Annotated in this window: 205 protein-coding genes, 3 tRNA genes, 1 pseudogene and 1 riboswitch (1 of these 210 only partly in view); of the genes and pseudogenes, 121 read left to right on the top strand and 88 right to left on the bottom strand. The window is 65.7% G+C overall.

Annotated elements, in window-relative coordinates; all coding sequences use genetic code 11:
* Both AB4Y79_RS05195 and AB4Y79_RS05190 read left to right on the top strand, forming a co-directional pair.
* Positions 1–499, top strand: the 3' portion of a protein-coding gene (locus AB4Y79_RS05195) for a DUF5058 family protein (protein WP_441859408.1). It extends 248 nt beyond the left edge of the window; 499 of the gene's 747 nt are visible here — the last part of the coding sequence; its start codon lies off the left edge, out of view; the stop codon is at positions 497–499.
* A gap of 26 nt (positions 500–525) precedes the next feature.
* A complete protein-coding gene (locus AB4Y79_RS05190; protein ID WP_441859405.1) occupies positions 526–1,263 on the top strand; it encodes a hypothetical protein in 738 nt (245 codons plus the stop codon).
* Between the two features lie 1,484 nt (positions 1,264–2,747).
* Here the strand turns inward: AB4Y79_RS05190 and AB4Y79_RS05185 are convergent.
* The 4 genes from AB4Y79_RS05185 to AB4Y79_RS05170 all read right to left on the bottom strand — a co-directional run bounded on the left by AB4Y79_RS05185 (position 2,748) and on the right by AB4Y79_RS05170 (position 8,892).
* Positions 2,748–4,094: an aspartate aminotransferase family protein gene (locus AB4Y79_RS05185; protein WP_441859402.1), complete on the bottom strand. Its 1,347-nt coding sequence runs from the start codon at positions 4,092–4,094 to the stop codon at positions 2,748–2,750.
* A 216-nt stretch (positions 4,095–4,310) separates the two neighbouring features.
* Positions 4,311–5,318 carry a LuxR C-terminal-related transcriptional regulator gene (locus tag AB4Y79_RS05180; RefSeq protein WP_441859399.1) on the bottom strand — a complete coding sequence of 336 codons (1,008 nt, stop codon included), beginning with the start codon at positions 5,316–5,318 and terminating at the stop codon, positions 4,311–4,313.
* 316 nt (positions 5,319–5,634) lie between these two features.
* Entirely contained in the window at positions 5,635–6,522 is an 888-nt protein-coding gene (locus tag AB4Y79_RS05175) for an AraC family transcriptional regulator (RefSeq protein WP_441859396.1), read from the bottom strand.
* Positions 6,523–6,552: 30 nt separating this feature from the next.
* Complete coding sequence (locus AB4Y79_RS05170; protein WP_441859393.1) at positions 6,553–8,892, bottom strand: beta-galactosidase; 2,340 nt, start codon at positions 8,890–8,892, stop codon at positions 6,553–6,555.
* 421 nt (positions 8,893–9,313) lie between these two features.
* Between AB4Y79_RS05170 and AB4Y79_RS05165 the strand changes: the two genes are divergently transcribed.
* On the top strand, positions 9,314–11,668 hold the full coding sequence (locus AB4Y79_RS05165) for a polysaccharide lyase family protein (protein ID WP_441859390.1): 2,355 nt from the start codon (positions 9,314–9,316) through the stop codon (positions 11,666–11,668).
* A gap of 31 nt (positions 11,669–11,699) precedes the next feature.
* Positions 11,700–11,861, top strand: a pseudogene (locus AB4Y79_RS05160) (Sec-independent protein translocase subunit TatA); the annotation flags it as partial.
* A 48-nt stretch (positions 11,862–11,909) separates the two neighbouring features.
* Here the strand turns inward: AB4Y79_RS05160 and AB4Y79_RS05155 are convergent.
* Entirely contained in the window at positions 11,910–12,296 is a 387-nt protein-coding gene (locus AB4Y79_RS05155) for a CBU_0592 family membrane protein (RefSeq protein WP_441859387.1), read from the bottom strand.
* A 259-nt stretch (positions 12,297–12,555) separates the two neighbouring features.
* Here AB4Y79_RS05155 and AB4Y79_RS05150 point away from each other — a divergent pair, with 259 nt between their 5' ends.
* The 3 genes from AB4Y79_RS05150 (at position 12,556) to AB4Y79_RS05140 (ending at position 15,903) form a co-directional block, all read left to right on the top strand.
* Complete coding sequence (locus AB4Y79_RS05150; protein ID WP_308929162.1) at positions 12,556–13,005, top strand: helix-turn-helix transcriptional regulator; 450 nt, start codon at positions 12,556–12,558, stop codon at positions 13,003–13,005.
* Positions 13,002–13,421 carry a VOC family protein gene (locus AB4Y79_RS05145; RefSeq protein ID WP_441859384.1) on the top strand — a complete coding sequence of 140 codons (420 nt, stop codon included), beginning with the start codon at positions 13,002–13,004 and terminating at the stop codon, positions 13,419–13,421. Before AB4Y79_RS05150 ends, AB4Y79_RS05145 begins: the two co-directional genes overlap by 4 nt.
* A 91-nt stretch (positions 13,422–13,512) precedes the next feature.
* Entirely contained in the window at positions 13,513–15,903 is a 2,391-nt protein-coding gene (locus tag AB4Y79_RS05140) for an ATP-binding cassette domain-containing protein (protein WP_441859381.1), read from the top strand.
* An 11-nt stretch (positions 15,904–15,914) separates the two neighbouring features.
* Here AB4Y79_RS05140 and AB4Y79_RS05135 read toward each other — a convergent pair whose 3' ends face one another.
* On the bottom strand, positions 15,915–16,886 hold the full coding sequence (locus tag AB4Y79_RS05135; RefSeq protein ID WP_441859378.1) for an alpha/beta hydrolase: 972 nt from the start codon (positions 16,884–16,886) through the stop codon (positions 15,915–15,917).
* Positions 16,887–16,942: 56 nt separating this feature from the next.
* On the opposite strand from AB4Y79_RS05135, the gene AB4Y79_RS05130 reads away from it, so the two are divergent.
* Positions 16,943–17,515, top strand: a complete 573-nt coding sequence (locus AB4Y79_RS05130; protein ID WP_441859375.1) for an MOSC domain-containing protein — start codon at positions 16,943–16,945, stop codon at positions 17,513–17,515.
* A 126-nt stretch (positions 17,516–17,641) separates the two neighbouring features.
* On the opposite strand, the gene AB4Y79_RS05125 is transcribed toward AB4Y79_RS05130, so the two are convergent.
* The 3 genes from AB4Y79_RS05125 to AB4Y79_RS05115 all read right to left on the bottom strand — a co-directional run bounded on the left by AB4Y79_RS05125 (position 17,642) and on the right by AB4Y79_RS05115 (position 20,506).
* On the bottom strand, positions 17,642–18,997 hold the full coding sequence (locus AB4Y79_RS05125) for an MFS transporter (RefSeq protein ID WP_441859372.1): 1,356 nt from the start codon (positions 18,995–18,997) through the stop codon (positions 17,642–17,644).
* Positions 18,998–19,201: 204 nt separating this feature from the next.
* Positions 19,202–20,074, bottom strand: coding sequence for an NAD(P)-dependent oxidoreductase (locus tag AB4Y79_RS05120; protein WP_441859369.1), 873 nt, complete (start codon positions 20,072–20,074; stop codon positions 19,202–19,204).
* Positions 20,075–20,302: 228 nt separating this feature from the next.
* Positions 20,303–20,506 (bottom strand): hypothetical protein, encoded by a 204-nt coding sequence (locus tag AB4Y79_RS05115; RefSeq protein WP_441859366.1) that lies wholly within the window; start codon positions 20,504–20,506, stop codon positions 20,303–20,305.
* Between the two features lie 303 nt (positions 20,507–20,809).
* Between AB4Y79_RS05115 and AB4Y79_RS05110 the strand changes: the two genes are divergently transcribed.
* Together AB4Y79_RS05110 and AB4Y79_RS05105 are read left to right on the top strand one after the other, a co-directional pair.
* Positions 20,810–22,153 carry a glycosyltransferase family 87 protein gene (locus AB4Y79_RS05110; protein ID WP_441859363.1) on the top strand — a complete coding sequence of 448 codons (1,344 nt, stop codon included), beginning with the start codon at positions 20,810–20,812 and terminating at the stop codon, positions 22,151–22,153.
* 28 nt (positions 22,154–22,181) lie between these two features.
* A complete protein-coding gene (locus AB4Y79_RS05105) occupies positions 22,182–23,438 on the top strand; it encodes a glycosyltransferase 87 family protein (protein WP_441859360.1) in 1,257 nt (418 codons plus the stop codon).
* Here the strand turns inward: AB4Y79_RS05105 and mptB are convergent.
* The gene (gene mptB, locus AB4Y79_RS05100; RefSeq protein WP_441859357.1) at positions 23,435–25,051 is read right to left on the bottom strand and encodes a polyprenol phosphomannose-dependent alpha 1,6 mannosyltransferase MptB; all 1,617 of its coding nucleotides are present in this window, start codon (positions 25,049–25,051) and stop codon (positions 23,435–23,437) included. The genes AB4Y79_RS05105 and mptB overlap by 4 nt on opposite strands.
* A 292-nt stretch (positions 25,052–25,343) precedes the next feature.
* Here mptB and AB4Y79_RS05095 point away from each other — a divergent pair, with 292 nt between their 5' ends.
* Positions 25,344–26,843, top strand: coding sequence for a SulP family inorganic anion transporter (locus tag AB4Y79_RS05095; protein WP_441859355.1), 1,500 nt, complete (start codon positions 25,344–25,346; stop codon positions 26,841–26,843).
* Positions 26,844–26,907: 64 nt separating this feature from the next.
* Here AB4Y79_RS05095 and AB4Y79_RS05090 read toward each other — a convergent pair whose 3' ends face one another.
* The 5 genes from AB4Y79_RS05090 to AB4Y79_RS05070 all read right to left on the bottom strand — a co-directional run bounded on the left by AB4Y79_RS05090 (position 26,908) and on the right by AB4Y79_RS05070 (position 31,683).
* On the bottom strand, positions 26,908–28,029 hold the full coding sequence (locus AB4Y79_RS05090; RefSeq protein ID WP_441859352.1) for an NAD(P)/FAD-dependent oxidoreductase: 1,122 nt from the start codon (positions 28,027–28,029) through the stop codon (positions 26,908–26,910).
* A 68-nt stretch (positions 28,030–28,097) separates the two neighbouring features.
* Positions 28,098–29,141, bottom strand: coding sequence for a Gfo/Idh/MocA family protein (locus AB4Y79_RS05085; protein WP_441859349.1), 1,044 nt, complete (start codon positions 29,139–29,141; stop codon positions 28,098–28,100).
* On the bottom strand, positions 29,141–29,941 hold the full coding sequence (locus AB4Y79_RS05080) for an amino acid ABC transporter ATP-binding protein (protein ID WP_441859347.1): 801 nt from the start codon (positions 29,939–29,941) through the stop codon (positions 29,141–29,143). The genes AB4Y79_RS05085 and AB4Y79_RS05080 overlap by 1 nt, the downstream gene beginning before the upstream one ends.
* Complete coding sequence (locus tag AB4Y79_RS05075) at positions 29,938–30,726, bottom strand: amino acid ABC transporter permease (RefSeq protein ID WP_441859345.1); 789 nt, start codon at positions 30,724–30,726, stop codon at positions 29,938–29,940. The genes AB4Y79_RS05080 and AB4Y79_RS05075 overlap by 4 nt, the downstream gene beginning before the upstream one ends.
* Before the next feature lie 108 nt (positions 30,727–30,834).
* The gene (locus tag AB4Y79_RS05070; protein ID WP_441859514.1) at positions 30,835–31,683 is read right to left on the bottom strand and encodes an ABC transporter substrate-binding protein; all 849 of its coding nucleotides are present in this window, start codon (positions 31,681–31,683) and stop codon (positions 30,835–30,837) included.
* Between the two features lie 181 nt (positions 31,684–31,864).
* Here AB4Y79_RS05070 and AB4Y79_RS05065 point away from each other — a divergent pair, with 181 nt between their 5' ends.
* Both AB4Y79_RS05065 and AB4Y79_RS05060 read left to right on the top strand, forming a co-directional pair.
* Positions 31,865–32,974 carry a LacI family DNA-binding transcriptional regulator gene (locus AB4Y79_RS05065; RefSeq protein ID WP_441859342.1) on the top strand — a complete coding sequence of 370 codons (1,110 nt, stop codon included), beginning with the start codon at positions 31,865–31,867 and terminating at the stop codon, positions 32,972–32,974.
* 3 nt (positions 32,975–32,977) lie between these two features.
* Entirely contained in the window at positions 32,978–33,382 is a 405-nt protein-coding gene (locus AB4Y79_RS05060; RefSeq protein WP_441859339.1) for a DUF1003 domain-containing protein, read from the top strand.
* Between the two features lie 200 nt (positions 33,383–33,582).
* Here AB4Y79_RS05060 and AB4Y79_RS05055 read toward each other — a convergent pair whose 3' ends face one another.
* Entirely contained in the window at positions 33,583–34,623 is a 1,041-nt protein-coding gene (locus AB4Y79_RS05055) for a LacI family DNA-binding transcriptional regulator (RefSeq protein ID WP_441859336.1), read from the bottom strand.
* A gap of 293 nt (positions 34,624–34,916) precedes the next feature.
* Between AB4Y79_RS05055 and AB4Y79_RS05050 the strand changes: the two genes are divergently transcribed.
* The 7 genes from AB4Y79_RS05050 to AB4Y79_RS05020 are packed head-to-tail and all read left to right on the top strand — an operon-like array spanning position 34,917 to position 42,153.
* Complete coding sequence (locus tag AB4Y79_RS05050; protein WP_441859333.1) at positions 34,917–36,236, top strand: extracellular solute-binding protein; 1,320 nt, start codon at positions 34,917–34,919, stop codon at positions 36,234–36,236.
* A 6-nt stretch (positions 36,237–36,242) separates the two neighbouring features.
* Positions 36,243–37,145: a carbohydrate ABC transporter permease gene (locus AB4Y79_RS05045; protein ID WP_441859332.1), complete on the top strand. Its 903-nt coding sequence runs from the start codon at positions 36,243–36,245 to the stop codon at positions 37,143–37,145.
* The gene (locus AB4Y79_RS05040) at positions 37,145–38,050 is read left to right on the top strand and encodes a carbohydrate ABC transporter permease (RefSeq protein ID WP_441859330.1); all 906 of its coding nucleotides are present in this window, start codon (positions 37,145–37,147) and stop codon (positions 38,048–38,050) included. Before AB4Y79_RS05045 ends, AB4Y79_RS05040 begins: the two co-directional genes overlap by 1 nt.
* A 13-nt stretch (positions 38,051–38,063) precedes the next feature.
* Entirely contained in the window at positions 38,064–39,254 is a 1,191-nt protein-coding gene (locus AB4Y79_RS05035) for a Gfo/Idh/MocA family protein (RefSeq protein ID WP_441859327.1), read from the top strand.
* A 49-nt stretch (positions 39,255–39,303) separates the two neighbouring features.
* Positions 39,304–40,308: a sugar phosphate isomerase/epimerase family protein gene (locus AB4Y79_RS05030; RefSeq protein ID WP_441859324.1), complete on the top strand. Its 1,005-nt coding sequence runs from the start codon at positions 39,304–39,306 to the stop codon at positions 40,306–40,308.
* A 46-nt stretch (positions 40,309–40,354) separates the two neighbouring features.
* A complete protein-coding gene (locus tag AB4Y79_RS05025; protein ID WP_441859321.1) occupies positions 40,355–41,053 on the top strand; it encodes a ThuA domain-containing protein in 699 nt (232 codons plus the stop codon).
* Entirely contained in the window at positions 41,038–42,153 is a 1,116-nt protein-coding gene (locus tag AB4Y79_RS05020; protein WP_441859319.1) for a Gfo/Idh/MocA family protein, read from the top strand. The genes AB4Y79_RS05025 and AB4Y79_RS05020 overlap by 16 nt, the downstream gene beginning before the upstream one ends.
* Positions 42,154–42,175: 22 nt before the next feature.
* Here the strand turns inward: AB4Y79_RS05020 and AB4Y79_RS05015 are convergent, their stop codons facing one another.
* Complete coding sequence (locus tag AB4Y79_RS05015) at positions 42,176–43,327, bottom strand: diguanylate cyclase (protein WP_441859316.1); 1,152 nt, start codon at positions 43,325–43,327, stop codon at positions 42,176–42,178.
* A 359-nt stretch (positions 43,328–43,686) separates the two neighbouring features.
* Between AB4Y79_RS05015 and rsgA the strand changes: the two genes are divergently transcribed.
* The 6 genes from rsgA (at position 43,687) to AB4Y79_RS04985 (ending at position 50,306) form a co-directional block, all read left to right on the top strand.
* The gene (gene rsgA / locus AB4Y79_RS05010; protein WP_441859313.1) at positions 43,687–44,883 is read left to right on the top strand and encodes a ribosome small subunit-dependent GTPase A; all 1,197 of its coding nucleotides are present in this window, start codon (positions 43,687–43,689) and stop codon (positions 44,881–44,883) included.
* A 9-nt stretch (positions 44,884–44,892) separates the two neighbouring features.
* Positions 44,893–45,603, top strand: coding sequence for an alpha/beta fold hydrolase (locus AB4Y79_RS05005; RefSeq protein ID WP_441859310.1), 711 nt, complete (start codon positions 44,893–44,895; stop codon positions 45,601–45,603).
* A 49-nt stretch (positions 45,604–45,652) separates the two neighbouring features.
* Entirely contained in the window at positions 45,653–46,753 is a 1,101-nt protein-coding gene (locus tag AB4Y79_RS05000) for an agmatine deiminase family protein (protein ID WP_441859307.1), read from the top strand.
* Between the two features lie 5 nt (positions 46,754–46,758).
* On the top strand, positions 46,759–48,522 hold the full coding sequence (locus AB4Y79_RS04995; RefSeq protein ID WP_441859305.1) for an amidase: 1,764 nt from the start codon (positions 46,759–46,761) through the stop codon (positions 48,520–48,522).
* Positions 48,523–48,707: 185 nt separating this feature from the next.
* The gene (locus AB4Y79_RS04990) at positions 48,708–49,958 is read left to right on the top strand and encodes a D-arabinono-1,4-lactone oxidase (protein ID WP_441859302.1); all 1,251 of its coding nucleotides are present in this window, start codon (positions 48,708–48,710) and stop codon (positions 49,956–49,958) included.
* 9 nt (positions 49,959–49,967) lie between these two features.
* Positions 49,968–50,306, top strand: coding sequence for a hypothetical protein (locus tag AB4Y79_RS04985; protein ID WP_308929197.1), 339 nt, complete (start codon positions 49,968–49,970; stop codon positions 50,304–50,306).
* 46 nt (positions 50,307–50,352) lie between these two features.
* Here the strand turns inward: AB4Y79_RS04985 and AB4Y79_RS04980 are convergent, their stop codons facing one another.
* Both AB4Y79_RS04980 and AB4Y79_RS04975 read right to left on the bottom strand, forming a co-directional pair.
* On the bottom strand, positions 50,353–50,886 hold the full coding sequence (locus tag AB4Y79_RS04980) for a MarR family winged helix-turn-helix transcriptional regulator (RefSeq protein ID WP_441859299.1): 534 nt from the start codon (positions 50,884–50,886) through the stop codon (positions 50,353–50,355).
* 129 nt (positions 50,887–51,015) lie between these two features.
* Positions 51,016–51,699: a LysR substrate-binding domain-containing protein gene (locus AB4Y79_RS04975; protein ID WP_441859512.1), complete on the bottom strand. Its 684-nt coding sequence runs from the start codon at positions 51,697–51,699 to the stop codon at positions 51,016–51,018.
* Positions 51,700–51,799: 100 nt separating this feature from the next.
* On the opposite strand from AB4Y79_RS04975, the gene AB4Y79_RS04970 reads away from it, so the two are divergent.
* Positions 51,800–52,204 carry a DUF5997 family protein gene (locus AB4Y79_RS04970; RefSeq protein WP_441859297.1) on the top strand — a complete coding sequence of 135 codons (405 nt, stop codon included), beginning with the start codon at positions 51,800–51,802 and terminating at the stop codon, positions 52,202–52,204.
* Between the two features lie 3 nt (positions 52,205–52,207).
* On the opposite strand, the gene AB4Y79_RS04965 is transcribed toward AB4Y79_RS04970, so the two are convergent.
* Together AB4Y79_RS04965 and AB4Y79_RS04960 are read right to left on the bottom strand one after the other, a co-directional pair.
* Positions 52,208–52,588 (bottom strand): VOC family protein, encoded by a 381-nt coding sequence (locus tag AB4Y79_RS04965; RefSeq protein WP_308929201.1) that lies wholly within the window; start codon positions 52,586–52,588, stop codon positions 52,208–52,210.
* 13 nt (positions 52,589–52,601) lie between these two features.
* A complete protein-coding gene (locus AB4Y79_RS04960; protein ID WP_441859294.1) occupies positions 52,602–53,159 on the bottom strand; it encodes an NADPH-dependent FMN reductase in 558 nt (185 codons plus the stop codon).
* Between the two features lie 169 nt (positions 53,160–53,328).
* Here AB4Y79_RS04960 and AB4Y79_RS04955 point away from each other — a divergent pair, with 169 nt between their 5' ends.
* The gene (locus tag AB4Y79_RS04955; protein WP_441859291.1) at positions 53,329–53,946 is read left to right on the top strand and encodes a hypothetical protein; all 618 of its coding nucleotides are present in this window, start codon (positions 53,329–53,331) and stop codon (positions 53,944–53,946) included.
* Between the two features lie 60 nt (positions 53,947–54,006).
* Positions 54,007–54,615, top strand: coding sequence for a DUF6919 domain-containing protein (locus tag AB4Y79_RS04950; protein ID WP_441859289.1), 609 nt, complete (start codon positions 54,007–54,009; stop codon positions 54,613–54,615).
* Between the two features lie 21 nt (positions 54,616–54,636).
* Here the strand turns inward: AB4Y79_RS04950 and AB4Y79_RS04945 are convergent, their stop codons facing one another.
* Positions 54,637–55,119, bottom strand: a complete 483-nt coding sequence (locus AB4Y79_RS04945) for a pyridoxamine 5'-phosphate oxidase family protein (protein WP_441859286.1) — start codon at positions 55,117–55,119, stop codon at positions 54,637–54,639.
* 66 nt (positions 55,120–55,185) lie between these two features.
* The gene (locus AB4Y79_RS04940) at positions 55,186–56,577 is read right to left on the bottom strand and encodes a flavin monoamine oxidase family protein (protein WP_441859284.1); all 1,392 of its coding nucleotides are present in this window, start codon (positions 56,575–56,577) and stop codon (positions 55,186–55,188) included.
* Between the two features lie 138 nt (positions 56,578–56,715).
* Here AB4Y79_RS04940 and AB4Y79_RS04935 point away from each other — a divergent pair, with 138 nt between their 5' ends.
* From AB4Y79_RS04935 to AB4Y79_RS04925, 3 genes are all read left to right on the top strand, one after another.
* Positions 56,716–57,426: a TetR/AcrR family transcriptional regulator gene (locus AB4Y79_RS04935; RefSeq protein WP_441859281.1), complete on the top strand. Its 711-nt coding sequence runs from the start codon at positions 56,716–56,718 to the stop codon at positions 57,424–57,426.
* A gap of 116 nt (positions 57,427–57,542) precedes the next feature.
* Entirely contained in the window at positions 57,543–58,670 is a 1,128-nt protein-coding gene (locus AB4Y79_RS04930; RefSeq protein ID WP_441859278.1) for an L-talarate/galactarate dehydratase, read from the top strand.
* Positions 58,671–58,679: 9 nt separating this feature from the next.
* Positions 58,680–59,384, top strand: coding sequence for a FadR/GntR family transcriptional regulator (locus AB4Y79_RS04925; RefSeq protein ID WP_441859275.1), 705 nt, complete (start codon positions 58,680–58,682; stop codon positions 59,382–59,384).
* Positions 59,385–59,518: 134 nt separating this feature from the next.
* Here the strand turns inward: AB4Y79_RS04925 and AB4Y79_RS04920 are convergent.
* Positions 59,519–59,601, bottom strand: a tRNA-Leu gene (locus tag AB4Y79_RS04920).
* 395 nt (positions 59,602–59,996) lie between these two features.
* Between AB4Y79_RS04920 and AB4Y79_RS04915 the strand changes: the two genes are divergently transcribed.
* Genes AB4Y79_RS04915 through pknB form a run of 7 tightly spaced genes read left to right on the top strand, consistent with a single transcriptional unit; the run spans position 59,997 to position 69,411 of the window.
* Entirely contained in the window at positions 59,997–60,746 is a 750-nt protein-coding gene (locus AB4Y79_RS04915; RefSeq protein WP_441859272.1) for an FhaA domain-containing protein, read from the top strand.
* Positions 60,743–61,225 (top strand): FHA domain-containing protein FhaB/FipA, encoded by a 483-nt coding sequence (locus AB4Y79_RS04910; RefSeq protein WP_285243413.1) that lies wholly within the window; start codon positions 60,743–60,745, stop codon positions 61,223–61,225. The genes AB4Y79_RS04915 and AB4Y79_RS04910 overlap by 4 nt, the downstream gene beginning before the upstream one ends.
* 2 nt (positions 61,226–61,227) lie before the next feature.
* Positions 61,228–62,916, top strand: coding sequence for a PP2C family protein-serine/threonine phosphatase (locus AB4Y79_RS04905; protein WP_441859269.1), 1,689 nt, complete (start codon positions 61,228–61,230; stop codon positions 62,914–62,916).
* The gene (locus AB4Y79_RS04900; RefSeq protein ID WP_441859267.1) at positions 62,913–64,310 is read left to right on the top strand and encodes an FtsW/RodA/SpoVE family cell cycle protein; all 1,398 of its coding nucleotides are present in this window, start codon (positions 62,913–62,915) and stop codon (positions 64,308–64,310) included. Before AB4Y79_RS04905 ends, AB4Y79_RS04900 begins: the two co-directional genes overlap by 4 nt.
* Complete coding sequence (locus AB4Y79_RS04895) at positions 64,307–65,767, top strand: peptidoglycan D,D-transpeptidase FtsI family protein (protein ID WP_441859264.1); 1,461 nt, start codon at positions 64,307–64,309, stop codon at positions 65,765–65,767. The genes AB4Y79_RS04900 and AB4Y79_RS04895 overlap by 4 nt, the downstream gene beginning before the upstream one ends.
* On the top strand, positions 65,764–67,452 hold the full coding sequence (locus AB4Y79_RS04890; RefSeq protein WP_441859261.1) for a protein kinase domain-containing protein: 1,689 nt from the start codon (positions 65,764–65,766) through the stop codon (positions 67,450–67,452). Before AB4Y79_RS04895 ends, AB4Y79_RS04890 begins: the two co-directional genes overlap by 4 nt.
* Positions 67,453–67,467: 15 nt before the next feature.
* Entirely contained in the window at positions 67,468–69,411 is a 1,944-nt protein-coding gene (gene pknB / locus AB4Y79_RS04885; protein WP_441859259.1) for a Stk1 family PASTA domain-containing Ser/Thr kinase, read from the top strand.
* Positions 69,412–69,429: 18 nt separating this feature from the next.
* Here pknB and AB4Y79_RS04880 read toward each other — a convergent pair whose 3' ends face one another.
* Genes AB4Y79_RS04880 through AB4Y79_RS04870 form a run of 3 tightly spaced genes read right to left on the bottom strand, consistent with a single transcriptional unit; the run spans position 69,430 to position 71,035 of the window.
* Positions 69,430–70,071 (bottom strand): aminodeoxychorismate/anthranilate synthase component II, encoded by a 642-nt coding sequence (locus AB4Y79_RS04880; RefSeq protein ID WP_441859256.1) that lies wholly within the window; start codon positions 70,069–70,071, stop codon positions 69,430–69,432.
* Entirely contained in the window at positions 70,068–70,238 is a 171-nt protein-coding gene (locus AB4Y79_RS04875; RefSeq protein WP_308929216.1) for a hypothetical protein, read from the bottom strand. The genes AB4Y79_RS04880 and AB4Y79_RS04875 overlap by 4 nt, the downstream gene beginning before the upstream one ends.
* Before the next feature lie 2 nt (positions 70,239–70,240).
* Entirely contained in the window at positions 70,241–71,035 is a 795-nt protein-coding gene (locus AB4Y79_RS04870) for a class E sortase (protein ID WP_441859254.1), read from the bottom strand.
* A gap of 173 nt (positions 71,036–71,208) precedes the next feature.
* Between AB4Y79_RS04870 and AB4Y79_RS04865 the strand changes: the two genes are divergently transcribed.
* Both AB4Y79_RS04865 and AB4Y79_RS04860 read left to right on the top strand, forming a co-directional pair.
* Positions 71,209–71,460, top strand: coding sequence for a cell division protein CrgA (locus tag AB4Y79_RS04865; protein WP_441859251.1), 252 nt, complete (start codon positions 71,209–71,211; stop codon positions 71,458–71,460).
* A 34-nt stretch (positions 71,461–71,494) separates the two neighbouring features.
* Positions 71,495–72,100 (top strand): DNA-3-methyladenine glycosylase I, encoded by a 606-nt coding sequence (locus tag AB4Y79_RS04860; protein ID WP_441859510.1) that lies wholly within the window; start codon positions 71,495–71,497, stop codon positions 72,098–72,100.
* A 196-nt stretch (positions 72,101–72,296) separates the two neighbouring features.
* On the opposite strand, the gene AB4Y79_RS04855 is transcribed toward AB4Y79_RS04860, so the two are convergent.
* From AB4Y79_RS04855 to AB4Y79_RS04845, 3 genes are all read right to left on the bottom strand, one after another.
* The gene (locus AB4Y79_RS04855; RefSeq protein WP_441859248.1) at positions 72,297–72,764 is read right to left on the bottom strand and encodes a carboxymuconolactone decarboxylase family protein; all 468 of its coding nucleotides are present in this window, start codon (positions 72,762–72,764) and stop codon (positions 72,297–72,299) included.
* A 539-nt stretch (positions 72,765–73,303) separates the two neighbouring features.
* Positions 73,304–74,179, bottom strand: coding sequence for a rhomboid family intramembrane serine protease (locus AB4Y79_RS04850; RefSeq protein WP_441859247.1), 876 nt, complete (start codon positions 74,177–74,179; stop codon positions 73,304–73,306).
* Positions 74,180–74,188: 9 nt separating this feature from the next.
* Positions 74,189–74,734, bottom strand: a complete 546-nt coding sequence (locus tag AB4Y79_RS04845) for a peptidylprolyl isomerase (RefSeq protein ID WP_308929221.1) — start codon at positions 74,732–74,734, stop codon at positions 74,189–74,191.
* 155 nt (positions 74,735–74,889) lie between these two features.
* Between AB4Y79_RS04845 and AB4Y79_RS04840 the strand changes: the two genes are divergently transcribed.
* Together AB4Y79_RS04840 and AB4Y79_RS04835 are read left to right on the top strand one after the other, a co-directional pair.
* Entirely contained in the window at positions 74,890–75,876 is a 987-nt protein-coding gene (locus AB4Y79_RS04840) for a hypothetical protein (protein ID WP_441859245.1), read from the top strand.
* A 155-nt stretch (positions 75,877–76,031) separates the two neighbouring features.
* Positions 76,032–76,907, top strand: coding sequence for a glycosyltransferase (locus tag AB4Y79_RS04835; RefSeq protein ID WP_441859242.1), 876 nt, complete (start codon positions 76,032–76,034; stop codon positions 76,905–76,907).
* 31 nt (positions 76,908–76,938) lie between these two features.
* Here AB4Y79_RS04835 and AB4Y79_RS04830 read toward each other — a convergent pair whose 3' ends face one another.
* From AB4Y79_RS04830 to dnaA, 12 genes are all read right to left on the bottom strand, one after another.
* The gene (locus AB4Y79_RS04830) at positions 76,939–77,880 is read right to left on the bottom strand and encodes a DMT family transporter (protein WP_441859239.1); all 942 of its coding nucleotides are present in this window, start codon (positions 77,878–77,880) and stop codon (positions 76,939–76,941) included.
* A gap of 82 nt (positions 77,881–77,962) precedes the next feature.
* Positions 77,963–78,038 (bottom strand) — tRNA-Ala (locus AB4Y79_RS04825).
* A gap of 72 nt (positions 78,039–78,110) precedes the next feature.
* On the bottom strand, positions 78,111–78,227 hold the full coding sequence (locus AB4Y79_RS04820; RefSeq protein ID WP_441859236.1) for a DLW-39 family protein: 117 nt from the start codon (positions 78,225–78,227) through the stop codon (positions 78,111–78,113).
* Between the two features lie 71 nt (positions 78,228–78,298).
* Positions 78,299–78,372: transfer RNA gene (locus AB4Y79_RS04815), tRNA-Ile, on the bottom strand.
* A gap of 97 nt (positions 78,373–78,469) precedes the next feature.
* On the bottom strand, positions 78,470–79,141 hold the full coding sequence (locus AB4Y79_RS04810) for a DUF3566 domain-containing protein (protein WP_441859234.1): 672 nt from the start codon (positions 79,139–79,141) through the stop codon (positions 78,470–78,472).
* On the bottom strand, positions 79,134–81,812 hold the full coding sequence (gene gyrA / locus AB4Y79_RS04805; protein WP_441859232.1) for a DNA gyrase subunit A: 2,679 nt from the start codon (positions 81,810–81,812) through the stop codon (positions 79,134–79,136). The genes AB4Y79_RS04810 and gyrA overlap by 8 nt, the downstream gene beginning before the upstream one ends.
* A gap of 55 nt (positions 81,813–81,867) precedes the next feature.
* Positions 81,868–83,955, bottom strand: coding sequence for a DNA topoisomerase (ATP-hydrolyzing) subunit B (gene gyrB / locus AB4Y79_RS04800; RefSeq protein ID WP_441859230.1), 2,088 nt, complete (start codon positions 83,953–83,955; stop codon positions 81,868–81,870).
* Between the two features lie 379 nt (positions 83,956–84,334).
* On the bottom strand, positions 84,335–84,889 hold the full coding sequence (locus AB4Y79_RS04795; protein ID WP_441859228.1) for a DUF721 domain-containing protein: 555 nt from the start codon (positions 84,887–84,889) through the stop codon (positions 84,335–84,337).
* Entirely contained in the window at positions 84,879–86,084 is a 1,206-nt protein-coding gene (gene recF / locus AB4Y79_RS04790; protein WP_441859225.1) for a DNA replication/repair protein RecF, read from the bottom strand. The genes AB4Y79_RS04795 and recF overlap by 11 nt, the downstream gene beginning before the upstream one ends.
* A gap of 45 nt (positions 86,085–86,129) precedes the next feature.
* Entirely contained in the window at positions 86,130–87,014 is an 885-nt protein-coding gene (gnd, locus tag AB4Y79_RS04785; protein ID WP_441859223.1) for a phosphogluconate dehydrogenase (NAD(+)-dependent, decarboxylating), read from the bottom strand.
* A gap of 29 nt (positions 87,015–87,043) precedes the next feature.
* Entirely contained in the window at positions 87,044–88,168 is a 1,125-nt protein-coding gene (gene dnaN / locus AB4Y79_RS04780; protein WP_285243434.1) for a DNA polymerase III subunit beta, read from the bottom strand.
* A 537-nt stretch (positions 88,169–88,705) separates the two neighbouring features.
* Positions 88,706–90,127, bottom strand: a complete 1,422-nt coding sequence (gene dnaA, locus AB4Y79_RS04775) for a chromosomal replication initiator protein DnaA (protein ID WP_308929230.1) — start codon at positions 90,125–90,127, stop codon at positions 88,706–88,708.
* Positions 90,128–90,596: 469 nt separating this feature from the next.
* Here dnaA and rpmH point away from each other — a divergent pair, with 469 nt between their 5' ends.
* The 8 genes from rpmH to AB4Y79_RS04735 all read left to right on the top strand — a co-directional run bounded on the left by rpmH (position 90,597) and on the right by AB4Y79_RS04735 (position 96,310).
* Positions 90,597–90,734, top strand: coding sequence for a 50S ribosomal protein L34 (rpmH, locus tag AB4Y79_RS04770; RefSeq protein WP_003800212.1), 138 nt, complete (start codon positions 90,597–90,599; stop codon positions 90,732–90,734).
* 40 nt (positions 90,735–90,774) lie between these two features.
* On the top strand, positions 90,775–91,185 hold the full coding sequence (rnpA, locus tag AB4Y79_RS04765; RefSeq protein WP_441859219.1) for a ribonuclease P protein component: 411 nt from the start codon (positions 90,775–90,777) through the stop codon (positions 91,183–91,185).
* Positions 91,178–91,570 (top strand): membrane protein insertion efficiency factor YidD, encoded by a 393-nt coding sequence (gene yidD, locus AB4Y79_RS04760; protein ID WP_441859217.1) that lies wholly within the window; start codon positions 91,178–91,180, stop codon positions 91,568–91,570. Before rnpA ends, yidD begins: the two co-directional genes overlap by 8 nt.
* A gap of 15 nt (positions 91,571–91,585) precedes the next feature.
* Complete coding sequence (gene yidC / locus AB4Y79_RS04755; protein WP_308929233.1) at positions 91,586–92,551, top strand: membrane protein insertase YidC; 966 nt, start codon at positions 91,586–91,588, stop codon at positions 92,549–92,551.
* Positions 92,551–93,111 carry a Jag family protein gene (locus AB4Y79_RS04750; protein WP_441859214.1) on the top strand — a complete coding sequence of 187 codons (561 nt, stop codon included), beginning with the start codon at positions 92,551–92,553 and terminating at the stop codon, positions 93,109–93,111. The genes yidC and AB4Y79_RS04750 overlap by 1 nt, the downstream gene beginning before the upstream one ends.
* A gap of 20 nt (positions 93,112–93,131) precedes the next feature.
* Positions 93,132–93,782, top strand: coding sequence for a 16S rRNA (guanine(527)-N(7))-methyltransferase RsmG (rsmG, locus tag AB4Y79_RS04745; protein ID WP_441859211.1), 651 nt, complete (start codon positions 93,132–93,134; stop codon positions 93,780–93,782).
* Between the two features lie 89 nt (positions 93,783–93,871).
* On the top strand, positions 93,872–94,951 hold the full coding sequence (locus AB4Y79_RS04740; RefSeq protein WP_441859209.1) for a ParA family protein: 1,080 nt from the start codon (positions 93,872–93,874) through the stop codon (positions 94,949–94,951).
* Between the two features lie 66 nt (positions 94,952–95,017).
* On the top strand, positions 95,018–96,310 hold the full coding sequence (locus AB4Y79_RS04735) for a ParB/RepB/Spo0J family partition protein (RefSeq protein ID WP_441859206.1): 1,293 nt from the start codon (positions 95,018–95,020) through the stop codon (positions 96,308–96,310).
* 4,479 nt (positions 96,311–100,789) lie between these two features.
* On the opposite strand, the gene trxA is transcribed toward AB4Y79_RS04735, so the two are convergent.
* The 5 genes from trxA to AB4Y79_RS04710 all read right to left on the bottom strand — a co-directional run bounded on the left by trxA (position 100,790) and on the right by AB4Y79_RS04710 (position 106,822).
* Entirely contained in the window at positions 100,790–101,116 is a 327-nt protein-coding gene (trxA, locus tag AB4Y79_RS04730) for a thioredoxin (protein ID WP_441859203.1), read from the bottom strand.
* A 36-nt stretch (positions 101,117–101,152) separates the two neighbouring features.
* A complete protein-coding gene (gene trxB / locus AB4Y79_RS04725) occupies positions 101,153–102,109 on the bottom strand; it encodes a thioredoxin-disulfide reductase (protein ID WP_441859201.1) in 957 nt (318 codons plus the stop codon).
* 211 nt (positions 102,110–102,320) lie between these two features.
* A complete protein-coding gene (locus AB4Y79_RS04720) occupies positions 102,321–103,958 on the bottom strand; it encodes an ABC transporter substrate-binding protein (RefSeq protein ID WP_441859198.1) in 1,638 nt (545 codons plus the stop codon).
* A gap of 164 nt (positions 103,959–104,122) precedes the next feature.
* Positions 104,123–106,261 (bottom strand): murein biosynthesis integral membrane protein MurJ, encoded by a 2,139-nt coding sequence (murJ, locus tag AB4Y79_RS04715; RefSeq protein ID WP_441859196.1) that lies wholly within the window; start codon positions 106,259–106,261, stop codon positions 104,123–104,125.
* 60 nt (positions 106,262–106,321) lie between these two features.
* Positions 106,322–106,822: an NUDIX hydrolase gene (locus AB4Y79_RS04710; protein WP_018762826.1), complete on the bottom strand. Its 501-nt coding sequence runs from the start codon at positions 106,820–106,822 to the stop codon at positions 106,322–106,324.
* A gap of 208 nt (positions 106,823–107,030) precedes the next feature.
* Here AB4Y79_RS04710 and AB4Y79_RS04705 point away from each other — a divergent pair, with 208 nt between their 5' ends.
* The 16 genes from AB4Y79_RS04705 to AB4Y79_RS04630 all read left to right on the top strand — a co-directional run bounded on the left by AB4Y79_RS04705 (position 107,031) and on the right by AB4Y79_RS04630 (position 128,209).
* The gene (locus AB4Y79_RS04705; RefSeq protein WP_441859193.1) at positions 107,031–108,539 is read left to right on the top strand and encodes a CCA tRNA nucleotidyltransferase; all 1,509 of its coding nucleotides are present in this window, start codon (positions 107,031–107,033) and stop codon (positions 108,537–108,539) included.
* Positions 108,536–109,120, top strand: a complete 585-nt coding sequence (locus AB4Y79_RS04700) for a histidine phosphatase family protein (protein WP_441859190.1) — start codon at positions 108,536–108,538, stop codon at positions 109,118–109,120. The genes AB4Y79_RS04705 and AB4Y79_RS04700 overlap by 4 nt, the downstream gene beginning before the upstream one ends.
* A gap of 156 nt (positions 109,121–109,276) precedes the next feature.
* Positions 109,277–109,408: a hypothetical protein gene (locus tag AB4Y79_RS04695; protein WP_441859187.1), complete on the top strand. Its 132-nt coding sequence runs from the start codon at positions 109,277–109,279 to the stop codon at positions 109,406–109,408.
* A gap of 345 nt (positions 109,409–109,753) precedes the next feature.
* On the top strand, positions 109,754–109,885 hold the full coding sequence (locus AB4Y79_RS04690; protein WP_308929243.1) for a hypothetical protein: 132 nt from the start codon (positions 109,754–109,756) through the stop codon (positions 109,883–109,885).
* Between the two features lie 48 nt (positions 109,886–109,933).
* Complete coding sequence (locus AB4Y79_RS04685; protein ID WP_441859184.1) at positions 109,934–111,397, top strand: glycosyltransferase family 87 protein; 1,464 nt, start codon at positions 109,934–109,936, stop codon at positions 111,395–111,397.
* Complete coding sequence (locus tag AB4Y79_RS04680; protein WP_441859181.1) at positions 111,390–112,832, top strand: phytoene desaturase family protein; 1,443 nt, start codon at positions 111,390–111,392, stop codon at positions 112,830–112,832. The genes AB4Y79_RS04685 and AB4Y79_RS04680 overlap by 8 nt, the downstream gene beginning before the upstream one ends.
* Positions 112,833–112,917: 85 nt before the next feature.
* A complete protein-coding gene (locus tag AB4Y79_RS04675) occupies positions 112,918–114,906 on the top strand; it encodes a penicillin-binding transpeptidase domain-containing protein (protein ID WP_441859179.1) in 1,989 nt (662 codons plus the stop codon).
* 25 nt (positions 114,907–114,931) lie between these two features.
* On the top strand, positions 114,932–116,614 hold the full coding sequence (locus AB4Y79_RS04670) for an ATP-binding cassette domain-containing protein (RefSeq protein WP_441859176.1): 1,683 nt from the start codon (positions 114,932–114,934) through the stop codon (positions 116,612–116,614).
* A 54-nt stretch (positions 116,615–116,668) separates the two neighbouring features.
* Complete coding sequence (locus AB4Y79_RS04665; RefSeq protein WP_441859173.1) at positions 116,669–117,442, top strand: DeoR/GlpR family DNA-binding transcription regulator; 774 nt, start codon at positions 116,669–116,671, stop codon at positions 117,440–117,442.
* The gene (locus AB4Y79_RS04660) at positions 117,439–118,647 is read left to right on the top strand and encodes an MFS transporter (protein ID WP_441859172.1); all 1,209 of its coding nucleotides are present in this window, start codon (positions 117,439–117,441) and stop codon (positions 118,645–118,647) included. The genes AB4Y79_RS04665 and AB4Y79_RS04660 overlap by 4 nt, the downstream gene beginning before the upstream one ends.
* Before the next feature lie 73 nt (positions 118,648–118,720).
* Positions 118,721–120,217 carry a bifunctional phosphatase PAP2/diacylglycerol kinase family protein gene (locus tag AB4Y79_RS04655; protein ID WP_441859170.1) on the top strand — a complete coding sequence of 499 codons (1,497 nt, stop codon included), beginning with the start codon at positions 118,721–118,723 and terminating at the stop codon, positions 120,215–120,217.
* Positions 120,218–120,367: 150 nt separating this feature from the next.
* Positions 120,368–121,291, top strand: a complete 924-nt coding sequence (locus AB4Y79_RS04650; RefSeq protein ID WP_441859168.1) for an ABC transporter ATP-binding protein — start codon at positions 120,368–120,370, stop codon at positions 121,289–121,291.
* On the top strand, positions 121,291–122,184 hold the full coding sequence (locus tag AB4Y79_RS04645) for an ABC transporter permease (RefSeq protein WP_441859167.1): 894 nt from the start codon (positions 121,291–121,293) through the stop codon (positions 122,182–122,184). The genes AB4Y79_RS04650 and AB4Y79_RS04645 overlap by 1 nt, the downstream gene beginning before the upstream one ends.
* Before the next feature lie 272 nt (positions 122,185–122,456).
* Positions 122,457–123,863 carry an amino acid permease gene (locus AB4Y79_RS04640; protein WP_441859165.1) on the top strand — a complete coding sequence of 469 codons (1,407 nt, stop codon included), beginning with the start codon at positions 122,457–122,459 and terminating at the stop codon, positions 123,861–123,863.
* 20 nt (positions 123,864–123,883) lie between these two features.
* Positions 123,884–125,185, top strand: coding sequence for a M18 family aminopeptidase (locus AB4Y79_RS04635; protein WP_441859163.1), 1,302 nt, complete (start codon positions 123,884–123,886; stop codon positions 125,183–125,185).
* Between the two features lie 294 nt (positions 125,186–125,479).
* Complete coding sequence (locus tag AB4Y79_RS04630; RefSeq protein WP_441859161.1) at positions 125,480–128,209, top strand: WecB/TagA/CpsF family glycosyltransferase; 2,730 nt, start codon at positions 125,480–125,482, stop codon at positions 128,207–128,209.
* A 41-nt stretch (positions 128,210–128,250) separates the two neighbouring features.
* On the opposite strand, the gene AB4Y79_RS04625 is transcribed toward AB4Y79_RS04630, so the two are convergent.
* Positions 128,251–128,592, bottom strand: a complete 342-nt coding sequence (locus tag AB4Y79_RS04625) for a hypothetical protein (RefSeq protein WP_441859160.1) — start codon at positions 128,590–128,592, stop codon at positions 128,251–128,253.
* Here AB4Y79_RS04625 and AB4Y79_RS04620 point away from each other — a divergent pair.
* Positions 128,582–133,024, top strand: a complete 4,443-nt coding sequence (locus tag AB4Y79_RS04620; protein WP_441859158.1) for a DUF4082 domain-containing protein — start codon at positions 128,582–128,584, stop codon at positions 133,022–133,024. The two genes, AB4Y79_RS04625 and AB4Y79_RS04620, sit on opposite strands and share 11 nt — an antisense overlap.
* Before the next feature lie 141 nt (positions 133,025–133,165).
* On the opposite strand, the gene AB4Y79_RS04615 is transcribed toward AB4Y79_RS04620, so the two are convergent.
* Positions 133,166–134,419: a hypothetical protein gene (locus AB4Y79_RS04615; RefSeq protein WP_441859156.1), complete on the bottom strand. Its 1,254-nt coding sequence runs from the start codon at positions 134,417–134,419 to the stop codon at positions 133,166–133,168.
* A 260-nt stretch (positions 134,420–134,679) separates the two neighbouring features.
* Between AB4Y79_RS04615 and AB4Y79_RS04610 the strand changes: the two genes are divergently transcribed.
* Genes AB4Y79_RS04610 through AB4Y79_RS04600 form a run of 3 tightly spaced genes read left to right on the top strand, consistent with a single transcriptional unit; the run spans position 134,680 to position 138,180 of the window.
* Positions 134,680–136,092: an O-antigen ligase family protein gene (locus tag AB4Y79_RS04610; protein ID WP_441859154.1), complete on the top strand. Its 1,413-nt coding sequence runs from the start codon at positions 134,680–134,682 to the stop codon at positions 136,090–136,092.
* Positions 136,089–136,991: a chain-length determining protein gene (locus tag AB4Y79_RS04605; RefSeq protein ID WP_441859152.1), complete on the top strand. Its 903-nt coding sequence runs from the start codon at positions 136,089–136,091 to the stop codon at positions 136,989–136,991. Before AB4Y79_RS04610 ends, AB4Y79_RS04605 begins: the two co-directional genes overlap by 4 nt.
* Entirely contained in the window at positions 136,972–138,180 is a 1,209-nt protein-coding gene (locus tag AB4Y79_RS04600) for a glycosyltransferase (RefSeq protein ID WP_441859150.1), read from the top strand. Before AB4Y79_RS04605 ends, AB4Y79_RS04600 begins: the two co-directional genes overlap by 20 nt.
* On the opposite strand, the gene AB4Y79_RS04595 is transcribed toward AB4Y79_RS04600, so the two are convergent.
* The 10 genes from AB4Y79_RS04595 to AB4Y79_RS04550 all read right to left on the bottom strand — a co-directional run bounded on the left by AB4Y79_RS04595 (position 138,164) and on the right by AB4Y79_RS04550 (position 153,307).
* Positions 138,164–139,750 (bottom strand): glycosyltransferase family 4 protein, encoded by a 1,587-nt coding sequence (locus AB4Y79_RS04595; RefSeq protein ID WP_441859148.1) that lies wholly within the window; start codon positions 139,748–139,750, stop codon positions 138,164–138,166. The genes AB4Y79_RS04600 and AB4Y79_RS04595 overlap by 17 nt on opposite strands.
* Entirely contained in the window at positions 139,731–141,215 is a 1,485-nt protein-coding gene (locus AB4Y79_RS04590) for an oligosaccharide flippase family protein (RefSeq protein WP_441859145.1), read from the bottom strand. Before AB4Y79_RS04590 ends, AB4Y79_RS04595 begins: the two co-directional genes overlap by 20 nt.
* Positions 141,216–141,246: 31 nt before the next feature.
* Complete coding sequence (locus AB4Y79_RS04585) at positions 141,247–142,371, bottom strand: DegT/DnrJ/EryC1/StrS family aminotransferase (RefSeq protein WP_441859143.1); 1,125 nt, start codon at positions 142,369–142,371, stop codon at positions 141,247–141,249.
* Positions 142,368–143,027 (bottom strand): acetyltransferase, encoded by a 660-nt coding sequence (locus AB4Y79_RS04580; protein WP_441859141.1) that lies wholly within the window; start codon positions 143,025–143,027, stop codon positions 142,368–142,370. The genes AB4Y79_RS04585 and AB4Y79_RS04580 overlap by 4 nt, the downstream gene beginning before the upstream one ends.
* Positions 143,024–144,190 carry a DegT/DnrJ/EryC1/StrS family aminotransferase gene (locus AB4Y79_RS04575; RefSeq protein WP_441859139.1) on the bottom strand — a complete coding sequence of 389 codons (1,167 nt, stop codon included), beginning with the start codon at positions 144,188–144,190 and terminating at the stop codon, positions 143,024–143,026. Before AB4Y79_RS04575 ends, AB4Y79_RS04580 begins: the two co-directional genes overlap by 4 nt.
* Positions 144,190–145,182: an NAD-dependent epimerase/dehydratase family protein gene (locus AB4Y79_RS04570; RefSeq protein WP_441859137.1), complete on the bottom strand. Its 993-nt coding sequence runs from the start codon at positions 145,180–145,182 to the stop codon at positions 144,190–144,192. Before AB4Y79_RS04570 ends, AB4Y79_RS04575 begins: the two co-directional genes overlap by 1 nt.
* Positions 145,179–146,303 (bottom strand): Gfo/Idh/MocA family protein, encoded by a 1,125-nt coding sequence (locus AB4Y79_RS04565; protein WP_441859135.1) that lies wholly within the window; start codon positions 146,301–146,303, stop codon positions 145,179–145,181. Before AB4Y79_RS04565 ends, AB4Y79_RS04570 begins: the two co-directional genes overlap by 4 nt.
* A 27-nt stretch (positions 146,304–146,330) precedes the next feature.
* Positions 146,331–147,923, bottom strand: a complete 1,593-nt coding sequence (locus tag AB4Y79_RS04560) for a sugar transferase (protein ID WP_441859133.1) — start codon at positions 147,921–147,923, stop codon at positions 146,331–146,333.
* A gap of 150 nt (positions 147,924–148,073) precedes the next feature.
* Positions 148,074–150,761, bottom strand: coding sequence for an AAA family ATPase (locus AB4Y79_RS04555; RefSeq protein ID WP_441859131.1), 2,688 nt, complete (start codon positions 150,759–150,761; stop codon positions 148,074–148,076).
* A 305-nt stretch (positions 150,762–151,066) separates the two neighbouring features.
* Positions 151,067–153,307, bottom strand: a complete 2,241-nt coding sequence (locus AB4Y79_RS04550; RefSeq protein WP_441859129.1) for a PKD domain-containing protein — start codon at positions 153,305–153,307, stop codon at positions 151,067–151,069.
* A gap of 432 nt (positions 153,308–153,739) precedes the next feature.
* Between AB4Y79_RS04550 and AB4Y79_RS04545 the strand changes: the two genes are divergently transcribed.
* The 7 genes from AB4Y79_RS04545 (at position 153,740) to AB4Y79_RS04515 (ending at position 163,020) form a co-directional block, all read left to right on the top strand.
* Positions 153,740–154,609 (top strand): glycosyltransferase family 2 protein, encoded by an 870-nt coding sequence (locus AB4Y79_RS04545; RefSeq protein WP_441859127.1) that lies wholly within the window; start codon positions 153,740–153,742, stop codon positions 154,607–154,609.
* 4 nt (positions 154,610–154,613) lie between these two features.
* A complete protein-coding gene (locus AB4Y79_RS04540) occupies positions 154,614–155,606 on the top strand; it encodes a glycosyltransferase family 2 protein (RefSeq protein WP_441859125.1) in 993 nt (330 codons plus the stop codon).
* Positions 155,603–156,898: a glycosyltransferase family 2 protein gene (locus AB4Y79_RS04535; protein ID WP_441859124.1), complete on the top strand. Its 1,296-nt coding sequence runs from the start codon at positions 155,603–155,605 to the stop codon at positions 156,896–156,898. The genes AB4Y79_RS04540 and AB4Y79_RS04535 overlap by 4 nt, the downstream gene beginning before the upstream one ends.
* A 74-nt stretch (positions 156,899–156,972) precedes the next feature.
* Positions 156,973–159,186: a hypothetical protein gene (locus AB4Y79_RS04530; RefSeq protein WP_441859123.1), complete on the top strand. Its 2,214-nt coding sequence runs from the start codon at positions 156,973–156,975 to the stop codon at positions 159,184–159,186.
* On the top strand, positions 159,167–159,997 hold the full coding sequence (locus AB4Y79_RS04525) for a glycoside hydrolase family 16 protein (protein WP_441859121.1): 831 nt from the start codon (positions 159,167–159,169) through the stop codon (positions 159,995–159,997). Before AB4Y79_RS04530 ends, AB4Y79_RS04525 begins: the two co-directional genes overlap by 20 nt.
* 63 nt (positions 159,998–160,060) lie before the next feature.
* The gene (locus tag AB4Y79_RS04520; RefSeq protein ID WP_441859119.1) at positions 160,061–162,016 is read left to right on the top strand and encodes a hypothetical protein; all 1,956 of its coding nucleotides are present in this window, start codon (positions 160,061–160,063) and stop codon (positions 162,014–162,016) included.
* The gene (locus tag AB4Y79_RS04515) at positions 162,013–163,020 is read left to right on the top strand and encodes an aminoglycoside phosphotransferase family protein (protein ID WP_441859117.1); all 1,008 of its coding nucleotides are present in this window, start codon (positions 162,013–162,015) and stop codon (positions 163,018–163,020) included. The genes AB4Y79_RS04520 and AB4Y79_RS04515 overlap by 4 nt, the downstream gene beginning before the upstream one ends.
* Positions 163,021–163,089: 69 nt before the next feature.
* Here AB4Y79_RS04515 and AB4Y79_RS04510 read toward each other — a convergent pair whose 3' ends face one another.
* The 3 genes from AB4Y79_RS04510 to AB4Y79_RS04500 all read right to left on the bottom strand — a co-directional run bounded on the left by AB4Y79_RS04510 (position 163,090) and on the right by AB4Y79_RS04500 (position 166,888).
* A complete protein-coding gene (locus AB4Y79_RS04510) occupies positions 163,090–164,577 on the bottom strand; it encodes a lipopolysaccharide biosynthesis protein (protein WP_441859115.1) in 1,488 nt (495 codons plus the stop codon).
* On the bottom strand, positions 164,574–165,764 hold the full coding sequence (locus tag AB4Y79_RS04505; RefSeq protein ID WP_441859113.1) for a glycosyltransferase: 1,191 nt from the start codon (positions 165,762–165,764) through the stop codon (positions 164,574–164,576). Before AB4Y79_RS04505 ends, AB4Y79_RS04510 begins: the two co-directional genes overlap by 4 nt.
* Before the next feature lie 134 nt (positions 165,765–165,898).
* Positions 165,899–166,888: a glycoside hydrolase family 16 protein gene (locus tag AB4Y79_RS04500; RefSeq protein ID WP_441859111.1), complete on the bottom strand. Its 990-nt coding sequence runs from the start codon at positions 166,886–166,888 to the stop codon at positions 165,899–165,901.
* Positions 166,889–167,000: 112 nt separating this feature from the next.
* Positions 167,001–167,173, bottom strand: a riboswitch (cyclic di-AMP (ydaO/yuaA leader).
* Between the two features lie 359 nt (positions 167,174–167,532).
* Here AB4Y79_RS04500 and rpsF point away from each other — a divergent pair.
* From rpsF to AB4Y79_RS04465, 7 genes are all read left to right on the top strand, one after another.
* Positions 167,533–167,838, top strand: a complete 306-nt coding sequence (rpsF, locus tag AB4Y79_RS04495) for a 30S ribosomal protein S6 (protein WP_015939036.1) — start codon at positions 167,533–167,535, stop codon at positions 167,836–167,838.
* 73 nt (positions 167,839–167,911) lie between these two features.
* A complete protein-coding gene (locus tag AB4Y79_RS04490; RefSeq protein WP_441859109.1) occupies positions 167,912–168,487 on the top strand; it encodes a single-stranded DNA-binding protein in 576 nt (191 codons plus the stop codon).
* A 126-nt stretch (positions 168,488–168,613) separates the two neighbouring features.
* A complete protein-coding gene (gene rpsR, locus AB4Y79_RS04485; RefSeq protein WP_003800144.1) occupies positions 168,614–168,853 on the top strand; it encodes a 30S ribosomal protein S18 in 240 nt (79 codons plus the stop codon).
* A 17-nt stretch (positions 168,854–168,870) separates the two neighbouring features.
* Complete coding sequence (gene rplI, locus AB4Y79_RS04480) at positions 168,871–169,323, top strand: 50S ribosomal protein L9 (RefSeq protein ID WP_018762867.1); 453 nt, start codon at positions 168,871–168,873, stop codon at positions 169,321–169,323.
* Positions 169,324–169,496: 173 nt separating this feature from the next.
* A complete protein-coding gene (locus AB4Y79_RS04475; protein ID WP_441859106.1) occupies positions 169,497–170,492 on the top strand; it encodes a YdcF family protein in 996 nt (331 codons plus the stop codon).
* Positions 170,493–170,533: 41 nt separating this feature from the next.
* Complete coding sequence (locus tag AB4Y79_RS04470) at positions 170,534–171,382, top strand: PhzF family phenazine biosynthesis protein (RefSeq protein ID WP_441859104.1); 849 nt, start codon at positions 170,534–170,536, stop codon at positions 171,380–171,382.
* Positions 171,383–171,477: 95 nt separating this feature from the next.
* The gene (locus AB4Y79_RS04465) at positions 171,478–172,104 is read left to right on the top strand and encodes an FMN reductase (protein ID WP_441859102.1); all 627 of its coding nucleotides are present in this window, start codon (positions 171,478–171,480) and stop codon (positions 172,102–172,104) included.
* Here the strand turns inward: AB4Y79_RS04465 and AB4Y79_RS04460 are convergent.
* Positions 172,101–172,676: a hypothetical protein gene (locus AB4Y79_RS04460; protein ID WP_441859508.1), complete on the bottom strand. Its 576-nt coding sequence runs from the start codon at positions 172,674–172,676 to the stop codon at positions 172,101–172,103. The genes AB4Y79_RS04465 and AB4Y79_RS04460 overlap by 4 nt on opposite strands.
* Positions 172,677–173,395: 719 nt before the next feature.
* Here AB4Y79_RS04460 and dnaB point away from each other — a divergent pair.
* Complete coding sequence (dnaB, locus tag AB4Y79_RS04455; protein ID WP_109044819.1) at positions 173,396–174,778, top strand: replicative DNA helicase; 1,383 nt, start codon at positions 173,396–173,398, stop codon at positions 174,776–174,778.
* Here the strand turns inward: dnaB and AB4Y79_RS04450 are convergent.
* Positions 174,775–175,776 carry an acyl-CoA thioesterase gene (locus AB4Y79_RS04450; RefSeq protein WP_441859100.1) on the bottom strand — a complete coding sequence of 334 codons (1,002 nt, stop codon included), beginning with the start codon at positions 175,774–175,776 and terminating at the stop codon, positions 174,775–174,777. The two genes, dnaB and AB4Y79_RS04450, sit on opposite strands and share 4 nt — an antisense overlap.
* Before the next feature lie 60 nt (positions 175,777–175,836).
* On the bottom strand, positions 175,837–176,271 hold the full coding sequence (locus AB4Y79_RS04445; RefSeq protein ID WP_441859098.1) for a DoxX family protein: 435 nt from the start codon (positions 176,269–176,271) through the stop codon (positions 175,837–175,839).
* Between the two features lie 107 nt (positions 176,272–176,378).
* Between AB4Y79_RS04445 and AB4Y79_RS04440 the strand changes: the two genes are divergently transcribed.
* The 3 genes from AB4Y79_RS04440 to AB4Y79_RS04430 all read left to right on the top strand — a co-directional run bounded on the left by AB4Y79_RS04440 (position 176,379) and on the right by AB4Y79_RS04430 (position 178,857).
* Positions 176,379–177,731 (top strand): MATE family efflux transporter, encoded by a 1,353-nt coding sequence (locus tag AB4Y79_RS04440; protein ID WP_441859096.1) that lies wholly within the window; start codon positions 176,379–176,381, stop codon positions 177,729–177,731.
* 70 nt (positions 177,732–177,801) lie between these two features.
* Positions 177,802–178,392 carry a hypothetical protein gene (locus AB4Y79_RS04435; protein ID WP_441859095.1) on the top strand — a complete coding sequence of 197 codons (591 nt, stop codon included), beginning with the start codon at positions 177,802–177,804 and terminating at the stop codon, positions 178,390–178,392.
* Between the two features lie 99 nt (positions 178,393–178,491).
* Positions 178,492–178,857, top strand: coding sequence for a hypothetical protein (locus AB4Y79_RS04430; RefSeq protein WP_441859093.1), 366 nt, complete (start codon positions 178,492–178,494; stop codon positions 178,855–178,857).
* Between the two features lie 19 nt (positions 178,858–178,876).
* Here AB4Y79_RS04430 and AB4Y79_RS04425 read toward each other — a convergent pair whose 3' ends face one another.
* Entirely contained in the window at positions 178,877–179,422 is a 546-nt protein-coding gene (locus AB4Y79_RS04425; RefSeq protein ID WP_441859091.1) for a CGNR zinc finger domain-containing protein, read from the bottom strand.
* A 71-nt stretch (positions 179,423–179,493) separates the two neighbouring features.
* Here AB4Y79_RS04425 and AB4Y79_RS04420 point away from each other — a divergent pair, with 71 nt between their 5' ends.
* Positions 179,494–180,534: an EamA family transporter gene (locus AB4Y79_RS04420; protein WP_441859089.1), complete on the top strand. Its 1,041-nt coding sequence runs from the start codon at positions 179,494–179,496 to the stop codon at positions 180,532–180,534.
* Positions 180,535–180,638: 104 nt separating this feature from the next.
* On the opposite strand, the gene AB4Y79_RS04415 is transcribed toward AB4Y79_RS04420, so the two are convergent.
* Positions 180,639–180,905: a WXG100 family type VII secretion target gene (locus AB4Y79_RS04415; protein WP_441859087.1), complete on the bottom strand. Its 267-nt coding sequence runs from the start codon at positions 180,903–180,905 to the stop codon at positions 180,639–180,641.
* A 211-nt stretch (positions 180,906–181,116) separates the two neighbouring features.
* Here AB4Y79_RS04415 and AB4Y79_RS04410 point away from each other — a divergent pair, with 211 nt between their 5' ends.
* Entirely contained in the window at positions 181,117–181,389 is a 273-nt protein-coding gene (locus AB4Y79_RS04410; protein WP_441859085.1) for a DUF2277 domain-containing protein, read from the top strand.
* Positions 181,390–181,391: 2 nt separating this feature from the next.
* On the opposite strand, the gene AB4Y79_RS04405 is transcribed toward AB4Y79_RS04410, so the two are convergent.
* The 6 genes from AB4Y79_RS04405 to AB4Y79_RS04380 form a co-directional block, all read right to left on the bottom strand.
* Positions 181,392–183,662, bottom strand: a complete 2,271-nt coding sequence (locus AB4Y79_RS04405) for a heavy metal translocating P-type ATPase (RefSeq protein WP_441859083.1) — start codon at positions 183,660–183,662, stop codon at positions 181,392–181,394.
* Between the two features lie 29 nt (positions 183,663–183,691).
* Positions 183,692–183,931 (bottom strand): heavy-metal-associated domain-containing protein, encoded by a 240-nt coding sequence (locus AB4Y79_RS04400; protein ID WP_441859081.1) that lies wholly within the window; start codon positions 183,929–183,931, stop codon positions 183,692–183,694.
* A 51-nt stretch (positions 183,932–183,982) separates the two neighbouring features.
* Complete coding sequence (locus AB4Y79_RS04395) at positions 183,983–184,342, bottom strand: metal-sensitive transcriptional regulator (RefSeq protein ID WP_308929297.1); 360 nt, start codon at positions 184,340–184,342, stop codon at positions 183,983–183,985.
* 307 nt (positions 184,343–184,649) lie between these two features.
* Positions 184,650–185,162 carry a universal stress protein gene (locus AB4Y79_RS04390; protein ID WP_441859079.1) on the bottom strand — a complete coding sequence of 171 codons (513 nt, stop codon included), beginning with the start codon at positions 185,160–185,162 and terminating at the stop codon, positions 184,650–184,652.
* Between the two features lie 102 nt (positions 185,163–185,264).
* Positions 185,265–186,014 carry a class F sortase gene (locus AB4Y79_RS04385; protein ID WP_441859077.1) on the bottom strand — a complete coding sequence of 250 codons (750 nt, stop codon included), beginning with the start codon at positions 186,012–186,014 and terminating at the stop codon, positions 185,265–185,267.
* Between the two features lie 102 nt (positions 186,015–186,116).
* On the bottom strand, positions 186,117–186,818 hold the full coding sequence (locus AB4Y79_RS04380; protein WP_441859075.1) for a hypothetical protein: 702 nt from the start codon (positions 186,816–186,818) through the stop codon (positions 186,117–186,119).
* Between the two features lie 277 nt (positions 186,819–187,095).
* Here AB4Y79_RS04380 and AB4Y79_RS04375 point away from each other — a divergent pair, with 277 nt between their 5' ends.
* Genes AB4Y79_RS04375 through AB4Y79_RS04365 form a run of 3 tightly spaced genes read left to right on the top strand, consistent with a single transcriptional unit; the run spans position 187,096 to position 188,734 of the window.
* Complete coding sequence (locus tag AB4Y79_RS04375; protein WP_308929301.1) at positions 187,096–187,296, top strand: hypothetical protein; 201 nt, start codon at positions 187,096–187,098, stop codon at positions 187,294–187,296.
* 51 nt (positions 187,297–187,347) lie between these two features.
* Entirely contained in the window at positions 187,348–188,454 is a 1,107-nt protein-coding gene (locus tag AB4Y79_RS04370) for a WD40/YVTN/BNR-like repeat-containing protein (protein ID WP_441859073.1), read from the top strand.
* Complete coding sequence (locus tag AB4Y79_RS04365; RefSeq protein WP_441859071.1) at positions 188,447–188,734, top strand: MoaD/ThiS family protein; 288 nt, start codon at positions 188,447–188,449, stop codon at positions 188,732–188,734. The genes AB4Y79_RS04370 and AB4Y79_RS04365 overlap by 8 nt, the downstream gene beginning before the upstream one ends.
* A 70-nt stretch (positions 188,735–188,804) precedes the next feature.
* Here AB4Y79_RS04365 and AB4Y79_RS04360 read toward each other — a convergent pair whose 3' ends face one another.
* Together AB4Y79_RS04360 and AB4Y79_RS04355 are read right to left on the bottom strand one after the other, a co-directional pair.
* Positions 188,805–189,041, bottom strand: a complete 237-nt coding sequence (locus tag AB4Y79_RS04360; RefSeq protein WP_018762891.1) for a hypothetical protein — start codon at positions 189,039–189,041, stop codon at positions 188,805–188,807.
* A 123-nt stretch (positions 189,042–189,164) separates the two neighbouring features.
* Positions 189,165–190,391 carry a pyridoxal phosphate-dependent aminotransferase gene (locus AB4Y79_RS04355; protein WP_441859069.1) on the bottom strand — a complete coding sequence of 409 codons (1,227 nt, stop codon included), beginning with the start codon at positions 190,389–190,391 and terminating at the stop codon, positions 189,165–189,167.
* Between the two features lie 154 nt (positions 190,392–190,545).
* On the opposite strand from AB4Y79_RS04355, the gene AB4Y79_RS04350 reads away from it, so the two are divergent.
* Complete coding sequence (locus tag AB4Y79_RS04350) at positions 190,546–191,469, top strand: AEC family transporter (protein WP_441859067.1); 924 nt, start codon at positions 190,546–190,548, stop codon at positions 191,467–191,469.
* A gap of 50 nt (positions 191,470–191,519) precedes the next feature.
* Positions 191,520–192,608, top strand: coding sequence for an ATP-dependent DNA ligase (locus AB4Y79_RS04345; RefSeq protein WP_441859065.1), 1,089 nt, complete (start codon positions 191,520–191,522; stop codon positions 192,606–192,608).
* A gap of 106 nt (positions 192,609–192,714) precedes the next feature.
* Here AB4Y79_RS04345 and AB4Y79_RS04340 read toward each other — a convergent pair whose 3' ends face one another.
* Positions 192,715–194,034: an MFS transporter gene (locus AB4Y79_RS04340; protein WP_441859063.1), complete on the bottom strand. Its 1,320-nt coding sequence runs from the start codon at positions 194,032–194,034 to the stop codon at positions 192,715–192,717.
* Positions 194,035–194,392: 358 nt separating this feature from the next.
* On the opposite strand from AB4Y79_RS04340, the gene AB4Y79_RS04335 reads away from it, so the two are divergent.
* The 20 genes from AB4Y79_RS04335 (at position 194,393) to AB4Y79_RS04240 (ending at position 213,681) form a co-directional block, all read left to right on the top strand.
* On the top strand, positions 194,393–195,136 hold the full coding sequence (locus AB4Y79_RS04335) for an IclR family transcriptional regulator (RefSeq protein ID WP_441859506.1): 744 nt from the start codon (positions 194,393–194,395) through the stop codon (positions 195,134–195,136).
* A gap of 167 nt (positions 195,137–195,303) precedes the next feature.
* Positions 195,304–196,185, top strand: a complete 882-nt coding sequence (locus AB4Y79_RS04330; protein ID WP_441859061.1) for a shikimate dehydrogenase — start codon at positions 195,304–195,306, stop codon at positions 196,183–196,185.
* On the top strand, positions 196,185–198,047 hold the full coding sequence (locus AB4Y79_RS04325; protein WP_441859059.1) for a bifunctional sugar phosphate isomerase/epimerase/4-hydroxyphenylpyruvate dioxygenase family protein: 1,863 nt from the start codon (positions 196,185–196,187) through the stop codon (positions 198,045–198,047). The genes AB4Y79_RS04330 and AB4Y79_RS04325 overlap by 1 nt, the downstream gene beginning before the upstream one ends.
* 54 nt (positions 198,048–198,101) lie before the next feature.
* On the top strand, positions 198,102–198,974 hold the full coding sequence (gene pcaH, locus AB4Y79_RS04320; RefSeq protein WP_441859057.1) for a protocatechuate 3,4-dioxygenase subunit beta: 873 nt from the start codon (positions 198,102–198,104) through the stop codon (positions 198,972–198,974).
* A 4-nt stretch (positions 198,975–198,978) separates the two neighbouring features.
* The gene (gene pcaG / locus AB4Y79_RS04315; protein WP_441859055.1) at positions 198,979–199,536 is read left to right on the top strand and encodes a protocatechuate 3,4-dioxygenase subunit alpha; all 558 of its coding nucleotides are present in this window, start codon (positions 198,979–198,981) and stop codon (positions 199,534–199,536) included.
* Between the two features lie 20 nt (positions 199,537–199,556).
* The gene (locus tag AB4Y79_RS04310; RefSeq protein ID WP_441859504.1) at positions 199,557–201,002 is read left to right on the top strand and encodes a lyase family protein; all 1,446 of its coding nucleotides are present in this window, start codon (positions 199,557–199,559) and stop codon (positions 201,000–201,002) included.
* Positions 200,995–201,813, top strand: a complete 819-nt coding sequence (locus AB4Y79_RS04305; RefSeq protein WP_441859053.1) for an alpha/beta fold hydrolase — start codon at positions 200,995–200,997, stop codon at positions 201,811–201,813. The genes AB4Y79_RS04310 and AB4Y79_RS04305 overlap by 8 nt, the downstream gene beginning before the upstream one ends.
* Entirely contained in the window at positions 201,810–202,250 is a 441-nt protein-coding gene (gene pcaC, locus AB4Y79_RS04300; RefSeq protein ID WP_441859051.1) for a 4-carboxymuconolactone decarboxylase, read from the top strand. Before AB4Y79_RS04305 ends, pcaC begins: the two co-directional genes overlap by 4 nt.
* Complete coding sequence (locus AB4Y79_RS04295) at positions 202,247–203,449, top strand: thiolase family protein (RefSeq protein ID WP_441859049.1); 1,203 nt, start codon at positions 202,247–202,249, stop codon at positions 203,447–203,449. Before pcaC ends, AB4Y79_RS04295 begins: the two co-directional genes overlap by 4 nt.
* A 3-nt stretch (positions 203,450–203,452) precedes the next feature.
* Positions 203,453–204,142 (top strand): 3-oxoacid CoA-transferase subunit A, encoded by a 690-nt coding sequence (locus AB4Y79_RS04290; protein WP_441859047.1) that lies wholly within the window; start codon positions 203,453–203,455, stop codon positions 204,140–204,142.
* 1 nt (position 204,143) lies between these two features.
* A complete protein-coding gene (locus AB4Y79_RS04285) occupies positions 204,144–204,821 on the top strand; it encodes a 3-oxoacid CoA-transferase subunit B (RefSeq protein ID WP_441859045.1) in 678 nt (225 codons plus the stop codon).
* A gap of 24 nt (positions 204,822–204,845) precedes the next feature.
* Complete coding sequence (locus tag AB4Y79_RS04280) at positions 204,846–205,658, top strand: IclR family transcriptional regulator domain-containing protein (protein WP_441859043.1); 813 nt, start codon at positions 204,846–204,848, stop codon at positions 205,656–205,658.
* A 110-nt stretch (positions 205,659–205,768) separates the two neighbouring features.
* On the top strand, positions 205,769–207,298 hold the full coding sequence (locus tag AB4Y79_RS04275) for an efflux RND transporter periplasmic adaptor subunit (protein WP_441859041.1): 1,530 nt from the start codon (positions 205,769–205,771) through the stop codon (positions 207,296–207,298).
* Entirely contained in the window at positions 207,295–208,020 is a 726-nt protein-coding gene (locus AB4Y79_RS04270) for an ABC transporter ATP-binding protein (RefSeq protein WP_441859039.1), read from the top strand. Before AB4Y79_RS04275 ends, AB4Y79_RS04270 begins: the two co-directional genes overlap by 4 nt.
* On the top strand, positions 208,017–209,258 hold the full coding sequence (locus tag AB4Y79_RS04265; protein ID WP_441859037.1) for an ABC transporter permease: 1,242 nt from the start codon (positions 208,017–208,019) through the stop codon (positions 209,256–209,258). The genes AB4Y79_RS04270 and AB4Y79_RS04265 overlap by 4 nt, the downstream gene beginning before the upstream one ends.
* Before the next feature lie 7 nt (positions 209,259–209,265).
* Positions 209,266–209,700 (top strand): hypothetical protein, encoded by a 435-nt coding sequence (locus AB4Y79_RS04260; protein WP_441859035.1) that lies wholly within the window; start codon positions 209,266–209,268, stop codon positions 209,698–209,700.
* A gap of 128 nt (positions 209,701–209,828) precedes the next feature.
* Positions 209,829–211,010, top strand: coding sequence for a Re/Si-specific NAD(P)(+) transhydrogenase subunit alpha (locus AB4Y79_RS04255; protein WP_441859033.1), 1,182 nt, complete (start codon positions 209,829–209,831; stop codon positions 211,008–211,010).
* Entirely contained in the window at positions 211,010–211,318 is a 309-nt protein-coding gene (locus AB4Y79_RS04250; protein WP_308929327.1) for an NAD(P) transhydrogenase subunit alpha, read from the top strand. Before AB4Y79_RS04255 ends, AB4Y79_RS04250 begins: the two co-directional genes overlap by 1 nt.
* Positions 211,315–212,688, top strand: coding sequence for an NAD(P)(+) transhydrogenase (Re/Si-specific) subunit beta (locus AB4Y79_RS04245; RefSeq protein ID WP_441859031.1), 1,374 nt, complete (start codon positions 211,315–211,317; stop codon positions 212,686–212,688). The genes AB4Y79_RS04250 and AB4Y79_RS04245 overlap by 4 nt, the downstream gene beginning before the upstream one ends.
* Positions 212,689–212,760: 72 nt before the next feature.
* Positions 212,761–213,681, top strand: a complete 921-nt coding sequence (locus AB4Y79_RS04240) for a diacylglycerol/lipid kinase family protein (protein WP_441859029.1) — start codon at positions 212,761–212,763, stop codon at positions 213,679–213,681.
* Between the two features lie 23 nt (positions 213,682–213,704).
* Here AB4Y79_RS04240 and AB4Y79_RS04235 read toward each other — a convergent pair whose 3' ends face one another.
* The 6 genes from AB4Y79_RS04235 to AB4Y79_RS04210 form a co-directional block, all read right to left on the bottom strand.
* Entirely contained in the window at positions 213,705–214,430 is a 726-nt protein-coding gene (locus tag AB4Y79_RS04235) for a maleate cis-trans isomerase family protein (protein WP_441859027.1), read from the bottom strand.
* 8 nt (positions 214,431–214,438) lie between these two features.
* A complete protein-coding gene (locus AB4Y79_RS04230) occupies positions 214,439–215,863 on the bottom strand; it encodes an amidohydrolase family protein (protein ID WP_441859025.1) in 1,425 nt (474 codons plus the stop codon).
* 35 nt (positions 215,864–215,898) lie between these two features.
* Positions 215,899–216,687, bottom strand: a complete 789-nt coding sequence (locus AB4Y79_RS04225) for an aspartate/glutamate racemase family protein (RefSeq protein ID WP_441859023.1) — start codon at positions 216,685–216,687, stop codon at positions 215,899–215,901.
* On the bottom strand, positions 216,684–217,367 hold the full coding sequence (locus tag AB4Y79_RS04220; RefSeq protein WP_308929333.1) for a GntR family transcriptional regulator: 684 nt from the start codon (positions 217,365–217,367) through the stop codon (positions 216,684–216,686). Before AB4Y79_RS04220 ends, AB4Y79_RS04225 begins: the two co-directional genes overlap by 4 nt.
* A gap of 80 nt (positions 217,368–217,447) precedes the next feature.
* A complete protein-coding gene (locus AB4Y79_RS04215; protein ID WP_441859021.1) occupies positions 217,448–218,803 on the bottom strand; it encodes an MFS transporter in 1,356 nt (451 codons plus the stop codon).
* Positions 218,804–218,979: 176 nt separating this feature from the next.
* Complete coding sequence (locus AB4Y79_RS04210; RefSeq protein WP_441859019.1) at positions 218,980–219,813, bottom strand: amino acid-binding protein; 834 nt, start codon at positions 219,811–219,813, stop codon at positions 218,980–218,982.
* A gap of 156 nt (positions 219,814–219,969) precedes the next feature.
* Here AB4Y79_RS04210 and AB4Y79_RS04205 point away from each other — a divergent pair, with 156 nt between their 5' ends.
* The 3 genes from AB4Y79_RS04205 (at position 219,970) to AB4Y79_RS04195 (ending at position 223,154) form a co-directional block, all read left to right on the top strand.
* Positions 219,970–221,034, top strand: a complete 1,065-nt coding sequence (locus AB4Y79_RS04205) for an FUSC family protein (RefSeq protein ID WP_441859017.1) — start codon at positions 219,970–219,972, stop codon at positions 221,032–221,034.
* A gap of 69 nt (positions 221,035–221,103) precedes the next feature.
* On the top strand, positions 221,104–221,847 hold the full coding sequence (locus AB4Y79_RS04200; RefSeq protein WP_441859015.1) for an IclR family transcriptional regulator: 744 nt from the start codon (positions 221,104–221,106) through the stop codon (positions 221,845–221,847).
* 119 nt (positions 221,848–221,966) lie between these two features.
* Positions 221,967–223,154, top strand: a complete 1,188-nt coding sequence (locus tag AB4Y79_RS04195) for a 4-hydroxybenzoate 3-monooxygenase (protein ID WP_441859014.1) — start codon at positions 221,967–221,969, stop codon at positions 223,152–223,154.
* Between the two features lie 33 nt (positions 223,155–223,187).
* Here AB4Y79_RS04195 and AB4Y79_RS04190 read toward each other — a convergent pair whose 3' ends face one another.
* Complete coding sequence (locus tag AB4Y79_RS04190) at positions 223,188–223,727, bottom strand: TetR/AcrR family transcriptional regulator (RefSeq protein ID WP_441859012.1); 540 nt, start codon at positions 223,725–223,727, stop codon at positions 223,188–223,190.
* A 54-nt stretch (positions 223,728–223,781) separates the two neighbouring features.
* On the opposite strand from AB4Y79_RS04190, the gene AB4Y79_RS04185 reads away from it, so the two are divergent.
* Positions 223,782–224,837 carry an FAD-dependent monooxygenase gene (locus tag AB4Y79_RS04185; protein WP_441859010.1) on the top strand — a complete coding sequence of 352 codons (1,056 nt, stop codon included), beginning with the start codon at positions 223,782–223,784 and terminating at the stop codon, positions 224,835–224,837.
* Here AB4Y79_RS04185 and AB4Y79_RS04180 read toward each other — a convergent pair whose 3' ends face one another.
* The 5 genes from AB4Y79_RS04180 to AB4Y79_RS04160 all read right to left on the bottom strand — a co-directional run bounded on the left by AB4Y79_RS04180 (position 224,838) and on the right by AB4Y79_RS04160 (position 230,010).
* A complete protein-coding gene (locus tag AB4Y79_RS04180) occupies positions 224,838–226,658 on the bottom strand; it encodes an ABC transporter permease (protein WP_441859008.1) in 1,821 nt (606 codons plus the stop codon). It abuts the gene before it with no gap.
* Entirely contained in the window at positions 226,655–227,719 is a 1,065-nt protein-coding gene (locus AB4Y79_RS04175; RefSeq protein WP_441859006.1) for an ABC transporter ATP-binding protein, read from the bottom strand. Before AB4Y79_RS04175 ends, AB4Y79_RS04180 begins: the two co-directional genes overlap by 4 nt.
* Positions 227,720–227,768: 49 nt before the next feature.
* Positions 227,769–228,845, bottom strand: a complete 1,077-nt coding sequence (locus AB4Y79_RS04170) for an extracellular solute-binding protein (RefSeq protein WP_441859005.1) — start codon at positions 228,843–228,845, stop codon at positions 227,769–227,771.
* Positions 228,846–229,013: 168 nt separating this feature from the next.
* Entirely contained in the window at positions 229,014–229,448 is a 435-nt protein-coding gene (locus AB4Y79_RS04165) for an acyl-CoA thioesterase (RefSeq protein WP_441859003.1), read from the bottom strand.
* A 58-nt stretch (positions 229,449–229,506) separates the two neighbouring features.
* Positions 229,507–230,010 carry a GNAT family N-acetyltransferase gene (locus AB4Y79_RS04160; protein ID WP_441859001.1) on the bottom strand — a complete coding sequence of 168 codons (504 nt, stop codon included), beginning with the start codon at positions 230,008–230,010 and terminating at the stop codon, positions 229,507–229,509.
* Between the two features lie 156 nt (positions 230,011–230,166).
* Between AB4Y79_RS04160 and AB4Y79_RS04155 the strand changes: the two genes are divergently transcribed.
* Positions 230,167–230,682 (top strand): MarR family winged helix-turn-helix transcriptional regulator, encoded by a 516-nt coding sequence (locus AB4Y79_RS04155; RefSeq protein ID WP_441858999.1) that lies wholly within the window; start codon positions 230,167–230,169, stop codon positions 230,680–230,682.
* Positions 230,683–230,686 lie beyond the last annotated feature (4 nt).

Raw genomic sequence — 230,686 nt, 5'->3', positions numbered from 1 at the left:
CCTGGGCCTGTTCGGCGCTCCGGCCGTGCTGTCCAGGATCGGTCTCATCGGGTCAGCAGCATATGACGTGGCCGCTGCCGGCATCGCCGCGGGCTCCATGGGAGCCAAGTTAGGTGACGCCAGCTATACCCAAAGCGTCTTTGCTGTCGCTTTTTTCGCGATGAGCATCGGGGGCGCGATGTGGATGCTGGCAACACTGATTCTGACCCCTCTGCTCCGAAGGGGCGATGCCAAGGTCCGCTCCGTGAACCCCCTGGCGATGGCCATCGTCCCGGCCGCCGCCCTGATCGGCGCCTTCGCCTGTCTGGGACTCACTGAGCTGCCCAAATCGGGCATCCACGTATTGTCGTTCATCGTCTCTGCGGCGGTCATGGGACTCTGCCTGCTGCTGGCCCACAAACTGGGGAAGGGCTGGCTCCGCGAGTGGGGACTCGGCTTTTCCATCGTTGTTGCGCTTATCGCCGCCTACCTGGCCGCTGGCCCTGCCATCGGCATCTGACCTGCCCACCCCGCAAAGGAACACCCATGACCTCCACCACCACAACTGAAACAAACTCCGCCAACACCGCCATGGCGGACTTCGGCCGGACCACCTCCCGCTGGGGCCAGGCCACCATGATCGCGGGCCTGCTGATCTCCGTGGCGGGTCCCCTGTACCTGGTTTTTGCCAGTGGCCTGGACATCGCCCCCGCACAACTCTGGATCGCTTTCGCGGCGGTAGCGGCAACGTTCGGCATCATGTGGGTCGTTGAACCTCTCACGTATTACCCGATCCTCGGCCCTGCAGCGATGTATCAAGCGTTCATGATCGGCAACATCTCCAACAAGCTCCTGCCTGCGGCACTGATCACCCAAACTAACATCGGCGCAAAACCGGGTACCAAGCGCGCGGAGCTGGCCGCCGTCGCGGCCATCTGCGGAGCCGCAACTGTGCACCTGGTTTCCCTGGCGGTCTTCGTGGGACTGCTGGGCAGTTGGCTGATCAGCGTTATCCCCCCTTCAATCCTTCTCGTCACCCGGCTCTATGTGCTGCCCGCGGTTATCGGCGCGGTGCTGGTGCAGGCCATCGTGTCCATGAGGCAACCCCGGACCACGGTCATCGCCCTGGTCGTCTCGGCTATTGTCGTTTTCGCTTTGGTGCCATTGGCACCGTCACTGGCCATGGTGTCCACCGCCATCGCGGTGCTGGCCACCATCCTCCTGGCGTGGTTCTTCCGCGACAAATCCAGCATGGCATCGCCCGCCACCGTACACATCGAGTAGCCGGCACCGACTCCTCTCCGGGTCAGTGTGAAGGCAATAAGACCGCCGGTTCATCGGAGCCGGCGGTCTTTATCATCCCCCTGGCACCATGGTTGACCCATATATACCTGTCACAAACCGGGCCTCGCGCACGGCATGACGGCAGCCCGTCCGCCTATTTCATGTCCTGGTGCAACCGCCCCGGGAATCCTGCAGCGTGGACCTGATGAGCGGCGACGGCAGGCCGTTCTGCGTCGCCTTCCTAACGGCTGGACGCGGTGATAGGAAACTTCGGCTCCGGTGTCATGACCAGCTGGCGAAGCGGCCCGGTATCCCGACCAGACCCTCCCCAGCGCGCGTGCATCTCTGCGCCGTCTCAAGTACGAACATCCCGTTCAGCGAACTGTCCGCGCTTGTGGAACGAAACCGAACCGGACAGGCGAGGTAGTGGGCACGCACAGCGGTGCTCGATCCTGATGGGAGGTGCTCCGGAAGCATTTGGGCCTGCTGGCCTGCAGCGGCATCAGGCACCAGCCAGCGCGCCGAGCGGGAAAAAGTGCAGCATGTGGCCGAAACCGAACCTCTTACACAATGAAGTGCAAACCGAGGTAGTTTGGGCTCCAGGTCCCTTGAGCCCAAGAAAGCGGACATTGCTCACTAACGCCTGGGGAGGCTCTGATCGTGGCCCCTGTTAGAAGAACGAAGTCCCAGAGCTCTTCGGTTCCTCCCAATTCAGAGATACCCACACGCGACTCGTCACCGACGGGTCGGTCCTGAACGCATGCAGAAATAGGCATTGGCAGGGAATGACGATGACAGCACCAAATGACACTCCTCAAGGCTCTAAGAAGGGTTGAGCGATTCGGAAGCCGTCTGCTTGTCTGCGGAGGAATACACGCCAATGTCGAAAGGCAGACTGCACGTTGAGGTTATGAGTGCGCTGGGATGGGCATCCAGTTGACTCCTGCGCCAAGCTTTACCGATTGTCTTGTGGGCTTGCCGCACTTGCTCGTCATAGCCTCGGATTAGCTTTGCCGGTTCTGAGGGGGCTTCAAGGAACCAACCAAGTGTGATATGGCTCCTTCCACGGAATAGTAATAGTCTGCTTCGACCTGTGTCTTAGGACAGCCGTCAAGAGAACTGACACTTTCCAGGCGGCACTGCACGGAAGGGGTGACGTCTCCCCAACCGAGTCGCTGACCGTTTACGCTGACGGACGCTCTGCCGGCTTTTCATGTGACGCCGTTCTTTCTTTGGTGCGTACGCGCCTGGAAGGCGATAGCGCGTAGTCCAACACCCATAGTGCTTGCTTTCCGTCAACACCCGGTATCAGGTCACCTTGCTGGATTCAACGGAAGGTTGTCGGATCGTCTATAGGTCGCCACCAACCACTTGCTGGAGCATGAGCACCCGTATGGATACCGGCTGCTAAGTCCAATGGCGGCACCTGAATCACTGGCAGTTGCCCTTCGCTCAGCCCAAGGATTTCCTGTATCTTCTGCCTGTCAGCCTTCAATACCGCTGACAATCTCCTTGGTGGTTTCGATGAAGGCAGTGATGTCATCGTCGGTCATCGGCAGAGACAGCGAGAAGTCGCCACGAGCAACCGGGAAGAAGCCACGATTAGCAAGTTCCAGCGAGCAAATTTGTGTTCCTGTACCGTCGAAGTTCCGCCAGTAGTCGCGATGAGTTCGAATGCTCAAGCCAGGTTCACGCATGAATCCATAAGCGAGGTGGGAGATGCCCTTGCCGTACACGGCGAAGCTGCTGCCGCGCTGGTCGCTCCAGTCGTTGAGCTCCTCCATCACGCGCGTGGCCATTCCATTGAGTCGGTCGAAAGCCCCGGGGGTGAGCTCTCTCATCGTGGAAATACCGGCGGCCAAGGCGATCTTATGGCCGTGGTGAGTGCCGGAGATGGAGACAAGCCCTGACTCCAGGACGCTCATGATCTCGGCAGAGCCGCCTACTGCACCGAGTGGGAAGCCTCCACCGATGATTTTGCCCATTACCGTGAGGTCGGGTGCCACCCCGTAGTCCCCCTGCATCCCGTGATAGCCGGCGCGAAGGGTTACGGTCTCATCGAAGATCAGGACAATACCCAGCTCCGAGGTCAGTTCACGAAGGCTCTCGACATAGTTCTGCTCAAGGGTAACAACGCCGCCGGAAGCACTTTCGAGCTCGAGGATAACGCAGGCGATCTCACTTGCATGAGCTCGCAGGATTCGCTCCGTCCCCTCGCGATCGTTCTGGGTTAACACGACCACATTGGCCACGTCCTCCGCAGGGATGCCTCCGCTGTCGGGGATGGCCTTTGGGGCGTCATCGGGACCGCAGTCTCCATCGTGGTCGGGGTGCCACGAGACCTGAAGCGGATCAGTAAAACCGTGGTATCCGCCTTCGAACTTCGCGATCTTCGTGCGGCCCGTGAAGGCACGCGCCACCCGGACCGCAGACATGCAGGATTCGGATGCGGAGCAGGAGAATTGCACACGTTCAATGGAGGGCATCCGATCGACAAGCAGCTGCGCAAGTTCCGTCTCCAAAGCCACGGGGTTACCAAACGAAACCCCCGTTTCGAGGGACTCACGCAAGGTTCTCTGCACCGCCGGGTGGTTGTGCCCGAGCACATTCACCGTGAAGTTGTTGTTCAGGTCCAGGAGCCGGTGCCCTTCGACTGTAGAGATGTAAGCACCGTCTCCGCTCTCGACATAGATCGCGTGCGGGCCGAAATTAAAGGAGTTGCGGCTGTAGCCGCCGGGGATAACTTCCTTCCCACGCTCTGTCAGCTTCGCCGATACCTCAAAACGACGGGAGAACGTCGCGAGGGCAGATTCGAGGGTAATGGCGTTCATGTCCAATGCTCCTTGGTACGTTGCGGGTACCCGCCCTGCAGAGGTGCCAGGGCGGCGCCGGACTGCCATACACCAACGCACCGAGACTGGGATTCGTCATACCTCGACCTAGATAGCTGGTACAGCCTTCCGCCGCTATGAGATTAGAGCCGGACGACCAAAGATGGTCAGTCCCCGTTCGGCTACAGTTTGCGCCCCCCTCGTTAGAGGGGGTAACTATTCGACGTCGGCGGCCATGGCCATGCGAACAAGCTCTACTCTGGAACGTGCACCGGTTTTCTTGAAGATCTCCCGGAGGTGGCCCTTGATAGTGTGCACGCTGAGATTTAGATGCTGGGCTATCTCAGAGTCACGTAGCCCCTTGCTCGCCAGCATCATCACCTCCGTCTCGCGTGACGTCAGGGACTGCCGAAGCCATTCCGGCGGTCCTTCTGCACGTGAGCCGGTGCGAAGGAAGGCAACAATGCCTTCACCGCTCCGGAGCGGCACGATGCGCGAAACCAATCCATCGTCCGAGACTTGTCGATGTTCACGGTTTTGGAACTCGATGACCGCTTCGTCAAAGGACGGGGCGTCGCGTTGCTGTTCCTCCAGCACGCGCTGGGCAGCACGATTCATATAGCGGGTGGCTCGCTTCACATCGCTGATTACGACTGCTTCGTTCCCCAGGTCGAATGCATCGCGGAGAATCCCGATTTCATGTTCAAGGAGCTCCTGTCGTTGCAGGGATTCCATCAGTGAACTCAGGAGCCCGGCGATTTCCTTCGCATCCTGTAATTCCGTCTGTGAGAAAGGGCGCCGCCCCTCGGCGCGCCCTAGGTTGAGCGTGGCGAGCACTTTGCCGGCGACAACGACCGGAACATACACGAGGTTCGTCATCCGGTGTAGCGAGAAAGCCTCGCGATATACCGGTAGCTCCCGCCATTCCTCTTCGGACATCATGGCGAGGTTGTATGCGATATCGCCGCTGAGGATAGCGTGGTTCAAAACTGGGTCGGACGCCCGGCCAACACTGTCGTATCGAGCGAGAAAGAACTCACTCACGCCGTGGGCTGATGTGGACAGTAAGCGATGGGTATCCGGATCGAGTAGATCAAAGCCCACGACAACCGGGTCAAAGGTCTCATCAATCCCCGAGTAGAGGCGTTGAATGAGATCCTCAATAGAACGGGCCCGCGAAAGTTTCACCGCAAACTGCAGTTTGCTAGTTCTGCGGTGTTGCATCCAACGTTTATAGGGGAGCGCGCTGCCACAGTCAAGCAACATGCTCTCCTCTCGGACATGAGTATTAAAAGTCGGCCGGGGTGGCGTTTAGCCGATGCCCAGGTGTCCTGAGGGGGCAACTAGTACAGATGGAGCACACCCCAACCTGACGTCAGGCAGCCCTCCGAAAAACCGTCGTCATAGAGTCCTTGCCGGCATTTCCGGACAATCAGCCACGACGGTCCTGGCTCTCAACGTGACAATTTGCCAAGAAACCAAACCCAAAACATCGTGCTGGAAGCTAACTGGCACCAGAAATCTCCCCCGACAACCTGCCCTATCCCTTCCGCTCCGCCCGGTATGCGCTGGGGCTGACGCCGTGCAGCCTGCGGAACTGGCGGGAGAAATAGAACTGGTCCAGCAGCCCCACGCTGCGGCCCACCTGCGCGATGGTCAGGTCCGTGGTATCCAGCAGGTGCCGTGCCCGCGCCATCTTCAGCGCCGTATGGTGCGCCAGCACTCCCCCGCCGGTCGCCTCCCGAAACAGCTTGCTCAAGTGCGACGACGAAACACCCACCAGGGCGGCCAGGTCAGCCAACCGGATGGCACCGTCCACCCGCTCCTCCAGGTAGTTCATGGCCTGCTGCAGCGGCGTCCCCTTCTCCGGAACGCGGCGGTCCACGGCCAAGGTGGCCAGCAGCTTCCACGCCATCCCCGCCGTGGCCACCAGCCGGGCGGGTGACTGGTCCTTTTCCAGGGCGCTGATGATCTCGTCGAGCATCGCCGTCAGCCGGTCCACCGACACCACGGGAACGATGCACCGGCCGGACCTGATACCGGCACCTTCAACCAGCTCCGCCGCATCCGTCCCCCGGACGTGGCACCACCAGATCGTCCATGGATCATCCTTGGCGGCACCGTACGCATGCGCCTCGCCGGTACCGCCAGGAAGGACGACGGCGGAACCCTTGCCGACGTCGGTCCGCGCACCGGCGGTTTCCACCCACCCCCGTCCGTCAACACACAGGATGACGATGGTTTCCTCCGCGCCCTGCGGCCGGTAGCGACCATGGTCCTCCGCGACGGGAAACACGCCGGCGTCGGTGACCACCAGGCGGCGGGTAATTGGACGCCCCAGCGCTTCGAGGACCAGCGGCCGGGGCACGACCACCAGCCGCTGGTCCTGGAACCCATGCGCCCGTTCCACTTCCGCCTCCTCCGTCACGAAACGTCCATACTATGACGGTGGGGCGGCTCATCCCAGGTCTTCCCGCCAATCAGACCAGCACACCAGCTGCACCCGGTCCATGGCGAGCAAATCACCATCCGCGGCGTCCCGAAGGCGCTGGGCGCCGGCGGGCAATCCCACCTTCGCGTCCTTGGAAAGCGGCAGGACCTGAAGCAAGACGACCGCGCCGGGTCGGATGCCGGCGTCGCCGATGTCGATAACCCACGCAGACCCGTCCCAGAACCGGTCGGCCACTACCCGGCCGTCCACGAGCAGCCGGGCGACGTCGCCAGCCCAGGTGATCTCCAGCTCGGTGGGCCCACCGCCAGCGGCGATCTCCGTCGTCGGAAGGTCCAGCCTGTACACCGCGGCGAGCTCCGCCACCGCTTCCCCGCCCGGCGCGGCAGCCCGGCCGGCCAGCGAACCGAAGGACGCGGGAACCGCAGCGGCACTGCGGACGGGCGCCACGGTAACGTCCAGGCGGGAAGGTTCCCTGACCACCGCGTCGGCAGTAACAATCTCGAACCGGCCGGACCGGCTCGAATACCTCCGGACCGACGGCGTTCCCAAAGAGCGGCCCGCCAGCAAACCACGCGGATCAACCCACGCCGGCTCAGCGGACAGCACGAGTTCCAGGCCTCGCGGCGTCTCCAGCACCCACGCCTGGTCCGCCAGCGAAGCAGGCAGGACCAGGATTTTCAGGACACCCCCGGAACCCGTCGCCGTCACCGGAGCCAGGGAAGAAGAAGGAACGGCGTAGGCATTCCCGCCCACCGGAGCCGCCTCGCCCGACAAGACCGTCCCCTCCGGCAGGCACAGCCGCGGTTCGATGCCGGCTTCCGCGGCAAGGACCAACGTCGGCGATCCCTCCGAATCGAGCACTGTCAGCGCGGACGCGGTGGCCCAGAGCAACCGGACGCCAGCCACCTCCAGGTTCACCGGCCAGGCACCGATGGTGCCTGCGGGAATATCAACGGGCGAGTCGGGAACCGTCACCGGCCCGTCCGCCAGCCCCAGGCGGAACTGCGCACCTATATATGCAGGAAGCGGTATATGCGCCTGATGCCAGCTGATGAACACAAAACCTGACTCCCCATCCGAGCGCAACGCCCAGCGCAGGGTCTCCGCGTCATCGACCCCCCACGGCTCCCGGTCCGGCAAGGTGGACGGCATCGGGGCCAGGCGCTCCCCGAAAGCGGCCAGGAACGCATGTTGCCGGCGCAGCAGCGCGAAGCTCGGAGCCAGCCTGCCGGATGCGCCGATGGGCGCGTGGAAGTCGTAATCGAACTCGGGGAGGTCGTTCGGGTAGCCCGTCGCCTGGGACTCCTGCAGGCAGGCCGCAGGGTTCGTCCCGCCGGCGAACATGTAGTACCCCTGCCAGCCCGATCCGCTGCCGATCTTGTTGTTGGCAACGGCCGCCACGTCCTTGCCCTCGGGCCATGGCCGCCGGTGGTAGGCGGTGGCCATGCCGCCGGCCAGCTCGCAGGTGGCCGGCGGATAAAGGCTTGAGGTGGACCGGCGCGGCGCGGCATCGCTTCCGGAAAGGTGTTCGCGGAGGTCGGCGCCGATGCCGGGATCGTCCCACTGGTGACTGAAGAAGTAGTGCTGGCGGAACGTCGGGTCCCAGGGCGCGTCGGCATCCACCCAAAACCCGTCCCCGTAGCCGCCGAAGACCGGCAGCACCTCCGCCTCGGGCAGGTCGGCCCCGCCCCACGCTGTCGCGGTCCAGATGGGGGCCGTGAGTCCGGCCGCCCGGGCCAGCTCCTTCAACCGGGAAAGATGGGCCGGCTGGTCGTAGAGCTCGTTTTCCAGCTGGATGCCGATCACGTTGCCGTCCGGCCCGGACAGGCCGCGCAGCTCCGCCCCGAGGAGGTTGTACCAGCGCTCCACCATGGCCAGGTACGCGGGATCGTTGGTGCGGTGTTCGACGCCGGCCGCCTGGACCCAATCCGGGAAGCCGCCATTGCGGACCTCGCCATGGGCCCATGGCCCGATGCGCAGGACGACGTCCAGATCCAGGGAGGCACAGAGCCGGACGAATGCCGCAACATCCAGGTTGCCGTCAAACCGCGCCCCACCCTCCACCGGCCCATGGTGGATCCAAAAGACGTAGCAGGCCACCACGGTGATACCGCCGGCCTTCATCAGGCGAAGCCTGTCCTCCCAGCGGTTCCGGGGCAGCCGGCTGAAGTGGATTTCCCCGGAGACCGGGATGGCCGGACGTCCGCCACACTCCAGGTAGTGGTTGGTGACCCGCCATCTGCCGTGCGGATCCTCGGTGTTGCTCATGGGCGGCCGCAGCAAGGCATTGCCGTGCGGCCGGTGGGTGGCGGTCAGGAGGTCAAGGGCCGTATTTGGGGAGGGCATGAAGAAGTCTTTCAGTTCACTGGCGGTAAGGATCAGGCGGTTCTCCGGCAGGCAATGCCGCCCGCGTCAAGGATCGCCCGCTGGCGCGGCAGGGCACCGGGCTGGCCAAGCGTGGTCGGCTCGCTGAGTCGGATGGTCGTCCATCAAGGCTATGAAGTGGTCTTGACGGGTGACCATGGCAAAAACCCGCAGCTATATGGACGATCGTGTACTCGCCATGGCGCCCGGAATAGTCCGCGCAGCTTGAGCGCACAATTCCCTTGGGCTCCCGCCCAACGGAGGATGACGGGGCTCCGGATGCCTTGTCGGAGTCCGGAAGCGGTTGCCGTGCGCCATTGACGTCGCGGCCAACCCTTCATAAAATCGTTTCAATCATCTGGAAAGCGTTTCCATTCTGAGTCCGCTCAACGAGGAGCCATCTATGCAGCACAACGGAATGCAACCGTCCAGGGGTCGGGGAATCACCCGCAGAAACGCCATCCAGGGGGTGGGCGGGGCGGCGCTGGGTGCTGTCCTTGCCAGCCAGGCCGGTGGCCCTGCCTCGGCGGCGCCTCCGGTGGCAGCAGGCGAAGGCGTCAAGGTGTTGATCGGTGGCGCTCCGGCCAGTGTGGGCAGTTACGCCTTCCCGGCAGAGGTCCCGGAACTGGTCCTGGACAACGGGCTGGTGCGGGCCACGTTCGGCCGGGACGACGCCGGCATCCCCACCGGTTGGTCCGATGTGTCCATTACGGCAACGTCGATCTTGGTGGGCGGCCAGGAGCTGGCACACAACCTCAATGGCGTCGAGCCGCGGGATCCGGACCGACAGCACTCCTTCTACGTGGACGCCTCCGGTGGCAAGACCCGTCTTGTGTGTTCGCGGGTTGACGTTGTGCGGGCCGAACCCGGCTTGGTTGAGGTGGTCTTCGTCGACACGACCAGCACCCCTCTGCGCCACGAACACCACCTCGTGATGCGCTCAGGCCGGCGAGGTATCTATGGCTACGACGTCATGACCGCGGTGACCGACACGGCCATCAACGAGGTCCGGATGAATACCAGGTGGGACCGCAGCATTCTCGATCATGCCTACAACTGGGAGCGCGGCGCGGGGCAGCAGCCAACATACGCCTACCTCGCCACCCAGCAGAGGCTGCAGGACGAGACCTGGAAGGTGGACGGCATCAACAACGCCAGCCTTCCCAGCCCGGAGAGCAACTCCGGGAATTTGCCGGCGGACTCGGTCTACAGCAAGTACGACTGGAGCCTGTATCACCACGAGAACCCGATGTTCGGGCACTTCGGCCACGGCTACGGTGCCTGGTTCACTCCACTGGGCGGCATCACGGACGACACCCTGTGCGCGTTCTATGGAGCCGGGCCACAGCACCAGGACCTGGGGATCCACCAGGACGCACTCATCCTGAACTATTTCTCCCGCAACCACTACGGGGAACCCGCCTATCCCATCCCGGCAGGATACCGGCGGCTGTACGGGCCCTGGCTGACCTTTTTCACCGTCGGGGACGACGCCGATCCCGGCGCGATGATCGCCCAGGCCGCGCGCACCGCCGAAGCCGAGATCAACGAGCACCGGGGCGGCGCGCCATGGGTGTCCGATCCCCTCTACCCGTCACCGGCCGGCCGCACCACTGTCACGGGCCGGGTCCGCCTGACGGATGGCCGCCCCGCCGCCAACTTCCACGTGATCCTGTCCACCCAGGACAGCGACAGCGTGTTCCCCATCGCCGAGCCCACCTATTTCGTCAAAACCGACGCCGACGGAAACTTCACCCTTCCCGGTATCCCGCAGGCCTGGAAGCCCGGCAGCACGGCACCAGGCTCTTACGTCCTGTACATCCAGCCGGCGGACGGCTCCGTTACCGACCTCTACCGCCGGCCCGGCGTCGTGGTATCCGGCAGCACCCAGGACCTCGGCGAGATCCTCTGGACCCCCGGCAGCCACGGGACATTCCTCTGGCAGCTGGGCCGCTCCGACCGGACCGCCGGAGAGTATGCACTTGCCACCAAATCGCCCGTAAACGCCAAGCCGCGAGGCTATGTAAAACCGTCCACCATACCGGCCGACCTGACCTTCACCATCGGCGAAAGTTGGGAACCCACGGACTGGTACTACGCCCAGACCAACAGGGGCACCTGGACGGTGCGGTTCACGCTTGAGCGTGCTTTCCAGGGAACCGCCTACCTCACCGTTGCAACGGCCATGCAGCAGGGCGGCGCGCCCACGGTAGCCGTAAACGGCAACAGCTCGTCCATAACCGGCGTCCTCCCCAACAGCAACGACTCCACCATTGCCCGGCAGGCAGACCGGAGCGGATATCCACGGACCGCCGTTTTGTCCTTCCCGGCAGCACTGCTCGCAGCCGGCGAGAACCGGATCACGTTCGCGCATGGCGCTCCAGCGCCCGCCGGCAAGGGACCGGGCTGGGACACGCTGGTCCTCGAAGTCGACGAAGGCACCCCCCAGCCCGCGGCACAGCTGACGGCTGATGTGCAAAAGGCGTACTCCGGCGGCACCACCACCTGGGCGGTGACTGTCACCAACAATGGCCCCGGCACCGCGCGTGACGTCCGGATTGAAAGCATCAGGAACCCATCGGGCCAGCCGGCCAAAATCATCGGCCGGGACCCCGCCAAGTTCGCCGTTCCCCTGGCCGCCACCCTGGAACCGGGGGCCAGCACCAGCGCGCACATCAGCGTCCTCGGCGGCCAACCAGTGACGGTGGCCCTAACAGCAGACGGCGGACGCACCACCACCAGCGCCGCAGGCAAATAACCGGGACAAGCAGGCAACGAAAGGAATTACTGTGGGGAGACTGTTCGATGGCCCTTGGCCCATCATCATCATTGTGGTTGTGGCGCTGCTCCTGTTCGCGGCGCCGAAACTGCCGGCCATGGCACGCAGCCTCGGCCAGTCCGTAAGGATCCTGCGCTCTGAGGTCAAAGAGATGAAGGCCGACGGCGACACGGCCGGCGGCAACTGAAGGAACCCTGCGCGTACGTCCCGCCAGCGGCGGTTAAAGCGCCAGCCGCGGCCCGTCCCCGGCGGGATGTACCGAAGGGATCACCGGCAGGGAGCCGGTGAGTGCTTCCACCACGGCCATCTGGCCGGTGCTGTCCGGAACTCCCGGATACTGGACCTGCGCCGGTTCAACAACAGGCGCGGGGTTTTCCGAGCGCATCCGCACCAGCGCAACAGCCGAAATCAGGAACCAGGCCACGTTCGTAACCACCGACGGCCATGCCCCATGCAGGGTGCCGTTGATGATGAACGCAACGGAGCCGAACAGATTTGCCGTCTGGAACCCTTTGCCTGCCTTCAGCCACCCCATGGAAACTGCCAGGTACGCGCTGAGTATCGCAACCGCCCCTGCCCAGCCGGCAATTTCCCACAGCAGTTCCATGGCATCCTTCCAAGGTGGTGCCTGCGCAGTATCCGGGCAGGGCTCAAGACGGTGATTCAAGGTTTTGGTTTCGCCGCGTGCCGTCCTCCGCAGGACCGCGCACATCCAGCTCTGCGTTGCCTCAAGCCCTATTCGGGCGAGGACCTCATACGCTGGCCGGCGGCATAATCATACCCCGCACACACGGGCACTTTTGACGCCCGGCCGCCCGCCGCCCGAAGGGTGGACAAGACCCCCGCGGCGTAGCACGATCGGAGCTGTGACCAGCAGTCCAGCCAACGATCCCTACCTCCGGGAACTCACCCAACTCCGCCGCGTCAAGGACCGGATGGACCGGGAGTACGCGCAGCCGCTGGACGTCGAATCGCTCGCCAAGGACGTCCACATGTCCGCAGGCCACTTCAGTCGCCGCTTCAAGCTCGCGTACGGCGAATCCCCCTACAGCTACCTCATGACCCGGCGCATTGAACGGGCCATGGCGCTGCTGCGCATAGGTGACCTCAGCGTCACGGACGTGTGCTTCGCCGTCGGCTGCTCCTCGCTGGGAACCTTCAGCACCCGCTTCAGTGAACTCGTGGGCATGCCGCCCAGCGTCTACAAGCAGGAGGCGGCGCACTCGACGGCGGGGATCCCCGCGTGCGTGGCGAAGCAGGTCACCAGACCGGTCAGGAATCGAGAAGCGCCCGCCCCTGAGCCGTTACTAGCATGACTGCCATGGACATCAACATTTCCTCAACCTTCCTTCCCGCCACCGATCCCGACGCCTCACTGGCGTTTTACCGCGACGCCTTGGGCTTCGAAATCCGCAAGGACGTGGGCCGCGGCACCATGCGCTGGATCACCGTTGGCCCCGCGGGCCAGAAGGACGTCTCCATCGTCCTTTGCCCGCCGGCGGTGGACCCCGGCATCACGGACGATGAACGCCGCACCATCGCCGAAATGATGGCCAAGGGCACCTACGCCACGATCGTCCTCTCCTCCCGCGACGTGGACGCCGCGTTCGCCAAGGTGGAGGCGACCGGAGCCGACGTCGTCCAGGAACCCATCGACCAGCCCTACGGAATCCGCGACTGCGCCTTCCGCGACCCGGCAGGCAACACTGTCCGCATCAACCAGCAGCCCTAGGCATATAACCAGCAATGTATATAGGGCGACGCCGCGGGGAGGCTGCCAGCGCAGCCTCCCTGCAGTGCCGCCCAGGATAGAGGGGGACACCTTGAGCACCGACACCAGCACCGACGCCGCCCAAACCGGGATGCATCTGGCCGACAGGCATGACACCATCCGGGTCCAGGGCGCGCGGGAAAACAACCTCAAGGACGTCAGCCTCGAGCTGCCCAAGCGGCGGCTCACCGCCTTCACGGGCGTGTCCGGCTCGGGCAAGAGCTCACTGGTGTTCGCCACCATCGCCGCCGAGTCGCAGCGCATGATCAACGAGACCTATAGCGCCTTCGTCCAAGGCTTCATGCCCAGCCTGGCCCGGCCGGACGTGGACCGGCTGGAGGGGCTGACGACGGCGATCATCGTGGACCAGGAGCGGATGGGCGCCAACCCTCGGTCCACGGTGGGCACGGCCACGGATGCCAACGCCATGCTGCGGATCCTGTTCAGCCGCCTGGGCCAGCCCTACGTCGGGCCGCCCACGGCCTTCTCCTTCAACGTTCCCACCCGCAAGGCCAGCGGCATCATGAGCACCGAAAAGGGCGGCCGGGTGGAGAAAAACGTGGTCCGCCAGGTGACTTACCTGGGCGGCATGTGCCCCAGGTGCGAGGGCATGGGCAACATCAGCGATATCGACCGGACCGCCCTCTACGACGATTCGAAGTCCCTGGCCGACGGCGCACTCACCGTCCCGGGCTACTCCATGGACGGCTGGTACGGCCGGCTGTTCGAGGGCATGGGCCTGCCCATGGACAAACCGATCGCGAAGTTCACTGCGAAGCAGCTGGACACCATGCTGTACGCCGAGCCCACCAAGATCAAGGTGGAGGGCGTCAACCTGACCTTTGAAGGCATCATCCCCAAGATCCAGAAGTCCATGCTGTCCAAGGACGTGGAGGCCATGCAGCCGCACGTGAAGCGGTTCGTGGAGCGGGCGGTCACGTTCGCCACGTGCCCGGACTGCGGCGGCACACGCCTCACGCCCGAGGTCCTCGATTCGCGGATCAACGGCAAGAACATCGCGGACCTGTGCACCATGCAGATCAGCGACCTCGCGCAATGGATCCGCGGACTGGACGAGCCCACAGTGCGCCCGCTGCTGGCCGGGCTGCGGGACCTGCTGGACTCCTTCACGGAGATCGGCCTGGGGTACCTGTCGCTGGACCGCCCGGCCGGCACCCTGTCCGGCGGCGAGGCGCAGCGGACCAAGATGATCCGGCACCTGGGCTCTTCCCTCACCGACGTCACGTATGTCTTCGACGAGCCCAGCATCGGCCTGCACCCGCACGACATCGAACGGATGAACACGCTCCTGCTGCAACTGCGGGACAAAGGCAACACCGTCCTGGTGGTGGAGCACAAACCGGAGATGATCGCGATCGCCGATCACGTCGTCGACCTCGGTCCCGGCGCCGGCACCGGCGGTGGCGAGATCGTCTACGAGGGCGACGTCGACGGGCTGCGTGCCAGCGGCACCATCACCGGGCGGCACCTGGGTGACAAGTCCCGGCTGAAGGATTTCGTCCGGGCGCCCCGCGGCGCGCTGGAGGTCCGGGGCGCCTCCACCAACAACCTGCGCGACGTGGACGTCGACGTGCCGCTGGGCGTGCTGTGCGTGGTGACGGGCGTGGCCGGGTCCGGCAAGAGCTCCCTCATCCACGGCTCGCTGGCGAAGCGTGGCGGGGTGGTGGTGATCGACCAGGGCGCCATCAAGGGGTCCCGGCGGAGCAACCCGGCCACCTACACCGGGCTGCTGGAACCCATCCGAAAGGCGTTCGCCAAGGCCAACGGCGTCAAGCCTGCCCTGTTCAGCTCCAACTCCGAGGGCGCCTGCCCCACCTGTAACGGCGCCGGCGTGATCTTTACCGAACTTGGCGTCATGGCCACGGTGGAGTCCACCTGCGAGGAGTGTGAAGGCCGCCGGTTCCAGGCCGCCGTCCTGGAGTACACCCTGGGCGGGAAGAACATCGCCGACGTCCTGGACCTGTCCGTGGAGGCGGCGCTGGCGTACTTTGCCGAGGGCGAGGCCAAAACGCCGGCGGCACACAAGGTCCTGGAACGGCTGGCGGATGTTGGGCTGGGCTACATCACCCTGGGCCAGCCGCTCACCACGCTGTCCGGCGGCGAGCGCCAACGCCTCAAGCTGGCCACGCAGATGGCGGAGGCCGGCGAGATCTACATCCTGGACGAACCCACGGTGGGGCTGCACCTGGCCGACGTCGAACAGCTGCTGGGCCTCCTGGACCGGCTGGTTGACTCCGGGAAGTCCGTCATCGTCATCGAGCACCACCAAGCGGTCATGGCGCACGCGGACTGGATCATCGACATCGGTCCCGGCGCAGGGCACGACGGCGGCTCGATCGTTTTCGAGGGCACGCCGGCGGACCTGGTGTCCGGCCGGGCAACGCTCACCGCGCAGCACCTGGCGACCTACATCGGCCGCTGACGCGCCGCCCGCTAGCCTCGCTGCAGCCGCCCGAGGAAGGACACGGTGGCCGCGGCGATCTGCTGCTGCGCGGCCTGGCGGCTGATGCCGGGTTCGCCGTCGCCGGGCTGCGGCCCGTAGTCGCCGAAGAATGCGTGCACTCCGCCCTGGACGGCCGCGAATTCCGCATCCACGGGGAGGAGTTCCCGGGACGCCTGGATCTTGTCAGGGGTGCTGAGTCCGTCCTGGCTGCCGGAGATGGAGAGGACGGACAGTCCGGTCCGCCCGCGCAGCGAGTCGATCGGGAAGGAAGCGTAGAGGACCAGGCCGCTGACATCGGTGTTGGCCAGCGCGAAGGACGATGCGGATACCCCGCCCAGCGAGTGGCCGCCCACCGCCCACGTGGTGATGTCCGGGTTGCCGGCCATGGCGCTCCGGGCCTGGTTTCCGTCCAGCAGGCTGAGCCCCAGCGGTTCCTTCAGGATGACCACCCGGTACCCGGCGCCCACGGCAGGGGCCAGGATGTCCTGGTACGCCTTGGCGTCCACGCGGGCGCCCGGGTAAAAGACCAGTCCTTTCGTGGCGGTCCTGCCCTCTGGTGACATGGTGATGGCGGTGGCTGACTCGGTGATGGCGAGGTCCGACGTCGGGCCTGCTTCCGCTGCCTGGCCCGGCTGGTAAGCGAAGGGGCTGAGCCAGGCCAGCCCGGCGGCGAGCGCCAGCACGGCGAGCCTGGCCAGCCAGGCACCGACGGCCCGGACGCGGGAGCGGGGCCGCGGAACATCATGGCGACGCCACAGCAGGACGGCCCAGGCCACACCCGCCGCGGCTGCGGCCAGGAGGATGCCCGGCAGCAGCGGGTGGCCGTCCAGGACTGCAGGGTTTCCAGCCAGCATCCACGCGGGGACCAGGATCAGGGCGGCGGCGCAGGCCACCGACGCCCAGAACAGAACGGTCCGGTGCCTGGCGGGCATAACCGGGGCCGGGGCTGGTGAGGTGTCCATGGGTCTGATCTTTCCACCGGGCGTCCAAATATTGGTGAACGGCATACGCTGACGGTATGGCTGAGAGTTTCCGGTACGACGTCGAGATCCTGCACTTGCTGGTGTCACCCGCGCACGCCTACTTCGGGCGGGCCCGCGACGGGGCCGCCGATGTTCCCACCGATGATGCTGCGCAGGCGGAGGTGGTGGCCGGGAAGGGCATCGTGGGCGACCGGTTCTTCGGCAAGGCCGCGCACATGGACGCCGCGGTGACCCTGTTCGCCGTCGAATCGCTTGAGGCCATCGCCGCCGAGCTGGGCACGCAGCCGTTCGATCCCCTGCTGACCCGCCGCAACGTGGTGCTCCGCGGGGCGCAGCTGGCGCCGCTGCTGGGACAGGACTTTGCGCTGGAGTCGGGCGGGGGCAGTGTGGGGTTCCACGGCGGCCGGCATGCCCAGCCCTGCGCATGGATGAACGAAATGCTCGCCCCTGGGGCGCACCCGGCCATGCGGGGCCGCGGCGGCATCCGGTGCCGGGCCTTAACCAGCGGGCTCCTGCACCGGGGCCCTGCCGTGCTGGTCAGTCCCGTGCCGCTGGATCCGGGCCAGGCCGGGGAGGCGAGCCTCCTGCGGCCATCGCGGCTTCCCTAGCAACGAGCACGACGCCGTCACGCCCGGCACGCTTTCGGCCCACCCATGGCGGTGATGCCCCGGAAAACCGGGACACCGCCGTCGGGCACTCCTCGAAAGCCTGCTCCGCGTGACGCGGGTGCGGCGTCAGGTGGCTTTTAGCCCCTCAAGGTCCTCGAGCGATTTGCCCTTCGTGTCCGAGGACATCAGGGTGGCCACCGCGGACACCAGGCAGATCCCCAGCGTGGTCAGGCCGATGGTGAGCGGCACGTTGGCAGAGCCGGGAGGAGCGATCGCGGTGAAGATGCTCGGGAAGAATGAGGCGATCATCAGCCCGATGTTCTGCGAGACGGCAAAGCCGGTCACCCGGATCCGCATGGGGAACTGCTCCTGGAAGAACGTGGCGAACGTGGCGTTCCACATCTGGAAGAAGATGCCCTGCACGATCACGACGCACACGAAGACCAGCGGCAGGCTTCCCTGCTGGATCGCCCACAGGTACCCGGTCACCAGCACGCCGCCAATGACCCCGCCGGCCGCCATGAGCATCCGCCGGCCGATCCGGTCGGACAAAGCACCGAAAACCGGGATGGTGATGACGGCAGCGATGTTGGCCACCAGGGTCACCCAGAGGAACTCGCTGCTGGAGAAGCCGTTGCCGTAGCCCTTCTGGGTGGCGTAGGAGACTCCGAAGATCAGCGTGGCCATGCCGATCACGTTGGTGAACGTCATCGCGATGCAGCGGACCAGGACGCCGGGGCGGGTGCGCAGGAGCTCGACGAGCGGGAAGCGTTGCTTGGCTTGGGCCGTTCCGGATTGCGCATAGGCGGGGGGTTCAGTCACGCGGCGGCGGATCAGGTAGCCGGCCAGGATGACGACGGCGCTGAGCAGGAACGGGACGCGCCAGCCCCACGAACTGAACTGCTCCGCCGGGAGGAGCGCGGCGAGCGGGAGGAGCACCGCCGTGGCCAGGATCGAGCCCACCTGCGTGCCCTGGAGGCTGAAGCTGGCGAAGAAGCCACGCCGTGCGTCCGGTGAATGTTCCACGATCATCGCGCTGGCACCGCCCAGCTCACCGGCCACCGCGAAACCCTGGATAAGCCGAAGGACCACCAGCAGGGCCGGCGCAAGGAGACCGACCTGCCCGTACGTGGGGAGGAGTCCAACAGCGAAGGTGGCGAAGCCCATGAGCAGCATCGCGAACACGAGCACCTTCTTGCGGCCGTGCCGGTCGCCGTACGCGCCGAGCACCACGGCACCGATGGGCCGGGAGACATAGCCGACGGCGTAGGTGGCCAGGGAGGCGATGATGGCTACGGTCGGGTTACCGGACGGGAAGAAAATGGCGGGGAAAACCAGGGTTGCCGCCAGGGAGTACAGCGCGAAGTCGTAGTACTCGAGGGCGCTTCCGATCCAGCCGCTCATCGCGGCTTTCCTGGGGTCCCGAACGCCGGTTCCAGCCCCTTGACTGGTGAGGGGCACGCGGGTTGGGGTGGTGCTCATGGGCTTGTCCTTCGTCTTCATTGGCAAGGAACCGGAGCCGCTGGTTTCGGCAGTGTCCAGGGCTGGCGTGCTGCCGCATCAGCCGGATCGGGGCCGGAGCGGCAGCTCTTGAATCGATTCATCCAATATAGAAGGCGATGCGTGTCACGTCAATGGCAAGCGCTATCCCAGAAGATTAGGGGCGCCCCAGAACGGAGCCCCCTGCTACCGGCTCGCGTGGTACGCGGCTGCCATGTCCTGCTTGCCCCGGCCTTGGCCGGCCACCCGGTCCAGCCTGGCGGCGGCTGCCACTGCTCCGTCAAGTTTCAGGCCCTCTTGTGCGGCGGCATCGATAATGAGGTGCGCATCCTTGCGGGCGGTGTCGACTGCGAAGGACGCAGGCTCCAGTCCATCGTCCAGGATGAGGCCCATCTTGGTCCGCAGGTAGGGCAGGTCCAGCGGACCGCCGTCGAGCACGCTGAGGAACTGCTCCGGATCAACGCCCAGCGCCTGGGCAAGTGCCACCGCCTCGCCCGCGGCATTGGAGGCGGCAATGACCCAGCTGTTAACCACCAGCTTGAGCCGGGCGGCCGAGCCCCGGGAAGGGTCTTCGCCCGTCCAGATGGTGCAGGCGCCAACGGCATCAAGGACCGGCGCTACGCGGTCGCGCACGCCCTCGGGGCCGGCGGCGAGTACCAGGAGCTGGCCCGCCTCGGCGGGCGCACGGGTACCGGAGACAGGTGCCTCCACCAGGTCCAGGCCGAGCTCCGTGGCCAGGGCGGCCAGAGCGGGAACGTCCTGCACTCCCACGGTGGTGGACTGGATCCAGGCCGCGCCGGGGCGGATGCCGGGCGCAGCCTGCCGCATGACCTGCACCACTGCGGCGGCGTCGTACAGCATGGTGAGGACAACGTCGGCGGCCTCCACCGCTTCGGCAGGGCTGGCTGCCGGACGGGCCCCTTCGGCCACCAATGGTTCCGTTTTGGCCGCGTCCCGGTTCCACACTGATACTTTGTGGCCGGCACGGAGGAGGTTGCGCGCCATGGCCGCTCCCATGATTCCGGTTCCAAGAACCGCCACGCTCACCTTGGTATCCATGCCGCTCTCCTGATCCGGATCTGTTTTCAGTGCAGACGAACGGCAGGTACCCACGCGTGGCGGCGGCCAAACCCGGGACAAGGAATTCCTGCCACCTGGGCACGGCGGATACGCCAGGCAGGACGGCGTGGGCAGTCACGTACGACGGCGGCGCGAAAGAGCGCGGGACGGCGCGGGAGCACGTCCCTTAAAAGGGGAAGCGGCGCTGGATTGGCGCCGAAGAGGTGGCTACCAGGCCTGGTGTTCCCGGGTGAGGCCGAAGGGAACCGTCTCGCTGAGGGCAACGGTGAATTTGTCCACGCCGTGCCGGGTAACGAGGATGCCGTGGCGCTGGCCGGTGAGTGCATGGGCCTTGGCGGCGGCGACGGCGGCGTCGAGCTCGCTGTCCATGCTCTGGCGGTCGGACACGGTCAGGGTCAGGGGGAAGTTCATGTTGTGGTGCCTTATGTCTTTCGTGGGGCTGGTGGGCATACGCCGCCCAGCGCTCCCCCTGGCTGCATAGGCGGTGGGCACGGAAGTGCCTCGCACCATGGTGCCTGAGCAAATAAGAGCCAGCAACTTTAGATAAATGCCGCAGGTCAGGCGCGCGGAGTCCAAGGATTGTCCTGACAATTATTGGCGGAGATGCGCCGTGAATTAGAGTTGAACGGGACTGGAACCCGAAATTCAAGGCCTCCAATCCCCATGAGACCCGCTTCGGGGCATGACCCGAGCCATTTTGCGCCGCCGCTGACTGTGCAACGACCTGACAAGGAATCCGCCATTTCCACCGACGCTCTCTTCGGCAACCTCACCCGGATCCGCGATGTCATCCTTCCCGCCAGGGTGCGGGCGGCGCTGAACAGCGGGCGCGGGCTGCTGGGCGGCTTCATCGTGGTGCACCTGGTCTTCCTGGTGTTCGGCGCCTCCCTGTCCCTGCGCGGCGAGGCCTTCAGCGACACCTTCATCTACCGCGAGTGGGCCATGGCCGGCTTCAACGACGCGAACCTCTCCGGCGGCCCCAGCCCCTGGGTCTACCCCATCCTGGCCTTGATTCCCATGGCCATCGCCGGGGTGGCAGGACCTGGCCCGTTCTTCTTCCTCTGGGTCCTCATGACCACCCTCCTCAACGGCTGGGCCCTGCTTAAACTCACCGGGCGGGGCCGCAACACCAATGCCATCCCGGCTGGCTGGTGGTGGCTGGCATTCACGTTCCTGATGGGCTGGCTGGGATTCGCCCGCGTTGACGGCCTCACCGCTCCGCTGGTCCTGGTGGCCCTGGCGTACGGCGTCCAGCGCCCGTTCGTCGCCTCGATCCTGCTGGCGGTCGGCACCTGGGTCAAGGTGTGGCCGGCAGCAATCATGCTTGCCCTCTTTGCCGTCGTGAAGAACCGCCTGCTGGTGGTGCTGGCGGGAATCGCCGCGACGGCGGGCGTCGTGGCGCTGGCGGCAGCCCTGGGCAGCGTCCCCAAGCTCCTGAACTTCCTCACCCAGCAGGGCGACCGCGGCATGCAGCTCGAGGCCACCTTCACCACCCCCTGGCTCTGGCTGTCCGTCCTGAACATTGGCGGTTCCCGGATGTACATGAACACGGACATCAACTCCATGCAGGTGGACGGCCCCGGCACCGCCACCATGTCCGTGCTGATGCAGCCGCTCCTGGTCCTGGCCGCCCTGCTGGTGGCAGGCCTGGCCTTCTGGGCGCTCCATAACGGCAAGCAGCACAAGGTGGCAGGCGGCGTTGACCGCACCGAACTGCTTCTCGCCGGCGCCCTCGCCCTGGCCGCCGCCTTCGTGGTCTTCAACAAGGTGGGTTCCCCCCAGTTCATGGTGTGGCTTGGCCCTGCCGTCGCGGTCGGGCTGGCGCACAGCTGGCGCGAATGGCGCGTCCCTGCCCTGATGCTGATCGCCATCGCCGTGGCCACCTACTTCATCTACCCGCTGTTCTACGACGCCCTCAGCCACAACAACCCCTGGATGGCGCTGGTGCTGACCATCCGAAACGTCCTGCTGGTGGTCCTGTTCCTGTGGAGCGTCCGCCGCCTGTACTCGCTGGGCAAGAAGACCGCAGCACCCGCCCCCGCGCTCAAGGAGACCTGAGATTTCCACGAGGTTCTTTGACCGCCTGGTGACGGTCCGCAGCAAAGTCCTCCCGGCCACGGTGGTGGACTGGTTCGCCCGGCCGTCCAGCGTCTGGTGGGGGTTCGTCGTCGTGCACGTGTATTTCCTGGGCTGGATGGCATCCTTCTTCCTGAACGGCAATACGTTCAGCGACACCGAGCAATACCGGCAGTGGGCCGTGGAGGGCTACAACCCGGCGGACCTGACCGGCAAGATCAGCCCCTGGGTCTACCCGGTCCTGGCACAGATCCCCATTTTCCTGGCCAACATCGCCGGCCCCGGCCCCTACCTCCTGGTCTGGTTCCTGATCATCACGGCGCTGAACGCCGTCGGCCTGCTCTACCTCACCCGCGGACCACGGACCGTGACCGGTGTTGCTCCGGCCTGGTGGTGGCTGTTCTTCACGGTCTTCATGGGTTACCTCAGCTTTGCCCGGGTGGAGGGGATTACCGCCCCGATCGTGCTGATCGCGCTGCTCTACGTGGCGGAGCGGCCCGTCGTAGCAGGCGTCCTGCTCAGCATCGCCACCTGGATCAAGGTGTGGCCCGCGGCAGTGCTCGTGCCCATCGTGATCGCCAGCCACAAGCGGGTCCAGGTGGTGCTCGCCGGCGCCGCCGTGACCGCCGTCGTCTGCCTGGGGACCTGGCTGACCGGCGGCCTGCCGCACATCATGGATTTCCTCACCAACCAGGGCGAGCGCGGCATGCAGCTCGAGGCCACGTTCTCCACCCCCTGGGTCTGGCTGAGCGTCTTCCACATCGCGGGCTCCAAAATGGCGGACAACACGGCCATCAACTCCACCGAGGTCTACGGCCCTGGGGCCAGCGTGGCGGCGTTCCTCATGCAGCCGCTGCTCATCCTTGCCGCCCTTGGCGCTGCCATCCTGCTGGTGCGTGCCCTGCGGCGAGGCGCCGAGCGGGAGGAGCTGTTCCTTGAAGGCGCCCTGATGATGGTCACCGCGTTCATCGTCTTCAACAAGGTGGGCTCCCCGCAGTTCATCATCTGGCTGGCTCCCGTGATCATCGCCGGTCTCACGCACGACTGGGAGCGCTGGAAGGTCCCAGCCGCCCTGCTAATGGGCATCGCTATGACCACGTTCGTGATCTACCCGCTGTTCTACACGCCGCTCATCCACGCCCACCCGGTCATGGCGGCCATCCTCACCACCCGCAACGTGCTCTTGGTGGTGCTGCTGTGGTGGTCGGTGAAGCGCACCGCGGAGCTGGGCCGGAAGACCACCGCGCAGGTACCGGCAGGAGCCTAGGGGGCTTCGGAGCGGTCGACGGCGGCACGGGCTTCGGCCCGGCGCGCAGCCCGGCGGTCCACCGCCCACTTCCAGGCGCGCCGCGCCACATCCAGCGGTTTGCCTTCGATCAGCAGTTTCCGGGTGTGGACATCCAGGACCAGCAGGTAGAACGTGAAGGCCAGGGCGGTGAAGAACGCCATGGATGAGGCGTCGATGGGCAGCTCCACGAAGGACCAGACCGAGAGCTGGTCCTGGGCGCCGAACACCACGAAGAACGTCACGCCCACATAGAGCGACCTGATCTGCCAGTCGTCCCGGATGCCGGTGACGGCCAGGAACGGCAGGAACCACAGGATGTACCAGGGCTGGATGATGGGTGAGAGCATGACGACGGCGGTGAACGCCAGGGCCATCCGGCGTACCGCCCGCGAGTAGTCGCCGCGGAACATCAGCAGCAGCACCAGCCCGATGGCGGCCCACTTCATGCCGGTCCGCAGGAAGGTGGCCAGCGTCCCGCCCGGCAGGCCCAGCGCGTTGGCCAGCATCTCGACCTGCTGGCCCAGGAACCCCGACGGCGAATAGCCCGTGTAGCCCGGGGTGGGATCCATGATGGCCCAGGTCCAGCCGATGCCCAGGTTGAACGGGATGCCGCTGAGCGCCAGGACGCCAAAGCTGATGGCCGCCGTCGCAGCCCACATGAGGAACCTGCGCGGCCAGGTGGCGCCCGGGCCGGCCCACATCAGGCCAATGAACGGCAGCAGCAGCACCGTGATGGGCTTGATGCCGATGGAGGCGGTGACCAGGAGGATGCCCAGGAGGTAGCGGCGCGTTGCGGCCAGGTACACGCCGGCGACGGCGAGCCCCACCATGAGGGCGTCATTGTGGGCGCTGGCGATGAAACTGATCAGGAACAACGGGTTGGCCACGGAAACCCAGAGTGCGCGCGCCCCGTTGATGCCGTGCAGTTCGGCGAGCTTGGGCACGAAGACGACGCAGAGCAGCACGCCGACGCCGGCCAGCAACCGGAAGAGCAGGACCGACGCGTCCGGCTGGGCGCCGGTCAGGCCCACCACCCCGCGTGCCAGCCACAGGAAGTAAGGGCCGTAGGGTGTCCGGTTTTCCGCCCAGGCCGGGTCGGCGCCAAGGGCGAACCAGTTGTTGAGGGTGGAGATGCCCACCTCGTAGGGGTTCTGGCCTTCCATCACCAGCCGGCCCTGGCCCGTGTAGGCGTAGACGTCGCGTGAAAAGACCGGGACGCAGAACAGCAAGGGCAAGGACCAGGCGGAGATGGCTGCCACCACGGACCGCAGCGACGATTGGCCCCAATCCCCCAGCCGCTGGCCCAGCCGCAGCCAGGAGCGCATCAGCAGCATGGCTCCGGCCGTCAACAGCACGGTGGAGACCGCCACGCCCCAGCCCTCGGTACGGAGTGCGATCACCACGGGCTGGCGGATCATGGGCGAGCCGTTGGCGATCCAGCCAGTGCCGATGGAGCCGACGAACATCATGAGGGCGCCAATGAAACCTTCGATGGTTGCCAGGTAGGCGCGGCCCTTGGCAGGCGCGGAGGCGTCGGCCGGTTCGCCCGGCCGGCTGTCCGAAGTCCTGAGGTGTGACCCGCCTGCCGTCATGATGTGTGTGGTCCCCTACCTTGTTACGGCCCTGGCAGCACCAGCTCCAAAACCGCCCTGCAACCCGGCCATTTTATCAGCCATGCTTACTGCTGCCCCGGGGCGTCCTGCCGGGCCCGAAGCCACAGTTTGGCAGCAGAGCTAGGGTAGCCTTGGACACGCAGCCGAGTTCGGCCTATTCTCCTCCACCCCAGCTGTCTTCCATGACCGGGCTGGACCCGTGCGCACCGTGGCGCGCAGAAACGTTGCCCACCCGCCCTTCCTTGAGGGCCCACGTCCTTGGAGCCGCCCCTTGTCCGTCGCCGACAACCCCCGCCTTCTTCGGCAACCGGTAACTGTCCTTACCGCCCTGCGCTCCCCGCGGCAGCTTTCCCGCGAGGTCCTTGCCGGCATGGTCACCACCCTGGCCCTGGTCCCGGAAGTCATTTCGTTCTCGATCGTCGCGGGCGTCGATCCGATGGTCAGCCTTGTGGCCTCCATCGTGCTGGCCCTGACCATGTCGGTCCTTGGCGGCCGGCCAGGCGTGGTGACGGCGGCGGCGGGCTCCGTCGCCCTCGTGATCGCACCGCTCGTCCACGAGCGCGGCGTCGAGTATGTCCTGCCCGCGGTACTCCTCGCCGGTGTGATCCAGATCGTCTTTGGCTTGGCCGGCCTGGCCCGCCTGATGCGGTTCATCCCGCGTTCGGTGATGATCGGGTTCGTGAACGCCCTGGGCGTGTTGATCTTCATGGCGCAGGTGCCCCACGTCCTCAACGTCCCGTGGCTCGCCTACGCCCTGTTCGCCCTGACACTGGCGGTCATCTTCATCCTGCCGCGCTTCACCAAGGCGGTTCCGTCGCCGCTGGTGGCGATCGTCGTCGTCACCGCCATCGCCATCATCGCCGGCCTCGCCGTTCCGAACGTCGCGGACGAGGGCCCGCTCACCGGCAAGATGCCCGGGATCACACCATTCCTGTTTCCACTGAACCTGGAGACTTTCCAACTGGTGCTGCCCACCTCACTGAGCGTGGCGTTCGTCGGCCTCATGGAAACCCTGCTGACGGCCAAGCTCGTCGACGACATCACCGACACCCCCTCGCACAAGGGCCGCGAGTCCTGGGCCCTGGGCGTCTCGAACATCTTCGCCGGCCTCTACGGCGGCATCGCCGGCTGCGCCATGATCGGCCAGACCGTCCTCAATGTAAAGACCGGCCAGGCCCGCACCCGCATCTCGACGGTCGTGGCCGGGCTCTTCCTCCTGGCCCTGGTGACGGGGCTCAGCTCGATCATGGGACAGATCCCCATGGTGGCCCTGGCGGCCGTGATGATGGTGGTCGCCGTCACCACCGTCGACTGGCACAGCGTCAAACCGTCCACCCTGAAGCGGATGCCGGTACCGGAGACGCTCGTCATGGCTGTCACCGTCGCCGTCGTGGTCCTCACGGGCAACCTCGCATACGGCGTGCTGGTCGGCGTCGTCCTCGCGATGGTGCTGTTCGCGCGCCGCGTGGCCCACGTCATCAGTGTTGAGCGGACCTTGGCCGACGACGGCGGGAGCGTCCGCTACGAGGTGGTGGGCCCGCTCTTCTTCGGCAGCAGCAATGACCTCGTGGAGCACTTCGCCTACGCCGACGACCCCGCCGCCGTGACCATCAACCTCAGCCGGGCCCAGATCTGGGATGCCTCAACGGTGGCCGCCCTGGACTCGATCGAGACGAAGTACGCGGACCATGGCGCCACGGTGGCGATCGAAGGCCTGGACGAGCGCAGCACCGGCTTCCACCGCCGCCTCACGGGGCATTTGGGCGCCTGACCATCCCCGCCCCATGCTGATGAACTGGCGGGACCTGCGCGGCCCCGCCTGCTCACCATGGGGTTCAGGAGAAGCGCCCGGGCCGGAAAGTTGCAAGCATGGGGTGCTTTTTTCCGGTCAGGATCTCGCCGGCCAGAAGCTCGCCGGCGATGAGTCCCAGCGTGGCGCCGGAGTGGGTGAACGCCACGAAGCATCCGGGAACCTGGCCCAACTCGCCCAGGACGGGTTCGCCGTCGCCGGGAATGGGCTTATAGCCCATCTTCCAGGAGGCGGGCTTGAGTTCCGGGTTTCCTTCAATCAGCTTCGAGGCCTCGTCGGCGAGTTCCTGCACCACCTCGTCCGGGATGCTGAACGAGCCGTCCGCATGCTCGGTGATGTGCTCTTCGTACCAGTCATGGTCCAGGGCGAAGGTGCCGCCCGGGTTGGGCCGGAGGGCTGCGCGCGGCGTGTTCATGACTGCGGCAACGTCGTGCTGTACCTGCTTGGTCACCACCAGCATGGACACCGGGGACCCATTGGGGATCTGCACCCCCAGGGGTTCGACGACGGCGGGCGTCGCTGCACCGCAGGCCACCAGGACCGCGTCGGCGGCGTAGGTTCCGCCTGCGGAGGTCTCCACACCCGTGGCGCGGCCGCCCTCCACCATGACTGACGCCTTGCCGGCATTAAGGACCAGTTCACCGCCGCGGGCGTGGAATTCTTCCATGAGGAAGTCGATCAGGTCCGGGAGGCTGACCCAGCCCTCGCCCGGGTTGAAGATTGCGTTCTCCGGTACAGCGCCGGAGTCAATCCCGGCGGTGACGGCAGCGATGCCTTCCGGGGCCATGAGCTTCGAGTCGTATCCGATGGACTTTTCATAGGCGTGCCGCTCCTCGGTGGTTTCCCGCTGCCCTTGGGCGTTCCACATCAGGCCGCCACCGAACTGCAGCCATTCCCGTGCCGGATCGGCGGCAAAGAGGGTGCGGTAGCGGTCCACGCCGGCCAAGCGCAACTGGTGGTACGGGGTGGACCGTTCACCGGCGGAGTTAAGCCAGGACAGCGACCGGCCGCTGGCTTCGCTGGCCAGGCCGCGTTCGGTCAGCAGGATGACGGAGGCACCGTCGCGAAGAAGGTGCACTGCGGTGGAGACGCCCAGGATTCCGCCGCCGATGATGGCGACTCTTTTGGTGGATGTTGCAGAGGACATTGGTGTCCCTTTCTGAATGATGTTGAAGGACGCGGCGGCGCGCCCGGAAAAGGAAGGATGCGGCCGGGTCAGGCCATGGCGTGGATGCCCTCGATGACTTTCAGCACGTCCAGCGGTCCGGCCGGATCCACCGGCAGGGGCCCCTGTCCACGCAGGGCACCGGCCAGCTGCACGTAGAACTGCGGGTAGGCGCCGCGCTCTGCGGGAACCGCCTCAGGGCTCCCATCCACCCCAAGGAGCCCCCAACTTCCCTGGGGTTCCACTCCGTAGCCGGGGTCCGACGGCGGCAGGCCCGCCGCGAGGGCAGGTTCCTGGCCGTCGAGGCCCCATTTGGTGTAGGCGGACCGGGAACCAAGGACGTGGAAGCGCGGTCCGGGCTGCGCCGCCATGCCGTTCATCCAGAGCCGCGAGCGGACACCCGAGGTGTGCAGCATGGACACAAAGGCTTCGGTATCGGCTGCGTCCTGGTGTGGTCCACGGTTGGCGGTTTCGCCGTAGGTACGCTCCACCGGCCCGAAGAGCTGGACCGCCTGGTCAATCAGGTGCGCGCCGAGGTCGTGCAGGATGCCGCCGCCCTCGGAAAGGGACACGGTGTCCCGCCAGTTCCCAAAACCCTCCGGCCGCCACCATTCAAACCGCGATTCGAACGTGGTGACCTCGCCCAGAGCTCCGGACTCCAGCACCTTCTTCAAGGTGAGGAAGTCCGCATCCCACCTGCGGTTCTGGAACACCGTCAGCCGCACCCCGCCGTCGGCCGCCCTGCTGATCAGCTCCTCACCCAACGCCGACGTAGGAACAAAGGGCTTGTCCACCACCACGTGCAGGCCGTGCGCGATGGCTGTCGCGGCCAAGTCGAAGTGGGTGTGCGGTGGGGTGCCCAGCACAACCAGGTCCAGGTCCGCAGCGCAGTCGAACAGTTCCTCCGGCGTCCGGATGATCCGTGCCTGCGGGTAGAGGCGTGAGGCGTCTGCGGCCCGCTCGGGCTGGGATGTGACTATTACGTCGAGGGAGAAGGCCGGGCTGGCGGCGATCAGCGGCGCATGGAACACCTTGCCGGAGATGCCAAAGCCGACGACGGCGGTCCGGATGGGTGCCGCTGCAACCACAGCCATCAGAGCACCTCCGAGAGGAAGCGCTGGAGGCGTTCGCTGCGGGGGTTGTCGAAGAGTTGCGCGGGCGTCCCGGCTTCGACAACTTCGCCTTCGTCCATGAAGACCACCTGGTCCGCCACCTTGCGGGCGAAGCCCATTTCGTGGGTGACCACCAGCATGGTCATGCCGCGCCGGCCCAGGCCTGCCATCAGGTTCAGGACGCCTTTGACCAGTTCGGGGTCCAGGGCGCTGGTGGCCTCGTCGAAGAGCATTACTTCCGGTTCCATGGCGAGGGCCCTGGCGATGGCGACGCGTTGCTGCTGGCCGCCGGAAAGGTCCCTGGGGCGGTGGTCGGCGCGTTCGGCCAGGCCTACCTCGGCCAGGCGGCGGCGCGCAGTTTCCATGGCTCGCGCTTTGGGCATCCCTTTGACGCTCCAGAGGGCAAGGGCCACGTTCTCTTCGGCGGTGTGGTCCGGGAAGAGGTTGAAGTGCTGGAACACCATGCCGATGCGCGTCCGGAGGGTGTCGGGGTTGGCGCCGAGGGTGCTTTCGCCGGCCAGGAGCACATCACCGCTCTTGGGTTCATGCAGCCGGTTGACGCCGCGCAGCAGGGTGGATTTTCCGGAGCCCGAGGGGCCGATGATGCAGGTGGTGGTGGCCGGGGCGACCGAGAGGCTGACGTTGCGCAGCACTTCGATGTCACCGTAGGCCATGGTCAGGTTGCGCAGTTCCAGGCTGGAGCCGTGGAAGGCCTGGGGATCAGGGCTGGTGTGCCTGTCCCTGCGGGCAGTGTTGCTGGTGGTGGGGGTGGGCAGGTTCATGTGTTGCTCCCGGTGGTGAGCGGCGAGGCCGCGTCGAGTTCCTTGACTTCCTTCAGCCCGCTGGTGGGCGGTGCCGCACGGCGGCGGCCGGTGCGGAACTTGTTGTCGAAGTGGTTCACCAGGTGGGTCAGCGGAACGGTGATCACCAGGTAGAAAAGGCCGGCTGCCACCAGCGGCGAGAGGTTGCCGGACAGGACGGCGGCATCCTGGCCCACGCGGAAGAGTTCGCGTTCGGACACGAGCAGCCCCAGGAAGTACACGAGGGAGGAGTCCTTCACGATGGCGATGAACTGGTTCACCAAGGCCGGAAGCACCCGGCGGACGCCTTGGGGCACCACCACCAGGGCCATGGACTTGGCGTAGCTCATGCCCAGGGCACGGCAGGCTTCACCCTGGCCTTTGTCCACGCTGAGGATCCCGGCGCGGAAAATCTCGCCGATGTAGGCGCTGGCAATCAGGCTCAGGGCGATGATGCCCAGCGGGTAGGGCGACGGGCCGAAAACCGATTGGCTGAGGCGGGCAAAACCCTGGCCGATCAGCAGGATGGTGAGGATGGCGGGCAGGCCGCGGAAAAGGTCCGTGTAGATCCGGGCCGGCACCCGCAGCCATGTGGACGGTGAGATGCCCATGACGGCCACCACCATGCCCAGGACCGTGCCCAGGACGGTGGCGGCGATGGAGATGATCAGCGTGTTGAGCAGGCCGACCGCCAGGAGTTGGGGCAGGACCTCGGCCATTGCGCCGAAGTCGAAGAAGGTTCGGATGATGGTGTTGAGCCAGTCCATGGTTGCTCTCAGACGTAGGTTGGGTGGAGGTTCCGGACGGACCGCGTGCTGCGGCCCGTCCGGTCAGGCGGCCAAAAGAGGTGTTTGCCGGCCGGCTGATTGCCTGTGCTACTTGCTCGGCGCCGGCGAGGCGGTCTGCTCGGCCTTGGGCAGGTACTGCTCAGGCATCGGCGAGCCGGGGAACCACTTCTGGTAGAGCTTCTTCCAGGTCCCGTCCTCCATGGCTGCCGCCAGGCCCTTGTTCAGGGCCTCCTTGAACGCGGTCTTGCCCTTGGCCACTGCGAAGCCTGCTGGTGCGTCGAAGGAGGGGATGTCCGCGGCGCTGACCAGTCCGTGCTGTTCCTCGTAGGCTTTGGCGGCCTCGTAGTCGAGGAAGTGGGCGTCAACGCTTCCGCTGTTCAGCGCGGCGATGGCGGTGTTGTTGTCCGGGAAGCGGACCAGGTTGGCTGTGGTGAAGTTCTTCACCGCGTACGCTTCCTGCAGCGTTCCCTGGACCACGCCCAGGCGCTTGCCGCCCAGGCCCTCGACGCCGGTGATTCCGGAGGTCTTGGTGGTGATGACGGTCAGGTAGCCGGCCAGGTAGCCGTCGGAGAAGTCGACCGTTTCCTTGCGCTTGTCCGTAATGCCGATGGCGGCAACGCCGGCGTCGAACTGTCCGTTGGCCACTGCGGCCAGGAGGCCGGAGAAGTCCTGACCGGTGAAGACCACGTTGTCCACACCGGCCCGGTGCGCCACGTCCTTGAAGAGTTCCACGTCGAAACCCGTGAAGTTTCCAGAGGCGTCGGCAAATGTATACGGCTTGGAATCACCGAGGCTGGCTACGCGGATGGTGCCGGGCTGGATCAGGCCGTAGGGGTTGTTTTCTGTGGTGGAGGCGGCCGAGGTGGAGCCGCAGCCGGAGAGGGCAAGGACCCCCGCAAGTGCTGCCGCGGCAATGCCGGCCGGGCGGAATTTCATCTTCTTCACAGCGTTGTCCAATCGTTGGTGGGGAGGCGGTGCTGTCAGGGCCGCCGAAGAAAGTCGCCGATGGTCTTGTTGAGTCCGGTCTCACACCCTAGGATTGAGACCGGACTCACATCGATGGATAGAAATGTAGCCGAAGTCACAAGGGGCGTCAACACCCCCTCGAAAGGTGAAGATGAACGGTGAAGGAGCACGGCGGCGGGACGTAACCGTTGCCGACGTCGCAAAAGCCGCGCAGGTATCCAAAGCCCAGGCGGCGCGGGCACTGGGAAACTACGGTGCGGTCAGCGATGATGTGCGCGAGCGCGTCCTCGCCGCCGCGGAGGCACTCTCCTACCGCCCCAACGAGCTCGCCCGCAGTATGAACACGGGGAAATCGCACACCATCGGCGTGGTGGTGGGTGACATCGAAAACCCGCACTTCGGTCTTGCCACCCGGGGCATCACGGACACTGCCAAGAAGGCCGGCTATAACGTCATCCTGGTCAACACGGACGAGGACCGCGCGGCCGAGGTGGACGCGGTCCGGGTCTTGCTGGACAAGCGCGTGGACGGGCTGATTGTGGCACCGGCGTCCTCCGTGGATACCGGGCATCTGCAGGAAGTACACAGGTCCGGCCGTCCCCTGGTTTTTATCGACCGTACCGCCGGTGACCTGCAGGTGGAGACCATGGCGGTGGACATGGCACGGATCTCCCTTGAGGCCACGCAGCATTTGCTCGAGGCCGGGCACCGCCGCATCGCCTTCATCTCCACATTGACGACTGACTCGCCCTACACCCCGGGGATGGCCCTTGAGTCATCGCAGATCGCCGACCGTCTTGCGGGCATGCGGCAGGCCTTCCTGGAGTCCGGGCTGCCTTTTCCGGAAGACCTGGTCAGGTTGAATGCGGGCGACGAAGACTCCATCCGCAGTATCACCCGCGAAGTGCTGCGGGACCCCAACCGGGCCACAGCCGTGGTCGCATCGGACGGCCTGATCGCCCTCAGCGTCGTCGAGGCGATCCAGGAACTGGGCCTGTCCATTCCCGCGGACGTTTCGTTCCTCATGTATGACGACTTCGCGTGGACCAGGCTCACCACCCCACCCCTTACCGTCATTGCCCAACCCGTCTACAACATGGGCGTTGCAGCGGCCAAGGCGCTCATCCGCCAGATGGAGGGCCTGCCCCCCGCCGCCCCGGCCCAGTTCACGGCCACCCTGGTGCGGCGCGGATCGGTGGGACCGCTGCGGACGGGCGAGGACCATGCGTACCTACAACCGGCCGGACACGGTTTACCCTGAGCCATGAACCACCAACAGAAAACCTGGCACGAGAAACACAAGGCCTCCCTGAGCAAGGGTCAGCGTGCCGCTGACATCATGCGCAACGGCATGGGAAGCTGGCCGTTCGTCGCAAGCTTCATCGGCTTCATGCTCATCTGGGCCGCCATCAATACCGTGGCACTGGCCGCGAACGCTTGGGACCCGTACCCCTATATCCTCCTGAACCTCCTGCTCTCGATGCTGGCCGGACTTCAGGGTGCCATTCTGCTCATCGCCGCCAAGCGGCAGGACGCCATTGCCGCGGCCATGGCCCAACACGACTACGACACGAACACCGAGGCCAAGAAGGAGATCGAGCTGCTGATCTCCATGAACCGGGTCCAACTGGAAATCCTGCAGGAACTGAAGAAGGCGGCAGCCCGCTAGGCCTGAGTCCTACCGGGAGGCGTCATATCCTGCCAGCAGGCGCCGCGATGCGGTCTGCATGTGCGACCAGCCCGCTGCGCAGTTCCACGAGTTCGCGCGTGCGGGGGGCGCCCAGCATGAGGCCCCAGCTCAGGGTGCGCGGCAGGAGCTCGGAGACGCCGTCGCGAAGGTAGGTGCCGGACTTGGGCGGGGCCGGCGCTTCAGTCCGCGGGAGGTGCGGTGGATTCGCGGACGATCACCTGGGTGGCCAACTCCACGCGGTGCGAGTCCAGGACCTCCCCGCGCGATTGCCGCAGGAGCGACCTCAGGGCAGCCCGTCCCATCTCCTCCAGAGGCTGGGCCACGGACGTCAGGGCCGGCACGGACTCCTCACCCTGGATGGTGCCGTCGAATCCAATGAGGCTGATGTCCCCCGGAACCCGGAGGCCGTGGTGTGCAGCTTCACCGAGGACCCCCAGCGCGATGCTGTCACTTCCGGCGAAGATGGCCGTGGGGCGGTTCTCGAGGCGAAGCAATGCCTTGAGTCCGGCGACTCCGCTGTCCCGGCGGAACCTGCCGCCGGAGACGATGTATTGGGGATCCACGGGTACGCCGCGGGCCGTCAAGGCCGCCATGTAGCCGTGCAGCCGGGCCTGGTTGCACTCGGCCCGCTCGATTCCACCGATGTAGGCAATGCGCCGGTGGCCCAGTTCCAGGAGATGTTCGGTGGCGGCCTTGCCGCCGGCCCAGTTAGTGGCACCGATGCTGATCACGTCCGCCGGCGGCGGATTGAGCGGATCGATGACGACGACAGGAATGTGGCGCCGGCGGAAGGCATGCAGTTGCGCCTCGCTGAAGGCGGAGGTCACCACGATCATTCCCGCCCGGCCCTCGTCCACCATCCGCTGGGCCCGCCGCTCCGCGCTTTGCGCAGCAGGTGCCACCGGGCCGGTAACACTCACCATGACCTCGACATCCTCGGCGGCCGCAAAATTCAGTACGCCCTCCAGGACCTCGGAGGTATAGGCGGCCGTGAGGACATCCACCACAACTTCAATCACCGTGCCGGTCCTCGTGGCGGTGCGCCGCTGCACCGGCGACTGGTACCCCGCCTGCTCGAGCGCCCGGAGGATACGGGCCCGGGTCTCCGGAGCTACATCCTCGCGGCCGTTGACCACCTTGGAAACCGTGGGAGTTGAGACCCCTGCCTGCAAGGCAACGGCTGCCAGTGTCGCCTTCCGCGTGTGCTCAGTCCTAACCAAGGAAACTTCCCGTCTTTCGAAACATTTCGAACACAGCAATCCTGCTCTTATTTTCGCGGCGAGTCAATAAACATTGAATATTTCAGTGAAAAGAAGCCCGCGTAGAGCCTTGACTGTGACGCTTCTCATAGGTACATTTACACAACCGACCGCAAGTTTTCGAAATATTTCGAATGCTCGTCGGTGATGACTATCAACCGAATCGATGTGGGTGACCCCTCGAATCCGAGGCAATGCCCGCTTAATACGTTACCGGGACCCAGCGTTGAGCCCGGAGGATGAACGGAAACGACATGACATTTCGAAAGTTGCGCTCGGCAGCCTTGGCGATCACCGCCGCGGGATTGGCAGTCAGCATCGCCGCCTGCGGTTCGTCAGGACCGGCCGGTTCCAACGTCAGCAGTGACTCGGCCAGCATGTGGGGCCTGACCGGCGGCAACCAGCCTGTCCTGCAGAAGTCGGTAGACGACTGGAACCAGGCGAATCCGGACAAGTCGATCAAACTGGATTTCTTCGCCAACGACGCTTACAAGACAAAAGTCCGCACCGCCGTCGGCGCCGGCGAAGGACCCACCTTCATCTACGGCTGGGGCGGCGGCGTCCTTAAGTCCTACGTCGATGCCGGCCAGGTGGATGACCTGTCCAACTTCATCAAGGACAACCCGCAGGTCAAGGACCGCTACCTTCCGTCGGTCCTCAAGAACGGTGAAGTAAACGGCAAGACGTACGCGCTGCCCAACAACAACGTCCAGCCCGTAGTCCTCTACTTCAACAAAGACGTCTTTGACAAAGTCGGTGCCCAGCCGCCGAAGACCTGGGACGAACTGATGGCCCTGGTGCCGAAGTTCAAGCAAGCCGGCATTGCTCCGTTCTCGCTGGGCGGCCAGTCCAAGTGGCCGGACCTCATGTGGCTCGAGTACCTCGTTGAACGCATTGGCGGTCCTGAGGTCTTCGCCAATATCGCCGCCAACAAGCCCGGCGCCTGGTCCGATCCAGCCGTGAAGGAGGCGCTGACCAAGATCCAGGACCTGGCCGGCGCAGGCGGATTCATCAATGGCTTCTCTTCCGTAGCCGCCGACAGCAACGCCGACCAGGCCCTGATGTACACGGGCAAGGCAGCCATGATCCTGCAGGGCGGTTGGATCTACCAGGGCATGAAGAAGGACGCCGCAGACTTCGTCAAGAGTGGGAAACTTGGTTACACCACCTTCCCAACGGTGTCCGGCGGCAAGGGGGACCCGGCAAACGTCGTCGGAAACCCCTCCAACTTCTGGTCCATCTCGGCCAAGGCGACTGACGCCCAGAAGAAGGCCGCCCTGGCCTACGTCAAGGACGGAATGTTCACCGACGCGAATACGGACGCCCTCATCAGTTCCGGCGCCGTGCCGGTGGTCAAGGGAATTGAAGACAAGCTGGCGGCCTCGCCGGACAAGGATTTCCTGACCTTCGTCTACGGCCTGGCCAAGAACGCCCCCAGTTTCACGCTCTCCTGGGACCAGGCCCTCAGCCCGGCCCAGGGAGACGCCATGCTGTCGAACCTGGACCAGATCTTCCTCCAGAAGATCAGCCCGGATCAGTTCATCAGCACCATGAACGCCACGATAGGAAAGTAAGCGGCCATGGCTGTTCTTAGTTCTGCCAACCGGGGGGTCCGTGACTCGGGCCCCTCGGGGTGGCTGGCCGTCCCGGCGCTGGTCTTCTTCCTCGCCTTTGCTGTTATCCCGCTCGTCGGCGTTGTCTTCCTCAGCTTCACGAGCTGGAACGGATTGGGCGAGATCAAGCTGGAGGGCCTGGCCAGCTGGACGACGGTACTGACCGATCCAGTGACGGGCAATGCGCTGGTGGTCACGGCCAAGGTCATGTTCTTCTCGTTTGTGGTCCAGGCTCCGGTCAGCCTGCTGCTGGGCGTCTTCACCGCGGGCGGCCAGAAATACCGCGCGGCCCTCGCCGTCCTCTATTTCCTGCCACTGCTGCTGTCATCGGCGGCAGTCGCCATCGCCTTCAAAGCCCTGCTCGATCCGAACTTTGGCCTGGGCCCCGGATTCAACCTGCCCGTCCTCGCGCAGGACTGGCTCGGCAACTCGGATTTGGTCCTCTTCGTGGTGGTCTTCGTGATCGCCTGGCAGTTTGTCCCGTTCCACACCCTGATCTACCAAGGCGGCGTGCGCCAGATTCCGGCCTCGCTCTATGAGGCGGCCGAAATCGACGGTGCCGGCCGGTTCCGGCAGTTCTGGAACATAACCCTGCCCCAGCTGAAGTACACCATCATCACGTCCTCCACCCTGATGGTGGTGGGCAGCCTGGCCTATTTCGACCTCATTTTCGTTTTGACCGGTGGCGGACCCGGCTACAGCACCCGGCTCCTTCCGCTGCACATGTACCTCACGGGCTTCAAGGCCAATGACATGGGTGCGGCCAGCGCACTCGGCGTCATGCTGATCGTCATCGGCCTGGGACTGGCGCTTCTGCTCCAGCGCCTGGGCGGAAAGAACCGCAACGCGAGCCAACTGGAAGGTGCCTGATGGCGTCCACGACACAACTCCCGGTTCCCCCGTCTCCGGCCACGGGCACCATCGCCGCAACACCGGCTGTCCGGACCAAGGGCCCGGGCCGGCTGCGGCCGAACCTCCTCGGCGGCCTGGGCGGCTGGCTGTGGCTCGCCGTCATCATCGTCCCCATCTATTACGTGGTGATCACCAGCTTCAAGAACCAGGCCGGGTTCTTCACGTCCAACCCGATGCTTCCGGCGACGGAACCTACGCTGGACAACTACAAGCTGGTGCTGGACAACAACTTCGCCAGGTACTTCACCAACAGCCTGATCGTCACCCTCGGCACCGTCCTGCCGGCACTGCTGGTCTCTTTCATGGCCGCGTATGCGATCGTCCGCGGCCGGGGCAAGTTCTTGAGCCTGACCAACAACCTTTTCCTCCTGGGCCTGGCAATACCGTTGCACGCCACGATCATCCCGATCTACTGGATGATCACCAAGGCCCACATGTATGACACTTTGCTGGCGCTGATCCTGCCGTCCGTGGCCTTTGCCATCCCGGTCAGTGTCCTCATCCTGTCCAACTTCATGCGGGACGTCCCCAACGAATTGTTTGAGTCGATGCGGCTGGACGGGTGCTCCGACTGGGCCATGTTGTGGCGGCTTGCCCTGCCCATGACCAAACCGGCCGTCATCACCGTCGGCATCTACAACGCCCTCCACGTCTGGAATGGCTTCCTGTTCCCGCTGATCCTGACGCAGAGTCCCGCCACGAGGGTCCTGCCCCTGTCGCTTTGGACCTTCCAAGGCGAGTTCAGCGTGAATATTCCGGCCATTCTCGCCTCCGTCGTGCTGGCGACCCTTCCCCTTCTCGTGGTGTACGTCATCGCCCGCCGCCAGCTGCTCAGTGGCCTGACGGCCGGCTTCAGCAAGTAGAAAGAACCGTTTCATGACTACCGCAAAACCCCTCCGGGTGGGCATGGTGGGCTACGCCTTCATGGGGGCAGCCCACTCCCACGCCTGGCGCACCGCACCGAGGTTCTTTGACCTGCCGCTGCAGCCGCAGCTCACCGCAGTCGCCGGCAGGAACGCCGATGGCGTGCGCGCCGCTGCGGACAAGCTCGGCTGGGGATCGGTGGAAACCGACTGGCGCCGCCTGATCGAGCGCGACGATATCGACCTCATCGACATCTGCACGCCCGGCAACACCCATGCCGAGATAGCCATCGCGGCTCTTGAAGCCGGCAAACACGTGCTGTGCGAGAAGCCGCTGGCCAACTCCGTGGAGGAAGCCGAGCTGATGACGCATGCGGCGGAGACCGCCGCGAAGAGCGGGGTCCTCTCGATGTGCGGCTTCAGTTACCGGCGCACTCCCGCGCTGGCACTGGCCAAGCGGTTCGTGGACCAGGGCAGGCTGGGAGAGATCCGGCACGTCCGGGCCCAGTACCTGCAGGACTGGCTCTCGGACGCCAACGCCCCCATGACCTGGCGGCTGGACAAGAGCAAGTCCGGTTCAGGCTCCCTGGGCGATATCGGAGCGCACAGCATCGATGCCGCCCAATGGGTCACCGGCCAAAACATCACCGGCGTATCGGCGATGCTGGAAACCTTCGTCCCCGAGCGTCCCTTGGCGGGCGACATGGTGGGTCTGGGCGGCCACGGCGACATCAGCAGCGACGCACCACGCGGAAAGGTCACCGTTGATGATGCGGCCATCTTCAGCGCAAGGTTCGACGGCGGCGCTTCCGCGGGTGCGATCGGCGTCTTTGAGGCGACACGGTACGCCCTCGGCAGGAAGAACGCGATGCGGCTGGAGGTCAACGGCACCAAGGGCTCCTTGGCCTTTGATTTCGAGGAAATGAACGTCCTGTCCTTCTATGACGCCGCAGAGTCGCCCGACGCCGGGTTCCGCCGGATCTTCGTTACCGAGCCCGAGCACCCCTACGTCGGCAACTGGTGGCCAACCGGGCACGGCCTGGGCTACGAGCACGGTTTCACCCATCAAGTGGTGGACCTCGTCACTGCCATCGGCGAAGGCCGCCAGCCTGAGCCGTCCTTCGCCGATGCCCTCCAAGTGCAGCGGGTCCTGGCAGCCGTGGAGTCCAGTGCCGCGCATTCGAGCCAGTGGCAAAAAGTCTGAGCAGTACTCGGCAAAAGGCAATGACCAGCTTCAATCGATCAAGGAAATCATGACACGACCAATCACGCTCTTCACCGGCCAATGGGCCGACCTGCCGTTTGAGGAAGTGGCGCGGCTTGCCGGCGAGTGGGGCTTCGACGGCCTGGAGATCGCCTGCTGGGGCGACCACCTGGACCCGCGCCGGGCCGCCGAGGACGACAACTACCTCCAGGACCGGCTGGACATCCTCGAAAAGAACAACCTCCAGGTATTCGCCGTCGCCAACCACCTGACCGGCCAGGCCGTGTGTGACGACCCCATCGATGAACGCCACCAGGGCATCCTCTCGGCGGAGATCTGGGGCAACGGCGAACCTGAAGGCGTACGCCGCCGGGCGGCCGAGGCCATGAAGGACACTGCCCGGGCGGCTGCCCGCCTCGGCGTCAAAACCGTCACGGGGTTCACCGGTTCCTCCATCTGGAAGGCAGTGGCCATGTTCCCGCCGGCCTCCCAGGCCATGATCGACGCCGGATACCAGGACTTCGCGGACCGGTGGAACCCCATCCTCGACGTCTTCGACGAGGTCGGCGTCCGTTTCGCCCTGGAAGTCCACCCCTCCGAAATCGCCTACGACTACTGGACGGCCAAGCGGACCCTTGACGCGATTGGCCACAGGAAGAATTTCGGGCTGAACTTCGATCCCTCCCACTTCATCTGGCAGGACCTGGACCCGGTGATGTTCCTGCAGGACTTCGCGGACAAGATCTTCCACGTCCATGTCAAGGAATCCGTCCGCCAGCTCGATGGCCGCAACGGCCGCCTGGGTTCACACCTCGCCTGGGCCGATCCCCGCCGCGGCTGGGACTTTGTCACGGCAGGGCACGGCGACGTGCAGTGGAACCGCATCTTCCGGACCCTGAACGCCATCGGCTACGAAGGCCCCACCAGCATCGAATGGGAGGACGCCGGAATGGACCGGCTCATCGGAGCCCCGCAGGCCCTGGCCATGGTGAAGGAGCTGGCCCGCATCGCGCCGCCGGCCGCAGCCTTCGACGCTGCCTTCGCCAGCCGCTGACCCACACTTCCCCGGTTAAGGCCGGGAGCCAACCAAAAGGAACCCAATGTCTGAACGCAAGAATGCCCTCGTCGTCCGCGGCGGCTGGGACGGCCACCAGCCCTACGAGGCCACCGAGCTCTTCATCCCCTACCTCAAGGACAACGGCTATGAGGTTCGGGTGGAGGAGTCCCCCAAGGTCTACGCCGACGCTGCATACATGGCAGGCGTTGACCTGATCATGCAGTGCATGACCATGAGCACCATCGAAAAGGACGAGTTCGCCGGACTGCGGGCAGCAGTCGAAAACGGCACCGGCCTGGCAGGCTGGCACGGCGGAATCGCAGATTCCTACCGGAACACCTCCGACTACCTGCACCTGATCGGCGGCCAGTTCGCCTGCCACCCCGGCAAGCACCCGGACGAGTGCATCGGCGAGCAGTCGGACAACTACGTGACCTACACCGTCAACATGTTGCCGGCGGCGGCCGAGCACCCCATCACCAAGGGCATCAAGGACTTCGACCTCGTTACCGAGCAGTACTGGGTGCTCTCGGACGACTACATCGATGTCCTGGCCACCACCACCCAGAAAGTCCGCGAGTGGGACCCCTGGAACAGGGAAGTCACCTCCCCTGCCATCTGGACCCGCCAGTGGGGCAAGGGCCGGATCTTTGTCTCCACCCCCGGGCACCGGGTTGAAATCCTCGAGGACACCAATGTCCGCACCATCATCGAAAGGGGCCTGTTGTGGGCAAGCCGTTGAACGTCGGAATCATTGGCTGCGGAGCCATCATCGCGCAGTACCTCACCAACTTCCGCCGGCTGGACCAGGTCAACCTGGTGGCCGTGGCGGACCTCGACGGCGCACGTGCCCAGGCCGTCGCCGACGACTATGAAGGAGTCCGCGCCCTGTCCGTCGAGGAACTGCTCGCGGCGGAGGACGTGGATCTGGTCCTGAACCTGACCATCCCGGCCGCGCATGCTGAAATCGCGCTGAAGGCCATTGCTGCGGGCAAGTCGGTCTATGGGGAAAAACCACTCGCGGCCACGACTGCCGAGGCACGCCAGGTGCTCGACGCAGCAAAAGCAGCCGGCGTCGTCGTCGGCTGCGCTCCTGACACCGTCCTGGGCACCGGAATCCAGACCGCGCGCAAGGCGATCGACGATGGCCTGATCGGCGTACCCATCTCGGCCACCGCCACCATGGCTACTCCCGGTCACGAGCGGTGGCACCCAAACCCGGACTTCTACTACCAGCCCGGCGGCGGCCCGCTGCTGGACATGGGCCCGTACTACGTTTCCGCCCTGGTCACGCTGCTGGGCCCCGTGGTTTCGGTAGTGGGAGCAGCCAGCCACACCAGGAATGAGCGGACTATCGGCTCGGGGCCGCGCCAAGGTGAGAAAGTACCGGTCAACATCGACTCCCACGTCACGGGGGTCCTGGTTCACGCCTCCGGCGCACTCTCCACGCTGTTCATGAGCTTCGACGCGGTCAAAACCAAGAGTCCCAACATCGAAATCCACGGTGAGCGCGGGTCCCTGGTGGTACCGGACCCCAACCACTTTGACGGTGACGTCCAGTTGTTTTCCCTGGGTGCGGAGGACTGGGAAACCCTTCCCGTCTCGGCAGGATATGTCGATTCCGGACGCGGGTTCGGCATCGCGGACCTTGCAGCCACCCCGCAGGGCAAGGAGCCCAGGGCGGGGGGCGCACTTGCCTTCCACGTCCTGGAGGTCATGGAGTCCGTCCTCAAAGCCGCACGCACCGGCATGTCGGTGAGCATCCAGAGCACGGTTGAGCGGCCGGACAGCGTGGCCCTGGCCGTCCTGGCCGAGAAGGCGGACGCGCTCAACTCCAAGTAGGAGCCGTCCGGAACCGCGCCGCCTAAAGCATTTCGTCGCTGCGGGCGGCGCGGTTCCTGCCCAGCGACTTGGCCTTGTAGAGGGCCGCATCCGCCGATGCGATGAGGTGGTCCACGCTTGCGGTGCCGGCGTCGTAGGTGGAAATCCCGTAACTCGCCGTGGGCAGTTCCAGGCCGTCCGGTGTGGCAGCATCGGCGAGCCGCCGGCTGATTTCCTCGGCGATTGCCTCCGCCCGCCCGGCGCTGGCCCCGGGAACCAGGATGACGAACTCCTCGCCGCCGTACCTCCCGGTCAAGTCTGTGGAGCGAACGGTCGCCACACAGGCATCCGCGAACGCCTTCAGGGCATAGTCCCCGGCAGCGTGCCCGTAGGTGTCGTTGACTGTCTTGAAGTGGTCCAGGTCCGCAAGGATCAGCGCCCCGGATCCGCGGGTGATGGCGCGGTCGGCGAGCTGCTCGGCGGCAAGGTCCAGGAACGCCTTGCGGTTCAGGAGGCCGGTGAGGTCATCGCGGGTGGCCACTACGCGGAGGGCACGTGTCTGCTGTTCGCTGCTCAGTGCGGCCATGCTGAAGGAAACCACCACCAGCAGCACCATGGTCACCATGGTGGTCACGGCGGAACCGAAGACCGTGACGAACACCGGACCGTCCTGGCCGTCCAGAAGGAACGCCACCCACCGGAAGAAGTAGAAGACGGAAAGCCCTCCCGCGGCCACGGCCATGGGGATCCGGACCCGCGAGTAGCCGGGCTCAAGGCGCCAGAGCTCGTGGGATGCCAGCCCGATGGTGGCGCTCATGGCGGCGAGGAACACGGCGCCGCCGGACCACGTGTTGGTGGCCGGGTGGTCCAGCGCGGAGGCAACCAGCGTGACCAGGGGGATGCCGGTGAAGGCCCACTTTGGGGGGCGCGCCGTGCGCAAGGAACGTGCCCCGGCCCAGACCGCCACGCCGCCGTGCACCAGCAGGGTGTTCCCCAGCGGGTTGGCCCAGACCTGGTGGGGGGTGCCGTCGAGCAGGAAGCAGGCCGATCCCGCCAGGAAGAACAACAGCGCTCCGCACCACCATGCACTGTAGGGCGACCGCGTTACCCGGTATGCGGAAAAGTAGAAGAGAACCACCAGTACCAGGGCCATGAGGGCAAAAGCGATGCGCAGGGTTGCCGTATCCAGAACCATCCGCCCGAAATCCCCCCAAATGCCCGAATGCTGCCGCAGCAAGTATCACATCCCGCTGCGCCGCGCAGAAGAACCCGCACCATGATTAAGCGCTGCGACCCACACTGAACGGCAGCGCCTGCCTCTGGTGCCCGACGCAGGCGCCCACTACAGTGGGTTCCGGCCCCATCTTGCCGTACCGGCAGGATGACGGGAGCCCGCAGGGGGGAGAGGAGGTGGTTCTGATGACTGCAGTTGCCGCGCGCCGTGAGCGCCCCGCATCAACACCATCAACCATCCTTTCCCGCTGCACGCGCCTTTCCTGAGATACCTGACTGATACCTCGCGCCTGCACTGGGGACCTTTCCGAGGAAACCATCGTGCATCTTCCTTCAGGCAACGCCCTGGACACCTATGCCAGCAACAACACTTCAACAGCTGGCGGCCCATCCGCCTACGGCTACACGCCCGCCGTCGCCCGCCATTTCGCCGCGCATCCCAACCCCGAAGCCACCGGCCCCGGCCGCGTGGTGCGCGTGGACCGCACCCTGCTGCTGGTCGCCGTCGCTGATGGGCTGCTCCACCTGCCCTATCCGCTCTCGGGTGGGCAGCCCGTCACCGGTGACTGGGTCTGGATCGGCCCCAACCGCGCCGGCGGGCGGCAAATCCTTGCCGTCCTCCCCCGACTGTCCGAACTCAGCCGGAAACGCGCGTTCGAGGACTCGTCAGCGGGGCAGGTCCTGGCCGCCAATATGGACACCGTTGGCGTGGTGGTGCCCGTTGACCGGCCGCTCACCCACAACCGGCTGGAACGCACCTTGGTGGCCGTATGGGACTCCGGGGCCACTCCCCTGGTGATTATCACCAAGGCTGACCTTGCGCAGGTGGCGGACGACGTCGTCGGGAAGGTGATCCTGCAGGCGGCAGGCGTGGACGTGGTCACCACGTCCACGGAAAACGGCGACGGCATCGACGAACTGCTGGGCCGCATTCCGGCTGGGGGAACCATCGTGCTCCTGGGTCCGTCCGGAGCCGGCAAGTCCACGCTGATCAACGCCCTGGCGGGGCGTGAAGTCCAAGAGACCGGTGAGGTGAGGTCCGGCGACTTCAAGGGCAAGCACACCACCACCGCCCGCGAACTGGTGCCACTGTCCAACGGCACGGTGCTGATGGACACCCCCGGGGTGCGCGGCTTTGGACTGTTCGACGCCGCGCAAGGGCTGGGCGGGATGTTCGGCGATGTGGAGGAACTGGCAGCCGGCTGCCGGTTTGCGGACTGCGCGCACGGCAGTGAGCCCGGCTGCGCGGTGCGGGAAGCGATCGACGGCGGCGTCCTGGAGGAGCGGCGCTGGAATTCGTACCTGAAGATGCAGCGGGAAATCGCCGCTCTGGCCCGCCGCTCCGATGTGGCCGCCGAGCGGGCTTACCACCGCGAATGGCAGCAGAAGGTGGTATCTGCGGGGAAGTCGCAGCGCTGGGCAGAGCGGGAAGCCTCCGAACGGAGCGGCCGGGATGGCGGGAAAGGCCGGAGCCGGAGGTGGTCACGGCCTTGCTCCCGCGCAGGGGGCGGGGAGTAGGGTGCGGTCATGGACATCATCCTGGTACCCGGTTTCTGGTTGAACGCCTCGTCGTGGGCGGAGGTGACACCTGCGCTGGAGGCGGCGGGGCACCGGCCCCACCCCCTGACGCTGCCCGGACTGGAATCGGTGGATTCCAGCCGGACCGGAATAGGACTTCAAGACCACATCGATGCTGTGGTGGAAGCAGTTGACGCCGTCGGCGGCAACGTGGTCCTGGTGGGGCATTCGGGAGGCGGCGCCATCATCCACGGGGCCGTGGACGCACGGCCGGACGAGGTGGAACGGGCCATCTACGTGGACAGCGGCCCCCTGGGTGAAGGGGGTGTGATCAACGACGAACTGCCCGCGGTGGGCGACGACGTCCCTCTTCCGCCGTGGGACAGCTTCGACGACGCCGACCTCGTAGACCTTGACGACACACTCCGCCGGGCGTTCCGGGCCCGCGCCATCCCCGAACCCAAGGGTGTGGCCTACGGCAGGCAGCACCTGCACGACGAGCGCCGCTACACGGTGCCCGCCACCGTGATTGCCTGCGAGTTTCCCTCCGCGGTGCTCAGGGAGTGGATCGCGGCCGGCAGCCCGTTCGTTGCCGAACTGGCACGGATCCGCGACGTCGAATATGTCGACCTGCCCACCGGTCACTGGCCGCAATTCACCAAGCCGGCGGAACTGGCGCGGGCCATCCTGGCAGCAGTGGACCGGTCAGGCATGGACTGAATCGACGTAACCCTTGCGCACGGCACATCCGTCTCGCCATAATAAATGAATGTCATTCATTTATTCGACCGCCGTTGGGGCCACCGCCGCCCCCAACCCAGTTTCCCCCTCTGTCGCCACCGTAATGCCTGCCGAGTGGGAAGCCCACCAGCGCACCTGGATGGCCTTTCCGCCACCCAATGAAACCTTCGGCCCCGCAGGCAGCCCAACCCTGGACCGCGCCCGCGCCGCATGGACCAAGGTGGCCCAAACCATCGCCCGGTACGAGCCCGTAGCCGTCGTGGCCGACCCCCGCGACGCCACCGCCGCAAGGGAATGGCTCGGTGCGGGCATCGACGTCGTGGAGGTTCCGCTCGACGACGCCTGGCTCCGCGACAGCGGGCCCACTTTCGTGCACCAGCCGGACGGTTCGCTGGCCGCCGTGGATTGGATCTTCAACGGTTGGGGCGCCCAGGAATGGGCAGCCTGGGGCAAGGACGAAGCCGTGGCAGGCACCGTCGCCGCCACGGCCCGCGTGCCCGTCCGGCCAAGCTCGTTGGTGAACGAGGGCGGCGGGTTCCATGTGGACGGTGAAGGAACGGTACTGCTGACCGAGACCGTCCAACTCGATCCGGGCCGCAACCCCGGCGCCACCAAGGAATCGGTCGAGGCCCAGGTATCCGCGGCCCTCGGCACCAGCAAGACCATCTGGCTGCCGCGCGGACTCACACGCGACTACGACGAATTCGGTACCCGCGGCCACGTGGACATCGTCGCTGCGTTCGCCGGACCCGGAACCATCCTGCTGCACCGCCAGGACGATCCCGCCCACCCTGACCATGCCGTGTACTTGCAGCTCAAGACCGTCTTATCCGGCCAACTGGACGCGCAGGGCCGGCCTCTGCGCATCATCGACGTTCCCGCGCCCACAACACTCAAGGACGATGAAGGCTGGGTGGACTGGTCCTACATCAACCACTATGTGGCCAACAACGTGGTGGTGCTGTGCAGCTTCGACGACCCCAACGACGCCATCGCCGCCGGCATCCTGGAACGCGCCTACCCGGGCCGGACGGTGGAACTGGTGGACGCCCGCGACATCTTCGCCTTCGGCGGCGGCATCCACTGCATCACCCAGCAACAGCCCGCCGTGAGGGAGGGAATCGCGTGAAAGTCATGGCGGAACAGCAACCGGTGCCCGCGGCACTCGGCTTCAGCGTCGTGGAGGCCGGCATCAGCCGGCTCCGCGCCGCGCTCGAATCCGGCGAGGTCACCAGCGAGGAACTCGTGGGGCTGTATCTGGAGCGGATCAAGAAATATGACTCGTCAGGCATATGCCTGAATGCCCTGGTGGTCATGAATCCCGAGGCGGTGGCCGAGGCACAGGCGTCCGACCGGCGCCGGGCGGCCGGTTTCACCTTGGGCCCGCTGGACGGCATCCCGTACACGGCGAAGGACAGCTACCAGGTCCGGGGCCTCACCGTGGCCGCCGGCTCCCCGGCATTCACGGACCTGGTGGCGCAGCGGGATGCGTTCACCATTGAACGGCTCCGGGCCGGCGGGGCGGTCCTGATCGGCCTCACCAATATGCCTCCCATGGCAAATGGCGGGATGCAGCGCGGGGTTTACGGCCGGGCGGAGAGCCCGTACAGCGCGGACTACCTCACCGCAGCGTTCGCGTCCGGCTCATCCAACGGCTCCGGAACGGCCACTGCCGCCAGTTTCGCGGCCTTCGGCCTCGCCGAGGAAACCTGGTCCTCGGGGCGTGCCCCGGCCTCGAACAACGCCCTCTGCGCCTACACGCCCTCCCGCGGCGTGATCTCAGTCCGCGGCAACTGGCCGCTGGTACCCACCATGGACGTGGTGGTTCCGCACGCCCGGACCATGGCCGACCTTCTGGAGGTCCTTGACGTCGTGGTGGCGGATGACGCCGAGGCACGCGGGGATTTCTGGCGCGTCCAGCCCTGGGTTCAGGTACCCAGGGCATCAACCGTCCGGCCGGCGTCGTACGTTGACCTGTCCGTGCCGGACGCCGGTGCGGCCGCGGGCGTGCTCGCCGGCAAGCGCTTGGGCATCCCCCGGATGTACATCAACGCCGATCCCGAAGCCGGAACGGCGACCAAACCGGGCATCGGTGGTCCCACCGGGCAACGCATCGATACACGCTCATCGGTGCTGGACCTCTGGAACGCGGCCCGGCGCGACCTGGAAGCCGCAGGTGCCGAGGTCATCGAGGTGGACTTCCCCGTGGTGTCCAACTACGAAGGGGACAGGCCAGGGGCATCCACTATCGCCACGCGGGGACTGGTGTCCCCGGAGTATCTGAGGCGGGAGATCGTGGACCTCTCTGCCTGGGCATGGAATGACTTCCTGGATGCCAACGGCGATCCGCAGCTGAACCGCCTTGCCGACGTGGACGGCTCCGCCATCTTCCCCGCCCCCAAAGGTTCGCTGCCGGACCGCTACGACGGGTTCGATGACGACATCAGCGACTATCCCGCCTGGATCCGGGAGCACGGTGTTCCCGTCCTGGCCGACATTCCGCACCTGCCCGAAGGCCTGGCAGGGCTCGAGGAAACCCGTCACGTTGACCTGGAGGAATGGATGGACCGGCTGGGCCTGGATGCCGTGGTGTTCCCGGCAGCCGCCGACGTTGCACCGGCCGACGCCGACACCAATGAGGCTTCCGCAGACATCGCCTGGCGCAATGGCGTGTGGGTGGCCAACGGAAACCTGGTCCCCCGGCACCTGGGGATCCCCACGGTCACCGTCCCGATGGGAACCGCGGCGGACATTGCCATGCCCGTGGGCCTGACCATCGCCGGCAAGGCCTACAGCGACACGGACCTGCTCCGGTTGGCCGCGGCCTTCGAAGCCACGGGCAGCCGCCGCGTTCCGCCACCGCGCACCACACCGGCAGGAGAGCCAAAAGCCTCCTGACAAAAAACCGCCGCGGCAGTGGAGATGCCGGGCACCGCCCCTGGCTGTTTCGGCGCCAAGCCGTCAGCCAGGGGCTGGTCCGCGGGATCAGGCGCCCCCGCCGCCCATACAGCGGAAGTGCCTTGACAGCCCACTTTGTTAGCGCTGACAGTGGGATGAACCTGATACCAACCGAAAGCCACTCAATGAAGAACTGGGCAGGAAACCTTGAATACTCCTCCGCCGAAGTCCGGCGGCCGGAATCGGTCAGCGAACTGGCGGCCATCGTCGCCGGCTCGCCGCGGGTTAAGGCCCTGGGGTCCCGGCACTCGTTCAACCGCGTTGCCGACACGGACGGTGTACACGTCCTCCTCGACGCGCTCCCACAGCAGGTGGAGGTGGATCCGGACCGTGGAATGGTCCGCGTCAGCGGCGGGGTGAGCTACGGGGCACTGTGCCGGACACTGGAAGAGGCCGGCGTTGCCATCCATAACATGGCGTCTCTGCCGCACATTTCGGTGGCCGGCGCGGTGCAGACCGGCACGCACGGTTCGGGCGTCAACAACCCCGCGTTGGCCGGCGCCGTGGAGTCCATTGACCTGGTACGGGCCTCGGGCGAGCAGGTCACGCTGTCCCGGAAGGACGGGGACGATTTCCTTGCCAGCGTGGTGGGCATCGGCGCCCTCGGCATCGTCACCGGGCTGGAACTGGCGGTGCGGCCAAGCTTCAGCATGCGCCAGCGCGTCCTGGAAGACCTTCCGTGGGACGCTGCGCTGGAGGATTTCACTACCATCGTGTCGAGCGCCTACAGCGTCAGCCTTTTTACGGACTACGCAGGTGACACCGTCAACCAGGTCTGGCTCAAGGCCCTCGCCGGGGAAGAGCCACTGGCCAACCTGCACGGGGCCAGCGCGGCCCTCCGTCCACGCCACCCGCTGCCGGACATGTCTGCCGAGAACTGCACCATCCAGATGGACCAGCCCGGGCCGTGGCTGGACCGGCTGCCGCATTTCCGCCATGAATTCACACCGAGCAACGGCGATGAACTGCAAAGCGAGTTCATCCTTCCCATCGGGCACGCCCCCGCGGCCCTCCAGGCGGTCCGGGCCCTGGCGGACCAGCTCGCACCCCTGCTCTTCGTCTCGGAGATCCGCACCGGCGCCGCCGATGAGTTTTGGCTCAGCCCGTTCTTCCGGCAGCAGAGTGTGGCCCTGCACTTCACGTGGAAGCCGCTGCAACCCGAGGTGGAGGCATTCCTGCCGGTCCTCGAGGAAGCATTGCGGCCCTTCGGGGCGAGGCCGCACTGGGGGAAGCTGTTCACCCCGGACGGTTACGACTGGGAGAAGCTGTATCCGCGCTTCGCAGACTTCCGCGCCTACGCCTCTGGGCACGATCCCGAGGGCAAATTCCGGAACGGGCTGCTGGACAGCATCCTGGGGGTTCCCGCGCGCCGGTAGGCTGGAACCATGATCCGCCGCCACACAGTCCTTGCCGCCGCATTGTCCACAGCCGTGTTGTTGACCGGGTGCGGTGCGGCAGGGGACGCGGCCGGCAACGCGGCCAGCGCTGCCGCTTCCCAGGCGGCCTCCGCCGTTGCTCAGGAGGTCACCAAGCAGATCTGCGCCAGGGTCCAGGACGGGCTTGTCAGTGTGGAGGACAAGAAGGCGCTGGCCGGGCTGGTATCCGCGGCCCGGGAGGCCGGGGTCCCCGCGGAAATTACGACGCCGCTGGGCGACGTGGCCGCCTCCGGAGACCAGGTGCCCGCGGACTCGGTCAAGGCCCTCAAGGACGCCTGCCGCGCCTGACCCGCAAGGGGGTCGGAAGGCCCCTTTCAGCAGGATTTCTGCGTACTCAATTCTGGCGGGGTTGGTCCCACGCCCGCATTCCGCCTGCCCGGCTGGACTGCGCCCGGTGCCCGGTACGGTGTTCGGGCGGGGCAAACGGGACCACACCTGTTTCCCTGCCGGGCGGCACGGCGTGGACAAACTTGGTGAGCTCCTCCCGGAGGGCCTTCCAGGAGATGTCGGAGTCATGTGGATAGGCGTTGACCTCCGCCTGCCGTGCGGCTTCGACGGCAGCGGTGCCGGAATTGGTTAACTCCACTTTCAACTGCCGGCGGTCCGAGGCCTGCCGGGTCCGGGTAATCAGTCCGGCGGCTTCCAGGCGCGTGAGGACCCGGCCCAGCGTCTGGCTCTGGACCCTGATCTCCTCGGCGAGCTGTTCCTGGTTAAGCGGGCCGCCGGTGAGCCCTTCCAAGGCGATAACGGCTGCACGGGTCAGGCCAAGGTGGGCCAGGGCATCGTCCTGGCGCCGTTGGATCATACGCGCCGCCAGCGAGATCAGGCGGTAACTGCTCCGGGCATCGGGATCGAGGTTGCTGGTCATCGGGCCGCGGCCTTCCTGCAGGTGGCAAGGTGCTGGTCACCCCGCGTCGCTACCCTCCTACAATAAGCATGCTTAGCAACATATTCGCAAGTAGACTTATCATTCGACTGCCGGCGAACCCGGAATTGGTTATCTTTTACCCTTTTTTCGCGAGCCCCGGCCCCGGCCCTTGTCCGGGTTTGGGGCGTAGCGCTGGGCCACTTTGGGCGCCTTTTTGGTACCGGTTCCCCGCCGGTCAGGTTTGGCTTCCTTCTTTTCCTTGACCGGCTGGGCCGACGGCTGCCGCGAACTTTGGGCGGTGCGCCCGCGCACGATGCCAATGAATTCCTCGAGGACCTCGTCCGTGGCTTCGGCGGGCCAGGCCAACGCGATTTCCGTTCCGTCCGTCCCGGTCAGCCGCCGCGCCACCGTGTCTTTGACGTTGAAGTGGCGCGCCACCGGCATGGGCAGGATCACCAGCCCGGCACCGGCGGCAACCACCTGGAGCGCCGCCTCCGGTCCGCCCAATGCAGCAACGTCGAGGAACGATTCCTGTGCGAGGTCCGCAAGCGCCACTTCCTCGAACACCGAAATCTCGTGGCCTTTGGGAGCCACCACCACGGGCTGCTCCTCATACAGCGGGATAACACTGAGGCCTTCCCGGTCCACCGGAAGGCGGACGAACGCCATGTCCGCCGCACTGTCACGCAGCACCTGAAGCTGGTCAGCGTCGTCGACCATGAATGCCCGCAGCGGAATATCCTGCATCCGCTCCTCCCACCGGCGGATCCACTTGCCCGGCGTCACTCCTGCCACGTAGGAGATGCGCAGCATCCGCGGCTCGGCCCCGGCAATGGCATCGGGGGCGTCAGGGGCAGGGGTATTGTCGGCGGGCACGTCTTCACAGTACCCGCCGCCCGGATACCCTTGAAGCATGACCTCTGCAAACTCCCAGTCCATGAAGCCGGCAACTGTTGCCAAGAAACTTGGCATCTACCTGCCTGCTGCGCCGCAGGAGTTCCAGGATTCAACCATCACCCGCGAGGAATTCGCCGAGCTTCAGGCCAACCCGCCGGAGTGGCTCGCCGAACTTCGCCGCAACGGTCCGCACCCCCGGCCGGTGGTCGCCCAGAAGCTCAACGTCTCCATCAGCGGCCTGGCCCGCGGCGGAGTGGAGGAAGCGCTCACGACGGCGGAAATCACCGCCCTGCTGCAGGCACCGCCGCAGTGGCTGGTCACCGAACGCTCCACGCACGCGGCCGTCCGCGCCGAGGCCCAGCGGGTCAAGGATGAGGCCGTGAAGAAGCAGTCCAAGAAGGACCGCGAACAGGCGAAGTAGCCCTCAGTCCTGGTGGATCTGGATGTAGTTGCCGCAGCCGTCGTCGAACACGGCGCTGGTGCCGAACGGATCCGTGGTGGGCGGGGTCTTGAAGCTGACACCGGCGGCCGTCAGCCGTTCGTACTCGGCCTGGACGTCCGGGACGCCGAAGACGATGGCGGGCAGGCCTGCCTCACGGACGGCGTTCATGTAGTCCGCGCCGATCGGGTTGTCGCTGGGTTCCAGGAGCAGCCCGGTGGAACTGTCATCCGCGCCAGGGTCCTTGATGATGTAGAGGTTGTACTCAGGCATGGCCATGAGCGTGTCGAAGCCCAGGGTCCCTGTATAGAACGCATGGGCGGTGGCGGGATCCTGGACGTGGATGCTGCACATTTTGATACGCATGGGTCCACGGTACTCATGCCCTGAGCGTTTGCAGTGCGGTCGACCAGGAAATGATCTGGCCAAAGAGCCGCTGGAGTGCCTGTTCGGCGCCGTCGGAGGGTGTGAAGCTGGTGTACTCCCGGAAGTCGGTGGCAAACGTGAGCGCAACCTGGGCCCGCACGTCGGCCATCTGGAGCTCGCCGGCGATCAGCCGCAGGTTCTCCACCGCCCGGACACCACCGGCGCTCCCGTAGCTGACGAATGCGGCTGCCTTGTTGTTCCATTCGGCGTAGAGGTAGTCCAAAGCATTCTTCAGGGCCGCGGGAACTGAATGGTTGTATTCGGCGGTGACAAAGATGTACCCGTCGAATTCCCTGACCGCCGCGGCCCACCGCTTCGTATGGTCGTGCTGGTATTTGCCCCGTGAAGGCGGCACCGGCTCGTCCAGGAGCGGAAGATCGAAGTCTGCCACGTCCAGCATCCCGAATTCGGCCCCGCCGTGCTCCCCCGCGCGCCTGAGCACCCAGTCGGCCACGTCACGGCCGCGTCGTCCCGGCCGCGTACTGCCCGCCACCACTGCGATCCTGACCATCGTCCGTCTCCTTGCCTGCACGGCGCCTCTAGTCGGGACAACAGCGCTGTTCGGCGTTTATTCCGGGGCCTAACGCCATTGACGCTGTGCCCGGAAGACGATGCAATGGAATGACCAGCCCGGGCGTTCCGGCCGGGCCTGCGGGCGCTGGAGGTGCAAAATGTCAGCCATGGCCGAATTCCTGTTCCAGGGACTGCATCAGGGTGCATGGGCGGTCCTGTTATGCGGTCCGGTACTGGTTGCCAGCGTGGCCGCCACTGTTTTTTCCGTACGACGGCGGGCCGCGGGCCGGGCGGGCCGCGCGGGGGAGGTGCCGGACCAGCTTTTTTGGGACGTCTTCCTGGGCTCGTGCGTAGCACTTCCTGCGTTGATCATTCCTGCCATGGTGTCCCCCTGGGCCGGGCTTGTCATGGCGGGAGCCGCTGTGGCCGCGGGAATTGGCGCCCACCACGGCACTCCCCGGTACCTGGCTTGGCATGCGGCGCGCCGTGAGCACCGGCAGCAGCTCTCCGCCCATCAGGCCGCCACAGCACGCCATGACGAGCTTCTGGTCCGCTGGCGCCGCTATGAGCTCGATCCGGCCAGCAGTATCGACTACCCCGCGCTGGCCGATGTGCGGCTGCCGGAGACCTCGGCCCTGATCAAGGCAATGCGGAGGGCGGACCAGCTGCGCACTGCCGCGCACACCACCTACCCGGACGCCGTTGGAAGCCTCGCGGCAACCCTGGCGGCGGCCGAGCGGGCGGCGGGAATTCCGTCCCGCCTGCCAGCCGACCAAGCCGGCTGACGTTAAGTGCTGTGTCGGGAGCGGTGGATCGGGCAGCAGCACCGGCGCTAGCCTCAGAAGATGAAGCCTGAGGATATGCCGGTCCATGACAAGTTCGGAAGGCTGCTGGAGGACCGTGGGGTCTGGCGCCAAGCCACCACCCTCGAGGCCGCCGGGGAATTGACCGCCCGGTGGCTGGAGGGCGGGAGTTCATACCAGCCCGGACATTTTGCTCCGGGCTCCGACAACGAGACCAAGCCCATCGCCAAAGCCCTGGCCGAGCTGAACCGGCATGGGCTGTTCACCAAGGAATCACAGCCCGGCATCCGTGAGGGCGCCGCGGCGCAACGGGAGTATGTCACGGGATTCTGCAGCGCCGCCACCGCCGGCGAACTGCTGGCGTTATCCACCCGCACCGAGTTGGTGACCGTGGCGCACGCACCTGGTGAGGCAAGCAGCGCAGCCATCCCAGTGACGCTGGCCGGATCGGAAGTCACAACGGTGCTCGGCTCCAGCGAGAACCCGGTGGAGGAGGAACAGATCCGGGACTGGGCAGTGGAAACCAACGATGCCCTGGCCCTGCTCCTCGCGGACTCCTGGTACGTGGAAATCCTGGATCCGCTGTGGGGCCGGAATGACGTGCTGCTGCCGGCCGTCCTCCAGGCACTGAAAAGGGCGGAGCAGCCGTAGCCGCCCCGCCCCTGGTACTGCTTAGAGCTCCACGGTTCCGCTCTCGCCAACGCTCATCCGGCTGTTGGTGACCTTCGACTTCACCCACTGCAGCACGGTTGCCGCCGTGCCCCCCGGGCTGGTCCAATACTCCGCGGATTCGGATTCGACCCGGAGCAGGCACACCTCCGGGGTGTCCGGACCGTCCGGGAACCAGGCTTCAACCACCTGGTTCCACATTTTGTGGATCTTGGCCCGGTCCGTGACCACCTCGGCGGTTCCGGCCACGGAAACCCATTCGGTGTTCTTGCCGAAGGCGACGTTGACGCGCGGATCAGCCCGGACGTGCGCAACCTGCGAGGTACCAAGGCCGGTGAAGAACCACATGTCGCCGTCGTCCATGACTTCCTGGACTGCCAGCGGGCGGCTGACGAGGGCGCCTTCTTCGTTGATGGTGGTGACCATCCCGATCTTGGCATCGTTGATGATCTCAGTAACCTTGCTGATGCTCTGGGCGTCAGTCATGCCTCACCTCGTTCGTCTGGAGTCGGGGACGCTCCCCGCCGACAGCCTATTAGTAAGCATGCTTATTTACCAGCCGGCGGCGACCGGAACCTTTGCCACCTCGGCGATGCGCGCGGCAGTCAGGCGTCCCATGCGGACAGCCCCGTCGACGTGCTGGTAGCCTTCAGCAGCAAGATCGGAGGAGGACCAGTAAATCGGGCCAACGGGAGCCAGCTGGTCCTTTCCATAGCGGTGCAGGCCGCCCAGGTCGTAGCTGGCAGCGTAGGCGCCGCGGGTCCACTCCTCCGAGCCCCAGTCGGACTCGTAGTAGACCTCCGGAGCCAGCGCCTCCTCGCCAAGGAAGCCGGCGATGGACTCCAGGATGGCGCGCTTGCGGTCCTCGGCACTGAGTTCGAAGACGGCGTCGGCCTTTTCATCGGAAATAAAGCCCACCAGGGTGCCGCGGGAGTCTCCGTGGTTGGTGTTGTCGTACACCTCCTGGACCAGGGCATCAGCACCGAAGCCGGTGCCCGAGAGCCCCTTGTCCCGCCAGAAAGGCGTTGCGTAGACGGCATGGACCTTGATGACGAGGCCTAGGGACTGGTGCTGGTGCATCTGGTGCTGGCGGCGCGGCAGCGGCGGGTTGAAGGAGACGCGGGAGTAGAGGTTCGGCGGCACGGCCATGATCACAAACCGGGCGTTGACCGTGGCGCGGTCCGACTCGACGCTCACGCGGTGCCCACCGTCGGCATCCGGCTCCCAGTTGATGGTGCGCACCGGGGAATCCAGGACGACGTCGTCGCCCAGCTCCTGCGCCTGCAGCAGCGAAACCTGCTGCATCCCGCCCACCACGCGGCGGTCCAGGATGAAGTCCTCGTCGGTTAGGTGGGTGAACGAGCCGGCGGAGGCAGCCATCAGGACCGCCTGCAGGGCGGAGAAGGCGTGGGCCGGCTTGGTGAGCATGCCGCCTGCAATGAAGAGACCGATATTCTTGCAGGCTTCCTCGTTGGCCGAGTTTTGCCGCAGCCAGTGATGGAAGGAGATGGTGTCCAGTTCGCGGGCCTTCGGGTGGGCCCACGGCTCCGTGGCACCGATTTCGGCGGCCAGGCCGTCCAGGAGGGCCACCAGGCGGTCCATTTCGACGGCTGTGTCCGCGTCCACAGGGAAGGTGTCGCCGGAGTAGCGCACGGGCTTGCCGTCCGCACCGATGTAGATGGATTCGCCGTCGCGGTAACGCGGGTAGGTGTCCAGGCTCAGTTCCTGGAGCAGTTCCAGGAGGGCGGTCTGGTCCGGGGAGACCCACTGGCCGCCAATCTCGAGCATCGCGCCGTCCACGGTGTCAGTCCAGGTGCGGCCGCCCACGCGGTCGCGGGCCTCGAGCACGGCAACGGTGAGGCCGGCTTTCTTCAGTTCACGGGCGGCGGTGAGTCCGGACGGCCCGGCTCCAACGACCACGACGTCGCGGTTCAGGTTCAGCATGATGTCCTCTCTTTGGCTTCCCTGGTGACGGAAACCACTAAATGAATGTCATTCATTTATCAGAACTATAGCCGGTGGTCGCCGGGAGTGGAAGTACCGGATGGAATAATGCTGGAGACCATCAACGAAAGGGCAGCAATGCCGGCAGTATCAGCCGCACACGGACGCACCGCCACCAGCGGGGGCGCGCAGAGGAGGCGGGCGGGCAGGCCGTCGGCGGCGGTGCTGGACAAGGCAGGGATTACGTCTGCCGCACTGAATCTGGTCAGCCGCAAGGGCTATGACGGACTGACCATGGCAGCCCTCGCCAAGGTGCTCGACGTGGCACCGTCCGCACTCTATAACCACGTGGCATCCAAGCAGGACGTCCTGCTCCTGGTGGAGGACCACCTGATGTCCCTGGTGGATGTCTCCGGATTTGGCGCCGGCGGCTGGGAAGACGCCGTCCGGACCTGGGCCTGGAGCTACCGGGACGTCTTTGCCGAACACACCCCGCTGATTCCCGTCATCGCCGTCCTGCCGGTTACGGACGCCCCGCAGACCCTCGCCATGTACGAAACCGTCAGCAAGGGATTTTTCGACGCCGGATTCCCCCAGGACCACATCGTGCCGTCCATCGTGGCACTGGAGTCCTTCATCTTTGGTTCCGCTTACGATGTCACGGCACCGGAGGACATCTTCGAATCAGGATCCATGGCCGAATCCACCCCATACTTCACGGCTGCCGTGCGAAGTTCGGCGTCGGGACAGGACGCGCCGGCCGGGCAGGAGCGGGGTCGCCCGGCGGACACCGCCTTCCACCTTGGCCTCGAGGCCCTGATTGCAGGTTTCGGGGCAATCAGGAAGTAGCGGCCGATCGGCGGGCGTGGTTCTTTTCCGAAGGCGTCAACACTTGTAATACAAGTTTGCAACTTATATCCTAAGGTTGTGGGCGATGGAGCCCCGCCACGCCTTTAGGAGAATCCATGAGCACCGTCGATCTGATCCGGCACGTCAAGCTGTCCACCGCGCGCCTGCCACTCACCGTTCCCATCAGCGACGCCAAAGTCTTCACCGGCCGGCAGAAGCCCATGACCGAGGTGGTCTTCCTGTTCGCCGAGATCGCCACCGAACTCGGGCATTCCGGCATCGGCTTCAGCTACTCCAAGCGCGCCGGCGGGCCGGCCCAGTACGCCCACGCAAAAGAGGTCGCCGAAGGCCTGATAGGCGAGGACCCCAATGACATCGCCAGGATCTACACCAAACTCTCGTGGGCCGGCGCCTCCGTAGGCCGCTCCGGCGTCGCCACCCAGGCCCTCGCCGCCGTCGACATCGCGTTGTACGACCTGAAGGCAAAACGCGCAGGACTGCCGCTGGCGAAGCTCCTGGGCTCATACCGCGACTCGGTGCGGACCTACAACACCTCCGGCGGCTTCCTCAACGCCACCCTCGATGAAGTGAAGGAACGAGCCACACGGTCCATCGAGGAAGGCATCGGCGGCATCAAGATCAAGGTGGGCCTGCCGGACAGCAAGGAGGACCTCCGCCGGGTCGCAGGCATCCGGGAGCATATCGGGCCGGACGTTCCGCTGATGGTCGACGCCAACCAGCAATGGGACCGCGTCACCGCCCTGCGCATGGGGCGCCGCCTTGAGGACTTCGACCTGGTCTGGATCGAAGAGCCACTGGACGCCTACGACTTCGAAGGCCACGCCCACCTGGCGCAGGTCCTGGACACCCCGATCGCCACCGGTGAAATGCTCGCCTCCGTCGCCGAGCACAAGGGCCTCATCGCCGCAAACGGCTGCGACATCATCCAGCCCGACGCCCCGCGCGTGGGCGGCATCACGCAGTTCCTCCGCCTCGCCGCCCTCGCCGACGAACGCGGCCTGGGTCTTGCCCCGCACTTCGCCATGGAAATCCACCTCCACCTCGCCGCGGCCTACCCCCGCGAGCCTTGGGTGGAGCACTTCGACTGGCTGGATCCGCTGTTTAACGAGCGCCTGGAAACCAAGGACGGCCGGATGATCGTTCCGGACCGGCCCGGCCTCGGCGTCACCCTCAGCGACCAGGCGCGCGCCTGGACCACGGAGAGCGTGGAATTCGGCGCGTAACCTTGACCCATGAGCCGGAACCTCACCGCGGATCTCGCCGCTGACCTTCGCAACCGCATCGTCGACGGCGTCATCCAGCCGGGTGAGAAGCTGCCCAGCGAAAACACGCTCATCAGCGACTTCGGCGTCAGCCGCACGGTGGTCCGCGCAGCCCTGACCCGGCTGCAGGCCGAGGGACTCGTTGAAACCGAACGCGGGCGCGGCAGTTTCGCCCTCACTCCACCCACTGACGCGCCTTCGGCCAAGCCGGGCGGCCGCCCCGTGGCCACTACCGAAGACAGGCTTCAGCTGCTGGAATTCCGCCTGGGGGTGGAGACGGAGGCCGCGGCACTGGCCGCCCGCAACCGTACGGACAGGCAGTTGCGGGCCGTCGGCACCGCACTGGAGGCCTTTACCGAAAGCTCGGGCCACCCTGCCCACGCCATGAAGTCGGACTTCGAATTCCACCGCGCCGTGGCAGCGGCCTCCGGCAATCCCTACTACTCCGACTGCCTGGCAGCCCTGGGGCAGACCATGATCGCGATGCCCCGCACCCGCCTGATGACCGGCGTCGAACATTATGCGCGGGACCATTTCGACCAGGTGGTACTGGAACACCGCTCCATCCTGGAAGCCATCGCGGATGGCGACGAGGCTGCCGCGGCGGCCGCCATGCGGAGCCACCTGGCCAATTCGCGACGCCGGTTCAAGGCTTCCGCGCGCCCGCCCGGCTAACTTTCCCCCTCGCACGGACTATTCCCCTCGGCGTTCCAGGGGGACTTGACCATATGCCGGGGAGAAGTGGCATACGGGCGGGACGGGAACGCAAAAGAGCCCCGGTCCAAGACCGGGGCTCTCTAGTAATTGCGTGCGCGAGGGGGGATTTGAACCCCCACGCCCTTTCGGACACTGGCACCTGAAGCCAGCGCGTCTGCCGTTCCGCCACTCGCGCGCAACTTCTTCTACTCAGCCGGCCCGGTTTCCCGTACCTGCACCTCGTAAAAGCAGCGAGATCAAGCATAACGGACACATGCGTCAAATTACCAATTGGCCGCCCGGCAGCCGCCATCCCCATGCCGGGACCCCTCAGGCCAACGCCCAAACCGTATCGAAAACCGGCCGGTAAAGCCGCCCAAAGCCGGGGCGGTTTCGGGGCCGCCCGGTTGTGAGTACGAACTTTTGCAGGCGCCCGGCCGTTGTGGATTAAGGTCATTCACAGGGCTGGCCAGTAGTATCGGATACAGGAGTGACTGCCTTCGGCGGGCACGCCGCAATGCGGTGCACTGCGCTGCAGGTGCTGGTCAGGAACAACGACTGCCCCGGAACCGGGGGGAAAGGAGAAGAACCATGGGTCTGCTGGACAAGGTCGAACGCGGCATTGAAAAGGCCGTCCGCGGCGTCTTCTCCACCGGTTCCAAAGCCCAAGTTGAGCCCGTGGAGATTGCCAGCAGGCTGCGCCGCGAAGTGGACCACAAGGCCCTTACCGTGGCCGCCGGCCGCACACTGGCGCCCAACGTCTTTGACGTCCAGCTCAGTGATGACGATTTCCGGCGCGCGCAGGACTGGGGCACTCCCCTCGCCGAAGAACTCTGCGACGTTGTCATCAACCATGTCCGCAGCCAGGACTACATCCTCCAGGGGCCGGTCCGGATTTCCTTTCGACGGGACGCCGGGCTTCGCGCCGGTGACTTCGAGATCGCCTCCTCAACCGAAAAATCACAGGGCTCCGCGGGTTCACCGCCAGCCCAGGCGCGGCCCAATGTTCCGGCAGCACCGAGCCGGCAGCCGTCCAGGCTCCAGCCTGTGCTCGATATCGACGGCCAGCGTTATTCGCTGAATGCACCGTCCATCATCCTGGGCCGGTCCTCCGAGGCAGACATCCATATCGAGGACACCGGGGTCTCGCGCCGCCACCTCGAAATCCGCACGGCCAACGGCGTAACGAATGCGGTGGACCTTGGATCCACCAACGGCAGCTACGTCAACGGGCAGAGGGTCTCCGGAAGCACCGAACTCACGGACGGCTCCACCATCACGATGGGACGGACAAAGATCATCTTCCGCCTGCTTCCTGCCAACCCGGGTGGCCGCGCATGAGCGACCTCACCATCACCGCGCTGCGGTTCGGCTTCCTGCTGCTCCTCTGGGTGCTCATCTTCAGCATCGTCTCGGCCATGCGCCGCGACCTCATGGTGGGCCGCAAAGCTGCGGCCGGGGCACCCACCGCACGCCAGGTGCGCCGGAACCCGGAACTGGCCGAGCCGCCGCAGCAGCCCGTGAAGCAGCAGGCAAGGCAACTGGTGGTGGTGGAAGGCCCCCTCAAGGGCAAGACGCTTCCCCTGGCTGCCAGCCCTATCCTGCTTGGACGTGCCCAGGAAGCCACCCTGGTCCTGGAGGATGATTATGCCTCCGGCCGCCATGCAAGGCTCTTCCCGCAGGGCAGCCGGTGGTTCATCGAGGATCTTGGATCCACCAACGGAACTTACCTGGGAGACCAACAACTTACCCGTGCGTTGCCGGTTGAGCCAGGGGTACCCGTGAGAATCGGCAAGACGGTCATTGAATTGAGGCCGTAACCGTGGCCGTCACTGAAAAGCCCGCACCCGGATCCGATCCGGCGGAGCGGCCCCTCATCATGCGCTACGCAGCGCGTTCCGACGTGGGCCGGATCCGCTCGAAGAATGACGATTCCGCCTACGTGGGCCGCCACCTGGCAGTTGTCGCCGATGGCATGGGCGGACATGCGGGAGGTGACGTTGCCTCCGCGGCCACCGTCCTGGACATGATCCACCTGGACCGGCCGGACCACGGGGACGATGCCGGCACCATCCTCGCCGACGAAATCCAGACAGCGAACTCCCTGCTCTCCGAACTGGTGCATATCAACCCGAAACTGGCGGGGATGGGCACCACCGTCACCGCCCTTTTGTTGGCGCAGGGGAAACTGCATTTCGCCCACATTGGCGATTCGCGCGCCTACCGGCTCCGCGACGGCGAATTCAAGCAGATCAGCGTGGACCACACCTTTGTCCAGAGGCTGATCGACGAGGGCCGCCTCCGGCCTGAAGAAGCAGAAACCCACCCGCACAAAAACGTCCTGATGCGCGTCCTGGGTGACGTTGACGCCAGCCCCGAGCTTGACCTGGACACCCTGGAAGCACGGCAGGGCGACCGCTGGCTGCTGTGCTCGGACGGGCTCAACTACGTTGCAGGGCATGCCGTGGAACGGACAGTCCGGGAAACCAAGGACCTGCGCGAGTGCGCCGAAACCCTTGTTGACCTGACCCTCGAGGCCGGTTCCCCGGACAACGTCACCGTGGTGGTCCTGGATATCGTTCCGGAAACGCCCGACGACGTCAGCACGGCCGCCGTCGACATCGTCATGCCGCCGCCGGGCAGCAAGCCCGCTGCCGCGGCAGGCGCCGGTACCGGCGCCAAGCCGGCAACTCCCGCTCCGGACAATACCGAGCAGGGTCCCGCTCCAACGGATGCCCGTACCGGCGACGCCGGGACGGCCCCCACGGCCCCGCGATCCGCAGACGACGCCACGGGCGCGGACTCAAGCTCCACTGAACCTGACGGCACAGACCCGCACCTGGGCGAACACCTGTCCGCCGAGGTCCTGCGCGAAGAACTCGCCTCCCGCCCGCACGACCTGGTGGGCGCGGCCGCATCCGCCGCAGAATCCGGGTCTATCCCCACGGTTGCCGGACGCACCGTGGCAAGGCGTGCAGCAACGCTGCTCACCCACAAGGCCGAACCGGCAAGCGACACAGCGGACACCCTTGTCCCGCTTCGGCCCCGCCGCTGGGTGGCGTGGTCCGTTGCGGCCGCCGTGGTGGTCGTGGTGGCGGTTGGCCTCTGGTTGGGTTACGCCTGGACGCAAACCCGTTACTACGTGGGCGAGTTCGACTCCCGGGTGGCCATATACAACGGAGTTTCCCAGCGGTTGGGCCCCATCCAACTGTCCTCCCTTGAAGCCGTGACGGATATCCGGATGGACTCCCTGCCGCCCTTCTCGCAGCAGCGCGTACGCCAGACGGTTCCGGCCAACGACCTCTACGACGCACAACGGATCGTCAAGAACCTGGAGTTGACAGGCAGCACCTCACCGGAGGAGGAATGCCCCAAGCCGTCCGCGTCCGCCACGCCGCCCGCACCCACCGACAGTGCGGCTCCCCCGCCGGCATCGGGCACCCCCGCTCCCGCACCGACGGCACCGTCACCTTCACCCACACCCACCATCACCTGCCAGGGGGCCAAATGAGCCAGGTAAGCACCGCCCCCAAGCCCCGCCGCAATGTTGAACTCCTGCTCCTGCTGCTGGCCCTGGCGGTCGGCATCGGCGCCAACATGATGGTGGGCGTGGACCAGCAGAAGGCCTTCGACTCCGATTTCTGGTTCCAGTCAAGCCTCCTGGCCGCAGCATCCCTGGCCTTTCACGGCGTCCTGCGCTTCCGTGCTAAATATGCCGATCCGGTAATACTTCCACTGGTGGTCGCCCTTAATGGCCTCGGCCTGGCCATGATCCACCGCCTGGACCCTCCCGGCGGCGACACCGGGAACAACCAGCTCCGCTGGACGCTGATCGCCATGGCTGTGGCCATCGCCGTCATCTGGTTCCTCAAGGACCACCGGGTGCTGCGCCGGTTCACTTTCATTTCCCTGGCAGCCAGCGCCGTCCTGCTGGTGCTGCCCCTGATTCCGGGCATCAGCGCAGGTGAGATCCTGGGTGCCCGCGTATGGATCCGGATTGGTCCCATGACCTTCCAGCCCGGTGAAATCGCAAAGATCACCCTCGCCATCTTCTTTGCCGGGTATCTTTCCTCCAACCGGGACTTGATCCTGCTGGCAGGCCGCAAGGTGGGGCCGCTGCAGTTCCCGCGGTTCAAGGACCTCGGTCCCATGGTCGCCGCGTGGCTGGTAAGCATCGGCGTGCTGGTTTTCCAGAGCGACCTCGGTTCCTCGGTCCTCTTCTTCGGCCTGTTCATCGTCATGATCTACGTGGCCACCAGCCGTATCAGCTGGGTGGTCATAGGCGTAGCCCTGCTCCTGGGCGGCGGCCTCATCGCCTCACAGGTGTTCTCGCACGTGGGCCTGCGAATCGACGGCTGGCTCAATGCCTTCACCGACCAGGTTTACGGGCGCCAGTACGGCGGCAGCTTCCAGATCGTGGAGGGCCTCTTCGGCATGGCGAACGGCGGCCTGGTGGGTACCGGCCTGGGGCAGGGCCGCCCTGACCTGGTTCCGTTCGCCAACAGTGACATGGTCATTGCTTCCCTGGGTGAAGAGCTGGGCCTGATCGGACTCTTCGCGGTGGTCCTGATGTACCTGCTGCTGTTCACCCGCGGGTTCCGGGCCGCCCTGGGTACCCGGGACGCCTTTGGAAAGCTGCTGGCCTGCGGGCTGTCCTTCGCTGTGGCCCTCCAGTGCTTCGTGGTGATCGGCGGCGTCACGCGGCTCATCCCGCTGACCGGACTCACCACGCCGTTCCTGGCGGCCGGTGGCTCGTCGCTGCTGGCCAACTGGATCATCGTGGGGCTGCTCCTGATGATCTCGCATACGGCCCGGGGCCCGGTGGACACCACTCCCCTTTCACCGTCGGCCGGATCGGAATCCACAGGCATTGATACTCCAACCGAGGCGGTGAAGCACGCGTGAACCAGGCAATACGGCACTCATGGGTTGCCGCCATCGCAATGTTCGCCCTGATCTTCGGGGCTATCAGCTACGTTCAGGTGGTGGGCGCCGACGAGCTCAAGGACAACCCCTGGAACAAGCGCGCCATCCTCCAGAACTACTGCAATGACCGGGGTTCGATCATTGTGGGCGGGACTCCGGTGGCGGAGTCGGTGGAGAGCAACTCGGAAACCTGTAAATTCCAGCGCACGTACCCCCAGCCCGAGCTCTACGCGGGGCTGACCGGGTACTTCTCCCAGAATTACGGCGCCACCGGGCTGGAGCAGTCCATGGGAGCTGAACTGGCCGGCAACTCCGACCAGCTCTTCCTGGACCGCGTGGGCCAGCTCTTCCTGGGAAACCAGCCCAAGGGCGCTTCGGTGGAACTGACCATCGACCCGCAGCTCCAGCAGTTGGCCTACAGCCTCATCCCGGACGGCCAGCGCGGCTCGATCGTGGTCACCAACCCCAAGACCGGCGCCATCCTTGCCATGGTCTCCAAACCGTCGTACAACCCGAACCTCGTGGCCACGCAGGATCCAACTGCGGAAAGCACCAACATCAACGAACTGGTCAAGGTGCCGGGCATCAACCTGAACCAGAACGTCAGCGGCCCCACCGGCGCGCTGCTCGCCCCCGGATCGGTCTTCAAACTCGTGGACACGGCGGCGGCGCTTGCCTCGGGGAAGTACAACAAGGACAGTGTGCTGCCCAACCCTGCCGAAATGCCGTTTGACGGCATCCAGTACAAGCTGCCCAACTACGCCGGCGGCAACTGCTACACCAAGGACACGGCCACCTTCGCGTTCGCGCTGCAGCAGTCCTGCAACACGCCGTTCGCAAGCATTGCGTTGGACCTTGGCCGCAACGCCATCGCCGACCAGGCAAAGAAGTTCGGGCTTGGCGAGGACGTCGGAGACCAGCTGAAGCTGGGCCACGCCCAGGGCAACGTATTCCCGGACAACCTGGATGCACCGGGTCTGGCCCAGTCGGCCATCGGCCAGAAGGATGTCCGTGCCACGCCCCTGCAGATCAACATGCTGACGAACGCGATCGCCAACGGCGGCGTCCAAATGGCACCCAGCCTCGTCAAGACCCTGCGTTCCCCTGACCTGCGCGTCATCGACGAACCACAGCCGCAGCAGCTGCGCACTTCCACCACCCCGGAGATCGCGAAGCAGATCACCGAGTGGATGACCAGCGTAGTTACTGACGGTATCGCCAAGACGGCTGCCGTCCCCGGCGTCCAGGTCGCGGGCAAGACCGGCACCGCCGAACTCGGAAACGGAACCAACAACTCGTGGTTCACGGGGTTTGCCCCTGCTGACAACCCGAAGGTCAGCGTCACGATCGTCATGGAAGGCGTAGACATCTACGCGGGAGCAAAGCTGACCAGTCCCAACGCGAAGAAGATTTTTGAGGCGGTGTTGAATAAGTGAGGCCTACAACCGGAATCACCCTCGGCGGCAGATTCCAGCTGACCACGCGGATCGCGATCGGCGGCATGGGGGAAGTCTGGAAAGCCAAAGACCTCGTCCTGGGACGCATCGTCGCGATCAAGGTGCTGAAGGAGGAATACACCGGTGACCCGGGCTTCCTGCAGCGCTTCCGCGCCGAGGCCCGGCACACGGCCCTGCTGAACCACGTGGGCATCGCCAACGTCTTCGACTACGGCGAGGAGGAAGGCTCCGCCTACCTGGTCATGGAATTGGTCCCGGGGCAGCCGCTGAGCAGCATCATCGAACACGAACAGGTGCTCTCACCGGACCGTACGCTCTCGATGATCGCCCAGACCGCCCGGGCCTTGGCCGTCGCCCACGCCCAGGGACTTGTCCACCGCGACATCAAGCCCGGAAACCTGCTGATCACCCCCGACGGCCGGGTGAAGGTCACCGATTTCGGCATCGCCCGCCTCGCCGACCAGGTCCCCCTCACCCAGACGGGCCAGGTCATGGGGACAGCGCAGTACCTGGCGCCGGAGCAAGCCACGGGACAGACCGCCACCGGCTCGTCCGACATCTATTCGCTGGGCGTCATCGGTTACGAGTGCCTCACCGGCCACCGGCCCTTCTCCGGTGAATCGCAGATCGCCATCGCCCTGGCCCAGGTGAATGACGCCCCGCCGCCGCTCCCGGAGTCCCTGCCCACCCCAGTCCGTGCACTCCTGATGTCCATGTTGGCCAAGGATCCCAAGAACCGCCCGGCCAACGCCATCAAGCTGGCCGAAGCCGCGGAGGCCATCCGGAACGGCGACATCAACGCAGCACGCGCCGCCGTACCGGGCATGCTGCTGTTCGATGCCGAAACCGGACCCATCACGGCCCCGGTGGACACCGCTACGGCACCCACCGGCGTGATCGGTGCGCAGGATTCCGCTCCTACCGCAACCTCCGCGTTGCCGGTCCTGGGTGCCGGCGCCGCCGGTGCCGCGGCGGGGATGGCAGCAGGCGGGCACGGCCCGCAGGGGCCGCTCGCCCGTGCCAACGCCCTGGCGGCAGAGCGGAACTGGGACCGGGAGGAGGAGACGTACGACGACGGCCCCGCCGATGAACCACGGCGCAAGGGCCGCAGCCCATGGACCTGGCCTTTGGTCGCCTTGATCCTGCTGCTCCTGTTCGCCCTGGTGGGCTTCCTGCTGAACCAGATGGGCCTCTTCTCCCCGGCCGGCAACCCGACGACCGGCGCCAGCACCAGCACCAGCAGCAGTCCGTCCGGATCGGCCACCCCCACCCGCACCACCCCGTCGGCCACGCCTACGCAGACCCGCAGCACACCGACCCCCACACCGACGCCGACCCAGGACACTGTCAATGTGATCCCCGCGGCCTACCTGGGCAAGGATTACCGGCAGGTACAGGCTTCCCTCGCAGGATTGGGCCTCCAAGTGACGGTCCTGCCGCAGGAGAGCACCGCAACCCCGGGAACTGTCCTGGAGCTGAACCCCACCGGGACAGTTCCCAAGGGTTCGCTCATTACCGTGATCTACGCGGCGGCACCGAAACCGGCCCCCACCACGCCGGCACCAACGCCTGCGCCCACCACCTCGCCCGTGGCTGGGCCGACGCCCATCTCACCGCTTCCAACCTGCGCGGCCGGCCAAACGCCCCCAACCTGCGTTCCCTGACCGCCGGGACCACCAGTGAATGAGTCATCACGCACACCGTTGCACCGGGAGGACAACCTGCCGGTGGATAACCGGCGTGTCCTGAGCGGCCGGTACGAGCTCGGCGGCCTCATTGGCCGCGGCGGCATGGCTGATGTCTACCGGGGAACCGATACCCGCCTCGGCAGGACGGTGGCCATCAAGCTGCTGCGCCCCGACATGGCCAGGGACCCCCAGTTCCAGGCACGGTTCAAGCGCGAGGCCCAGGCGGTGGCTGCCCTGAACCACCCGGCCATCGTTGCCATCTTCGATACCGGTGAACACCTGGTCCACGACGGCTCCGCCGAGGACGTGCGGGTGCCCTACATCGTGATGGAATTCGTTGAGGGCAAGACCCTGCGCGATATGATCCGCGCCAAGGAAGTGACCATCGATCACGCCATCGATTACTGCCTGGGCGTCCTCGGAGCCCTGGAATACAGCCATAAGGCCGGGATCGTGCACCGGGACATCAAACCGGCCAACGTGATGTACTGCCCCGCTACCAATTCGGTGAAGGTGATGGACTTCGGCATCGCCCGGGCCATCGCTGACTCCTCCGCCACCATGACCCAGACCCAGGCGGTGGTCGGCACCGCGCAATACCTCTCTCCGGAGCAGGCCAGGGGCGAAACCGTCGACGCCCGCAGCGACCTCTACTCCGCCGCGTGCCTGCTCTATGAAATGCTGACATCCCGGCCGCCGTTCGTCGGGGACAGCCCGGTATCCGTCGCCTACCAGCACGTTCGGGAGATTGCCGAGCCACCCAGCAGCCTGAACCCCGACGTTTCTCCGGCACTGGACACGGTCATCGCCAAGGCCCTGCAAAAGAACCGCGATGACAGGTTCCAGGATGCCGCAGCCTTCCGGCGTGCCTTGCGGGCCGCGAAGGCCGGCGTAGCCGTGCCGGCCGTGGCGGCGTCGGAGGCGCCCACGGATCCCAACGACCACGTTCCGGACTCGGAGCCGCGCACCGAGGCTTTCGCTGCATCCGGCGCAAGCTTCCTGGATGATGCTCCCACCGGACGGCTGGCTGCGGCCGGCATGTACGACGACGGCAGCGCCGGTCCGATAGAACTGGCGGACGCGCACACAGCGGCTGGGCCCCTTCCGCTTGGCCTCCCTCCGGAACGCGAGCCAAGCCGGCGGCAGAAGTCACGTCGTCGTGCGTGGATTGCCACCCTGGTGATCTTCACCCTGCTCGTCCTGGCGGGAGCCGGCCTCTGGCTTTACGAAACGGTCAACCGGCCGGCACCTGTGGCCAAGGTGCAGATTCCCTCGGTGGCGGCCATGACGGAAAGTGCCGCGCTGCAGACGCTGTACAACGCGAACCTGCGTCCCAAGATCACACGGTCGCAGAACGATACCGTGGCCAAGGGAACGGCCATCGGCACCGATCCTTCGGCAGGGGCGTCCATGGATCCGGGTGCCGAAGTGGTCCTCAATGTTTCCGATGGGCCCAGCTCGGTGAAGATTCCGGACAGCCTGCCGGGCAAGACCGAGGCTGCCGCACGGGACATCCTTCGCCAGGTGGGCCTGGTGGGTGCACCGTCAACCACCACGGCCAACAGTGCCACGGTGCCCGCCGGGATTGTCATTACGTCGAACCCGGCCCCCGGGCAGAGCGTCGGGGTGGGCACCAGCGTCGAGCTGGTGGTTTCCACAGGCAAGGTAGTGGTTCCGGAACTGCGGGGCCTTTCACGCGAAGAAGCCGAGGCCGCGCTGAAGGGGATCGGCTTGGTCCCCTTGGTGGTGGAGGTGGAGAACTCCCAGGTGGAGCCGGGCAAGGTGACGGATCAAAGCGACCCCGTCAACGCCGCCGTCGATCAGGGAAAGACCATCACCGTGGTGGTTGCGAAGGCTCCTGCCCCGGCGCCATCGCCGTCTCCGACGCCGAGCCCCACCGACACGCCCACCCCGAAGCCCACCAAGAAAGGCTGAGGCCGCCTGGCGTGCCCGCTAGTGCTGGATGAGCGGGCTGAGCTTCGCCGCACGCGCGGCGGCGCCCTTCATGCCCAAGGACTCGAGCCAGTTGCCGAGCATCTGGTACCCGCCCTCGGTGAGGACCGATTCGGGATGGAACTGGACGCCGCAGAGCGGTGCGGTCTTGTGCTGCAATCCCATGATCACGCCGGAAGCGGTCTGTGCCGTAACCTCCAGGACATCGGGGATGGATTCCCGGACCGCCGCCAGCGAGTGGTAGCGGGTGGCCGTAATGGGGGAGGGGAGGCCGGCGAACACGCTGGTGCCAATGTGCTCCACCTGGGAAGTCTTGCCGTGCATCAGCTCCGGAGCGTGGGTCACCGTGCCGCCGAACGCTTCCGCCAGTGCCTGGTGGCCCAGGCACACGCCGAACATCGGAACACTGTGTTCACCGCACCACTTGATCAGCTCGATGCAGACGCCTGCCTCGGCGGGGTTGCCGGGTCCGGGTGAGACCAGGACGCCGTCCCTGGCGCCGGCGAGTTCGATCGCCTCCGCCAGGGTGACGTCGTCGTTCCGGACCACCGTGGTCTCGGCGCCGAGCTCCTGGAGGTAGCCCACCAGGGTGTAGACGAAGCTGTCATAGTTATCCACTACGAGGATCTTGGTTGTGGTCATGGCTGGTCTGCGGAACCAATCGTCGAGTCGGTGAATTGGGTGAAGTGGGACATCCAGGGGAAAAGGAACTGGACCAGCAATACCAGGGCAATGGCGATCAGTACCAACGAGAAGACAATCCTCAGCCAGAGCGGGCCGGGGAGGTGCCGGAAGATCCAGGCGTACACAATCAGCCCTTTCCAGTGGCGGCTGCAACCTGTGCCGCGATCTCAGTGGGCGGCCCTGCGGACGCCGGACGCCAACTGTCCAGCAGGGCGTAGGCGATGATGCGTTCTTCGGCACCGAAACGGGGGTTGCAGCTGGTCATGGTCAGGTAACTTTCCGTCGGTGCCACGCCCGGCTGGGTGGGCACCGGTTCCAGGACGTCGGTGCGGGAGGGCAGGACTATCTGGTTGTTCCGGAAAACGTAGACATAGAAGCCGTCCCTGGTCTGGACGTAGATCTTGTCGCCGGGCACCAGCGTGTGGATGTTGTCCAGCACCGCGCCGTGCGTCTGTCGGTGCCCTGCCACGGCAAAATTGCCCACGGCCCCGGGCATGGCCGTGTTGCTGTAGTGGCCAAGCCCAAGGGTGTCCAGCACATCCTGGCTGGTCCCCTGCACGATCGGACGGGTGTAGGTGGCGCCGAACCGGGGGATGTACATGATGCCGATCGTGCCGGCGTGGCCGGGCGCCGTTCCCACCACGGGCTTTCCGAAGTCTTCACCGGCGGCCGGCAGCGCGGCTGGTGCCGTTGCTGCCGGGGACGGCGCGGAGGTATTCAGGTCCTGGGCGAATTCCTTGATGACCTGGCTCTGTTTGGCGTCGGATTCAACGTTGGTCCACCACAGTTGCCATGCCACAAAGAGCAGGAGGATGACGCCTGCGGTGATCAGCAGTTCGCCGATGACCTGGATGGTTCCACGCAGCAGGGAGCCACGGGGGGCGGTCGGGGCCACTGGCCCGGCCTTCTCCTGCAATACCACGCGTTCTCCTCCGGGCGTCCACCCCGGGCACCGGGTGCCCATCAACTGCGGCTAGAATTGGCTGCTAGTAAGAATCCAGATTTGACCAAGATCGCGCAGACCGCTGGCAATTTCCTTCTTGCAGGATATCAAGCCCGGACCGCCGAGCTTGCCCAGCCCGCCAAGGAGAGCCAGTGCCCGAGTCGAAACCTCGCAAGAAGACCGCCACCGACGCCCGGCCGGCTTCCACCGAGGCCTACAAGCCCAACCCCGTGTGGTTTAAACCGGTGATGTTCGGCCTGATGATCATTGGCCTCTTTTGGATCATCACGTTCTATATCAGTGAGGGACGCTTCCCCGTCCAGGCGTGGCAGTCGTGGAACATCGTGGCAGGCTTCGGCATTGCCATCGTGGGATTCCTGATGACCACCCGCTGGCGTTCCTGACGCGTTAGCAAAGCTTCTTCCGAGGAGGATCCAACTGTCTCCCGATTCCGCGGGCGTCATCATTGGCGGCGACGGCCTGGCCCGGCCCGCGTGGGCCTCCACCGACCCGTTGATGCGTGACTACTACGACCAGGAGTGGGGGCTGCCCGTCACGGACGAGCAAGGCCTCTACGAACGTATCTGCCTGGAGGGGTTCCAGGCAGGACTCTCCTGGGCCACCATCCTGCGCAAGCGTCCCGCCTTCCGTGCCGCCTTTGCCGGCTTCGATCCCGACGCCGTGGCCTTGTTCGGCGACGCGGACGTGGAACGGCTTCTGCAGGACCCCGGCATCATCAGGAACCGGTTGAAGATCCATGCCGCCATCAAGAACGCCCGGGCCACCCTGGAGCTTCGGAACGACGGCGGCCTGGTGGACTTTGTGTGGAGTTTCCGCCCGGTGAGTACTCCCCGCCCCCGCGTGGCGGCGGACATCCCTACCCAGTCGGAGGAATCGGTTGCGTTGTCCAAGGCGCTGCGGAAGCGCGGTTTCTCGTTCGTTGGCCCCACCACCATGTTCGCCCTGATGGAAGCCGTGGGAATAGTGGATACGCACCTCCTGGCGAGCCACCGGCGGGGTTCCTCCGGAATCTGGACCGACTAGCGCGCCGCAGGCCGCTCCGGGCCTGTCCCCAGCTGTTGGGAAGGTTATCAACAGTGTGGATAACCGGGCCGGTTCCTTTCCCCCGTGGCCGCCTGTGCCGCCCCGACGCCCAATATCGCGGAAATTTGCTCGGCAGATGTGGTTATTAACAGTGTGGAATACCTGTGGATAACTACCGTGCCGGACGTATCCGATGCTAGGGACGGCTGCGCCGGACAGGGTGGTGGCTGGTGATGGACACCCTGTTGAAGGCATTCATGGTCACCGCCACCCAACTCACCGCGGAAAATTCGTCTGCAGTCAGGCACTCCCGCGCAAGTGCCTCTTCCCTTTCCCGTGACCCGTGGTCGGGGAGTTCCGTAATGCTTTCCACCAATGCCAGCGCGGCCCGTTCCTTGTCCGTGAACAGGGCAGTATCGCGCCACGCCGGCAGCACCGCGAGCCGCTGTGAACTTTCCCCAGCCTCAGTGGCCTTCCGTACGTGCAGGTCCAGGCAGTAGGCACAGCCGTTGATCTGGGAGATCCGCACATTGAGGAGCTCCAGCAGGCCTGTCCCCAATCCCGCGGCTTCCGCTGCTTCCTGCACCTTCAGTCCGAGGCCGCTGATCGCCCTCCACAGGGCGGGGTGCTGCTTATCCAGGTACAGGTGCTCGGTGACGCTCACGGGAGTCCTTCTCGGTAGAACGGCTGGGCGAGAAACCATCATAGGCAGAGGCGTCGGAGGCACTGGCGGGGCCCTTTATGCACTTAACAACATCCGGATACCCACAAGTTATCCACAACTGTGGGTAACCGCGTGGAAATCGGGCCGCGGCGGCCCGTTTGACCTACTCTCAGCGCAGTTTCCGGGTACGAAACTACAGTGCTGTTACTTATTAACAGTGTGCATAAGGCTGTCAATAAGTAGTGAAGAAGCGCCAAATACGGGCTCTCCGGGCCGCTTCCGCGGGCGATTATCCACAGGAGTGCCCAGAATCGTCTGCTTATCCACTTACACACATCCCTATCCCCACAGGTTATCCACAGGTGTGGAGAATTCGGGGGTGTCCGGCCCGGTGAGGGAAATCCAAGGCCAAGGGACAGGAAACAGCATCTGAACTACATACATGTAAGTTACCAACACTGTGGATAAGCCCTGTGGAAAACGAAAATGCCCGGCACCAAAGGTGCCGGGCATTTTGTCTGCTGGTGGATCGAGCGGAGCTACAGGGTGACCCGCACCCACGCCAGGGCAAGAATCAGGACCACGACGGCGGCGAGCCCTGCGGCCTGGATCAGGCCTTGCCGGGCTCCCCGTGGGGTGTAGGCCAGGACGGCTGCACAGAGGCCGCCGGTTATCAGTCCACCCAGGTGCGCCTGCCAGGCGATCTGGGGGACCAGGAAGCCGATGACACCATTAATGGCGATCAGCACCCAGAGCTGGCGGGTATCGCCTCCGCGCTGGCGTTGGACCAGGAGCATGGCGCCGAAGAGGCCGAAGATCGCTCCGGACGCGCCCACCACCCCGTTTTGCGGGCCTGGCGTAATGAGCGGTGCCAGCAGAAGGTATCCTACCGACCCGCCGATCGCTGAAATCAGGTAAAGGGCCAAGAATCGTAGGCGCCCCAGCACAGGCTCCAGCGCCTGCCCGAATATCCAAAGCGTGTACATGTTTAGGAAAAGGTGCAGCAAATTATCTGGAGAATGCAGGAAAGCAGCTGTCAGCATCCGCCAAGGTTCGAACTGCTCAAACCTAGGAACGGCGAAAACATTCGCAAAGGCCAGGGCCCGGTAGACCCCCTCGTTGGGGATGAGGAACTGCAGGACCTGAAGGACCGCGCAAACCGCAATGATGGCGAACGTCACCATCGGCCTGCCGGTGGCCACGGCTCCGCCGTAGACCGTCCGTACTTCCGGCGTCGTCCGTCGTGTTTCGTTGACACAGTCAACGCATTGGAATCCGACGGCGGCCGCCCGCTGGCAGTCCGGGCATGCCGGGCGGCCGCAGCGCTGGCAGCGCACGTAGGAGGGCCGGTCCGGGTGCCGGGGGCAGACCGGAACCTGCGCGGACGGCTCAGCCGACGGAATTCCGTAACTCATGCTGTGGCGTTACAGCTTTTCGATGTCGATGCTGTTGATGGTGACATCCTCCACGGGGCGGTCACCCATGCCGGTGCGGACGCCTTCGATAGCGTCGACGACCTTTTTGGATTCCTCGTCCGCCACCTCACCGAAGATGGTGTGCTTGCCCTGAAGCCAGTCTGTGGGAATGGTGGTGATGAAGAACTGTGAACCGTTGGTGCCCTTGCCCATCTGGATGCCGGCATTGGCCATGGCGAGCTTGTAGGGCTGGTTGAAGTTCAGTTCCGGGTGGATTTCGTCATCAAAGCGGTAGCCGGGCCCACCGGTTCCGCGGCCCAGCGGATCGCCGGCCTGGACCATGAAGTCCTTGATGATGCGGTGGAAGATGGTTCCGTTGTACAGCGGAGTGCCGGTCTTGTCCTCGCCGGATTCCGGGTGGGTCCACGCCTGCTCGCCGGTGGCAAGTCCAACGAAGTTCTTGACCGTCTTGGGCGCGTGGTTGCCGAAGAGGTTAACTACGATGTCGCCGAGGCTGGTGTGGATGGTTGCTTTTGCAGTTGCGATGGCAGTCATAAGCCTCATTCTTCCATGTCCCGTATGGGCGGCAACGGCTGCGGCGGCAGTTCCGCGCTGGGTGAAATCGGCCTAAAATCCGCAGAGTGAATAGCCCGGGGTGGTCCGGGCACGTAGGCTAGCGACAGAACCGTCACATTAATCGGGAGGTAGTTGTGAAGAAATCGGATCGTATTGCCCGTGACCTTGAGCAGTCGGTCACCAGTGCGGTGGAAAATGCCAAGGACTGGGCGGCCCCCCGCGTGGAAGCAGCGGTGGACTGGGCTGTTCCCCGGCTCCAGCACAGCCTGGATACCGCATCTCCCAAAATCCAGGAAGGCCTGAAGACAGCAGCGCACAACCTGGCCGACGGTGTTGCCACAGTGACCCCCCGGATCCAGGACGGGCTGGCCCAGTTGGCCCCCAAGATCAACGACGTCGTGGAAAATGCATCGCCCAAGCTGCATGATGCCCTGGACAAGGCCACTCCGGTGGTCCTGAATGCCCGTGACCGGGTAGTGGTGGACTACCTGCCCAAGCTCTCTGACCAGATCGGTGTTGCGTCGGAGGCCGTGCACCGCACCCTTGAGGGCGCACCCGCCCGCGTCGACGCCGTCGCCCAGAAGCTCGGCGACGCGGGAATCGTGCACGCCATCCAGGAACAGGCACAGGCTACCGGCACTCAGCTGAAGGCGGCCGCAACCGAGGCCGGTCGCACCGTGGGCATCCAACTGTCACAGCCCGAGCCCAAGAAGAAGCGCGGCTGGCTGGTCTTTGGTGTGATTGCCGCTGCAGTGGCTGCGGGCGTGGCCGCATGGAAGGCTTCCAAGCCCGTGGAGGACCCTTGGAAGACTCCGTCGCCCGTCACCCCCACTCCTGCTCCGGTCCCGGCCACCACTGTCGGCGAGGTCAAGGAACACACGGCAGACGCGGCCGGTAAGGCTGCAGATGCCGCGGGTTCCGCAACGGCCGCCGTCGCGGACAAGGCAGCGGATGCCGCCGACACGGCCAAGGACGACGCTTCAGACGCCGCTGACAAGGCCAAGCACGTGGCCGACGACGCCGCGGATGATGCATCCACCGCGGCAGTCGACGCTAAGACGGCCACCAAGAACATTGCGTCGAACATCGGCAACGATGCCAAGGGCAATACCCAGGCCTAGCCTTCGCCACATGCAAGGGGCTCCGTTTTCGAACGGGGCCCCTTGTGCGTGCCCGCGCAGGCCCTCCGGCCCGGCCCCGGGACTTCCGCTGTACGGCATCCGGTGTCCTCTGTCCGGCCGCGGCAGGACACTGCATCGATGCTAGATTTGAACTGATGTCAGCCGATCGATCCTCTGGGGATGCCTTGAACGACGCAGCCGAACAGCTCCGCGTGTCCATTGTTATCCCGGCGTACAACGAGGAAAGCGTCATCAGGCAGTGCCTCATAGCTGCCATCTACCAGTCGGTCCCGGCCCACGAGATCATCGTAGTGGACAACCTCTCGAGCGACCGCACGGCCGCGATCGTCAGCCAGATGCAGCTTGAATACCCGGAGAGCCCCATCATCCTGCTCAGCCAGGACCGGGAACAGGGCCTGATCCCCACCAGGAACTTCGGTCTCGATCACGCCACGGGAGATGTCCTTGGGCGGATTGACGCGGATTCCATCGTCGAACCCGACTGGGTGGAGCAAGTGCAGAGGGCATTTGCGGACCCCGTCGTCCAGGCCGCCACCGGGCCTGTGGTGTATTACGACATGCCCATGCGCCGTTTCGGGCTCAAGGCGGACGACAAGATGCGCCAGCTCATGCTCAAGCTGGCCAAACACCAGTACCACTTCCTTTTCGGCTCCAACATGGCCCTGCGCGCCAGTGCCTGGGAGACCATCCGGTCCGAGACCTGCCGGGACGAAAAGGACGAGATGCACGAGGACATCGATTTGTCCCTGCACCTCGCCGACCACGAGCTGCCGGTCCGCTACTGGCCGCAGATGGTGTCCGGCATGTCCGCCCGCCGGCTCGAGGACTCTCCGCGGGACTACCGCTACTACGTCACCCGCTTCGACCGGACCTACAAGGCCCACAATGTGCGGAAGATGGCGCTGAAGGCCCCCATGGTGGTCTTCTTTTCGGTATATTTCCCGGCCAAGCTCCTGCGGGCCATCCACACCGTCAACACGGCCCAGCCGGTCCGCCGCGGCGGACAATAGGCCTTGCCGGCCGAAAGCCGGTGCCTTCCCGTCAGTCCGTACCCAGTTCGGCCAGCGGACGGCCCTGCGGCGGTTCCTCCCCGGGCGGCAGCGGCCGCTCCCCGGCCCTCCCGGACCGTTGTCCCAGGACGACGACGGCGAGCCCCGCCAGGATGAGGCCCAGCCCGGCGTAGGTGCCCGCCGGAAGGGTCTCATGCAGGAAGACGGCGGCCAGCAACGCAGCCCCCGGGATCTCCAGCAGGATGATCATCGAGACGACGAGCGGACTCATGGTGGCCAGCAGGTGGTTGAACGCCGTATGGCCCACTAATTGCGCGCAGAGGGTGATGGCCGCTATGCCAAGCCATCCTGCCGGCTCAAACCCGGCCAGCGGCTGGCCGGCTGCCAGTGCCAGTACCGCCACAAGGACCGCGCATATGCCGTAACAGAGCGTGGTGTACGTCCCCGTAGTCATGCTCTGCCGCGCCTTGCCCCCTGCCAGTGTGTAGAGCCCCGCCAGGGCACCTCCGGCCATAGCCAGGAGGTCTCCGGTGAGTGCCTGGGGTGAGGTTCCCATGTCAAAGCCGGTAATCGCCACAACGCCGCCAAAGGCAATGCCCAGGCCGGCCAGCACCTGCCAGCGGTGCCGGGTTCCGCGGATGAGCTGGAAGATGGCAATCCAGCCGGACTGCAGGCACACCAGGGCAGTGGCGGCCGCAACAGAAGTCAGCTGCAGCGAGGTAATGAAGCAGGCAAAGTGCAGTGCCAGGGCGACGGCGGCCAGCAGGGACCAACGGAACTCACGGCCGGTTATGCTGCCGAACTGGCGGGGTTCCCGGACCAGCGTTGGCCCGGCCATGACCACGGAACCAATGGCATTGCGCCAAAAAGCGATCGCGAGGGCGCTGACGCTGGTGGCGCCCAGGGTGGCGGCAATGAGGGGACCCGATGAGGCGACTCCGAGGACTCCCAGGGCCGCGAAGAAAAAGTTCATTTGAATACCCCCTGAGGCCATCCCCGCGGGGAAGGAGAACAAAAAATCCCGGCCGGCGTTTCCGCTGACCGGGACTTTCTTATGGTGGAGGCACGGGGACTCGAACCCCGAACCCCCTGCTTGCAAAGCAGGTGCGCTACCAATTGCGCCATGCCCCCATAAGAAGCAACCCGTCAATCATACCCTAGGAACCGGGGAGGCCTTGACGGCTTCCGGACCTGGTGTCCAAGCTAGTCCACCGTGTCGGTTGACTTGCTCCAGACTGTTTTCCGGGCTTCGGATTCCTGTGCTTTCCGAAAGACCAGGAAGCCTGCGATCGCCGCTGCGATTACCAGCAACTTCTTCACATGCTCCCCGTTCCGGTCGGGTGCCGGATGAATCCGGACCAAACCTCCGTTTGAAACCTGCACAGGTTCCGTGGGCGTACCAGGACTTGAACCTGGGACCTCTTCGTTATCAGCGAAGCGCTCTAACCGCCTGAGCTATACGCCCCGATGCCTCATCGGGCCGAGATATGACTTTACAGCACACCCCGGCCCGATCTCAAATCGGGCATTTTCACCGGATTACCGCCGGCGAAAACGGGTTCTTAATCGTCCGTCAGGGTGACGCCGATTCCGCCTACCAGGGTGGCGGAGATGTTGTAGAGGACGGCTGAGAGCATGGACAGCGCCGTCAGCAGGACAACGTTGACCACTGCGATGATGGTGGCGAACGAGGCTACCTGCCCGAGCGAAGCCACCTTCTTCAATTCGAAGCCGCCGCTTTCAGAGCCGGCCAGTGTCCCCAGCAGGCTGTCCACCTGATCGAAGATTCCGGTCAGGTCCAGGACGGTCCACAGGACGATTGCCGCCACCACGGTGACGATGCCCAGTGCCACGGAGAGCAGGAATGCCATCTTCAGCACGGACCAGGGATCCACCTTGCTGATCAGCAACCGTGCCCGCCGGACCTTTGCCTTCGGTGCAGGCTTGACCAGGCCGGGATTTCCCTGTCCTTGGGATCCCTGGGCCGGCCGCTGGCCGGGCGCTGCTGCGCGCTGGCCTGGCTGTCCCTGGAAGGGCCGCTGGCCTGGCTGCGCAGGGCGGTCGCCCTGCTGGGGCCGCTGGCCCGGGACAGCGGGACGCTGGCCGGGAGCACCTGCGGCGGCTGCCGGGCGCTGCTGCGGACGGACGGGGGCGTTCACGCGGGGCGCCGCTGAAGGCCGGTTCCCGTCGGGAACAGTGCTGTTCGGCTTGGGAAATGAGTCGGAATTACTCACTCGTTACCTCCGTGTTGTCTTCGTTCGGCTCAGCGTCGCCCGAGGCGTCCTCTGACTCAACGGCCGGTGATTCTTCTGCCATTGCTGGCGCGGCGGAATCCCCAGCGGGCCCGCCTTCTTCAGCCAACGTTACGTCATCCTCGGCGGATTCATCGTCCTCGAGGCCCCGTTCGCTGTTACGCGCCACCTCAATGATCCGGTCATTCTTGTCCGGCTTGGCGAAGATGACGCCCATCGTGTCACGGCCCTTCGCGGGAACACCGGCCACGGAGGACCGGACAACCTTACCGCCCTCCATGACCACCAGGACTTCATCCTCTTCCTGGACAATAAGGGCTCCCACGAGGTGGCCGCGTTCTTCCTGGTACTTACCTACTTTGATACCGAGTCCGCCGCGGCCCTGGAGGCGGTATTCCTCCACCTCGGTGCGTTTGGCGTAGCCGCCCTCCGTCACGATGAAGACGAACGATCCGTCGGTGACGACATCGGCAGCCAGCAGTTCGTCGTCCTCCCGGAACTTCATCCCGGTAACGCCGGATGTTGCCCGTCCCATGGGGCGCAGGGCGTCATCCGTTGCGGTGAAGCGGATGGACTGGCCCTTGCGTGATACCAGGAACAGGTCGTCGGTTTCCGAGACGAGTTGCGCCGAAACCAGTTCGTCGCCGTCGCGGAGGTTGATGGCAATGACGCCTGCGGACCGGTTGGTGTCGTAGTCCTCGAGCCGGGTTTTCTTCACCAGGCCCCGCTTCGTGGCGAGTACCAGGTACGGCGCCTGCTGGTAGTCCTTCAGGTCCAGCACCTGGGCAATGTGTTCGTCGGGCTGGAACGCGAGCAGGTTGGCCACGTGCTGGCCCTTGGCGTCGCGGCCCGCTTCCATCAGCTCGTACGCTTTGGCACGGTATACGCGGCCGAGGTTGGTGAAGAACAGCAGCCAGTGGTGGGTGGTGGTGACGAAGAAGTGTTCCACGACGTCGTCACCGCGAAGCTGGGCACCCTTGATACCCTTGCCGCCGCGCTGTTGTGAGCGGTAGTTGTCGCTGCGCGTGCGCTTGACGTAGCCGCCGCGCGTGATGGTGACCACCATTTCCTCTTCGGGAATCAGGTCTTCCATGGACATATCGCCATCGAAGCCCATGAGGATCCTGGTGCGGCGGTCGTCACCGTGCTTGTCCACGATTTCGGCCAACTCGACGCTGATGATCTCGCGCTGGCGCTGCTCGGAAGCGAGGATCGCGTTGTATTCGGCGATCAGGGCCTCGAGTTCGGTGTGCCGGTCCTGGATCTTCTGGCGTTCCAGGGCGGCCAGGCGGCGCAGCTGCATGTCCAGGATGGCCCGGGCCTGCAGCTCGTCGATATCAAGCAGTTCCATCAACCCGTCGCGTGCGGCTTCTGTGGTGTTGGAGGCCCGGATCAGCGCGATGACCTCATCGAGCATATCCAGTGCCTTCAAGAGGGCGCGGAGGATATGGGCTTCTTCTTCGGCCTTGCGGAGGCGGTACCGGGTTCGGCGCGCAATGACATCCATCTGGTGGGTCACCCAGTGCCGGATGAACGCATCCAGGCTGAGCGTCCGGGGCACGCCGTCAACGATGGCCAGCATGTTGGCGGAGAAGTTGCTCTGCAACTCTGTGTGCTTGTAGAGGTTGTTCAGCACCACCTTGGGCACGGCATCCCGCTTCAGGACGATTACCAGGCGCTGGCCTGTACGTCCGGAGGTTTCGTCGCGGAGGTCCGCGATGCCGGAGATCTTGCCGTCCTTGACCAGCTCGGCGATCTTGATGGCCAGGTTGTCCGGGTTGGCCTGGTACGGCAGTTCCGTGACCACCAGGCAGGTGCGGCCCTGCAGTTCCTCCACGGCTACGACGGCACGCATGGTGACGGAACCGCGGCCGGTCCGGTAGGCGTCTTCGATGCCCTTGTGGCCCAGGATGGTGGCGCCCGTGGGGAAGTCCGGGCCCTTGACCCGCAGCAGCAGTTCTTCGAGGAGTTCCTCGCGGCTGGCGCCGGGGTTGGCCAGGTACCACTGGACGCCGTCCGCCACTTCACGGAGGTTGTGCGGGGGGATGTTGGTGGCCATGCCGACGGCGATGCCGGAGGAACCGTTGACCAGCAGGTTGGGGAACCTGGCCGGCAGGATGGTGGGTTCCTGGTTCTTGCCGTCGTAGTTGTCCTGGAAGTCGACGGTTTCCTCGTCGATGTCGCGGACCATTTCCATGGCCAGCGGCGCCATCTTGGTTTCGGTGTACCGGGGTGCGGCAGCACCGTCGTTGCCCGGTGAACCGAAGTTGCCCTGTCCGAGCGCCAGCGGGTAGCGCATGGTCCAGTCCTGGATGAGGCGGACCAAGGCGTCGTAGATGGCGGTGTCGCCGTGCGGGTGGTACTGGCCCATGACCTCACCCACCACGCGGGCGCACTTGTTGAAGGAACGGTCGGGGCGGTATCCGCCGTCGAACATCGCGTAGAGCACGCGGCGGTGCACGGGCTTGAGGCCGTCGCGGACGTCCGGGAGGGCACGTCCAACGATGACGGCCATGGCGTAGTCCAGGTAGGAACGCTGCATTTCCGTCTGCAGGTCCACCTGCTCCACGCGGTCGATCAGCACGTCGCCTTCAAGAACGGTGTCCGGTTCTCCGGCCTCGGGGACGGGAATCTCGGGGGTTTCGTCGCTCATTCTATATTTTCCGTTTCAGGTATATGTCTGGTTCCGAATACTTTGGAGCGGGTCCTTAGATGTCCAGGAACCTGACGTCCTTGGCGTTCTGCTGAATGAAGTTGCGCCTTGACTCCACGTCTTCGCCCATGAGGACGGAGAAGATCTGGTCAGCGGCGAGGGCGTCATCCATGGTCACCTGCAGCAGAGTGCGGTGGTCGGGGTCCATGGTGGTATCCCAGAGTTCGGTGTAGTCCATCTCTCCCAGGCCCTTGTAGCGCTGGATGCCGTTGTCCTTGGGGATGCGGCGTCCGGCAGCCTGGCCCGCCACCAGTTTGGCGTCGCGTTCGCGGTCGCTGTAGACGTAGTCGTGCGGAGCGTTGGACCATTTGATCCGGTACAGCGGCGGCTGTGCCAGGTAGACGTAGCCGTTCTCGATCAGCGGACGCATGTAACGGAACAGCAGGGTCATCAGCAGGGTGGTGATGTGCTGGCCATCCACGTCGGCATCTGCCATGAGGACGATCTTGTGGTACCGCAGCTTGGCGAGGTCGAAGTCCTCGCCGATCCCGGTGCCGAAGGCAGTGATCATGGACTGGACCTCCGCGTTGCCCAGGGCCTTGTCCAGGCGGGCACGCTCCACATTCAAAATCTTGCCGCGCAAGGGCAGGATGGCCTGCGTTTCGGGGTTGCGGCCGCGCTTGGCGGAACCCCCCGCGGAGTCACCCTCCACGATGTAGACCTCGCACTTTTCCGGGTCCTTGGAGGAACAGTCGGAAAGCTTGCCCGGCATGCCGAACGATTCCAGCGGGCTCTTGCGCCGGGCGTTGTCCCGGGCCTTCCTTGCAGCCATGCGTGCCTGGGCTGCCGAGATGGCCTTGCGGATGACATCGCGGGCCGGGCCAGGGTTGCGCTCCAGCCAGTCGCCCAGGCCGTCGGTGACCACGCGCTGGACGAATCCCTTGACCTCGGAGTTACCCAGTTTCGTCTTGGTCTGGCCCTCAAACTGTGGCTCGGCCAGCTTGACGGAGATGACGGCGGTAAGGCCCTCGCGGATGTCGTCGCCCGTGAGGTTGTCGTCCTTCTCCTTGATGATGCCCTTTTCCCGGGCGTACCGATTGATCAGGGACGTCAGTGCAGCACGGAAACCTTCCTCGTGGGTACCGCCCTCATGGGTATTGATGGTGTTGGCGTAGGTGTGCACACTCTCGGAATAGGCACTGGTCCACTGCATCGCCATTTCAAGGGCGATCTTACGTTCGGTGTCCTCGGTCTCGAAGGCGATGACGTCCTCGTGGACCACCTCCACCTTTTTGCCCGAGTTCAGGTGCTTGACGTAGTCCAGCAGGCCTTCGTCGTACTGGTACACCACGGTGCGGTGTTCGGCGCTGATCTCGCCTTCGGTGCTGAGGTCGTCAAGGTCAAGGTCGCCGTCGGCCTCATCGCCGGCGGCCGCTCGCTCATCCGTCAATGTGATGCGCAGGCCCTTGTTGAGGAAAGCCATCTGCTGGAAGCGGGCGCGGAGGGTCTCGAAATCGAACTCCGTGCTTTCGAAGATCGCCGGGTCCGGATAGAAGGTCTGGGTGGTGCCGGTGGTATCGGTCTCTTCACCCTGGACCAGGCTGCCCTGGGGCTTGCCACCGTCGGCAAAGGACATGCGCCAGACGTGGCCCTGGCGTCGCACTTCGGTGTCCACCCTGCTGGAGAGCGCGTTGACCACGGAAATACCCACACCGTGCAGGCCGCCGGAGACCGCATAGCCGCCGCCGCCGAACTTGCCGCCGGCGTGCAGGATGGTCATCACCACCTCGACGGTGGGTTTGTGCTCGGTGGGGTGCATGTCCACCGGGATTCCGCGGCCGTCGTCGACTACTTTGACACCGCCGTCGGCCTGCAGGACCACTTCGATATGGCTGCAGTAGCCGGCCAGTGCCTCATCCACGGAGTTGTCCACGACCTCATAGACCAGGTGGTGGAGGCCGCGGGGACCGGTGGAGCCGATGTACATGCCCGGGCGCTTCCGGACAGCTTCGAGGCCTTCAAGGACAGTGATGTCGCTGGCGCCGTACTCCCTTGGGCTGGTTGACGCAGCCGGAGTATCAGGGGTACGGCCATCCTCGACCGCTGTATCTGCTGCCAGAATATCTGTATTGTCGTTAGCCACAGGCGCTGCGACTCCTCTGTTCTCGATGATGGCCGGCTGATTTCTTTTCGCAGGGAAAAGTGACCCGCCAACAGGCACAAACTTATGGCGCCGGTGACTCGATGACGGTCGGTGGTCCGCGCTCTGCGTGCGGTTCGCGCGCGGAGAACGGACTGAAGTCAACGTTTCACCCGCGCCCAGTTATCTCGGTCAATTCTACCGCGAACACACCCATATCCCCGCATTCCAGGGCCGTGGGCGGACGGCGAATATGCCTGTACGAGGCTCTTGGCCCCACCTAGGGCGGCCCGGTGGTGCACCCTCCGGGTGCCTATACACGCCGTGGCCCTTACCGGCCTCTATACGCCTTTGGGCGAAGTTTCAAGAGCTGCGGCAGCGGCTATCCGTAAGTGTCCCGGGGGCCACGCCCGTTGACGCTGCGTCCGCCCTTGCGCCAGCTGGGTGCGGAAGGGCCTAGGACCTGGATCCTGGTGACCACGCCATCGCCCAGTTCCCGGCGGAATTTATCCAGCAGACTGGTACTCAGGAGCCTGAGCTGGGTTGCCCAGGCCGTGGAGTCACACCGCACATGCAGGGTGGTATCGGTGAAGCTTTCGGGCGTACAGTGGGCGGAAATCTCCGGGCCCACCAGGGTGGCCCATTCAGCCATGACGGAACCGACCGCCACCGGCGAAGTCCAGCCGCGTTCTGCAACCAGCCGGCCAACAACTTTGCCCAGGCCGAGGGGGTCGCGCCCGGTGGCGTGGAACTGGCTGAAGCCGCGGGTGTCACGGATACTGCCCTTGGCTTTCTGGGATCCGGCCCGGGGTGCCTTCCTTCGGACTTCGCCGCGGGCGGCAGCTGCCTCGCGCATCCGGTTCAGTGCAGCCTGCGGGGCATCGATGTGGTCGGGTTCGCGGCCGGGCTGCAGCCCGGCGCCCTCGTCACTGCTCATCGATTCCTCCCGGGATGACCTTCACCCGCCGCCCGGACAGCTCTTCCGGAATATCGGCGTCGACGGCGGCGGTCACCAGGACCTGTTCCGCGCCGGAGACTATAGCCGCCAGTTTACGCCGACGCTGGACATCGAGTTCGGCAAAGACATCGTCCAGGATCAGGATGGGGGCGGAACCTCCGGTCCGGGCGTCATCGAGCATCACGTAGTACGAGGCCAGACGCAGGGACAGGCACATGGACCAGGTCTCGCCGTGTGAGGCATATCCCTTCGCGGGCGCCTGGCCGAGCATGAGCTCCAGTTCGTCACGGTGCGGACCGACGAGCGAGATGCCCCGTTCCAGTTCCTTCTTCCGTGATTCTGTGAACGCCTGGATATAGCGTTCGGTCAGCTGTTCGACGGTGAGCAGGCGCAGGTCCTCCTGGCCGGTTGAAGTACCGGCGTCCGCGGTGCGCTGGGCACCTGTGGCCGGAACGCCGTCGTCGTCCATCTGGTTCTGAAGCGTTGACCGGTAGGTGGCGTCGGCGGCCTTGGAAGCGTCTGTCAGCTCAGCGTAGGCACGGGCAAGGTGCGGCCGGAGCCGTTCCACCAGTTCCAGCCGGGCGTGCAGCAATTGTGCTCCGGCACGGGCCATGTGCTGGTCCCAGACATCCAAGGTGGCCTCATGGGCAGTTGTGAACCGTCCGGATCGCGCTGATTTGAGCAGCGCGTTGCGTTGTTTCAAGACGCGGTCGTAATCGCTGCGGGTAGCCGCATGATGCGGGATGAGACTGGCGAGCAACTCGTCCAGGAAACGCCGGCGGTTGGCGGGATCCCCCTTAACCAGTGCCAGGTCCTCAGGTGCGAAGAGCACGGTCTGGCAGATGCCCAGGAGGTCACGGGCACGGACCGGGTTGCTGCGGTTGATCCGGCCGCGGTTGGCCCGGCCGGCGTTGATTTCCAGCTCAAGCACCGTGGTCTGCCCGCCGCGGACCAGGCGTGCCCGGACCAATGCGCGCTCCGTGCCGAACCGCAGCAGGGGGGCGTCGGAACTGACCCGGTGGGAGCTGAGGGTGGCCAGGTAGCCGATGGCTTCCATCAGGTTGGTCTTGCCGATGCCGTTGTATCCCACCAGGACGGTGACGCCCGGGCCCAGGCTGAGGTCAACCTGGGCGTAGCTGCGGAAGTCTGTCAGCGAAAGATGTTCAAGGTACACGCGGTGGTCGGCAATTCTGGAACCGGTGATGGCTCCCGGTGGGTGCTACTTGGCGGGACGGGTTGCGTGGCCGCCAAACTGGTGGCGCAGCGCGGAAACCATCTTCATTGCGGGGGACGTATCCTCCCTGGAGGCAAAACGGGCGAACAGGGCAGCCGTGATGGCCGGGGCGGGAACTGCGTTGGCGATGGCTTCTTCCACCGTCCAGCGGCCCTCGCCCGAGTCCTCAACGTAATCGTCGATGGTTGCCAGTCCGGGGTCCTCGTCCAGGGCCTTGACCATGAGGTCCAGCAGCCAGGAACGAACGACGGTTCCCTTTTGCCATGCCCGGAATGTGCCCGGCAGGTCCGTGACAATGTCCTTGGCGGCCAGCAGTTCGTATCCCTCGGCGTACGCCTGCATCAGGCCGTATTCGATCCCGTTGTGCACCATCTTGGCGTAGTGGCCTGCGCCGATGCCGCCAACGTGGACGAAGCTGTCAGCCCTTTCACCTTCCGGCCGCAGCGCATCAAAGACCGGCAGTGCGCGTTCAATGTCCTGGGCATCCCCGCCCGCCATCAGGCCATAACCGTTCTGCAGGCCCCATACCCCGCCGGAAACGCCGCAGTCTGCGAATCGGATGCCTTTGGCGGCAAGTACCTCGCCGTGCCTCTGGTCTTCCGTAAATCGTGAGTTTCCCCCGTCGATCACAAGATCGCCGGGTTCGAGCTTGCCGCTCAGTTCCGTGATGACGGCGTCCGTTACGGGGCCGGCCGGGACCATGACCCAGATGATCCTCGGCGCCGGAACGGCGGCGATCAGGTCATCGACGCTCGCGGCATCCGTGACGTCGGGGTTGCGGTCGTAGCCAGTGACCTCCAGGCCGCCCTTGCGCAGGCGTTCACGCATGTTGAAACCCATTTTTCCGAGGCCAATCAGTCCAATGTGCATGGTGGATCTCTTTTCTGCGCTAGTGGGGACTAGTTGGGGAGGCGGACGGGCATCACCAGGTAGCGGTAGTCATCCTGGTCTTCACCGTCAGCGTCTGCCTGCGCCGTGATCATGGCGGGCTTGGGTGCCGTTGTGAACGAGAAGCGGACAAATTTCGTCTCGATGACGCTGAGGCCTTCGATCAGGTAGTGCGGGTTGAAAGCGACCGTGATGTCTTCCCCGGACAGCTGGGCCTCAAGTTCTTCCGAAGCCTGCGCATCCTCACCGGTTCCGGCGTCGAGGTTGAGCAGGCCGTTGCTGAAAGCCAGCCGGACGGGGGTGTTGCGTTCGGCGACGAGCGACACGCGGCGGACGGCTTCCACCAGCTCTTGGGTCTGGACCGTGGCGTGGATTGGCGTGGACTCCGGGAACAGGGACCGGATCTTCGGGTAATCGCCGTCCACCAGCAGGGAGGTAGTGGTGCGTCCGCCGCTTTCGAATCCGATAAGGCGGCTGTCATCGTCGGACAGAGCGAGGTTGATATCCCCGCTGTTGCCCAGCGTTTTGGCCACTTCGTTGAGGGTTTTGGCTTTCACCAAGGCGCTGGTGGAGATGCCGGGGGTCACGGGCTTCCACGGAACTTCGCGCATGGCCAGCCGGTAGCGGTCAGTGGCCAGGAGGGTGATCAGGTCGTCCTCGATCTCCATCCGGACGCCGGTGAGGATGGGCAGGGTGTCGTCCTTGCTGGCGGCGATGATTACCTGGGAAACAGCCTGCGCGAAGGCATCGCCGGGCACGGTGCCACTGATGGCTGGGAGGGCCGGCAGGGGTGGGTACTCGGCTTCGGGCATGGTGGCCAGGTGGAAGCTGCTTCGACGGCAGGTGAGGGTGACCTTGTTGCCGTCGGTTTCGACATCCACCGGTGCGGACGGGAGGCTGCGGCAGATGTCCGCGAGCAGCCGGCCGGAAACCAGGATGGTTCCCTCGTCCCTGATGTCGGCTGCGATTTCCAGCCTTGCCGAGGTCTCGTAGTCAAAGCTCGAGAGGCTGACGGTTCCGGCTTCGGCCTTCAGCAGAAGGCCGGAAAGGACAGGCACTGGCGGCCGCGGAGACAACGAGCGGGCTGTCCAGGTAACGGCTTCTGCCAGGACGTCCCGATCGACTCTGAACTTCACGGAAGGGTGCCGCCTTTCATTGCTGCTGCCATGTAAACCCGGGAACTTCGCAGGGAAACTCCGGAAGATGTTCTGCGCGCCGCGGCCGGTGTATGGTCCGTGCAGACGGAAACCTCACAAAACCCGGGGATGGGAGCGCTGCTGACAGCTTAGCCGGAAGATCAGCGATTAACCCATCCCCAAGACCCTGGGCCGGCCCTTCCAGGGGCCGGTGGGCCCGCCGGGTGGACGTGCGGATGGATCTTGTTGTTTGAGGGAATTCAATTTTTTAGGATTCGTAGTGTTAATAACTGCTGTGGAAACTGTGGATAACCCGGTCCTGACCCACGTTTCCGGGGTTAAGCCCTGTTCACGGACTGTGCGTTACCTGGGTTTTAAACAGGGTGTGGATGGGGACAACCCAAAGGGCTGTTTTTGACGATCCACAGACGCCTTAAGGGTTTTAAGCCCATTAACCGCGCTTGTCCCCTTAAGTATCCACAGGCTTATCCACATGCCCCTGTTAATAAGGTATAGAGTGCGCGGGCCGGTGTGGATTCAGGAGTCGCGCTGCTGCTGCTTGATCCGGTTGGTCAGTTCCGTCACCTGGTTGTAAATCACACGACGCTCGGCCATGAGCTCACGGATCTTGCGGTCGGCATGGATGACCGTGGTGTGGTCGCGGCCGCCGAGTTCCTGCCCGATCTTGGGCAGCGACATGTCCGTCAGCTCCCGGCAGAGGTACATGGCGATCTGACGGGCCGTGACCAGTGTCCGGGTGCGGGACTTGCTGCAGAGCTCTTCCATGCTGAGCTTGAAGTAGTCAGCCGTCTGCTGCAGGATCTGGGCGGACGTGATTTCCTGTGCGCCGTCATCGGTGATCAGGTCCTTCAAGACCATTTCCGCCAGCGCGACGTCTACCGGCTGCCGGTTCAGGCTGGCGAAGGCGGTGACGCGGATCAGCGCGCCCTCGAGCTCGCGGATGTTGCTGGAGATCTTGGAGGCGATGTACTCCAGGGCATCATCCGGTGCCGACAGTCCCTCGCTGAGGGCCTTCTTCCGCAAGATTGCGATACGCGTTTCAAGTTCCGGCGGCTGGATGTCCGTCAGCAGGCCCCATTCGAACCGGGACTTCATCCGGTCCTCGAAACCGGCGAGCAGCTTGGGCGGCTGGTCCGAGGTAATGACCACCTGCTTGTTGTTGTTGTGCAGCGAGTTGAAGGTGTGGAAGAACTCCTCCAGCGTCCGGTCCTTGCCGGCCAGGAACTGGATGTCATCGATCAACAGGACGTCCACGTTGCGGTAGGTGGTTTTGAAGCTTGCGCCTTCGTCGTCCCGGATGGAGTTGATGAAGTCGTTGGTGAATTCTTCGGAATTGACGTACCGCACCCGGATGCCGCTGTAGAGCCGGCGGGCGTAGTGCCCGATCGCGTGCAGGAGGTGGGTTTTGCCGAGGCCGGAGTCACCGTAGATGAACAGCGGGTTGTAGGCCTTGGCGGGCGCTTCGGCGACAGCGACGGCGGCTGCATGGGCAAAGCGGTTGGAGGAACCAATCACGAACGTATCGAAAACGTACTTGGGGTTCAGCCGGCCGAATTCGTGCGAGGTGCTGGGCAGCATGGGCTGCGGCTTCTGTTCGATCAGCTGGTCCGGAGCGTAAGCAGGTTCCACGACGGGCTCGGGCTCCACGTGGATGGGCACCAGGTCGGTGTCGACGTCGATGGCACAGCGGATGTCCTCGGAAAAGACATTGTGCAATGCGTCGTCGAGGGCATCCTTGACCTGGGTCTGAAGCACTTCCCGGGTGAGTTCGTTGGGTACGGCCACCAGGAGGGTGGAGCCAATCAGGCCTTGGGCCTGGGCGAGGATGACAAAACCCCGCTGGCGGGGTGAAACACGGTGGTCCTGTTCCAGCAGGCTGACAACCCGGCGCCAGGAACTTCCGACAGTATTGGCGTGGTTGGCTTCGTCTACTGTCATCAATCGGTTCCCTCAAAACTTGCTATGCCTGCATTGCCTGCAGCCCCAAGTCCGGAACCAGGATGCTGGCCCCACTTAATCCACAGGGTTATGCACAGTCCGTGGATAATCGGCTACTGGGACACTCTAGGGGATCAAAAGCCTAGAAGATAGCTGGCTATCCGGCTGTGGATAATTACACGGTTGTGGTTCCCGAAAGGCCTCTGTGAGCCACTTCATCCACAGCCTGTTGGGGATACTTAGGCACAGCTGGGGATAGCACTGCAGGGGTGTACCGGTTTGACTCCGGGCCTTAAATTGCCCTAACGTTGTGAAGTCCTTTGTGTCCGCTTTTTGGCCCCATCTGAACTTCCAGGCGCACTGCGCTTGGACAGCCGGGGGAAGCGTGCATATACAAAACTTAGCGTCGGCCAGTTCTTCCCCATTACTGATCGGGTGGGCGCACCTTTGATCCACTGGAGTAACTAACGTGAGCAAGCGGACTTTTCAGCCGAATAACCGCCGTCGAGCCAAGAAGCACGGCTTCCGCCTTCGTATGCGTACCCGTGCCGGCCGCGCCATCCTGGCAGCCCGTCGTGGCAAGGGCCGTACCGAGCTTTCGGCCTAAATAACTGACTTGTCGGTAGACATCCCTTTGCGAGTTTAAGGTGCTGGCCGCCCGCAACCGCCTGAGGACTGCAACCGATTTTTCAACAACCGTACGTTCCGGTGTCCGCAATGGACGCCGGAACGTAGTGTTATATGCGGCAGCCATCGCTGCCGACGAACCCAGCCGGATCGGGTTCATTGTTTCCAAGAGTGTAGGGAACGCCGTGGTCAGGAACCTCGTTAAGAGAAGACTGAGGGAAGCGGCTGCTGCCTCACTGCGTGAACACCCAATTGGACTCGCCATTGTGGTCCGGGCACTGCCCGCATCGGCGTCCGCCAGTTGGGATCAACTGCTGGCGGATTACAAGGCAGCACTGGAAACAACGCAGAGCCGGCTGGTCGGCCGGCCACCACGGCCTGCCGCCAAAGGTTCGGCCGGTACAACACGGGAGGGGACAACGCGTGCCTAACGCCACTGCCGCCGTCGCCCGTTTCCGGAACGTGACTGCCGCTGCCGCAAAGTTCCTCTGGAACCTGCCCCGGAACATCCTCATTCTTCTGTTGATGGCCTACCGCAAGGTGGTTTCTCCCTTGTACGGCCCCGTCTGCCGGTTCTTCCCTTCATGCTCGGCCTATGCCCTTGAGGCGGTCACCGTCCACGGCGCTGTCAAGGGAAGCTGGCTCGCGGTCCGGCGCCTTGGCCACTGCCACCCATGGAATGCCGGCGGAGTGGACCACGTCCCCGCCGGCGGCCGGGAATGGCCCGCGGGCCGCACCCCCACAATTGTTGTGCTGAACAATCCGGACAAGTACCTGGTTGCTCGGACTGATGAAGAAGGCCGCAGTGCGGCCTGACGAATAGGGATAAGTATGGACATCTTTGGAGCAATAATCGGCCCGTTCAAGTGGCTGGTTTCGTTCATCATGGTGGCGTTCCACGACGGGCTGAGCAGCATTGGCATGCCCGCCGCGAACGGCTGGACCTGGACATTGGCCATCATCGGGCTGGTGCTGGTGATCCGTGCCGCCCTGATCCCGGTATTCGTCAAGCAGATCAAGGCCCAGCGCGGTATGCAGCTGCTGCAGCCGGACCTGAAGAAGCTGCAGGAAAAGTACAAGGGCAAGACCGACCAGCTATCCCGCCAGGCCATGGCCCAGGAACAGATGGCCATGTACAAGAAGCACGGGACCAATCCGTTCTCCGCCTGCCTGCCCATGCTGATCCAGATGCCCTTCTTCTTCGCCCTGTTCCAGGTGCTCTCGGGCATTTCCCAGGCAAAGGACCAGGGTGCCGGCATCGGGGCGATGAGCCACGAGCAGGTGGTGGAGTTCGATGCCTCCAGCATCTTCGGTGCACCGTTGTCCGCCGCGCTCCTGCATGGCGGTGCGGGGAACACAGCCGTGGTGGTGCTCTCTATCGTGATGATCCTGGCCATGACTGCGTCCCAGTTCATCACCCAGAAGCAGATCATGGCCAAGAACATGTCCGAAGAAGCCATGGCCAGCCCGTTCATGCGGCAGCAGAAGATGATGCTCTACATCCTGCCGGTGGTCTTCGGCGTGGGTGGCATCAACTTCCCCATTGGCGTCCTGATCTACTGGACCACCACCAACCTCTGGACCATGGGACAGCAGTTCTTTGTGATCCGCCGCATGCCGACGCCGGGATCCCCCGCCGCGAAGGCCCTCGCCGAACGCCGCGCCGCCAGGGGCCTGCCGGCCCTCTCTGTCCTCACCGGGAAGCGGGATGAAGCAGCCGACGCCGCCGCGGCTGCCGCCGTGGAAGCCAAGGGACAGCGCGTCCAGCCCCAGCGCAAGAACAGGAAGAAGAAGTAATGTCAGCCGAGAGCACCGAGCACGTCCTTTCCGAAGAAATCGCAGACCAGGACGAGTCCGTGAACCAGGACGCTTCCTCCAAAGGCTCCGCCGCCAGCCGCCTCGAAGAAGAGGGAGACGTCGCTGCCGACTACCTTGAGGAACTGCTGGACATCGCTGACATTGACGGCGATATCGACATCGAAGTCCGCAACGGCCGCACGTACATCTCGATTGTTGCCGAGGAAGAGACCGATGGCCTCGAAGGCCTGGTAGGTGAAGACGGGGAGGTGCTTGAAGCCCTCCAGGAGCTCACGCGGCTGGCTGTACTCTCCGCCACGGAGAACCGTTCCCGGCTTGTGCTGGACATCAATGGTTACCGGCAGGAACGCACCGGCCACCTGCAGAAGATTGCAGAAGACGCAGCAGCTTCCGTCAAGGAATCCGGCAAGCCGGTTGCCCTCGAGCCGATGAGTGCCTACGAACGCAAGATTGTGCACGACGCCGTGGCTGACCTCGGCTTGGTCAGCGAGTCCGAGGGCGAAGGCTCCGGACGCCACATTGTTGTTTCCGCAGACTAGAGAATGCCAGCACGATAACCATGGTTGATATCACGGCAGCAGAGCTTCGCGCTGCTGAGAAGATTTTTGGCGACCGCCTGGAACTGGCCAAGCGCTATGTGGAGCACCTGGCCACTTCCGGGACCGAACGCGGACTGATCGGGCCACGCGAGGTTCCCCGCCTGTGGAGCCGCCACGTGCTCAACTGCGCGGTCATCGAAAGTGAGATAGCCCAGGGAAGCCACGTGGCCGACGTCGGTAGCGGGGCTGGCCTGCCTGGCCTGTGCCTTGCCATTGCCCGCCCCGACCTCGAACTGACGCTCATCGAGCCCCTGGAACGCAGGGTGATCTGGCTCCAGGAAGTGGTGGACGACCTCGTCCTGGACAACGTCACCGTCATGCGTACCAGGGCCGAACTGGCTGTGGGGCACGTGGAGGCCGACGTGGTCACGGCCCGTGCCGTATCGGCCCTGACGAACCTTGCAGGCCTGACTATTCCGCTCCTTGCCGGCCACGGTGAAGTGGTGGCCATCAAGGGCCGCAGCGCCGGCGAAGAGATCGAAAAGGCCGCGAAAGCCATCCGCAAGCTCGGGGGTGTGGAGACGTCGGTAATCACCGTCGGCGACAACCTCCTCGAGGAGCCCACCACTGTGGTGCGCATTGTGGTGAACAAGTCCCAAAAGAAGTCCTAAAGTGGGCCTGCTGACGGTGGTCAGACGGGTGGAGCAGTTAGGCTAGACAACGGCAGCAAAATTGGCTGAACGAGAGTGAGTGTGCCCCAGTGACGAGTAGTGAAGCCTCCGCACAACGGATCCCGCCGTTTGTGTCTCTGGGGTCGGCACGTTCCGTCGCTGGATCCGGATTGGCCGGTTTGGGCATGGCCCCGGCCCGCGGTGGAAACCATCCACGGCCGGCTAGCGGTGCCGTAGGAAGCGCAGTTTCACGTGAAACAACCTCTTCCGGTAGGTCAAACGTTATCGATGCGATAGATGATTCGAGCCCTATCGCCCGTGAACTCGCCCACGAAACCAAGCGGCGGGAACGCCTGATGGGACGCGAGCTCCCCCGTCCGGAACAGACCCGGATCTTCACCGTTTCCAACCAGAAGGGCGGCGTGGGCAAGACCACGACGACCGTGAACATCGCTGCAGCCCTTGCCGCTGCCGGACTCAACGTCCTGGTCATCGATATCGATCCGCAGGGCAACGCCTCCACCGCCCTCGGCATTGAACACCACGCTGAGGTGGACAGCATCTACGACGTCCTGATCAACGACGTCCCGCTGGCCGATGTTGTTGCTCCGTGCCCTGACATCGGGAAGCTGATTTGTGCACCTGCCACGATCCACCTGGCGGGTGCCGAGATCGAACTGGTGTCGCTGGTTGCCCGTGAACAGCGTTTGCGTCGTGCCATCGATGTATACGCGAAGACGCGCGAGAAGAACGGCGAAGATCGCCTCGATTACGTCTTCATCGACTGCCCGCCCAGCCTTGGGCTTTTGACGGTTAACGCCTTCTGCGCCGCCAGTGAAGTGCTGATTCCCATCCAGTGTGAGTACTACGCCCTGGAAGGCCTGAGCCAGCTCCTCAAGAACATCGAGATGATCCAGAAGCATCTCAACGCGGATCTCGTTGTTTCAACGATCCTGCTTACCATGTACGACGGCCGCACCAACCTCGCTGCCCAAGTTGCTGCGGAAGTACGCCAGCATTTCCCTGAACAGGTACTCTCCGCCGTCGTTCCCCGTTCGGTGCGGATCTCCGAAGCTCCCAGCTACCAGCAGACGGTCATGACCTACGACCCGTCCTCGAGTGGTGCCCTGTCCTATTTGGAAGCTGCCGCTGAAATAGCGGAACGCTAGAATCTTCAATACCGCAACGCATGGAGGCCCGGCTCGTCCGGGCTTCACCACTGGAGGGATTTACCCATGAGCGAGAAGCGAAGGGGCTTAGGCCGCGGTCTTGGCGCGCTGATTCCAAGTTCCGCCGCAGCCAATGGCTCTGCCAACGGTGGAGCAGTATCGCGGCCAGTGGATCTCTTTTTTCCTGAGGGCCGGAAGAAGACTGAACCTGTAGAGCAGGCGGCCCCGCCGGTCTCGCTGGCGCCAGCCACGGCGCAGGAGAAGGAGAACCCGGCTCCTGCCCCACGCGCTTCCGCAGCCAAGACGAGTCCCGCCAAGTCCGCAGACAGCGACAAGCCCGCCGCTGCGGCGGCGGCAGCCAACGGGGCGTCTGACAAGAAGGCCCCTGCCAGGAAGGCCCCGGCAGCGCGCTCCAAGGCAGCCGCTGAGCCTGCCCCCGCTGCGGCACCGGAAGAAACCCATCAGCCGGCAGGGGCCGGCGTAGTGACGAATACGGTGGATCCGGTTGCGGCTCCGGACTCCGGCGTTGAGCTGGTTGAGGTGCCCGGCGCACGCTTTGCTGAGCTGCCGGTGGCAGACATCCACCCCAACCGCAAACAGCCCCGAGCTATTTTCGATGAAGACGACATGGCCGAGCTGGTCCACTCCGTTCGCGAAATCGGAGTCCTGCAGCCCATCGTGGTCCGCACTTCAACCGAAAGCGGTAGCGAGCCCTATGAACTGGTCATGGGTGAACGCCGCTGGCGGGCCGTACAGGCTGCCGGGCTGGAGACTATCCCCGCCATCATCCGTGACACCACGGATGATGACCTGCTCCGCGACGCACTGTTGGAGAACCTGCACCGCAGCCAGCTGAATCCCCTGGAAGAGGCGGCGGCGTACCAACAACTCCTTGAGGATTTCGGTACCACCCATGAGCAGCTGGCAGACCGGATCGGCCGTTCGCGCCCCCAGGTATCCAACACGCTTCGCCTCTTGAAGTTGCCCCCGCTGGTGCAGCGCCGTGTCGCTGCCGGGGTGCTGTCAGCCGGGCACGCACGGGCACTTCTCTCGCTGCCCGACGCAGCGGCCATGGAACGGCTGGCCCAGAAGATCGTTGCTGAGGGAATGTCTGTGCGCGCCACGGAAGAAGCGGTCACCCTGTACCAGGACCCTGCGAAACCAGCCAAAAACAATATTCCCCGACCTGGGGCACGGCATGAGCGGCTGGATTACCTTGCATCGTCGCTTTCAGACCGCCTGGATACCAATGTGAAAATCTCCCTAGGTGTTCGGAAGGGCAAAGTCAGTATCGAGTTTGCCAGCGTCGAGGACCTGAACCGCATCATGGACGTGCTGGCTCCGGGATCGACCAACTGATCTTCTCAGCCACACATTCCAAGAGGAGGCCCGATTCATTCAGAATCGGGCCTCCTCCCGTTTATGGCCGCTGCCCTAATCGCAGAATGGTGTGCCGACTGCATGGTGCTGGCTTGGGCACGGTACGCCGCTGGAGCTTTCAGGGGCCGGTCTGATGGCTCCCACCCAGGGTGTAGTCCAGCGGATGCAGACCGCTTTGTAGGTGGCATCAATCGGTCCGCAGATTCGAATTCCGTTTCAGCCGCATTACGCCTTATGGATGCTGGAAGACGTGCGCGGCAGCAATTGTCTGGATAGTCTGTTTCGCCGGTGGTCTTCGCCGTTGGGCTCCTCCATTACCGAGGGCAACACGCGAAGTGACCCAAATTGGCCTTGTATTGGGCTTGTAGTCGCGAGTATGAGGGTCCTGAATATCAATCGAAACGAGGGTGTCTCGTATCCTGTTAGCTGCGCTGCAGCGTCCCTGAGTGTCTATTCAGGACTCTCGGCCGGGGAAAGTCCCGGATATGGGGGTGCCAATGTAGGTTTAGGCTGGCTCACGTGGTGGTATTCGACGAGGTGTGGAGCTGGGCCGCTCATGTTTCACGTGAAACGTGACCAGTCTGGTTGGACTCCCCTGCTGGGACGCACCGTCATGGTCCTTTGTGACTACTTGTGTTTGCCTCCGCGGTCCGATTGGGATTACGGCTAACCCCCTCAGACAGCGTGCTTTCCTTAGTGCGGCCAAGCAATTAAAGCCCTCGTGAACGGATATGTCGTCATAGCGGCTTCGATGATGACGTAGGAATTGACGTACGAACTGGCTATTCAATAACGGATTTTAGGGAAGGGTTCCTCGGATAGGCGGCTCACCATTACTGATGGCCTCGTGTTCTATGCAAGTGATGGCGGTCCTTAGTCCTACTCCTGGCGCACATGGCAGCGCCTACCACTGGGGCTTCGGGGAGGCTAGTTTAGAGTGCTCCGCGCCCGTCCTTCCGCGTCATGTTTCACGTGAAACGAAACCGGTGCATCGGGTCCATCCACCCGGCGCGATCCGTGTTTCACGTGAAACATGGATGGCTCCAGCAACTGGGACGCGTCGATGACAGTCCTGGCGATGATCTCCGGTAGTACCGTGTGGAGGTGTGGAAACGTGGAGGTGCCAAGGGCAGGACTACCACCCCACTCACTCGACTATCTCCCGTGGCGACTTACACACTGTGCGCCTCTAATGAGAATCACCACTCTTCGGATGATGCCGGGTGGTCTCCCCTAGTTGGCGGGCCACGCTCCGTAGCGCCCTGTTTTGCCTTGCGGCGGCCGTGTGACCCGAATAGCGATTGGTGGGAAGTACACAGAACTGCAAGTTGGCGGTTGTTGGCCCATGGTGCGGTAGGCAGGGAGCCTTCGCTTGATTTCAGGTAAAAGGAGTTCTCATGGCTGGATGTAGGGATTGCGGCCGGCATGACCTCTGATCGACGTCTTGCACCTACACGGCAGCAGATGGTGCGATCCTGCTACTCGGCAAAGAAGGAGCGGCCTGCCCAGGACTGTGGGACCTGACCCGTAGTACTCGGTGACTGCCCGCGGCCGTGGGCGCAGGTGTAACAGCAGGCGATCCAATGCCAACGCTCCGGCAATCGCAAGGGTGCGCGCAGTGCCGTTACCCGCGAGGTCTCGGCCCCATATTCTCTACACCTCCCCTTACCGCGCCTCGATGATCATCGGAGGTACTGTCATGCACTTCCGTCGTCCAAGGAGGATTGGTGGATTGCATGAGCTGCTTGAGGACCATAGGTGTCATTGTTCAGGAGTACCGCCACCGAAGTGCTGATGGGCCTACTGGGTGACACAGCAAGCACTCTGGTATGGCGGCGTACGGACGTACTTTGGGTTCGCGGGACGTTCTCTCAGCGGTTCTAGAAGAGCCCAATCGCAGGGAAACACTGGCGGGCGTGGTAACGCCGTGATTCACGTATAACGGAATGACGGCCGATAAGGTCAACTGCTGCGACGGCGCGAGACTCCTGATGGCGCCGAGATGGGCGCGTTGGTACGACGATTCGATGGCTAGCGGCGGTGGATATCACTGTGGATAACTTTGTGAATAACTATCGGGCCTTTCCTTGCATCTTCTACAAATGGGCGAAGCCCGCAGAGTGCTCCCGCCCCCGAGTGCCTGACTATTACCGACCGTCTATGGGTTGGCGGTACTTCATGTTTCACGTGAAACCGGAGCACACCCATCGCATGGCTCCTCACCGTACCGTTTTGAATAGTAAAACGACTACTTCTTGCGCTTAAACGCCTTGTTGAATGTTTCGTCGGCACAGTCGGGGGAACTTAGGCTTCGCCAATCAGAGACTTGGCCGACCGGGTAACTTCCTCGATTGGCCGAGGAGGTGCTTGCAGGATTGCCTGGATAGCCATAAGCACTGTGGATATCGTTGTGAATAACTTGAAGTGATGGCTGTGGATAACGTGTGAACAAGCCCAGCGGCGGGGCGCCCGGTTCCGTCCGCATCCACTTCGATTTCTCGGCCCGAGTGACCTGGAGTTTCCCTCCGCCCATCTCTCGGGGCGGGCACCCACAATTGACCGTGACCGCCAGCGAGCATGGCTGTGCAGCCCCAAGGCGCTCGTGCCGCGGGCCGGGCTCCGGCTTCAGTTCTTCCTGGCGTATAGGTGGCCCATTCGGTAACGGGTAATGATGAGGCTGCCGGAATGCCTGGACATCTGCCTGTGACGCATAGAGTTCCCCTGTTCCGCATCTTGAACGACCCTGCCGGGAATCGGGTGGTGTGACCATGTCGCACACCGCGTCCGCTACCGAGGGCCCCGTGCCCGTCTGTTCTCGAGTCGGTTGTCCGCCTCGACCCGGATGCGGTAGGCGCCCTTCTGGGCTCCACATCGCCCACTCACCCAGGCCGCGAAGCGTGCATGTCACAACCGGCCAGGTGGCCTCTGGGTCGCGAACAGTGAGTACCGCAGTGCCAAGGTGGAACCGCGTGCTAGTTGGAGCCTCGCCGTAGCGGTCACCCATCGCAATGAGGTGCCCCCTCTGCTGATCCCCGGACATTAGCTTGTTCGGCTCTAAGGCCAGGAAAGAGAGATCGGAGGACATCGGCTGTTTCACGTGAAACATGGGAACGGATCACCAAGGATCCGCCGGGAGTCCTACTAAGGTAGCGAGGCGTTATGAGTGTGGGCATCGTCGTCGCTGGATGGGCTGCGGGTTATGAGGGCGGTTGGCTAATGTCGATTCAGGTTCCCAGACGCACTCCACCTCCAGATCATGTGACCTACCTTGTGTTGTCGGCCATGTGCGCCTCCCCACGGGTTGGCCGCTTTCAGCGCCCTGAGCCAGGCGATGACCTGGGATAGCCCGCGGACACGCATACGGACACACTGGGGGGTCTACGCCTGGAGGCAGCCGTTACGCGTGCAGAGCCTCTTTTGACGCGGCCAGGTCCGATCCTTCGTGTAGTGAGGTCGTTTCACCGTGGCCGGATAAACGCTGCAGGCGTTGGGAGTGCCGGCCCGAGCTGGCAAGGACCTTACATGCCCTCGGAGGGTCTCCACCTGCGGTCTCCAAGTGTCTTGTAGCCATTGCCGCTACATTTCGGCAATGAAGACTCTGTGAAGTGGGGCATTGTGATGTGAGGTGTAGGGTTCCGCGAGTCCCGAATCAGCGCGGAAGGGTGGGTAGTGTGCTCAGGAGGGCAGCCTTGTTTCTTCGACTTCAGGTGTTCCCCCCGAAGGGCCAACCTTTCGCGAACTGTCGGCAGCCTTGGGCCTGATGCCCATGAGGTGACAATTGGTTCCATAAGTCCGGGGAATCGCGGGGACGGCCGCCTTCCAGCAGTCTGTGGACGCGCACAGAGACTCCGACTCTCAACTATCCATGCACATCCCGCGACAACTCTGTCTGCGCAGCGAGGGTGCGAACCCTGCGACCATTACTGTTTGGTAGCGCGTGCGATCCAACCAATAAACAGCCTTCGCACTGTTTCACGTGAAACATAAATCGCCTGTTTCGGATTCTCGCTTACCCGCCTTGCGAATAGGTGATGGCGACCCCTGTCCGGTAGCTGATTCCCATTCGACTATGCGGCTGCGGCAGGGCTTTACTTTGGAAAGAGCCTGCGTCGGAGGTGATTGGACGAAACGAGCAGGGCAGGGAGTCCCCTTCCGCCATATCTGTGTGTAGGGGTTCAAACACATAGGGGGGAATTCCCCCAACCCAAGCCCGTTTGACGTGCAGGACGAGGCGGCACCGGAGTCATGTTTCACGTGAAACGGTGGCTCCAATTGCGCGGGGAACGTCCCACGACATCTACTACGTGCATTAGTCATTCACTGCGTCCAGCGGATCAATTAGGCGCAAGTCGAGTGCGTCAAGACGTGCCGCCCATTCCAGCACAAAAAAGTGGCCCCCGCCGGATGACGGGAGCCACTCTTCTAGCGATCTACAGTGCGCACCTGAGGTGCAATTGATTACGAAAGAACGTCAGCGAATTCCTTCTCAAAGAACTGCTTCGGCTTGGCACCGATGACAGTGCTCTTCACCTCACCACCCTGGAAGAGGTAGACGGCCGGAATCGAAGTGATGCCGTATTCAGCAGCGATTGCCGGGTTGTCGTCTACGTTGACCTTGACGACGTTTACTTTCTCGCTGTACTCGACAGAGATCTCGTCCAGGATGGGTCCCAGCTTACGGCAGGGGCCGCACCACTCAGCCCAGAAGTCTACGATGACAGGCTTGTCAGCGGACAGGACGTCAGTGCCGAAACTTGCGTCAGTTACATCTTTTGCGTTGCTCATAACCTTGTCTTTCTCTTCGGATAACAGTGGCGCGGATTATGCGGGCAGGTCGGCCAGGTAATGTTCGACGTCGATAGCCGCAACACATCCGGAGCCGGAAGCGGTGATTGCCTGGCGGTACGTCGGGTCAACAACATCGCCGGCTGCGAAAACACCAGGCAGGCTGGTCCGGGAGCTCCGGCCTTCCACCGCGATGGTGCCTTCAGGGGTCAGATCCAGAATGCCCTTGACCAGATCCGTGCGCGGATCGTTGCCGATAGCGACGAAAACACCCGTAACGGCAAGTTCAGCAATGGAACCATCAATGAGGTTCTTCAACCGGAGTCCGGTAACCTTTTCTTCGCCGAGGACATCGTCCACGGCGCTGTTCCAGGCAAAGGAGATCTTCTCGTGGGCGAGTGCCCGGTCTGCCATGATCTTGGAAGCCTTGAGCGTGTCACGGCGGTGTACAACCGTTACTGACTTCGCAAATTTGGTGAGGAAGAGGGCCTCCTCCATTGCCGAGTCTCCGCCACCAATGACCGCGATGTCCTGGTCCTTGAAAAAGAAACCGTCACAGGTTGCACACCAACTTACGCCGTGACCTGACAGCTTCTTCTCATTGGGGAGACCGAGTTCCCTGTAGGCAGACCCGGTGGAAAGGATGACAGCCTTCGCCTTGAAGGTCTCCCCCGTGGCGATGGTGACTGACTTCACCGGTCCCTGGAGGTCGAGCTCCGTGACATCCTCAAACTGGATTTCAGTGCCGAAGCGGGTGGCCTGCTTCTCAAAGTTCTCCATCAGGTCCGGCCCCATGATCCCTTCAGGGAAACCGGGGTAGTTCTCCACATCCGTGGTGTTCATCAGTTCGCCGCCGGCGGTGACTGAACCCGCGAGCAGCAGGGGCTTGAGGTTTGCGCGTGCGGTGTACACGGCTGCCGTGTAACCTGCCGGGCCCGAGCCCACGATGATGACATCACGTACGTCAGACGCCGTGTTTTCTGCGATGGTCACTGGAACGTGAACCTCTTCCTTGTTCGACTCGCCTCCCCTTGGAGGCCGGCCACATGGCACAACCGTGCCCGCGTGTTGAATATTCCAGCGCCCGGACAAGGTGAACCCCGCAAAGGGTATAGGACGATCCTTCGCAGGGCGCTCTTTCCAGAGTACATTCCCCCGATTGGAACGCTCGGCGCGGCTGTAACAACCGCAGCGTGCAGGCGGCCTACTGGACCTTGATTTCTGCGAGGCGGAGGCCGTAACCGTAACGGGTCTTCGGGGCCGCAAGCTTGGGAAGCGAATTGATGGAGACAATCACATACTGGGCCTGCACTGGTTGGGGAAGCGGCACGTTCAGGTCCGTGGAAGTGAAGCTGTTTGTGCCAACTGCCTTGGCACCATCCAAGGAAGGCTGGTCGTTGGTGTAAACGGTGATGTTTCCACCGGAACCGCCAAGCTGGGAGAGCGTGATGGAAGAAACAGTGGCCTTGCTCTTGAGCTTCACCACGAGGGGAACGCCCTGTGGGGCCAGGCCGCCCCAGTTTTCAGTGGCGAACTCCATGTCGGACCAGTAGCTGGCGTTGTTACCGTCGAAGGCCTTGACGAGGTCACCGTCGAATGTGGCAGCAAAGTCGAAGTTCCCCTGCCGGGTCACACTCTCGATAGCGGGCGGGACAGCCGGCGGCGCCGACGGAGCTGCCTGGGTGGCCGACGCAGACCCCTGCGGTGCACTGGTCCCGGCGGGCGGAGTCGACTTGGCCTGGGGCTGGGAGGGGGTGAACAGGCTGCCAAGGTTGGTGACGGCGAAGATCAGCCCGGCAATTAGGACAACGGCAAGGAGGCCGCCCACCAGCCAGCGCATGGAACGTGGCTGGTTTTCGGACTCATGGCGGTCGTCGTCATCATCGTTGCGGCCGGCAAATGCAGTAGCGGCAGCGGCCGGAGCCGCCGCACGGGCAAACAGGGCTGACCTGCCGTTGACGCTGCGCGGCTCCTCGGGGGCGTCGCTGTCCTCGTGATAGTTCTGGTCCCCCGACTCCGCATAGTCGTCATCGGACCACAGGGAAACCTTCGGCTTGCCGTCCGGAACAGACTGCTGGGGATGTGCCTGGGTGGTGTCAGTGGGACCAGTGTCCGTGTCCGCACTGTTTGCCGGCTCAAATCCGGCGTCACGCCCGGCCGCAGGCTGTATGGGCTGTGCTGCCGTGGCGTCGGGATCAACGTGGGCTGGCCGCCGATCGGCCGCAGCTGCCGCGGCTCCGGCACCCGCCGCGGTGGCACCAACGGTACCAGCGGCGGCGGCGCCGGCTGTACCAGCGCGGCCGGAAGCCGGGGGCGCTGAGGGTGCCTGGCCTGCGGGCCGGCCCGTGGGCCTGGGCGGCATGGCCGGCGCGGCAGGATAAGGATCAACCTGGCTGGGGTGCGAGTCGGCGTAGTTGATGTAGCCGGCGTCGACGTTGTCTTCGTCGTCGTAGGGCTCGGGTTCGTGGGAACGCGCCTGGCCGAAGATCTCACTGCCCAGGGTGTCCGTGAAGAAGGGTTCGACGTAGGGCGGGTTGGACGCCACAACAAGGTCCAGGAGGTCGGCGGCGGAGGTGTGGTTGGTGATGAGGTAGGTGGCGTCCTCGGTGACGCCGAGGTCCAGGACCTGTACCGCGCCGGGGCGTTCGCCGGTAGCCACTTCGCGGGCGCTCTGGGCAACCTGCTCCGTGTTCTCCGGGCCCGCAACCAGGATGCTGACCGGCCGGTTGAGGACCTGATCAACGCCGTCAAGCACCAGATCGTGGTCGTGGGAGGCCAATACCGTGGCTGTGACCTTGTAACGGCCGCCCAGTACTGATCCGACATCGATCGGGTTGGACACGTGTTCCTCCTAGACTGTCCGGGATTGCCGGCCTCAATGACGCAACCGCCGTTCAGGTGCCGCGCACGGCCAAACCCTGAATGCAACTACCCCTGTACCTGTTCGATCCTAGCCGATCAGCCCCGGACGCCCGTGGAGAAGACCGGCGCCAAACCGCGCCAGCATCACTTTTTCCGTGGGCGGCGGTTCTTGAAGTACGGGTTCTCGCCGGCCTTCCCCTGGTACGTCCGGCGGCCCGGAAGCGGAATCTGCTCGCTGAGCAGGCCTCCGCGCGCCGTGGCGGGCTGCTCCTCGCCGGGCAGGTACTCAGCCGTTGGCGCCTGGTGGCTGCCGTCGTCGGGCACGTCCTGGCGGCGCACCCCGCGCTCAGGATCCGGGCCGGCCCGGAAGGAAACGGCGTCGAACTCGCCGGAAATCCGGGGAATGAGGCCGGTGTCCACGGACGTGGTGGCCCGCTCCGGACGGTGAACGCGCGCCCCGCCGGCCCCCTCGGCAGGAGCGGACGACGGCGGGTTCCCCGGCTGCGGAGCAACCGCCTGGCCACGGCCAAACCGGCCCAGCAGCGGCCGGAGCATGTCGCCCAGCTCAGTGACCCGGAACAGCCGAAGGAGGACGAAGTAGACGGCCAGCATGACCGGACCGACGACGACGACCGTCACCAGTGCAGTCCCCCGGTTCTGCCAGGCGAAGCCGTCCGGGTTGTAGCTTCCCATGAGCCACAGGGCGCCCGCGCCGGCGATGGCCGAGCCCAGCGCCGCGTACCCCATCCGGATGTACGAGTTGGCAATCCGCGCACCATCAAGGTGGCCCAGCATGCGGCGCAGGAAGAACGCGCTGATGACCACGGAGAGGATGTTGCCCACCATGTAGAGGACGGCAATGGCGTAGATGATCCGGCCAACCGGCAGGAACTGGATGGCGAAGGCACCGGCCACGTAGACGACGGCCAACAGCAGCTGGACATAGAACGGCGTGCGGGCGTCCTCGTTGGCGTAGAAAACCCGGGACATCATGAAGTTGGCACTCATGAAGGGGGTGCTGAGGGCGAGGATGGTGAGCGTCTGGGCCAGCATGACGCCGTCCTGGCGCGAGCCGCCGGAGAAGAACATTCCCAATGGGCCGGCCAGGGCAAAGAGCGCCAGGGCGCCAAACACGGTGGCTACGGCCATGGTCCGCAGGCCGTGCGAGAGGGCATCCCGCAGTTCAGCGCGGTTGCCCTCCTGCGAGGCGCGGGTCATCCGGTTAAACAGCACCGTGGCCAAAGACAGCGCAATGATGGAATGCGGCAGGAGGTACAGCTGACTGGCCACCTCCAGGACTGCGTTGCCCGGAAGGATGGATGCCGCAGGGTCCCCCGCTTCCTGCAGGCGGATACGTTCGGCGCCGGGAATCGTGGCGATGCGCATGACGTACAGGAAGGCCAGCTGCCCGACGGCGGCCGTCAGGAGTGTCCACACGCTCAGCTTGGCAGCATGGCCCAGTCCCACGCCCCGCCAGCCGAACCGGGGCCGGAGGCCAAGCCGCAGCCGGAAGACCGGAACCAGCAGGATGGCCGTTTGGGAGAGCACGCCAATGGTGGAGAACCCCGCCACCAGCAGCGTCTGCGTGGACCCCCAGGTATCCAGCGTATGTCCGCTTACCTCGTTGCTGCCGAAGATCCAGATGAACATGCCCAGGCCCGCGATGGCCACCACATTGTTCAGGATGGGCGCCCACATGGCAGGGCCAAACGCGCCGTTGGCGTTCAGGACCTGGGTCAGCAGGGCGTAGAGGCCGTAGAAGAAGATCTGCGGCAGGCACCAGAAAGCGAACGTGACCGCGAGGGCCTTCTGCTGCGGCGAATATCCCTGCGTGGTCAGCTCGATGACCCCCGGCGCCGCCAGCGTCACCAGGGCCGTCAGGCCGAACAGAAGCAACACGGCGAGCGTCAGCAGCCTGCTGATGTAGTCCGCTCCCCTGTCCGGAGCCTTGCTTGCCTTGATGATCTGCGGCACCAGCACGGCGTTGAAGACACCGCCGGCCACCAGCAGGAAGATCAGGTTCGGCAGGTTGTTGGCGTTGATGAACGTATCGTTGACCGTGGACCCAAGGCCCAGGGCGGTGCCGAGCATCCAGGTCTTGCCGAAGCCCAGGAAACGCGAAACGAGCGTCCCTGCGGCCATGATGGCGCTGGAACGTGACTCGCTGGGACCCGCGGCCGTGGGCTGCGCTGTCTCCAGTGCTGCCGGATCGGCGGTTGCGTCGACGGGTGCGGCGTCATCGGGCCGGCCGGGCCGGTCGGAAGGAAAGTTGGTAGCTGACATCGACTTCATCGTCTCACCCACCTGCCCGTAACACCGCAATGACGACGGCGGCGTCCGGGCTTAGAGGTGTCCGGGCAGGACCTCACGGGCGAGGTCTGCAATGCGGCGTTCGTTGGGGAAGGACAGCTTCCGGGCCAGCTCCTGGATGGGAACCCAGGCCACATCCACGGCTTCCTGGTCGGGATCGTTCTCAATAGTGAGCTCGCCGCCGGTGGCGCGCAGGAGGTAATGGTGCACGGTCTTGTGGACCCGGTGGCCGCTGACCGTGAACCAGTAGTCGATGCTGCCCAGCGGCGCCAGGATGTCTCCCTCGATGCCGGTTTCCTCGGCAATTTCGCGGACGGCGGCCTGCTCGTTGTTTTCCTTGCCCTCCGGATGCCCCTTGGGCAGGCACCATTCCAACCGTCCGCCGCGATTAAGGCGGGCGATGATCGCAACCCTCAATTCGGCGTCGGACGTGTCCACCACAACACCGCCGGCCGAGACTTCCTCAACCGTGGGCAGCGACGCCGGTGCCGATTGCTGGGCAGGGGCAACGTGCGCCCCGATTGCCGATGGCAATGGTGCGTTCGTCCTCCTGCCTGGAGCGCTCGGTACTGGATGGGCCATGGAGTCCACTCTAACGACTGTTGCCCGTTCGTGATGACCGGAACATGACACCAACATGGACGGGATGTGACGCATTTTGAGACCGGGAACGTCAATCAGCGCGGATCTTGACGCTTTTTTGGACTGCCGCGCCGCTGGTTTCTGCCAAGCTTAAGGAACTATGTCGCACGCACATCACAAGATTGATTCCCACACCGTTGACTTCAAGGTGGACCCGGTGGTCCTGGAGCTCGGACAGCGGTTCGTGGACGCCGGCCACGAGCTGTCCCTTGTGGGCGGGCCGGTGCGCGACCTTTTCCTTGGCCGGACCTCGCCCGACCTCGACTTCACCACCGACGCCACCCCGGACCAAACGGTGGCACTGATCAAGAAGTGGGCAGACAACTTCTGGGAGATCGGGCGCGCCTTCGGCACGATCGGCATGCGCAAGGCCGGCTTCCAAATCGAGATCACCACGTACCGGGCCGAGGCCTACGATCCCGACTCCCGCAAGCCCGTGGTGGCTTTCGGCTCTTCCCTCACCGACGACCTGCTGCGACGCGACTTCACCATTAACGCCATGGCGTTGAAACTGCCTTCCCTGGAACTGGTGGATCCGTTCGGCGGGGTGCGGGACCTCCACGCCTCCATGCTCGCCACTCCCGGTGCGCCGGAGTCCTCCTTTTCCGATGACCCCCTGCGGATGATGCGGGCGGCCCGCTTCGCCGCGCAGCTGGGCGTCTCGGTCCGTGACGATGTCCGGGACGCCATGACCCACATGGCTGACCGGATCAAGATTATTTCCGCGGAGCGGGTGCGGGACGAACTGGTCAAGCTCGTGTGCGGCGCCCGGCCGCGGGCGGGTATTGACCTCCTGGTGGAGACCGGGCTGGCCGAGCATGTCCTGCCGGAAGTCTCAGCTCTCCGCCTCGAAGCCGATGAGCACCACAGGCACAAGGACGTCTACCAGCACTCCCTGCAGGTCCTGGAACAGGCAGCGGAACGTGAAACGGACGCGGAAGGTCCCGTGCCGGGCCCGGACTTCGTGCTGCGCTTCGCAGCGTTGATGCACGACGTCGGGAAGCCGGCGACGCGCCGGTTCGAACCGGGCGGCGCGGTGAGCTTCCGCCACCACGACATGGTGGGTGCCAAGCTGACCTCCAAAAGAATGAAGGCGCTGCGGTTCGACAATGACACCATCAAGGCCGTTGCACGGCTGGTGGAACTCCACATGCGTTTCTACGGTTACGGCGACGCCGGCTGGAGCGACTCGGCTGTGCGCCGGTACGTCACCGACGCCGGCCCACTGCTGGAACGGCTGCACCGGCTCACCCGGTCCGACGTCACCACCCGGAACCAGCGCAAGGCCGACCGGCTGTCCTTCGCCTATGACGACCTGGAGTCCCGCATTGCCGCGCTCCGCGAACAGGAATCCCTGGACGCCGTGCGCCCGGACCTGGACGGAGCCCGGATCATGGACCTGCTGGGGCTCAAACCGGGGCCCGTGGTGGGCCGCGCCTACAAGTTCCTCCTTAATGAACGGATGGAACACGGACCGTTGCCCGCGGAAGAGGCGGAGGCGCGCCTGCTCCGCTGGTGGGCCGAACAGCCTGAATCAGTACCTGCCGGGCCCGAATCCGGAATCTCTCCCGCCGCCGTCGAACCTTCACCCGCTGAGGAGTCCAAATGACCATCCCCGCCTTTGCCCCGCGCCCCCAGCTCTGGATCCTCCGCCACGGTGAAACCGAATGGTCCAAGAGCGGGCAGTACACCGGCCTCACCGACCTCCCCCTGACGGTGGAAGGGGAACAGCAGGCTGTGGAAGCCCGCAAGGTACTGGACGGCGTCGATTTCGACCTGGTGCTGACCTCGCCGCTGCGGCGTGCACGGCGCACGGCAGAGCTCGCCGGCTTCCCCGATGCCCGGCACGAACCGCTCGCGGTGGAGTGGAACTACGGCGACTACGAAGGCATCAGCTCGGACCTGATCCGCAAGGACAACCCCGACTACCTGATCTGGACCCACGGCGTTCCCAACGGCGAAACCCTTGACGAGGTGGCCGCGAGGGCGGACAAGATCATCGGCCGGATACTGGAATCCGGGATGGACAACGTGCTGATCGTGGCGCACGGGCATTTCTCCCGGATCCTCACCGCGCGTTGGCTGGAATTGCCCCCCACGGAAGGCCGGCACTTTATCCTGGGCACTGCCAAGGTATGCACCCTGGGCTGGGATAAAAAGACGCCCGCTATTGTTCGCTGGGGCCTGTAAATCCCTTTCCATTAAAAACTTTCCCGCTTTTCCCGGGAATTGCTGGCCTTTCCCGGATTCTTGGGGTAGCTTTATTCCTGACCCCACGGCACTCTGCCCGGGTCCAAGACCGCATTGCACACCACGCAGCGGACAGCAGAAAAGGAGGTTGGGAAAATGATGACTTTGACTGGCGAATGGAACGCCCCCATCAATGCGTTCCCGGCCTCTGCTGGTGCTGCGCGCGTGGCTTCGGTCGGTACCGGGTGGCGGCCTGCCGCCTTCCCCGGTTCACCGCGGCGCCGCTAACCGGAGCCAGGTTCCCCGGTAACCCCGGCCCACCAGGGCCCGTTCCCGGGATTGCCTGCCGGTACGCCGCACTTTCTTCGCTGACTTCCCGGAGCAGCACCTGCCCCAGCCCACGCTTCGCTGACGCCTGATATCGTCCGCGCAATTCGGCGTTCCGGCTCTGCGGCAGATGCATGTCTTCCGGTGCAGCCGGCGTTCCCGGAATTGTATTCTTTCCTGCAATTTCGGCTTATTTCCCCCATGGATTTTGCGCGCCGTCATTCTGCGCTTTTGCGCATCGAAAAATGGCGCTAATTCGTCATGCACTCTTTTGTGCCCTATTTACAGCGAAAGGAGGTGTCTTCCTTGATGCGGAAAATCCTGGGACTCTTGTCCCGCCCCCTGCAGCGCCGCAGTTCCTTCAACAGTGACCTGCTGGAGCAGCATCGAAACGACGTTTTCGTGCTCATGCACCAGCAGATCGGTGGCCTGCGCTGACTGCCGGCCCCCGCGCTTTGCGTGGGGGCCGGCTGTAAGCTCGAATCCATGCACGAGACCCAGCCGCCGGAGGGTGGACGACGGCCCCGAATCGTGGTGCCAAGCCGGAGCGATGCACTGCTCCGGAATTTCACGGAGGTGATCGGCGGCCCGCTCGGGAGCAGGGCGGATCCCGGCGTCGCCTCCCCCGGTATCTACACCGTGGAACGGGTGCTGGTGGTCCTCACCGCACTGGCGGCCCTGGTGGGCATCCTGCTCAAAGGCTATTGCCGGGTCAACGGCTGGGAGACACCGACCCAGTTCTACGCAACCTGCTACTCGGACTTCCCGGAGCTGTTCCGGAACCGCGGCATGGCGCAGGGGGTTTTCCCCATCCTTGGCAGCGGCAGCCAATTCGAGTATCCAGTGCTCATCGGATTGATTGCGGGGGTGACGGCCTGGCTGGTTCCCGGCGGTGACGCCAACGCCCGTACCTTGGCCTACTTCGACATCAACGCCGTGCTGCTGGCGGCCGTGGCCATGCTCACTGTCCTGGCAATTGCCCGCATGCCCGGGCGCCGTCCCTGGGACGCCGCCATGGTGGCGGTTGCCCCCGGAATTGTCCTCGCGGGAACCATCAACTGGGATCTCTGGGCGGCCTGCCTGCTGGCTGGAGGCATGTACTTTTTTGCCCGGCATCGGCCGGTGGCTGCCGGCATCCTGATTGGCCTGGCCACCGCAACCAAGCTCTACCCGCTGCTGGTCCTGGGGGCCATCCTGCTGCTCGCCGTGCGGACCGGACGGTGGCGGCCGCTGCTGCTGACCGCCGGCAGTGCCGCCGTCACATGGCTGGTGGCCAACCTGCCGTTCGCGGCCGCCAACCCCACCGGCTGGGCGTATTTCTTCCAGTACAGCGCGGACCGGGGGGCCGGGTACAGTTCCCCCTGGTTCGCCTACAACCTGGTGGCGGCCAGGCTGGGCTGGTCCGGGCTGGCCCCGGACGCCGTCAGCGCCCTGTCAGCCGGGCTGTTCGTCCTGCTGTGCGCCGCAATAGCAGCCATGGCACTGACGGCTCCCCGCCGCCCCCGCCTGGCGCAGCTCGCTTTCCTGATCGTGGCAGCCTTCATCCTCACCAGCAAGGTCTACTCGCCGCAGTACGTCGTCTGGCTGATCCCGCTGCTTGCCCTCGCCCGGCCGAGGTGGCGCGACTTCCTGGTCTGGCAGGGCATCGAAGCCCTGCACTGGGCCGCGATCTGGATGTACCTTGGACAGGTGACCAGCGCCGGTTCGTCTCAACACAACCTGGACATGCCGTACTACGTACTCGCCGTTGCCGCACATATGGCCGCGGTGGCCTACCTGATGGCGCGAATCGTTTGGGACATCTACAACCCCGCGTATGACCCCATCCGCCGCCATCACGTTGATGATCCGCACGGCGGGCCCTTCGGGAACGCGCCAGACTGGTTCCGGCTGGATCCGGCGCGGCCTGCGGAATCGGTTGTCCCATGGAAAGCCGCGTCCGGTGCCTGACGTCGCAGTAGTAGGCTCCGGTCCCAATGGGCTGTCTGCGGCAGCGGTCATGGCAAGGGCAGGGCTGTCCGTGGAAATCTTTGAGGCTGCCCCGACCATCGGCGGCGGCACGCGCACTACCGAACTCATGCAGCCGGAACACTTCCACGACGTCTGCTCCGCGGTGCATCCCATGGCGTTGGCATCCCCCTTCTTCCGTTCCTTTGAGCTGCCCCGAAGGGTGGACCTGATCACCCCTAAGGTGTCCTTTGGCTCCCCGCTTGACGGCGGCCGGGCCGCGTTGGCTTACACATCGCTGGAGCGCACGGTCGCGGAACTGGGCCGGGACGGCGCTGCCTACCGTCGGCTCATGGGGCCCCTGGTCCGGCACATTGACGACATCATGGATTTCACCCAGGACCAGCTCCTGCGGATCCCCCGCAATCCGGTCATGGCAGGCGTTTACGGACTCAGGACGCTGGAACAGGGAACCCGGTTGTGGAACGCACGGTTCCGGGAGGAGCTTGCGCCGGCCCTCCTGAGCGGAGTTGCCGCCCATGCCATCTCGCATTTGCCTTCCCTGGCAGCGTCCGGGGCCGGCCTCATGCTCGGTGCACTGGGGCATGCCGGCGGATGGCCCATTCCCCGCGGAGGCTCTGCATCCATCGCGGCAGCCCTCGCCGACGATATCCGCGCCCACGGCGGTGTCATCCACACGGATGCGCCCATCGACCTGCTGGAACAACTTCCTCCCGCCAGGGCAACCTTGCTGGATGTGGCGCCGCGCGGCCTGCTGGACCTGGCAGGCGAATCCCTGCCGGGCCACTACCGCAGGGCGCTCGAGGCGTTCCGTTACGGAAACGGCTCCTGCAAGGTGGACTTCATCCTGTCCGGCCCGGTGCCGTGGCAGGCCCGTGGACTTGCCGACGCCGGCACCGTCCACGTGGGCGGCACCCGGGCCGAGCTGGCGGCTTCGGAGAACGAGGTTGCGGCCGGCCGCCATCCTGAACGGCCCTATGTCCTGGTGGCCCAACCGTCCCGGTTCGACCCGGGCCGGGCCCCGGACGGGCGGCACACGCTGTGGACGTACTGCCACGTTCCCGCGGGTTCGACAAGGGACATGACCGGCCAAGTGACGGCGCAGCTGGAGCGGTTTGCACCGGGATTCCGCGACCTCGTGGTGGAATCGCACGCCATCACGGCGGCGCAGCTGGCCCAGTACAACCGCAACTACGTTGGCGGCGACTTCAGTGCCGGCGTCATGGACGTGCGCGGCCTCATCCAGAAGCCCGTGGTGTCCCCCGTCCCGTGGCGGACCCCGCTGTTGGGGGTCTACCTCTGCTCATCGTCAACGCCACCCGGCCCGGGTGTCACGGGAATGCCCGGGATGCACGCCGCTACGTACGCCCTGAAGGACATCTTCAAGCTGCCGGTTCCGGACCTGTCCCTCGGTTAGGTCCAAAGGACGGCGACACTGCCACAACCGCTTGGCCTGCGGCGGCACGGCGCAGCACGCTGCCGGGCCGGGGGATAATGGCCCCATGGGGAAATCAACAAAACTTTCGCTTGCCGTAGCTGCGCTCGTCCTGGGTACCTCCCTGGTGGCCTGCGACGACGGAAAGAGCGGGGCTGAAGCCGCCGCTCAACAGCTGGCCGGCGCGGTCTCATCGCTGGATGTTGGCTCGGTGGCTTTTGACGGCAAGGACGCCTCCGCGGCCAACGACCAGCTGCACCAGGTCTTCGCGGCCCTGGATCCGCAGAAGCCCGAGGTCCAGGCAGGCGGACTCACCCTGGACGGCGATAAAGCGTCTGCCCCGCTGAGCTACACCTGGAAGTTCGGCGACGCCGAGTGGAAATACACCAGCTCGGCGAACTTCAGGAAGTCAGGCGATAAGTGGCTGACGGTGTGGGACCCGGCGCTCCTGGCACCCGGCCTTACGGACAGCGAGATTGTCACCAAGGGCTCGCAGTCCCCGCAGCGGGCCGACATCCTTGGTGCCGGCGACGTTCCACTGGTGACGTACCGTCCCGTGGTGAATGTGGGCATCGACAAGCCGCAACTGGGTGCCGCAGACCCCGCCGATTCCGCCGGCAAGCTGGCCGCGCTGGTGGGAGTGGACCCCGCCGCCTACGTGCAGCAGGTCAAGGCCGCGGGTGCGCAGGCCTTCGTTTCGGCAATCACGCTGCGTGAAGAAGGCCGGACCATTTCGGATCAACAGATCCAGGCCATCCCGGGTGCCCGCGGCATTCCCGCGTCCGTCCCGCTGGCCCCCAGCCGGACGTTTGCCCGCGCCGTGCTCGGCTCGGTAGGCGAAGCCACCGCAGAACAGATCGACGCGTCGAACGGTGCCCTGGACGCCGGCGATGTCACGGGCATCGGCGGGCTCCAGCAACAGTACGACGCGCAACTTCGCGGATCGGACGCCGTCGTTATCCGGGCGCAGCGCGCCGACCTGACGCGCGAACAGATCCAGTCCGCCGGGACCGACCCCCGGCGTGTCCTATTCCAGGTGGCACCCAAGCCCGGGACACCGCTGAAGACCACCCTCGATCCGCGGCTGCAGACCCTGGCCGAGACCACCCTGGAGGGTGTGGGGCCGGCGTCGGCCATCGTGGCACTCCGGCCCTCCACCGGCGCCGTGCTCGCCGCGGCCTCCGGTCCGGGCAGCAACGGCTACAACACGGCGATGCTGGGCCAGTACGCCCCGGGCTCGATCTTCAAGATGGTGGATTCCCTGGCAATGTTCCGGAACGGCATGAATCCGGACTCCACCGTCCAGTGCACCCCCACCCTCACGGTGGACGGGCGCACCTTCAAGAACTCCGAAGGCTACCCGGCGACGTCCCTTGGCACGGTGACCCTCCGGGATGCCTTTGCGCACTCCTGCAACACCGCCTTCATTTCCCAGCGCGACTCGGTATCGCAGAGCCAGCTCGAGGCCGCTGCCACCTCCATGGGCGTGGCGGTCGAGGCGCCGAAACTCGGCGCGGAAGCGTTCCTGGGATCCGTCCCCGGCCAGGCGCAAGGCACCGAACACGCAGCATCCATGATCGGCCAGGGCAAGGTATTGCTCTCCCCCTTGGCCGCGGCGATCATGGCCGGCTCCGTCGCGAAGGGCGCCCCCGTCTCGGCGCAGCTGGTCCTCAACCCCGACGCCGGTGCCCCCGCCGCGGGAACCACCGCAGGGTCCACGGCTCCGGCGGCTGCGCCGACAGCAACGGCCACAGCCGAAGCTCCGTCCACGGCATCGGACAAACCGATCACGGCAGCCGAGGCGGCATCGCTGGCTGACATGATGCGCGCCGTCGTCACCTCCGGCCATGCAGGGTTCCTCGCCAGCGTCCCCGGTGCGCCCGTGGGTGCGAAAACCGGAACCGCCGAGTTCGGCACCGAGAATCCGCCCAAGACGCACGCCTGGATCGTGGCCGTCCACGGCGACCTCGCCGTGGCAGTGTTCGTGGAGGACGGCGGCCTGGGCGCAACCACCTCGGGTCCGCTGCTGAAGCAGTTCCTCACCTCCGCCGGCTAGGTTCGGCCGTGGGAGGATTGACGGCGTGGCACACATTGACGTTTCCGGCATCGACTACTTCCTCTCCGACGGCACCCAGCTCCTGAACGGAGTGACCTTCAAGGTCCCGGACGGCACCAAGACCGCCCTGATCGGGCCCAACGGCACGGGAAAAACCACGCTGTTCCGGATCATCGCCGGAGACCTGGTCCCGGACGAGGGCGCCATTGGACGGTCCGGAAACATGGGCATCATGCGCCAGTTCGTGGGGCAGGTCCGTGACGGTTCAACAGTCCGGGACCTCCTGGTGTCCGCTGCTCCCCCGGCGCTGGCGGCCGCTGCCCGCGAGGTTGATGACGCCGAGCTGGCCATGCTGGAGTACGACGACGAGCCCACCCAGATGCGCTATGCCCAGGCCATCGTGGACTGGGGAGATGCCGGCGGCTATGACGTCGAAACAGTGTGGGACGAAGTCTGCATGGCGGCGCTGGGACTGCCCTTTGACCGCGCACAGCACCGCCCGGCGTCGACCCTTTCCGGCGGCGAGCAGAAGCGGCTGGTCCTCGAAGCACTGTTCGCCGGCCCGGACGACCTCCTCCTCTTGGACGAACCGGACAACTACCTGGACGTTCCGGGCAAGCGCTGGCTGGAGGAAAAGCTCAATGAGTCGAAGAAGACGGTCTTCTTCATCAGCCACGACCGCGAACTGCTGAACAACGCCGCGGGACGGATCGTCACACTGGAGCCCGGGATCAACGGAGCCGCAGCCTGGATCCACGGCGGCGGGTTCGGATCCTACGTGGAGGCCCGCGCGGACCGGAACGCGCGCTTCGAGGAACTGCGCAAGCGCTGGGACGAGGAGCACATCAAGCTCAAGGAACTCGTCAATATGTACAAGAACAAGGCGGCCTTCCGCTCGGATATGGCCAACCGGTACCACGCCGCCCAGACCCGGCTGGCCAAGTTCCTCGAAGTGGGGCCGCCGGAGGCGCTGCCGATCGAACAAAACGTCCGGATGCGGCTCAAGGGAGGGCGCACCGCCAAGCGCGCGATCGTGGCCGAACGGCTGGAACTGACCGGCCTGATGAAGCCGTTCTCCACCGAGGTCTGGTTCGGCGACCGCGTCGGCGTGCTGGGCTCCAACGGGTCCGGCAAGAGCCACTTCCTGCGCCTGCTCGCCACCGGCGGCACCGACCCCGAGCGCGAGCACCTGCCCGTCTCGGACGTCGAGATCGCCGAGGTCCCGCACGAAGGGACCGTCAAGCTCGGTGCGCGGATCCGGCCCGGGTTCTTTGCCCAAACCCATGTCCGGCCCGATCTCCTGGGCAAGACGCTCCTGGAAATCCTGCATCGCGGCGACGAACACCGTTCCGGCCTGGGACGGGAGGCTGCCGCCGGCGCCCTGGATGGTTACGGCCTGGCAGGGCAGTCGGAGCAAGAGTACGAATCCCTCTCCGGCGGCCAGCAGGCGCGTTTCCAGATCCTGCTCCTCCAGCTCAGCGGTGCCACCCTGCTGCTGTTGGACGAGCCCACGGACAACCTGGACCTGCACTCCGCCGAAGCGCTGGAACAGGCCATCGACCACTTTGAGGGCACGGTGCTCGCCGTCACCCACGACCGCTGGTTCGCACGGACGTTCGATCGGTTCCTGGTGTTCGGATCGGACGGGAAAGTCTACGAATCAGCCGAGCCGGTCTGGGACGAACAACGGGTGGAACGCGCCCGCTGACCACGCCGTGAACAACTTCATGAGCAAGTGATCATAAATTGATATCATTTGCTCATGAAGACGGATGAACGGCACAGGCTTATCGCCGGCATCCTCCGGCAGCAAGCCGAGGTCAGTGTCGAAGAGCTGATGCTGGCCTGCGACGCTTCCGGGCCGACCATCCGCCGCGACCTCGAAACATTGGCGGGCAACGGCGTTCTCCGGCGGATCCACGGCGGAGCCAGGAGCCTGATCGGGCACGGGCAGAACCCCGGTTACGGACTGCGTGAGCTGGAGGACCGGGACGCGAAGAAGCGCATCGCCGCCGCCGTCGCCGGGCTGCTGGTGGAACGCGAACATGTCTGGCTGGACAGCGGAAGCACGGCCACCGAAATCGCCCATGCTGTCACTGGCCGGGAACTGACCCTGATGCCGATGTCCCTGCCCGGACTCAATGCGGCCGCCGGCGGAGACAGCGCGGCGGGTTCCCGCCCGGCGTTGTTGCTGCCAGGGGGAAGCCTGGTGCCCGGTGAACTCTGTTTCCGCGGGCCCCTGGCCGAGTCCAACATCAGGTCACTGCGCTTTGACACCGCCGTGGTCACCCCATGTGCCGTGGACTTTACTGACGGCCTCCTGGCCCACGACCTGGACGATGCCGCTCTCAAGAGAGCCGGCCTCGACTCTTCAGCACGGGTGATTGTTGCCGCATCGGCAGCAAAGTGGCAGGCGCACGCGAGGGTCCTCATCGGCGCCCTGGACCAGGTGGACGTGATCGTGACCGACCGGAAATTCAGTGGCCCGGAACAAGCCCAACTCGACAAGTACTCCGTGGAAGTAGTGAACGTATGAGCATCAATGCCGGTACTGAACAACATGCGGGACTAAAAGCGGCGGCCGCAGCCACGTTTGTGGTCTTCGGCATCAATGGGCTGGTGTTCGCCAGTTGGGCAGCGAGGATCCCGGCAGTCACGCAGACGCTGCACATCACCTCCGGCCAGATGGGCACGCTGCTGCTGTGCACGGCCGTGGGGTCGCTTCTGGCACTCCCCACGGCGGGGATGGTGGTGGGCCGGATCGGCACGGCCAACACTGTCCGCTTCGCCGGCCTGCTGGCCGCGGCCGCGGGCATGGGAATCGCCACCGCACTCTCAGCCACATCCATTACGGGAACCGCGGTATCGCTGTTCTTCTTCGGCATCGGCATCGGCCTGTGGGACGTAGCGCAAAACATCGAAGGGGCCGACGTCGAACACAGACTTCGCCGGACCATCATGCCGCAATTCCACGCGGCGTTCAGCGGCGGTGCGTTTGTGGGCGCACTGGTGGGCGCCGGCCTTTCAAGCCTGGGTGTGGACCTTCCTCTGCACCTGATGGTCATTGCGGGCGTCGTGGTACTGGTGGCCCTGACCGCGCCGCGCTTCTTCCTCCCCCACATGTCCACCGCGGCCACCCCCGGAGAACCCAAGGCCGCCAAAGGCCCCTCTGCATGGCGGGACAGCAGGACACTGCTGATCGGCGTCGTGGTCCTGGGAGCCACCCTCACCGAGGGGGCCGGCAACGACTGGATCGCCAAGGCTTCCGTGGACGGCCTGGCCACCTCGGAGTCCACGGGAGCACTCATGTTCGCCCTGTTCGTCCTGGCCATGACGGCCATGCGTTTCCTCGGCGGCCGCGTGATCGACAAGTACGGGCGGGTTGCCGTGCTGCGGGCCAGCATGGCCGCCGCGGCCGCGGGGCTGGGGCTCTTCGTCCTGGCGCAGAATATCTGGCTTGCCGGCATCGGAGCGGCCCTCTGGGGCATAGGCGCCGCCCTGGCATTCCCCATGGGGATGTCCGCCGCATCCGACGATCCAAGGCATTCGGCAGCACGGGTCTCCGTTGTATCCACCTTGGGGTATATATCTTTCCTGGCCGGACCGCCCCTGCTCGGCTACCTCGGCGACCTTACGGGCATCCACACCGCGCTGCTGGCGATCATGGCACCGATCCTCGTGGCACTCCTGCTGGCCGGTGCCGCCAGGCCCCTGCAGGTCGACCACACCAAGGAGCCCTAAGGGGAGCAGGGGCGCCGCGCAGGGAGGGCCACGGAGCCCGAGGGGCAGGGCCTCCTGGGTTTAGGGTGATCACATGCAAAGCATCAGGCACCGCCGCCGGAGTTGGCCCAGCCGCATCGATAGGTACCTTCTCCAGCATGTTTCAAACCTTCCCGGCGGCAGCCACGACGCGTTCTTCCGGCGGCTTTCGGCCTCCGCCAACCAGGGCAAGCTCTGGATCGGCACCGCAGCCATCCTGGCGCTGTTCCCCGGCAAGACCCGGCGGGCCGCCGTCCATGGGCTGATCGCCCAGGGCGTCGCATCGGCCGTCACCAACCTGGTGTTCAAGACGCTGCTCCCCCGGACCCGGCCGCTACCGGAACACCTCCCGGTATTCCGCTTCGTCCACCCCCAACCCCAGAGCTCCTCCATGCCTTCGGGCCACTCAGCTTCTGCGGTCGCCTTCGCAGTGGGCGCCGGCCTGGTCCGGCCCGCGCTCGGGGCTGCCTTGGTGCCGGCGGCCCTCGGCGTGGCCTACTCAAGGGTCCACACCGGAGCGCATTGGCCCTCGGACGTGATCTTCGGTTCGGCACTCGGCGCAGGCGCCGCCCTGGTGACCCGGCACTGGTGGCCTGTCCGCCCGCCCATCCCGAGGACAGCCCGAACCTGGGCCGAGGCGCCCGGGCTGCCGGATGGCGAAGGCCTCAGCATCGTGGTCAACACCCTGGGTGGATCCTTCAAGGAGGAAACGGCCGCCGCCCTCAAGGAAGTATTCCCGAAGGCTCATATAAATACGGTGCAGCCTGACGATGACCTGGTACAGCAAATCAACGCAACCGCCGACGTCCCCGGGACCCGTGCCCTGGGCGTGTGGGGCGGCGACGGAACCGTCGGCGCTGCGGCCGCTGCCGCCGTCGGCCGCTCCCTCCCCCTGCTGGTACTGCCTGGCGGAACCCTCAACCACTTCGCGCGGGACGCGGGCACCGGAAGCCTGAAGGACGCCGTGGAAGCGGCAACCAAGGGTGAGGCCGCGCTGGCGGATATCGGGATGGTGACCGCGGAACGGGGCCTGGCGGGCAACCCCGAAGTGTCCAAACTGGTCATGCTGAACACGTCGAGCATCGGCCTCTATCCCAATCTGGTGCGGCGCCGGGAGCACCTGCAGCCCGCGCTTGGAAAGCCACTGGCCGGCGTCGTCGCCATGTTCCGCACGTTCGCCGCGGGAACTCCAATCACCCTGTCCGTGGACGGCGTCCGGCACAAAGTGTGGATCGCCTACCTTGGACGGGGCCGCTACTACCCCCGGGACCACGCGCCGCTGATCCGGCCCGTCATGGACGACGGCGTACTGGACGTCCGACTGATCACCGCCGACGAATCCTTCGCCCGTCTTCGGCTGCTCTGGGCCGTACTGACCGGCACCGTGGCCGGCTCCAGGATCACCCACCTGCGCGAGGCCACGGAGGTCAGCATCGATGCCGACGGCGCACCCATGGCCCTGGCGGTGGATGGCGAAGCACTGCCGGGAGTGCGCCGGGTCGCTTACACCGTGCGGCGCAAGGCGTTGACCTACTACTCCCCGCGCCCCTGACCAGGGGAGGCATGGTTTCCGGAGCAACCCTGATTCTCCCCTGAATCATCCCTGAATCCGGCGAAAAGCGGCTGCGGCCCCGTTAGCGTAGGGAGTGAACTCCCACAGAACGCCATCCGCAGCCGCGTGCTGCCGTCAAAAGGACTATTCATGATCGAGGCAAACGGGCTGACAAAGGTCTACGGGGCGAAGACCGCCGTAGCCGGCGTCAGCTTCACCGTCAGGGCAGGGCAAGTAACTGGATTCCTGGGCCCGAACGGGGCAGGAAAATCCACCACCATGCGCATGATCATGGGACTGGACCGGCCGACGTCGGGATCGGTCACAGTGAACGGCCTCCCCTACGTCAAGCACACGGCGCCGCTGCGCCAGGTGGGTGCCCTGCTGGACGCGAAAGCGGTCCACACCAGCCGCAGTGCCTACAACCACCTGCTGGCCATGGCGGCCACGCACGGGATTCCCAAAGCCCGGGTGCACGAAGTGATCGAGATGACCGGACTCGACACAGTGGCGCGCAAGAAAGCCGGTGGCTTCTCGCTGGGCATGGGCCAGCGGCTGGGCATCGCCGCCGCCCTGCTCGGCGACCCGCAGACACTCATCCTTGACGAACCGGTCAACGGGCTGGACCCGGAAGGCGTGGTCTGGGTGCGGAACCTGGTCCGTTACCTCGCCGGGCAGGGACGCACCGTGTTCCTTTCCAGCCACCTCATGAGCGAGATGTCCCAGACCGCCGACCACCTCATCGTCATCGGCCGCGGCCGGGTGATCGCCGATGCTCCCATCCGCGACATCATCACCGGCAAGGGCCAGGCACGCGTCCGCGTCCGCACCGACCAACCTGACCGGCTGTACCAGCTGCTTGCCGGCCGCGGTGGCTCCATCGAGGTTCCGGAACGTGAACTGCTGGAAGTAACCGGCCTGGAGCCCAAGGCAATCGCCGCGGCGGCCCTGGAGAACCAGGTCATGGTCTACGAACTCACGCCCCTCACGGCCAGCCTCGAGGAAGCGTACATGGAACTGACCAAGGACGACGTCGAATACCACTCCCTGCCCGCTGCGGAGGTAAGCAAATAATGAGCGCCATGACCACAGAATCCACAGCTTCGCCCGAACCGGCATCGTCCTCCGCAGACCACAGCCGCGGCGGCCACGGGAAATCCCTGCCCGGTCCCACGTTCCTCCGGGTGCTCAACTCGGAGATCATCAAGTTCCGGAGCCTGCTCTCAACGTTGATCCTGCTCGCCGCCACAGCAGTTGTGGTGGTGGGCTTCGGTGCGCTGTCCGCATGGGGCACCGGCCAGTTTGCCAGTGCGGCCACGCGGGATCCGCAGGCGGCTGTGCGGGCGGCTTCCCAGGGCGGTGACCTCGCCATCAGCGTGCCCACTTCGGGTATCGCCTTCGCCCAGCTGATCCTTGGGTCCCTGGGCGTGCTCTTGATGAGCTCGGAATTCACCACCGGCATGGCGCGGTCCACGTTCGCGGCGGTGCCCAAGAGGCTGCCCGCGTTCACGGCCAAACTGGTAGTGGTCATGGTGGTCTCCTTCGCGGTCACGGCTCTCTCCACCTGGGTGGCCGGACTGGTGGCGGTTCCCATCCTGGACAACTACGGACTGAAGCTGGACCTGGCAAGTTCCGAATCCGTGAAACTGCTCCTGGTCAACAGCATTTACGTGGCAGCCGTAGCCGCGATCGGCATGGCCCTGGGCACGCTGCTCCGGAACTCGGCCGGCGGCATCATGAGCCTGGTGGGCATCTTCTTCGTGGCACCCATCGCTTTTCAGCTCATTCCCGGCGATTTCTTCAAGGAAGCCAGGAAATACCTGCCCGGCAACACGATTGAGCCGCTGACGGCGGCCCAGCGCGTGCCGGAAACCCTCGAAGCATGGCAGGCGGCCCTGGTCCTGGGCGCCTGGGTGGTGATCCCCGTGCTGATCGCCGCCGTCCTGCTCAAGCGCCGGGACGTGTAGGGGGTTATGCTGCGCCGGCTAGCCGGACGTGGCCGTCGCGTGGTTTCAGGCACATTACAAAAGTGCCTGGCAGGAAACTTTTTTTGCCTATTGTGGTTCCTGCTTGGAGGGCCGTCCTGTTGGGCGCAACCAGATCTGTTGGAGTGCACAAAGCATGGCGCATAATGGCGGACCTAGGGTGAAACGGCGATGTGGTGCACCACACGGTCCGCCGATGGTGCATCAACGAACGTCGCACACTCTCTGCAATTTCCCAACAGGACGGCACTTCCATGCATGCTGACCAGCAACTCTCAAAGTCCCTGAAACCCAGGCACCTGTCCATGATCGCCATTGCCGGCGTGATCGGTGCAGGGCTCTTCGTCGGCTCGGGGGCCGCGATCCAGCAGGCCGGCCCGGGCATCCTCGTCGCATACGCAGCCGCTGGCCTGGTGGTCATCCTGGTGATGCGCATGCTGGGGGAGATGGCCGCTGCGAACCCGGAGACGGGTTCCTTCTCCACCTATGCGGACAAGGCATTGGGCCGCTGGGCCGGATTCAGCATCGGCTGGCTCTACGCCTGGTTTTGGATCATTGTCCTGGGCATCGAGGCCACCGCAGGTGCGGCCATCATGCACCGGTGGGTGCCAGGCATCGACCAGTGGGTCTGGGCCCTTGCCCTCATGGTGCTGCTGACCCTGACCAACCTCGGCTCGGTGAAGTCCTACGGCGAGTTCGAGTTCTGGTTCGCGTCCATCAAAGTGGCCGCCATCGTCCTGTTCCTGGTCTTCGGCGCCGCCGCCATCCTGGGACTCATCCCCGGCGTTCCGGCTCCCGGCCTGAGCAACCTGGTCAACAATGGGGGATTCATGCCCAACGGGCCGGGCGCCGTCCTGGCCGGCATCCTCGTGGTGGTCTTCTCCTTCTTCGGCGCCGAGATCGCCACCATTGCCGCCGGCGAATCCGAAAACCCCGTGGACGCCGTGAAGAAGGCCGTGAAGTCCACCGTGTGGCGCATCCTGGTGTTCTACATTGGCTCAATTGCCGTGGTGGTCACCCTGCTGCCCTGGAACTCAGCCTCCGTCGCCAAGAGCCCCTACGTTGCTGTCATCGAACTCTTCGGCATCCCCGGCGCCGGAACCATCATGGACGTCGTGGTCCTGACCTCCGTCCTGTCCTGCCTCAACTCCGGGCTCTACACCGCAAGCCGTATGCTGTTTTCGCTCTCCACCCGAGGCGACGCTCCGCGCTCATGGATGCGGATCTCCCGGCGCGGTGTTCCCGCCGCGGCCGTGCTCGCCTCCACGGTGGTCGGTTTCATCACGGTGGGCCTGAACTACATCGCCCCGGACACGGTATTCCTCTTCCTGGTCAACACCTCCGGTGCCATCGCCCTGTTCGTCTGGCTGGTCATCTCCGCGTCCCAGCTGATCCTCCGCCGCCGGATGGGCGCCGCAGCACAGGACCTGCAGCTGAAGATGTGGCTGTTCCCGTACCTCACCTGGGCAGCCATCGTCAGCATCGTGGCCCTGCTCATCGGCATGGTGATCGTGGAATCAACCCGCGAATCACTGCTGCTCTCCATCGCATTGGCCGTGGTGGTGGTTGCCGTGGGCGTGCTGCGCTACCGGCGCAAGGACGCGGCAACGGCAACGGAACCGGCCGTGGCATCCGAGGCCGCCGCGGCACCAGCGGAGTAGGCCGCACTAGACTCGGGACCATGCCTTTGACTTCCTCTGCCGCAGACCACATCCAGGACCTTGGCGCCTATGTCAGCGCATCGCCGTCGAGCTTTCACGCTGCCCATGAAGGCGGCCGGCGGCTGGAGGAAGCCGGCTTCCTCCGCCTGGACGAGCTGCAGCCGTGGGAGGGCGGGCCCGGCTCCTTCTTCATGATCCGCGACGGCGCCCTGATCGCCTGGGTGGTTCCCGAAGGAGCCGGACCTGCCACCGGCTTCAACATCCTCGGCGCGCACACCGACTCGCCGTCCTTCAAACTCAAGCCGAAGCCCACCACAGGCGCCCACGGCTGGCTCCAGGCCGGGGTAGAGATCTACGGCGGGCCCCTGCTCAACTCCTGGCTGGACCGTGAGCTGCGGCTCGCCGGCCGGCTGGTGATGCTCGACGGCACGCAGCACCTGGCCGCCACCGGGCCGCTGCTCCGCTTCCCGCAGCTGGCCATCCACCTGGACCGGGCCGTGAACGACGGGCTCGCCCTGGACAAACAGCGCCACATGAACCCGGTGTGGGGCCTGGGAAACCCCACGGATTCGGACCTGCTGGGCGTCCTGGCCGCGTCCGTTGACGGTGCGTCCATCGATCCGGCAGGCATTGGCGGGTACGACGTCGTCATAGCGGACACGCAGGCGCCTGCGGTTTTCGGGGGCAAGGGGGAGTTCTTCGCGTCAGGGCGGCTGGACAACCTTTCGGCCACGCACGCCGGGCTGGTGGCCCTGATTGCCCATGCGGGATCCGCAGCCGACGGCGGGCCGATTGCGGTCCTCGCCGCGTTCGACCATGAGGAAATCGGCTCCAACTCGCGCTCCGGTGCCTGCGGGCCCATCCTTGAGGACGTGCTGGTGCGCATCTCGGACGGCCTTGGCGCAACGGCGAGCCAGCGACGGCAGGCCCTGGCGGCGTCGTTCTGCCTGTCAGCCGACGCCGGGCATGCGGTCCACCCCAACTACGCCGAGCGGCACGATCCCGCCAACCATCCTGTCCTCAACGGGGGACCGCTGCTGAAGATTAACGCCAACCAGCGCTACGCCACTGACGCCTTCGGCGCGGCGTTTTGGGCCCGGCTCTGCGGCGAAGCGGGCGTGCCCTACCAGGAATTCGTCTCCAATAATGTGGTGCCCTGCGGTTCCACCATCGGACCGCTCACGGCCACGCGGCTGGGGATACGGACCGTGGACGTGGGCGTGCCGCTGCTGTCCATGCATTCCGCACGGGAGATGTGCGGAGCGGAGGATCCCCTCCGCCTTGCCGCCGTCTCGGAGCTGTTCTTCCGCACCCCGGCATAGCCAGGCAGTTTGTGGCACCACAAAGGTTCGTGCGGGTACCCACATAGGTCGCCTTCCGGACTCCGGTTAGGGGGTTCCCCCGGCCTACGGTGGGGAAACACGGATGCCGTTGGGTGTCCGGCCCACGGTTCCGGGCCGGGTGCCAGGTCCTCGCAGTCCTGCCAACCGATGGCATCCGTCGACAACTGACAGATGCGACAGGTGCCGTGCCGGGTGACCGGTGCGTGGCTGAAACGGGGAGTGCAGGCCCCTTTTCCGGCCGACGTGCTCCTGCGCTTTGACCATGGAGCCGGAATGACATCTGCACTTGGACGCCTGCCCCGCCGCATCCACAAACTGGGGATGGCCGGGTTGGTGGCGCCGCGGGGAACAGCAGCCCTTCCGGGCCCACGGAAACGGGCCGTCACGCTCGGCGGCGTCAGGGTGGACCTGATGAGCCGTGAAAACGCCCTCGCAGCCATTAGGGAACGCGCCGCAGGCAACGCCGAAGTCCCCTTGGGTGTGCTGTCGGCGAACCTGGACCACGTTAACCACTTCGGGGCGGGCAGCCGCTGGGAAGGAACGCTGGGAGTACCGTCGCTGGAGTGGCTGGCCCTCCTGGATGGGGCCCCGCTGGTGGCCAAGGCGGAGGAACTCACAGGCCAGCGGTGGCCGCGCCTTGCGGGGAGTGACCTGATCGGGCAAATACTCGATGACGCCGCGGCACAGGGGCGGTCCGTCGGGTTCCTGGGCGGCAGTCCGGAAGCGCAGCAGTTGGTTGCCGCCCGGCTTGAAGCAGAGCGGCCGTCCCTGCGCGTGGCCGGGTGGTGGGCTCCGGGCCGCCACGTGCTCACTGATGCCGCCGCCGTCGCGGAATTGTGTGCGGACATCCGGGCTGCGGGGGTGGACATCCTGGTGGTGTGCCTGGGTAAACCCCGGCAGGAACTCTGGATCCGCGAGTACGGGGAGCTGACCGGGGCCAAGGTCCTCCTTGCGTTCGGGGCAGTCATCGATTTCCTGGCCGGCCACATCCGGCGCGCTCCGGTCCAGATCAGCAACATGGGCCTGGAATGGGCCTGGCGGCTGGCCATGGAACCCCGGCGGCTTGCCAAACGGTACGTCGTGGAGGGGCCGGAGGCCTACCTGAAGCTTCGCCGGCACAGTTTGGACGGTGCGCCGCAGGCGACCTCGGGCGATGTCCCTGAAGCCGATTCCGGTTCCCTTCACGGGGCCCGTGCCGCGGCAGACGGCTTCACCCCCACCGACGAACACGCCGACGTTGCCGCGCTGGTGGTGACCTACAACAATGGTGCGGACGTGTGCGGGCTGTTGGAGAGCCTCAGGCTCCAGACCCGGGAGCAGTCCATCAAAGTGGTGGTTGCGGATAACTCGCCGAACCCGGAGACGCTTTCCTGCCTGCAGGAGTTTCCGGGTGTGGCCGCCTTCGCCACCGGGGGAAACCTCGGGTACGCGGGCGGCATCAATGCTGCGTGTTCGAGAGCGGGAAGTGCGGATGCGTACTTGGTCCTCAATCCGGACCTCAGGCTCTGCCCGGGAGCGGTCCTGGCTCTGCGGAAGTCCATGGAGAGCACCAGCGCGGGAGTGGTGGTGCCCTTGTTGCGTGACGATGATGGAAGCGTCTACCCCTCGCTGCGCCGGGAGCCGAGCATCTCGCGCGCGCTGGGCGACGCCCTGCTGGGAAGCAGGTTCCAAGGACGTCCGGGGTGGCTGACGGAGATGGACTTCGACGCCGAAAGCTACGCCCACCCGCACAAAGTGGACTGGGCCACCGGGGCCGCGCTCTTGATCCGCTCCGACATCGCGGAGCAGGTTGGCGGCTGGGACGAGTCCTACTTCCTGTACTCGGAAGAGACGGACTACCTGCACCGCGTCCGGGAGCTCAAGGCCGCCGTCTGGTTCGAGCCCCTTGCAGCCATGGTCCACTCCCGTGGCGCGTCCGGGAGCTCGCCGTCCCTCGATGCGCTCATGGGGGCGAACCGGATCCGCTATGTCCGCAAATTCCATCACGGAAGCTACGCCCGCACCTTCCGTGCCGCCGTCGTTCTTTCTGCCCTGCTGCGGGCACCGCTGCCGGCCCACCGGGGAATCCTGGGACTGATCGCGAGGGAGTCCCGGTGGGCCGACCTGCCCCACGCCGTTGCCTATCCGGGCCGCCCGGAGCAGGAAGGGGACTTTCCCTCCGGCACGGTCATCATTCCGGCCCACAATGAAGCCTCGGTCCTCGGACGGACGCTGGAAGCACTCAAGGGGCCCCTCGCCGGCGGAAACGTGGACGTGGTGGTTGCCTGTAACGGATGCACCGACGGGACAGAGGCCGTGGCCGGTGCCGTGCCAGGCGTCCGGGTGGTCACCGTGGAAGAGGCGTCCAAGACCGCTGCCCTCAACGCCGGCGACCAGGCCGCCGGCCGGTGGCCGAGGCTGTACGTGGACGCCGACATCGTGGTACCGGCGGCAGCGCTGCGTGCCACATTGGAGGCACTTTCCGACGACGACGGGCCCTTGTGCGCCCGGCCCGCCTTCGCTTACGACACGGCCGGCGCCACGTGGGCAGTCCGCGCCTACTACCGGGCACGAAACCGGCTTCCGCAGGCATCGGCGTCGATGTGGGGGGCAGGCGTCTATGGCCTGAGCCGCAAGGGACACGACCGGCTGGGTGAATTCCCGCCCGTCACGGCCGACGACTGCTACATCGACCGGATGTTCGAGGCCTCGGAGAAAGCAACCATTGCCTGCCCGCCGGTGACTGTCCGTACACCGCGGACGGGCAGGGCTCTGCTCGCCACCCTCAAGCGCGTGTACCGGGGGAATTCCGAACTCCGCGATGTTCCGGGTGCCCATGCACGCAGGACCCTGCGGCAACTGGCGCACTCAATCAAGGGTCCCCGCTCCGCAATGGATGCCGCGGTATATGCCGCCTTCGCCCTTGCGGGCCGTGCAGCCCGACGCCGAAAAAGCCCCGCCTGGGAGCGGGACGACAGCAGCCGCAATTATAAATTGCAGTCGTGGGGAGTGGGCTCGGGTTGAATTCCCGGAATTACCCTGGCGAAATTTCATTCCCGCATTCCTCAATGGCCGCCTATTCCTTGGTTCGGGTAGTGCAGGCACCTGGCGCCCAAATGGCTATTAACGTCTCGAATTGGAGTTAAAGTGTTTGCAAAATCAAAGCCCGTTGAAGGCAGGCTGCGTGCGGCAGCAAGTTTTTCCGTACTGTTCCTTATCGCAGCGATGTTGTCATTCAGTTCCACGCTTTCCCAGGCACCAGCGGCCCACGCCGACGCCTGCACACCCCCCGTTGCCAGCGCCGTCGCCTGTGAAAACTCACTGCCCGGCACGCCCTCCTCAGACTGGGAGGTTTCCGGATCCGGCGACGCGTCCATCCAGGGGTTCGGAACGGCGATGAGCGTCAACCTGGGCGAATCCATCAGCTTCAAGATCAAGACCACCGCCAGCGCCTATCACATCGACATTCTTCGGTTTGGCTACTACCAGGGAAACGGGGCCCGGAAGATCGCCGCCAGCATTCCCCTGACGGCGAAGCTGCCCCAGACCCAACCCGCTTGCCTGACCCAGTCCGGAACGGGCCTGGTCGACTGTGGAAACTGGGGAGTTTCGGCGTCCTGGACAGTCCCGGCGTCCGCTGTCTCGGGCGTGTACTTCGCCCATCTGGTCCGGAACGATACCGGCGGGGACAGCATGATTCCCTTCGTGGTCCGCAATGACGCCGGCAAGAGCGGCATCGTGGTGCAGACGTCCGACACAACGTGGCAGGCCTACAACACCTACGGCGGCAACAGCCTCTACCAATGCACTGTGGCGTGCCCCACCGGCAATCCGCAGGCCTACAAGTCGGCGTTTAAGGTCTCCTACAACCGGCCGTTCCTTTCCACGGGCGACCAAGGCCACAGCTGGCTGATGGACACCGAATACCCGATGATCCGCTTCCTGGAGGCGAACGGCTACGACGTCAGCTACATGAGCGGCCTGGACACGGCGACGCGCGGCACCCTGCTGCTCAACCACAAGATGTTCATGTCCTCCGGACACGATGAGTACTGGAGCGGAACACAGCGAACCAACGTGGAGGCCGCCCGGAACGCAGGAGTCAACCTGGCGTTCTTCAGCGGCAACGAAGCGTTCTGGCGCACCCGCTGGGAGGCCTCGATCGATGGCAGCCAGACATCCGGCCGCACACTGGTCTCGTATAAGGACACCCACTACAACACGCCCGTAGACCCCGTGGAATGGACCGGTACCTGGCGCGACCCGCGCTTCGGCACGTCAACCGGTGGCGGGAACCCCGAGAACGCGCTGACCGGCCAGTTCTTCCTGGTCAATTCCGGCTCCGCGGACATCAAGGTCCCCGCCCAGTACGCGGGGATGCGGCTCTGGCGCAACACTGCGGCCGCCAAACTGACGGGAACCCAGTCACTCACCCTCGGAAGCGGCCTGGACACGCTGGGTTACGAGTGGGACATCGACGCCGACAACGGTTTCCGGCCCGCCGGCGCGTTCAAATTGTCCGCCACCACCGTTTCCGTGCCCGAGGCGTTCACGGACTACGGCAGCACCACCGCCGCGTCCAGCCAAACACACAACCTGATCATGTACCGCGCTCCCAGCGGCGCGCTTGTCTTTGGCGCAGGCACGGTTCAATGGGCCTACGGCCTGGACAACTTCACCATTCCCAACAGCACGCCCGACAAGAACATGCAGCAGGCCACCGTCAACCTGTTCGCCGACATGGGCGTCCAACCAACCACCCTGATGACGGGACTGGTGGCCGCGTCAAAGTCCACCGACACCACCAGCCCGGTATCGGCCATCACATCGGGCCTGAACGGCCAGACCCTGGCCGACGGCTCCAGCGTCACCGTCTCTGGAACGGCGTCCGACGCCGGCGGGGTGGTCGCCGGCGTCGAAGTATCCACCGACGGTGGAACCACATGGCACCCGGCAACCGGCACCACCAACTGGTCCTACACATGGACTGTCCACGGCAGCCCGGCGGTGGCTGTGAAGACCCGCGCCACGGATGACTCAGGGAATATCGAGGTGCCGGGGTCCGGGGCCTCGGTCAACGTTTCGTGCCCGTGCTCGATCTTCGGGTCCAGCATGATCCCCGACACGCCGGATTCCGGTGACGGGGGAAGCGTGGAAGTGGGGATGAAGTTCACCGCCCAGAGCGCTGGAACCGTCACCGGCGTCTCCTTCTACAAGTCAAGCCTGAACAAGGGAACGCACGTCGGCAGTTTGTGGACATCGGGTGGAACGCGGCTGGCCACGGCAACGTTCACCGGCGAGACGGCAACAGGCTGGCAAACGGTCAACTTCGCCACCCCAGTGGCCATCACGGCAAACGCCACCTATGTGGTCTCCTACTTCGCTCCGCAGGGACACTATGCGCAGGCTGCCGGCTTCATGTATCCAAACCCGTCGCCCATGCCCGCCGGACACTCGTCCCTGGACAGCGGCGTGCTGCACGGGCTGAGAAACACCCCCAGCTCGGGCAACGGCGTCTACACCTACGGGGCCAGCAGCGTATTCCCCCAGTCCTCCTACAACGCCGAGAACTACTGGGTGGACGTCAAGTTCGTTCCGTCGGCGTCAGTGCCGCCGGCAGTCTCGTCGACTGACCCCGCCAATGCCGCCACCAACGTCGCCATCACCAAGGCGCCGTCAGCCACCTTCAACCAGGCCGTCACGGCCGGCAGCATCACCTTCACGCTGAAGAAGCCGGACAACACGGCAGTGGCGGGCAACGCCGCCTACAGCTCAGGCACCGTCACTTTCACCCCCTCTGCCGCGCTGGCCTACAACACCACGTACACGGCGACCGTCAGCGGTGCAACCAATGCGGCCGGGCAAACAATGGCCAGCCCCTACAGCTGGACGTTCACCACCGGGGCACCGCCTCCCGCTCCGGCCGTCAGCAGCACATCGCCGGCAAACCAGGCCACCGGAGTGCCCACCTCCGCGGCCCCGGCAGCCACCTTCAACCAGGCAGTGGTGCCCACCTCAGTGGTCTTCAGCGTGCTGGATCCGTCCCGGAACACGGTGCCGGGGACAACCAACTACAACTCCGCAACCAACACCTCCACCTTTGTGCCCGGCAGTCCGTTGGCGTACAACACCACCTACACGGCAACCGTCAGCGGTGCCACGAACAGTTCCGGCCAAGCGATGGCAAGCCCGTACTCCTGGACGTTTACCACCGCAACCGCACCCGTTCCGCCCGCAGTGACGTCAACGTTGCCGGCAGATAAGGCGACGGCGATCGGCGTGAACACGGCACCAAGCGCCACGTTCAACCAGGTGGTCACCGCCAGCAGCATTACCTTCACACTGCAGGCCGGAACCACCAATGTGGCGGGTGCCAGCAGTTACTCAGGGAACACCGTGACGTTCACGCCGGGCTCCGCCTTGGCCTACAACACCACGTACACGGCGACCGTCAGCGGGGCGACAACCGCGTCGGGCCAGGCAATGACAGCGCCATACAGTTGGACCTTCACCACAGTGGCGCAGCCCACGGCCAATTGCCCATGCAGCGTGTTTGCCTCGAATGCACTGCCCGGAACGATTGACCAGCCGGACGGATCTTCGGTTGAACTCGGGATGAAATTTCGCTCGGACATCGCCGGAAATGTCACTGGTGTCCGGTTCTACAAGAGTTCCCAGAACACCGGGACGCATACCGGAAAGCTGTGGACGACCGGAGGGCAGTTGCTGGCCAGCGTGACCTTTACCGGAGAGTCGGGGTCGGGCTGGCAGCAGGCAAACTTCTCCACACCGGTGGCCATCCAGGCCAACACGACCTACATCGTTTCGTACTACGCGCCCAACGGCCACTACTCGGCAGACGGAGCGTTCTTTACGAAGGGCGTGGACAACTACCCGCTTCATGGCCTGGCCAGCGGGGTGGACGGACTCAACGGCGTGTACCGGTACGGCACGTCCGCGTTCCCTTCCAGCAGCTACAACAACGCCAACTACTGGGTTGATGTGGTGCTGAACGGGTCCTCGTCGGTCAGTGTTCCCACGGTGTCGTCCACCTCGCCGGCCGCCAGTGCCACCAACGTCGCCACCACCACCACGGTGAAGGCGACGTACGACAGGGCAGTTGACCCAAGCACCGTGGCCTTCAACGTCAAGGACGCTGCCAACACCAACGTGCCGGGCACCCTCAGCTATGACACGTTGACCAACAGCTCGGTGTTCACCCCCGCCACCGCGCTGGCCTACAGCACAACATTCACGGCGACGGTATCCGGAGCCACCGGAAGCAACGGACAGGCCATGGCATCGCCGTACACCTGGTCGTTCACGACAGCCCCGCAACCAACAGCCGGCTGCCCGTGCAGCGTCTTCGCACCCACCGCCGTTCCATCCACCGTCACCGCCCAGGACAACTCATCGGTGGAACTGGGCATGAAGTTCACCGCTGACACCAACGCCACCGTCACGGCGGTCCGTTTCTACAAGGGACCGCAGAACACGGGTACGCACGTTGGCAAGCTCTGGACCTCAGGCGGCCAGCTGCTGGGATCGGTAACGTTCACCAACGAGGGCGCCTCGGGATGGCAGCGGGCAACGTTCGCGACGCCAATTCCGATCAGCGCCAATACGGTCTACGTGGTTTCGTACCTGGCGCCCAATGGGTATTACTCGGCGGACGGCGCATTCTTCGCCGGCAAGTCAGCGGACAGTGGCATCCTCCACGGTTTGGCGGACGGTACCAGCGGTCCTAATGGCGTCTATGCCTACGGCGCAGGAGGGTTCCCCAGCAACACCTGGAACGCCACCAACTACTGGGTGGATGTGGAAGTCACCACCCCCTAGCAGGCGGGCATAGCAGGGAGGGCAGCTCGAGGGCCCGCGGCGCAATCCGGCGTCGCGGGCCCACCCCTGCCAGGGCTGCATGGAAAGTGTCCTGACGCTTGGCCCATGGAGTTGTTTTCCCCGAGGCCGGGGAACGGGGCCTCAGCCAAGACCGCAGGTGTTTCCACCATTGAGTCGGTAGATGTGCACCGCATTGGCGTCGCTGAAGGTATCCGTAAAGCTGTGGTTCGCCACGGGCACTGAACGGTTTTCGTCCAGTACGTCTGCCTGGTTTGGTCCGCCGCAGCGGACAGAGAAGGTCACCGATTGGGGGCCTTGACGCGTAGACGCCGCCAGAACATAAAAGTGGCCAGCGCTGGCTTTCACGGAAAAGTCGATGTCCTTGCTGCTTGCGGTTACCAGCCCTGTTACCGAGCCCGTATTAAGCGCCGGAGCCAGTTTGGTGATCAATTGGTTCACGGCGGTTACCGTGGGACGGATGGCGGTGCCGCATTCATCCCGCAGCACGTGCTGGGACTGGCACTGGCCGCCAAAATTGTGGTTGAAATAGACGATTCCCCGGGCGCCGTGGATGATGCTGCTCCACACCGCGGACCGAAGCTGGGCGGGACTGATGGTGAGTGAATCACTTTCGGAAAATGGGTGGCCCACCTCAACAAACGCCCAGACCGGCTTGGAGCCTGCGGGCTGGACCAGGGACCGTACCCGGTCAACCGTCCAGCCGTAGTGGGCACCGGTACGGCATTCCGCGTCGCTGAGGTCACGCCCGTCGGCGAAAACCGCCCCGCCTTCCACGTGGCTGCAAATATAGGGATCCGTGAACCAATAGTTATCCGCGGAGACGACGTCCTGGTAGCTGTTGACGAATTGGGCGGCCTGCGGATTCTTCAGTTGGAACGTAACGCCCTTGCCGTAATTGGAATACAGCAACGCATGGGGCGGGAATAGTTTCACCAGCGCCTCTTGGATGGTGTAACCACATTCGGACCCGGCGGGGTCGCAGATGACGCCTTCACCCTGGGACTTGCCGGTCCACGTCGCGTTCCCGCCGCCGGCCCACATGTCCACCTCATCGGAGACCACGAACCCGGAAGAACCCGGAACCACGGTGGAGGGGAGGGCATGAAGGCCGCTGCTTCGCACGAGTTCCAGATTCGAGTCATCGGTGAGTTGTACGTAGGTGTTCAGGCCCGCACTGCGATCCGCCGCGATATCCGATTCCTGCAAGACGCTTTCAAACCAAACTCCCAGCGGAAAGAAGTTCTGGCCAGCCGGCAACGATGGCGAGAACCTTCCGTAGAAGTCCGCGCCGCCGTCCACGCCCAGGACACTGATTCCTTGAGGCAGCGGATCTTGAGCTAATCCTGAGGATGCGGAGAAGGCGCTCGACGACATGCATGACGTGCCCAAAAGGCAAGTCAATAGAATTGCGGTTTTCTTGATGGACTTTGTGGAATTACGCATGTCCTGAGCGGTTATTGCTGGTGCTTCGAACAGGGTTTTCATGGTATTTCCTGTCGTAAAATCATGGGTCAAATGTCATACTGGATAAAAGGGAAATATGCGGCGACAAATAGTGATTTTGGAGCTACGCTATCACTCTCAACATTGCGTGTGTAAGGGTATTTCAACCCCGGCAGGAAGATTGGGGGGATGTGGGAAAGCATCTGCCAGCTCCCTCCGTGCTGGGTCCGGAAGTCCGACTGGACGCACCCCTGCGCGTTGAGGGCGCGGACCAAAAGCCACCGCTGCTCCTGCGGGTGACGGCGGTGGCCTGTTTTGTCTTCCCCTCCAATTTGGTGTTGGAGCCGCTGGGTGCCGCAGGCTACGTGGCACACATACTCGCGTTGCTGGTTTTCGCACTGTGGGTAACGTCCGTCATGCTTGGCCTCCACAAGACCATCGACCGGGAGCATCCGGGCCGGTTCGCGCTGGCAGCCCTCTTTGCGGTGTCCTGCGCCTCCTACGCCGCTATGTACGTAGGAATCAGCGGGGGCACTACCGATGCAATGCGTGCGAGTGCGGACCGCTGGATGTTGCTGATGGTCGCCTCGTCCGGGCTGGTGCTGGTGACAACTGAGACGACGCGGACCGTCGACGCGGCGATGATGCTGGTGCGTTCGCTCCTGCGCGGCGCCGTCTTCTGCAGCATCGTGGCGGTAATCCAGTTCACCTCACACGTGGATCCCATGGCGTGGTTCCAAGGGATACTGCCAGGTTTCAAGGACAACGGCGGGAACCAGCCGTTCCAGGAACGCGGAAGCTTCCTCCGGGTTGCCGGCAGCACCTTCCATCCCATCGAGCTGGGGGTCATCGCCTCCATGCTCCTTCCGCTGTCCCTCTGGCGCGCGCTGTATGACAGGTCGGGCCGCAAATGGATGCACTGGACGGGGACGGGTTTCATCGTGTTCGCCATCGCCGCGACGATCTCCCGCTCTGCGGTCCTGGGTGTCCTGACCGTGGCCCTGGTCTTCTTCCCGTTTTTGCCCTCCAGGTCCAGGCAGTGGACGGTCCTGGGGTTCACCGGTGCTGCCACACTGCTGTTCCTGGCGGTGCCCGGATTCGTCGCAACCCTGTTTGGGTCCGTCACGGCGGGGACGGCAGACCCCTCCATCACCGCAAGGCTCGAGGATTACCCCAGGGTGGAAGCCATGGTGTCCGCCCGGCCTTGGCTTGGAATAGGCCCCGGGGCGTACCTGACGCGGAACGCCATCGAGGTCCTTGACAACCAGTACCTGAAGACGATCGTCGAAATGGGCGTACCGGGATTCCTGGCACTCCTTCTGTACATGGTTGTTCCGGGGATCGCGGCCTGGCTGGCAGCGTTCAAAGCCAAAGAAGAACGCTTGAAGACACTGGCGGCAGCAGTCGCGGCCGCCTGCCTGGTGGCCGCTCCCGCGTCAGCCGCCTTTGACTCCCTGGGCTTCCCCGTCCTCGCACTCGTCTACCCCATGTGCGTCGGGCTCTCAGGAACGGTCTGGTTGCTCGTCGCCGGCGAACGGCGGGCACTTGGCCCGACTACCAAGGAACAAGGCTCCAACCTTGCAGAATCTGAAAGGCTCCCATGACTCCCGTCTCGGTTCTCAAAATCCTGTGGCGCCACAAGGTCTCGATGATTACCGTCGTAGTGCTCACCCTTGTAGCGGCCGCCTATGTCTTCTTCTATGCGCCCCGGAGCTACATGGCTTCGACCGTCTACGTCCTGGTGACGCCCCGGGTGCCCAGCGTGGAAGAAATGCGCGCCGACCCCGCACTCGCCGCGGCAAACTCGGACAACCCCTACCTGCGCTCGGCGGACAGTTCCCTGATCACCCAGGTGATGGCGACGAAATTGAGCTCGACCGACGTCGCCGACTCGCTCAAGGCCACCGGATTGTCACCGGATTACACCGTGACCCTGCCGGCCACCACTGGTGCCGGCCAGCTCATCAGGATGGAGGCCACAGGATCCAGCCCGCAGCTGGCCATTACCACCGCCGAAGCCCTGGGCCAGCGTCTCACCGCCAAATTGCGGGATGCACAGAAAGTCAACGGGGCTGACGACCGCTATCTCTTCACGGCTCTTCAGATTGACCCGCCCAGCAAGGCGACAGAGCAATTCTCCAGCCGCCTCCGTTCCATGATCGTAGTGCTCATTGGCGGCGTCATCCTCCTGTTTGGCGCTGTCTCCATCGCCAGGATGCTGGAAAGTTCGCGGGCCGCCAGGAAGGACGCCGCGGACAAGGCCAAGCCGGTGTCCCGGCGCAGGCGCTCCGGGGACCGCCACGCCGCACCGGAAGCCCCCGCCGTGGACGACGACGGGGAACCGCGCGGCGGAAGCGCAGTGAGGGCACCGGCAGTGGAGGACAGGAAGCCCAGGAAATATGCGGTGGCAGGGGTGCATGACTCGCCATTCCTGTTGCCACAGCACGAGCTGCAGGACCTTTCCTTCGACGAGCAGCGCTCCGATGTCCCGGTCAAACGCTGAGCAGGAGCGGCGTGTCCCGGTCTCTGTCGTCTGCGTCTTCAACAACCCGGCGGTGCTCCAGGAGTGCCTCTCGGCTTCCGTTGAGGCAGGCCGCCACCAAGCGGTGGACCTCGAATACCTGCCCGTGGACAATACGGCACGGCAGTTCTCCTCCGCCGGAGCGGCCTTGAACCATGGCGCTGCATTGGCGCGGAACGATGTGGTGGTTTTTGTCCATCAGGACGTGTTCCTGCACTCCATCCCGGCGTTGGAGAGGGTTGCCGCGGCCTTGATGGCAGATCTGTCCCTGGGCATGGTCGGTGCAACGGGAATGACCGGAGAAGGCCGCCTCCTTGGGCTGATCCGCGACCGCATCGTTCTGTCCGGCCACCAGGAAACGGGCCTGGCGGACGTGGACAGCCTGGATGAAGTCCTGTTCATGATGCGGCGGGACCAAATCCGCCGGCAGCCGCTGAGCGAGGAGCCGGACCTGTCATGGCACGCCTACGCTGTGGAATACGGAGCCCGGCTTCGGTCCACAGGCAGCCGTGTGGCGGTGGCCAACATTCCCCTGACCCACAACAGCCTCACCATCAATTTGGACCGGTTGGCTGAGGCACACCAGTGGATCGCCGGAGCGTATCCCGATCAATTGCCGATCGTGACCACGTGCGGAACCGTGCAGCAACGCCCCCGCGTTCCCTCCGTCCTTGCCGGCCTGGTGAACTCGCAGAAGTGGCGGTACCGGTGGCTCCGGGAATCGGTTTCTGCCCACAAGCTCCGCAACAAATCCCCACTGCGCCCCGTAACGGTCCTCGGCGACCTTCGCCGCGACATCGACGACATCTGTACCGCCGCCGGCGTCGGCACTGCCACGGTGATCAATGTGCTACCCGGCAGCGCCGGAGGGGATGAACTGGGCGAGCCCCTGGAGCTGGGCCGGCGAGGTGTCCGGTTCCGCTTCCTGGCAGTGGATGAGGGTGCCGTTGCCGCCCTGGTGTCGGCCCAGGGGCCGGATACCACAGTCGCCGTGACCAACATCAGCGTTGATACGGCCGGTGAGGTGGTCGGCGTGCTGGAGGGACGGCGGGTCATCCTGGGATTCCACGAAAATACCGGACCATGGCTGCTCACGGGCCCCGGGGTCGACGCGGCCGAGGCACACTACCGCACCCCCCGCTCGACACCACTGGCTATGAAGGTTGGATGAGGCGCCTGCGCGTGTCTGACATCCACGCGCGGCTCCGGTCCGGAACCAACTGCGCGAGGCCAATATGGGGTGATGTTCGCCAGGCCGCCCACTGTTTGATGCGCTGTGGGGTTCCAAGGAAGGGCATGATGTCTGCCCAGGCCGCGTCCAGTCCGGCAAATCCGGTTTCCTGCTGCACCAACCCCACCAGCCGGTCCAGAGGTCCGTCTCCCCAGGGAGCCGGCGCTGTCGCAACCGGAGCAGTTCGGGCCAGGGCGGCCTCGGTGTAGACCCGTTCCGCCGTCTCCCGCCAGGCTGAGGGGCTGTGGCCGTCGACGATTGCCGTGCGGGTGGCTGCCCCCCGCGCCGTCCTGGTGGAATCCGAATCTGCCAGTCCAGCCAGGGCGGACACAAACCCTGCGGGTGTCGACGGCGCCAGGAGGAGGTCCTCCAGGCCAGGCGTATCCGATCCCAGGACGGCGCATTCGGCCGGATGGCCCCTGAACGTCACCAGCGGCAGCCCGTGTGCTCCGGCCTCCAGCATTGACGTCAGCGAAGCGAAGGGGAAGGAGTCCACGTAGGCATCGGCGATGGACATCAGTGTTGAGATGGTGGCGAGCCTCCCGACGGCACGGATTCGTCCGCCGGTGGCAGCCGCCGCCGCGGCCCAGGCTCCGGTGGGCGGGGGGCCCGCGACGAGGAGGCGCGCATGTGGCCGCCGGAGCAGGAACGACCGGAACAGGTCTATCAGCGAGTCCGGACCGACGGGATCGTATTTGCTGCCTGCCGCGGCCGAAACCACTACAAAGTCCGTATCCTGGACGCCCCAGCCGGTCCGGGCAGCCGACTTCTGAGATTCATCGGCTGCCCCGGCGGGTGCAAGTTCGAGTGGCCGGTTGGCCACCACGCAGCGGTTGGCATCAATTCCCCGGCGGTGGACGGCCAGGTCCCGACCGCTTTCCCGCAGGCACAGGACGAGTGCCGCGGCAGACGTCCCCTGCCAAAAGACGTGGTCGGCATGGTTGACGTACACGGCGGGCGGCGTGCCGGGGACGCCCAACGCGAGGGAAGGGACGACGTCGTGCGGGTGTGCGTGCACGATAACGACGTCGGCCAACGCGATGATGCGGCGCAATACGGCGGCCCTCTTTATCAGTCCACCGGGCCGGCGGTCCAGGAGAAGCAGGTCGCGGGGATCCGAAAGGCAGCCCGCAATTTTGGCCGGACATTCGGTGCTTCCTTGGCGGGTGACCACCACTTGATGGCACGACTCCGGATCCTGGCGGATCCAGTGCGCAATGCTCTGGGTATGGCCGCCGGTGCCGTACAGCTGCGTGGCCACGTGGACCACCCGGCGCCTGGCCCCTTTCCCCGGCGCTGCGGGGAGGGGGTGTGCAATGGAGGACCGGAGCTTGCCCAGGACGTCTTCCAGCCCCTGGTGGCCGAAATAGCCGGTGTGGTCGGTCCAGGCGAATCGGGCGGCGAGCTGCGCCTGCACCGCCGCCCGCTCCCACTGCCCGGCTGCCGCAAGGAGGGCTGCAGTCGCCACCAGGCTTTCAAAGGTGTCCCGGTTACCGCTGATGCTCTGCAAGGCCCCCGCTCCTCCCCAGTTTCTTCAACGTGGCAACGTCGGCGCGCTTGACCCACAGCAGGGCCGCCGTAATGGAGCCGGCAGCAGCCCCGGAGAGCAGCAGCGCCCATGGGACAGCGAGTTCCATCCGGCCGAGGAGGGCGGAGGCGGCCAACAGCGCTGCTGATGCGGCCGAGGGCATCAGCAGTTGGCGGAGCACCCGGAGCGGCGGGACACCCACGGCGCGCAACCGCCAGAGGTACAGGGGCAGCACCAGCGCGGCGACGACGAGGAATTGGGCCATGGCCACCCCGGCGATCCCGGCGCCGGCCCCGAGGAACAGGGCCGGTATCAGGGCCACCAGCCAGCACACCTGGATGGACATGATGGACCCTGTCATTCCCGCAACGACCAGGTAGTCGTAGATCAGCTCGAACAGGATCCGGAGCCCCGCCACCATGGCAAGCCAAAACAGGGCAGCGCTTGCACCCGCCCAGACATCGCCGTACACAATCCGGACGATGGTTTCGGACTCTGCTGCCAGGAACGTGACGGCGGGGAAGACAACGCACGTCATCACGCCGATCAGGGCCGTGACGGTGGAGCGCATTCTTTCGGGGTCATGCTGCAGCCGGGAAAGCACCACGGGAGCCACGCTTCGCAGCGGCTGGGAGAACATTGTCACCGGCCAGCTGGAGAGGTTGAAGGCCAGGACGTACATCCCCAACATGACCGGACCGAGCGTACTGCCCGTCACCAATTGGTCCAGGTAGCCGACACAGAACACGATGATGCTGGTCCCTGCCAACGGAAGCCCGAACCGCAGCAGCGGCATCAGGATGCTGCGGTCCAGGCCCAGGCGCAGGGGGAGCGGCGACTTGAGGACGAAGAGCAGACCGCCGGCCACCGTCCCTGCCAGCCGGCCAACGGCAAGGCTCATCGCACCCACGCCGGCCAGGACCAGGCAGATCGAGACGATGGCCCCCACCCAGACATTCACCTGGTCGATGAGCATCTTGGTTCTCTGGTCAAATGCCCGCTGCATCAGTGCTGCCGGCGTAGCGACGACACCGCTGACCAGGACGCAGCACACCATGACCCTGACCACGTCCGTGGCGCCGGGGTCGCCCATGCGGTCCGCAAACCATGGGGCGGCGGCAAGGCCGGCCACACAGAGGACCGCGCTGGAGAGGATCGAGATGGTGGTCACGGTGGGCGCGATCCGTGCGGGATCCTCCGGCCACCTCACGATGGCGAGGCTTACCCCCAGTTCGTTGATGGTCAGGACGGCGAGCAAGGCCACCATGGCAACCGCGAAGCTGCCGTACGAGTCCGGCCCGAGCAAGCGGGCCAGGACGATGCCAATTCCCAGTGTGCCGAACCTGGCCACCGCGGTATTCAGGAGGCTCCAGCCCAGTGCCGAGGTGGCACCGGACGGGATCTGCTGCGTGGACACTTGGGCGGATGCCAGGCCGGGGCGCTTCATCGTCGTCCCCGCACGGTGGTCCCCAAAAGGACTACGGCTTCGTCACTGCGCATGACAGCGCCCCCGCAACGCGTTCCTGCTGTTCGGCAGTGATATGCGGGAACAGCGGAAGCGACAGGATCCGGCCGGCAGCGTCCTCGGCGACGGGGAATGAACCGACAGTCCGGCCCGCATATGCCCCGCTGCGGTGCACCGGAACCGGGTAGTGGATTCCTGCCTGGATCCCGGCCGCGTGCAACGACTCGAGGACGGCGTCCCGGTGCTGGACCCGCACCACGTACAGGTGCCACACGTCCGCGTTCCCCGGCGCCTCACGCGGGAGCTCAACGCCCGGCACATCTGCCAGCAACGCCGCATAGCGTTCCGCCGCTGCCCGCCGCCGCAGGTTCCAGCCCTGCAACCTCGCCAGCTTCGCTTTAAGGACCACCGCCTGGACGGTATCCAGGCGCGAGTTGAACCCGATGGCGTCGTGCCGGTACTTCACAGAACTCCCGTGCGCACCCAGCAACCGGACCTGGGCATCAACATCGGGGTCGGAGGTCAGCACCGCTCCCGCATCCCCGGCCGCCCCAAGGTTCTTGCCAGGGTAGAAGCTGGTCCCGGCGGCAAGGCCCCACGTTCCGGCATGCCGGCCAAACCGTGTTGCGCCCTGGGACTGGGCGGCGTCCTCGATGATCACCGCGCCGCAGGAGTCCGCAACAGGGATCAACTGTTCCACGAAGGCGGTCTGCCCGAACAAGTGGACCGGCACGATGGCCTGCGTGCGGGAGGTCACTGCGGCGGCCACGGCGTCGGGATCGATCAGGAGATAGCAAGGGTCGACGTCGACAGGCACCGGGACTGCCCCGATCCGGCTGACTGCCTCCGCCGTGGCGATGAAGGTGTTGGCAGGGAGGATGACTTCCCCGCCTGGCCGCACGCCGCCGGCACGCAGCGCAAGTTCCAGCGCGTCCGTTCCGTTCGCGACGCCGGCGCAGTGCCGTGCGCCCAGGAAAGAGGCGTACGCCGCCTCGAACGAGGCAACGGCCGGCCCGCCAATGAAGGAAGCCGAACTCAGGACCGTGTCCAGTTCGGCCATGACCTCCTCATGGATTTCAGCCTGCTGGGCTGCCAGGTCCACCAGCGGGACCGCCTGCACATCCACATCGGAATTCATGAAATTCCCCCAACACTGAATCGTTCGCCGTCAATTTCACGGGCGGGCACCCCAACCCACGTCTGCCCGTCGGGCACGTTGCTCAGCACGGCCGCTCCCATCCCCACGGTGGCGTACGCGCCCACGGACGTGCGTTCGCGCACGCTGGCGTTCATCCCCAGGTAGGCTGCCCGGCCAATCCGGACGCCGCCGCCCAGCGACACTCCTGCAGCGAATGTGGCGAAGTCCGCCACGTCGTCGTCGTGCGTGAAGGTCACCGAGGGCATGGCAACCACGTGCGATCCCAGGGTGACGGATGCGGTGAGCGTGACGTTGCGGAGCAGGATGCTTCCCCTGCCCACCCGGCATCCTTCCGGGTACTGGACCGAGGGGTCCACCGCCGTCGCATAGCGTGCCTCGGTGAGGCCCATGGCCGTCAACCGCTCCACCACCGATTCCCTGACCCGCCCGGAACCAATGCACACCAGGACAAACGCATGCGTGTACTTCGCGGCGTCATCGATGGTTCCCAGGACCGGGGCCCCGTCCACGGTGACGCCTGCCATTTCCCTGTCGTCGTCCAGCAGGCCGACGACGTCGTACTGGCCGCTGCTGCGCACCATCGCCAGGACTTCGCGGGCCAGGCCGCTGGCAGCTATCAGGATCAGCTCGCTCACGTGCGCATCCCTGCGGCCGCCCCACGGATGGTGCCGATGATCCTGTCCAGCCCGTCGTCGTCCAGTTCGTGGTAAACGGGAAGGATCAGGGTCCTGTCGTTGAGCCGTTCGGTTTGCGGCAGGAGGGAGCCGCCGGAGTTCCGCCACCGGTAGGCCGGCTGGCGGTGGGCGGCCATGATGCCCCTCCGGGCCGAGATCCCGGCGTCCGCCAACAGCTCCATCAGCCCGTCCCGCGTCGTCCCAAAGCTGGGCAGCACTTCCACCCAGAAGGACTGGAAATTCGTGGTGCCGTAGGGCGGGTCCGAGACCAGCCGGAGGCCCGGGACCCGGGAAAGGCCGGCAACGTAGCGGGCCGCAATATTCCGCCGCCGCTCCAGCACCTCCGGCAGCCGGCCCAGCTGGACGATTCCGACGGCGGCCTGCAGGTCCGTCATCCGGTAGTTGAACCCCACCTCCAGGTACACCTCCGGAGGGGCCAGGAGCGATCCGTGCCGGTCCGCTGCGGACACGCTCATGGAATGCTCCCGCAACGTCCTGGCCCTGGCCGCCCAATCGGCCCGGTTGGTGGTGAGCATGCCGCCCTCACCGGTGGTGAGGATCTTGCGCGGATGGAAGGACCACACTGCCACGTCCGCGCCGGCGCCTACCGGCTTGCCCTTGTACCTCGACCCCACCGCGCATGCGGCGTCCTCGATCACCAGGATCTCGTGCCGGTCGCAGAGTTCGCGGATGGGGTCCAGGTCCAGTGGCACGCCGCCCTGGTCCACCACGATCACGGCCCTCGTGTCCAGCGTGAGGGCGGCGTGCAGGGTTTCCGCCGTCACGTTCCCGGTGGCCGGGTCCACGTCGCAGAACACGGGCCGGGCACCGACGTAGGTCACCGCGTTGGCCGTGGCAATGAAGGACAGGGAGGGCACCACAACGTCGTCCCCGGGGCCGATTCCCGCCACGACCAGGGCCAGGTGCAGGGCCGTGGTGCAGCTGGAGGTGGCCACCGCGTGGCGGACGCCCTGGTACTCGGCGAACCGGGATTCGAACTCCTTGACCTTGGGGCCTTGCGCCACCCAGCCGGATGCCACCACCTCGGCCAAAGCCCTGGCTTCCTCATCACCGAGCCAGGGCTTCATGACATTGATCCGGGCGAGGACTGGTTCGGCAGTCATCAGGCACCAACCTTCCGTGTGGCGGCAATTTCATCGCGCAGCGGCATCCACCATCTGACGAGTTGGCGCAGTCCTTCATCGAGTTCCACTTCCGCCTTGAAGCCAAGGTCGCGGGCGGCCGCGGACGTATCGGCCAGCCGGCGGACCACGCTGTTCACCTGCCGTGCGGGGCCATGGTCGACGCTGAGGTCCGAGCCCATGACCCGCAGCAGCGTGCGTGCCATCTCCAGCAGGCTGGTCTCCGTCCCGCTGGCCACGTTGTAGGTTCCTTCGGCAATGCCGCTGGCGGCGGCCAGCACATTCGCTCGGGCCACGTCCGCGGTGTAAATGAAGTCCATGGTCTGGAGGCCGTCGCCGAAGATCAGCGGCGGCTGCCCGTCCATGATCCGTTCCATCCACCGCACCAGGACCTCTGTGTACAGGCCGTGGACGTCCATTCGGGGCCCGTAGACGTTGAAGTAGCGCAGCATCACGTAGTCCAGGCCCGTCATGGCTCGGAAGCTCCGGGCCATCCCTTCGTTGAAGGACTTGGCGGCGCCGTAGAACGTGTCGTTGTTGGCATGGTGGTGCCGTTCCGTGGTGGGGAACTCCTCCGCCATCCCGTAGACCGATGCGCTGGATGCGGCCACGAGCTTGGCCACCTTGTGTTCCGCAGCGGCTTCCAGGACGTTGAAGGTTCCGTCCACCAGTACCTCCAGTGCCAGCCGGGGTTCCTCCGCGCACTGGGTGATCCGGATGGCCGCCTGATGGAACACCAGGTCCTTGCCCCGGGTGAGGTCATGCACCAGGTCCCGGTCCTGGATGCTGCCCTGCACCAGTTCAACCTGCCCGGCTGCCAGGGCGCCGGAGAGGTTGTCCAGCCTGCCGCGGACAAGGTTGTCCAGGACGTCGATCCGCTCCACCCCGGCGGCCAGCAGGGCGTCCACCAGGGTGGACCCGATGGTGCCTGCGCCGCCGGTGACCAGGACATTGGCCCCCTGCAGCGGGCTCACCGGGCCCCCTCCAGTTCAGCGCCGGTACCCGCCATCGCGCCGCCCGCCACGGAGGTGGGCCGGCCGTCCAGGGCCAGGCTGCGGGTGACTGCTTCAAGGACGGACAGCACCCGGAGCCCGGAGGCGCCGCCCGTCCGTGCCTGCCGGCCGGTACGGATGCAGGATGCGAGTTCCTGCACCACCTGGCCGAGTGCCTCACGTTCCGGCAGCGCCGGGGACCACGTATCACCCAGGCGGTAGGAAACAGCGGTGGACGCCTTCTCGCCTGCAGTTTTCGGCTGCCGGTCCAGGCTTACCCCGCGGTCATAGACGCTCAGCCGCTGCTGGGGGTTCAGATCGTCCCACACCAGGGTCCGCAAGGATCCGCCGATCACCATCTGGCGGATTTTGGTGGGACTGAGCCAGTTCACGTGCACGTGGGCGGTGGCATCGTTGGGGAGCCGGAAGTTCAGGTGGCCCACGCAGTCACGGCCGGTCCCCAGCGGGTCCGCGCCGAACGCTGAGACCTCGGCGGGGTTGAGGCCGCCCGGGAGGACGAAGTCGAGGATGGACAGGTCATGTGGGGCGAGGTCCCAGAAAACGTCGACGTCGGGCTGCACCAGGCCCAGGTTAATCCGGGTGGAGTCCACGAACAGGATGTCGCCGAGGGATCCTGACTGCACCAGCTCCTGCATCTTCAGGACCGCCGGCGTATAGCAGTAAGTGTGGTCCGCCATCAGGATCAAACCGTTCGCCCGTGCCTCGGCCACCATCTCCAGCCCGTGTTCCCGGCTGTCCGCCAACGGCTTTTCGACCAGGACGTGCTTCCCGGCGCGCAGCGCCGTCATGACCGCTCCATGGTGGGTTCGCGCCGGCGTCGCGATGGCTACCGCGTCAACGTCAAAGCTGTCCAGCAACTCGTCGATGGACTCGACGCACGGGATCTGCCCCAGCGTGTCCGCCAGCTTGCGGGCCCGGTCGATGTCCAGGTCGCAGATGGCCACCAGGTCCCAGTCCGGGCTGGCCTGGAGGTTGCGCGCCAGGTTGGGTCCCCAGTAGCCGGCTCCGACGACGGCGATGCGGAGTTTTGGCGCAGGCTGCGGGTGGTTGGCGGGATGGAAGGGACTGCCGAATTTTCTCATGTCATTTTCTTCCCATTTGTGAGTGTGTCAGTAGGCACCGGACGGCCGGACGACAGCCCGGAACGTCCGCCAAAGAATCAGCAGGTCACCGGCGAGGGACCAGTTTTCGACGTAGTAGAGGTCCAGGCGGACCGCTTCCTCCCACGGAAGGTCGGAGCGGCCGTTGATCTGCCAGAGCCCGGTGATGCCCGGCTTGATCAGCAGCCGGCGGTGGGTGTGGCGTTCGTAGCCGCTGACTTCACGGTCCAGCGGCGGGCGGGGACCCACCATGCTCATGTCGCCCAGCACCACGTTCCAGAGTTGGGGGAGTTCATCGAGCGAGTATTTGCGCATCCAGCGGCCGCAGCGGGTGACCCTGGGATCGTCCTTCATTTTGAAGAGCACCCCGGCGCCCTGATTCTGCTGGTTCAGCCCCGCCAGCCGCGCCTCGGCGTCGACCACCATGGACCGGAACTTGTACATCCCGAAGGCCTGGCCGTCCTTGCCGATCCGGGCCTGCCGGAAAAGGACCGGGCCCGGGCTGTCCCGCTTCACGATCAGCGCGAGCACGAGGAGTACAGGTGAGAGCGTCAGCAGGGCCGCCAGCGCCGCGGCCACATCCATGATCCGCTTCATGGCATGCTTTGCACCGCCGTACTGCGGAATGTCCACGTGCATCAGGGGCAGGCCGTCCACCGGCCGCCAGTGGATGCGGGGACCGGCAACATTGGTCAGGGTTGATGCCAGGATCAGCTCCGCGGAGGACTCTTCGAGTTTCCAGCCCAGCTCGCGGATGAATCTGTTGCCGCCCGGCAGGGGTCCGGCGATGATTACCGAGTCCGCGTCCGCCAGGCGTACTGTCCGGGCGATATCGTCCGTGGAGGACAGGACCGGCACAGTGCAGCTGTCCACCCGGAGTCCTGCACCGCGGCGTGCTCCCGGGAGGCAGGCCCCGAGGATTTCGTAGACCGCCCCGGACTTGCGGATCTGCTGCACCACATAACGGACGTCCTCGGGCTCGCCCACCACCACGGCGCGGGAGAGGTGCCGTCCCTTGGCCTTCTCGGCGGTCAGGCGGCGGCGGAACGCCCGGCGGTTCAGGGTCAGGGCCACCAGGCCCAGCGGCAGGGACACGGTCACGAATGCGCTGGCGCCGTGGATGGAGACGATCACGGCTGCGAGGGCCAGGAGGCCAAAAACGCGGAGCGTGGCGGAGGCAACCCGCTTGTACTCGTCAGCGCCGATGCCCAGCACCTTCGGGTCCCTGGTGTGATAGATCTCCAGCGCCGCCAGCCAGGTTGCCGTGAGCGCGGCTGCCGCGGCTGCTGCTCCGCCATCCCTGGGGCCTTCGGGAGAGAACCCCGCCTCGGAAAGAAGGAAGCCGGCGTAAGCGGAGAGCGTGACCACGACGGCGTCTGCGGACCGCAGGAGGTTGGTGTGCCGGCTGATCCAGGCTGCCGTTGCTTTGCGGGGCCGGGCATTCGCCGCAGGAAGAAGGGTGGCTGCCGGCGGCAGGGGGAACCGGGTTCCTGCGGTTTCCCCTGCCGCCAGCTGCTCTGTTCCCGCCCGCTGTGCAGCAGCGGGCGGAACAAGCCAGTCGAAGGCCGAACGTCGGGCCCTGACAACTGGTATCTCTGCCATGATCACCCTTTCGGTCGTAGCGCCTGTCCCCTGGCTGTGAAGCAAAACTAGCCGCGGCCGGCCGGGTTTGAACGGGGCAGGGGCGGCCTTTGTGGGTCTTGCAAGGGAAGGTTGTGGATACTGCGGGTACCGCAACTGCAGGGATTTTTCCTACAGAACAGGCAGCACGTAGGGTTCCCTGGCGGCGTGGCCCTTGTCTGCGGCGAGGGCCGTCAGCTGTGCCCGGGACTCGACACCGAGCTTTCGGTAGATGGCTGTCAGGCGCACTTCCACCGTGCGCACGGAGACGTACAGCGTGGCGGCAATTTCCTTGTTCCGCATGCCCCGGGCCACCATTTTGGCCAGCGACCGCTCATGGTCTGCGAGCATCAGCATGGCAGGGTTGCCCTGCTGCCGGACCGGTTCCACGCGTTCGTCCAGGAGGAGGGCATCCACGTGCTGGGTCCAGGCATCCGCGCCCGCCTCGTCGAACATCACCTTGGCCCGGAGCAGGGCGTCGCGTGCGTCGCGCAGCTTGCCGAAGGCGTGCAGCCGTTCCGCGTAGCACATCAGTGTCCTTGCCTGCTCGAGCATGTGCCCGTTCCGGCCCTGGAGGGCTTGGGAGAAGAGCTGCAGCGACTGCTCGCCGTCAGCCAGCATGGCGCGGCTCCGGGTCACGGCCATCATCAGCCACGGTGAGCGCAATCCCACGGAACGGCCCTCGAGGCGCATCAACGCCTGGGTGGCCTCATGGTGCCGGCCCAGGCGGATAAGCACTTCCACCAGGTCGGCCTCACAACGGAGCAGGGTGGGGTTGCCGAACCCCATGCCGATCTCGACGGCCCGGGACAACTGGGCAACGGACTCCGCCAGGTCACCGCGCAGCAGGGCAAAATGGCCCTGGCAGGCAGCGAGCTGTGCGGTGAGCGCCGGGTGGCTTTCCGCACCCGCGTATCGGTGGGCCTCGACGGCGTGCGCCTGGGCACGTGCGGCATCACCCACGGCGTAGGCGCGCCACACCCGGAAGTAGTGACGCACCCCGCGGTGGTATTTGATTTCGGGTTCGGAACGCTCCAGGTCATCGATCAGCGTGACTGCCGCGCGTACGTTCCCGGCCCGGATTTCATTGTCGACTGCCATCAGGGCTGCGGTTTCACGCCAGTTGACGTGACCGGGTTCTGCGGAGCCGCGGAGCATGGCAAAGGCCTCCTGCGCGCCTTCATAGTGCTCGGCGTAGGTCAGCGCCCGGCCTTGCACCAGGAGTCCGGCCACCCGCGCGGTGCCGGACTGCTCATACTTGAAGGCAAGGTTTGCGGTGTTTCCGCTGATGGATTCCACCAGGGTTGCGGCCCGGCCGGAAATGGCCAGGCACTGGGCGGAGGCGGAGCCTTTGAAGCCGCCGCCGCACCGGAGGAGCTCGGCGGCGTCCTTCAACTCCCACCTCTCGGCGTAGTAGAGGGCCCCGATGGCGAGCAAGCTGGCCGCGTAGGCGGGATCGTGCTGGCCGAACTCCTTCACCAGGCGCAGCACCATGCTGGAGCGTACGGCGGCGCCCTGGGCGAACTGGATCTCGAAGGACAGGCCGGTAAGCCGCAGGATCAGTGCCGGATTCCGGGTCACCCGCTGCGCCCATTCCAGATAGCGCCGGGCGTAGACGAACTCTCCCCGGTTGAACAGGAGTTCAGCCAGTGTGGTGAGGCGGGCTGCCGTCTCGGCCTCCCAGGGATTGATGGTCAGGGCCCGCTCGATGTATTCCACCGCAAAGACCACCTCGCCGCCGCGGATCAGGTCGACGGCGTGCCGGAGCAGCTGGAACGGGGTCTTGCGTTCCAGGGCGGTAAAACTCAGGTGCCACCTGCGGGCGTACGGGTCCGTGTTGTTGGCTGCTTCCGCGAGGGCGCGGTGGTTCGCGGTCCGGACCGCAGGGGTCATGGCGTTGAAGACGGCTCCCCGGAGCAGCTGGTCACCGATCCCAAGGTGCGGCCCGGTCCGCTTCACCAGGCCGGCGCCGAGGAGTTCATCAACGCTGGTCCACACGTCATGGTCGATCTTTTCGATCGTGGAAATATCGCTGCGGTAGGACAGGGCGAGCAGGTCCAGGACTCCGCGGGCGCCGGGGTTCAGCGCACCAACAACGGACGCGTACTCGGCGTCAAAACTTCCCACGGAGGCGAGCGGGACGGGCAGGGCGTATTTTCCTTCAGCGTGCCGGACCATGAGCTGGTTGTAGAGTTCGACGGCGGCAAGCGGGTTGCCGCGGGTGGCTGCGGCAACCGCGTGCGCGGCCGCCGTCGTGGTCCGTTTCGCGGGAATGCTTTCAAGCATCCGCACCGTATCGCTGTAGGTGAGTGCGCCAAGCTGCAGGACGGGCAACCCGCTGAACGGGCCTTCCGGGAGCTCTGCCCGCAGTCCGAGGACAAGGACGACGTCAGTGCCGGTGAGGCGGCGGCCAAGGAACCCCAGGACTTCCTGGCTGCTGTGGTCCAGCTGGTCGGCGTTGTCGATCACGATCACAGTCCTGGAAGACGAGCGCTGGTGCAGGCCGTTCAGGAGCATGCCGGACACGGAGGGTACGTTCATGTCCCCGGCGCTGTCGCGAAGGAGATCGTCCGCAATCCGGTTCAGGACAGGATCGTCCATGTTGTTCAGGAGCGCAGTCAGCCCGGAGAGCGGCCAGTCCGATTCGGCGGCGCTGGCGGCCATGAACACCGTCCGGTAATCGGACAAGGTGGGGATTTCGGCAAGGAGGGCGGATTTTCCCGCGCCCCTGCTGCCCGCAATTACCAGAGCGCCTTCCTTGGGTCCGCGGACAACGGAAAGGATTCGGTCCAGTTCTTTGCTACGGCCCACAAGCGGCATGGCGTTCCCCATTCGTCGAAGAAGGAGACCGCATTCTTGCACTGCCAATTTAAGGTTGATTCACGCGCCCCAGCGCGGGTTAATCCGGTAAGAGTGAATATAGCGCCGAAAGGAACTAATTCGGCACATTATTACGCGCTGTATTTCATCAAGATTTGCCACTGGGATCGCTCAAGAATGCGTTAATTTCGAGGCACGGCGAATTTGCTTCAACATAAGATTCATTTGCCAACGGCAGGGAGCGGCTCCGGGGCCGGTATGGCAGCCCCGGAACCGCTTCCCATCACGCTCTGCCGGCAGCGGCCCTATGCCGCCGGCTTGAGCGCCGTTCGCCAGGCAACAACGGCCCGGGCGGCACTCAAAGTCCAGGTGGCTGTTCCGCTGGCCCCCGCCGTCGCCTGCGGTTTATCCGCCTGCTCGGCAATCTGCCCGGCCGCGGCCTCCCAGCGTTCGGTCCACCCCGAGGGGGCGGTGACCACCGGAGTGCTGCAGTCACAGCCCACCCCGCCGATCAACATGGCGCCGTTGGTGGCCGTGGTGATGCTGCCTACCGTAATGCTGGTCGCGGAGTAGCTGGTGTCAGCCGCCGTCACCACCGGGCTGTCCAATGGCGTGGTGGTGTTGACCCCGCGGTACGCCGTGATGCCGCCACCCCACTTTGCCGCCGAACTGAGCGTCCAGCTGTAGGTGGCCGGATCAGAGGCCCCAACCACCTTGTAGTAGGCGTAGGCCCGCGCCCCGGAGGAGGAGGAACTGTTGATCGACTGCCCGTTGACGAGTGCCGTCCAGCCGGCCGGCGCCGTCAAACCCGGATTGAGGTCCACGGTGATGGCGGCAACCAGGACGTCACCGGCGGAGGTGCCCGCGGGAACCGCCAGCGAAGCCGTGCTCACGGCGGTGCCCGAGTTCGCGGTGTTGGCGTTCACCACGGTGATCCCGCCGGACGTTGGCGGCGGTGGCGCGCTGCTGACGGTGATGGTGGCCGTCGCGGAGGATGATCCAGTGCTGTTGGTGGCCGTGAGCTTGGCTGTGTATGTCCCGGCCGCCGCGTACGAATGGGCGGGATTCTGGACTGCTGCCGTGCCGCCGTCGCCAAAATCCCACGCCCAGGAGGTGGGTGTATTCGTGGACGTATCAGTGAAGGTGACGTTCAGCGGTGCCGTGCCCGAGGTTGGGTTGGCGGTGAACGACGCCACCGGCGCCTGGCCTGCCGGCGGCGGAGTGCCGCCCAGCGCCCGGTCGGAGAACCAGTAGCGTTTTGCCACATTGTCGCTGGCCATGACCACCAGGCCGGTGGTGTTGTTAACGCTCTGCTTGCTGGTGGTGACGTCATTGATGTTCGACGACGACGCAGCCTGCATGATCGGGGTACCGCGGCCCGACCCAAAGACAGGATTGTCCATGGAGGCGGTCTTCTCGTAGATGCTGCCGGCTACGCCGGAGTACGCGCAGCCGGACACCGAGGTGGGCGGCGCCGTTTGGAATGCCCGCACCAGGTTGTTCTGGGTATCCAGGACGATCTGGGGACGGGATACGCAATCACCGGTGGTGGCAATCGTGGACGCCGTGAAGGCGCCGGTGCCGGGCTTGAAGACCAGCAGGACCAGCTGCGGCAGCGTCTTGTTGGAGGACGTGTCGTTGAGGCTCGTCTTCACTGCGGCGAAGACCCGGCCCGAGGTGTCGGCCTGCAGGGTCTTGAGGTTCAGGTGGTCATCGGCTTGCCCGTTGCCCCTGATGGCCGGCTGCAGTTTCCAGTTGGAGTTCGCGGGCTTTCCGTCGGCATGGGTGGCCCACCACATGGTGTCAGTCCGCTGGTCGCTCCACATGACGCCGATCTGGCCGCCGCCGAACGCCACCACCGCGGAAATGTCATCGGGTGCCGGGTTGGGGCTGGCCACCGGAAGCACGAACGGGGTACCCCACGTCGCGCCGTTGTTGGTGGAATAGTTCACGTAGACGGTGTTGGTGAATCCGGATGTCGAGTTTCCGCCCACCTGCGTCCAGGTCGCCCACACGCCGCCCACGGAATCCGCATCGATCGTCATTGATTCACTGGAATTGTTGGTGATCGTGGTGGGAAACCCACTGTCCAGCGTGAACTTGCCGCCGGCGTAGCTGTACCTGTAGAGCTTGGCGGGCTGGCCGGAAAGCGATGGCTTGGGGGAGCCGTCGGTGCTGACGGTCACCACGTGGGAGGCGATGAACAGGTGGGTGCCGTCCCAGAGCGTATCCGCGAGGGTGCTGCCCCGGGTGTCGTTCACCACCCCGGTATCCACCCAGCTGTTGGAGGTCCGGTCCAGTCGGTAGATGCTCCATCCGGTGCCGGTTTTCCACATGTCCGCCCACCATGATCCGTCGTTCCACCACAGTTTGCTCTGCGGTTTGTCCGATGTGGGCGGGTTCGCCACCCCGGAGTAGGCCATGCCTTGGGTGCCGTACACGGTGTCGGCTACGGCGGCACCCGGTACGCCGAGGATGGAAGCTGCGAGAACGAGTGCGACGACGAGGGCCTGGCCCATGCGGTGGGAGATGTGTCTGAGCTTCATAAGGGAACTCCTGGGGCATTTAGGAAACGTTCAGGGGACGTCTGCCCGTTGGCCCAGAAACAAAGAGCTCAAGCCCCCAAGTACCGAGAAGCGTATGCCTGAACGCCGCCGCGGGCAATGCGGCGGAGATACCCAAATGGGGATTCTTTACACTCCCCTACCTAATGGCTTCGGCGCCGCAGCGATCCCCTATACCTAATCGGAAGCGCCATCACCGACCCCTCTACTTGCCTAACAGGGGGTAAACGACGGGTAAAAAGTGAGTACCTACTACTCGTGATACCCGGATTAGGTAGGGGGTAGTCTGCGGGAACGGCCAGAGGATTGGCGATGGGTTGCTGGGGGATCAGCGACCAGACCATGACCGGATCAAGCGTATGTGCCGCGGCAAATACCGCCGGCGGCATTGTCCAGAATCCGAACTGTCATGAAGTGGTGAGGCAATTGTCAATTTCGCCCCAACTGCCGGCTTTGTTTTCCCAGCCGGGACTCTTATTTCCACAAGCCTCGATCAGCGTTGTTATTCCGACGTTGAACGAGGAAAAGAACCTTCCCTGGGTTCTGCGCCGGATGCCCTCCTACGTCGATGAAGTAGTGATCGTGGACGGCCGTTCGCAGGACAACACTGTTGAAGTGGCCAAGGCCATTCGCTCGGACGTCGTGGTGGTCAACGAAACCCGCAAAGGGAAGGGAGTTGCCCTCCGTTCAGGATTTGCGGCCGCCAGCGGGGATATCATCGTGATGCTGGACGCGGACGGCAGCATGGATCCGCAGGAGATCGGGTGGTTTGTAGCGCCGCTCCAGCACGACTTCGATTTCGTCAAGGGTTCCAGGCACGTCACCGGTGGCGGCAGCGAAGACCTGACCCGCCTGAGGAAGGCCGGGAACCGGGCTCTGACCGGACTGGCGAACGCTGTCCTGCACAGCAATTACTCGGATCTTTGCTACGGCTACATCGCCTTCCGGCGCGAGTGCCTGGAAGTACTGGAGCTGGAGTCGGACGGCTTTGAAATCGAAACCGAACTCATCGTCCGGGCCGCCAAAGCGGGATTGCGGATCGCCGAGGTTCCCAGCCTTGAGCTGGACCGGATCTCCGGCGCATCCAACCTCCAGACCTTCCGCGACGGCTGGCGTGTGCTGCACACGCTGGCGCGCGAGTGCGCGGTGTGGGAAGCGCCGACTGCCGGCGCACGCCCCGAAGCGCTCCGCCGCGTGAAATACACCTACTCCAACGTCCGCTTCCCGCGGTTGCCCGTGGACCCGCACAGTGTCCTCACACCGGCGGTGAGCCACCATGCTTGATCGAATGAAACCACTCTCCGTGACGGTGGTGATCTGCGCCTACACCTCGGCGCGGTGGGGAATGCTGCTCGATGTCATCGAATCCGTCCGGCTGCAGACCTTGGCTCCGGACCAGGTGCTGGTCGTTGTTGACCACAACGAGGAACTGTATGACAGGCTCGTCGAAATCGTCGACGACGTGACAGTGGTGGAGAGCACCGGCCAGGCCGGTCTGTCCGGGGCCCGCAATACGGGCGTCGGGCTCGCTGAGTCGGACATCGTCGCCTTCCTGGATGACGACGCCGAGGCGGCGCCGGATTGGCTCGAACGCCTGGTTGCGCTGTACGACGATCCGGACGTCCTTGCGGTGGGTGGCAAGGTGGTCCCGCTGTGGGAGGCGGGCAGGCCGGGCTATTTCGCCGAGGAACTGGACTGGATCGTGGGGTGCAGCCACCGGGGCATGCCTCGGGTGGCCTCCGAAGTCCGCAACGTCATCGGCGCCAACATGTCCTTCCGGCTCGAGGTGCTGCGCCAGGTGGGGGGCTTCAACCTCTCGCTGGGACGCAAAGGCACCTTGCCGCTGGGTTGCGAGGAAACCGAAATCTGCATCCGGTCGCAGATGGGGTCACCCGGATCCCGCATCGTATACGAGCCGGCGGCGCTGGTCCGCCACCACGTCCCCGCATCCCGCGGAACGTTGCGGTACATGATGTCGCGGTCCTGGTCGGAGGGGCTCTCCAAAGCCCAGGTCAGCCAGTTGGTGGGCCACAAACGGGCGCTCGGACCTGAGCGCCGGTATGTCCGCAGCGTACTCCCGCGGGCGGTGTTTACCGGACTTCGTTCCTGGGGCCGGGACGGCAGCCCCGACGGCCTTGGCCGCGCGGGCGCTGTGATTGCGGTGCTTGCCTGCACCGCGGCCGGGTACTTCCAGGGGCGTCGCCTCCAGCATTGGACGGGGCCGGACGACGGCGGTGACGCCTTGGTGGCGGCCGGCGCGCAGTGGAGGGAAGTGCAATGAGCGAGGGCGCCAGCCGCGTACTTGAGGAGCTTCAGGGCGAAGCGCTGATCCTGGTGCCCGCCATGGAGTCCGTGTTACCTCCGGTCTGGCCGGGGGCCCGGTGGATCGGGTCCGTGGACCTGGAGGATCTTGCGGACTGTTCGCACTTTGAACTGGAGAACCATGCTGGATACGAACGGGCACGGCTGCTGGTGCGCGCGTCGGGGGTCGTGCGGGGATTTGTCGATGTGCCGTCGCCGGCGGGAATCGTGGATCGGGCTGTTTTCGAGGACGCCCTGGCGGCCTTGCCTCGTGTCACGTCATTCCCGCCGGCGGTGACGGCCCCGCACATCACGGTGGTGGTCTGCACCAGGGACCGCACGGCACAGTTGCGGGGGGCGCTGATGACCATTCTTGCGCTGGACTACCCCCGCTTTGACGTGGTGGTGGTTGACAATGCGCCGGCGACCCATGACACGGAAGAACTGGTGCGGCGTGACTTCAGGGACAAGCGGGTGCGGCTTGTCACCGAACCCGCTCCCGGCCTGTCCAACGCCAGGAATACCGGCCTGGAACACGCCCGGGGAAGTCTGGTGGCCTTCACGGATGACGACGTCGTTGTTGACAGGTCCTGGCTGTGGGAGATCGCCGCGGCGTTCGAGGCCGCCCCCGAGGCAGCATGCGTAACGGGGCTCGTCCCGGCAGGGGAACTTCGGACCCCCACCCAGGGCTACTTCGATGCGAAGGTCAGCTGGTCGCGGAGCCTGGTGCCCCGGGTCTACTCGCTTGAGGACCCGCCCGAGGGGTTGCCGAAGTTTCCCTTCAGCCCCGGAGCGTTCGGGACTGGAGCGAATTTCGCCCTCAAACGCCACGCCGCCCTCACTCTCGGCGGATTCGATCCAGCCTTGGGCGTGGGTACTCCCACCGGCGGCGGCGAGGATATCGACATGTTCACCCGGGTCATCCTTGCCGGGTACGCCCTGGTGGTCCAGCCGGCAGCGATCGTGTGGCACCGCCACCGGGACGGCCTCGCAGACCTCCGGGTGCAGGCCCGCGGCTACGGCACCGGCCTTGGAGCCTGGATGGCCAAGGTGATGATGGACCCGCACACCGCCAGGCTGGCGCTGGCGAGGAGCTGGGGCGTAGGGGTCGAATACCTGAGCCGCCCGCACGCCGGCCAGCCGGCGCTCCAAGGTCCCCAGGTCCATGGTTCCCTCGAGTCGCAGGTGGCCAGGCTCGCCTGGCTGCAGCTGTTGGCGGTGGCCTTGGGGCCCTACAAGTACCTGCAGTCCCGCCGGACTGCGGGCAGCTAGAACGAACAGTCCACCCAGTGCTGATACGGAGAACCGATCCGCCAGTGGCAAGCCAATCCAGGAGTTGAAACAGTATGGCGCTTCTTATCAGGGGTGACGTCTCCGGTCCCATGAACTCCCGCGCTTCGCATCGACGCAGGTCTGGTTATGCCGATTACGCCCTGGCCCTGCTGGGTGCCGTGACGGCGGCCCTGATCCTGTTCGACATCGGGGGTGAGTCCTTGGCCGGGATCAAACTCCTGGCCTGCCTTGCGCTGCCCGGCTGGGCGCTGGTGCGCTGGCTCCCCAGCGTGGATCCGGTAGCCCGGCTGGTGTTCACGGTCGTTGCCGGCGCAACGGCCTTCGCCCTGGCTGCCGCAGCCATGGGGTGGCTGCAACTCTGGAATCCCCGGCCTGTCGCCGTCGGCATCATGCTGGCATCCGCCGTCGCCCTACTGGTCCCAGGTCGGGCACGGACCCGGGCCGCTTCTTCCCCGCTGCCCCGCCCGCAACTGATCAACTATGCGCCGTGGCTGGTCTTGGTGGCCGCGATGGTCATGTGGGCGGCCTCTGTAGGCGCCACGAACCCGCGCCTGGGTGACTACGGGCTGCTCACGGCCTTCCCGGTTACGTGGTACGTCTCGCTGGCGCTCGTCGTGGCCTTGTGCATCTGGAGCATCTCGCGGCAGCGGCTGCATTCGGGCTGGCTTACGGGAGCCTCCATCACCGGACTGGTGGTCATGCTGTACGCCTCTGCCGGGTTGCTGACCTCTGTCCCGCGGCTGCCCTGGACGTACAAGCACATCGCCGTAACGGACCTGATCCAGACCACCGGGCAGTTCGATCCCAGCATCGACATCTACAACCGCTGGCCCGGATTCTTCCTCTTCAGCGCCTTCCTCGGCGAATCCAGCGGATACCAGGACCCGATGGCCTATGCCGGCTGGGCCGAACCGGTGTTCGCGCTCATGAGCGTCGCGTTGGTGCTGGCCATTGCCAGGACCCTGACCAGGAATCCGCGGATCTACTGGACAGCCGCCCTGGTATTCAGCCTTACCAACTGGCTCAACCAGAACTACTACTCGCCGCAGGCCTTTGCCTACACCCTGCACCTGACAATGTGCCTGATCATCCTCACGTTCCTGCGCGGCACGCCCGCCAACTGGGTGCTCAAGCTTGAGCGCCGGCTGTCGGCCCGGCTGTCCAGATCCGAACCGCAGGTGGAAGAACCCGCAACGTACAGCGGCCGCCAGCAGGCGATCGCAATCGTTGCGGTCCTGGTCCTGCAGGCAGTGATTGTGATGAGCCACCAACTGACTCCCTACCTGGCCATCCTGGGGCTCTTCCCGCTCTTTCTGACCCGCTACTTCAAGCCCGCCTGGGTTGCACCTGCACTGCTGCTGATGGCGTTGCTCTACCTCCTGCCAAACGTCGATTTCGTGGCGGGCAAGTACGGCCTTTTAGGTGGCTTCGATTTCTTCGCAAATGCCGGCTACAAGGCTTCCAGTGGAAGCCCGGGCCCCTCCCTTCTCTCCGGACGCTGGCTGGCACGCGAGGCGCTTGCCCTGTCTTTGTTCACCGCCTTGCTTGCCGGGCTCGGATTCATCCGCAATGTTCGCTTAGGCAACATCCGCACCACACTGATCGTGGGGACGCTGGCCGCAACGCCGATCCTTGGGCTTTTCGGCACCTCCTACGGTGGCGAGGGCAGGCTTCGCGTCTTCATGTTTGCCCTCCCGTGGCTGGCCATCGGCGCAGCCTGGTTCCTCTGGTCCGGCAGGGTGCCCAGCAGGAGGGCAGTGGTGGGGGCTGCGTCCTCGATTACAGTGTTGGCCGTCATGTTCACAGCGGTGTACTTCCAGAACGAGGCCAACGTCCGGGTGCCGGCAGCGGATGTTTCGGCCAGCCGCTGGCTCGATTCCAACGTCCAGAAGGGCGACGCGGTAGTTGAGACCAACTACCACTTGCCGTTCCTGATCGGCCCGCACTATTCCTTCTACCTGCGCACCGGGCAGCTGGTTTCGGTTGCCTCAAAGCTCCACAATTCCGCCAAGCCCTTCACCGGCGATGACATGGTGGCCTACGTGGACAAGACACGGGCAGGAGCGAACCTGCGGGCCTCCGACCGGCTGTTCGTTGTGGTCTCAGACCTGCAGCAGAGGACCTCAACGGGCGTCCTGCGGCAATTTTCCAAGGATGCCATGGTCCCGTTGGAGCACGACCTGAACGTATCCAAAGCCGCCGAGGTTGTCTTTGAGAACAAGTCGGTGCGAATCTATGAGGTTTCCCGTGCTGACTGGGGCAACTAGCGGCCGGGTGTACCAACTGTCGCTGGTCACTGTGACGTCCCTGTCCCTGGTTGGGGCGGCCTTGCTGGTCCTGCATGCCGATTCCTCACAGGTCAGCGGGGCCCCCCGCGGTGATCTGCCATCCTGGCGCCAGACCATGGTGCAGGACTTCAACGTCCGCGCGGGCGCTGGAGCGGTGGGCGGCGTCTACGGCCTGGACATGCGCGGTTATGACGGGCTCGCCGATTCCTCAGGGTTCGGCACCTACACCCCTGACGAGGTCCTGTCGGTCCACGACGGTTACCTTGATTTCCACCTTCACTACTCGAACAACAGGCCGCGGGTGGCCAGCGTCATTCCGTTTGGGTATTCGGGCCAGACCTACGGAAGATATTCCGTCCGATTCAGGTACGACTCCATTCCGGGGTACAAGATCGCATTCCTGCTCTGGCCGGCCAGCGACGACTGGAACGAGGGGGAGATCGACTGGCCGGAGGGAGCACTGGACGGATCCCTCTACGGAAACTCGGCCATAAAGGGAACCCGGACGCCGAACGGCATGCAGTTCGATCCCGGCGACAGGCGCTACTCGGCGGCACGGCCTGGCCAGTGGCACGTCGCCACCATCGAATGGCGTCCCGGGCGGGTCCAATGGTTCCTGGATGGCCGACTCGTGGACCAGACCACCAAACCCGCCGGTGTGCCGGACACCCCCATGCGCTGGACGCTTCAGGTGGAAACGGCCGACGACGCCTCCAGTACCTTTCCTGCACCCGGCACGGCCGGACACGTCCAAGTGGATTGGGTGGTGCAGTATGCCTACACACCCTAGGCCCCGAACAGTTTCGCACCATACCCCGGAGTTGGCTCCGGCAACCGATTGGAGGGTGGCGCCGTGGACGTACTGAATAACATGCCGGCAGGCGGCATCGGGACTGGGATCCTGCGCGTCCATCCCCGGGTGGCTGCCGTGTTCGACGCCCTCAATGGGTCCAACCGGCCGTGGCTGCTGCTCCGCGGGGAGGATGACCTTGCCCTGCCGGCCGGAGACGTGGATATCCTCGTGGACAGCGGCGTCCTTCCCCGGCTCGACGAACTGCTGGCCGCCGCCGGGTTCTGCCGGGTCCTGGCGCCGGGCCACGGCAGCCACCGGTTCTACTTCTGCTACTCGGTGGACGACGGTGCCTGGATCAAGCTCGACGTTGTGTCCGACCTTGCGTTCGGGCCCTACCAGCAGTGGCGTACGCCGTGGGCGCCCCGCTGCCTGCGCCGCCGGGTCCGCCACAGGTCGTACTGGATGCCGGACCCGGCCGACCAGGCATGGCTGCTCCTGCTGCACCTGTTCATGGACAAGGGCGGCATTTCCCCGGAGCGGCGCGCGTTGGCCCTCGCCGCAGCCAGGACGGCGGCCGACGGCGGGCGCATCGCGGAGTCGGTCAGGCGCCGGGTGGGTGCCGGGCCGGTGGCCGACATGGTGGACCTGGTCCTGGGCGGACGGTTCGACGACGTACCCGCGACCGCGGCCCGCATGCGTGCCGCCTGGCACGGCGGCGGCTTGAGCCCGCGCCTGATTGCAGGAGTCAACAGGCTGCTGAGGCGTTCCGGGGCCCAGGTCCGCGGGCATACTCCGCTGTTGGGAGTCATGGCTCCGGACGGGGCCGGCAAAACCACTTTGCTGAACGGCCTGCATGCCGACGTTCCGTTGCCCACCAAGTACGTCTATATGGGCCTGTGGGGAGCCGGTCCCTGGGACAAGGTCCTGGACCGGATTCCGGGCGGGCGGACCGGAAAGAAGATCTACCGGCTGGTGCGGGGCGGAGTGCTGGCACGGTTCTACCGCCGCATGGGCAAGGTGGTGCTGATGGACCGCGTGGCCTATGACGCACTGCTGGGCGGGTCCGGCGGCGGACCCCTGGCCGGCATGAGCAATGCACTTGCCCTGGCCGTGATCCCGGCCCCGGACGTCCTCCTGGTGCTGGACGTACCCGGCCCCGTGATGTTTGAGCGGAAGGGCGAGCACAGCCCGGAGCTGCTGGAATCGTGGCGGCAGGACTACCTGCAACTGGCCGGGCGCCTCCGCGGCGGCCGGGTAGTGGACGCGGCGCAGCCCGCGGAGGCCGTTCAGCGTGTGGCCACCGGTATTGTCTGGGAGTCGTTGTCCCAGGCTGGCGCCCGCCGGGCCCACCGTCGTCGCCATCCTGTTGAGGGTGGCTCCGCCGCGCCGGAAAACGCGGACCCCGTGGCCTCGGAAGCCGCGCAGGAATCCGGCGCGGCGGAGGCATTGGCCTTGCACCTCTGGCACCTCCTGGACTGGCGCTTCCTGCTCCCCATCCTGCAGCCGCGCACCCTCGGCTTCGCCGGACGGGTAAGCCAGGAAACGGAGTCGGCGTTGCGGCTGTTGGACCCGGAAGCCGTGCGCCTGGCCGGACCGGACTCCGGTCCGGACGGCGCGTCATGCGACGTGGTGCTGCTGGCATCTCCGGGCCGCAGCCACGTGGAAAGCGCCGGGCTGGCGCTGGAACCCGGAGGATGGATTTGCGTGGAAGCCAGCCGCTCGCTGCTCCAGCGTTCCGGGCCCCGGACGCTCAGGGGCTGGAAACGCACACTGGAGCGGCGCGGATACCAGGACGTCAACCTGTACTGGAATGCCCCGAACCGTGACCGAACCGCCAGGCTGGTTCCGGTACAGTCCGCCGTGGCCATCCGCGACACCCTGGCACTGCGGAAGGATGTGCGGTTTGGGTCCCTCAAAGCGGCCGCGGCCCACCTGGCCCTGGCACTTCACGTCTTCGACCTCATGGTCCCGGAGGGCACAGTCACGGGAAGACGTCCGGAACGGGGCGGGCCATGAGTTTCGTTGACCGGTTCCTCCGGGACCACTTCGAGGAGTTCGCCCTTGACCAGTACGGCCTGGGCAGCCGGTGGGAAACGCTGCTGCTCACACCGCGTTTCACCACCTCCCGGCACGTGGTGGCCCTGGTGTTTCCGTCCCGCGGAAGCGAACCCGCCCTGGTGGTGAAGATTCCACGCCAGCCCGGTGACAGCAGCGGAGTCCGGCGTGAGGCCGCCATGCTGGACCAACTCTCGGCCGCCGTCGGCAGCCCGGGTGTTCCACGCCTGGTGGGAATCCGGGACGAGGGGCCGTACACGGTCCTGGTCGAAACAGCGTTGACCGGCATACCCCTGGACCCGCGGAAGGTGGCCGCCGACCTCCCCTCGGCCGTCGCGGCCGGAACCGGCTTTGTGGGGTCCCTTCCCTGCACCCATGCTGCAACCGACAACCCGGACTGGTACCAGCGAGCGGTCGCCGCTCCGTTGGCAGCACTGGAACGGCTGGCCGGCCCTGACGCCCAGACCGGCCGCCTGGTTGAGCGCACCCACCAACTCCTCGAACCCCTGCGTACCGCCCAACTTCCGGCGGTTATTGAGCACGGCGATCTGAGCCATCCCAACCTGCTGGTCAAGCCCGGCAATGGATTGCAGGTGATGGACTGGGAACGCTCCCTGACCGACGGCGTCCCCGGTCACGACCTGGTGTTCTACCTCCAGTACCTCAGCGAGTCCAGCGAGCAGGCGTTTGCCAGGGATGCCCAGATCGCTGCCTTTGAGAAGGCGTTCGGCCAGGGCGGCTGGGCGCTGGACCCGCTTTCCCGCCATCTGGGCCTGCGGGGAGTGGACGCCTCGCTCCTGCCACTGCTGGTGATCACCACCTGGGCGCGGTCCACCGCGACGCTGGCCGATCGCCTGGCGCAGGAAGCAGAAGCTGATCCGTCGCAGGGCAACGGAAAGGTCCGTGCCGCGCTCGAGGCGGACAGGGACTACTGGTTGTGGCGCCACGTGGTGACATCGGCGTAGGAGTCGTGACATCCGCCCCGGACGCGGCATTATATGGGAAAACGGCCGCCCCAAGGAAGAAGTGCACCCTTAAGGAACGTGGTCGGGTGCCGGTCCCGAGGAGTCGTGGTGGCGCTTGAAAAGCCCCAGGACGTCATCGTGCAGGCCCCGGTAGCCGAACCGCAGCACTGCATAGACCAATCCGACGCCGGCAACCACCATGACAGCGAGCGTCAGGACCGGCCCCAGTGCATGCCGTGACAGGTTGAGCAGGCCAACCAGGGACACAGCCGCCCCGCAGACCAGGCCCGGTGCAGCAGCACGGAGCATCCGGCGCATCCTTGTCCCCAAGACCTTGGCGGCGACCACCTGCATGCCGAAGGCGAAGACCACTGCCACCACCATCTGGGCGCACGCAACGCCCACAATGCCCCAACGCGTGGCGAAGACCAGGGCCGGGAGCAGGACAACCAGCCGGACCACGGAGATCCAGATCGATAGCCCGGGCCTGCCCAGTGCTTTATAGACGTCGTTTGCGCCGGCGCCCAGGGAACGCGCCGCTGCATACAGGGCAAGGAACACCAGCGGCGTCACGGATTCCTCCCACTGCTGCCCGAAAAGGACCGGCACCAGGACCGGTGCCACCACGGCAAGGCCCACCCCGGCCGTGATGCCGTACAGGGCCTGCACCGTGACACTTTTCAGGTACCCGTCCCGCAACCGCTGCCGGTCACCGCGGACTTGCGTATAGAGCGGAAACAGGACCGTGGAAAGCACGAAGAACACGTTGAGGATCAGGGCCTCGGGCAGCCGGAAGGCGAGTGTGTACAGGCCCAGTGCGTGGGCCCCCAGCACGATCCCGATCACCAGGTAGTCGACGTCGAAGATGGCCCGGGCCAGCATGGTGCTCCCCGCCACGGGGGCACCGAATCGGATGTTCTCGCCCAGGGCGCTCCTGCTGACGCGCCAGAGCTGCCAGGGCGCTTCGTGGCGGATCAGGAACCAGCAGGTGGCTGCGTAGGCGACCGAACCCGCAGCCGTTCCGACGGCGAGCGACCAGGCGCCGTGGCCGGTGAAGGCCAGGTAGAGGGTCACCGTTCCCATGGTGGCGGCCCGCAGCACCGGAGCGGCGGTGAGTTGCCGGAACTTCAGGTCGCGGCGCATGATCGCCTCCGGGACGGCGCCACAGGCGGTGGCCAGCACGGAAATGCCAAGCACCTGCACCAGGGGAGCCACCCCGTCGAGCCCGATGAGGTCTTCCACAGCGTCAGCCGCAAGCACGGCCGTCAAGGCCAGCACCGCGCCCAGGGTTACGGAGAGCAGGAGCGCCGAGCGGACAATCACCTTCGTCTTGGGCAGGTAGACCAGCGCCTGGCCCACCCCGGCGTCGGCAATGGTCTCGGCGTATGCCATGAGCACCAGCGCCAGGGCAACGAGGCCGTACTCTTCGGGCGACAGGAGCCGGGCCAGCACCACGGTGGTGACCAGCACGATGACCCGTCCCGAGGCGAAGGCCAGCCCCTGCCACAAGGCTCCCCGGACTCCTTTGCGTTCCAGCTCGCCGGGCGCGTAGGTCACAGTTGCCTTGCGGTGCCGGATAAGTCCCCGGCGGGGGACGACGAAGCGACGGCAGCCCGCACCTCAGCCAGGTACTCCCCGGCCACCGTGTCCCAGGACCGGGCGGTGCCGGCGGCCTGTACCGCAGCGCCGCCGGGAGGGCTGTGCGGCCGCCGGGGGGCTCTGAGTTGTTCCACGACCTTGCGGGCCATCGCGTCCTGGCCGGACACAACATTGAGCAGCGGGTGCGGCGGAAGTTCCCGTGCCGCCACCGGGGATGCCACCACGGGCAGCCCGGCCGCAAGTGCCTCAAGCACGGAGTTTCGGATGCCCACGCCGTGCTGGTCGGGGAAGACGGCGACGTCGGCCCCTTGGAAGATGTCCAGGATTGAAGGGACGTTGGCCAGGACTTCAACCCGGGGACCGGCCAGGGCCTGGACCGCGGCTGTGGGTTGCCGTCCGGCGATGACGAACCGGGCCTCCGGAACTTCCCGCCAGACCAGGGGAGCAATTCGGGTGGCCAGGAGCGTGGCGCTGTCAACGTTGGGGCCGTAATTGAGGCTGCCCGCGAAGCATACGACCGGCGCAGTGCGGTCCCGGCGTGGGCCTGCGGTCGCCGCTGTTCCGTTGGGGATGGCTGCTACGGCCCGGCCGAGCTTCGCGGACCAGGCCGCAGCGTCCTGCGCTCCGACGGTCAGCAGCCGCGCCTTGGCAGGCAGCCCCCGCTCAGCCCGTTCGGCGAGGAGTTCCCGCAGCCGGTAGGCAGGCCGGAAGGTGCGCGCAATGGCGGTGTCCATGCCGGCGCGGATGGACCAGGGGTCCACGGTCTGCAGCACCATGGGCCCGGCCACGTGATGGGACAGGAAAAGGGCGTGCGGGCCATGGATAAGGGTGGCGTCGTTGCTGCCGGACAAGGTGGCGGCCGCTGCCCGCGCCGAGGGGGTGGAGCGCCGGTGTTTGCCCAGGCCCGTGAGGCCGCCCAGGGAGCGCGCAAAAGCGGACAGATCTCCCCGTTGGGCAATTTCGTGGACGGTCGCGCAGCGGGCCCGGATTTCCGCCGGTACCGGGACGGGGCCGGAAAACGTCAGCAGGGTGACGGCCACATCTGCGGGAAGGTGCAGGATCACTTCGTACGGGATCATGGAGCTTCCGTCGCCGAGTTGCGGGTCCCGGTTTGGCACGCTTTCAGTCACGTACAGGAGCTTCATTGCAAGAGTGTACTGGATCACACTCGGGCGGCAGGGGTTGCTTTGGGCAACTTTGTGGGGAACCGCAGGAAGCCAAAAAGGGGCGACGGCGGGAGGTCCCCGCCGTCGCCCCTTAAACCGAAGCGCGTGGCTGGCTACTGCCAGGCGCGTACGTAGTCCACCAGCAGCTGGGACTGCGGGCCGTAGACCGGGTTCGTCGACGAAGAGCCGACGTTCAGGACGATGTACTGCGGGGCGTTTCCGTCGTCCGTCGGGTAGGACTTGACCTTCACGCCGTCGAAGTAGACGTCGGAGGAGTTGGCCATCCGGTGCAGGCCGAAGGTGTGGTACTCGTTGGCCCAGTTGCCGCCGACGGTGCCTTGGTTGTGTGCGCCCGAGCTTGAATGGTAATTGACCGTCATCTTCCCCTGGAGGACTTCCGCGATGTCGTTCTCGCCGGTTGCGGGCCACGACTGCCCGGTGGTCCAGAACGCCGGCCAGTTGTACAGGCCGTTGGCGTTGCCTGGGAACTTGATGCGGGCCTCCACGTACCCGGTGGTGAACTGGTAACCGGTGCCGGCCCCGCCCTTCGGGTTGGTGGACACCAGGGACCCGGACGAGGACGAGGCAAGGCTGAGGGCCAGGTTGCCGTTGCCCACGGAGACGTTGGCGGGGCTGGTGGCCGCCTTATTCATGGTTCCGCAGTTGGGGGCGAACCAGCAGTTGGACCACTTTGCGCTGTCCAGGCCGGAGCCGTTGAACTCGTCGGCGAAGGTCATGGTCCAGTTCCCGGGGACGCCCGCGGGCATGGGCGTCCCGCTGTTGGCCAGCTGTGCCGCGGCGGGCGCCACGACGATGGGGGACTGCGGGGCCGGAGCCGCCGCGGCGGGGGCCGGGGCAGGAGCAGGAGCAGCAGGTGCCTGCGCGGGAGCCGGCTCCGGGGCGGGTGCGGCGGCCGGTGCCGGGGCGGGGGCCGGAGCGGACGAGGCCGGAGTGGAAGGGGAGGCCTGCGTCTGGACTTCGCTGCCGGCGTCGGCGGCGCTCGCCACCCGGGAGACATCTGCAGTCTCGTTGCCGTTGGCCAGGCCGAGGCCCAGGGTCGCCGCGCCGAGGATGGCTGCTGCAAGGCCGGCGGCCAGGGGCAAGCGGCGGCGGGAATCTGTGGATGTCAGAAACGGCCGGCGCCTGGCCGTTGTGGTCTCATTTTGATAACGGTGCGCGCGTTTGGCGCTCGCTTTGCGGGATGCGGGCATGGGAATTACCTCTCAACGCCTGCGGAGTTAGCTGTCGGGTTCGAATGTTGCCACTCGGCCGCTCGTTGCGGCTTCACCCCGAGGGCAGGCGGAAGCCTTACCCGTGACGCTTGGGTCCCCCGCCTCTGCCTGGAACCTGGGGATCGCGGAAGCGGCAGAGTTGGGCGTCTTCCGGATTGGGGCCGGCTGGGGCGGCCCACTCGAAGACCGTACACGAAAATCCACGCAGAATCACAATTGGGTAACGGAAGCAACATCACGGGCGTGGCGTGCCGCCCGATCGCCGCGCGGGCCTTTAGGGGGTGCCGGACTGCTCGCGTTATCCACATATGGGCCAGCGGGGCTGCTGCTGCCACACCACGCGGCTAGCCTCGAGTCAAGCGCGAATCGCCTATCAGGTCCAGATGCACTAGGATATTGAAGTCTGTGCTGCGTCCTGCCTCCGTACCGGTGGCAAGGCACTGCACGGAATCGCAAATGAACCTCCTGTTACGGAAATGCCGTAACCGCTTAGCCCAAAGGAGGTGGGTTCACATATGCGTCCTTACGAATTGATGGTAATCATCGACCCCGAGGTCGAAGAGCGTACCGTTGAGCCGTCGCTTCAGAAGTTCCTGAACGTCATCACCAACGATGGTGGAACCATCGAAAAGGTTGACATCTGGGGCCGTCGCCGTCTGGCTTACGACATCAAGAAGAAGTCCGAAGGTATCTACGCCGTGGTGAACTTCACCGCCAAGCCGGAAACCGCCAAGGAACTTGACCGCCAGCTGTCTCTTAACGAGACCATCATGCGCACCAAGATCACCCGCCCCGAAGAGCAGAAGGTTGTTGCTGAGTAATTCAGCACCGGTTTTCATTCTTTACCCCGCAGGAAACGCACTCTTCACCCAGGATCGAACAAGGAGGCAGTAGATGGCAGGCGAGACCACCATTACGGTCATCGGTAACCTCACCAATGACCCGGAATTGCGGTTCACACCGTCCGGTTCGGCAGTAGCGAACTTCACCATCGCTTCCACCCCCCGCACCTTTGATCGCCAGTCCAACGAGTGGAAGGACGGGGAGACCCTGTTCCTCCGCGCCGCTGTATGGCGTGAAGCTGCCGAGAACGTCGCCGAATCCCTGACCAAGGGAATGCGCGTGATCGTGACCGGTCGCCTGAAGAGCCGTTCCTACGAAACAAAAGAAGGCGAAAAGCGCACCGTAATCGAGCTTGAGGTCGACGAAATCGGCCCCAGCCTGCGCTACGCCAACGCAAAGGTCAACCGCACCCAGCGCTCCGGCGGACAGGGTGGGGGCGGCTTCGGCGGCGGCAACGGCGGCGGTGGCTTCGGAGGCGGCAACCCTGGTGGAACCCAGGGCGGCAACTCCGGTGGAAACTGGGGCGGCGGCAACCAGCAGGCTGCACAGGATGATCCCTGGGCTACGCCCGGCGTGTCCAATGCAGGCGGCTGGGGCAACGGCCCCGATTCCGAACCTCCCTTCTAAAACCCAAACAACGGCCCGACGCCGGGACTGCCCGGGAGCCGCAAGGCACCCAAGGTTTTGCCGCCGTCGGACCACCACCATCCCGTGGATCAATATCCACGGGCTCCCTAGAATAGGAGCTCCACGATGGCTAAGGCTGAACTCCGTAAGCCCAAACCAAAGTCCAACCCCTTGAAGGCCGCTGACATCACTGTCATCGACTACAAGGACGTAGCATTGCTGCGCAAGTTCATCTCCGACCGCGGAAAGATCCGCGCCCGTCGCGTCACTGGCGTCACGGTGCAGGAACAGCGCAAGATCGCCCAGGCAATCAAGAACGCCCGCGAAGTTGCTCTGCTGCCTTACTCCGGCGCTGGCCGCGGCTAAGGAAGGGATTAACTAACATGGCAAAGCTCATTCTGACCCACGAAGTAACCGGTCTCGGTGCCGCTGGCGATGTTGTCGAGGTCAAGGACGGTTACGCACGTAACTTCCTGCTGCCCCGCGGCTTCGCCCTGACCTGGACCAAGGGTGGCGAGAAGCAGGTTGAGTCCATCAAGGCTGCCCGCGCCGCCCGTGCGCACGCTTCCGTTGAAGCTGCACAGGCACAGGCCCAGGCTCTGTCCTCCAAGAAGGTCAAGCTCGAGGTGAAGGCCGGCGAGTCCGGTCGTCTCTTCGGCACCGTCAAGCCTGCTGATGTCGCTGCCGCTGTTGAGGCCGCCGGCCTCGGAGCCATCGACAAGCGCAACGTTGAACTGCCGAACCACATCAAGTCTGTCGGTTCATACACGGCCAACGTCCGCCTGCACGAGGACGTTTCCGCTGTCATCGACCTTGAGGTCGTTGCCGGAAAGTAGTTTCCGCACTGCAGTTGAATGGCCCCCGCCCGGTCCGGTGCGGGGGCCATTTGCGTTCAAGGTCACTGCCCGGGCTCCCCGCTGCCGGGTGCGGGCAACATAAGCTGGCGGGATGCCGGCCCTCCGTTCCTGGCCTGCACCACTCCACCGTTTCCACGGAAGGTCACCCAGCTTTGCCGTTCCTCGCCGTCAGCAGCATCCTCCTGGTGGCCGCAGCCGTCAGCTTTGCGACGGACCGGAGGCGCCTGCGAAACGGCGTCTTCCTCGTCTCCGGGGCGGTCCTGGGCTGGCTTGGGCTCCTCGTGGTCTCCGGGAACAACTCCGTGCCTGTCCTCATGACCCTGGCCCTGGGCTTCCTGCTCATTGTCTCAGTGCCCATCCTGGCCGTGTTCCTCGTCCTCAACGGCCTCATCATGCTGCGCCGCGAAGGCCGCAGCCTGGCAAACCTGCTGTCCCTGCTGGCGGGGCTGGCCGTGGTGGCCGTTCCCCTTGTACTGGCCGCCCTGCAGACGGCCGTACCCGCGCTAAGGGCGCTCACGTCGGCGGCTGCGCTGCTGACCGGCTACGTGGGCTTCGTGTTCGTCAGCTATCTGGTCTATTCGCTGATTTACTCGCACCTGCCGCCGCGCCGCCATCCCGAATACGTGGTGGTGTTGGGTTCCGGCTTGGCCGGCAGCTCCGTTCCGCCCCTGCTGGCCGCCCGACTTGACGCGGCGGCGCTCCTGTACCGGGGCAAGCATGGCGGGTCCATCAGGGCTCTGATTCCCAGTGGCGGGCAGGGAGCCGATGAACTCCTCGCCGAAGGGACAGCGATGGCCCGCTACCTGCAGGAGCAGGGTGTTCCTGCCAACAGGATCATCGTGGAGGACCGGGCAGCTACCACCATGGAGAACCTGCACTTTTCGCGCGCGCTGATGGAGCGGCCGGACGCGCCCGTCACGGTGGTCACCAGCAGCTACCACGTGTTTCGCGCGGCCATGTTCACCCGGCGCGCGGGCCTGCGCGCCCACGTCACCGGGGCCAGGACGGCGGGCTACTTTATCCCCAGCGCGTTCCTTCGGGAATTTGTCGCCATCCTCGCAACCTACCGGTGGATCAACCTGGGCTTTTGTGCTGTGCTCACCGCCGTTCCGTTGGCCGCCATGTACCTGCCGCTGCTCCCTTCCTAGGGCCGGCAGTCCGCCCGGCGGGCCGGTGGTAACCTGCTCCGGTGAACCCGACACCCAGCAGCCGTCCTTTCCACCAGGTGGATGTTTTCGCCGGCAATGCCTACCGCGGCAACCCGCTCGCCGTCGTCCTCGATGCCCACGGTCTTGACGCGGCAACAATGCAGCACTTCGCGAACTGGACCAACCTCTCGGAAACCACCTTCCTCCTGCCCGCGGAGGATCCCCGCGCCGACTACAAGGTCCGGATCTTCACGGGGAGCGAGGAGTTCCCGTTCGCGGGGCACCCCACCCTGGGATCCGCGCATACCTGGCTGCAAGCCGGCGGAGTTCCGAAGTCCGGCGACTACGTGGTGCAGGAGTGCGGCGCCGGGCTGGTCAGGATAAAGCGCGACGCCGGCCGGCTGGCTTTCGCGGCGCCACCCCTGACCCGCTTCGAGGCCGTGGAGGAGCCCGTCCGGCAACAGCTGGCCGACGCCCTCGGGATCACGGCCGGTGACATCCTGGACGCATCATGGCTGGTGAACGGCCCGGAGTGGATCGGCGTCCTGCTGGGTTCGGCGGACCAGGTGCTGGCCCTTGCGCCGGATCCGGTAGCCATGGGGAACCTGAAGGTTGGAGTCATCGGGCCGCACGCTCCCGGCGGTGATGCCGACTTTGAGGTGCGGACGTTCATCCCCGGTGACGCGATGGTGGAGGACCCGGTGACGGGCAGCTTCAACGCAGGTGCGGCCCAGTGGCTCATTGGAAGCGGCAGGGCGCCGGAGCGCTACGTGGCCGCGCAAGGCACCGTCCTGGGCCGGGCAGGCCGTGTGCACGTCACTGCCGAGGGTGGTGATGTGTGGGTTGGCGGAGAGTCCCGTACGTGCATCCAGGGCACCGTCCTGCTCTGATTCAGGTCCCGGGGAATACAACAGCTGCGGCCGCCGTTCAGGGATATAGATGCAAATGCATGTATGATCGAATGAATCAGCACCAGGAGAATGCCATGGAAACCCGCCGTATCACAGTCCTCTCCGCCGGACTTGGCGTCCCGTCGTCCAGCCGGCTGCTGGCCGACCAGCTGGCGGCCGCTGCCGAGCGGCGGCTCACCGCCGGCGGCCACGAGGTGCTGGTCGACGTCGTCGAACTCCGGGACCTCGCCGTGGACATCGCCAACAACTTCGTCACGGGATACGCCGCACCGCGCTTGGCGGAAGTCATCGCCGGGGTGGAGGCTTCCGATGGGATCATCGCCGTGACGCCGGTCTTCAGCGCCTCCTACAGCGGCCTCTTCAAATCCTTCTTTGACGTCCTGGACCCCAAGTCCCTGGACGGCAAGGCCGTCCTGCTGGGCGCCACCGGAGGTACCGACCGGCACCAGATGGTGCTGGATTACGCCTTGCGCCCGTTGTTCAGCTACCTGCGCACCCGCACGGCCGCCACGGGAGTCTTTGCCGGGCCCCAGGACTGGGGAACCGCGGAAGAGGGTGGCTCGTCGCTGGCCGACCGCATCGAGCGCGCTGCCGCCGAATTTACCCTGCTGTTGGAGGGTCCCCAGCCGGGCCGGAAGCCCGCACCCCTGGAGTCCCTGCCTTTCGAGCAACTCCTGGCCGGAATCGCCGGATCCCGCTAGTCGTCCAGCAGTGCGATGAATTCCCTGGCCTGCACCGGTGAGATGTCCGAGTGCCGGGTCAATGCGTTGACGGCGGCCTCGGTGTCTCCGCTGCGGGCCAGGGAGCGGATCCGACCGTAAATTTCGTCGTTGAGCATATTGCTGCTCACCTCGCGGGTCACATCGCCCTTGCTGGCAATGGCCCGGTAGCGGTACGGGAACCGCTGCGGCTCATCATCCTCCTCGGCGGCCTCCACCGGTTCCTGGTGGCGGTAGGGCTGGGGGTGGGCTGCCAAGGCGCCGACGGCGTCGCGCGACGCCCGCAGCCCCTCGCCCGTGACCTCCTGGTAAAGCCTGATGGCGGCCATCGCCTGGCCCTGCGCGATCATCGCGTACAACCGCCGGTGTTCGCTTTCGGATAACTTGTCGCCCGCCGTGCGGGCCAACTCCTGTGCTGACTCCCGTGCCGGTCCGGCCGGACGGGGCTGGTCTCCTCCGGCGGCCGCCTTGCGGCCCCGGGCGGCGCGGTAGGCAACGATGACCCCCGCAACAACGGCGAGCAGGATGAGGACCGGGACCACCAGGGATTCCATTTTTACGAGCCGTTCTCTGTACTTCCTGGCCGTCGCCAAGGCGGTTGCGTTGCCGGCTGTCCGTCCAGCCATGGCTATACCTAGAGCTTAATCCAGAACCCGGTTATCCACAGCAATATTCACCGCGCTGCATACAGGAGCGTTCCCCGGCCGGTCAAACTCCGCCCAGGGAATATGAGCAGCGCCACGCGGCCGGGTGCGGGCTTGCCGCGGCCGGCGCCCGGGCCGGCCCCGCCGCCGGTGCGCAAGGGAACCTGTGGATGAAATTCCTGCAAAGAAATATTTACTCCACATGCTGGTGATGACGTTTGCGCAGGTCAGAGCGGTTTCAGGGGATAAAAAATTCCTGTATCCACAGGCTTCCCCACAGGCTGTGCACAAGCTATGCCTCGTAGTGCACAGGTTATCCACACCCGGCCCGGCCCACTGGCTTTGCGGCTGGACCGGCGGCGGCTACCGTAGCGGGGTACCTGTTTTCCACGGCCGGACCAAGGCCTGTGCACCTCGATCCCGGCCCTCTCCAGGGCCTCATTGGGGCGTTCTGTGGAAAAGCTGTGGATAGTGGGGATAACTTCGGGCCGGCGGTGGCATCCGGGCCCGCGGGTGCCTCAATGTCAGAGCCTGCGGGTAGGACTGGACGCGTGGCGGGTTCCGTTTCGGATCCGCAAACAGGATGGAACACCGGGCGCCTGGCCCGGCACAAATGGAGGACGGCAGCTTTGACAATCGCGCATCTGGACCCGGTGGAAGCAACCCGCGGATCGGACGCGAGCCGCAAACCTCCCCAGGACATCCCGGCGGAGCAGTCGGTCCTGGGCGGCATGATGCTGTCCAAGGACGCCATTGCCGACGTCGTGGAGATCCTCCGCGGACAGGACTTCTACCGCCCGGCCCACGAGACCATCTATGAGGCCATCATCGACCTCTACGGCCGCGGGGAGCCTGCGGACGCCGTCACGGTGTCCGACGAACTGACGAAGCGCGCAGAAATCAACAGGATTGGCGGCCCTGCCTACCTGCATGAGCTCATCCAGACCGTACCCACTGCGGCCAACGCCGGGTACTACGCAGAGATCGTCGCCGAACGGGCCGTCCTTCGCCGGCTGGTGAACGCCGGCACCAAGATCGTCCAGTTGGGCTACGGTTCGGACGGCGAGGTGGAGGACCTGGTCAACCAGGCGCAGGCCGAGGTCTACGCCGTGGCGGAACGCCGCACGGCGGAGGACTACGTGGTCCTCAAGGACGTCATGGAATCCACGGTGGACGAAATCGAGGCGTCCGGCCACCGCGGCGAGGGCATGACCGGTGTGCCCACCGGTTTCTATGAACTCGATGAGCTGACGCACGGCCTCCACCCGGGCCAGATGATCGTCATCGCGGCCCGCCCCGCCGTGGGTAAATCAACTTTCGCGTTGGACTTCGCGCGGTCTGCGGCCATCAAGAACAACCTTTCCACCGTCATGTTCTCCCTGGAAATGGGCCGGAACGAGATCGCCATGCGCCTCTTGTCCGCCGAGGCCACCATTGGCCTGCAGGACCTCCGCAAGGGAACCATCAAGGACGAGCAGTGGTCCAAGATCGCCACCACCATGGGCCGGATGAACGATGCCCCGCTGTTCATCGACGACAGCCCCAATATGTCCCTGATGGAAATCAGGGCCAAGTGCCGCCGCCTGAAGCAGCAGCACGACCTCAAGCTGGTCATCCTCGACTACCTGCAGCTGATGAGCTCGGGCAAGAAGGTGGAATCCCGCCAGCAGGAAGTTTCCGAGTTCTCCCGTGCGCTCAAGCTCCTCGCCAAGGAACTCCAGGTGCCCGTGATCGCCCTGTCCCAGCTGAACCGTGGTTCGGAACAGCGCCAGGACAAGCGGCCCATGGTTTCTGACCTCCGCGAGTCCGGCTCCATTGAACAGGACGCCGACATGGTGATCCTGCTTCACCGCGAGGATGTCTACGACAAGGAATCACCCCGCGCGGGCGAGGCGGACATTCTGGTGGCCAAGCACCGTAACGGCCCCACCAAAGACATCGTGGTGGCATTCCAGGGCCACTACTCCCGTTTCGCCAACATGGCGGGCGACTCCGGGGGCGGCGGCTTCTAGGCTCCGTTCGGCACGGAGGCTACAGGTGCTGCGCCGGCCAGCAGGTGGTTGGGCAGCCGGTTCCCCGGCGCCGTTCCCCGGATCTCCAGCAGTTCGCGGGCGTGGGCGTGCAGCCGCTTGTCTTCTTCGCTGACAGGCACCCAGGGCGGGACGGGCACGGAGTTTCCTTCGTCGTCGCGCGCCACCATCACGGTGAGGCAGTAGGTCGTCAGGTTCAGCTCCCTGCCTTTCGGGTCGCCGGAGCGGACGTGGACGGCGATGTGCGTGCCTTTGATTCCCGTGTACACCAGCCTGGCCTCCACCTCCACCACATGGCCGATCAGCAGGGGCCGGTAGAAGCGCACGCCGCCGGAGAACACGGCAACCGTGTCCCGGCCGCAGTAGCGTGAGGCACACAGGTAGGCGGCCTCGTCGATCCACTTCATCACGATGCCGCCGTGGACCTTGCCGCCCCAGTTCACATCGGTGGGGGCGGCCATGAACCGGAGCGTGACGCGTTCCGCAGTGCCGGCGTCGGTATATTCCTGATGGTTCATGGCTTCCACGATCTGTTCCCGCACCTTGATCCTGGCCAGGGCGTGGTCCCGCTGCTCGACCTGATCGGGAGTAGTGGGTTCGAACTGGGGGACCGGGATGGGCTTGCCGTCAGCCCCCACGGCCACGAAGATCACCATGCATTGGCTGCGCATGGTGGCCGCGCCGCCTTTTGGATCCCCGGACGAGACCACGGTGCGGATATGCATCGAGGAGCGGCCGGTATAGACAATGGTGGCTTCCACCTCCACCATGTCGCCACTGTTGACCGGGTCCGCGAAGTGGATGTTCCCCACATAGGCGGTCACACAGTAGGACTTGGCCCAGCCCACGGCGGTCGCATACGCGGCCTTGTCCACCCATTCGAGCACCGTGCCTGCGTCTACGGAGCCGCTGTGTCCCACGTCGGTGGGGGCGGCGAGGAAGCGGAGGGTCACGGAGTTGGGGTGGCCGGTCTCAGTCATGCTGCGATCTTACTGACGGCGCAGGTTACCCGCGGGTTCGCGCCGGAGCGCAGCGCCGGACTAGGCCAGCACGGCCAGCCGGGAGGTACGGCGGCCGAACAATGCCCGGTCTACGGAGAGCCGGCCCGGCCCGGCCAATGCCAGCGTGAAGGCTGCCGCGGCCAGGAGCAGGACCAGTTCGTAGCCGCCGTTCGCCGCGAAGACACCTGCGGGAGCGTGGACGAGGAAGAGCGCGCCCAGCATGTCGAGGACCAGAAGGGCGGCCACCACCCGGGTGAGGATCCCCAGGATCAGGGCTGCGCCGCCGGCCAGTTCAAGGACGGCGACGGCCGGAGCCATGATGTCCGAGGCAGGGACGCCCATCTTGGCGAAGGAGGCCTGGGTGCCGGCGATGGTCCATTCATTGAACTTCTGCCAGCCGTGGGCGGCGAAGAGGAAACCCAGGATGACGCGCAGGACGGTGAGGGCAACTGTGGTCAGTCGTGACTGGTTCATGTATTCCACTCTTGCCGACAAATAATTGAAGAGTCAACTAAACCCGGATGATTGTGGGCTTTGTCACGCCCTCCCTCCATGCCGTTGCGCAAGGTTAAGCTGGCACGGTGCCCACAGAACCCGCACCCGCCGCCACGGCCGCCCCCCGGAGCCATTCCCGCGAGATACTCCGCCTCGCCGTCCCCGCCTTTGGAGCCCTGGTTGCCGAGCCGCTCTTCCTGCTGGCGGACTCAGCCATCGTGGGGCACCTTGGGGTTGCCCAGCTAGCCGGGGTGGGCCTGGCCTCCGCGGTGCTGCAGACCGTCGTCGGACTTCTGGTGTTCCTGGCCTACTCCACGACGCCCGCTGTGGCCCGGGCCATCGGCCAGGGCCAGGTGGGTAAGGCCCTGGCCGCCGGGCGCGACGGCGTCTGGCTGGCATTGCTCCTCGGCGTGCTGCTGGCGGTGGCCGGGTTCCTCGCCGCGGAACCGATCATCGGCCTCCTTGGCGCCGACGGCAGCGTGCGCCGCTTTGCCATCGACTACTTCCGGTGGTCCATGCCCGGACTGGTGGCAATGCTGCTGATCTTTGCCGGTACCGGCGTGCTGCGCGGGTTGCAGGACACCAGGACGCCGCTGAGGGTGGCCACCACTGGGTTTGGGGTGAATATCGTCCTGAATTTGTGGCTCGTGTACGGGCTGGGCCTCTCCGTGGTGGGTTCGGCGGTGGGTACCAGCCTCGCGCAATGGGCCATGGCCGCCGTCTACCTGGTCATGGTGCGCAGGAATGCGGTCCGTCATGGCGTCAGCCTGCTCCCCAGCTGGCGGGGCATCCGGGGCATGACCCGCGTCGGGTCCTGGCTCATGCTGCGCACCCTCAGCCTGCGGGCTGCGATCCTGGCCACCGTGGTGGTGGTGACGGCCCAGGGTGAGGTCAACCTTGCCGCCCATCAGCTGGCCATGACCATCTTTTCCTTCCTGGCGTTCGCGCTGGATGCCTTGGCCATCGCCGCGCAGGCGCTGATAGGCAAGGAACTGGGCGCCTCCAATGCGGCCAGGGCCCGGCTGCTGACCAGGACCATGATCCGGTGGGGATCGGGGTTCGGCGTGGTGACCGGCCTGCTGCTCGCCGCAGTGGCTCCCTGGGTGGGGGTGCTGTTCACCTCGGACGCGCAGGTCCAGTCGGTGCTCGCCGTTGCGCTGTGGGTGTTGGCGGCCGGCCAACCCATCGCCGGGTACGTCTTCGTCCTGGATGGGGTGCTGATCGGTGCCGGCGACGCCCGGTATCTGGCGCTGGCCGGCCTGGTGAACCTCGCTGTGTACTTGCCGCTGCTGGCGGCGGTGGCATTCTCCGGTGCCACCGGCGCGAGCGGGCTTGGCTGGCTCTGGGCGGCTTTCGCCCTGGGCTACATGGCGGCACGCGCCGTCACGCTCGGACTGCGTGCCCGGTCGGACCGCTGGATGGTGCTTGGTTCGGCCTAAGCCCCTGTGTTGGGACCTGTGGAGGGGCAGTCCGGTTCGACCTTCCGGCTGCCCCTACTAAACTGGACCGGTGACGCAACCATCGACTCCCGCGGGCGCAGCTCCCGGAACCACCCCCCGCAATGATCTCTGGAAGCCGGTCCTGCTCCGTTCCGCTGTGGCGCTGATGTTCGGCGCCGTGACTGTCTTCTGGACATCGCCGTCCGTTGAAGTCATGGGCTGGGCCGGAGGGCTCTACCTGCTGGCCGCCGGCGTCGTGTCCCTGCAAGCCATCCCGGCGGCCGGGTTCCCCCGCAACTCGGCTCCCGGCAAGCTGCTGTCTGCGGCGGGTTCGGCGCTGGCCGGCGCTGGCGTGGCGGTGATCCTGCTGCACAGTGACTTGTTGTTCGGGGTCATCGCTGCCTTGGGGCTGGGCGTGGCCGGTGCCCTGGAGCTCGCATGCGGCCTGAAGCACCGGGGGCGGCACGTCCTGGCGCGGGACTGGATCGCCTCCGGGGCAATCGGGATTGGAACGGCAGTGCTGCTGCCGTTCTTCATCAACCTTGGCGCCCATGCGCTGCTGGGCGTGGCCGGCGGCGGCGCGATTATTTCGGGTGTGCTCTGGGTGCTTTCCGGACTGACGCTGCGGCACGATGCCCGCGCCGGTGCCGTAAAGCCGTAAACTAGGAAGAGCGCCCTTCTACTAGCTGTAGAAATTTTGGGGCTACACCGCAATTCGTGAACCAGGCCGGCCGTGTGCCGCCTGCAGGGAGGAACCACCGTGGCTGACCAGCATCCAGGAAAACCGCGCAAGCTGCGGACCTCGGTGAAGGGGCCGCTGATGTTCTCGGCATTCTGGGCCGTCGTCGCCTTTGTTGCCGTGTTGATCTTCGCATCCGGCGGAAGCGCCCGTGCTCCCCGCTTCGATCTCGCGTTCACCGCAGCCGGCATCGCCTTCATCGTCACCCTGGTGGTGGCCGCCATGTTGTCCATGAGCTACAAGGAAAACGCTGAACACCTCGGTAAGGGATCAGGCGTGAACCTCAGCTCAGCACCCAAGCCTGGTCATGGTTTCGGTACCTCCACCAGCAAGAACCCGTCGCCGTCCGATGGCGACACGGACGGTTCCTCCCAGGGCCAGGGATAATTCCTCCGCGGCGGCTCGCCTAACCTGCGGCGGCCTGCCTGGCACGGTAGGCCGCAACGTGCGCCCGGTTGGCGCAGTTGCCGGTATCGCAGTACCGCTTGGAGCGGTTCCGGCTCAAGTCCAGGACGGCAGCATCGCAGTCCTCCGATTCGCATGTCCGCAGGCGGTCCATTTCCTTGCCGCGGATCACGTCTGCCAGGGCCATGGCCGCTTCGGTGCTCATCCGGTCCGCCAGCGGGGCCTCGGGTGCGGTGGCATGCAGGTGCCAGTCCCAGCCGTCGTGCTTCATCAGCTGCGGCAGCGCATTGGCGTCCCGCAACAGGCGGTTGACGGTGTCCACGGCGCCGTCCTCACTGGCTGTCCACACTCCCGCCAGCTCTCCGCGCAACTGCCGGACGCTCTGCAATTCAGCGGCGTCCCGTGTCCTGGACCCCGAAAAGCCCTCGGCCGCCAGGAAGCTGTCCAGGTCCCCGACCGAGGCCAAACCTTCCCGGCAGTTCGCGGCCGTGTTGATGAGGTTCACCACCGTGCGCAGGGCCACCTCAGTGTCAGGGGCGAAAACCATGTTGACTCCTTACAGTGCGGAAGCGTACTGTCATGACCATTACCCCACTTTACTCCTGACAGGAGGCGACGGTGCCTGCCGCCAAGAACCATACACACCCGCAATCGCCCATCAGGCGGCCCGGTTTCCTTGCCTCCGGGCTTGGCGTGGCGCTCTTTTCCTCCGCCGTCTTCGGCCTCTCCGGGTCCTTCGCCAAAGCGCTCCTTGAGACCGGCTGGTCCCCCGGGGCGGCCGTCACCGCCCGCCTCACCGGCGCCGCGCTGATCCTTGCCCTGCCGGCGGTGTCCGCGCTCAGGGGCCGCTGGCACCAGCTGCGGGACAACTGGATCACTATCGTGCTGTTCGGGCTGATCGGAGTGGCGGCCTGCCAGCTGTTCTACTTCAACGCCGTGGCGCGGTTGTCCGTGGGGGTTGCGCTGCTGCTCGAGTACCTGGCCCCAGTGATCATCGTTCTGTGGCTCTGGGCCGCAAGCCGCCGGCGCCCCCGGCTGCTGACCTTCGGCGGGACGCTGCTGTCCCTGGCCGGGCTGGTGCTGGTCCTTGATCTCACCGGCGCCGTCAAGGTTGATCTGGAAGGGGTTCTGTGGGGCATGGCCGCCGCTGTCTGCCTGGCCATCTACTTCTTCATCACTGCCAAGGAAAATGACACCCTGCCGCCCATCGTCCTGGCCTCGGGCGGACTCCTGGTGGGTGCGGCCGTGATGTGGTTGGCGGGTGCGCTGGGCGTGCTCCCCATGGCGTTCAGCAGCGCGGACACCCGCCTGGGCCCCTGGACCATGCCGTGGTGGGGACCGCTGGCGGGGCTGGTGGTGCTGGCCACCGTCCTGGCTTACACCTCTGGCATCATGGCCGCCCGGGCCCTGGGCTCCAAGGTGGCATCCTTCGTGTCGCTGACCGAGGTTCTGTTCGCCGTCGTCTGGGCCTGGTTGCTGCTGGGCGAGCTCCCGGGCGCCATCCAGCTGCTGGGCGGCGTGCTCATCGTCGGCGGAGTCATCCTGGTCCGGCTCGACGAGCTCCGCGCCCACGCAACGGCAGCCGGCGGCAAAGCGCCCGGGGCTCCGGTGCCGGCGCCCCCGCTGGAGCACGCGAACGACGTCGAGCCCGTGCCTTAGGCCGCATCCGTCCGGTCACCGGAGCCCGCGCCTTAAAAGACGACGGCCCGGGCACCTTGCGGTGACCGGGCCGGTCCGGCGGCACAAGCGCGCCGCCCCAGGCATTAGCCGTTCGAGGCCTGGCTCTGCTGCTCAGCGTTGCGCTTGGCCTGGCTGCCGGCCTCTTTCAGGGCCTCGGCAACCTTGGTCAGCATGGTGACGTGCTGGCCATCCCATTCGCCCTTGAACTTGTCCGCGTCCGGGCCCTTCCAGTCGGTCCCGTGCAGAAGCTTGGTAAGTGTGGATTTCTGCGTCTCGATCTCGGACGCCCCTGCCTGAAGCTTGCTGCCGAGCTGGCGAAGCTGCTCAACGTCTGCACCCCAAATAGCCATCAGTTTCTCCTTGTTAGATCGTGGATCCGAACCTGGTCGGCATCCCCAGCGGCCCCCCGGCTCATCCGGAAGATCCATTGCCTAAAACCTACCCCGGCCCGTAAAACGGTGTCGATGGGCAGCCCTGCCCATGCAGGCCTCCCCATGGACTCCGCGTGTGGACCACAAAAAGGGGTCGATCCCAGGCGTTCGAAGAGCCTAGCATGGCGGTATGTGCCGGAATATCCGAACCCTTCACAACTTTGAACCGCATGCCACGTCGGAGGAAGTCCATGCTGCCGCCCTGCAGTATGTCCGCAAAATCAGTGGCAGCACCAAACCGTCCAAGGTCAATCAGGAAGCCTTTGACGATGCGGTGCACGAGATTGCGCACATCACCCAGCACCTGCTCGATGCTTTGGTGACGCAGGCGCCGCCCAAGGACCGGGACGCCGAAGCGGCCAAGGCCAAGGCGCGCGCGTCAGTGCGGTACCGCACCGCCTGAGCTCAGGGCCGGGGTTTGCCGAAGCTGCGCAACCGCAGTGAGTTGGCAACCACCAGGACGGAGCTGGCGGCCATCGCAGCGCCGGCAATCATCGGGTTGAGCAGGCCGAGGGCGGCCACCGGGATGCCCACCGCATTGTAAAAGAACGCCCAGAACAGGTTGGTCCTGATGGTGGCCAGGGTCTTCCGGGACAGTTCAATGGCCTGGGCCACCTGGGCCAGGTCGCTGCCCATGACGGTCAGGTCAGCGGCTTCGATGGCGACGTCGGTTCCGGAGCCCATGGCAATCCCCAGATCCGCCTGGGCCAGGGCCGCGGCATCATTCACGCCGTCGCCGGCCATGGCCACCGTGGCGCCGCCGGCCTGGAGCCTGCGCACCGCTTCGACTTTGCCCTCGGGCAGGACGCCGGCGTAGACATCATCCGCGGCGATGCCGACGGCGGCGGCAACCCGGGCGGCGACGGCGGCGTTGTCCCCGGTCAGCAGGATGGGCCGCAGGCCCAGCGCCTTCAACCGGGCGACGGCGGCCGCGGAACCTTCCTTGACGGTGTCCCGCAGGCTGATGATTCCGGCCGCCGTGCCATCCACCGCGACGCAGATGGCCGTGGCGCCGCCGTCCTCGGCAGCTGCCAGTTGTGCCTGTTGCCCGGCGTCCAGGGGGACTCCGTTCTGCCCCAGCCAGCCACTCCGCCCTGCCAGCAGCTGCCTTCCCTGCACGGTTCCGGACACCCCGCCGCCCGGGGCGGAACTGAACCCCTGCACGGATGGCAGGCCGCCGTCGTCGTCCGTTGTGCCCGGAGAATCTGTGGCGGAAGCCGCCGCCGCGGCAATGGCGCGGGCCACCGGATGTTCGGAGGGGGCCTCGAGGGCGCCGGCCAGCCGGAGGAGTTCGTGCTGGTTGAAACCGGGGAATGCCAGCACGGCGTCCACGGCCAAGGCGCCGGTGGTGACGGTGCCGGTCTTGTCCAGCAGGATGGTGTCCACGGTGCGCGTATCCTCAAGGACCTGGGGGCCCTTGATCAGCAGGCCCAGCTGCGCTCCGCGGCCGCTGCCCGTCAGCAGGCCGACGGGGGTGGCCAGGCCCAGGGCGCACGGGCAGGCAATCACCAGCACGGCGACCGCGGCGGTGAACGCCTGCCGAAGGTGCCCGCCGTCCGCGTCCGGACCAGCGAACAGGAGCCACAGCACGAACGTGAGGACGGCAACGGCCAGGACCACCGGAACGAAGACGGCACTGATGCGGTCCGCGAGGCGTGCGATCGGGGCCTTGCCGGTTTGGGCCTGGGATACCAGGCGGGCCATTTGGGCCAGGGTGGTCTCGGATCCCACCCGGGTTGCCCTGACCAGGAGGCGGCCGGAGGTGTTGATGGTGGCACCCGTGACGCGGCTGTCCGGGGCCACCTCGACGGGGACGGACTCGCCCGTGACCAGCGAGGTGTCCACGGCGGAGTCGCCGTCGATCACCACGCCGTCGGTGGCGATCTTCTCGCCCGGGCGGACCACCATGACGTCGCCCACCTGCAGTTGGTCGGCGGGGATCTGTTGTTCGCGCCCGTCGCGCAGGACCGTGGCGTCCTTGGCGCCCAGGTTCAGCAGGGCCTGGAGGGCATCGCCGGCTTTGTGCTTGGCGTTGGCCTCCAGGTAGCGGCCAAGGAGCAGGAAGGTGGTGACCACGGAAGCCACCTCGAAGTACAGGCCGCCGGACATGCCCTCCGTGCCCGGGTGTTCGGTCATGCCGGGCTCGGCCAGCAACTGCCAGGCCGAGAAGAGGTAGGCGGCGGCTACGCCGAGCGACACCAGGGTGTCCATGGTGGATGCCAGGTGCCGTGCGTTGACGGCTGCCGCCCGGTGGAAGGGCCACGCCGCCCAGGTGACCACGGGAAGAGACAGGGTGGCCACTGCCCAGCCCCAGTTGGGGAACTGGAACGCGGGAACCATGCTCACCAGGAACACCGGGACGGTCATGATGGCAGCGAGGATGAGGCGTGGGCGGAGGGTTTCGGCGTGCTCGACGTCGGGTTCAGCCTTGCGTGGCGCACGGACCTTCGCCGTGTAGCCTGCGGCGCTGACCGTTTCCACCAGCTGTTCGTCGGTGATGCCCTCGGGGACCGTGACGTAGGCCTGCTCCAAGGGGAGGTTGACCGCGGCTGCCACGCCGTCGAGCTTGCCGAGTTTCTTTTCCACCCGGTTGACGCAGGAGGCGCAGGTCATCCCCTGGATGTCCAGTTCCACCACGCGGGTGCCTGGCGGGTGCAGCAGTTCTTGGTGGCTCATGTCCGCTTTTCCGGTGTTGGAGGGGGTTTTCAGGCGTCGTTGGCGACCATCAGGTAGCCGGCCTCGGCCACGGCCTCACCGATGTCCTGGGGCGAGAGTTTGCCGCTGGAGGTGATGGTCACGGTGGAGATGCCGCCGGCGTTGAGGTCCACGTTCACTGCTTCGACGCCCTCCAGGGCTTCGAGTTCTTCACTGACGGCAGACACGCAGTGGCCGCAGGTCATGCCCGAGACACTGATGGTGGTGGTGGCGGGGGAGGTGGTGCTCATGGCGTGCTCCTTCATACTGGCCGGCGGTGGCCGGGGAGGGGGTTTCTGTTGTCAGCGAAGCAGCCGGCCGATGGCATCGGCGGCTTCCTTCACCTTGGCATCGATCGCCTCGGCGCGCGCGGCGGGGTCCGGTTCCGAGGCTGCGCCCACGACGCAGTGGCCGATGTGTTCCTCGACCAGGCCCAGGCTGACAGCATGCAGTGCCTTGGTGACGGCGGAAACCTGGGTCAGGATGTCGATGCAGTACTTGTCCTCATCCACCATGCGGGCGATGCCGCGCACCTGACCCTCGATGCGCTTCAGCCGCCGCAGGTAGGCGTCCTTGTTGCCCGTGTACCCGTGCTGGGGCGTGGCATCGCTGCCCGGGACGGCATGTTCCACCGCCACGGCTGCTTCTTCGGTAGGGTTCATACCCTAAAAGCTATACCCCATGGGGGTATATCGCAAGTACCCCGAGGGGGTATGCAGGGATGTATGCGGGGATGCGGCTGTCTTGCTGTCTGGACGGAAAAAGGCACAAAAAAGCTCCGGAGTGCGTTATTGGGGGATACGCACTCCGGAGCAGCATTTGGGCAGTTTCACGTCTCCACTTTCGCGGAACCGGACTGCTTGAACCAGCTTACTGGCTGGTAGTGCACGGCGCCAGCTACGCGAATAACTACTTTCGCTTTACTTTAAGCGGCCCTCCAGCGCGCTGTTCTTACCTGGGAATTGCGGGTCATGGCGCGTCCTCATGGGCGGCCATCCGGTAGGGGACCACCAGTACGGGGCGGCTCTGGTGATGGCTGAGCCACGCGCCCGCGGATCCGCTGAGGGCCTCCGAAAGGCGGTGCGAAAAGCCGCGCTCGGAGGTGCCCACAATGATCATCGGGGCGTCCAGTTCGGCGGCGAGCTGCCCCAAGGCGCGTGCCGGATCCCCGGCGAGCGTGCGGAGTGACCACTCCGGCGGACTTCCACCGGACGCTGCTTTGTCAACGGCGGCCTGGACCTGGGCCTTCAACTCCGCCGTCAGGCCCCGGATGTCGCCGTCGTCGCCCGGGTGCAGGGAAAGGCGGTGCGCGGAGCGGGCAGGGTCCCACTCCACCAGGTAGCTGGCCTCGTCCACGTAGGCGCACACCAGGGGCGCGGCCAGCCTGACCGCAAGGTTGGCAGCGGTTTGGAGTACCTCGGGGTGTTGATTGGGCGTGACCCCCACCAGCAGTGGAGCACCTTTAGCGTATTCCCACGTCATGCTGCCCATTGTCCGCCCAAGAGGTGCGGCGTCAACAGGTACCTCCGGGCCGCCGGCCTTGCTGGTGCCGGACCGCCGCTCCACTGATGCCGGCCCCAAGGGTCAGGACGCCGGGTAGGCCGTGACCACAACATTCTTGCCCCACGGATCCTCGGTGTAGCAGCTGATCAGGACCAGCCGGTTGGGCACCATGTCCCAGATGGGGCTGTCCTTGAGCGTGGACTTCACGTAGGTGGTGATGCTGTCCACCTGGTAGGTGATGGTGCCGGCAGCGGTGTCCAGCTCAAAGCGGTCGCCGACGGCAGCCGCTGAACTGAGGTGGTTGAAGGGAGCGTCCGCGCCCTCCCAGCTGTGGCCGATGATGTAGGTGGTGTTGCCGGAGCCCTTGCCGGGGATACCGAACGGCGTCAGCCAGTAGCCGTCCTTGGTGGCGGGGGGCTCGATGGTCCTGCTGGATTGGGCGGCGCCATCGAGGTCCAGAGGATGGATGGCCGCATCGACGTCGGCGGATGGGTAGCGGATGTGGACCGGCTGCGCGGCGGCCGGGAGTTGGGGTCCTGCCGGGGCAGCCGCTGCCGGAGTCGCCTGGACGGGCGCGGGCGTGGCATCCGGCGTGCCTGTCACGGCGATCGGGGCGGCCGCATTGCCGGACGGCAATGCGGCCGGAGTCATGGGGGCTGTGGCCGGGGCACTGACGTGGGCCGCCAGTTGTCCCTGCTGGAACACTGGACTGCCAAAGGTAAGCGACAGGAAGGCCACCACCCCGCAGGAGAGGATGGCCAGGTCGCCCCGGTTCAAGCGCCGCCACGGCCGCCTCGTACGGGCAGCGTGCCGGCTCCGTTCCTGTGGCATGGCACTCCTCCTGCGTTGGTGCGGGGTTGGAAGGAAGGCGTCCTGCCGGGCACTGGCAGGACGCCTTCCTTGTCACGGGGCCACCGAAGCGGCCTGTACCGGCTAGCCGGCGGTATTCACGGAGCGGGACCGGCGGCGTACTGCCACCGCGGCTCCTGCAGCTGCCAGAGCTCCCACTCCGGCAAGCCATGCCGGCCCGCCGTCCCTGGCGTCCACCGCCGTCTGGGCGTTGAAGCCTTCGTTGGTTCCCACGCTGACGGGAGCCGCCTGCGGAGCCGCAGCAACCTGCTGGACTGGTGCCTGCTGGACTGGTGCCTGCTGGGCGGGTGCGGCCGCGGCGACTACGGCCGCCGGCGGCTGAACCACAGGCTGATCGACGACGACGGGCGCGGTCACCACCGGCGGGTCGACAACGGTGGGCGGGGCCACGACGGGCGGGTCCACCACCGGCGGGTCGACGACGATGGGTGGGGTCACGACGGGCGGGTCCACCACCGGCGGGTCGACGACGACGGGCGGATCGATGACCTCACCGGGGGGCAGTGCCGCGCCGCATTCGTTGACGTACCGGATCTTTCCCGCGTTGTCCCAGTTCTTGCCTGCCGGCAATTTGGGGGTTGGCGGGATGATGTCTTCGGCGTGCTGGTCGTGTCCGCCCGTCCCGTTGGTGTTGAACGACATCGGCGTGAGGGTACTGCCGTCCCAGTGGCAGACCACCACTTGGTCAGAGGCCGCCATGGCAGGCGCTGTGAGGCTGAGCAGGCCGAGCCCCATCACCCCGAGTGTGGCTAAGGTGCGTTTCATGTTTTCTCCCCATATATATGTGTGAAACGGACCATGGTGAGGAAAGGGCAGCGGTGGCGCCATCAGCCCCAGCAGCACGGTCAGCTTGCGTGAGTTTTCAGGCTAGGGGCGTCCCCGGAGGCAGTCGCGAGTAGCGGCTACTCGTCTTTTTCGCGGCCCTGGCGGCCAGGTTACTTGCCAGTACCCTAAATGCGGCGTGGCCCACCTGCTTCCGCAGTGAAGCCTTGTCCGCCACCTGCGCCGCGCCTAACGTTTTAACTGAGGCAGGGAGGTGAACATGGAAATCTTCATGTGGTGGCTGGACCTGGACCTTCCAAGCAAGGAATGGCTCCGGGAAAACCTCTATGCGGAGGAACTGCCGCTCCCGGTACTCCAAGGCATTGCGGAGGCCGGCGGACCCCACCCGGGCAATCCCGCGGCCGTCCTTAACGCCGCCGACTGGGACTTCATCCAGACCCAATCGGAGTTTGTGGACTGACAGCCCCGCGGCCCTTGAAAACCGTTGCGCGCTGGTCCATCGGATGGTTGCATGGTGCGCATGGCAACGGCGCAAACATACCTCCTGGCGATCGGCACGAAAAAGGGACTGTGGCTGGCCACAAGCCAGGACAGGCAGGAGTGGTCCTTCACCGGCCCCCATTTCCTGATGGCAGAAATCCCCAGCATCGGGATCGACACCAGGGAGGGCCGCACCCGGATCATGGTGGGCGTCAGCAGCCCGCACTGGGGTCCCACTGTGGCGCACTCCGATGACCTCGGCGCCACATGGACCGAGCCGGAGCACGGCGCCATCAGGTTCCCGGAGGACACCGGCGCAGCCTTGGAACGCGTCTGGCAGATCTACCCGGACGCGGAGTCCCGCCCGGGCGTGGTGTGGGCAGGAGCCGAACCCATCTCGGTCTGGAAGTCGACCGACGGAGGGGAGCACTTCGAGTTGAACCGCGGCCTGTGGGACCACCCCCACCACAGCGAGTGGGGAGCCGGCTACGGCGGGGCGGCGGCACACTCGATTGTGGTCCACCCCGCGGGTGAAACAGTCCACGTGGCCATGAGCACCGGCGGCGTTTACCGCTCGCTCGACGGCGGCACGTCCTGGGAAGCGCGCAACAAGGGCATCTCGGCGTACTTCATGCCGGACCCGAACCCCGAGTTCGGCCAGTGCGTGCACAAGATCGCGGCGGACGCAGCGGTGGACGGGCGCCTCTACGCCCAGAACCATCACGGGGTCTACCGGACGGACGACAACGCTGAGAGCTGGGACTCCATCGCTGAGGGCCTGCCGGCCGATTTTGGCTTCGTCATGCTGACCCACCCCCGCAGGGAGGGGACAGCATGGGTGGTCCCGCTGAAAGCCGACGGCGAACGCATCCCCCCGGACGGCAAGCTCGCCGTCCACCGCACGGACGACGCCGGGAGCACCTGGAAGAGGCTGGACGCAGGCCTCCCGGAAAGGGAATACAACAGCGTGCTCAGGGACGCGGCGTCAGTGGACACCGCAGAGCCGGCAGGGGTGTACTTCGGCACGCGGGGCGGGACCGTCTACGCGAGTGCGGATGAAGGCGAAACGTTCACGGAAGTGGCCGCACACCTGCCGGACGTCCTGTGCGTGCGGGCGGCAGTGGTGGCCGTTGCCTGACATTTCGCTGCTGCTGCCCAGCGTCCTGCAGCCTCTGGCCGGCGGGCAGTCCGTACTGACTGCACCCGCCGACGGGCCGGTGACGGTGGGAAAGCTCCTTGATGCGGTGTCCGCCGACTACGCCATCCTGGGCCGGCGCCTCCGCGACGAGACCGGCGCCCTGCGGCGGTTCGTCAATATTTATGTGGGCGGTGACGAGGTGCGGCGGCTGCAGGGCCTGGACACCGAAGTTGCACCTGGCCAGGAGGTCCTGGTGATCCAGTCGGTGGCCGGCGGCTGAAGGTCAACGCCCGGGTTGCCTGGCGGCGGGCAGTCCTGACTGACTGCGCCCGCCGCCAAACGTCCGGTGCCTAAGCCACGCGCCACACGCTGCATTCGTCGGTATTGATGGCCTTCCGGACCCCCGTGATCCGGTCCAGGATCCACACCACGCCGATACCTGGGGCGGTTTCCTGGACGCTGCCGCGGCGGATCACCACGTCGTCGTAGGAGGGCCCCACCGAGAGGCGGGCTTCGATTTCATCACCGCGGTGGAGCTGGTCCAGTGCGCGGACTCTGGTTACATGCGTGGTCGCCTTCTTCAACATCGCGGGACCTCCTGGCTGGAGCTGGTGCGGGCTCTTGCCTGCGTAATCCAGTGTGGGCGCGGAATGTTGCGTACCGGTTTCCTCGCGGTTAGCGTGCGGTTAGTTCTTCGCGCCGCGACGGTTTCATGCTGCTGTTCCGCCCCGGTAGGCGGCCAGGAAGGTGGAAATCCTCCGGACGGCTTCCTCGATGTCCAGCACCGAAGGGAGGATCACGAAGCGGAAGTGGTCCGGTGCGGGCCAGTTGAACGCCGAACCGTGGGAGACCAGGATCTTTTGGTCCCGGAGCAGGTCCAGGACGAACTGTTCGTCACTCTTGATCGGGTAGAGCTCCGGATCCAGGCGCGGAAACAGGTACATGGCGCCCGACGCCGGAACGCACGTCACGCCGGGGATGGCAGTGAGGAGCTTGTGGGCGAGGTCGCGCTGCTCCCGAAGCCGGCCGCCCGGCTTCACCAGCGCCTCGATGCTTTGGTAGCCGCCCAGGCAGGTCTGGATGGCGTGCTGGGCGGGTACGTTGGCGCACAGCCGCAGCGACGCGAGCAGTTCCAGGGCTTCGCGGTAACCGGCGGTGGCGGCCAGCGGCCCGGTGATGGCCACCCATCCGGCCCGGTAGCCGGGCATTCGGTAGGCCTTGGACAGGCCACTGAACGTCAGGCAGCAGATGTCCTCGGCTACGGCCGCGGTATGGATGTGCTTGGCGTCCGCATACAGCACTTTCTCGTAGATCTCGTCGGAGAACAGGACCAGGTTGTGCTTCCGGGCCAACTCCGCGAACTGCTCCAGGATGTGGCGCGGGTAGACGGCGCCGGTGGGGTTGTTCGGGTTGATGATCACGATGCCCTTGGTGCGGCGGGTGATCTTCGCTTCCACATCGGCCATGTCCGGCCACCAGTTTTCCGCTTCGTCGCAGAGGTAGTGCACCGGTTTTCCGCCGGTCAGGGTCACGGCCGCCGTCCAGAGGGGATAATCCGGTGCCGGGACCAGGATTTCGTCCCCGTTTTCCAGGAACGCCTGCAGGCACATGTTGATCAGTTCGCTGACGCCGTTGCCGATCACGATGTCCTCGACACCGATATTCATCAGGCCCCGGGTCTGGTAGTACTGCGAGATGGCGGTCCGCGCCGTGAAGATCCCCTTGGAATCGCTGTAGCCCTGGGCGCCGCGGAGATGGTGGATCATGTCGACCACCACGGACTCCGGCGCTTCCAGCCCGAAAGGTGCGGTGTCCCCAAGGTTCATCTTGAGGATCCGGTGGCCTTCGGCCTCCATGTTCTTGGCCGCCTGCAGGATGGGTCCCCGGAGTTCGTACCGGACGTTCTGGAGTTTGCTGGAGTGTTGCATGGCATGCATGGTTGATTTTTTCACACCGGCGGGCCCGCGGCGTCCGGTGGCCCACGTCGTGGACGCCCGCCGCCTGCGGGGCACTTGTTCGATAAGTTGGGTACTTGTGGTCCCGCCGGTCCCGCACCGGGCAGAAGTCGCGGGACCGGAAGGAAGTACCTTTATGGGCGGAGTGCTCATTGGCCTCGCCGTGATCGGCGTCGTCATCGCCGTGGGCTACCTCGCCGCACGCTGCGGCCTGGGCGATGAACCCACCATCATGGCGCTGACGCGCACCGCCTTCTTCATCACCAACCCGGTGTTGCTCTTCACGGTGGTGCTGAAGTCGGACCTGTCCGTGGTCTTCTCTGCTTACGTACCGCTGGCCATGATTACGGCCGCCGTCACCGCGCTGCTGTATGTGGCCGCCAGCCGGATCTGGTTTCCGCGGCCGCTCGCCGAGACAGCCGTCGGCGCAATGGCGGGTTCCTACGTCAACGCCAACAACATCGGTATCCCCATAATGCTCTATGCGCTGGGGGACGCCACGCCGGTGGCACCCGTGCTCCTGGTCCAGCTGCTCCTTTTCGCCCCGCTGGTCCTCACCCTGCTCGACCTGTCCGCCGCAGGGCGGTTCTCGCCCCGGCTGATGCTTACCCAGCCCTTCCGGAACCCGATGATCATCGCCTCGCTCCTTGGCGTGGTCCTGGCCGCACTGCATGTGGAGCTTCCCGCCCCCGTGATGGCCCCGCTGACGCTGCTGGGCGGGGCGGCCGTCCCGGTGGTGCTGCTGGCGTTCGGAATGTCGCTGCGGGGAACCACCATGCTTCGAAGCGGCGGCCACACCCCTGAAATCCTCACTGCCACGGCCCTCAAGTCCGCGGTCATGCCGGCGGTGGCGTTCGTCATCGGACACTTCCTTTTCAACCTTGACCACCACATGCTCCTGGGCGTGGTGCTCATGGCGGCGCTTCCCTCGGCGCAGAACGTGTTCCTGTTCGCCAGCAAGTACGGCCGGGGCGTGGCCGTGGCGCGGGAGACAATCCTGCTCTCCACGGCCGCCGCCGCGCCGGTACTGGTCCTGATCGTCTGGCTTTTGGCCGCCTGAAACCGTGCCGCCCTACCGGCCGGGGCCCCGGTCGGGCAAGAATGGGCGCTATGGAACTTCCCGTGATGCCGCCCGTCCCGCCCATGCTCGCCAAGGCCGTCAGCGGCCTCGACGGCATTCCGGCTGGCGGGGACCTCAGCTACGAGCCAAAATGGGACGGCTTCCGGTCCATCATCTTCAGGGACGGGGAGGACCTGGAGATCGGCAGCCGCAATGAAAAACCCATGACCCGTTACTTCCCGGAGCTGGTGGCCGCCCTGAAGGAGAACCTGCCGACGCGCTGCGTGGTGGATGGCGAGATCATCCTGGTGGGCGCCTCCGGAGACCGGCTCGATTTCGATACCCTGCAGCAGCGCATCCACCCCGCGGCCAGCCGGGTGAAGCTGCTGGCCCAGCAGACGCCCGCGTCATTCGTGGCCTTCGACCTCCTGGCGCTGGGCGATGAGGACTACACGGGCAGGCCGTTCTCGGAGCGGCGGGCAGCACTGGAGAAGGCGCTCGCGGGCAGCAGCGCCCCCGTCCACCTGACGGCGGCCACCACTGACAAGGACACCGCCGCTCAGTGGTTTGAACAGTTCGAGGGAGCCGGGCTGGACGGCATCGTGGCCAAGCGCCTGGAGGGCCGGTACGAACCGGACAAGAGGGTGATGTTCAAGGTCAAGCACGAGCGGACCGCTGACTGCGTGGTAGCCGGCTACCGGCTCCACAAAAGCGGGCCCGACGCGATCGGTTCCCTGCTGCTGGGCCTGTACAAGGAGGACGGCGGCCTTGCCAGCGTGGGCGTGATCGGCGCGTTCCCAATGAAGCGCCGCAAGGAATTGTTCGAGGAGCTCCAGCCGCTCGTGACGGACTTCGACCACCACCCGTGGGCCTGGGCCAAGCAGGAGGAGGGCGAGCGGACACCACGGAACGCCGAGGGCAGCCGGTGGAGCGCCGGCAAGGACCTGTCCTTCATCCCGCTGCGGCCCGAGCTCGTGGTGGAGGTCCGCTACGACCACATGGAGGGCGAGAGGTTCCGCCACACCGCCCAGTTCAACCGCTGGCGGCCGGACCGGGAACCGGAATCCTGCACCTACGCCCAGCTCGAGGAGCCGGTGAACTTCGACCTCGCCTCGGTTCTGGAGACCGGCCGGCCGTAGGGACCGCTGCCGAAGCAGCCCATCTTTGGCAAAGGAAAGCCCGCCATTTGGGGGAATGGCGGGCTTTCCGGCTCTAAAAACCGGGCTGGTTCGGCGCTTCCGCTGCCTACTTCAGGCCGAGCATCTTGGTGGGCGTCCGGAAGGTCTCCTTGGCAGTGAGCGCCGAGATGGCTGCAATGGCGCAGATGATGCCGGTGAAGATGGTGATCTGCACCCAGCCGCCGGGCTGGATGCCGCCCATGGCTGCGACGATGGCCGGTGCGAAGCCTGCCATCAGGAAGCCGAGCTGGGTGCCGATGGCCAGGCCGGAGAAGCGGACCTTGGTGCTGAACATCTCGGCGTAGAAGGACGGCCAGACCGCATTGGCAGCCGCATAGCCGCCGGAGAAGTAGCCGATGGCGGCCAGGAACATGAGCGGAATGCTGCCGGACTCCAGGCTGAGCAGGAACACCGGCGTGAGGAGCGCGCTGGCCACGGCGCCGTAGATGAAGACGGGCTTGCGGCCGATCTTGTCTGCGAGCTTGCCGAAGAGCGGCTGCGTGCCCAGGGCCACCAGGTTTGCGCCAACGACGAGCCACAGGGTGGTGGTGCCGTCAACTCCGGCGACCGTCTTGGCGTAACTGATGGCCAGCGTGCCGAATACGGTGGAAACGGCGGCGATGAAAGCGCAGCAGATTACGCGGAGGACGTCGCGCCAGTGGCCCCTGAGCAGGTCCGCAACGGGCAGTTTGGCGATCTGGGCGGTCTTGCGGGCTTCCTCGAAGGCGGGCGGTTCGTGCAGGGTACGCCGGATCAGGAACGCAACAACGACCACGACGGCGCTGAGCCAGAACGGGATGCGCCAGCCAATGCCGTACTTGATCTCGTCCGGCAGTGCGAGGACGGGAATGAAAACCAGCGCTGCGAGGATCTGGCCGCCCTGGGTGCCGGTGAGGGTCCATGAGGTGAAGAAGGAGCGGCGGTTGTCCGGGGCGTGCTCAAGCGTCATGGAGGAGGCGCCGGCTTGCTCGCCTGCGGCTGAGAGGCCCTGGCAGAGGCGGGCCAGCACCAGCAGGACCGGAGCCCACCAACCCACGGTGTGGAAATCGGGCAGGCAGCCGATCACGAACGTGGAGGCGCCCATCAGCAACAACGTAAACATCAGGACCTTGCGGCGGCCCACCCGGTCACCGAAGTGGCCCAGGATGACGGCGCCCACCGGCCGGGCCACGTAGGCGAAGCCGAACGTGGCGAAGGACATGATCGCCGCGTTGGTGTCGGCATCGGGGAAGAAGACCTTGGGGAAGATCAGTGCGGCTGCGGAGCCGAAGATGAAGAAATCGTAGTACTCGACGGCGCTGCCGAGGAAGCTGGCAAGGGCTGCCTTCTTGGGCGTCCCGCCGGAGGTGAGGGCACCCGCCCCGGCGGACGGAAGTGTCTGGCTCATGGTGTTCCTTTGGTGTGACGACGTTGTCGCGGATGGATCTGGAGGTCGCAGCCGCCGCTGCCTTGGTGCGGGCGGGCGCGATGCGGCTGGAGTCCGGAAAAAGACCCGGCATTTGTAGCCACATGGTGGGAGCTACTTTTGCGATATAGAAACTATGGCTGTGAGGGCAATCACTTGTCAAGAAAATACTCACTATCTAGAAATAGCTCTCACATTGTGGCAACATCTTTCTATGAGTGTGAACCAAACCACAGTGGCTGACGACGAATTCACTGGTTCCGGCCAGGCCGCCCCGGCCCCTGTCAATGCCCTGCCCCCCGAACCCAAGGCGTCCACCAAACCCGCTGAGCGCCCGGACATGGTGGGCAAGGCCCTCAGCCTGTTGGTCCTGCTGGGGGATGAACCCCGCGGCGCCAGTGCGGCGGAAATCTCCCGGCGGGCGGAGCTGCCCTTCAGTACTACGTACAGGCTGCTGGGATCGCTGGCGCGCGACGGTTTCGTTGACTACGAGCCGGAGGGTCGCCGCTACCACCTGGGCCTGCGGATCTTCCAGCTCGGCCAGCGGGTCTCCAACCATCACGGCTTCGCCGGCACGTCCCTGCCCATTCTGCGGCGGGTGACCGAGCGGACGGGGGAGGCCACTATCCTCAGCGTCCGCGACGGCCTCCACCACCTCACGGTCAGCAAGGTGGACGGCCCGCAGATCTTCCGGGTCACCAGCGACCCCGGCCACCTGGGCTCACTCTCCACCACTGCCGTCGGGAAAGCCTTGGTGGCTTTCGCCGACGACGCGGAGCGGGAGCGGCTGCTCTCGGAGCTTCCGCTGGAGGCCCTCACCGGGCGTTCCATCACTGACCGCGATGCCTTCCGCAAGGAGATCGAAAAAGTGCGCCGCCGTGGCTATGCGGTAATGGACGAAGAAAATGAGGCCGGCATGCGCGCTGTGGCCGTCCCGCTGCTGAACAGCCAGGGACACGCCTTTGCCTCGCTGGCTACGGCCGTCCCGGTCTTCCGCCTCAGCCTCGAGGAGCTGGAGGCGCACGTTCCGGTGCTGCAGGAAGCGGCCGCCGAGCTGGCGGACCGCCTTCCGCAGCGCGGTTGACCACCTCCGGGCGCCGCGAAAACCGGACCAAGAGAAAAGTGCGTGTTCGCATCCCGAACTTGAGTGCGCAGAGTGAACAAATGCTGTACTGTAATCCCTATCACCGGACACGCCTGTCCCCGCGTGGACGCAGCCTGTTCGGTGCCGTTACCAAAGGAGCTGCACGGATGAGTAATCGAACTGAGTCCTACCTCGTAGGACTGGTCGGAGACGGCGTCATGCCATCGCTCACCCCGCCCATGCACGAACGCGAAGGGGACGTGCAGGGCCTGCGCTACCTCTACCGGCCCATTGACCTCCTCGAACTGGGCCTGTCCGGCGAATCCGTTGGAACCATCCTGCAGGGTGCACGTACCCTGGGTTTTAACGGGCTGAACATCACCCACCCCTGCAAGCAGCTCGTGCTGGAACACCTGGACGAGATTTCCCCGGACGCCCGCCGCCTGGGCGCCGTGAACACGGTGGTCATCCGGGACGGCCGCTTCATCGGGCACAACACCGATTTCTCCGGCTTCGCCGCCGCCCTGGCATCTGGCCTCCCCGGAGCGAGCCTGGACCGCGTGGTCCAGCTGGGCGCCGGGGGCGCCGGATCCGCCGTCGCGTACGCCCTGCTCACCGCAGGCGTGCGGACCCTTGACCTTGTGGACATGGACCGGGCCCGGGCGGCTGCCAGGGCCGCCGAGCTGCAGGGCTTCTTCCCGGACAGCACCATCACGGCAGGCACGCCGGCGGACCTGCCGCGCCTGATGCCGCTGGCCGACGGGCTGGTGCACTGCACCCCCGTGGGAATGGCCGCCCACCCCGGCCTGCCGCTGGACCTGGACCTGCTGGAGCAACGCCACTGGGTGGCGGACATCGTCTACCGTCCCATCGAGACCGAACTTGTCCGCGGGGCCCGCGCCAAGGGCTGCGAGGTCCTGGACGGCGGGCGGATGGCCGTGGGGCAGGCAGCGGATGCCTTCCGGATCTTCACCGGCCAGGACGCTGACCCCGACCGGATGCGCGCGCACTTCCTGGAGCTCGTGGCCGCCGAGGAGGTGGCGGCCTGATGCGCACGGGAATCGCCACCGTCTGCCTGTCCGGCACGCTGAAGGAAAAGATGCAGGCCTGCGCGATCGCCGGGTTCGACGGCATCGAGATCTTCGAGCAGGACCTGGTCACCTCGCCCCTCAGCCCCGAGGACGTGCGGAAGATGGCCGCTGACCTGGGCCTTGGCCTGGACCTGTACCAGCCGTTCAGGGACTTCGACGGCGTCACCCCGGACCTGCTCAAGGCCAACCTCCGGCGCGCCGAAGCGAAGTTCAAGCTCATGGCCCGCCTGGGGATGGACACCATCCTGGTGTGCTCCAACGTTGCCACCGCAACCATCGACGACGACGGCCTGCGCGCCGAACAGCTCGCGGAGCTGGCGCAACTGGCCGGGGACCACGGCGTCAAAGTGGCGTACGAGGCACTGGCATGGGGCAAGTACGTCAACGACTACGAGCATGCCTCCCGGCTGGTGGAGACCGTGGACCACCCCAACCTGGGGACCTGCCTGGACTCCTTCCACATCCTCTCCCGGGACTGGGACACGGCGCCGATCGAAACCATCAACCCGGAAAAGATCTTCTTCGTCCAGGTGGCCGACGCCCCCAAGCTCTCCATGGACGTCCTCTCCTGGAGCCGCCACTACCGGGTGTTCCCGGGCGAGGGCCAGTTTGAGCTGGCAAAGTTCATGGGCCACGTGGTCCGTGCCGGCTACGCGGGTCCGGTGTCCCTGGAGGTCTTCAACGACGTCTTCCGGCAGTCCGACGTCGAGCGGACGGCTGTCGACGCCATGCGCTCCCTAATCTGGCTGGAAGAGCAGAGCGCCAAGTGGCTGGCTGGCGCCGAAGGTGCCGCCGGCGCCGGAGCCGCCCTCCGCCGTCGTTATCCCATGGAACTGGCCACCCTGCCCAAGGTCAACGAACCCGCGGGCTTCAACTTCGCCGAGGTCAAGGCGGACGATACCGCGCAGGTCGAGAAACTCCTCGGCCAGCTCGGCTTCACGTTCGAAGGCCGGCACCGCACCAAGGACGTCCAGCTGTGGACCATGGGCCAGGCCCGCGTGATCATCAACGAACAGGCAGCCTCGCACGCCGAACCGGCCATCGCCGCCCTTGGGTTCGACGTCGATTCCCCCGTGATTGCCTCGGCCCGGGCCCAGCAGCTCAAGGCCCCCGTGGTGGCCCGCAAGGTGCAGGCCGACGAGGAAGTCTTCCAGGGAATCTCCGCCCCGGACTCCACCGAAATCTTCCTCTGCCAGGGCAGCCCGGACGGCACCGCCGCCTGGACCCACGAGTTCGGCGAAGGCCTCGAACACCCCTCCGCCGGAGCCAACGCAGTCATTGACCACGTCAACCTGGCCCAGCCGTGGCAGCACTTCGACGAGGCCGTGCTGTTCTACACCAGCGCATTGGCTTTGGAGCCCCAGCCGTTCGCGGAGGTGCCCAGCCCCAGCGGACTGGTGCGCTCGCAGGTCATGCAGACCTCCAACGGCGCGGTGCGGCTGGTGCTCAACCTCGCTCCGGTGCAGCAGGCACACGGCCAGAAAACGTACCAGGAACATATCGCTTTCGCCGTGGAGGACCTCGTGGCCACGGCCCGCGCCGCCCGGGACAAGGGCCTGGAATTCCTGCAGATTCCCGCCAACTACTACGAGGACCTGGACGCCCGGTTCGGTCTTGAACCCGGGTTCCTGGCCACCCTGCAGGAGCTCAACCTGCTCTTCGACCGGGACGCGGACGGGGAGTTCCTGCACTTCTACACCGCCACCGTGGGCAGCGTGTTCTTCGAAATGGTGGAACGCCGCGGCAGCTACAACGGTTACGGCGCCCCCAATGCCCCGGTGCGCCACGCGGTGCAGTACGACTTCCTGCACCGCAGCTGAGCCAACCCGGACCCCAAGACGCAACAAACCCAACAGATGAGAAAGGAGCCAGCCGTGCCGGAAGACATCACCACAGAGCTGGAGTCGGAGGAACTCGTGCCCCGGGCCGAACCGAAGGCTGCCCACCAGCCACTGGACAAGGCCATCGAATCGCAGGCGGACCTCAGTGCAGAGATCAGCGCCATCGGCGAGGCGTACCAGCGGGCCCTCAAGGACGGCGGCCTGCCGGAGACCCAGCCGCGGCTGGACTACCCGCCCTACCGCAGCAGCATCCTGCGCCACCCCACCAAGAGCCTGCAGCACGCCGATCCGGAGACGATTGAGCTGTACTCGCCGGCGTTCGGGCACCAGGACGTGCACGCGCTGGAATCGGACCTGACCATCCAGCACAACGGCGAACCGCTGGGTGAACGGATCATCGTCTCCGGCAAGGTCCTGGACGGCGACGGCCGCCCCGTGGCGGGACAGCTGGTGGAGATCTGGCAGGCCAACGCTTCCGGCCGCTACATCCACAAGCGCGACCAGCACCCCGCGCCGATCGACCCCAATTTCACGGGTATTGGCCGCTGCATCACCGGCCCCGACGGCTCCTACCGGTTCATCACCATCAAGCCCGGCGCCTACCCCTGGAAGAACCACCTGAACGCGTGGCGCCCCGCGCATATCCACTTCTCGCTGTTCGGCACCGAGTTCACCCAGCGCATCATCACCCAGATGTACTTCCCGGGCGACCAGCTCTTCCCGCTGGACCCGATCTACCAGACCATCGTGGACCAGGACGCCCGCGACCGGCTGGTGGCCACGTACGACCACAGCCTCACCGAGCCCGAGTGGGCGCTGGGGTACAACTGGGACATCGTCCTGACCGGGCCCAAGCGGACCTGGACCGAAAACGAAGCGCTCGGCGCAGAAGGTGACGAGGAGTAGGAAAATGAGCACCAAACTTGTTCCCACCCCGGGCCAGACCGTCGGCCCGTTCTATGGCTACGCGCTTCCGTTCGAAAAGGACAACGAGCTCCTGGCGCCCGGCTCGCCCGGCTCCATCCGCCTCCAAGGCACCGTCTACGACGGCGCGGGCCACACCATCCCGGACGCCATCCTGGAAATCTGGCAGCCGGACGCCGGGGGCAACGTGGTCCAGCGCACCGGCTCCCTGGTCCGCGACGGCTACACCTTCACCGGGTGGGGCCGCGGCGCCGTGGGCAACTCCGGCGTCTTCACGTTCACCACGGTCAACCCCGGCCCCACCAAGCCGGGCGCGGCCCCGTTCATCTCCGTGGCGCTCTTCGCCCGCGGCCTCACCAACCGCCTGTTCACCCGTATCTACCTGCCGGAGGACACCGAAGCACTGGCCAACGACCCCCTGCTCAGCTCGCTGGACCCCGAGCGCCGCAAGACGTTGATTGCCCGCCGCGACGCAGACGGCGGCCTCACCTGGGACATCCGCCTCCAGGGCGAGTGCGAGACGGTCTTCCTGGACTTCCAGTGAGCAACGCCGCCCTGGGAGACATGCGCGGCTTCGCGGAAGAGGCCGACGCCGGCCTGCTCAGTCCCGTTTCAGCCTCACCCCTGGTGGCGGCGCTGACGGGGGACCGGGCAGTGCTGGCGGCCATCCTCGCCGTCGAATCCGGCTGGGCCGCCGTGCTGGAAAAGGCCGGCCTGGCACCTGCCGGTTCCGCCGCCGTCGTCGTATCCGCCGCTGAGGCGGGGCGCTACGACCTTGCCGACATCGCGCTGCGCGCCCAGGGCGGCGGCAACCCGGTGATCCCCCTGCTGGCCGACCTCCGGAAGAACGTGGCGGCACTCGACACCGCCGGGGTTGGCGCCGGAAAGGCCGTCCATACCTCCCTGACCAGCCAGGACGTGCTGGACACCGCCCTGATGCTGCTTGCCCGGAACACCGTGCACGCCGTCCTGGAGGACCTGCACGGCGCCGCGGCAGCCCTCGCCGCCGTGGCGGCGCAGCACGCGGAAACGCTGTGCGTGGGCAGGAGCCTGACACAGCATTCGCTCCCGTACACCTTCGGGCTCCGGGCTGCGCAGTGGTTCCACGGCGTGGCCGCGGCGGGCCGGCAGCTGGCTGCCCTGGAGTTCCCCGTGCAGTTCGGCGGCGCGGCAGGAACGCTGGCCGCCGGAACCGTGCTGACTGACGGTACGCACGCCACACCGTTCAGCCTGGCCGACGCCCTGGCAACCCAGCTGGGCCTGGCTCAGGCGCCGGCTCCCTGGCACACCAACCGGCTGGCCATCACCTCGCTGGGCAACGCCCTGGCCGCGGTTTTGGACGCCTACGGCAAGATCGCCGCGGACGTCCTGTTCCTCAGCCGCCCCGAAGTGGGAGAAGTCGCGGAACCACGCGCCGCCGGGCGCGGGGTCTCCTCCGCCATGCCGCAAAAGCAGAACCCGGTGCTCTCCGTCCTGGTCCGCAGCGCTGCGCTGCAGGCACCCGGCCTGGCGGCGCAGCTGCACCTGGCCGCCGCCACCTTCAACGACGAACGCCCGGATGGGGCCTGGCACACCGAGTGGCCGGCCCTGCGCCAGCTCCTGGCCCTCACCCTCGGCGCCGCCGGGCACTTCCGCGAACTTGCAGAGGGACTGCAGGTATTCCCGGCCGCCATGCGCCGCAACCTGGACCTCGCCGGCCCGCTGCTGCTGGCGGAGGGTGTCAATGCCGCCGTCGCGCCGCTGCTGGCGGAGAAGGGCAGCCGCAGCGGCAAGCAGCAGCTGCAGGACGTCGTGGACCAGACCCTGCAGGCGGCTCCGGCCGAGCAAGCCGCAGCGTACCGGAAGCTGCTCCGCGACGCTGTCCCCGCCGCCGTCGTCCCCGACGCGCGGCTGGCGGAACTCCTGGACCCGGCCAGCTACCTGGGCCAATCGGTGGAGATCTCCCGCCGCATCCTGGCATCTTTCCCCGACTATGTTTCCCCCAACGCGAACGGAGCTTCCCGTGGCTAAACCGGCCGTCAAAGCAGCGCTGCTCTCACCCCAGCGACCCTTGGGCGACCACCCCCTGCTGGTGGTCGGTCCTTCCCTGGGCACATCGTCCATCCTGTGGAACCGGGCGGCGTCCCTGCTCGGCAACGACTACGACGTGGTGGCCTGGGACCTGCCCGGGCACGGCGTCTCGCCCGCCGCCACCGAACCCTTCGACGTCGCCGCCCTGGCTGATGCCGTTGTGGACCTGGTGGATTCCATCGCCCCGGACGAGGCGTTCCACTACGCGGGTGTCTCCCTGGGCGGCGCGGTGGGCCTGCAGCTCGGGATCCAGCACGGTGAACGGCTCAAGAGCCTCTCCGTACAGAACAGCGGCGCGAAGATCGGCACCCCGGAAGCCTGGCTGGAGCGCGCCGAAACGGTCCGCACCCAGGGCACGCCCGTGATGATCCAGGGCTCCGCCCAACGGTGGTTCGCCCCCGGCTTCATGGACCGCGAACCGGAGTTCAGCAGCCGGCTCCTGCATTCACTGCGCGATGCCGACCGCTTCAGCTATGCCTTCTGCTGCGAAGCTCTGGCAGCCTTCGACGTGCGCGGTGAACTCGGCGGCATTACCGTCCCAACCCAGGTCATTGCGGGTGCGCTGGACGCCGTGGCCACGCCGGACATGGCGGACGAAGTGGCCACCGGCATCACCGCCGGGGGCGGCACCGCCACCGCCGTGACCGTAGAGGGCATCTCGCACCTGGCTCCGGCGGAGGCGCCGGCCCACGTTGCGGACCTGATGCGCAGCCTGATCAGCTGGGCCGAATCGCGGGAGGCAGCCAAGTGAGCCCCGCCGAACGGGCCGGCCAGGAGCGCCACGGCGTGGTCCAGCCCGGCGCCACCAGCCAGGATATTTACGACGGCGGCATGGCGGTCCGGCGCGAGGTGCTGGGCGACGCGCATGTGGACCGGGCCAATGCCAACAAGGACGAGTTCACCGACGATTTCCAGGACATGATCACCCGCATCGCCTGGGGTGGCATCTGGACCCGGCCCGGGCTGACCCGGCAAATGCGCTCCGCCGTGACCATCACCGCCATGGTGGCGCACGGGCACTGGGAAGAACTCGCCATGCATATCCGTGCTGCCCTCACCAACGGCCTGGGCAGGGACGAGATCAAGGAGATCCTGCTGCAGACAGCCATCTACTGCGGCGTCCCCTCCGCCAACACCGCCTTCAAAACTGCCCAGCAGGTCTTCAAAGAAATGGATGCACCTTCATGAACCAGGCTTTTGTGTACGATGCCGTCCGCACCCCGTTCGGCAAGTTCGGTTCCGGCCTCGCGGCCGTCCGTCCGGATGACCTTGCCGCGCACGTGATCAAGGAATCGGTGAAACGCGCTCCCGGCCTCGATGTCGAGCGGATCGATGAGGTGGTGTTCGGCAACGCCAACGGCGCCGGTGAGGAAAACCGGAACATCGCCCGGATGGGCACCCTGCTCGCGGGACTGCCGGTGTCTATTCCGGGGACCACGGTCAACCGGCTCTGCGGGTCGTCTTTGGATGCGGCGATCATCGCGTCCCGGCAGATCAACGCCGGTGACGCCGAGCTGATGCTGGTGGGCGGGGCCGAGTCGATGTCGCGTGCACCGTGGGTGCTGCCCAAGACCGAGAAGCCCTACCCGGCTGGGGACATGACCCTGGCGTCCACCACGCTGGGCTGGCGCCTCGTGAACAAGGCCATGCCGAAGGAATGGACCATCTCCCTGGGCGAGGCCACCGAGCGGCTGCGCGAGAAGTACGGTGTGACCCGTGAGCAGCAGGACGAGTTCGCCGCCGCCTCGCACAACCTCTCTGCCGCGGCCTGGGACGAGGGGTTCTACGACAACCTCGTCGCCCCGGTGCCCGGTACGGACCTGGTCCGGGATGAGGGCATTCGCGCCGGTTCGTCGGCGGAGAAACTGGCCGGCCTGAAGACCGTGTTCCGGACCGAGGACGGCACGGTCACCGCCGGTAACGCGTCGCCGTTGTCCGACGGCGCCTCCGCGGCCTGGATCGGGTCCGAGGCCGGTGCCGGGCTGCTCGGGCTGGACCCGCTGGCCCGGATCGCCGGCCGCGGCGCGCACGGCAACGACCCGCAGTACTTCGGCTACGCGCCGGTGGAGGCGGCGAACAAGGCCCTCGCGAAGGCGGGTATCGGCTGGGACCAGGTGGGCGCCGTCGAACTTAACGAAGCCTTCGCCGCGCAGTCCTTGGCCTGCATCAACGCCTGGGGCATCGACCCCGGAATTGTGAACGCCCACGGCGGGGCGATCGCGATGGGCCACCCACTGGGCGCCTCGGGCACCCGGATCCTGGGCACCCTGGCCCGGTCCCTGCAGGCCTCCGGGGAACGCTGGGGCGTCGCGGCGATCTGCATCGGCGTGGGCCAGGGACTGGCCGTGGTCCTCGAAAACGTCACCGCCTCAAACGGAAAGGCATAAGCCATGCTGAACTTTGTTGATTCGGTCCAGGAGGCCGTGGCCGGCATCAAGGACGGCTCCACCGTGATGATCGGCGGGTTCGGCAACGCCGGGCAGCCGTTCGAACTGATCGACGCGCTGCTCGAATGCGGCGCCACGGACCTGACCGTGGTGAACAACAACGCCGGCCAGGGGGACCAAGGCCTGGCCCTGCTCATCAAGGAAGGCCGGGTGAAGAAAATGATCTGCTCCTTCCCGCGGCAGTCCGATTCCTGGCACTTCGACGCCAAGTACAAAGCCGGCGAAATCGAACTCGAACTCGTCCCGCAGGGCAACCTGGCGGAGCGGATCCGCGCCGCCGGCGCCGGGATTGGCGGGTTCTTCACCCCCACGGGCTACGGCACCATGCTCGCCGAAGGCAAGGAAACCAGGATCATCGACGGCCGCGGCCAGGTCTTCGAAACCCCCATCCACGCCGATGTCGCCCTGATCAAGGCCCTCAAGGCGGACGGCAAGGGCAACCTGGTCTACCGCAAGACCGCCCGGAACTTCGGTCCCATCATGGCCGCCGCCGCCAAGCACACCATCGTCCAGGTCGCCGAGATCGTCCCCACCGGCGCGCTGGACCCTGAGAATGTGGTCACCCCGGGGATCTACGTCAACAGCATCGTCAAGGTTGCCGGCAGCGGTAACACGGCAGAAAAGGCGGCCTGAGATGAGCCTCACCGAAACCAGCACCAAAACGTCTGAAACACCCCTGGGCCGGGACGACCTCGCCCGCCTCGTGGCAAAGGACATCGCCCCGGGCTCGTTCGTGAACCTGGGGATCGGCCAGCCCACCCTGGTATCGAACTACCTCACCGAAGAACAAAACATCACCCTCCACACGGAGAACGGGATGCTCGGCATGGGCCCTGAAGCCACGGGCGACGACATTGACGAGGACCTCATCAACGCGGGCAAGACCCCCGTCACCGAACTCCCGGGTGCGTCCTACTTCCACCACGCGGACTCGTTCGCGATCATGCGCGGCGGGCACCTGGACATCTGCGTCCTGGGCGCCTTCCAAGTCTCCGCCACCGGAGACCTGGCCAACTGGCACACCGGCGCACCCGGTGCCATTCCCGCCGTCGGCGGTGCCATGGACCTCGCCACCGGCGCCAAGGACGTCTTCGTCATGATGACCCTCCTCACCCGCGAAGGGGCCTCCAAGATCGTTGAGGCCTGCACCTACCCGGTCACCGGCGTCGGCTGCGTCACCCGCGTCTACACCGACAAGGGCGTCTTCCTCACCGGTCCCGACGGCGTCACCGTCCGCGAAACCTTCGGCTGCACCCTCGAAGAACTCCAGGAACTGGTCCCCGTCCCGCTGAAAGCCGCGCCGGCCGCCTAAGGACGGCCCCTAAAATTGGTAACCATGACCGACGCCGTCCGCACAGACACCCAGGCCGCCCCGCAGGCCAGCGACCAGTACGTCCAGTCGCTGGCACGCGGCCTGGCGGTGATCCGCGCCTTCGATGCCGACCGTCCGGTGATGACCCTCACCGAGGTGGCAGGCCGGACGGGCCTGACCCGGGCCACAGCACGCCGGTTCCTGCACACCCTGGTGGAGTTGGGCTACGTGCGGACCGACGGGAAGACGTTCGCGCTGACGGCCAAGGTGCTCCAGCTGGGATACGCGTACCTTTCGGGTCTGTCACTGCCGCAGCTGGCCCAGCCGCACCTTGAGGAACTCTCCCTGAAGCTGGGGGAGTCCACCTCGGCCGCCGTGCTGGACGGTACGGACATCGCCTATGTCGCGCGGGTGACCACCCGCCGCATCATGACCATCGGGATCACGGTGGGCACCCGCTTCCCGGCGTATGCGACGTCGATGGGCCGCGTGCTGCTGGCCCACCTGCCGGCGTCGGACCTCAAGGCGTACCTGGCGGCGGCGGAGGTCAAGCCGCTGACGCCGCGCGCCCTGGGCAGCGTCCCGGAACTGCTGGCCGTGCTGGAAACCGTCCGGGCGCAGGGCTGGTGCCTGCTGGACCAGGAGCTCGAGCTGGGCCTGATGTCCGTGGCCGCCCCGGTTTATGACGGTTCCAAGGTGGTCGCGGCGGTGAACGTGTCCCTGCAGGCCCAGTCCGTGGAAGCCAAACCGGACCGGGACGCCTACCTGGCCTCGGTGGCACGGGAAATCGTGGCGACGGCGAAACTCATTTCCGCCGACCTCACCGCCCGCGGGTAGGCCCCGTTGCGGGTGGGATGAATCGGGACGGGACGACACAAAAGGTCCCATTCGCCCTGCTCCCACCATTTTCACGGCGTATCTTCAGGTGCCCCTTTTAAGGTCCAGCCATGACCTCAAAATCCCTTGTTATCAACCTGGGCCTGGGCGCCGTCATTCTGGCCCTCGGCGCAGGCACCTACCTCACGGCCACGGCGGCTGGCTCCACCACCCCGTCAGCGGCCGTGCGCACGGTAACGGTGGGCAAGGCGGCTATCTCTTCGGTGGCCACAGCTTCGGGCAATGTCGCCCCGCAAACCACCACGGTGGTCAGCGCCCAGAACTGCAGCGGCGTGATCCAATCCGTGGCAGCAACACTGGGCCAGCAGGTGACTGCCGGGCAGTTGCTGGTGTCCATCGATCCCACCAATGCCCAGAATGCCCTGAACGCGGCCCAAGCCCAGCTGGATTCGGTGACGGCCCAGGCCAACCAGCAGCAGGCATCCGCCGCCGGGCAGGTGGCTACGGCAAACCAGTCCCTGGTGAACGCCCAGCAATCCGCCGGCCTGGACTCCTCCCAGCAGTCCGCTGCGGTGTCCGCGGCCCAGAAGGCAGTGGATGCCGATAATGCTGCCGTGACCGCCGCCCAGGCCGTGCCGGTCCCCAACCCGAAGCCTGCCAACTGGACGGACCCGGTGGCGGCGGCCCAGAACCAGTTGGCCAAGGACCAGGCCGCGCTGACCCAGGCGCAAAACCAGGCTGCGTCCACCCAGCTTAAGGACAAGCAGCAGGTTGCCTCCGCCACGACTGCCTTGGGCAACGCCCAGAACGCGGCGGCCTCGGCAGGGGGCACCAACGTCACCAGCGCCCAACTCGCCGTCGATACGGACAAGGCGAACCTCGCCGCCTGCAACCTGACCTCGCCGGTGGCAGGAACCGTCACGTCGGTCGCCGCAACGGCCGGCGCGCTGACGGGGTCCTCCTCGGGTTCCTCGGCAGCTTCGTCCGGTGCCACCGCCGGCGGTGGCACCGGGGCGGCCTCGTCCGCGTCGTCCGGGGCATCGTCGCCTGCCGGGGCAAGCTCCGGCAGCGGCCTGGTCACCATCAGCGACACCGGCCACCTGCAGGTGGTTGCCGGGTTCTCCGAGTCCGACGTCACCAGCATGAAGCCGGACCAGACGGCCCAGTTCACCTTTCCCGCCCTGGCCCAGGATCCTGCCGCCGCACCCGTGACCGGCAAGGTGGTCTCCATAGCCCAGACCTCGAGCACCACCAACGGCGTGGTCACCTATCCGGTGACGGTCTCCATCGCCAATCCGCCGGCCGGGCTGCGCCTGGGCCAGAGCGCCAACATTTCGGTCACCACTGCCACAGCCGACGACGCACTGGTGGTACCCAGCCTCGCCATCACCACCACGGGGAACCGGCAGACGGTCAGCGTCCTCAAGAATGGCACGCCGACGCCGGTGACGGTCACCACCGGGATCAGCGCCAATGGGCGCACCCAGGTCCTGACCGGCGTTGCCGACGGGGACCAGGTGGAACTTCCGGCCATTTCCAGCACGCTTGACACCGGCAGCACCCCCACCGGTGGAGGATTCGGCGCCGGCGGGCTGGGCGGCGCGGGCACCCGCGGCGGTACCCGGAACGGCGGCCAGTGACCGTGGCAGCAGTCATCGAACTCTCCGGTGTCAGCAAGGTCTACGGCAAGGGTGAGGCAGAGGTGCGCGCGCTGGACAACGTGGACATCGCGATCGAGCGGGGCGACTTCGTGGCCATCATCGGAGCGTCGGGGTCCGGGAAGTCCACCATGATGAACATCATCGGGTGCCTTGACGCGCCCAGCGCCGGAAGTTACCGCTTGGACGGCATCAACACCCGGGAGCTGGACGAATACCAGCAGGCACAGATCCGCAACCGCAAGATCGGCTTTGTGTTCCAGAACTTCAACCTGATCTCCAGGACCAGTGCGGTGGACAACGTGGCCATGCCCCTCGCCTACGCCAAAGTGGGGCGCCACGAGAGGCGCAGCCGCGCCCTGGCCATGCTGGATACCGTGGGGTTGTCCAGTCGTGCAGGCCACAAGCCGTCGCAGCTGTCGGGCGGCCAGCAGCAGCGCGTGGCCATCGCCAGGGCCTTGGTGACCAACCCGGTGCTCCTGCTGGCCGATGAGCCCACGGGAGCGCTGGACTCGCGGTCCTCGGCGGAGATCCTGGACCTCTTCGGGAACCTGCACGCCAGCGGACGGACCATCGTGATGATCACGCACGAAATGGACGTCGCCGAGCGGGCCGGCCGGGTGGTGCGGATGCAGGACGGCAGGATCGTCTCCGATGTCCGGCAGCAGCCGGTGACCGCAAGAACCTTCGCGGTGGCGCCGTGAACCTCCTCGAATCGGCGCGGTTCGCCCTGTCCGGGGTGGCCGCCAACAAGATGCGTTCAGTACTCACCACGCTGGGGATCCTGATCGGCATTGCCGCCGTCATTATCCTGCTCGCGGTCGGGGCGGGGACCAGCAACAACATCAAAGCCCAGATCGGCAAGCTGGGCACCAACGTCCTCACCGTCAGCCGTTCCACCAGCGTGGGCGGACGCAGCACGGGCGGCCAGGCCGGCGCAAGCCGCACCCGCAGCACCAACCTCACGCTCGGCGACGAGCATGCCCTCACGGATGCAGTCCTGGCCCCCGATGTGGCCCGCACGGCGCCGATCGTCCAGGCGCAGGGCGTCACCGCAACGTACACCAGCGCCACCCACTCCGTTGCGAGCTTCCTCGGGACCACATCCTCGTACTTCGATATCACCAACAGCACCATGGCGTCCGGGGCGTCCTTCACCGAAGCCGACCAGCAGGCAGGCAACCCGGTGGCAGTCATCGGAAACACGGTGGCCAGCGACCTCTTCGGCGCCGCCACCAGTTCCGCGGTGGGGCAGACCATCCAGCTGAACGGCCAGAACTTCACGGTGTCCGGCGTGCTCGCGGTCAAAGGTTCCACCGGCCTGAACGATCCCGATGACATCGTGGTGGTGCCGTTCGCCGCCGCGCAGAACAAGTTCACCGGCTACGCGCCCACGCTGGCGTCGATCACGGTGCAGGCTGCCTCCGCGGACGTCATGAACCAGGCGCAAAACGAGATCCAGATGATCCTGGACGCCCGCCACCACGTTGACTCCACCAACCGGGACTACCAGGTCCGCAACCAGGCGCAGATCCTCACCACCGCCACCAACACCACCCAGACACTGACCATCCTGCTCGGGGCGGTGGCGGCTATCAGCCTCCTGGTCGGCGGGATCGGCGTCATGAACATCATGCTGGTCACCGTGACGGAACGTACCCGGGAAATCGGCATCAGGAAGGCCATCGGCGCGTCCAGGGGCAGCATCGTGACGCAGTTCCTGATCGAATCCCTGGTGATCTCGGTGATCGGCGGGGTGGCCGGGATCGCCGTCGGCTTTGCGGGCAGCGCATTCCCCGTGCTCGGCGTCCAACCCGAGGTGCAGGCCTGGACAGTCTGGCTGTCCCTGGCGGTTTCGGCCGTCATTGGACTGGTTTTTGGGGTCTACCCAGCCAACAAGGCCGCGAAACTGCGGCCCATCGATGCCCTCCGCTATGAATAGGAAACCCGTGAACAGCTCCAGCCCCTACAGCCCCTACAGCCCGGACACCGCTGCCGTCACCGAAGCGCTGCCGGCTCCCGTTCCCCTGACGCCCCCCGGCGAGGACCACGGGCCCTTCCCGGGCCAGCCGGCCGAGGTCCAGGCCAACGACGAGCCCTATATTCCCAGGAAGCGGTACACGCCCGGCCGCACCACGAAGATCCTGGCCTGCGTCCTGCTGGTGGTGGCAGGGTTCTTCGGCGGCTCGATGGTGCAGAAGCAGCTTGACCTGGGCGCCCGGGCCGGCCGGACCAACGTGGGCAACTTCCAGGGAACCAATGGCCGCGCAGGGGCCGGAACCGGCAACAACCCAGGCACCCAAACGCCCGGCCAGGGACGCCGCGGCGGCAACAACGGTGCTACCGCCCCGGCCGCCGCGCCCACGGGTGCAGCCGGCCAGTAAGGCGTCCGGTAACTCTTTGCCATCCAAGCCGGCCGCCCTACTCCCGCCGCGGCTCGCAGGGCTCTAGACTCAAGCCAACTGCATGCAGCAGAGCCGCTGCAACGCCCTTCAGGAAGAGGAGTCTGCGGGTGAAACTGGGCATTCCGCGGGAACGGCGTGAGGGGGAGCGGCGCGTGGCCGCCACTCCGGACACCGTCAGGCAGCTGACCGGAATGGGCCTGGATGTCCTGCTCGAAACCGGGGCCGGGACCGCCGCAGGCCACTCCGACCATGATTACCGGCAGGCGGGCGCGGCAGTAGTCCCGGAACTGGACCTGGGCGCCGTCGACATCCTGGCCCACGTCCGCCCGCTGGACCCGGACACCGCTGCGGCGTTGAAACGGGGAGCCGTCGCCGTGGGGCTCGGGTCGCCGTCGTCCGAACTGCCCACGGTGCTGGCGCTCGCGGACAACGGAATCACCTCCTTCGCCCTGGAGCTGGTGCCCCGCATTTCCCGGGCCCAGTCCATGGATGCACTGACGTCGCAGGCACTGGTGGCCGGCTACCGCTGCGTGCTCGAAGCGGCCATCAGGCTGCCCCGGTTCTTTCCGTTGTACATGACCGCCGCCGGGACCATCCCGCCGGCCCGCGTCCTGGTCCTCGGTGCCGGTGTGGCAGGCCTGCAGGCCATTGGGACGGCAAAGCGGCTGGGAGCCAGGGTTTTCGCCAACGACATCCGGCCCGCCTCCGCTGACGAGGTGGCCTCCATGGGCGGCACCTTCATCCGGCTGGACCTTGAAACGGCGGAAGCGGCCGGCGGCTACGCCCGGCAGCTGGACACCGACGCCGGCACCAGGCAGCGCCAGCTGCTGGCACCGCACGTCGCCCAATCGGACGTTTTGATCACGACGGCGGCCGTCCCCGGCCGTCCCGCGCCCCTCCTGGTGACCCGCGAGATGGTGCAGGGCATGCGCCCGGGATCGGTCGTCGTCGACCTCGCCGCGGAGTCCGGCGGGAACGTGGAGGGATCCGTGCCCGGCCAGGACATCCCCATCCCCACCGCCGACGGGTCCGGACACATCACCCTGGTGGGCCTGAAGGACCCGGCCTCGGCGATGGCGTCCGACGCCTCCCGCCTGTACGCCAAGAACGTAGCCAACCTGCTGGCGCTGATGGTCCGGGACGGCACGCTGGCCCTGGATTTCGGCGATGAAGTGGTGGCCGGAGCCTGCCTGACCCACGACGGCGTGGTGCGGCACCAGCCAACCGCAGACCTTCTGGCGGCACGGACCGGCGCAGCAGCCGTGGCCCGGCAGGACGGAGCACTCTGATGGACGGGACAGCCCTGCTGACCATTACGGTGCTGGCGGTGTTCGTCGGCTTCGAAGTGGTGTCCAAGGTCTCCAGCACCCTGCACACGCCGCTGATGTCCGGCGCGAACGCCATCCACGGGATCATCCTGGTGGGTGCCATCATCGTGGCCGGCCAGGCAGCGGACCCGTGGGTCCTGGCGGTGGCGCTGCTCGCCGTCGTCCTCGCCACCGCCAACCTGGTGGGCGGGTTCGTGGTGACGGACCGGATGCTGCACATGTTCCACGCGAAAAAGGACGCCGGGCAGCCCAAGGCCGGCAGCAAATGAGCATCCTCGATCCCGTCTGGACCGCCCTGCTGTACCTGGCCGCCGCGGTCTTCTTCATCCTGGCGCTGCGGGGACTCAGTTCACCCCGGACCGCCCGCCGCGGAAACCTGGTGGGCGCGCTGGGTGCCGTGATCGCCGTCGTGACGGTCTTCCTGTCCGCCCGGCTCGACAACGTCCCGTGGATCATGGGTGCCATCGTGGTGGGCTCCGCCGTGGCCGCCCCGGTGGCCCGGCGGGTCCGGATGACGCAGATGCCGCAGCTGGTGGCCCTGTTCAACGGGGTGGGCGGCGGTGCTGCCGCCCTGGTGGCCCTCCTGGAACTGGGCCACACCGGGGATCCCTGGGTCCGCGTGGCCATCGTTTTCACGCTCCTGGTGGGGGCCGTTTCGTTTGCCGGCTCAGGCATCACCTTCGCCAAGCTGCAGGAGCTGATGACCACCCGGCCGGTGGTGTTCCCAGGGCTCCCCGTGGTGATGTCGGTGGTGCTGCTGGCGGCGGTGGCCTCCGGCGTCGCGGTTGCCCTTTCAGGTTCGCTGCCCCTTGCCGTCCTGCTGCTGGTCCTGGGTCTCGCCGCCGGCGTGCTGCTGGTGCTGCCCGTGGGCGGCGCAGACGTGCCCATCGTCATCTCGCTGCTGAACGCCTTCACCGGCCTGGCCGTCGCGGCGTCCGGCGTGGTGCTGGGCAACGTCCTGCTGGTGGTGGCCGGCACCCTCGTGGGCGCCTCGGGCACCATCCTCACCCGCGCCATGGCAGCGGCCATGGGCCGGAGCGTTGCGGGCATCCTGTTCGGCGCGTTCCGCGGAGGTTCGACGGCGGGATCCACGGCAGTGAGCGAGCGTCCGGTCCGCTCGTCCTCACCGGAAGATGTGGCGGTCCTGTTGGGCTATGCCCAGCGCGTGATCATCGTCCCGGGCTACGGCCTGGCGGTGGCCCAGGGGCAGCACACTGCCGCCGAACTGGCGCTGGCCCTGGAAGCCCGCGGCATCCAGGTGGATTTCGCCATCCACCCGGTAGCCGGCCGCATGCCCGGGCACATGAACGTACTGCTGGCGGAGGCCAACGTGCCCTACGAATCGCTCAAGGAAATGGGCGAGATCAACCCGGAGTTCAAGACCACGGACGTTGCCCTGGTGGTGGGTGCCAATGACGTGGTGAACCCGGCGGCCAAGACGTCCTCCGGGTCGCCGATCTACGGGATGCCCATCCTGGAAGTGGCGGAGGCGCGGCAGGTGGTGTTCCTGAAGCGTTCCATGCGCCCCGGTTTCGCCGGCATCGAGAACGAGCTCCTGTACGAGCCGCAGACGTCCCTGCTGTTCGGCGATGCCAAGGAGTCCCTGGCCCAGGTGCTCGGCGCCGTCAAGGCACTGTAGGCGCGGAACTGCCGCTGCGACGGGTTACCCTTCTTTCAACAGCCTGCTTGCTTTCCACCATCAGAGGACGCCATGACTGACGCCAGCTCCACTTCCCCCAAACGTGCCGCCATCATTGTCAATCCTGCCAAGCCGGTGGATTTCGACGTGCGGGGCCTGGTGGCCAAGCACTGCGTCGAGAACGGCTGGGGCGAGCCCATCTGGCTGGAGACCACCAAGGAGGACCCGGGCGTCGGCCAGGCAAAGGAAGCCCTGGCGCAGGGCGCGGACGTGGTCATTGCGGCCGGCGGCGACGGTACCGTGCGGTGCGTCGCCGAGGTCTTGTCCGGCGGCGACACCCCCATGGGCCTGCTGCCCCTGGGGACCGGGAACCTGCTGGCGCGCAACCTGGGCATGGACGTGACCGATTACGACGGCGCCATGGCCGGCGCCCTGACCGGGGCCGAGCGGAAGATCGATGTGGTACGCGCCAAGCGCAGTGACCCGGACCAGGACCAGCTCTTCCTGGTCATGGCCGGCATGGGCTACGACGCCACCATCATGGGCGACACCAACGAGGACCTGAAGGACAAAGTGGGCTGGCTGGCCTACGTGGACGCCGGCATCCGGAACCTGCCCGGCAAGCCCGTGAAGGCAACCGTTGCGATTGACGGGAACACCGTTGTGCACCGCGGTGTGCGCAGCGTGATGGTGGGCAACTGCGGCAAGGTCCAGGGCGGCCTGGAAATCTTCCCCGACGCCAAGATCGACGACGGCCTGCTGGACATTGCCGTCCTGGCACCCCACCACGGCAAGCTCGGCTGGCTGTCGGTGCTGGCGGGCATCATCGGCAAGGGCCGGAACCGGGATACGGCGGTGGAGTACTTCCAGGGCAAGACGGTTGAGATCACCCTGGAGCACAAGGACGACTACCAGCTGGACGGGGACCACGAGGGCGAGGGCAAGCACGTGCTGATGAGCATCGAGCCGGGCGCCCTGACCCTGCGGATGTAAGTCCCCCGCCAGGGGCAGGCCCGCTACGCCAGGAGCCTGCCCCAGCGCGGATCCAGCAGCGGCGCGCCCGCCAGTTTCAGCGCGTGCCAGAGGGTGACCGCCACGGAATCAAGGACCGGGACCCCGGTGCCCGCCTCGATCTCCTCGGTGATGTTTGCCCCGTAAAGGTTGGTGCACAGGTACACCAGGGCGTCGGGCGCGGTGGCGGCGAGTTCCCGCGATCCCGGCAGCATCTCCTCTTCGGTGACCCTGGCGAATGATTCGTTGTCGCTGAGCCCGAGTGCCCGGTGGTCCACGGTTTTGATGCCTTCGTGCTCGTAGGATGCGATGACCTGGTGGTTCACGTCCTCCGTATAGGGGGTGAAGAGGCCGATCCGTTCGGTGCCGAAGGTCCGGAACGCCTCAAGGTAGGCCAGCGTGGAAGTGGTGGCGGGGATGCCGGTGGCGCCGGTAATTTCTTCAGCCAGCTCCCGGTCGTGGGCCGATCCCAGCCACGAACCTGAGGTGCCGTTCCAGGCAATCACGTCCACGTCCGCCGTCGCCAGCAGTCCTGCGGCCTCCCGCATGACGGCGGGGTCGAACTGGCGGTTGGCGGAATCGTCCAGGGCGATCCGGGTGACGGGGATCCGGGTGAAATGGACGGTGACGTTGGTCCGGCCGCCGAGGATGCGGTAGGTCTGCGGCTCAAGGCACGTATTCGAGGACGGCACGATCATGCCGATGCGGCGGGGGCGTGTGGTTGCAGGCATGGAAACTCCTAGAAGGCGGCGGCGTGCGCGACGCCGGCGGGAAGGGACTGGTGCTCGCGGAAGCCGTTGCGGTTGATGAACCGGCCCGCGGCGCCGGGATCGTGGAAGCCGTCCGGGTCCAGGACTACGCGGCCGTTGGAGACCACGACGGCGGGCCAGCCCGTCAGTGCCTTCCCGTCAAAGGGTGAGAAGTCCGTACCCATGTGCAGGGCTGCGCCGTTCACCGTGCGTTCCTCGGCGGGATCGAAAACCACCAGGTCGGCGTCGAATCCCTCGGCGATGCGGCCTTTGCCGGGGAGCGCGTTGATGCGGGCCGGGCCGGCGGCGAACGCCTCGACGAACTGCTCCACGGAGGCTCCGGCGGACGTCATCGCGGTGAAGGCGACAGGCATCCGGGTCTCCACCCCCGGCAGCCCGTGGGGCATGGCCCGGACGTCGTCGGTGCGCTCGCGCTTCTGGGACAAGTCGTAGCAGGAGTGGTCAGAGGACATGGTGTGGATGGCTCCGGATGCAAGCCGTTCCTTGAGGGCGGCGACGGTCTCGGCGCTGCGCATGGGCGGGCAGCACGCGAACCATTCGGGAAAGGTTGAGGCGTAGACGGTGTCGTCCAGGGTGACGTAGTGCGGGCAGGTTTCGGAGTACGCCTGGAGCCCGCGCTCCCGTGCCTCCGAGACCAGGTCCACGGCTCCGGGCGTGGATTGATGGACAAAGTAGACGGGTGCGCCGGTGTATTCGGCCATGGCCAGGGTTTCCTGCACCGAGATCTCCTCGGCCAGTTCCGGCCGCGTCCGGTGCAGGTGTTCGATGCCGATCCTGCCGTCCTGGGCGTGCTGTTCGGTGCAGTCGGCAATGATCGGATCGTGCTCGGCGTGGATGTAGGCCAGGCCGTCCAGCCGGACCAGTTCGCGCATGACCTTCAGGATGGTGTCTCCGTCGGCCATGGTGGTGCCGCGGTTGGTGGTGTACATCTTCACGGAGCGCACGCCCTCGGCGGCAAGCTGCTCCAGCTGCCATGGGATGGTTTCGTCCCAGCTGACCACTGCCCCGTGGAGGGCCACGTCGCAGCGGGATTCGGTGGCGAGTTCCTTCTTGTGCAGGACGGCGGCCAGCGGGGTTTCCTGGGCATCCCGGGGGATCCCGAAGTCAATGATGGTGGTGGTGCCGCCCCACAGTGCCGCGGTGGACGTGGTCCGGTAGTCGTCAAGTGTCCGGAAGCGTCCGGTGACCTGGGCGACGTGGCAGTGTCCATCAACGCCGCCTGGGATGACGAGTTTGCCGGTGGCGTCGATGGTACGGCCGGCAGCGGGGACCGGCTGGTCAACGTCGATGAGGGCGGCGATGCGGCCCCCCTGCACCACGATGTGGGCGTCCTGGCGGCCAAAGCTGTTGACGATCGTGGCGTTGGCAATGACAAGTTCTGGCTGGTGGGACATCGGTGTCCTCCTTGTGGGCGTGGTGGCGGCTGGCTTTAGGCGGCAGGCTGTGGCGTACCGGCATGCTCCTGGCGCGCCGCAAGGGCTGCGTCCAGGTTGCCGGAGAGGCCTTTTCGGTCCTTCGCCGGGGGAGGGGCGAACGCGCCGGCGCGGTGCTGTCCGGACTGCAGCCCCGCCACCGCTTCGGCCATGCGGATGCCGGCGGAGATGCCGTCAACCACCGGTACGGGGATCTGACCGTTGAGTTCGCGGGCCAGTCCGGCCAGCGGGGCGCCGGCGAGGATGACGACGTCGGCCCCGTCCTCTGCCACGGCCTGCCGGCTGAGTGCCAGCAGGGTTTCCTTGAAGTCCTGCTGGACGGAGCCGATGCTGGGGAGGGAGTCGTTGATGGAACGGATGGAGGCCAGCCGGCCTGCCAGCCCGAAGCGTTCCACGCACTCGCGGTACCAGGGTTTGATCCGGTCCGAGATGGCGATGATGGAGAAGCGGTGGCCCTGCAGCGCCGCCGCGCACAGTGCGGCTTCGGTGATGCCGATGACGGGTACGTCGGCCAGTTCCTTCAGGGCGGGCATGCCGGGGTCGCCGAAGGCTGCCACCACGATGGCGTCAACCGGGTCCGCGCCGGGGCGGGTGTGTTCGGCGACGATTTCGGCGACGGCGCCGGCTGCGATGAGGGACTCGAACCGGGTTTCGATGTACTCGACGCCGTGGCCGGCGGTCCGGACCAGCAGCCGGGTGCCGGGGGCGGCGGATCGGAGCGCCTCGGATTCGATCAGGGCCGTGACGTCGGCGCTGATGTTGGGGTTGATGACCAGGAGTTTCATTTTCTCTTCCGGTGGAATTCTGGTTCGGTTTTCTGGAAGTCCTCGGGGAACTGTTCCCGGTACTTCCCGATGTGGGAGGCGGATTGGGCGGCCGCAAGGTCAGGGTCGCCGCTGGCAATGGCGGCGTAAAGCTCACGGTGTTCGCGGATGAGTTCGGGCAGGTCGCTGACGTGCCGGAACAGCCAGTGCATCCGGCCCTGCAGGGGTTCCAGGGCGGACTTGAGGAAGTTGTTGTCCGCGATGCCGGTGATGGCGTCGTGGAACTCGCTGTTGGAGCGGTGCGCTTCCATCACCGCTCCCTTGGCCAGGAAACTTTCGGCGTTGTCCAGCAGTCCCTTGAGGTAGGCGAGGTCGTCTGCGGTGGCCCGCCTGGCGGCGAGCCGGCAGGCCAGCACCTCGAGGGACTGCCGGACGTCGAAGAGGTCCTCCACGTCTTTGGGGCTGAGGCTGCTTACTTCCGCACCGCGGGCGCCGCGGTCGCTGATGAGGCCTTCCTGGCGGAGCATGCGGAGGGCTTCGCGGACCGGCAGCCGGGAGACGGAGAATTCGGCGGCAAGGTCGCGTTCCACCAGCCGCGTGCCGGGAGCGTAGTGCCCTTCGAAAATGCGGGTGCGGAGGGTGTCCCGGACGGTCTCGCGGAGGGGGCGGTCCTTGTCCTGGGTCTCTTCTGCGGTCAGCATGATGCTCCATTTTCGATTCGTGTGCGGCACTGCTCCCGGCTGCGGGGGCGTGGTTTGCAGGTTTCCCTGCGAGGGCCAGCTTAGACAGGAAGACGCTTGTTGTAGTTCAGGGTGAGGACCGATGCGCCCATGATTACCGCGGAACCCACGAAGTACAGCAAGGCCCAGGTGTAGGACCCGGTGGCCCCGACGATCAGGCCGACGACGATCGGGGTCACGAAGCCGGAGATGTTGCCGCTGAGGTTCATGGCGCCGCCCAGGACGCCTGCGTTGGTGCGGCCGCCGAGGATGGAGGGGATGCTCCAGAACAGGCCCACCCAGCGCAGGAAGAACAGGACGAGCGAGAGCAGGACGACGGCGGTGGTGGCATCCGGGACTACCGTGACGCCCACCAGGCCACCCACCACCACGGCGCTGGAGATGCCGAGGAGGGTGCGCATCACCAGGTTGGCGGAGGCGCCGGTGGCCCGCCATTTGTCGGCAATGGTGCCGCCGATGATTTCGCCTACGAACCCGGCACCGAAGATCACCAGGGTGGACCAGCCGATGGTCTTCAGGTCGAATCCCTTGGCCTGTGCCAGGTACAGCGGCCCCCAGGTCAGCAGGCCGTAGAAGACTCCGTTGAATCCGAGCCAGCCCAGGCACATGGCCCAGAAGGAACGGAATTTGAGGTAGGGGAGCAGGCCGCGTTTGCCCGTGCTGCCGTCCATGGTGGCTTCGGCATCCTCGGCGGCGTGTGAGGCTTCGATGTAGGACGCTTCCGCTTCGTTGACGGCGCGGTGGTCGCGGGGGTTGTCCCGGACGTACCACCAGACGGCGAGTCCCATGAGGACGGTGGCGGCACCGGCGATGACGAAGGACCAGCGCCAGCTGCCGGTGGTGGCAATCAGGCCGGCAATGATGATGCCGCCAAGTCCGGCGCCCAGGGGTGCGCCGGCGTCCAGGATGGTGGCGCCGCGGCCGCGTTCGGACCGGTGCATCCAGATGGCGTTCAGTTTGCCGCCGGCGGGCATTACGCCGGCTTCGGTCACGCCGATCCCGAGCCGGGCAATGAACATGCTCAGGAATCCGCCGGCCATGCCGGAGGCTGCCGTGGCGGCGCCCCAGCCGAGGCAGGACGCGGTCATCACCTTGCGCGGGCCGAACTTGTCGATCAGCCAGCCGACCGGCACCTGCATCAGGGCGTAGGTCCAGAAGAAGGCGGACAGCAGCAGGCCCACCATTTCAGGGGCGAGGTTGAATTCTTTTTGGATGATGGGCAATGCCACCGAGATGGAGCCCCGGTCGATGTAGTTGACGGACACCAGGACCAGGAGCAGCAGGAAGAGCCGCCACCGGACGGCGCTGCGACGTTGCAGGCCGTCCTTCCGGGGCTCGTCGGGGTGGGAAGTGGATTCGGCGGCTGGCGCCGTTGTTTCAGCGTTTGGGACGGACACAGCTTCTCCTTCACGGGGAAGTTCACGAATGGGGAGTATTCGGGTTTGGGATCCCAATTTGGGATCCCAAAAACAAAGGTAGAAGTGACTCCCGCCACTGTCAAGGGTTTTTTGCCCGGCAGCGTCCAGCGGCTCCTGCAAACGGATTGTGACTGGTGCCCGCGCCGCGCGGACCGCTACAGGGAGGAGTCTGTGTGCCGGTGGGACAGCGTTTCGGCCAGCTCGGCGAGCCGGTGGGCCCGCGCTGACTCGGCCGGGGTGAACGGTTCGCCGGGGCGGGAAAAGGTGATGGGCCCGTGCCATGCCGTGGGGATCTTCAGGCGTGTCCCGTCGTCGGCTGCTGCCCCGCCGTCCTGCGGCGGCACGATCTGTGCGTGCAGCAGCTCGGCCACCGCCAATGGCAGTTCGTCAGGCGCGGCCGCGATCCTCGCCGCCAGGCTGAGCGCCTTCGTCTGGCCATCGGCCATGGCCAGGGAGGTGGTGGGCCACACGTGCGAATGGCTGCCGCCGCCGTCGTGCAGCGCTGCCAGTAACTCGCGCTCGCCCACCTCCCCGGGGACCGAGAGGACGAATTCATCCAGGACTCCGGCCGGAGCCGGGTGCACGTGCAGTCCCAGGATGTTGGCATCCAACCTGGCCAGTGCCCGGGTCATTCTCTGCAGGGAGCCCGGGTTGTCCGCCAGGAGCGTCCGCGCCCGCCAGAGCGCCGGGGCCGCCGCCAGCTGGCGGCGGTGCCTCAGCGCCGGCGCATGGAGCCAGTTGCGCAGGATCCTCGCCGCTGACGGTTCGGCCACCCAAATCACCAGGACCGTGGCCGTGAAGGTCAGGACCAGCACCTTGGCCACATAGGGAAGGTGGGTCTCCACCACCAGGGCATGGACCAGCAGCTCGATGGGCAGCATCACGGCCACGTTGGCCACAGTGAGCCGCGCCTTGTGCGGCTCCGGCATGCGGCCGCAGACCTCGCAGCTCAGGTCGGCAGCGGGCGTGTTGTGCGGAGGGCGCTTCATGACTCAAGCATCACGGGGTGCTGTTTCCGCTGCGTTGCCTCCCGATTCCATTCATGGGAACGTGCCGGGCGTTCGCGGCGCCTCCGCCGTAGGATTTACCAGGAACGTCAGCGCGGCCGCCCGACACAATCCACCCCCAAGGAAGGCGCTGCCCACGTGAAGATGTTTGCCGAGATGTTCAGCATTGGCCCCGGCAATAAGGATCACCATCCGGCGCTGAGGTGCGCCGTCGGTGTCTTCGTGCCGCTGACCACCCTGGTGCTCCTGGGCCGGCTGGACCTGGCAATCTTCGCCTCCTTCGGCGCCTTTACGGGGATCTACGGGCGCGGTGAGCCGCACGCTGTCCGGTTTGTGCTCCAGTTGCGGGCCGGGCTGCTGATGCTGCTGGTGATCTTCCAGGCAGGGCTCGCCGCACGGATGGAATCCGCCTGGAGCCTTGACCGCGCCACCACTACCTGGCTTCTGGTCCTGGCCACCACCCTGGTTGCCGGGGCATGTTCGGTGGCCATCTCCTGGTTGAGGCTTCGCCCGGCAGGCTCGCTGTTCCACATCTTCGCCTTTGCCGCCATTGCCTCCATTCCCAACCAGCCGCCCCTGTGGCAGGGGATGCTGGTGGCTGCGCTCACCACGATGTTCGCCCTGCTTATCGGCTTCTCATCCCGGATCCTTCCCAGCCACCGCACATCCTGGACCCGGCCGGCCCGGATCCGCCGCACCGCCGCAGAGAAGCATGCTGCGTGGCTTGAGGGCTTCGGTTACCTCGTGGCGGCGGGACTTGCCGGCTCGCTGGCCACGTGGGCCGGTGAGCGCCTGGGATTTGGGCACAACTATTGGGCCATGGTGGCAGCGGTGGTGCCCCTGGTGGGCCACAGCACACGGCACCGGGTGCGCCGGGGCATCCAAAGGATCATCGGCACCGTCCTGGGCCTCTTGGTGCTCGCCGCCGTCTTGCTGTTCGGCCTGCAGCCCTGGCAGACGGTGCTCGTCATGGCGCTGTGCCAGTTCGGCGCCGAAATGGTCATCCTCCGCCAGTACCTGCTGGCGCAGGTGTTCGTCACGCCCCTGGCGCTGGTTTCAACGCTGCTGGTGGTGCCGGTGTCGCCAACCCTTTTGCTCCGCGACCGCATCATCGAGACCGTGATCGGCGCCGCCGTCGGCATTGCTGTGGTGCTGGCACCCGGCGCATGGCGCCGGATCAGGCAAAGGACGACGGCGGCCTGACCGCCTTCCCTGCGCGGGTTCCACGCGGGCGCGGTACGCTGGACTTCCCGTTGAACGGAAGGACTGGCGGTGGCGAACTCGAGCTCCGGCGACTCCGTCGTGGACCGGATCGTGCGGCTGATCGCCGCCTTTCCCCAGGACGTCAATGCCCTCCAGTTGTCTGACCTTGCTGAGCGGGCAGGCCTTCCGCTCACCACCACCCACCGGCTGGTGGGCCAGCTCGCAAGTCACGGACTGCTGGAAACCGCCCCGGGTGGAATGATCCGGCCGGGGCTCCGGCTCTGGGAACTGGTGAACCGTGCCTCGCCCGCCCTGGCGCTCCGGCAGGCCGCCATGCCGTTCATGGAGGACATCCAGCAGGTGCTGAACCAGAACGTCAACCTGGCGGTACTGGATGGCTGGGAGGCGCTTTTCGTGGAGCGCCTGTCCCGTCGGGGCTCCGTGGCCAACCGGGCGCAGGTGGCGGGCAGGATGCCAATACATATCTCGTCCGCCGGCTTGGCGCTGATGGCCCACCAGGACAAGGCGCTGCAGCAGGAGTACTTGGGCCAGTTCACCGATCCCGAAGAGAAGTTGGGTGCGGACGACGTCCGGACGCTGCTGGCCGAGGCATCCCATCAAGGCTACGCGCAGCTGAAGGCTGTGGTGGATGCGGGCACCTGGGGGATCGCAGTGCCGGTGCTGGACCGCCGGAAGCGGGCGGTGGCTTCGCTGGGCGTGGTGGTTCCCCTGCAGGAGATGCGCCTGCAGGCACTGGTGCCGGCACTGCAAACGGCGGCCCGGGGCATCGCGCGCGGCCTTCAGAGAGACTGACCTCCCTTGCTTCTGTTGAACGGAATCGCTGTAACGCCCGTCACCCTTGCGGGCCCACACTGAAGGCCAGGCAACCACTCCGGCCCCTCCCGGGACCCGCAAAGAAGCGAGACGCAGTCATGGCAAGAAAAATCATCACCACCCAAGTAGCCATCATGGGCGGAGGCCCGGCAGGCCTCATGCTCTCGCACCTGCTGGCCACGGCCGGAATCGAGTCAACGGTGATCGAGGTCCGGAGCCACGAGGAAATTTCCCGCACCGTCCGGGCCGGCATCCTGGAGCACGGAACGGTTAACCTGCTAGTGGACAGCGGGGTTTCAGACCGGGTGCTGCGCGACGGCGACCGGCACGACGGCATCGAGCTGCGGTTCAACGGCGAGAGCCACCGCGTCGATTTCAAGGACCTGGTGGGGGAGTCCGTCTGGCTGTACCCGCAGACGGACGTGTTCCTGGACCTCGCCGCACGGAGGAAGGACGACGGCGGCGACGTCCGCTACAGCGTCACAGATACCTCCGTCCACGACCTCGAAGGGAGGCCGAAAGTCTGGTTCACCGATTCCGAGGGTGTGGAGTTCGAGATCCAGGCCGATTTCCTGGTGGGTGCGGACGGCTCGCGCAGCCACTGCCGCTTCCAGATCCCGGAGGCGCACCGCAAATGGTACTTCCACGAATACCCCTTCGCCTGGTTCGGCATACTGGCCGAGGCGCCGCGCAGTTCCGATGAACTGATCTACGCCAACTCCGCCAATGGGTTCGCCCTGATCAGCCAGCGCACCGAAACCGTGCAGCGGATGTACTTCCAGTGCGACCCCAAGGAAAACGTCGCTGAGTGGGATGACGAGCGGATCTGGGCCGAATTCCGCGGCCGGGTCAACGGCAACGGCTTCGAGCTCAAGGAGGGGCCGGTCCTGGAGAAGATGGTGCTCCCGTTCCGCAGCTTTGTCCACACCCCCATGCGCCACGGCAACCTGTTCCTCGCCGGCGACGCCGCCCACACCGTGCCGCCCACGGGTGCGAAGGGCCTGAACCTGGCCATCAATGACGTGAAGGTCCTCTTCGAGGGGCTGGACAGTCACTACAACTCCGGCTCGGACCACCTGTTGGACACTTACAGCGACCGTGCCCTGGACCGGGTCTGGAAGGCGCAGCAGTTCTCGTACTGGATGACCACCATGCTGCACACTCCCGCGGACGCCGACGACTTCTCCCGCGCCCGCCAGCTTGGCGAACTGAATTCCGTGGTCTCGTCCCGGCATGGCATGGCGTACCTGGCCGAGGCATATACGGGCTGGCCCACGGTCTCCTAAGGGTTCAGGAGTACGACGGCGGGCTGCCGGGCTTCACGGGGCGAGCAGGCGCCGGATCGCCGCTGCAGTTGCGGCCGGGTCCGGCTGCTGGTCCCGCCGAACGGTGAGCAGGTGCAATAACAGGCCGTCAGTGTAGTCAGCCACGTCCCGGGCCCGCGCCGCCGGGTCCGCCACCCCCAAACCATCCAGGGCCTGCTCCAGTCCGGCCAGCAGGAGGTAGTGGCCGGCGGTCACCGCCTCCGGGCGGTCCAGCGACAGGGCCATCCGCGCCCGGGTGAGGCCCGCGTGCTGCCGGGCCAGGGCGAGCACCACGGCGGCCAACTGGCCCGCCAGTTCCGGGATGCCCGACGGCGGCCCGGCAGGTCCGGCGCCCTGGAGCAGCCCGGAATCAAGCTGCAACAGGCGGTCCAGCACCGCGTCGACGAGGGTTGCGCGGCTCCGGAAGTAGTTGGACGTGGTGCCCTCCGGCAGGCCGGCCGCAGCGTCCACGGCACGGTGCGTGAGGCCTTTCATTCCCTTGTCCGCCACCACCCCGAGGGCGGCGTCCATCAGTTCGGTGCGGCGGTCAGGCATGCGCCCAGTGTAAGTGCCCTTCCACGCCACTACAAAAGTAGTAGAATTGGTCGTATGGAAGCGATCTCCATCGTCGGCGGCGGCATCGCGGGCTTGGCCCTGGCGGCCTGCCTGGACCCGTCCCGTTTCGAGGTGTCGATCTACGAGAAGCGTCCCGAACTGCCCACTGTGGGCACCGTGCTGGCCATGTGGCCCAATGCGCAGCGTGCGCTCGCGCGGGTGGGTGTCCTGGCCGGGGCACGTGCGGTGAGCCCGGTGTTGGGTAACGGGTCGATCCGCGACGCTGCCGGCAAGCCCTGGATCACCGTCCGCGGCGGGGAGTTGTTCGGGATTTCCCGGGTGGACCTGTTGCGGCTGCTGGACGGGGCCGTGCCCGGAACCGTCCGCAGGGTGGCCGCCCATGTGCGGGAATTGCCCGGAGGTGCCGGGCTGCTGGTGGGGGCCGACGGCGTACACAGTGTTGTCCGCCGCGAGGTTTGGGGTACTGCAACGGATGCCAGGCTGACCTCTGCCCTCGCGGTCCGCGGCACCATCCCTTCCAAGGTGGACGCCGACGAGGTGGGGGAGTATTGGGGGCGGGGAGACCTGTTCGGCATTGCCGCCGCCCCGGGCGGAACCAACTGGTACGGGAGCTGGTCGTCGCAGCTTGGCCCCACGGGAATAGACGTGGAAGAGGCGCTCGTGCAGGCGCGCCGGCGTTTCGCGGGCCACGCTCCCGCCATTCGGGAGGTACTCGCAACTGCCAGTCCGGAGCTTTCCCTGGCCCAGCGGATCTGGACTACGCCCCCACTGCGGTCCTATGTCCGCGGTGCGGCGGTGCTGGTAGGGGACGCGGCCCATGCCATGACGCCCAACCTTGGCCGCGGTGCCTGCGAATCGCTGGTGGACGCGGTGGTCCTGGCCGACCTCCTGAACAGCCTGCCGCGGGACAAGGCGCTCGCCGCCTACAACCGGCAGCGCCGGCTGCGGACCCGCGCCGTCAGCTTGGGATCCACGGCGATGATGAAGGTGGCGCTGGCGGAGGGTGCCCAGCCCCTCCGTGACCGCCTGCTCAACCTCGCCCGACGGCGGCACGAACGGGCCGCCGTCGGCAGCGGTTCTGGGACGTAGTCAGCGGATGGCAGCGGCCGGGCGGGTGGCGTCTTCCCCGCCCGGGGCCTGGACGCCGGGCCGCCCCGGGCCCGGAACCTGCGGGCTGACAGGGGCCGCGGGCAGCCGCTTCCCGGCCCGGCGCCGTCCGGACCTGCCGTAGACGAGGTACATTGTCACGCCGGTGATGATCATCAGGAGCACGGTGTAAACGAACGTGTTCGCGATCCCCTCGGTGCCTTCCGCCCCGTCGGTGTTGGCCTTGATCACCAGGCCCAGCGGCTGCACCAGCGGGTGGGCCAGGAAGATGGCGGTGTCATAGTCGTCCAGCAGGCTGTTGAAGTTGAGGGCCGTGATCGCTGCCGCCGCCGGGAGTACCAGCGGCAGCAAGATGCGCCGGAAGACATACAGTGTCCTGGCGCCCATGATGGCGGCAGCTTCCTCCAGTGTGGAATTCACCGAAGCAAACGACGCTTTGAGCATTCGCAGGGTAAACGGGATCTTTACCGTCACAAATGCGATGAGCAGGATCACTGTTGTTCCGGTGAGGACGGCCCCGCCCACCAGCGGGCTCGGGTGGTCGTAGCTGACGATCAGTCCCAATGCCAGCAGTGCAGAGGGCAGGATCCATGGGATGTGGAGCAGGTACTCGAATGCCGAGCTCACCCAGTTCTTGTATTTCTGCAGCAGGCGGGCAACAAAGAGGAGTCCGCCGACGGCGATGACGGCTGCCAAGGCGCTGTACACAACGCTGACAATGAACGGCCGGAGCCCGGATGGCTGGGTGAGGACGCGGACGTAGTTGTCCAGCGTCAGGTTGGCGAGCGAGAGCTGCCCCGTCTGGATGGCCGCGCCGTCGGCAAATGAATAGAGCAGGATCAGCAGCACCGGAAGCGTGTAGATGGCAAACAGGAGATAAGCGGCGGCGTGCACGGCCAGGTTGGCGGCGGGGTTCGTAATCTCCTGCTTCTGCAGCTCGGAGGACACCTTGGAGACCGAAAAGTACGTACCGCCCTTCTCCAGGCGGGACATGATGGCGAGCATCAGCATGGTGGCCAGGCCCAGGATCACGGCCAGGAGGGCCGCAAGGTCCCGGGAGGTGGGGCTGTTGGTGAAGGTCAGGATCATCGGCGTGATGGTCTGGAAATCACGGCCGCCCAGCACCTGCGGGGCACTCAAAGCCCCCAGCCCGGTGAGGAAGGACAGGATGGTGACGGCGAACAAGGTGGGTTTGAGCATGGGCAGCACGATGCGCCGCAGGATGGTCCACGTGGAGGCGCCAAGATTCCGTGCGGCCTCGATGGTCTGGTAGTCGATGCCCTTGAGCGCGTTGGCGACAAAAAGCATGTGGTTGGTGGTGGTGGCGAAGGTCATGACCAGCAGGACGGCAAAAAACCCGGAAAACCACCCCGGATCCATTCCGGGGATCAGCCTGACCAGCAGGGAGGTAACGATCCCCTTCTCCCCATAAATGAACTTGTATCCCGCGGCCAGCACAATGCCGCCATAGATGAACGTGGAGGCATATCCGAGGAAGAGGATTTTCGAGCCACGGATCCGGAAGTACTGCGTGACGAGGACGATGAAGACGCCCACCAGGTTGACGGTGACGGACAGGGCTACAGCCAGGAGGAAGCTGTTGCCCAACGCCTTCATGGCCCGCTGTGAAGAGAAAAGCTTCTCGGCGGCGCGGCCGGAAAAGCTCCCGTCGGGAAAGAAGGTTGCCATCAGGATGTTGACGTTGGGCCACACCAGGAACGCGGCAATGAACCAGGTGAGGACGACTCCCACCACGAGGACGAAGGGTGAACGGGCCATGGTGCGCACGGCGGTGGTGCTCATGGCAGGGCAACCGCCTGTTCCTGGGCCAGCGAAACACCGGTTTCCGGATGGTACTGGAGGATATGCTCCGGCTGGAGGTAGACGGTTGTGGCCGTGCCGGTCTCCGGATGAGCGCAGCCGTCTTCCCTGACCAGGAGACGGATGTCCGAGCCGTGGCTGCGGACCACGTAGCGGCTGTGCAGGCCATGGTAGGTGCGGGAGACCACGTTGGCGGGGAGCCCGGCGGCTGTGCCTCCGTCCGCGGGCCGGTTCAGTGAAGCTTTTTCCACCCGCAGGTAGGATCTGGCGTCCGTGCTGAGGCCGGCTGCCGACAGCCGGTTCACCTCGGAAACGAATTCAGGGGACAGCTCGGAGCTGTCACCGATGAAGTTGCAAACGAACTCCGTAGCGGCGTGATCGTAGATCTCCTGTGGCGTCCCAACCTGTTCAATGACGCCCTTGTTGAACACCGCCACGCGGTCGCTCATGGCAAGGGCCTCGTCCTGGTCGTGGGTGACGTACACGGTGGTGATGCCAAATTCGCTTTGCAGGTCCTTGAGCTGCTGGCGCAGCTGGTGCCGGAGCTTCGCATCGAGGTTGGACAGCGGCTCATCCAGCAGCAGGATCTTGGGCCGCAGCACCAGTGCCCGTGCCACCGCCACCCGCTGCTGCTGGCCACCGGACAGCTCGGCCACGTTTTTAGCCAGCTGATCGTCGCTGAGCTCCACCCGCCGTGCGATGTCCCGCACCAGGCGGTCGCTGTCTGCGGGCTTTTCCTTCCGGACCCGGAGCCCGAAAGCGATGTTCTCCCACACGCTCATGCTGGGGAACAGGGCATAGTTCTGGAACACCATGCCCACCTGCCGTTTATCGCTTGGAAGGCGGGTGACATCCTTTCCGTCCACCCGGACCGTACCCCTGGCCGGCTGGATGAAGCCGGCCAGGGTGCGCAGCGCCGTCGTCTTACCGCAACCGGATGGCCCCAGCAGGGTGAAGAACTCGCCGGGGCGGACATGCAGGTCCAGATGCGGAATGGCGGTGAAATCGCCAAAGGTAACTTCGATGTTTTCCAAGCGGATCATGTCAAACCTGTCTGAGGGAACGCGCGGGAACGGTGGCTGGCAGTGCGGGTTACGTCATGTATTCGAGTTCGATCTTTTCCACCCAGGCGCCCATGTTCTTCTGGACGAAGTCCCAGTCGATGTCCTGCTGCTTAAGGCTGGCAAAGAAGTTCACCACCTCGGGATTGGCCTTTGCCTGGGCGCCCTTGTTGACCGGCATGGAGTTGAACTTCTGGGCGAACTCGCCCTGGACCTCGGCGCTGCCGAACCAGTCGATGAATTTCTGCGCCTGCTCCTTCTTCTTGGTTCCCTTCACCAGCGCTATCTGCTCCACGGCCAGCGGGATCCCAACGGAAGGCATGACCGTGTCCACGTTCACCTTGAAGGACTTTTCGCGGTCGGCAATGATCGAGGACGGCATCTGGCCCATATCCACCTCGCCGGACGCGATGCGGGCAAAAAGGTCGGTCTTGGCAACGGCGGGGCTGCCGTTCTTGAAGTACTGCTCAACCTGCTTCCATCCTTCATCGGAAATTCCCAGATCGCCGGAGTCGTCCCGATAACGGGAGAGGATCCCGGCGAAGACCAGCTGGGCCGTGGCGGTCCCCATCCCGGTGACCCGTTCGTAGCGGCTCTTGAACTCATCCTTGGTCCACAGGTCAGTCCAGTCCTGGGGCGCAGCGTCCTTGGCGATCTTGTCCGAGTTGTAGCCAAGGAGAATGGCCTGCTTCACCAGCGGCCAGTAGGTCTCTCCGTCGCCAAGGCCCTTGTCCACGTCGCCTGCCCACGAGGGTTGGTACGCTTCCAGCGCCCCCTCTTTCTTGATCTGGGAAAAGTACATGTTGTTGAGGCCGAACGCGACGTCCGCGATGGGGTTGTTCTTCTCTGCAATCAGCTTGTTGGTGGCATCGGCGCCACCGGCCCCTACGATCTCAATCTTGAACCCGGCCTCCGCCGCCTTGGCGGCCAGCCAGTCTCCCCTGCCTTCACCGTTGGAGTTCGTGTAAACAACCAGGGTGTCCCCGGACGCGCCTGCCGGAGTGCCGGAGGCGTCCCCTGACGACGTTGATGGGGTCGAACCTCCACCGCATCCGGCGAGGAGGGTGGCGGCGACGGCAGCGGCAACCAAAGTCTGCAATTTACGCACGATCAGGACTCATTTCTGGACTGGAATCGGAGCATGTCCGCACAGCCTATAGCCGGGCACGACAAAAACCGGGCTGTTATAGCTATCGATTCGATAAACAGCCCGGCTGGTTACTTTGTCCCAGTCGGGGAAACGGTCAGGGCCCTTGGCGTGAACCGGAGGCGAACACTAGTCCTGCTGCAGCGTCTCCGTCAGGTGGTGCGTGGGGATCCGGTCCCGGTCGTAAGTGATCTCGGTGTAACCGTGCGGTTCCGGCTTGCCGGCGGCGTTCAGGTTTACGAAGACGATCTCCTCGATGGTGAGGATGCTTTGCCTGGTAATCATGTTGCGGACCTCGGCCCGCATGGTCAGCGAGGTCCGGCCGAAACGGGTGGCCGTCAAGCCCATTTCGATGAGGTCTCCCTGCACCGCCGAGCTGACGAAGTTGATCTCGGAGATGTACTTGGTGACGGCGCGGCCGTTTCCCAGCTGGAGGATCGCGTAGATCGCGGCTTCTTCGTCGATCCACTTCAGCAGGCTCCCGCCAAACAGCGTTCCGTTGGCGTTGAGGTCCTCCGGCCTGACCCACTTGCGGGTGCGGAACGTGATGTCTGCTGTTTCCATAGGCTGAGATTAGCCCAACGGATCTCAGGCCCTCCCACTGTGACGGGTCCGTCCAGTCCTATGCCATGGCCGTTTGGGCGGCGCTGCGCGCGTTGATGCTCTTGGCGTAGCAGTACGAGTGTTGCACGCCGATGTACGGCCCAAAATTCGGGATCGCATCAAAGCCGGAGTTCTCGTAGAAGTTCCTGCCGTCGGGCTGGGCGGATCCGGCTTCCGCCTTGATGCGGGTGATCCCCTGCTTGAAGGCCTCCGCTTCGAGGGCCGCCAGGATGGAGCTGGCTACGCCTGAACCGCGCGTATAAGGCAGGACGTAGAGCCGCTTGATCTCCGCTGTTGCCCCGTCCAGCAGGCGCAGCCCCCCGCAGCCCACGGGCTGGCCCGAGCCCTTGTCGTACGCCACCAGGAAGACAGCGCAGTCGGCGCCCGACGGCGGCGGGCCGGGTTCGTGGTCCGGCCGGCCAAAGCGGGCGTCGAGTTCGGCCTGCTGGGCGCGGCGAAGATCGGCGCCCACAGGGTTGGACCACGAGACCTGCCGGATGTTCAGCCTGGGGTTTGTCTGCATATCTGCCTCGATTCGCCGGAGGGGTATGCCTGACAAGGCTAGGTGCCGGGGATTACGCGGGTGTTTCCTGGCGGTAAGCACCTGGATAACGCCGGGTTCGCGGCCGGAAGACAAGTTACTTGGCAGGCTAGTTATCAGGTGGTCTAAAATGATTTTATGGTTTCTACGGGCAACGAGGGCTCCGGCTACTGGTACGGACCCGATGGGCAGCTGGACAACAGCGCAGCGGTGTTGAAGTCACTCCGGGACTACCGGTCGGCCGAGACGGAAATCCGCCGCACCACCAGGGACTCCATGGGCATGGGCGAAACGGACATCCTCGCCCTCCGGTACCTGTTGCGCGTGCAGGCATCCGGCCAAAAAGTGGTTCCCAAGGACCTTAGCCAGTTCCTCAATATCACCAGCGCCTCCACCACGTCATTAATTGACCGCCTGGTTGCCAGCGGCCACGTCCGGCGTGAACCGCACCCCACCGACCGGCGCTCCGTGGTGGTGATCGCCACTGGGGAGTCGGACAAAGAAGTCCGCGAAACGCTGGGGGCCATGCATCGGCGGATGATGTCCGTGACGGAAAGCCTTACTGCCGAGGAAGCCCGTATTGTGGTTGATTTCCTGCAGCGGATGACGCAGGCACTCGCTTCGCCCGACGGGGAAGAGAAAAAGATTAGCTAGGTGG

The sequence above is a fragment of the Pseudarthrobacter sp. YAF2 genome, assembly GCF_052113345.1.
In the GTDB taxonomy this organism is placed as follows: Bacteria; Actinomycetota; Actinomycetes; order Actinomycetales; family Micrococcaceae; genus Arthrobacter.
Note: the sequence above shows the minus strand (reverse complement) of the source record. Positions and strands in the feature narration are given on the sequence as shown.

Coding starts and splice junctions, on each gene's coding strand:
- rpsF (WP_015939036.1), top strand. CDS start 167,533: ATGCGTCCTTACGAATTGATGGTAATCATCGACCCCGAGGTCGAAGAG.
- AB4Y79_RS04650 (WP_441859168.1), top strand. CDS start 120,368: ATGATCGAGGCAAACGGGCTGACAAAGGTCTACGGGGCGAAGACCGCC.
- AB4Y79_RS04935 (WP_441859281.1), top strand. CDS start 56,716: ATGCCGGCAGTATCAGCCGCACACGGACGCACCGCCACCAGCGGGGGC.
- pcaG (WP_441859055.1), top strand. CDS start 198,979: ATGAGCACCAAACTTGTTCCCACCCCGGGCCAGACCGTCGGCCCGTTC.
- AB4Y79_RS04620 (WP_441859158.1), top strand. CDS start 128,582: ATGAGCGTCAACCTGGGCGAATCCATCAGCTTCAAGATCAAGACCACC.
- AB4Y79_RS04850 (WP_441859247.1), bottom strand. CDS start 74,179: ATGAGTTACGGAATTCCGTCGGCTGAGCCGTCCGCGCAGGTTCCGGTC.
- AB4Y79_RS04985 (WP_308929197.1), top strand. CDS start 49,968: ATGATCCGCCGCCACACAGTCCTTGCCGCCGCATTGTCCACAGCCGTG.
- AB4Y79_RS04295 (WP_441859049.1), top strand. CDS start 202,247: ATGAACCAGGCTTTTGTGTACGATGCCGTCCGCACCCCGTTCGGCAAG.
- AB4Y79_RS04530 (WP_441859123.1), top strand. CDS start 156,973: ATGGCGCTTCTTATCAGGGGTGACGTCTCCGGTCCCATGAACTCCCGC.
- AB4Y79_RS04380 (WP_441859075.1), bottom strand. CDS start 186,818: ATGAAACGCACCTTAGCCACACTCGGGGTGATGGGGCTCGGCCTGCTC.
- AB4Y79_RS04750 (WP_441859214.1), top strand. CDS start 92,551: ATGTCAGCCGAGAGCACCGAGCACGTCCTTTCCGAAGAAATCGCAGAC.
- AB4Y79_RS05045 (WP_441859332.1), top strand. CDS start 36,243: ATGGCTGTTCTTAGTTCTGCCAACCGGGGGGTCCGTGACTCGGGCCCC.
- AB4Y79_RS04970 (WP_441859297.1), top strand. CDS start 51,800: ATGACCTCTGCAAACTCCCAGTCCATGAAGCCGGCAACTGTTGCCAAG.
- AB4Y79_RS04645 (WP_441859167.1), top strand. CDS start 121,291: ATGAGCGCCATGACCACAGAATCCACAGCTTCGCCCGAACCGGCATCG.
- AB4Y79_RS04990 (WP_441859302.1), top strand. CDS start 48,708: ATGAAGAACTGGGCAGGAAACCTTGAATACTCCTCCGCCGAAGTCCGG.
- AB4Y79_RS04355 (WP_441859069.1), bottom strand. CDS start 190,391: ATGCATGCCATGCAACACTCCAGCAAACTCCAGAACGTCCGGTACGAA.
- AB4Y79_RS05080 (WP_441859347.1), bottom strand. CDS start 29,941: ATGAACCTGCCCACCCCCACCACCAGCAACACTGCCCGCAGGGACAGG.
- AB4Y79_RS04275 (WP_441859041.1), top strand. CDS start 205,769: ATGACCTCAAAATCCCTTGTTATCAACCTGGGCCTGGGCGCCGTCATT.
- AB4Y79_RS04635 (WP_441859163.1), top strand. CDS start 123,884: ATGCCTTTGACTTCCTCTGCCGCAGACCACATCCAGGACCTTGGCGCC.
- AB4Y79_RS04845 (WP_308929221.1), bottom strand. CDS start 74,734: ATGACTGCCATCGCAACTGCAAAAGCAACCATCCACACCAGCCTCGGC.
- AB4Y79_RS04980 (WP_441859299.1), bottom strand. CDS start 50,886: ATGACCAGCAACCTCGATCCCGATGCCCGGAGCAGTTACCGCCTGATC.
- AB4Y79_RS04560 (WP_441859133.1), bottom strand. CDS start 147,923: ATGGCAGAGATACCAGTTGTCAGGGCCCGACGTTCGGCCTTCGACTGG.
- AB4Y79_RS05185 (WP_441859402.1), bottom strand. CDS start 4,094: ATGAACGCCATTACCCTCGAATCTGCCCTCGCGACGTTCTCCCGTCGT.
- AB4Y79_RS04505 (WP_441859113.1), bottom strand. CDS start 165,764: ATGAAGCTCCTGTACGTGACTGAAAGCGTGCCAAACCGGGACCCGCAA.
- AB4Y79_RS04285 (WP_441859045.1), top strand. CDS start 204,144: ATGAGCCTCACCGAAACCAGCACCAAAACGTCTGAAACACCCCTGGGC.
- AB4Y79_RS05035 (WP_441859327.1), top strand. CDS start 38,064: ATGACTACCGCAAAACCCCTCCGGGTGGGCATGGTGGGCTACGCCTTC.
- AB4Y79_RS05155 (WP_441859387.1), bottom strand. CDS start 12,296: ATGGAACTGCTGTGGGAAATTGCCGGCTGGGCAGGGGCGGTTGCGATA.
- AB4Y79_RS04490 (WP_441859109.1), top strand. CDS start 167,912: ATGGCAGGCGAGACCACCATTACGGTCATCGGTAACCTCACCAATGAC.
- AB4Y79_RS04965 (WP_308929201.1), bottom strand. CDS start 52,588: ATGCGTATCAAAATGTGCAGCATCCACGTCCAGGATCCCGCCACCGCC.
- AB4Y79_RS04280 (WP_441859043.1), top strand. CDS start 204,846: ATGACCGACGCCGTCCGCACAGACACCCAGGCCGCCCCGCAGGCCAGC.
- AB4Y79_RS05180 (WP_441859399.1), bottom strand. CDS start 5,318: ATGCAACACCGCAGAACTAGCAAACTGCAGTTTGCGGTGAAACTTTCG.
- AB4Y79_RS04290 (WP_441859047.1), top strand. CDS start 203,453: ATGCTGAACTTTGTTGATTCGGTCCAGGAGGCCGTGGCCGGCATCAAG.
- AB4Y79_RS05120 (WP_441859369.1), bottom strand. CDS start 20,074: ATGGATACCAAGGTGAGCGTGGCGGTTCTTGGAACCGGAATCATGGGA.
- AB4Y79_RS04335 (WP_441859506.1), top strand. CDS start 194,393: ATGGTGGGCAAGGCCCTCAGCCTGTTGGTCCTGCTGGGGGATGAACCC.
- AB4Y79_RS05050 (WP_441859333.1), top strand. CDS start 34,917: ATGACATTTCGAAAGTTGCGCTCGGCAGCCTTGGCGATCACCGCCGCG.
- AB4Y79_RS04425 (WP_441859091.1), bottom strand. CDS start 179,422: ATGGTTTTCGCCCCTGACACTGAGGTGGCCCTGCGCACGGTGGTGAAC.
- AB4Y79_RS04180 (WP_441859008.1), bottom strand. CDS start 226,658: ATGAGCACCACCGCCGTGCGCACCATGGCCCGTTCACCCTTCGTCCTC.
- AB4Y79_RS04225 (WP_441859023.1), bottom strand. CDS start 216,687: ATGAAACTCCTGGTCATCAACCCCAACATCAGCGCCGACGTCACGGCC.
- AB4Y79_RS04550 (WP_441859129.1), bottom strand. CDS start 153,307: ATGAAGCTCAGACACATCTCCCACCGCATGGGCCAGGCCCTCGTCGTC.
- AB4Y79_RS04360 (WP_018762891.1), bottom strand. CDS start 189,041: ATGTTGAAGAAGGCGACCACGCATGTAACCAGAGTCCGCGCACTGGAC.
- AB4Y79_RS04245 (WP_441859031.1), top strand. CDS start 211,315: ATGAGCATCCTCGATCCCGTCTGGACCGCCCTGCTGTACCTGGCCGCC.
- AB4Y79_RS04585 (WP_441859143.1), bottom strand. CDS start 142,371: ATGAATTCCGATGTGGATGTGCAGGCGGTCCCGCTGGTGGACCTGGCA.
- AB4Y79_RS04795 (WP_441859228.1), bottom strand. CDS start 84,889: ATGAGCAGTGACGAGGGCGCCGGGCTGCAGCCCGGCCGCGAACCCGAC.
- AB4Y79_RS04390 (WP_441859079.1), bottom strand. CDS start 185,162: ATGACGTGGGAATACGCTAAAGGTGCTCCACTGCTGGTGGGGGTCACG.
- AB4Y79_RS05115 (WP_441859366.1), bottom strand. CDS start 20,506: ATGAACTTCCCCCTGACCCTGACCGTGTCCGACCGCCAGAGCATGGAC.
- AB4Y79_RS05025 (WP_441859321.1), top strand. CDS start 40,355: ATGTCTGAACGCAAGAATGCCCTCGTCGTCCGCGGCGGCTGGGACGGC.
- AB4Y79_RS04375 (WP_308929301.1), top strand. CDS start 187,096: ATGGAAATCTTCATGTGGTGGCTGGACCTGGACCTTCCAAGCAAGGAA.
- AB4Y79_RS04555 (WP_441859131.1), bottom strand. CDS start 150,761: ATGCCGCTTGTGGGCCGTAGCAAAGAACTGGACCGAATCCTTTCCGTT.
- AB4Y79_RS04615 (WP_441859156.1), bottom strand. CDS start 134,419: ATGTCGTCGAGCGCCTTCTCCGCATCCTCAGGATTAGCTCAAGATCCG.
- AB4Y79_RS04535 (WP_441859124.1), top strand. CDS start 155,603: ATGAGCGAGGGCGCCAGCCGCGTACTTGAGGAGCTTCAGGGCGAAGCG.
- AB4Y79_RS04250 (WP_308929327.1), top strand. CDS start 211,010: ATGGACGGGACAGCCCTGCTGACCATTACGGTGCTGGCGGTGTTCGTC.
- AB4Y79_RS05070 (WP_441859514.1), bottom strand. CDS start 31,683: ATGAAATTCCGCCCGGCCGGCATTGCCGCGGCAGCACTTGCGGGGGTC.
- gyrA (WP_441859232.1), bottom strand. CDS start 81,812: ATGAGCGACGAAACCCCCGAGATTCCCGTCCCCGAGGCCGGAGAACCG.
- rsmG (WP_441859211.1), top strand. CDS start 93,132: ATGGTTGATATCACGGCAGCAGAGCTTCGCGCTGCTGAGAAGATTTTT.
- AB4Y79_RS04665 (WP_441859173.1), top strand. CDS start 116,669: ATGAAGACGGATGAACGGCACAGGCTTATCGCCGGCATCCTCCGGCAG.
- murJ (WP_441859196.1), bottom strand. CDS start 106,261: ATGTCAGCTACCAACTTTCCTTCCGACCGGCCCGGCCGGCCCGATGAC.
- AB4Y79_RS04705 (WP_441859193.1), top strand. CDS start 107,031: ATGTCGCACGCACATCACAAGATTGATTCCCACACCGTTGACTTCAAG.
- AB4Y79_RS04660 (WP_441859172.1), top strand. CDS start 117,439: ATGAGCATCAATGCCGGTACTGAACAACATGCGGGACTAAAAGCGGCG.
- AB4Y79_RS04950 (WP_441859289.1), top strand. CDS start 54,007: ATGAAGCCTGAGGATATGCCGGTCCATGACAAGTTCGGAAGGCTGCTG.
- rpsR (WP_003800144.1), top strand. CDS start 168,614: ATGGCTAAGGCTGAACTCCGTAAGCCCAAACCAAAGTCCAACCCCTTG.
- yidC (WP_308929233.1), top strand. CDS start 91,586: ATGGACATCTTTGGAGCAATAATCGGCCCGTTCAAGTGGCTGGTTTCG.
- gnd (WP_441859223.1), bottom strand. CDS start 87,014: ATGCACATTGGACTGATTGGCCTCGGAAAAATGGGTTTCAACATGCGT.
- AB4Y79_RS04565 (WP_441859135.1), bottom strand. CDS start 146,303: ATGAGAAAATTCGGCAGTCCCTTCCATCCCGCCAACCACCCGCAGCCT.
- AB4Y79_RS04155 (WP_441858999.1), top strand. CDS start 230,167: ATGGTTTCTACGGGCAACGAGGGCTCCGGCTACTGGTACGGACCCGAT.
- AB4Y79_RS04160 (WP_441859001.1), bottom strand. CDS start 230,010: ATGCAGACAAACCCCAGGCTGAACATCCGGCAGGTCTCGTGGTCCAAC.
- AB4Y79_RS04835 (WP_441859242.1), top strand. CDS start 76,032: ATGTCAGCCGATCGATCCTCTGGGGATGCCTTGAACGACGCAGCCGAA.
- AB4Y79_RS04640 (WP_441859165.1), top strand. CDS start 122,457: ATGCATGCTGACCAGCAACTCTCAAAGTCCCTGAAACCCAGGCACCTG.
- AB4Y79_RS04910 (WP_285243413.1), top strand. CDS start 60,743: ATGAGCGACCTCACCATCACCGCGCTGCGGTTCGGCTTCCTGCTGCTC.
- AB4Y79_RS04465 (WP_441859102.1), top strand. CDS start 171,478: ATGGAAACCCGCCGTATCACAGTCCTCTCCGCCGGACTTGGCGTCCCG.
- AB4Y79_RS04900 (WP_441859267.1), top strand. CDS start 62,913: ATGAGCCAGGTAAGCACCGCCCCCAAGCCCCGCCGCAATGTTGAACTC.
- AB4Y79_RS05165 (WP_441859390.1), top strand. CDS start 9,314: ATGCAGCACAACGGAATGCAACCGTCCAGGGGTCGGGGAATCACCCGC.
- AB4Y79_RS04655 (WP_441859170.1), top strand. CDS start 118,721: ATGCAAAGCATCAGGCACCGCCGCCGGAGTTGGCCCAGCCGCATCGAT.
- AB4Y79_RS05060 (WP_441859339.1), top strand. CDS start 32,978: ATGAACCACCAACAGAAAACCTGGCACGAGAAACACAAGGCCTCCCTG.
- AB4Y79_RS04995 (WP_441859305.1), top strand. CDS start 46,759: ATGGCGGAACAGCAACCGGTGCCCGCGGCACTCGGCTTCAGCGTCGTG.
- AB4Y79_RS04175 (WP_441859006.1), bottom strand. CDS start 227,719: ATGATCCGCTTGGAAAACATCGAAGTTACCTTTGGCGATTTCACCGCC.
- AB4Y79_RS05065 (WP_441859342.1), top strand. CDS start 31,865: ATGAACGGTGAAGGAGCACGGCGGCGGGACGTAACCGTTGCCGACGTC.
- AB4Y79_RS04600 (WP_441859150.1), top strand. CDS start 136,972: ATGTCCCGGTCAAACGCTGAGCAGGAGCGGCGTGTCCCGGTCTCTGTC.
- AB4Y79_RS04330 (WP_441859061.1), top strand. CDS start 195,304: ATGAGTAATCGAACTGAGTCCTACCTCGTAGGACTGGTCGGAGACGGC.
- AB4Y79_RS04450 (WP_441859100.1), bottom strand. CDS start 175,776: ATGACTGAGACCGGCCACCCCAACTCCGTGACCCTCCGCTTCCTCGCC.
- AB4Y79_RS04515 (WP_441859117.1), top strand. CDS start 162,013: ATGAGTTTCGTTGACCGGTTCCTCCGGGACCACTTCGAGGAGTTCGCC.
- AB4Y79_RS05170 (WP_441859393.1), bottom strand. CDS start 8,892: ATGCCCTCCCCAAATACGGCCCTTGACCTCCTGACCGCCACCCACCGG.
- AB4Y79_RS05040 (WP_441859330.1), top strand. CDS start 37,145: ATGGCGTCCACGACACAACTCCCGGTTCCCCCGTCTCCGGCCACGGGC.
- AB4Y79_RS04410 (WP_441859085.1), top strand. CDS start 181,117: ATGTGCCGGAATATCCGAACCCTTCACAACTTTGAACCGCATGCCACG.
- AB4Y79_RS04345 (WP_441859065.1), top strand. CDS start 191,520: ATGGAACTTCCCGTGATGCCGCCCGTCCCGCCCATGCTCGCCAAGGCC.
- AB4Y79_RS04675 (WP_441859179.1), top strand. CDS start 112,918: ATGGGGAAATCAACAAAACTTTCGCTTGCCGTAGCTGCGCTCGTCCTG.
- AB4Y79_RS04945 (WP_441859286.1), bottom strand. CDS start 55,119: ATGACTGACGCCCAGAGCATCAGCAAGGTTACTGAGATCATCAACGAT.
- AB4Y79_RS05075 (WP_441859345.1), bottom strand. CDS start 30,726: ATGGACTGGCTCAACACCATCATCCGAACCTTCTTCGACTTCGGCGCA.
- AB4Y79_RS04385 (WP_441859077.1), bottom strand. CDS start 186,014: ATGCCACAGGAACGGAGCCGGCACGCTGCCCGTACGAGGCGGCCGTGG.
- AB4Y79_RS04685 (WP_441859184.1), top strand. CDS start 109,934: ATGCACGAGACCCAGCCGCCGGAGGGTGGACGACGGCCCCGAATCGTG.
- AB4Y79_RS04735 (WP_441859206.1), top strand. CDS start 95,018: ATGAGCGAGAAGCGAAGGGGCTTAGGCCGCGGTCTTGGCGCGCTGATT.
- AB4Y79_RS04210 (WP_441859019.1), bottom strand. CDS start 219,813: ATGAAGCGCCCTCCGCACAACACGCCCGCTGCCGACCTGAGCTGCGAG.
- AB4Y79_RS04190 (WP_441859012.1), bottom strand. CDS start 223,727: ATGCCTGACCGCCGCACCGAACTGATGGACGCCGCCCTCGGGGTGGTG.
- AB4Y79_RS04185 (WP_441859010.1), top strand. CDS start 223,782: ATGGAAGCGATCTCCATCGTCGGCGGCGGCATCGCGGGCTTGGCCCTG.
- AB4Y79_RS04960 (WP_441859294.1), bottom strand. CDS start 53,159: ATGGTCAGGATCGCAGTGGTGGCGGGCAGTACGCGGCCGGGACGACGC.
- AB4Y79_RS04940 (WP_441859284.1), bottom strand. CDS start 56,577: ATGCTGAACCTGAACCGCGACGTCGTGGTCGTTGGAGCCGGGCCGTCC.
- AB4Y79_RS05085 (WP_441859349.1), bottom strand. CDS start 29,141: ATGGCTGTGGTTGCAGCGGCACCCATCCGGACCGCCGTCGTCGGCTTT.
- mptB (WP_441859357.1), bottom strand. CDS start 25,051: ATGACGGCAGGCGGGTCACACCTCAGGACTTCGGACAGCCGGCCGGGC.
- AB4Y79_RS04370 (WP_441859073.1), top strand. CDS start 187,348: ATGGTGCGCATGGCAACGGCGCAAACATACCTCCTGGCGATCGGCACG.
- AB4Y79_RS05030 (WP_441859324.1), top strand. CDS start 39,304: ATGACACGACCAATCACGCTCTTCACCGGCCAATGGGCCGACCTGCCG.
- AB4Y79_RS04395 (WP_308929297.1), bottom strand. CDS start 184,342: ATGAACCCTACCGAAGAAGCAGCCGTGGCGGTGGAACATGCCGTCCCG.
- AB4Y79_RS04350 (WP_441859067.1), top strand. CDS start 190,546: ATGGGCGGAGTGCTCATTGGCCTCGCCGTGATCGGCGTCGTCATCGCC.
- AB4Y79_RS04195 (WP_441859014.1), top strand. CDS start 221,967: ATGGCAAGAAAAATCATCACCACCCAAGTAGCCATCATGGGCGGAGGC.
- AB4Y79_RS05015 (WP_441859316.1), bottom strand. CDS start 43,327: ATGGTTCTGGATACGGCAACCCTGCGCATCGCTTTTGCCCTCATGGCC.
- AB4Y79_RS05190 (WP_441859405.1), top strand. CDS start 526: ATGACCTCCACCACCACAACTGAAACAAACTCCGCCAACACCGCCATG.
- AB4Y79_RS04460 (WP_441859508.1), bottom strand. CDS start 172,676: ATGGAATCCCTGGTGGTCCCGGTCCTCATCCTGCTCGCCGTTGTTGCG.
- AB4Y79_RS05000 (WP_441859307.1), top strand. CDS start 45,653: ATGTCATTCATTTATTCGACCGCCGTTGGGGCCACCGCCGCCCCCAAC.
- AB4Y79_RS04630 (WP_441859161.1), top strand. CDS start 125,480: ATGACATCTGCACTTGGACGCCTGCCCCGCCGCATCCACAAACTGGGG.
- AB4Y79_RS04915 (WP_441859272.1), top strand. CDS start 59,997: ATGGGTCTGCTGGACAAGGTCGAACGCGGCATTGAAAAGGCCGTCCGC.
- AB4Y79_RS05005 (WP_441859310.1), top strand. CDS start 44,893: ATGGACATCATCCTGGTACCCGGTTTCTGGTTGAACGCCTCGTCGTGG.
- AB4Y79_RS05090 (WP_441859352.1), bottom strand. CDS start 28,029: ATGTCCTCTGCAACATCCACCAAAAGAGTCGCCATCATCGGCGGCGGA.
- AB4Y79_RS04700 (WP_441859190.1), top strand. CDS start 108,536: ATGACCATCCCCGCCTTTGCCCCGCGCCCCCAGCTCTGGATCCTCCGC.
- AB4Y79_RS04415 (WP_441859087.1), bottom strand. CDS start 180,905: ATGGCTATTTGGGGTGCAGACGTTGAGCAGCTTCGCCAGCTCGGCAGC.
- AB4Y79_RS05145 (WP_441859384.1), top strand. CDS start 13,002: ATGACTGCCATGGACATCAACATTTCCTCAACCTTCCTTCCCGCCACC.
- AB4Y79_RS04220 (WP_308929333.1), bottom strand. CDS start 217,367: ATGCTGACCGCAGAAGAGACCCAGGACAAGGACCGCCCCCTCCGCGAG.
- AB4Y79_RS04830 (WP_441859239.1), bottom strand. CDS start 77,880: ATGAACTTTTTCTTCGCGGCCCTGGGAGTCCTCGGAGTCGCCTCATCG.
- AB4Y79_RS05125 (WP_441859372.1), bottom strand. CDS start 18,997: ATGAGCACCACCCCAACCCGCGTGCCCCTCACCAGTCAAGGGGCTGGA.
- AB4Y79_RS04235 (WP_441859027.1), bottom strand. CDS start 214,430: ATGCCTGCAACCACACGCCCCCGCCGCATCGGCATGATCGTGCCGTCC.
- AB4Y79_RS04605 (WP_441859152.1), top strand. CDS start 136,089: ATGACTCCCGTCTCGGTTCTCAAAATCCTGTGGCGCCACAAGGTCTCG.
- AB4Y79_RS04240 (WP_441859029.1), top strand. CDS start 212,761: ATGACTGACGCCAGCTCCACTTCCCCCAAACGTGCCGCCATCATTGTC.
- AB4Y79_RS04575 (WP_441859139.1), bottom strand. CDS start 144,190: ATGACTGCCGAACCAGTCCTCGCCCGGATCAATGTCATGAAGCCCTGG.
- AB4Y79_RS04310 (WP_441859504.1), top strand. CDS start 199,557: ATGCGCGGCTTCGCGGAAGAGGCCGACGCCGGCCTGCTCAGTCCCGTT.
- AB4Y79_RS04590 (WP_441859145.1), bottom strand. CDS start 141,215: ATGAAGCGCCCCGGCCTGGCATCCGCCCAAGTGTCCACGCAGCAGATC.
- AB4Y79_RS04930 (WP_441859278.1), top strand. CDS start 57,543: ATGAGCACCGTCGATCTGATCCGGCACGTCAAGCTGTCCACCGCGCGC.
- AB4Y79_RS04230 (WP_441859025.1), bottom strand. CDS start 215,863: ATGTCCCACCAGCCAGAACTTGTCATTGCCAACGCCACGATCGTCAAC.
- AB4Y79_RS04975 (WP_441859512.1), bottom strand. CDS start 51,699: ATGCTGCGCATCTCCTACGTGGCAGGAGTGACGCCGGGCAAGTGGATC.
- AB4Y79_RS05130 (WP_441859375.1), top strand. CDS start 16,943: ATGGCTGAGAGTTTCCGGTACGACGTCGAGATCCTGCACTTGCTGGTG.
- AB4Y79_RS04695 (WP_441859187.1), top strand. CDS start 109,277: ATGATGACTTTGACTGGCGAATGGAACGCCCCCATCAATGCGTTCCCG.
- AB4Y79_RS05135 (WP_441859378.1), bottom strand. CDS start 16,886: ATGGACACCTCACCAGCCCCGGCCCCGGTTATGCCCGCCAGGCACCGG.
- AB4Y79_RS04400 (WP_441859081.1), bottom strand. CDS start 183,931: ATGAGCACCACCTCCCCCGCCACCACCACCATCAGTGTCTCGGGCATG.
- AB4Y79_RS04340 (WP_441859063.1), bottom strand. CDS start 194,034: ATGAGCCAGACACTTCCGTCCGCCGGGGCGGGTGCCCTCACCTCCGGC.
- dnaA (WP_308929230.1), bottom strand. CDS start 90,127: ATGACAGTAGACGAAGCCAACCACGCCAATACTGTCGGAAGTTCCTGG.
- AB4Y79_RS04325 (WP_441859059.1), top strand. CDS start 196,185: ATGCGCACGGGAATCGCCACCGTCTGCCTGTCCGGCACGCTGAAGGAA.
- AB4Y79_RS04540 (WP_441859125.1), top strand. CDS start 154,614: ATGAAACCACTCTCCGTGACGGTGGTGATCTGCGCCTACACCTCGGCG.
- AB4Y79_RS04880 (WP_441859256.1), bottom strand. CDS start 70,071: ATGACCACAACCAAGATCCTCGTAGTGGATAACTATGACAGCTTCGTC.
- AB4Y79_RS04165 (WP_441859003.1), bottom strand. CDS start 229,448: ATGGAAACAGCAGACATCACGTTCCGCACCCGCAAGTGGGTCAGGCCG.
- AB4Y79_RS04955 (WP_441859291.1), top strand. CDS start 53,329: ATGGCCGAATTCCTGTTCCAGGGACTGCATCAGGGTGCATGGGCGGTC.
- AB4Y79_RS04925 (WP_441859275.1), top strand. CDS start 58,680: ATGAGCCGGAACCTCACCGCGGATCTCGCCGCTGACCTTCGCAACCGC.
- trxA (WP_441859203.1), bottom strand. CDS start 101,116: ATGAGCAACGCAAAAGATGTAACTGACGCAAGTTTCGGCACTGACGTC.
- rplI (WP_018762867.1), top strand. CDS start 168,871: ATGGCAAAGCTCATTCTGACCCACGAAGTAACCGGTCTCGGTGCCGCT.
- AB4Y79_RS04445 (WP_441859098.1), bottom strand. CDS start 176,271: ATGAACCAGTCACGACTGACCACAGTTGCCCTCACCGTCCTGCGCGTC.
- AB4Y79_RS04405 (WP_441859083.1), bottom strand. CDS start 183,662: ATGAGCCACCAAGAACTGCTGCACCCGCCAGGCACCCGCGTGGTGGAA.